At 68.8% G+C, this 230,686-nt stretch carries 201 protein-coding genes, 1 tRNA gene, 7 pseudogenes and 1 riboswitch (1 of these 210 running past the window's edge); of the genes and pseudogenes, 84 read left to right on the top strand and 125 right to left on the bottom strand.

The window, feature by feature from the left end; genetic code table 11:
• The 3 genes from amaB to M8859_RS10555 all read left to right on the top strand — a co-directional run.
• A protein-coding gene (amaB, locus tag M8859_RS10565; RefSeq protein ID WP_195071624.1) for an L-piperidine-6-carboxylate dehydrogenase crosses the window boundary here: on the top strand, window positions 1-1,288 show its 3' portion. It extends 242 nt beyond the left edge of the window; the window shows 1,288 of its 1,530 coding nt (coding positions 243-1,530); its start codon lies off the left edge, out of view; the stop codon is at window positions 1,286-1,288.
• A 74-nt stretch (window positions 1,289-1,362) separates the two neighbouring features.
• A tRNA-Met gene (locus M8859_RS10560) sits at window positions 1,363-1,436 on the top strand.
• Between the two features lie 273 nt (window positions 1,437-1,709).
• The gene (locus tag M8859_RS10555) at window positions 1,710-3,164 is read left to right on the top strand and encodes a subtype B tannase (RefSeq protein ID WP_249644151.1); all 1,455 of its coding nucleotides are present in this window, start codon (window positions 1,710-1,712) and stop codon (window positions 3,162-3,164) included.
• On the opposite strand, the gene M8859_RS10550 is transcribed toward M8859_RS10555, so the two are convergent.
• Window positions 3,161-6,634, bottom strand: a complete 3,474-nt coding sequence (locus M8859_RS10550; RefSeq protein WP_249644150.1) for an indolepyruvate ferredoxin oxidoreductase family protein — start codon at window positions 6,632-6,634, stop codon at window positions 3,161-3,163. The genes M8859_RS10555 and M8859_RS10550 overlap by 4 nt on opposite strands.
• A 281-nt stretch (window positions 6,635-6,915) precedes the next feature.
• Here M8859_RS10550 and M8859_RS10545 point away from each other — a divergent pair, with 281 nt between their 5' ends.
• Entirely contained in the window at window positions 6,916-7,386 is a 471-nt protein-coding gene (locus tag M8859_RS10545) for a hypothetical protein (RefSeq protein ID WP_159929367.1), read from the top strand.
• Between the two features lie 384 nt (window positions 7,387-7,770).
• Complete coding sequence (locus M8859_RS10540; protein ID WP_443678225.1) at window positions 7,771-8,937, top strand: lipase family protein; 1,167 nt, start codon at window positions 7,771-7,773, stop codon at window positions 8,935-8,937.
• Window positions 8,938-9,084: 147 nt separating this feature from the next.
• Here M8859_RS10540 and M8859_RS10535 read toward each other — a convergent pair whose 3' ends face one another.
• A complete protein-coding gene (locus M8859_RS10535; RefSeq protein ID WP_159923180.1) occupies window positions 9,085-9,630 on the bottom strand; it encodes a histidine phosphatase family protein in 546 nt (181 codons plus the stop codon).
• A 107-nt stretch (window positions 9,631-9,737) separates the two neighbouring features.
• On the opposite strand from M8859_RS10535, the gene M8859_RS10530 reads away from it, so the two are divergent.
• The 4 genes from M8859_RS10530 to M8859_RS10515 all read left to right on the top strand — a co-directional run bounded on the left by M8859_RS10530 (window position 9,738) and on the right by M8859_RS10515 (window position 17,723).
• A complete protein-coding gene (locus M8859_RS10530) occupies window positions 9,738-14,666 on the top strand; it encodes an ATP-dependent helicase (RefSeq protein WP_249644149.1) in 4,929 nt (1,642 codons plus the stop codon).
• A 90-nt stretch (window positions 14,667-14,756) separates the two neighbouring features.
• Window positions 14,757-15,539 (top strand): DNA-formamidopyrimidine glycosylase family protein, encoded by a 783-nt coding sequence (locus M8859_RS10525; RefSeq protein ID WP_159923176.1) that lies wholly within the window; start codon window positions 14,757-14,759, stop codon window positions 15,537-15,539.
• A gap of 181 nt (window positions 15,540-15,720) precedes the next feature.
• Window positions 15,721-17,082: a hydroxysqualene dehydroxylase HpnE gene (gene hpnE / locus M8859_RS10520; RefSeq protein WP_249644148.1), complete on the top strand. Its 1,362-nt coding sequence runs from the start codon at window positions 15,721-15,723 to the stop codon at window positions 17,080-17,082.
• Window positions 17,083-17,147: 65 nt separating this feature from the next.
• Window positions 17,148-17,723 carry a TetR/AcrR family transcriptional regulator gene (locus M8859_RS10515; RefSeq protein WP_159923214.1) on the top strand — a complete coding sequence of 192 codons (576 nt, stop codon included), beginning with the start codon at window positions 17,148-17,150 and terminating at the stop codon, window positions 17,721-17,723.
• A gap of 32 nt (window positions 17,724-17,755) precedes the next feature.
• Here M8859_RS10515 and M8859_RS10510 read toward each other — a convergent pair whose 3' ends face one another.
• Both M8859_RS10510 and M8859_RS10505 read right to left on the bottom strand, forming a co-directional pair.
• Window positions 17,756-18,049, bottom strand: coding sequence for a nuclear transport factor 2 family protein (locus M8859_RS10510; protein WP_236565394.1), 294 nt, complete (start codon window positions 18,047-18,049; stop codon window positions 17,756-17,758).
• Window positions 18,050-18,180: 131 nt separating this feature from the next.
• Window positions 18,181-19,914, bottom strand: coding sequence for a glycerol-3-phosphate dehydrogenase/oxidase (locus M8859_RS10505; RefSeq protein WP_195071629.1), 1,734 nt, complete (start codon window positions 19,912-19,914; stop codon window positions 18,181-18,183).
• Between the two features lie 427 nt (window positions 19,915-20,341).
• Between M8859_RS10505 and glpK the strand changes: the two genes are divergently transcribed.
• Entirely contained in the window at window positions 20,342-21,841 is a 1,500-nt protein-coding gene (gene glpK, locus M8859_RS10500; RefSeq protein WP_195071630.1) for a glycerol kinase GlpK, read from the top strand.
• On the opposite strand, the gene M8859_RS10495 is transcribed toward glpK, so the two are convergent.
• The 4 genes from M8859_RS10495 to M8859_RS10480 all read right to left on the bottom strand — a co-directional run bounded on the left by M8859_RS10495 (window position 21,823) and on the right by M8859_RS10480 (window position 26,969).
• The gene (locus tag M8859_RS10495; RefSeq protein ID WP_195071631.1) at window positions 21,823-23,025 is read right to left on the bottom strand and encodes an aminotransferase-like domain-containing protein; all 1,203 of its coding nucleotides are present in this window, start codon (window positions 23,023-23,025) and stop codon (window positions 21,823-21,825) included. The two genes, glpK and M8859_RS10495, sit on opposite strands and share 19 nt — an antisense overlap.
• A 117-nt stretch (window positions 23,026-23,142) precedes the next feature.
• The gene (locus tag M8859_RS10490) at window positions 23,143-24,165 is read right to left on the bottom strand and encodes a DUF8176 domain-containing protein (protein WP_236565393.1); all 1,023 of its coding nucleotides are present in this window, start codon (window positions 24,163-24,165) and stop codon (window positions 23,143-23,145) included.
• Between the two features lie 73 nt (window positions 24,166-24,238).
• Window positions 24,239-25,222, bottom strand: a complete 984-nt coding sequence (locus M8859_RS10485; RefSeq protein WP_223518617.1) for a hypothetical protein — start codon at window positions 25,220-25,222, stop codon at window positions 24,239-24,241.
• Window positions 25,223-25,565: 343 nt separating this feature from the next.
• Complete coding sequence (locus M8859_RS10480) at window positions 25,566-26,969, bottom strand: NAD(P)H-quinone dehydrogenase (RefSeq protein WP_195071632.1); 1,404 nt, start codon at window positions 26,967-26,969, stop codon at window positions 25,566-25,568.
• Between the two features lie 173 nt (window positions 26,970-27,142).
• Between M8859_RS10480 and M8859_RS10475 the strand changes: the two genes are divergently transcribed.
• Window positions 27,143-27,616, top strand: a complete 474-nt coding sequence (locus tag M8859_RS10475; RefSeq protein ID WP_159923162.1) for a gamma-glutamylcyclotransferase family protein — start codon at window positions 27,143-27,145, stop codon at window positions 27,614-27,616.
• A gap of 109 nt (window positions 27,617-27,725) precedes the next feature.
• Here M8859_RS10475 and M8859_RS10470 read toward each other — a convergent pair whose 3' ends face one another.
• The 3 genes from M8859_RS10470 to M8859_RS10460 all read right to left on the bottom strand — a co-directional run bounded on the left by M8859_RS10470 (window position 27,726) and on the right by M8859_RS10460 (window position 31,311).
• Complete coding sequence (locus M8859_RS10470) at window positions 27,726-28,868, bottom strand: M20 family metallopeptidase (protein WP_370523783.1); 1,143 nt, start codon at window positions 28,866-28,868, stop codon at window positions 27,726-27,728.
• 116 nt (window positions 28,869-28,984) lie between these two features.
• Window positions 28,985-30,226 carry a M20 family metallopeptidase gene (locus tag M8859_RS10465; RefSeq protein ID WP_159923160.1) on the bottom strand — a complete coding sequence of 414 codons (1,242 nt, stop codon included), beginning with the start codon at window positions 30,224-30,226 and terminating at the stop codon, window positions 28,985-28,987.
• A gap of 380 nt (window positions 30,227-30,606) precedes the next feature.
• Window positions 30,607-31,311 carry an enoyl-CoA hydratase-related protein gene (locus tag M8859_RS10460; protein WP_249644147.1) on the bottom strand — a complete coding sequence of 235 codons (705 nt, stop codon included), beginning with the start codon at window positions 31,309-31,311 and terminating at the stop codon, window positions 30,607-30,609.
• A 555-nt stretch (window positions 31,312-31,866) separates the two neighbouring features.
• On the opposite strand from M8859_RS10460, the gene M8859_RS10455 reads away from it, so the two are divergent.
• Window positions 31,867-32,646, top strand: a complete 780-nt coding sequence (locus M8859_RS10455; protein WP_159923156.1) for a purine-nucleoside phosphorylase — start codon at window positions 31,867-31,869, stop codon at window positions 32,644-32,646.
• The gene (locus M8859_RS10450) at window positions 32,647-34,143 is read left to right on the top strand and encodes a phospho-sugar mutase (protein ID WP_195139534.1); all 1,497 of its coding nucleotides are present in this window, start codon (window positions 32,647-32,649) and stop codon (window positions 34,141-34,143) included.
• A gap of 3 nt (window positions 34,144-34,146) precedes the next feature.
• Here the strand turns inward: M8859_RS10450 and upp are convergent, their stop codons facing one another.
• Window positions 34,147-34,770 (bottom strand): uracil phosphoribosyltransferase, encoded by a 624-nt coding sequence (upp, locus tag M8859_RS10445; RefSeq protein ID WP_159923152.1) that lies wholly within the window; start codon window positions 34,768-34,770, stop codon window positions 34,147-34,149.
• 144 nt (window positions 34,771-34,914) lie between these two features.
• Between upp and M8859_RS10440 the strand changes: the two genes are divergently transcribed.
• From M8859_RS10440 to M8859_RS10420, 5 genes are read left to right on the top strand one after another with little or no spacing between them, the layout of a single operon-like run.
• Complete coding sequence (locus M8859_RS10440) at window positions 34,915-35,235, top strand: type VII secretion target (protein WP_159923150.1); 321 nt, start codon at window positions 34,915-34,917, stop codon at window positions 35,233-35,235.
• Between the two features lie 4 nt (window positions 35,236-35,239).
• Window positions 35,240-36,340, top strand: a complete 1,101-nt coding sequence (locus M8859_RS10435; protein WP_249644146.1) for a C40 family peptidase — start codon at window positions 35,240-35,242, stop codon at window positions 36,338-36,340.
• On the top strand, window positions 36,337-36,678 hold the full coding sequence (locus tag M8859_RS10430; protein ID WP_159923146.1) for a hypothetical protein: 342 nt from the start codon (window positions 36,337-36,339) through the stop codon (window positions 36,676-36,678). Before M8859_RS10435 ends, M8859_RS10430 begins: the two co-directional genes overlap by 4 nt.
• Window positions 36,675-37,022: a YbaB/EbfC family nucleoid-associated protein gene (locus M8859_RS10425; protein ID WP_159923144.1), complete on the top strand. Its 348-nt coding sequence runs from the start codon at window positions 36,675-36,677 to the stop codon at window positions 37,020-37,022. The genes M8859_RS10430 and M8859_RS10425 overlap by 4 nt, the downstream gene beginning before the upstream one ends.
• 26 nt (window positions 37,023-37,048) lie before the next feature.
• Entirely contained in the window at window positions 37,049-38,305 is a 1,257-nt protein-coding gene (locus tag M8859_RS10420) for a SatS C-terminal domain-containing protein (protein WP_159923142.1), read from the top strand.
• Here the strand turns inward: M8859_RS10420 and M8859_RS10415 are convergent, their stop codons facing one another.
• The 4 genes from M8859_RS10415 to M8859_RS10400 form a co-directional block, all read right to left on the bottom strand.
• Window positions 38,306-38,962, bottom strand: coding sequence for a hypothetical protein (locus tag M8859_RS10415; protein ID WP_159923140.1), 657 nt, complete (start codon window positions 38,960-38,962; stop codon window positions 38,306-38,308). It abuts the gene before it with no gap.
• Window positions 38,963-38,985: 23 nt separating this feature from the next.
• On the bottom strand, window positions 38,986-40,083 hold the full coding sequence (locus tag M8859_RS10410; protein ID WP_195071633.1) for an adenosine deaminase: 1,098 nt from the start codon (window positions 40,081-40,083) through the stop codon (window positions 38,986-38,988).
• Window positions 40,084-40,239: 156 nt separating this feature from the next.
• Window positions 40,240-41,529, bottom strand: a complete 1,290-nt coding sequence (locus M8859_RS10405; protein ID WP_159923136.1) for a thymidine phosphorylase — start codon at window positions 41,527-41,529, stop codon at window positions 40,240-40,242.
• A gap of 87 nt (window positions 41,530-41,616) precedes the next feature.
• Window positions 41,617-42,012, bottom strand: a complete 396-nt coding sequence (locus M8859_RS10400; protein WP_159923134.1) for a cytidine deaminase — start codon at window positions 42,010-42,012, stop codon at window positions 41,617-41,619.
• A 183-nt stretch (window positions 42,013-42,195) separates the two neighbouring features.
• Here M8859_RS10400 and M8859_RS10395 point away from each other — a divergent pair, with 183 nt between their 5' ends.
• The 5 genes from M8859_RS10395 to M8859_RS10375 all read left to right on the top strand — a co-directional run bounded on the left by M8859_RS10395 (window position 42,196) and on the right by M8859_RS10375 (window position 46,395).
• Window positions 42,196-42,372, top strand: coding sequence for a hypothetical protein (locus tag M8859_RS10395; RefSeq protein WP_159923132.1), 177 nt, complete (start codon window positions 42,196-42,198; stop codon window positions 42,370-42,372).
• 601 nt (window positions 42,373-42,973) lie between these two features.
• On the top strand, window positions 42,974-43,372 hold the full coding sequence (gene sdhC / locus M8859_RS10390; protein WP_159923130.1) for a succinate dehydrogenase, cytochrome b556 subunit: 399 nt from the start codon (window positions 42,974-42,976) through the stop codon (window positions 43,370-43,372).
• 2 nt (window positions 43,373-43,374) lie between these two features.
• A complete protein-coding gene (locus tag M8859_RS10385; protein WP_159923128.1) occupies window positions 43,375-43,806 on the top strand; it encodes a succinate dehydrogenase hydrophobic membrane anchor subunit in 432 nt (143 codons plus the stop codon).
• 16 nt (window positions 43,807-43,822) lie between these two features.
• Window positions 43,823-45,622 carry a succinate dehydrogenase flavoprotein subunit gene (gene sdhA / locus M8859_RS10380; RefSeq protein ID WP_195071634.1) on the top strand — a complete coding sequence of 600 codons (1,800 nt, stop codon included), beginning with the start codon at window positions 43,823-43,825 and terminating at the stop codon, window positions 45,620-45,622.
• Window positions 45,622-46,395 carry a succinate dehydrogenase iron-sulfur subunit gene (locus M8859_RS10375; protein WP_043687867.1) on the top strand — a complete coding sequence of 258 codons (774 nt, stop codon included), beginning with the start codon at window positions 45,622-45,624 and terminating at the stop codon, window positions 46,393-46,395. Before sdhA ends, M8859_RS10375 begins: the two co-directional genes overlap by 1 nt.
• 271 nt (window positions 46,396-46,666) lie before the next feature.
• Here the strand turns inward: M8859_RS10375 and M8859_RS10370 are convergent, their stop codons facing one another.
• Together M8859_RS10370 and M8859_RS10365 are read right to left on the bottom strand one after the other, a co-directional pair.
• On the bottom strand, window positions 46,667-46,858 hold the full coding sequence (locus M8859_RS10370) for a hypothetical protein (protein WP_159923124.1): 192 nt from the start codon (window positions 46,856-46,858) through the stop codon (window positions 46,667-46,669).
• A complete protein-coding gene (locus M8859_RS10365) occupies window positions 46,855-47,424 on the bottom strand; it encodes a hypothetical protein (RefSeq protein ID WP_195071635.1) in 570 nt (189 codons plus the stop codon). Before M8859_RS10365 ends, M8859_RS10370 begins: the two co-directional genes overlap by 4 nt.
• Here M8859_RS10365 and M8859_RS10360 point away from each other — a divergent pair.
• Window positions 47,326-48,699, top strand: a complete 1,374-nt coding sequence (locus M8859_RS10360; protein WP_504928415.1) for an NsdA family TPR-like regulatory protein — start codon at window positions 47,326-47,328, stop codon at window positions 48,697-48,699. The two genes, M8859_RS10365 and M8859_RS10360, sit on opposite strands and share 99 nt — an antisense overlap.
• On the opposite strand, the gene M8859_RS10355 is transcribed toward M8859_RS10360, so the two are convergent.
• Entirely contained in the window at window positions 48,683-49,180 is a 498-nt protein-coding gene (locus tag M8859_RS10355) for an NUDIX domain-containing protein (RefSeq protein ID WP_201295198.1), read from the bottom strand. The genes M8859_RS10360 and M8859_RS10355 overlap by 17 nt on opposite strands.
• A gap of 102 nt (window positions 49,181-49,282) precedes the next feature.
• On the opposite strand from M8859_RS10355, the pseudogene M8859_RS10350 reads away from it, so the two are divergent.
• A pseudogene (locus M8859_RS10350) lies at window positions 49,283-49,363 on the top strand (succinate dehydrogenase iron-sulfur subunit); the annotation flags it as partial.
• Between the two features lie 130 nt (window positions 49,364-49,493).
• On the opposite strand, the gene radC reads toward M8859_RS10350, so the two are convergent.
• Window positions 49,494-50,171 (bottom strand): RadC family protein, encoded by a 678-nt coding sequence (radC, locus tag M8859_RS10345; RefSeq protein WP_195071636.1) that lies wholly within the window; start codon window positions 50,169-50,171, stop codon window positions 49,494-49,496.
• 172 nt (window positions 50,172-50,343) lie between these two features.
• On the opposite strand from radC, the gene M8859_RS10340 reads away from it, so the two are divergent.
• Window positions 50,344-50,643, top strand: a complete 300-nt coding sequence (locus M8859_RS10340) for a DUF6881 domain-containing protein (RefSeq protein ID WP_159923116.1) — start codon at window positions 50,344-50,346, stop codon at window positions 50,641-50,643.
• Window positions 50,644-50,676: 33 nt separating this feature from the next.
• Here the strand turns inward: M8859_RS10340 and M8859_RS10335 are convergent, their stop codons facing one another.
• Window positions 50,677-50,874 (bottom strand): type II toxin-antitoxin system VapB family antitoxin, encoded by a 198-nt coding sequence (locus M8859_RS10335; RefSeq protein WP_159923114.1) that lies wholly within the window; start codon window positions 50,872-50,874, stop codon window positions 50,677-50,679.
• A gap of 108 nt (window positions 50,875-50,982) precedes the next feature.
• Here M8859_RS10335 and M8859_RS10330 point away from each other — a divergent pair, with 108 nt between their 5' ends.
• Window positions 50,983-51,516 carry a DUF4396 domain-containing protein gene (locus tag M8859_RS10330; protein WP_159923112.1) on the top strand — a complete coding sequence of 178 codons (534 nt, stop codon included), beginning with the start codon at window positions 50,983-50,985 and terminating at the stop codon, window positions 51,514-51,516.
• A 128-nt stretch (window positions 51,517-51,644) separates the two neighbouring features.
• Entirely contained in the window at window positions 51,645-52,544 is a 900-nt protein-coding gene (locus M8859_RS10325; protein WP_249644144.1) for a phenylalanine 4-monooxygenase, read from the top strand.
• 16 nt (window positions 52,545-52,560) lie between these two features.
• On the opposite strand, the gene M8859_RS10320 is transcribed toward M8859_RS10325, so the two are convergent.
• Both M8859_RS10320 and M8859_RS10315 read right to left on the bottom strand, forming a co-directional pair.
• A complete protein-coding gene (locus tag M8859_RS10320; protein ID WP_223518639.1) occupies window positions 52,561-53,172 on the bottom strand; it encodes an acyl-CoA-like ligand-binding transcription factor in 612 nt (203 codons plus the stop codon).
• Window positions 53,162-54,673, bottom strand: a complete 1,512-nt coding sequence (locus M8859_RS10315) for an MFS transporter (protein WP_249644143.1) — start codon at window positions 54,671-54,673, stop codon at window positions 53,162-53,164. The genes M8859_RS10320 and M8859_RS10315 overlap by 11 nt, the downstream gene beginning before the upstream one ends.
• A gap of 129 nt (window positions 54,674-54,802) precedes the next feature.
• On the opposite strand from M8859_RS10315, the gene M8859_RS10310 reads away from it, so the two are divergent.
• Window positions 54,803-56,110 (top strand): D-alanyl-D-alanine carboxypeptidase family protein, encoded by a 1,308-nt coding sequence (locus tag M8859_RS10310; RefSeq protein WP_249644142.1) that lies wholly within the window; start codon window positions 54,803-54,805, stop codon window positions 56,108-56,110.
• A gap of 42 nt (window positions 56,111-56,152) precedes the next feature.
• Here the strand turns inward: M8859_RS10310 and yhjD are convergent, their stop codons facing one another.
• From yhjD to M8859_RS10295, 3 genes are all read right to left on the bottom strand, one after another.
• A complete protein-coding gene (yhjD, locus tag M8859_RS10305; RefSeq protein WP_195139569.1) occupies window positions 56,153-57,184 on the bottom strand; it encodes an inner membrane protein YhjD in 1,032 nt (343 codons plus the stop codon).
• A 68-nt stretch (window positions 57,185-57,252) separates the two neighbouring features.
• On the bottom strand, window positions 57,253-58,284 hold the full coding sequence (gene trpS, locus M8859_RS10300) for a tryptophan--tRNA ligase (protein WP_195139529.1): 1,032 nt from the start codon (window positions 58,282-58,284) through the stop codon (window positions 57,253-57,255).
• Between the two features lie 21 nt (window positions 58,285-58,305).
• A complete protein-coding gene (locus tag M8859_RS10295; protein WP_159923100.1) occupies window positions 58,306-59,238 on the bottom strand; it encodes an oxygenase MpaB family protein in 933 nt (310 codons plus the stop codon).
• Window positions 59,239-59,472: 234 nt separating this feature from the next.
• Here M8859_RS10295 and M8859_RS10290 point away from each other — a divergent pair, with 234 nt between their 5' ends.
• Window positions 59,473-60,108: a TetR/AcrR family transcriptional regulator gene (locus tag M8859_RS10290; protein WP_159923098.1), complete on the top strand. Its 636-nt coding sequence runs from the start codon at window positions 59,473-59,475 to the stop codon at window positions 60,106-60,108.
• Window positions 60,109-60,117: 9 nt separating this feature from the next.
• Here M8859_RS10290 and M8859_RS10285 read toward each other — a convergent pair whose 3' ends face one another.
• From M8859_RS10285 to M8859_RS10275, 3 genes and pseudogenes are all read right to left on the bottom strand, one after another.
• Window positions 60,118-60,612 (bottom strand): barstar family protein, encoded by a 495-nt coding sequence (locus tag M8859_RS10285; protein ID WP_195071641.1) that lies wholly within the window; start codon window positions 60,610-60,612, stop codon window positions 60,118-60,120.
• Window positions 60,612-61,094: a guanyl-specific ribonuclease gene (locus tag M8859_RS10280; RefSeq protein WP_159923095.1), complete on the bottom strand. Its 483-nt coding sequence runs from the start codon at window positions 61,092-61,094 to the stop codon at window positions 60,612-60,614. The genes M8859_RS10285 and M8859_RS10280 overlap by 1 nt, the downstream gene beginning before the upstream one ends.
• Window positions 61,091-61,219: pseudogene (locus tag M8859_RS10275) on the bottom strand (exodeoxyribonuclease III); the annotation flags it as partial. The pseudogene M8859_RS10275 and the gene M8859_RS10280, both read right to left, overlap by 4 nt.
• Window positions 61,220-61,277: 58 nt before the next feature.
• Between M8859_RS10275 and M8859_RS10270 the strand changes: the two are divergent.
• Window positions 61,278-61,484: pseudogene (locus tag M8859_RS10270) on the top strand (recombinase family protein); the annotation flags it as partial.
• Window positions 61,485-61,626: 142 nt separating this feature from the next.
• Here M8859_RS10270 and M8859_RS10265 read toward each other — a convergent pair.
• Window positions 61,627-61,833, bottom strand: coding sequence for a hypothetical protein (locus tag M8859_RS10265; protein ID WP_201295202.1), 207 nt, complete (start codon window positions 61,831-61,833; stop codon window positions 61,627-61,629).
• A gap of 13 nt (window positions 61,834-61,846) precedes the next feature.
• Window positions 61,847-62,278, bottom strand: a complete 432-nt coding sequence (locus tag M8859_RS10260) for a hypothetical protein (protein WP_159923091.1) — start codon at window positions 62,276-62,278, stop codon at window positions 61,847-61,849.
• A gap of 709 nt (window positions 62,279-62,987) precedes the next feature.
• On the opposite strand from M8859_RS10260, the gene M8859_RS10255 reads away from it, so the two are divergent.
• From M8859_RS10255 to M8859_RS10245, 3 genes are read left to right on the top strand one after another with little or no spacing between them, the layout of a single operon-like run.
• Window positions 62,988-63,317, top strand: coding sequence for a hypothetical protein (locus tag M8859_RS10255; protein WP_249644141.1), 330 nt, complete (start codon window positions 62,988-62,990; stop codon window positions 63,315-63,317).
• Window positions 63,307-63,807, top strand: coding sequence for a DUF6879 family protein (locus tag M8859_RS10250; RefSeq protein WP_223518644.1), 501 nt, complete (start codon window positions 63,307-63,309; stop codon window positions 63,805-63,807). The genes M8859_RS10255 and M8859_RS10250 overlap by 11 nt, the downstream gene beginning before the upstream one ends.
• Window positions 63,804-64,646 (top strand): helix-turn-helix domain-containing protein, encoded by an 843-nt coding sequence (locus tag M8859_RS10245; RefSeq protein WP_159923087.1) that lies wholly within the window; start codon window positions 63,804-63,806, stop codon window positions 64,644-64,646. The genes M8859_RS10250 and M8859_RS10245 overlap by 4 nt, the downstream gene beginning before the upstream one ends.
• Before the next feature lie 53 nt (window positions 64,647-64,699).
• Here M8859_RS10245 and M8859_RS10240 read toward each other — a convergent pair.
• A pseudogene (locus M8859_RS10240) lies at window positions 64,700-65,485 on the bottom strand (exodeoxyribonuclease III); the annotation flags it as partial.
• A 47-nt stretch (window positions 65,486-65,532) separates the two neighbouring features.
• On the opposite strand from M8859_RS10240, the pseudogene ephH reads away from it, so the two are divergent.
• Window positions 65,533-66,336, top strand: a pseudogene (gene ephH, locus M8859_RS37930) (epoxide hydrolase EphH); the annotation flags it as partial.
• Window positions 66,337-66,786: 450 nt separating this feature from the next.
• Here ephH and M8859_RS10230 read toward each other — a convergent pair.
• The 5 genes from M8859_RS10230 to M8859_RS10210 form a co-directional block, all read right to left on the bottom strand.
• A complete protein-coding gene (locus M8859_RS10230) occupies window positions 66,787-68,049 on the bottom strand; it encodes an acyl-CoA dehydrogenase family protein (protein ID WP_159923081.1) in 1,263 nt (420 codons plus the stop codon).
• A 26-nt stretch (window positions 68,050-68,075) separates the two neighbouring features.
• Window positions 68,076-68,951 carry an SDR family oxidoreductase gene (locus M8859_RS10225; protein ID WP_195071226.1) on the bottom strand — a complete coding sequence of 292 codons (876 nt, stop codon included), beginning with the start codon at window positions 68,949-68,951 and terminating at the stop codon, window positions 68,076-68,078.
• A 73-nt stretch (window positions 68,952-69,024) separates the two neighbouring features.
• On the bottom strand, window positions 69,025-69,915 hold the full coding sequence (locus M8859_RS10220) for a MaoC/PaaZ C-terminal domain-containing protein (protein ID WP_159923206.1): 891 nt from the start codon (window positions 69,913-69,915) through the stop codon (window positions 69,025-69,027).
• Between the two features lie 146 nt (window positions 69,916-70,061).
• Window positions 70,062-70,499, bottom strand: a complete 438-nt coding sequence (locus tag M8859_RS10215) for a type II toxin-antitoxin system Rv0910 family toxin (protein WP_159923077.1) — start codon at window positions 70,497-70,499, stop codon at window positions 70,062-70,064.
• Between the two features lie 44 nt (window positions 70,500-70,543).
• Window positions 70,544-71,761: a lipid-transfer protein gene (locus tag M8859_RS10210; protein WP_159923075.1), complete on the bottom strand. Its 1,218-nt coding sequence runs from the start codon at window positions 71,759-71,761 to the stop codon at window positions 70,544-70,546.
• A gap of 332 nt (window positions 71,762-72,093) precedes the next feature.
• Between M8859_RS10210 and M8859_RS10205 the strand changes: the two genes are divergently transcribed.
• Window positions 72,094-72,735, top strand: coding sequence for a TetR/AcrR family transcriptional regulator (locus tag M8859_RS10205; RefSeq protein WP_195071227.1), 642 nt, complete (start codon window positions 72,094-72,096; stop codon window positions 72,733-72,735).
• Here M8859_RS10205 and M8859_RS10200 read toward each other — a convergent pair.
• The 3 genes from M8859_RS10200 to M8859_RS10190 form a co-directional block, all read right to left on the bottom strand.
• Window positions 72,732-74,006 (bottom strand): MFS transporter, encoded by a 1,275-nt coding sequence (locus M8859_RS10200; protein ID WP_249644139.1) that lies wholly within the window; start codon window positions 74,004-74,006, stop codon window positions 72,732-72,734. The two genes, M8859_RS10205 and M8859_RS10200, sit on opposite strands and share 4 nt — an antisense overlap.
• Window positions 74,007-74,332: 326 nt before the next feature.
• Entirely contained in the window at window positions 74,333-75,550 is a 1,218-nt protein-coding gene (locus tag M8859_RS10195) for an NADP-dependent isocitrate dehydrogenase (RefSeq protein WP_040864988.1), read from the bottom strand.
• Window positions 75,551-75,897: 347 nt separating this feature from the next.
• On the bottom strand, window positions 75,898-77,391 hold the full coding sequence (locus tag M8859_RS10190) for an MFS transporter (protein WP_249644138.1): 1,494 nt from the start codon (window positions 77,389-77,391) through the stop codon (window positions 75,898-75,900).
• Between the two features lie 132 nt (window positions 77,392-77,523).
• On the opposite strand from M8859_RS10190, the gene M8859_RS10185 reads away from it, so the two are divergent.
• The 3 genes and pseudogenes from M8859_RS10185 (at window position 77,524) to metX (ending at window position 80,060) form a co-directional block, all read left to right on the top strand.
• A complete protein-coding gene (locus M8859_RS10185; RefSeq protein ID WP_159923069.1) occupies window positions 77,524-78,228 on the top strand; it encodes a TetR family transcriptional regulator in 705 nt (234 codons plus the stop codon).
• A gap of 52 nt (window positions 78,229-78,280) precedes the next feature.
• Window positions 78,281-78,391, top strand: a riboswitch (SAM riboswitch).
• Between the two features lie 239 nt (window positions 78,392-78,630).
• Window positions 78,631-78,906, top strand: a pseudogene (locus tag M8859_RS10180) (hypothetical protein); the annotation flags it as partial.
• 35 nt (window positions 78,907-78,941) lie between these two features.
• The gene (gene metX / locus M8859_RS10175) at window positions 78,942-80,060 is read left to right on the top strand and encodes a homoserine O-acetyltransferase MetX (protein ID WP_159923202.1); all 1,119 of its coding nucleotides are present in this window, start codon (window positions 78,942-78,944) and stop codon (window positions 80,058-80,060) included.
• Between the two features lie 28 nt (window positions 80,061-80,088).
• Here the strand turns inward: metX and M8859_RS10170 are convergent, their stop codons facing one another.
• Window positions 80,089-80,466, bottom strand: coding sequence for a winged helix-turn-helix transcriptional regulator (locus M8859_RS10170; RefSeq protein WP_159923065.1), 378 nt, complete (start codon window positions 80,464-80,466; stop codon window positions 80,089-80,091).
• Window positions 80,467-80,535: 69 nt separating this feature from the next.
• Here M8859_RS10170 and M8859_RS10165 point away from each other — a divergent pair, with 69 nt between their 5' ends.
• Complete coding sequence (locus tag M8859_RS10165) at window positions 80,536-81,183, top strand: nitroreductase family protein (RefSeq protein ID WP_159923063.1); 648 nt, start codon at window positions 80,536-80,538, stop codon at window positions 81,181-81,183.
• Window positions 81,184-81,234: 51 nt separating this feature from the next.
• Here the strand turns inward: M8859_RS10165 and M8859_RS10160 are convergent, their stop codons facing one another.
• On the bottom strand, window positions 81,235-81,480 hold the full coding sequence (locus M8859_RS10160) for a DUF3017 domain-containing protein (RefSeq protein WP_051174893.1): 246 nt from the start codon (window positions 81,478-81,480) through the stop codon (window positions 81,235-81,237).
• Window positions 81,481-81,842: 362 nt separating this feature from the next.
• On the opposite strand from M8859_RS10160, the gene M8859_RS10155 reads away from it, so the two are divergent.
• The 5 genes from M8859_RS10155 (at window position 81,843) to M8859_RS10135 (ending at window position 85,063) form a co-directional block, all read left to right on the top strand.
• Window positions 81,843-82,574: a DUF2071 domain-containing protein gene (locus M8859_RS10155; protein ID WP_159923061.1), complete on the top strand. Its 732-nt coding sequence runs from the start codon at window positions 81,843-81,845 to the stop codon at window positions 82,572-82,574.
• A 232-nt stretch (window positions 82,575-82,806) separates the two neighbouring features.
• The gene (locus M8859_RS10150; protein ID WP_159923059.1) at window positions 82,807-83,709 is read left to right on the top strand and encodes an NAD(P)-dependent oxidoreductase; all 903 of its coding nucleotides are present in this window, start codon (window positions 82,807-82,809) and stop codon (window positions 83,707-83,709) included.
• Between the two features lie 184 nt (window positions 83,710-83,893).
• Window positions 83,894-84,145, top strand: a complete 252-nt coding sequence (locus M8859_RS10145) for a hypothetical protein (RefSeq protein WP_159923057.1) — start codon at window positions 83,894-83,896, stop codon at window positions 84,143-84,145.
• On the top strand, window positions 84,142-84,585 hold the full coding sequence (locus tag M8859_RS10140; protein WP_195071231.1) for a type II toxin-antitoxin system VapC family toxin: 444 nt from the start codon (window positions 84,142-84,144) through the stop codon (window positions 84,583-84,585). The genes M8859_RS10145 and M8859_RS10140 overlap by 4 nt, the downstream gene beginning before the upstream one ends.
• A gap of 13 nt (window positions 84,586-84,598) precedes the next feature.
• Window positions 84,599-85,063, top strand: coding sequence for a tRNA (cytidine(34)-2'-O)-methyltransferase (locus M8859_RS10135; protein WP_159923053.1), 465 nt, complete (start codon window positions 84,599-84,601; stop codon window positions 85,061-85,063).
• A gap of 46 nt (window positions 85,064-85,109) precedes the next feature.
• Here the strand turns inward: M8859_RS10135 and M8859_RS10130 are convergent, their stop codons facing one another.
• The 6 genes from M8859_RS10130 to M8859_RS10105 form a co-directional block, all read right to left on the bottom strand.
• Entirely contained in the window at window positions 85,110-85,343 is a 234-nt protein-coding gene (locus M8859_RS10130) for a DUF167 domain-containing protein (RefSeq protein ID WP_195071232.1), read from the bottom strand.
• Window positions 85,300-86,295, bottom strand: a complete 996-nt coding sequence (locus tag M8859_RS10125; RefSeq protein WP_159923049.1) for a DUF4349 domain-containing protein — start codon at window positions 86,293-86,295, stop codon at window positions 85,300-85,302. Before M8859_RS10125 ends, M8859_RS10130 begins: the two co-directional genes overlap by 44 nt.
• 87 nt (window positions 86,296-86,382) lie before the next feature.
• Window positions 86,383-89,745, bottom strand: coding sequence for an error-prone DNA polymerase (locus M8859_RS10120; RefSeq protein ID WP_195071233.1), 3,363 nt, complete (start codon window positions 89,743-89,745; stop codon window positions 86,383-86,385).
• Between the two features lie 54 nt (window positions 89,746-89,799).
• Window positions 89,800-90,255 carry a hypothetical protein gene (locus tag M8859_RS10115; protein WP_159923045.1) on the bottom strand — a complete coding sequence of 152 codons (456 nt, stop codon included), beginning with the start codon at window positions 90,253-90,255 and terminating at the stop codon, window positions 89,800-89,802.
• A gap of 121 nt (window positions 90,256-90,376) precedes the next feature.
• Window positions 90,377-90,811: a DUF6640 family protein gene (locus M8859_RS10110; protein ID WP_195071234.1), complete on the bottom strand. Its 435-nt coding sequence runs from the start codon at window positions 90,809-90,811 to the stop codon at window positions 90,377-90,379.
• Between the two features lie 54 nt (window positions 90,812-90,865).
• Window positions 90,866-91,969, bottom strand: a complete 1,104-nt coding sequence (locus M8859_RS10105) for an FAD-dependent monooxygenase (RefSeq protein WP_159923043.1) — start codon at window positions 91,967-91,969, stop codon at window positions 90,866-90,868.
• Window positions 91,970-92,190: 221 nt separating this feature from the next.
• On the opposite strand from M8859_RS10105, the gene M8859_RS10100 reads away from it, so the two are divergent.
• On the top strand, window positions 92,191-92,916 hold the full coding sequence (locus tag M8859_RS10100) for a TetR/AcrR family transcriptional regulator (RefSeq protein WP_159923041.1): 726 nt from the start codon (window positions 92,191-92,193) through the stop codon (window positions 92,914-92,916).
• A 224-nt stretch (window positions 92,917-93,140) separates the two neighbouring features.
• On the top strand, window positions 93,141-94,103 hold the full coding sequence (locus M8859_RS10095; protein WP_159923039.1) for an SDR family NAD(P)-dependent oxidoreductase: 963 nt from the start codon (window positions 93,141-93,143) through the stop codon (window positions 94,101-94,103).
• A gap of 72 nt (window positions 94,104-94,175) precedes the next feature.
• Here M8859_RS10095 and M8859_RS10090 read toward each other — a convergent pair whose 3' ends face one another.
• Entirely contained in the window at window positions 94,176-94,931 is a 756-nt protein-coding gene (locus tag M8859_RS10090) for an alpha/beta fold hydrolase (protein WP_195071235.1), read from the bottom strand.
• Window positions 94,932-95,115: 184 nt separating this feature from the next.
• Here M8859_RS10090 and M8859_RS10085 point away from each other — a divergent pair, with 184 nt between their 5' ends.
• Window positions 95,116-95,814 carry a class I SAM-dependent DNA methyltransferase gene (locus M8859_RS10085; protein WP_159923037.1) on the top strand — a complete coding sequence of 233 codons (699 nt, stop codon included), beginning with the start codon at window positions 95,116-95,118 and terminating at the stop codon, window positions 95,812-95,814.
• 27 nt (window positions 95,815-95,841) lie between these two features.
• On the opposite strand, the gene M8859_RS10080 is transcribed toward M8859_RS10085, so the two are convergent.
• Together M8859_RS10080 and imuA' are read right to left on the bottom strand one after the other, a co-directional pair.
• Window positions 95,842-97,443 (bottom strand): DNA polymerase Y family protein, encoded by a 1,602-nt coding sequence (locus M8859_RS10080; RefSeq protein ID WP_195071236.1) that lies wholly within the window; start codon window positions 97,441-97,443, stop codon window positions 95,842-95,844.
• A 109-nt stretch (window positions 97,444-97,552) separates the two neighbouring features.
• Complete coding sequence (gene imuA', locus M8859_RS10075) at window positions 97,553-98,341, bottom strand: DnaE2-dependent mutagenesis accessory factor ImuA' (protein WP_159923033.1); 789 nt, start codon at window positions 98,339-98,341, stop codon at window positions 97,553-97,555.
• Between the two features lie 497 nt (window positions 98,342-98,838).
• Between imuA' and M8859_RS10070 the strand changes: the two genes are divergently transcribed.
• A complete protein-coding gene (locus M8859_RS10070) occupies window positions 98,839-99,960 on the top strand; it encodes a serine/threonine-protein kinase (protein ID WP_159923031.1) in 1,122 nt (373 codons plus the stop codon).
• Between the two features lie 69 nt (window positions 99,961-100,029).
• Here M8859_RS10070 and M8859_RS10065 read toward each other — a convergent pair whose 3' ends face one another.
• Both M8859_RS10065 and M8859_RS10060 read right to left on the bottom strand, forming a co-directional pair.
• Window positions 100,030-100,665 (bottom strand): response regulator, encoded by a 636-nt coding sequence (locus M8859_RS10065; RefSeq protein WP_159923196.1) that lies wholly within the window; start codon window positions 100,663-100,665, stop codon window positions 100,030-100,032.
• Between the two features lie 141 nt (window positions 100,666-100,806).
• The gene (locus M8859_RS10060) at window positions 100,807-102,135 is read right to left on the bottom strand and encodes a PspC domain-containing protein (protein ID WP_159923029.1); all 1,329 of its coding nucleotides are present in this window, start codon (window positions 102,133-102,135) and stop codon (window positions 100,807-100,809) included.
• A 171-nt stretch (window positions 102,136-102,306) separates the two neighbouring features.
• On the opposite strand from M8859_RS10060, the gene M8859_RS10055 reads away from it, so the two are divergent.
• The 3 genes from M8859_RS10055 to M8859_RS10045 all read left to right on the top strand — a co-directional run bounded on the left by M8859_RS10055 (window position 102,307) and on the right by M8859_RS10045 (window position 104,414).
• Complete coding sequence (locus tag M8859_RS10055; protein ID WP_321209717.1) at window positions 102,307-103,983, top strand: PspC domain-containing protein; 1,677 nt, start codon at window positions 102,307-102,309, stop codon at window positions 103,981-103,983.
• Window positions 103,976-104,191 (top strand): hypothetical protein, encoded by a 216-nt coding sequence (locus tag M8859_RS10050; protein ID WP_159923025.1) that lies wholly within the window; start codon window positions 103,976-103,978, stop codon window positions 104,189-104,191. The genes M8859_RS10055 and M8859_RS10050 overlap by 8 nt, the downstream gene beginning before the upstream one ends.
• Before the next feature lie 82 nt (window positions 104,192-104,273).
• Entirely contained in the window at window positions 104,274-104,414 is a 141-nt protein-coding gene (locus tag M8859_RS10045; protein ID WP_195071238.1) for a hypothetical protein, read from the top strand.
• Window positions 104,415-104,461: 47 nt separating this feature from the next.
• Here M8859_RS10045 and guaA read toward each other — a convergent pair whose 3' ends face one another.
• Window positions 104,462-106,036, bottom strand: coding sequence for a glutamine-hydrolyzing GMP synthase (guaA, locus tag M8859_RS10040; protein WP_159923021.1), 1,575 nt, complete (start codon window positions 106,034-106,036; stop codon window positions 104,462-104,464).
• 119 nt (window positions 106,037-106,155) lie between these two features.
• On the opposite strand from guaA, the gene M8859_RS10035 reads away from it, so the two are divergent.
• Window positions 106,156-106,956 carry an alpha/beta fold hydrolase gene (locus M8859_RS10035; RefSeq protein WP_159923019.1) on the top strand — a complete coding sequence of 267 codons (801 nt, stop codon included), beginning with the start codon at window positions 106,156-106,158 and terminating at the stop codon, window positions 106,954-106,956.
• A gap of 2 nt (window positions 106,957-106,958) precedes the next feature.
• On the opposite strand, the gene M8859_RS10030 is transcribed toward M8859_RS10035, so the two are convergent.
• Both M8859_RS10030 and guaB read right to left on the bottom strand, forming a co-directional pair.
• Window positions 106,959-108,122 (bottom strand): GuaB3 family IMP dehydrogenase-related protein, encoded by a 1,164-nt coding sequence (locus M8859_RS10030; protein ID WP_159923017.1) that lies wholly within the window; start codon window positions 108,120-108,122, stop codon window positions 106,959-106,961.
• Window positions 108,123-108,418: 296 nt separating this feature from the next.
• Window positions 108,419-109,963: an IMP dehydrogenase gene (guaB, locus tag M8859_RS10025; protein WP_159923015.1), complete on the bottom strand. Its 1,545-nt coding sequence runs from the start codon at window positions 109,961-109,963 to the stop codon at window positions 108,419-108,421.
• A gap of 226 nt (window positions 109,964-110,189) precedes the next feature.
• Here guaB and M8859_RS10020 point away from each other — a divergent pair, with 226 nt between their 5' ends.
• Entirely contained in the window at window positions 110,190-110,603 is a 414-nt protein-coding gene (locus tag M8859_RS10020; RefSeq protein WP_039795739.1) for a DUF5319 domain-containing protein, read from the top strand.
• A 222-nt stretch (window positions 110,604-110,825) separates the two neighbouring features.
• Here the strand turns inward: M8859_RS10020 and M8859_RS10015 are convergent, their stop codons facing one another.
• The 3 genes from M8859_RS10015 to M8859_RS10005 form a co-directional block, all read right to left on the bottom strand.
• Window positions 110,826-111,959, bottom strand: coding sequence for an anti-sigma-D factor RsdA (locus M8859_RS10015; RefSeq protein WP_249644137.1), 1,134 nt, complete (start codon window positions 111,957-111,959; stop codon window positions 110,826-110,828).
• Window positions 111,952-112,530, bottom strand: a complete 579-nt coding sequence (locus tag M8859_RS10010) for a sigma-70 family RNA polymerase sigma factor (protein WP_043687710.1) — start codon at window positions 112,528-112,530, stop codon at window positions 111,952-111,954. The genes M8859_RS10015 and M8859_RS10010 overlap by 8 nt, the downstream gene beginning before the upstream one ends.
• A gap of 133 nt (window positions 112,531-112,663) precedes the next feature.
• Window positions 112,664-113,548 (bottom strand): hypothetical protein, encoded by an 885-nt coding sequence (locus M8859_RS10005; protein WP_195071239.1) that lies wholly within the window; start codon window positions 113,546-113,548, stop codon window positions 112,664-112,666.
• Window positions 113,549-114,176: 628 nt separating this feature from the next.
• On the opposite strand from M8859_RS10005, the gene M8859_RS10000 reads away from it, so the two are divergent.
• The 3 genes from M8859_RS10000 (at window position 114,177) to M8859_RS09990 (ending at window position 115,738) form a co-directional block, all read left to right on the top strand.
• Window positions 114,177-114,470, top strand: a complete 294-nt coding sequence (locus tag M8859_RS10000) for a WhiB family transcriptional regulator (protein ID WP_039796164.1) — start codon at window positions 114,177-114,179, stop codon at window positions 114,468-114,470.
• Between the two features lie 439 nt (window positions 114,471-114,909).
• Window positions 114,910-115,485, top strand: coding sequence for a sigma-70 family RNA polymerase sigma factor (locus tag M8859_RS09995; RefSeq protein WP_159923009.1), 576 nt, complete (start codon window positions 114,910-114,912; stop codon window positions 115,483-115,485).
• Between the two features lies 1 nt (window position 115,486).
• Window positions 115,487-115,738 carry an RskA family anti-sigma factor gene (locus tag M8859_RS09990; protein WP_159923007.1) on the top strand — a complete coding sequence of 84 codons (252 nt, stop codon included), beginning with the start codon at window positions 115,487-115,489 and terminating at the stop codon, window positions 115,736-115,738.
• A 227-nt stretch (window positions 115,739-115,965) separates the two neighbouring features.
• On the opposite strand, the gene groL is transcribed toward M8859_RS09990, so the two are convergent.
• Both groL and groES read right to left on the bottom strand, forming a co-directional pair.
• Window positions 115,966-117,576, bottom strand: coding sequence for a chaperonin GroEL (groL, locus tag M8859_RS09985; RefSeq protein ID WP_159923005.1), 1,611 nt, complete (start codon window positions 117,574-117,576; stop codon window positions 115,966-115,968).
• A 333-nt stretch (window positions 117,577-117,909) separates the two neighbouring features.
• A complete protein-coding gene (gene groES, locus M8859_RS09980) occupies window positions 117,910-118,212 on the bottom strand; it encodes a co-chaperone GroES (protein ID WP_028479292.1) in 303 nt (100 codons plus the stop codon).
• A gap of 580 nt (window positions 118,213-118,792) precedes the next feature.
• On the opposite strand from groES, the gene M8859_RS09975 reads away from it, so the two are divergent.
• Complete coding sequence (locus tag M8859_RS09975) at window positions 118,793-120,328, top strand: DUF7159 family protein (RefSeq protein ID WP_159923003.1); 1,536 nt, start codon at window positions 118,793-118,795, stop codon at window positions 120,326-120,328.
• A gap of 89 nt (window positions 120,329-120,417) precedes the next feature.
• Here the strand turns inward: M8859_RS09975 and tsaD are convergent, their stop codons facing one another.
• The 7 genes from tsaD to M8859_RS09940 form a co-directional block, all read right to left on the bottom strand.
• Window positions 120,418-121,461 (bottom strand): tRNA (adenosine(37)-N6)-threonylcarbamoyltransferase complex transferase subunit TsaD, encoded by a 1,044-nt coding sequence (tsaD, locus tag M8859_RS09970; protein ID WP_195071240.1) that lies wholly within the window; start codon window positions 121,459-121,461, stop codon window positions 120,418-120,420.
• Window positions 121,458-121,964: a ribosomal protein S18-alanine N-acetyltransferase gene (rimI, locus tag M8859_RS09965; RefSeq protein WP_159922999.1), complete on the bottom strand. Its 507-nt coding sequence runs from the start codon at window positions 121,962-121,964 to the stop codon at window positions 121,458-121,460. Before rimI ends, tsaD begins: the two co-directional genes overlap by 4 nt.
• 5 nt (window positions 121,965-121,969) lie before the next feature.
• Window positions 121,970-122,686, bottom strand: a complete 717-nt coding sequence (gene tsaB / locus M8859_RS09960; RefSeq protein ID WP_195071241.1) for a tRNA (adenosine(37)-N6)-threonylcarbamoyltransferase complex dimerization subunit type 1 TsaB — start codon at window positions 122,684-122,686, stop codon at window positions 121,970-121,972.
• A 55-nt stretch (window positions 122,687-122,741) separates the two neighbouring features.
• Window positions 122,742-123,194: a tRNA (adenosine(37)-N6)-threonylcarbamoyltransferase complex ATPase subunit type 1 TsaE gene (tsaE, locus tag M8859_RS09955; RefSeq protein WP_249644136.1), complete on the bottom strand. Its 453-nt coding sequence runs from the start codon at window positions 123,192-123,194 to the stop codon at window positions 122,742-122,744.
• Window positions 123,187-124,275 (bottom strand): alpha/beta fold hydrolase, encoded by a 1,089-nt coding sequence (locus M8859_RS09950; RefSeq protein WP_159922993.1) that lies wholly within the window; start codon window positions 124,273-124,275, stop codon window positions 123,187-123,189. Before M8859_RS09950 ends, tsaE begins: the two co-directional genes overlap by 8 nt.
• Window positions 124,272-125,507, bottom strand: coding sequence for an alanine racemase (gene alr / locus M8859_RS09945; protein WP_159922991.1), 1,236 nt, complete (start codon window positions 125,505-125,507; stop codon window positions 124,272-124,274). The genes M8859_RS09950 and alr overlap by 4 nt, the downstream gene beginning before the upstream one ends.
• Window positions 125,508-125,625: 118 nt before the next feature.
• Window positions 125,626-127,068: an NAD(P)H-hydrate dehydratase gene (locus tag M8859_RS09940; protein WP_159922989.1), complete on the bottom strand. Its 1,443-nt coding sequence runs from the start codon at window positions 127,066-127,068 to the stop codon at window positions 125,626-125,628.
• A gap of 42 nt (window positions 127,069-127,110) precedes the next feature.
• On the opposite strand from M8859_RS09940, the gene M8859_RS09935 reads away from it, so the two are divergent.
• Window positions 127,111-127,539 (top strand): cupredoxin domain-containing protein, encoded by a 429-nt coding sequence (locus M8859_RS09935; protein ID WP_159922987.1) that lies wholly within the window; start codon window positions 127,111-127,113, stop codon window positions 127,537-127,539.
• 79 nt (window positions 127,540-127,618) lie between these two features.
• Here M8859_RS09935 and M8859_RS09930 read toward each other — a convergent pair whose 3' ends face one another.
• The gene (locus M8859_RS09930; protein WP_159922985.1) at window positions 127,619-128,110 is read right to left on the bottom strand and encodes a MarR family winged helix-turn-helix transcriptional regulator; all 492 of its coding nucleotides are present in this window, start codon (window positions 128,108-128,110) and stop codon (window positions 127,619-127,621) included.
• Window positions 128,111-128,244: 134 nt separating this feature from the next.
• Here M8859_RS09930 and M8859_RS09925 point away from each other — a divergent pair, with 134 nt between their 5' ends.
• Window positions 128,245-129,432, top strand: coding sequence for an MFS transporter (locus M8859_RS09925; RefSeq protein WP_195071243.1), 1,188 nt, complete (start codon window positions 128,245-128,247; stop codon window positions 129,430-129,432).
• A gap of 49 nt (window positions 129,433-129,481) precedes the next feature.
• Here the strand turns inward: M8859_RS09925 and glmS are convergent, their stop codons facing one another.
• Window positions 129,482-131,365, bottom strand: a complete 1,884-nt coding sequence (gene glmS / locus M8859_RS09920) for a glutamine--fructose-6-phosphate transaminase (isomerizing) (RefSeq protein ID WP_195071244.1) — start codon at window positions 131,363-131,365, stop codon at window positions 129,482-129,484.
• A gap of 36 nt (window positions 131,366-131,401) precedes the next feature.
• Between glmS and M8859_RS09915 the strand changes: the two genes are divergently transcribed.
• A complete protein-coding gene (locus M8859_RS09915; RefSeq protein WP_249644135.1) occupies window positions 131,402-132,259 on the top strand; it encodes a poly(ethylene terephthalate) hydrolase family protein in 858 nt (285 codons plus the stop codon).
• 27 nt (window positions 132,260-132,286) lie between these two features.
• Here the strand turns inward: M8859_RS09915 and M8859_RS09910 are convergent, their stop codons facing one another.
• The 5 genes from M8859_RS09910 to M8859_RS09890 all read right to left on the bottom strand — a co-directional run bounded on the left by M8859_RS09910 (window position 132,287) and on the right by M8859_RS09890 (window position 135,558).
• On the bottom strand, window positions 132,287-132,637 hold the full coding sequence (locus tag M8859_RS09910) for a hypothetical protein (RefSeq protein ID WP_159922979.1): 351 nt from the start codon (window positions 132,635-132,637) through the stop codon (window positions 132,287-132,289).
• A 49-nt stretch (window positions 132,638-132,686) separates the two neighbouring features.
• Window positions 132,687-134,396: a PspC-like choline-binding domain-containing protein gene (locus M8859_RS09905; RefSeq protein ID WP_249644134.1), complete on the bottom strand. Its 1,710-nt coding sequence runs from the start codon at window positions 134,394-134,396 to the stop codon at window positions 132,687-132,689.
• A 58-nt stretch (window positions 134,397-134,454) separates the two neighbouring features.
• Window positions 134,455-134,766 (bottom strand): hypothetical protein, encoded by a 312-nt coding sequence (locus tag M8859_RS09900; protein WP_195071247.1) that lies wholly within the window; start codon window positions 134,764-134,766, stop codon window positions 134,455-134,457.
• A gap of 206 nt (window positions 134,767-134,972) precedes the next feature.
• Window positions 134,973-135,278 (bottom strand): DUF6802 family protein, encoded by a 306-nt coding sequence (locus M8859_RS09895; RefSeq protein ID WP_159922973.1) that lies wholly within the window; start codon window positions 135,276-135,278, stop codon window positions 134,973-134,975.
• A gap of 88 nt (window positions 135,279-135,366) precedes the next feature.
• Window positions 135,367-135,558 carry a PspC domain-containing protein gene (locus M8859_RS09890; protein WP_159922971.1) on the bottom strand — a complete coding sequence of 64 codons (192 nt, stop codon included), beginning with the start codon at window positions 135,556-135,558 and terminating at the stop codon, window positions 135,367-135,369.
• Window positions 135,559-135,706: 148 nt separating this feature from the next.
• Here M8859_RS09890 and M8859_RS09885 point away from each other — a divergent pair, with 148 nt between their 5' ends.
• Window positions 135,707-137,362 (top strand): ABC-F family ATP-binding cassette domain-containing protein, encoded by a 1,656-nt coding sequence (locus tag M8859_RS09885; protein WP_195071312.1) that lies wholly within the window; start codon window positions 135,707-135,709, stop codon window positions 137,360-137,362.
• Between the two features lie 90 nt (window positions 137,363-137,452).
• Here M8859_RS09885 and glmM read toward each other — a convergent pair whose 3' ends face one another.
• The 5 genes from glmM to M8859_RS09860 form a co-directional block, all read right to left on the bottom strand.
• Window positions 137,453-138,829: a phosphoglucosamine mutase gene (gene glmM, locus M8859_RS09880; RefSeq protein ID WP_195071248.1), complete on the bottom strand. Its 1,377-nt coding sequence runs from the start codon at window positions 138,827-138,829 to the stop codon at window positions 137,453-137,455.
• 216 nt (window positions 138,830-139,045) lie between these two features.
• Window positions 139,046-139,564 (bottom strand): 30S ribosomal protein S9, encoded by a 519-nt coding sequence (gene rpsI / locus M8859_RS09875; protein ID WP_159922967.1) that lies wholly within the window; start codon window positions 139,562-139,564, stop codon window positions 139,046-139,048.
• On the bottom strand, window positions 139,561-140,004 hold the full coding sequence (gene rplM, locus M8859_RS09870; protein ID WP_040864934.1) for a 50S ribosomal protein L13: 444 nt from the start codon (window positions 140,002-140,004) through the stop codon (window positions 139,561-139,563). The genes rpsI and rplM overlap by 4 nt, the downstream gene beginning before the upstream one ends.
• A 176-nt stretch (window positions 140,005-140,180) precedes the next feature.
• On the bottom strand, window positions 140,181-141,833 hold the full coding sequence (locus M8859_RS09865; protein ID WP_159922965.1) for a hypothetical protein: 1,653 nt from the start codon (window positions 141,831-141,833) through the stop codon (window positions 140,181-140,183).
• Window positions 141,834-141,933: 100 nt separating this feature from the next.
• Window positions 141,934-144,426 carry an FHA domain-containing protein gene (locus M8859_RS09860; RefSeq protein ID WP_159922963.1) on the bottom strand — a complete coding sequence of 831 codons (2,493 nt, stop codon included), beginning with the start codon at window positions 144,424-144,426 and terminating at the stop codon, window positions 141,934-141,936.
• Window positions 144,427-144,529: 103 nt separating this feature from the next.
• Here M8859_RS09860 and M8859_RS09855 point away from each other — a divergent pair, with 103 nt between their 5' ends.
• Entirely contained in the window at window positions 144,530-145,975 is a 1,446-nt protein-coding gene (locus M8859_RS09855; RefSeq protein WP_159922961.1) for a neutral zinc metallopeptidase, read from the top strand.
• A gap of 5 nt (window positions 145,976-145,980) precedes the next feature.
• Here M8859_RS09855 and M8859_RS09850 read toward each other — a convergent pair whose 3' ends face one another.
• Window positions 145,981-147,327 carry an FHA domain-containing protein gene (locus M8859_RS09850; RefSeq protein ID WP_249644133.1) on the bottom strand — a complete coding sequence of 449 codons (1,347 nt, stop codon included), beginning with the start codon at window positions 147,325-147,327 and terminating at the stop codon, window positions 145,981-145,983.
• 142 nt (window positions 147,328-147,469) lie between these two features.
• Here M8859_RS09850 and M8859_RS09845 point away from each other — a divergent pair, with 142 nt between their 5' ends.
• The 4 genes from M8859_RS09845 to M8859_RS09830 all read left to right on the top strand — a co-directional run bounded on the left by M8859_RS09845 (window position 147,470) and on the right by M8859_RS09830 (window position 152,828).
• A complete protein-coding gene (locus M8859_RS09845; RefSeq protein WP_249644132.1) occupies window positions 147,470-148,675 on the top strand; it encodes a DUF7373 family lipoprotein in 1,206 nt (401 codons plus the stop codon).
• Window positions 148,676-148,784: 109 nt separating this feature from the next.
• Complete coding sequence (locus M8859_RS09840) at window positions 148,785-149,984, top strand: DUF7373 family lipoprotein (RefSeq protein WP_236565387.1); 1,200 nt, start codon at window positions 148,785-148,787, stop codon at window positions 149,982-149,984.
• Window positions 149,981-151,210 (top strand): DUF7373 family lipoprotein, encoded by a 1,230-nt coding sequence (locus M8859_RS09835; protein WP_249644131.1) that lies wholly within the window; start codon window positions 149,981-149,983, stop codon window positions 151,208-151,210. Before M8859_RS09840 ends, M8859_RS09835 begins: the two co-directional genes overlap by 4 nt.
• An 88-nt stretch (window positions 151,211-151,298) precedes the next feature.
• Window positions 151,299-152,828, top strand: a complete 1,530-nt coding sequence (locus M8859_RS09830; RefSeq protein ID WP_372492893.1) for a serine/threonine-protein kinase — start codon at window positions 151,299-151,301, stop codon at window positions 152,826-152,828.
• A 31-nt stretch (window positions 152,829-152,859) separates the two neighbouring features.
• Here the strand turns inward: M8859_RS09830 and M8859_RS09825 are convergent, their stop codons facing one another.
• A complete protein-coding gene (locus tag M8859_RS09825) occupies window positions 152,860-153,744 on the bottom strand; it encodes an NAD(P)-dependent oxidoreductase (protein WP_159922949.1) in 885 nt (294 codons plus the stop codon).
• Window positions 153,745-153,844: 100 nt separating this feature from the next.
• On the opposite strand from M8859_RS09825, the gene M8859_RS09820 reads away from it, so the two are divergent.
• From M8859_RS09820 to M8859_RS09810, 3 genes are all read left to right on the top strand, one after another.
• Window positions 153,845-154,195 carry a winged helix-turn-helix transcriptional regulator gene (locus M8859_RS09820; RefSeq protein ID WP_159922947.1) on the top strand — a complete coding sequence of 117 codons (351 nt, stop codon included), beginning with the start codon at window positions 153,845-153,847 and terminating at the stop codon, window positions 154,193-154,195.
• Between the two features lie 524 nt (window positions 154,196-154,719).
• Window positions 154,720-155,037 carry a WXG100 family type VII secretion target gene (locus tag M8859_RS09815; RefSeq protein ID WP_159922945.1) on the top strand — a complete coding sequence of 106 codons (318 nt, stop codon included), beginning with the start codon at window positions 154,720-154,722 and terminating at the stop codon, window positions 155,035-155,037.
• Window positions 155,038-155,073: 36 nt separating this feature from the next.
• Entirely contained in the window at window positions 155,074-155,376 is a 303-nt protein-coding gene (locus M8859_RS09810; RefSeq protein WP_159922943.1) for a WXG100 family type VII secretion target, read from the top strand.
• A gap of 128 nt (window positions 155,377-155,504) precedes the next feature.
• Here M8859_RS09810 and M8859_RS09805 read toward each other — a convergent pair whose 3' ends face one another.
• Window positions 155,505-156,947 carry a type VII secretion-associated protein gene (locus M8859_RS09805; protein ID WP_159922941.1) on the bottom strand — a complete coding sequence of 481 codons (1,443 nt, stop codon included), beginning with the start codon at window positions 156,945-156,947 and terminating at the stop codon, window positions 155,505-155,507.
• Window positions 156,947-160,981, bottom strand: a complete 4,035-nt coding sequence (gene eccCa / locus M8859_RS09800) for a type VII secretion protein EccCa (protein ID WP_159922939.1) — start codon at window positions 160,979-160,981, stop codon at window positions 156,947-156,949. The genes M8859_RS09805 and eccCa (M8859_RS09800) overlap by 1 nt, the downstream gene beginning before the upstream one ends.
• Window positions 160,982-161,152: 171 nt before the next feature.
• Between eccCa (M8859_RS09800) and eccD (M8859_RS09795) the strand changes: the two genes are divergently transcribed.
• Window positions 161,153-162,619 carry a type VII secretion integral membrane protein EccD gene (eccD, locus tag M8859_RS09795; protein WP_159922937.1) on the top strand — a complete coding sequence of 489 codons (1,467 nt, stop codon included), beginning with the start codon at window positions 161,153-161,155 and terminating at the stop codon, window positions 162,617-162,619.
• A 10-nt stretch (window positions 162,620-162,629) separates the two neighbouring features.
• Window positions 162,630-164,093, top strand: a complete 1,464-nt coding sequence (mycP, locus tag M8859_RS09790; RefSeq protein WP_249644129.1) for a type VII secretion-associated serine protease mycosin — start codon at window positions 162,630-162,632, stop codon at window positions 164,091-164,093.
• A gap of 98 nt (window positions 164,094-164,191) precedes the next feature.
• Here the strand turns inward: mycP (M8859_RS09790) and eccB (M8859_RS09785) are convergent, their stop codons facing one another.
• Window positions 164,192-165,679, bottom strand: coding sequence for a type VII secretion protein EccB (gene eccB, locus M8859_RS09785; protein ID WP_195071255.1), 1,488 nt, complete (start codon window positions 165,677-165,679; stop codon window positions 164,192-164,194).
• A 112-nt stretch (window positions 165,680-165,791) separates the two neighbouring features.
• Between eccB (M8859_RS09785) and eccE (M8859_RS09780) the strand changes: the two genes are divergently transcribed.
• Window positions 165,792-167,435: a type VII secretion protein EccE gene (eccE, locus tag M8859_RS09780; RefSeq protein ID WP_159922931.1), complete on the top strand. Its 1,644-nt coding sequence runs from the start codon at window positions 165,792-165,794 to the stop codon at window positions 167,433-167,435.
• A gap of 63 nt (window positions 167,436-167,498) precedes the next feature.
• On the opposite strand, the gene M8859_RS09775 is transcribed toward eccE (M8859_RS09780), so the two are convergent.
• Both M8859_RS09775 and M8859_RS09770 read right to left on the bottom strand, forming a co-directional pair.
• Window positions 167,499-168,089, bottom strand: a complete 591-nt coding sequence (locus M8859_RS09775; protein WP_159922929.1) for a hypothetical protein — start codon at window positions 168,087-168,089, stop codon at window positions 167,499-167,501.
• A gap of 118 nt (window positions 168,090-168,207) precedes the next feature.
• Entirely contained in the window at window positions 168,208-168,768 is a 561-nt protein-coding gene (locus M8859_RS09770; RefSeq protein ID WP_159922927.1) for an NADPH-dependent FMN reductase, read from the bottom strand.
• Between the two features lie 311 nt (window positions 168,769-169,079).
• Here M8859_RS09770 and M8859_RS09765 point away from each other — a divergent pair, with 311 nt between their 5' ends.
• The gene (locus M8859_RS09765; RefSeq protein ID WP_159922925.1) at window positions 169,080-169,922 is read left to right on the top strand and encodes an NAD(P)H-binding protein; all 843 of its coding nucleotides are present in this window, start codon (window positions 169,080-169,082) and stop codon (window positions 169,920-169,922) included.
• Between the two features lie 172 nt (window positions 169,923-170,094).
• Here the strand turns inward: M8859_RS09765 and M8859_RS09760 are convergent, their stop codons facing one another.
• Window positions 170,095-170,904 (bottom strand): S-methyl-5'-thioadenosine phosphorylase, encoded by an 810-nt coding sequence (locus M8859_RS09760; protein ID WP_159922923.1) that lies wholly within the window; start codon window positions 170,902-170,904, stop codon window positions 170,095-170,097.
• A 222-nt stretch (window positions 170,905-171,126) separates the two neighbouring features.
• On the opposite strand from M8859_RS09760, the gene M8859_RS09755 reads away from it, so the two are divergent.
• On the top strand, window positions 171,127-171,450 hold the full coding sequence (locus tag M8859_RS09755; protein WP_159922921.1) for a metal-sensitive transcriptional regulator: 324 nt from the start codon (window positions 171,127-171,129) through the stop codon (window positions 171,448-171,450).
• A gap of 5 nt (window positions 171,451-171,455) precedes the next feature.
• Here M8859_RS09755 and M8859_RS09750 read toward each other — a convergent pair whose 3' ends face one another.
• From M8859_RS09750 to M8859_RS09730, 5 genes are all read right to left on the bottom strand, one after another.
• A complete protein-coding gene (locus tag M8859_RS09750; RefSeq protein ID WP_159922919.1) occupies window positions 171,456-172,388 on the bottom strand; it encodes a TAXI family TRAP transporter solute-binding subunit in 933 nt (310 codons plus the stop codon).
• Window positions 172,385-173,806, bottom strand: coding sequence for a sensor histidine kinase (locus M8859_RS09745; protein ID WP_159922917.1), 1,422 nt, complete (start codon window positions 173,804-173,806; stop codon window positions 172,385-172,387). Before M8859_RS09745 ends, M8859_RS09750 begins: the two co-directional genes overlap by 4 nt.
• A gap of 28 nt (window positions 173,807-173,834) precedes the next feature.
• Window positions 173,835-174,494, bottom strand: a complete 660-nt coding sequence (locus M8859_RS09740) for a response regulator transcription factor (protein ID WP_159922915.1) — start codon at window positions 174,492-174,494, stop codon at window positions 173,835-173,837.
• 46 nt (window positions 174,495-174,540) lie between these two features.
• Complete coding sequence (locus tag M8859_RS09735) at window positions 174,541-175,953, bottom strand: MFS transporter (protein ID WP_223518744.1); 1,413 nt, start codon at window positions 175,951-175,953, stop codon at window positions 174,541-174,543.
• A 177-nt stretch (window positions 175,954-176,130) separates the two neighbouring features.
• Window positions 176,131-176,964: an LLM class F420-dependent oxidoreductase gene (locus M8859_RS09730; protein WP_159922913.1), complete on the bottom strand. Its 834-nt coding sequence runs from the start codon at window positions 176,962-176,964 to the stop codon at window positions 176,131-176,133.
• A 173-nt stretch (window positions 176,965-177,137) separates the two neighbouring features.
• Between M8859_RS09730 and M8859_RS09725 the strand changes: the two are divergent.
• Window positions 177,138-177,569: pseudogene (locus M8859_RS09725) on the top strand (Hsp20/alpha crystallin family protein); the annotation flags it as partial.
• 155 nt (window positions 177,570-177,724) lie between these two features.
• On the opposite strand, the gene truA reads toward M8859_RS09725, so the two are convergent.
• The 8 genes from truA to infA form a co-directional block, all read right to left on the bottom strand.
• On the bottom strand, window positions 177,725-178,594 hold the full coding sequence (gene truA / locus M8859_RS09720) for a tRNA pseudouridine(38-40) synthase TruA (protein WP_159923188.1): 870 nt from the start codon (window positions 178,592-178,594) through the stop codon (window positions 177,725-177,727).
• A 106-nt stretch (window positions 178,595-178,700) separates the two neighbouring features.
• Window positions 178,701-179,243, bottom strand: a complete 543-nt coding sequence (gene rplQ / locus M8859_RS09715) for a 50S ribosomal protein L17 (protein ID WP_195139498.1) — start codon at window positions 179,241-179,243, stop codon at window positions 178,701-178,703.
• 92 nt (window positions 179,244-179,335) lie between these two features.
• Window positions 179,336-180,394 carry a DNA-directed RNA polymerase subunit alpha gene (locus M8859_RS09710; protein WP_039796155.1) on the bottom strand — a complete coding sequence of 353 codons (1,059 nt, stop codon included), beginning with the start codon at window positions 180,392-180,394 and terminating at the stop codon, window positions 179,336-179,338.
• Window positions 180,395-180,511: 117 nt separating this feature from the next.
• Window positions 180,512-181,117, bottom strand: coding sequence for a 30S ribosomal protein S4 (gene rpsD, locus M8859_RS09705; RefSeq protein ID WP_159922909.1), 606 nt, complete (start codon window positions 181,115-181,117; stop codon window positions 180,512-180,514).
• Window positions 181,118-181,137: 20 nt separating this feature from the next.
• Window positions 181,138-181,551 (bottom strand): 30S ribosomal protein S11, encoded by a 414-nt coding sequence (rpsK, locus tag M8859_RS09700; RefSeq protein ID WP_039795647.1) that lies wholly within the window; start codon window positions 181,549-181,551, stop codon window positions 181,138-181,140.
• A 9-nt stretch (window positions 181,552-181,560) separates the two neighbouring features.
• Complete coding sequence (gene rpsM, locus M8859_RS09695) at window positions 181,561-181,932, bottom strand: 30S ribosomal protein S13 (RefSeq protein ID WP_039795645.1); 372 nt, start codon at window positions 181,930-181,932, stop codon at window positions 181,561-181,563.
• Between the two features lie 247 nt (window positions 181,933-182,179).
• The gene (gene rpmJ / locus M8859_RS09690) at window positions 182,180-182,293 is read right to left on the bottom strand and encodes a 50S ribosomal protein L36 (RefSeq protein ID WP_011207363.1); all 114 of its coding nucleotides are present in this window, start codon (window positions 182,291-182,293) and stop codon (window positions 182,180-182,182) included.
• A 148-nt stretch (window positions 182,294-182,441) separates the two neighbouring features.
• Window positions 182,442-182,663, bottom strand: coding sequence for a translation initiation factor IF-1 (gene infA / locus M8859_RS09685; protein WP_003418601.1), 222 nt, complete (start codon window positions 182,661-182,663; stop codon window positions 182,442-182,444).
• Between the two features lie 512 nt (window positions 182,664-183,175).
• Between infA and M8859_RS09680 the strand changes: the two genes are divergently transcribed.
• Complete coding sequence (locus tag M8859_RS09680) at window positions 183,176-186,502, top strand: nucleotide-binding protein (protein WP_249644128.1); 3,327 nt, start codon at window positions 183,176-183,178, stop codon at window positions 186,500-186,502.
• Between the two features lie 52 nt (window positions 186,503-186,554).
• On the opposite strand, the gene M8859_RS37235 is transcribed toward M8859_RS09680, so the two are convergent.
• Complete coding sequence (locus M8859_RS37235) at window positions 186,555-186,866, bottom strand: DUF4254 domain-containing protein (RefSeq protein WP_223518746.1); 312 nt, start codon at window positions 186,864-186,866, stop codon at window positions 186,555-186,557.
• Between the two features lie 359 nt (window positions 186,867-187,225).
• On the opposite strand from M8859_RS37235, the gene M8859_RS09670 reads away from it, so the two are divergent.
• Together M8859_RS09670 and M8859_RS09665 are read left to right on the top strand one after the other, a co-directional pair.
• A complete protein-coding gene (locus tag M8859_RS09670; RefSeq protein ID WP_159922905.1) occupies window positions 187,226-188,029 on the top strand; it encodes a GntR family transcriptional regulator in 804 nt (267 codons plus the stop codon).
• A 3-nt stretch (window positions 188,030-188,032) separates the two neighbouring features.
• Complete coding sequence (locus M8859_RS09665; protein ID WP_159922903.1) at window positions 188,033-188,638, top strand: GNAT family N-acetyltransferase; 606 nt, start codon at window positions 188,033-188,035, stop codon at window positions 188,636-188,638.
• Between the two features lie 124 nt (window positions 188,639-188,762).
• Here M8859_RS09665 and eccCa (M8859_RS09660) read toward each other — a convergent pair whose 3' ends face one another.
• Genes eccCa (M8859_RS09660) through eccD (M8859_RS09650) form a run of 3 tightly spaced genes read right to left on the bottom strand, consistent with a single transcriptional unit; the run spans window position 188,763 to window position 195,722 of the window.
• On the bottom strand, window positions 188,763-192,833 hold the full coding sequence (eccCa, locus tag M8859_RS09660) for a type VII secretion protein EccCa (protein WP_249644127.1): 4,071 nt from the start codon (window positions 192,831-192,833) through the stop codon (window positions 188,763-188,765).
• A 46-nt stretch (window positions 192,834-192,879) separates the two neighbouring features.
• Window positions 192,880-194,259, bottom strand: a complete 1,380-nt coding sequence (gene mycP / locus M8859_RS09655; protein WP_283779529.1) for a type VII secretion-associated serine protease mycosin — start codon at window positions 194,257-194,259, stop codon at window positions 192,880-192,882.
• A 32-nt stretch (window positions 194,260-194,291) separates the two neighbouring features.
• Window positions 194,292-195,722 (bottom strand): type VII secretion integral membrane protein EccD, encoded by a 1,431-nt coding sequence (eccD, locus tag M8859_RS09650; RefSeq protein ID WP_249644126.1) that lies wholly within the window; start codon window positions 195,720-195,722, stop codon window positions 194,292-194,294.
• 289 nt (window positions 195,723-196,011) lie between these two features.
• Here eccD (M8859_RS09650) and eccA point away from each other — a divergent pair, with 289 nt between their 5' ends.
• Window positions 196,012-197,844 (top strand): type VII secretion AAA-ATPase EccA, encoded by a 1,833-nt coding sequence (eccA, locus tag M8859_RS09645; RefSeq protein WP_249644125.1) that lies wholly within the window; start codon window positions 196,012-196,014, stop codon window positions 197,842-197,844.
• Between the two features lie 54 nt (window positions 197,845-197,898).
• Here eccA and eccB (M8859_RS09640) read toward each other — a convergent pair whose 3' ends face one another.
• Window positions 197,899-199,407, bottom strand: coding sequence for a type VII secretion protein EccB (gene eccB, locus M8859_RS09640; RefSeq protein ID WP_159922893.1), 1,509 nt, complete (start codon window positions 199,405-199,407; stop codon window positions 197,899-197,901).
• A 265-nt stretch (window positions 199,408-199,672) separates the two neighbouring features.
• On the opposite strand from eccB (M8859_RS09640), the gene eccE (M8859_RS09635) reads away from it, so the two are divergent.
• A complete protein-coding gene (gene eccE, locus M8859_RS09635) occupies window positions 199,673-201,325 on the top strand; it encodes a type VII secretion protein EccE (RefSeq protein ID WP_249644124.1) in 1,653 nt (550 codons plus the stop codon).
• Between the two features lie 71 nt (window positions 201,326-201,396).
• Here eccE (M8859_RS09635) and M8859_RS09630 read toward each other — a convergent pair whose 3' ends face one another.
• The 19 genes from M8859_RS09630 to dtd all read right to left on the bottom strand — a co-directional run bounded on the left by M8859_RS09630 (window position 201,397) and on the right by dtd (window position 227,140).
• Window positions 201,397-201,690 carry a WXG100 family type VII secretion target gene (locus M8859_RS09630; RefSeq protein ID WP_159922888.1) on the bottom strand — a complete coding sequence of 98 codons (294 nt, stop codon included), beginning with the start codon at window positions 201,688-201,690 and terminating at the stop codon, window positions 201,397-201,399.
• Window positions 201,691-201,748: 58 nt separating this feature from the next.
• Window positions 201,749-202,057: a WXG100 family type VII secretion target gene (locus tag M8859_RS09625; RefSeq protein WP_159922886.1), complete on the bottom strand. Its 309-nt coding sequence runs from the start codon at window positions 202,055-202,057 to the stop codon at window positions 201,749-201,751.
• Between the two features lie 88 nt (window positions 202,058-202,145).
• Window positions 202,146-202,937: an ESX secretion-associated protein EspG gene (locus M8859_RS09620; protein ID WP_159922884.1), complete on the bottom strand. Its 792-nt coding sequence runs from the start codon at window positions 202,935-202,937 to the stop codon at window positions 202,146-202,148.
• Window positions 202,934-203,923: a PPE domain-containing protein gene (locus tag M8859_RS09615; RefSeq protein ID WP_249644123.1), complete on the bottom strand. Its 990-nt coding sequence runs from the start codon at window positions 203,921-203,923 to the stop codon at window positions 202,934-202,936. The genes M8859_RS09620 and M8859_RS09615 overlap by 4 nt, the downstream gene beginning before the upstream one ends.
• 44 nt (window positions 203,924-203,967) lie before the next feature.
• Window positions 203,968-204,309: a PE family protein gene (locus M8859_RS09610; RefSeq protein ID WP_159922880.1), complete on the bottom strand. Its 342-nt coding sequence runs from the start codon at window positions 204,307-204,309 to the stop codon at window positions 203,968-203,970.
• Window positions 204,310-204,341: 32 nt separating this feature from the next.
• Window positions 204,342-205,736 carry a hypothetical protein gene (locus M8859_RS09605; protein ID WP_249644122.1) on the bottom strand — a complete coding sequence of 465 codons (1,395 nt, stop codon included), beginning with the start codon at window positions 205,734-205,736 and terminating at the stop codon, window positions 204,342-204,344.
• Window positions 205,733-206,050: a type VII secretion target gene (locus M8859_RS09600; RefSeq protein ID WP_159922876.1), complete on the bottom strand. Its 318-nt coding sequence runs from the start codon at window positions 206,048-206,050 to the stop codon at window positions 205,733-205,735. The genes M8859_RS09605 and M8859_RS09600 overlap by 4 nt, the downstream gene beginning before the upstream one ends.
• A gap of 99 nt (window positions 206,051-206,149) precedes the next feature.
• Window positions 206,150-206,437, bottom strand: coding sequence for a YbaB/EbfC family nucleoid-associated protein (locus M8859_RS09595; protein WP_236565381.1), 288 nt, complete (start codon window positions 206,435-206,437; stop codon window positions 206,150-206,152).
• Between the two features lie 38 nt (window positions 206,438-206,475).
• A complete protein-coding gene (locus M8859_RS09590; RefSeq protein ID WP_159922872.1) occupies window positions 206,476-206,832 on the bottom strand; it encodes a hypothetical protein in 357 nt (118 codons plus the stop codon).
• Window positions 206,833-206,848: 16 nt separating this feature from the next.
• Window positions 206,849-207,634, bottom strand: coding sequence for an ESX secretion-associated protein EspG (locus M8859_RS09585; protein WP_249644121.1), 786 nt, complete (start codon window positions 207,632-207,634; stop codon window positions 206,849-206,851).
• A gap of 11 nt (window positions 207,635-207,645) precedes the next feature.
• A complete protein-coding gene (locus M8859_RS09580) occupies window positions 207,646-209,484 on the bottom strand; it encodes a hypothetical protein (protein ID WP_249644120.1) in 1,839 nt (612 codons plus the stop codon).
• Window positions 209,485-210,037: 553 nt separating this feature from the next.
• Complete coding sequence (locus tag M8859_RS09575; RefSeq protein ID WP_236565379.1) at window positions 210,038-211,678, bottom strand: hypothetical protein; 1,641 nt, start codon at window positions 211,676-211,678, stop codon at window positions 210,038-210,040.
• A gap of 119 nt (window positions 211,679-211,797) precedes the next feature.
• A complete protein-coding gene (locus M8859_RS09570; protein ID WP_159922866.1) occupies window positions 211,798-212,241 on the bottom strand; it encodes a TY-Chap domain-containing protein in 444 nt (147 codons plus the stop codon).
• A complete protein-coding gene (locus M8859_RS09565; RefSeq protein WP_159922864.1) occupies window positions 212,238-212,729 on the bottom strand; it encodes a DUF6301 family protein in 492 nt (163 codons plus the stop codon). The genes M8859_RS09570 and M8859_RS09565 overlap by 4 nt, the downstream gene beginning before the upstream one ends.
• A gap of 40 nt (window positions 212,730-212,769) precedes the next feature.
• The gene (locus tag M8859_RS09560) at window positions 212,770-213,054 is read right to left on the bottom strand and encodes a hypothetical protein (RefSeq protein ID WP_159923184.1); all 285 of its coding nucleotides are present in this window, start codon (window positions 213,052-213,054) and stop codon (window positions 212,770-212,772) included.
• 48 nt (window positions 213,055-213,102) lie between these two features.
• Window positions 213,103-225,642, bottom strand: coding sequence for a WXG100-like domain-containing protein (locus M8859_RS09555; RefSeq protein ID WP_249644180.1), 12,540 nt, complete (start codon window positions 225,640-225,642; stop codon window positions 213,103-213,105).
• A 37-nt stretch (window positions 225,643-225,679) separates the two neighbouring features.
• Complete coding sequence (locus tag M8859_RS09550; RefSeq protein WP_249644119.1) at window positions 225,680-226,180, bottom strand: YbaB/EbfC family nucleoid-associated protein; 501 nt, start codon at window positions 226,178-226,180, stop codon at window positions 225,680-225,682.
• A gap of 13 nt (window positions 226,181-226,193) precedes the next feature.
• A complete protein-coding gene (locus M8859_RS09545) occupies window positions 226,194-226,517 on the bottom strand; it encodes a hypothetical protein (RefSeq protein ID WP_249644118.1) in 324 nt (107 codons plus the stop codon).
• A gap of 179 nt (window positions 226,518-226,696) precedes the next feature.
• Window positions 226,697-227,140, bottom strand: coding sequence for a D-aminoacyl-tRNA deacylase (gene dtd, locus M8859_RS09540; protein ID WP_249644117.1), 444 nt, complete (start codon window positions 227,138-227,140; stop codon window positions 226,697-226,699).
• A gap of 166 nt (window positions 227,141-227,306) precedes the next feature.
• On the opposite strand from dtd, the gene M8859_RS09535 reads away from it, so the two are divergent.
• The 3 genes from M8859_RS09535 to M8859_RS09525 all read left to right on the top strand — a co-directional run bounded on the left by M8859_RS09535 (window position 227,307) and on the right by M8859_RS09525 (window position 230,077).
• Window positions 227,307-228,830 carry a hypothetical protein gene (locus tag M8859_RS09535; RefSeq protein ID WP_223518775.1) on the top strand — a complete coding sequence of 508 codons (1,524 nt, stop codon included), beginning with the start codon at window positions 227,307-227,309 and terminating at the stop codon, window positions 228,828-228,830.
• A gap of 360 nt (window positions 228,831-229,190) precedes the next feature.
• Window positions 229,191-229,649, top strand: coding sequence for a DNA-directed RNA polymerase subunit beta (locus M8859_RS09530; protein WP_159922834.1), 459 nt, complete (start codon window positions 229,191-229,193; stop codon window positions 229,647-229,649).
• Window positions 229,646-230,077: a DUF4254 domain-containing protein gene (locus tag M8859_RS09525; RefSeq protein WP_159922832.1), complete on the top strand. Its 432-nt coding sequence runs from the start codon at window positions 229,646-229,648 to the stop codon at window positions 230,075-230,077. The genes M8859_RS09530 and M8859_RS09525 overlap by 4 nt, the downstream gene beginning before the upstream one ends.
• Window positions 230,078-230,686 lie beyond the last annotated feature (609 nt).

Here is a 230,686-nt window from a genome sequence, read left to right as displayed (position 1 = left end):
CGTGCGCAGGCTCGGGCAGCTGCTCACCGCCCACAAGCGCGACTTGGCCGAGCTGGTGACGCTGGAGGCGGGCAAGATCCCCGCCGAGGCGGCGGGTGAAGTGCAGGAGATGATCGACATCTGCGAATTCGCCGTCGGCCTGTCCCGGCAGTTGTACGGCCACACCATGCCCTCGGAACGTCCGGGCCACCGGTTGATGGAGACCTGGCATCCGCTCGGCGTGGTCGGGGTGATCTCGGCGTTCAACTTCCCGGTCGCGGTCTGGGCGTGGAACACCGCGATCGCGCTGGTTTGCGGCGACACCTTGGTGTGGAAGCCGTCGGAGACGACCCCGCTGACGGCGCTGGCCTGTCACGCGCTGCTGCGGCGCGCGGCCGAGGAGGTGGGCGCGGATCCCGAAGTGCATCAGGTGATCCAGGGCGCACGCGACGTGGGCTCCCGGCTGGTCGATGACGAACGGGTGGCGCTGGTGAGCGCGACCGGCTCGGTGCGGATGGGCCGGCTGGTGGCGCCACGGGTGGCCGAGCGGCTCGGACGCTGCCTGCTGGAGCTGGGCGGCAACAACGGCGCGATCGTCACCGCGTCGGCCGACCTGGACCTCGCGGCGCGGGCCATCGTGTTCGCCGCGGCGGGCACGGCCGGGCAGCGGTGCACCACGCTGCGGCGGTTGATCGTGCACCGTGACGTGGCCGGATCGCTGGTGGACCGGTTGGAGCGGGCCTACCGGCAACTGTCGGTCGGCAATCCGCTCGACGACGGGGTGCTGGTCGGGCCGCTGATCGATGGGAAGGCCTACACCGGGATGCGTGCCGCGCTGGACAAGGCGGTGACCGACGGCGGCGAACTGGTCTGCGGCGGCGAACGCGTCGAGGGGTTCGGCGACGACGCCTACTACGTGCGCCCCGCCATCGTGCGCATGCCCGCCCAGACCGCGGTGGTCCGGGAGGAGACGTTCGCGCCGATCCTCTACGTTCTCGCCTACGACGACTTCGATCGCGCGATCGCGCTGCACAACGAAGTGCCACAAGGTCTTTCGTCCGCGATCTTCACGACCGACCAGCGCGAGGCCGAACGCTTCCTCGCCGCCGACGGATCCGATTGCGGAATCGCAAACGTCAACATCGGCACCTCCGGCGCCGAGATCGGCGGCGCCTTCGGCGGTGAGAAGCAGACCGGCGGCGGACGCGAATCCGGCTCGGACTCCTGGAAGGCCTATATGCGCCGAGCCACCAACACGGTCAACTATTCCACCGAACTTCCCCTCGCCCAGGGCATCGAGTTCGGCTGAACCACCCCCACGCACCCCGCCCCACCAGCACGATTCGGTTATTCGCTCCACCCTGTGTAGTGTTGTCCTTACGACGCGGGGTGGAGCAGCTCGGTAGCTCGCTGGGCTCATAACCCAGAGGCCGCAGGTTCAAATCCTGTCCCCGCTACTGGAAGCCCGGGTCAGACGGTTCACACCGACTGGCCCGGGTTATTTCTTTGCCGGGCTCGTCATCGCGGATGATCCGCTCGGCTGCCGCCCGCGAAACCGACGCCTGCTCCGATGCCGGGCAGCGGCTTCGGCGCGGTCGATCGAATCGCGCCCTCCGTCCGGTTGCCCTCCCTCGTGCACCTTCCCCGGTACGGTAGCCAGAAGATGGCTGAGTTCTTCCCGTTGCGGCCCGTGACGCCCGTGTTTCGCCACGAACGCGAAGGAGATAGCTGTGCGACGCAGAGCGATGCTCGAGGGATGTGCCGCGGCGGTGGCCGTGTCGATGTTCGCCGCCGCCTGCGGCGGGCCGGACGGCAGCGCGAAGGCCGAGTTGGCCTTCGACCCCGACGCGTTCACGGAGCAGACGAAGACCGTCGCCACCTTCGAGCGCGACAAGGAAGTCGCCTATCGCTTCTACGAGAGCGTTGTCTATGTCGCGAAACCGGTTAACAAGGCGTATCAGAGCTTGAACATCAGCGTGCCCGTCGAGATCGACGGAACGGCCGTCGACGCGAGCACGGCTCCCATCCTTTTCAGCAACTCCGTCGTCGGCTACCTGTCGTCCTCCGTGACGGGCGACGGCGGCGAGCGGACCAGGAACCAAGACCTCGCGCTGGCCGCCGGCTACGTCGTCGTCGAGTCCGGCGCTCGCGGGCGGGACCTCGTCGGTCCCGACGGCACGTACTACGGCGTCGCGCCCGCCGCCATCGTGGATCTGAAGGCCGCGGTCCGATACCTGCGCCACAACTCCGGCCGCGTGCCGGGAAACACCGATCGGATCGTGGCCACCGGAGTCAGCGCGGGAGGTGCGCTGTCCGCCCTGCTCGGGGCTTCCGCGGACAGCGGTATGTACCACCGGTACCTCGCCGATCTCGGCGCGGCGGACGCCAGCGACGCCGTCTTCGCCGCCGCGCCCTACTGCCCCATCACCGATCTCGAACACGCCGATATGGCCTACGAATGGAATTGGGGCGCCAATCCCCTGCGCTCCGGGGAACTCGACGCAACCGCGTCGCGGGACCTGAGTGCGGCGTTCACCGGCTACCAAGCGTCGATCGGGCTCCAGGGCAAAGACGGATTCGGACCCATCACGGCCGACAACTACGGCCGCTACCTCGTGCGGACCTACCTCGAACCGGCGGCAACCGCGTACCTGACCGCACTGCCCGACGCCGACCGCTCCAGCTACCTGGCGGCCAACCCTTGGATCACGTGGGCGGGCGATCGGGCGGAGTTCCCTTGGCCGGACTTCCTCGCGCACGTGGGAGAGCGGAAGAAGGGCGTGCCCGCGTTCGACGCTTTCGACCTGTCCTCCGGAGAGAACAACGAGTTCGGGGTGGGAACCACCAAGGCCAGGCATTTCACCCTGTACAGCCTGCGGCGCGCCACCGGCGACCCCGGCGCGCAGCTGGACGGCGACCTGCCCGAGAAGATCACAATGATGAATCCCATGCCCTTCATCGGACAGAAGAACCCGGCGCGGGCCGAGCATTGGTGGATCCGGGTCGGCACCAAGGACACCGACACGTCGCTGACCATCGTGGGCAATCTCGCCGCGAGCCTCGAGAATCTGGGCGACGACGTCGACGCCGCGATGTACTGGGACGCCGGGCACGGCAGCAACGAGGACGCGGCGGATTTCATCCGGTGGATCGGCAGGGTGACCGGTTACACCGCGAGCCGCTAGCAGCGCGGCGGCTCGATACCGAGTTCCCGCAACCGCTCGGCGTAGACCGCGACGTTGGCGAGCTTGACGTCCTCGTAGCCGCGCACCACGTCGGCGAGGGACGCCGCACGCACCGCGCGGTCGTAGCCGGCCAGCTCCAGCGTGTCGGCGAGGTCGGTCACCATCGCGGTGTAGTGCGCGAGCAGTTCGCGTTCCACCCGGCGCACGTGCGCGTAACCGAACGGGTCGAACTTGGTGCCGCGCAACCGCTTGCCCTTGGCCAGCAGACGGAGGGCGAAGTGACTGCCCGGCCGCATCCCGATCTTCTTCTCCCGGCCCATCGCGCGCAGGATCGGCGGGTGCAGCCGGTAGGTGAGGTTCGCCCCGTCGGGCACCTGTGCGGCGACCTCGGCCAGGAACGCCGGATCGGTGAGTCGTCGGGCCACCTCGTACTCGTCTTTGTAGGCCGTGAACTTGTACAGCCCGCGCGCCACCTGTTCGCTGAACGCGGTGCTGTCGGTGACCCGCCGCTCCGCGTCCCAAACGCGTTGCATCGTGCGCACGTAGTCGCGGGCCACCGCCACGCTCTGGAAACCGATCAGCTCGGTCGCCCGCAGCGCCACCAGCCGCCGCGTCTCGCCGGTGGCGGTCAGCCCGTCGAACAGGTCCGCGGGCGCCGCGGGTGAGGCGGGTCCGGCCACGCGACGAGCGGTCGCGGCGGCGAACTCCTCCGGCCGCGCGATCGCGACCCGTCCCCAGCGGAAGGCCGCGAGGTTGGCGTCCACGGCCACGCCGTTGATCTCGATCGCCTCCTCGATCGCGGTGCGCGGCAGCCGCAGTCCTCCGCTCTGGTAAGCGGCTCCGACCAGCAGGAAGTTCGCGGCGGCGGTGTTGCCGAAGAGGACTTGCGCGGCGGCGAGCGCGTCGAAGGACCGCACCGACCGCGATACTTTCGCCAACCGCTCCAGCAGCATCGCCTCGTCGGGATGGCCGACCGACTTGTCGTAGACCATGTCCCCGGTCGGAGTCCTGCTGGTGGAGGCCACCGACACGGTCGTCGCGGCGGACCCGTAAGCCAGGTTCTTGGTGTCGGCGGCGGTCAGCAGGTCGAAAGCCACGAGACAGTCGGCCGAGGCCGGGGCCAGCCGGTTGGCCGGCTCCAGCGCGTCCACGGCGAACCGCAGGTGCGAGACCACGGGACCTGCCTTCTGGCTCATGCCGATCTGGTCCAGGCTCGCCACCTCGTACCCGGCCCGCATCGCGGCGGTGGCCAGTACCTGGTTCACGGTGACGATGCCGGTGCCTCCGATGCCAGCGAGGAAGACGTTCTGCGTGGTCGTCGGCGGTTCGTGCGCCAGGTCCGGCAGCCGCGGAGGCTGCTCGCGGCGAACTTCCTCGCGCCGCTCGCGCTCGGCAGGGTCGGGCAGCTCGACCGTGACGAACGACGGGCAGTCGCCGTCCAGGCAGCTGTAGTCGGTGTTGCACGAGGTCTGATCGATCCTGGTCTTGCGGCCGAACTCGGTGTCCACCGGCTGCACCGACAGGCAATTGCTCCGGACGCCGCAATCACCACAGCCCTCGCACACCGCCTCGTTGATGACCACCCGGGTGCGGCGCACCGGCAGGGTGCCGCGCTTGCGCTGCCGCCGCGCGTCGGCCGCACAGTGCTGGTCGTAGATCAGCACCGTGACGCCGGGCACCTCGCGCAGGGCGCGCTGCGCTTCATCGAGACGGTCCCGATGCCACAGCAGGGTGCCAGGAGCGAGATCGCGTTTGCGGTAACGCTCGGGCTCGTCGGCGCAGACGATGATGCGCCGGACACCCTCGATCGAGAGCTTGTGGGTGAGCATCGGCACCGTGAGGGCGCCTTCGGCGTGCTGCGCGCCGGTCATCGCGACGACGTCGTTGTGCAGCAGCTTGAAGGTGATGTTCACCCCGGCGGCCACGCACGCCTGCACGGCGAGCTGACCGGAGTGGAAATACGTGCCGTCGCCGATGTTCTGGAACAGGTGCGGCACATCGGTGAACGGGGCCTGACCGATCCATTGCGAGCCCTCGCCGCCCATCTGGGTCAATCCGGTGACCTTGCTGTCCGTGCGCCCCGACATGGTCACCGAGGTGTGGCAGCCGATCCCGCCGCCCGCCAGCGACCCTTCCGGCACTGCGGTGGATCGATTGTGCGGACAACCGCTGCAGAAGTAGGCCGTGCGCTTGGCGGGCAGCACCGACAGCGACAGCGGTTGCGGCAGCGGGCGTTTCATCTCGACGTGCCCGTCGAGCACGCGGCGCAGCGGTGCGGCGATGCGCCCGGAGGTGAGTTCGCCATCGGTGCCGAACAGCGGGCGGCCCGCGCCGTCGCGCTTGCCGACGATCTCGGGGGCGGCCGGGACGCCGTACAGAATGTCTCGAATCTGGGTCTCGATGAAGGCCGTCTTGTCCTCGACGACGATCAGCCGGGTGAGGCCGGTGGCGAACTCGCGGACGCGTTCGGGCGCGACCGGATACGGCATCCCGATGCGCAGCAGCCGGATGCCCGCGTCCCGGAGCGCGTCGTCGTCCGCGCCGAGGTCGATCAGCGCTTGGCGGACCGCGTCGAAGGTGGTGCCCGTGGCGGCGATCCCGATCGTGGCGCGGGCCGGGTCGACCTCGATCACGTCCAGCCCGTTGCGGGTGCTGTAGGCCCGCACCAGTTCCCAACGGGGACCGTAGAGATCCGCCTCGGCGAGCAGGCTGTCGGCGGGCGCGCCCATCGGACGCTGCCGGTAGCGGAAAGGCCGGCCGTCCCAGTCGATCTCGGGCACGACGATGTCGATGTCCCCGACCGAGCCGTCGACCGTCCAGGCGCCGTCGGCTACGTCGGCGACGATCTTCAGTGCCACGAGGCAGCCCGAGGCGCGGGACAGGGCGACCCCGTGCAGGCCCATGGTGATGATCTCGCGCGCGTTGCGCGGGAACAGCACGGGAATGTTCATCGCCGCCAGCGAGCGGTCGCTCACCGCGGGCACAGTGGAGGACTTCGCCGCCGGATCGTCGCCGACCAGCAACAGGACGCCGCCGCGCGGATTCGCGCCGTACATGTTGGCGTGGCGAAGGGCATCGGTCGCGCGGTCCAGGCCTGGGCCTTTGCCGTACCAGACACCGACGACGCCGTCGTGTGTCGCGGTGCCCGCGGGCAGATCCGCCTGACTCCCCCAGACGGAGGTCGCGGCCAGTTCCTCGTTCAGCCCCGGAACGAAGGCGATGTCGTGCTCAGCGAGGACATCCGGCATTCCGGACAGCATCTTGTCGACGCCGCCGAGCGGACTGCCCTGGTACCCGGAGACGAACGTGCCGACCCGCCGGCCCGCTCGGAGATCACGGACGTGCTGCTCGACCAATTGTCGCGCGATGGCCTGGACGCCGGTGAGCACCACGGTGTCCGAGCCGACGCGGTAACGGTCGGCGAGGTCGTAGGAAGCTGCGATCAGGTCGCGGTCAGCGAGCTCGGTCATACAGATCCACCCGTCCACACGGCGCCGATCCGGCGCCTACCTTGTTGAGCACTTGTTGCCGATATCGTGTCCTCGATAATCGGAACGCACAACCTTGGACAATTTGATTGAGCAATGTGCCCAATTATTGACAGCAGGAATGGGCACAACCTAAGCACAGTGCGAGGTCCGTGTGACGGTGCACACACAAGCACGCTTACGTCACGGACGCGGCGATGCGAGCCCGTGCCACACCGCCGCACTTCCGCCGCACCTCCAGCCACCTGTGTGAAGGTGGGTAGATGGCAATGCTCAGGAGGAGCACGGCGCTCGTCGCCGCCCTCGCGTTCGGAGCGCTGACCGCGTGCGGGCAGCAGGCGGCCCCGTCCGCGCCCGAGCAGGCCGCGGGAGCGGCGGCCGGGACGCGCGCCGAACCGGGCCCCCGCGGATACGCGGGCGGAACGATGATCGTCATCCCGCATGCCCCGGACCTGGAACCCAGTTCGGCGATGCCCTTCTCCGAGTACGACATCGAAGACGGTACGGACAAGCTCGCGATCCACATCCCGGGCCCGGTCGGCTGCCCGAGCATCGGCTTCACCGCGCGCGTGGAGGAATCGGCCGACCGGGTGAGCGTGCGGCTGATCCGCGGCCTGCATCGCGGGATGCCGCCGTGCCAGGGCGCGAACCCGGAGCAGAAGCGCGAGTACGGCGTGGTGGTCGTCGACCTGGAACGTCCGCTGGGCGATCGGACCGTGCTCAGCTTCGCCTGATCCACGCGAGGCGACGGCGGCTCGGTGGACGGCCTGCAGGCCACCTCCCATAGTGATCTGGTTGAATGGCAAATCACTGGCATTGTGACTTGTCCGGTTCGCCTGATCCGGTGCGGCACCGCGATCGATGGGGCGCTATCTTCGCAGCGGATGGTGCCGCCTTCGCGGCTACCGGCGGTCCCGGAGTCGAAGGAGGTGCGCCAGTCGCCGCGATCGGCTCGAGGGTCGCCGCAGCGGCGGTTCCTTCTGCTCTGTACCGCAGTGAACGTGGTTCGCTGCGGCTCTCCGTGTAGTGCCGGTCCGTCCGAAACACCGACGCCGCGGCGCGGTGGGACGGTGACGGCTGACTTTCGAAGGAAACCCGTGTCCAGAGTTCCATTCCGGATTGCGATCTTGCTGGTGAGCATCGTCTCGCTCGGCCTGCTGGGCCTGCCCGCTACGGCCCAGCCGCTTTATCCCACCCCCGATCCCGACCTGTTCTTCAACGCGCCGTCCCACCTGGCGGACCTCGCGCCCGGCGACGTCGTGCGTACGCGCAGGATCGACACCGGCCCGTATGTGGGAACCGAGGGCTGGCAAGTCGCCTTCCGCTCCACCAACTCCCAGGGCAAGCCCGTCATGGGCGTCACGACGGTGCTGCTGCCGATCGGGGTGAAGAACCCGCCGCTGGTCTCCTACCAGGCGCTGATCAATTCCCTCGGCACCCAATGCAATCCCTCGCGCTCGCTGTTCAACGGCGAGTTGCAGGACGCGGTCGGCGCGATGCTGCCCATCGGACGCGGATGGGCCATCTCGCTGCCCGACTATCTGGGTCCCACCTCCGCCTACGGCGCCGCGCGACTGGGCGGCATGATGACCCTCGACAGTGTGCGGGCCGTCCGCAAGGTCGCCGAACTCGGTCTGTCCGACTCCCCCGCCGCCATCGCGGGCTACTCCGGCGGCGGCATGGCCACCGCGTGGGCCGCCGCCCTGCAACCCACCTACGCGCCGGAACTGAAGCTCGCCGCCGCCGTGGCGGGCGGCATCCCCGCCGACCTCGAGGAGATGGCGCTCGCGCTCGGCTTCGACCCGCATCCCGGATTCGGCTTGGCCTTCGCCGCCGCCATGGGACTGGAGCGGGAGTACCCGGACCGGCTGCCGATCTCCGACCAGCTCAACGAGAACGGTTTGTGGTTCCGGGAATTCACCCACGACGCGTGCCGGCGGTTCCTGCTCTTCCACGGCGCCTTCCGCAGCGCGGAGCAGATGGCGGCGTCCAGAAGCCTGATGGACAGCCCCGAGGCACGAGCGGTTCTGCGGGAGAACAGCTTGCGGCACTTCGAGGGCGTGCCGACCGTGCCGACCTTCCTCTGGCAAGGCCGCTTCGACACGCTCACCTTCTACGGGCCCGTCGCCGAGGTCGCCGACCGGTATTGCAGGGCGGGCGCGCCGGTGGACTTCCACACCGTCGACATCTCCGAGCACATGACCGCGGCGGTCGCCGGATTCGCCGACGCGTGGAACTACGTGGAGGCCAGGTTCCGCGGCGAACCCGCACCGACCAACTGCTGAATCATTCGCACAGCGGCTCGGGAGATATTCTCCCGGGCCGCTTCCCCCCACCGTGCCACCGCAGCCGATGTCCAGGCCGCGCCGCCGCGGGCCCAGGCTCCCGACTGCCACCGGTCCGGTCGATCGGTGTGCGAGCAGGACCGCGCGTCAGGCCGTGAAGTGCAACGTCCATTCGCCGCGATAGTGCAGGCGGGTCACGCTGCCGGGCGGAACATCGATGCGCCAGAACGATTTGGGCGGGGCGTCCAGCGTCACCAGCAGCGCGGCCCGGACGACAGCCGGGTGGGTCACCGCGATCGTGGACACCGATTGCGCGGCTATCTCGGCCATCCAGAGCCTGGTTCGTTCGATCACGTCCACCACGGACTCGCCACCGTGCCCGCGGAAAGTGGGGTCGGTCAGCCAGGCGTACAGCTGGTCCTGGGGCACCGACATCAGTTCACCGCCACGCCAGGCGCCCGCGTCCAGGTCGCGCAGCCGGTTGTCCTCCTCGCCGGGCAATCCCAGCAGCGCGGCGGTCTCCACCGTCCGGCGCTCCGGCCCGGTGAGCACTCGCGGGGCGGTGAGCGGACCGCATCCGACGACCGCCCGCCTGCCCGCTTCGGTCAGCGATTCGTCCACCGGGAAACGTGCTTTTCGCATCGCCTCGGTCATCCCATGGCTGACCAGGTCGAGTCTGAGCACTTTTTGCACCTGTGGAAGCGTACGGCCCGGCATGGTCGTACGTTGTTCGATTGCTCGTGCTTCGCTCGCGAGGCGGTACGGGCGTGCTTGTCGGTGGGCCGGTGCACACTGAATTCATGCCCCAGTTCTCCCGCGCCACCCAGGAGTGGTTCGACGGCGCGTTCCCCGCGCCGACGTCCGCGCAGCTGGGGGCGTGGCAGGCGATCGCGGCGGGCGAGCACACGCTGGTCGTCGCGCCCACCGGATCCGGCAAGACGCTCTCGGCGTTCCTGTGGGCGATAGACCAGCTGGCCACCCGGGAGCAGCGGCCCGAGCGGGCAGGCACCTCCGTGCTGTACGTGTCCCCGCTGAAGGCCCTCGCCGTGGACGTGGAACGCAATCTGCGAGCGCCGCTGGTCGGCGTCACGCAGACCGCCGAGCGCCTGGGCCTGCGGCGGCCGGAGATCACCGTCGGGGTCCGTTCCGGCGACACCAGCTCCTCCGATCGGCGGTCCATGCTGCGCACCCCGCCGGACATCTTGATCACCACGCCGGAGTCGCTGTTCCTCATGCTCACCTCGTCGGCCCGGGACACGCTGCGCGAGGTGAACACGGTGATCGTGGACGAGGTGCACGCGATCGCCGGTTCCAAGCGCGGTTCGCACCTGGCGTTGTCACTGGCCCGGCTCGACTTGCTGACCGAGCGGCCCGCGCAGCGCATCGGGCTGTCGGCGACCGTGCGGCCACCGGAGGAAGTCGGACGGTTCCTGGTGGGCAACGCGCCGATCACGGTGGTCGCTCCGCCCGCGCCGAAGACGTTCGACCTGTCGGTTCGGGTGCCGGTGGCGGACATGACCGAACCGGGCGACTCCGACCAACCGGGATCCATCTGGCCGCACGTGGACGAGGCGATCGTCGAGCTCGTGCTCGAGCACCGGTCCTCGATCGTGTTCGCGAATTCCCGCAGGCTGGCCGAGCGCCTCACCGCCCGGCTGAACGAGGCCTACGCGGCGCGGCTCGGCGAGCCGGTGGAGACCGAGCACAAGCCGCCCGCGCAGCTCGGCGCGTCCACCGAGGTGATCCACGGCGCCGGGTCCCTGCTGGCGCGAGCCCACCACGGCTCGGTCAGCAAGGAGCAGCGGGCGCTGATCGAAGACGATCTCAAGAGCGGGCGGCTGCGCTGCGTCGTCGCTACGAGCAGCCTGGAACTCGGCATCGACATGGGCGCGGTCGACTTGGTGGTCCAGGTGGAAGCGCCGCCCTCGGTAGCGAGTGGATTGCAGCGGATCGGGCGGGCCGGGCATCAGGTCGGCGAGATCTCGCGCGGGGTGATCTTCCCGAAGCACCGCACCGATGTCATCCACTGCGCGGTGGCGTCGCAGCGGATGACATCGGGGCAGATCGAGGCGATCCAGATCCCGGCACACCCGCTGGACATCCTCGCCCAGCAGACCGTCGCCGCGTGTGCGCTGGATTCGCTGGATGTCGACGCGTGGTTCGAGGTTGTGCGGGGCACCGGAAGTTACGCATCGCTGCCGCGCTCGGCCTATGAGTCGGTGCTGGATCTGCTTTCCGGGCGCTATCCCTCCGACGAGTTCGCCGAGTTGCGTCCCCGCCTGGTCTGGGATCGCGACGCCGGGACGCTCACCGGACGTCCCGGCGCGCAACGCCTGGCCGTGACCTCGGGCGGCGCGATTCCCGATCGCGGCATGTTCGCGGTGTACATGGTGGGTGAGAAAGCCTCCCGGGTTGGCGAACTCGATGAGGAGATGGTCTACGAGTCCCGGGTCGGCGACGTGTTCGCGCTCGGGGCGACGAGCTGGCGGATCGAGGAGATCACCTTCGACCGGGTGCTGGTGACGCCCGCGTTCGGGCAGCCGGGCCGGTTGCCGTTCTGGCACGGCGACGGCCTCGGGCGGCCTGCCGAACTAGGCGCGGCGCTCGGCGAGTTCGTGCGCACGGTCGCCCAGGAGCGTGCCGTCGAACCGGACGTTCCGAAGAGAAAGACTTCGCGGCGCGGCGGCGGATCATCATCGAGCCCGGCGAAATCGTCGCGGGCGAAGGCGCGGCCGGAGCACGACGGCGGCGGCCCGGACATGCCGCGTGCGGCGCGGGGCGAACTGAGCGCGTCCGCCGCCGATCCGATGCCGGAGGGCGTCGCGCGGATCATGGGCTCGGCGGGCCTCGACGACAACGCGACCGCGAACCTGCTCACGCTGCTGGACGAACAGCGCACCGCGACCGGGCACCTGCCCACCGACCGCACCCTGGTGGTGGAGCGGTTCCGCGACGAACTCGGCGACTGGCGGCTGGTGTTGCACTCGCCTTACGGCCTTCCGGTGCACGCCCCCTGGGCGCTGGCCATCGGGGCCCGGTTGCGCGAACGCTACGGCGTGGACGCCGCGCCGAACGCCTCCGACGACGGCATCGTCGTGCGACTGCCCGACACCACCGACGATCCGCCCGGCGCCGAACTGTTCGTCTTCGAGTCCGACGAGATCGACGAGATCGTCACCGAACAGGTCGGCGGCTCGGCGCTGTTCGCCTCCCGGTTCCGCGAATGCGCCGCGCGCGCACTGCTGCTGCCGCGTCGCGACCCGGGCAAGCGAGCCCCGCTGTGGCAGCAGCGACAGCGCTCGGCCCAGCTCCTGGACGTGGCGCGCAAATTCCCCGAGTTCCCGATCCTGTTGGAGACGGTGCGCGAATGCCTGCGGGACGTCTACGACCTGCCGTCGCTGCGCGATCTGCTCGGCCGGGTGGGGCGGCGTCAGGTGCGGCTGGTCGAGGTGGAGACGGCGACGCCGTCACCGTTCGCGAACGCCCTGCTGTTCGACTACATCGGGCAGTTCATGTACGACGGCGACAGCCCGCTGGCCGAGCGCCGCGCCGCCGCGCTCTCGCTCGACTCCGGGCTGCTGGCCGAACTGCTCGGCCGGGTCGAGCTGCGCGAACTGCTCGACGCCGCGGTCATCGAGCAGACCGAACGGGAACTGCAACGCCTCACCCCCGAGCGGCACGCACGCGACGCCGAGGGCTTGGCTGATCTGCTGCGGCTGCTCGGGCCGCTCACCGCCGCCGAAGCCGCCGAACGCTGTGACGAGGACCCCACCGCTTGGTTCGGCAGCCTCGTGGCCGCACGGCGGGCGCTGGAGGTCTCCTTCGCGGGACGCGCCTGGTGGGTCGCGGTGGAGGACGCGGCCCGGTTGCGGGACGCGCTGGGGGTTCCGCTGCCGATCGGCACGCCCTCGGCGTTCATCGAGCCGGTATCCGATCCGCTCGGCGATCTGGTCGGCCGCTACGCCCGTACGCACGGCCCGTTCGGCACGGATGCGGTGGCGGCGCGATTCGGACTCGGCACCGCGGTGGCTGCCACCGCACTGCACCGGCTCGTCAGCGAAAAGCGCGTGGTGGAAGGCGAGTTCACGCCTTCGGCCGCCGGGTCGGAATGGTGTGACGCTCAGGTGCTACGCCGGCTGCGCCGCCGCTCACTCGCCGCGGCCAGGCACGAGGTGGAGCCGGTCTCGACCGCCGCGTTCGGACGCTTCCTCCCGTCCTGGCAGCACATCGGCGGCCGCGAACTGCGCGGCGTCGAGGGCGTGGCGGCCGTCGTGGAACAGCTCGCGGGCGTGCCGATCCCGGCATCGGCCTGGGAATCGCTGGTGCTGCCCGCGCGGGTGCCCGACTACACCCCCGCCATGCTGGACGAACTCATGGCGACCGGCGAGGTGATCTGGTCCGGCCACGGCGCCATCACCGCCAAGGACGGCTGGATCGCTCTGCACTTGGCCGAGCAGGCGCCGTTCACCCTCGCGCCGCCGGACGATATCGATCTCACGGACCTCCAGTCGCGCCTGCTCGCCGCCATGGGCGCGACTTTCGTACCGTGGACGCCGCTCGATCCCGCGCCGACCCGGCCGGATCGAGCACCGGTGCCGCTGGACGAGCCGGATCCGCCGCCGGGCAGTGCGGTCGACGGCGACGGCCACCGAGATCAGCAGTCGACCGGGCCGCGCAAAGGAGCGGGCGGTGCCGCCCTCCCGAACGGCGCCGAAGTGCCTGCCGTCTCGGAATACGCAGCCCACGATGGACTTTCGGTCTCCGATGCACACGCCGCGCGACTGATACCGGTGCCGCAGGGCGGCGGCGCGTACTTCTTCCGGCAGCTCTCGGACGCCACCGGCCTGCTCGACGACGCCGCGGCGGCCTCCGCACTGTGGGAATTGGTCTGGGCCGGCATGGTTTCCGGTGACACGTTCGCGCCGGTCCGGGCGCTGCTGTCCGGCACGACGCGGACCACCACGGCACACCGCACCCCCCGACGCGCGCCCCGGGGCCGGGCCTACCTGCCCCGCCCGAGCATGCCGACCCGTTCCGGTCCGCCCTCGGTCGCCGGGCGATGGTCGCTGCTGCCGGAGCGGGTCTCGGACAACACGGTGCGCGCACACGCGACCGCGGATCTGCTCCTGGAGCGGTACGGCGTGCTGACCAGGGGATCGGTGCAGAACGAGGGGGTGCCCGGCGGGTTCGCGCTGATGTACCGGGTGCTGACCGAATTCGAGGACCGCGGCCGCTGCCGTCGCGGCTATTTCGTCGACTCCCTCGGCGGCGCGCAGTTCTCCACCACCGACGTGGTCGACCGGCTGCGGTCCTTCGACGCCGAACGCGCCCGTCCCGAGTCCAGGCAGCCGACCGGCACGGTACTGGCGCTGGCCGCGTGCGATCCCGCGAACCCGTACGGCGCCGCGCTGGCTTGGCCGAAGAACGATGTCGAGGGCGGGCACCGGCCCGGGCGCAAAGCCGGAGCGCTGGTGGTGCTCGTCGACGGCGAACTGGTCCTGTATCTGGAACGAGGCGGCAAGACCCTGCTCACCTTCACGGAGGACGCCGAAGCACGCCGTGGCGCCGCCGCGGCGCTCGCCGACCTGGTCCGTCTCCGCCGGGTGGACTCGCTGGTCATCGACCGGGTCAACGGTGACACCGTGCACGGCAACACCTTCGCCGGGTTCCTGACCGAAGCGGGCTTCTCCGCCACGCCGCGCGGACTCCGCCTCCGGAGCCGCCCGTGAGCGGACACCTCGGCGCTCGGGCAAGCCGGGATTCGGCTGACCTACCGCGAAATCGGGCCTCCGAGGCCAGCACCGAATCGGGACGGCCGTATGCCTGAGGGAGACACCGTCTTTCTGGCAGCGAAACGGCTACGCACCGCCCTGGCCGGAAAAGAGCTGACCCGCAGTGATTTTCGGGTGCCGCGATACGCCACGGTCGATCTTCGCGGACAAATGGTCGAGAGCGTCGGCAGCTACGGAAAACACCTGTTCATCCGGACCCCCACCGTGAGCATTCACACGCACCTGAAGATGGAGGGCAGCTGGCGCGTGTTCCACTGTGGGCAGCGCTGGACCAAACCCCGAGTCACCGCCCGGATCGTGCTGAGCACCGAGGACGTCGAAGCGGTCGGCTTCGCACTCGGCACCGTCGAGGTGGTGCGCGTGCGCGACGAGCACCACGTCGTGGACCATCTCGGGCCCGATCTGCTCGGGCCGAATTGGGATGCGGCCGAAGCAGTCCGGCGGCTGGAGCGGTATCCGGATCAACCCATCGGCGTCGCCGTGCTGGACCAGCGCAACCTGGCGGGAATCGGTAACGTCTTCCGCAGCGAGGTCTGCTTCCTGCGCCGCGTCCATCCCGCGACCCGGGTCGGGGATGTGCCGGACCTGCTGGCACTGGTCAACGAAGCGCACCGCATCCTGACCGAATCGGTGGAGAAACCCCCGCGACGGCCTTTGGTCTACGGCCGCACACACCGCTCGTGCCCGCGCTGCGGCACACCGCTGGCCGCCGACCTACTCGGTGACACCGCACCGCATTACGACCGCGTGGTTCAGCGGGAGCGCGGCATCTTCTTCTGTCCTCGGTGTCAGCCGGTCCCGGCCGAGTGATCGCGCCGCACGAACACCGATATCTCGAACCGCCGACTCCCGGTGAAGTGCCGCGTACCCAACCTTGCTCGCGCGCCGCACGATTCGCTGCGGCACTGCGATGCGATATCAGCGTCGCCGCTCTTGACGATCTCCTCACCCGCACTTAACTTACAAGTTGTCAGTTATGCGGGAGGGCACCATGAGCGACCCACGGCGCTACGTCGTGATCGGAGGCGGCCTGGCCGGGCTCGCCGCGGCGGTCTGGCTGGCGGAAGCGGGCAAGCAGGTCACCCTCTTGGAGCGCAGAGGCCGACTCGGCGGCCGCACCCACGCGATGCGGGCCGAGGCGGTGGACGATCCGCCGGACAACGGCCAGCACGTGATCGCCAGTGGATACGAACACCTGCTCCGCTACCTCACCAGCGTCGGCACACGGCAATATGTCGCCTTCCCGCACGGGGGAACCCTGCGCTGGCCCGACGGCCGCAGCGTCACCATGCGCACCAAAGGAATCGCCGCGCTGCGCACGCTGACCGGCGCGCATCCCGATGCGAACCCTCTCGAGCGCGTGCACGCGGCGATCGCCACGCTCCGGCTCGGCTGGCAATGTCTGCGTCAGCCCGCCGACTTGGCCGACCTCACCACCGAGCAATGGTTCGACCGAGTCGGCATGCCCGCCAAAGCGCGTGAGGCGCTGTGGGATTGGCTGGCACTCGGCATCGCGGCGGAACCGGTGCAGCGGGAATCGGCGAAGGTGTTCGCCGATGTGCTGGCCACGGGTATCCGGCTGGGCATCGAACTCCGGCGAGCCGTCGACATCGGCTACCCCACCACCGATCTGGACACCTTGTACGTCACCGGAGCCCTGCGCGTCTTCGAGAAGCACGGCGTGCAGGTGCGATATCGGGCTGTAGCCCGCCGTATCCATATCTCCAACGGCGAAGTCACCGGCGTCACCCTGGTCGACGGCACCACGATCCCAGCCGACGCGGTGGTGTGCGCGGTACCCAATTCCAGCATCGGCGGACTGCTCGACGAACTGCCCGAGCACGCCGAGATCTACGCGGCCGCCGACAAGCTGGGCTACACGCCGATCGTCAGCACCAACCTCTACCTCGATCGCCCGCTGGGCACCACCGCCGAGTTCGAGGCGCTGATCGGTGGCACCGGCGTCATCGATGAGGTCTTCGACCGTCAGCGGATGACCGGGCGCAGCACCGACAAGGCCTGGCTGTACTGCCTGACCACCAGCGGCGCCTACGAGCAGATCCACAAGTCCAGCGACGAGATCGTCGCCGAGCAGATGGCGCTGCTGCGGCGCTACTACCCGGCGGCGCGAGCGGCGAACGTGGTGCAGGCGCAGGTCGTGCGCATGCCGAAGGCCACCTTCTCCCAGGTCGTCGGCACCCACGCGTTGCGACCGGACCAGCGGACCTCGGTGCCCACCTTGGTGCTCGCGGGCGACTGGACCGCCACCGACTGGTCGGCGACGATGGAGAGCGCGGTGCAGAGTGCGGCGCGGGCGGTGGATCTGCTGCTCGAGTTACCTTCTCTTGCGTGACCACGGATCGCTCCACATCCGAGCGCGGCGCCACCGATCCGGCCGATGCACGGCCCAAGCGCCGGATGTCCGCCGCCGACCGTCGAACCCAACTATTGGACGTGGCGCGCGACATCGTCGCCACCGAGGGCTTCGGCGCGGTGAGCATCGAGCGGGTGGCGCGCGCGGCGCGGGTGGCCCGTGCGCTGGTGTACCAGCAGTTCACCGACCTGTCCGGGCTGACGTCGGCGCTGCTGGATCGCGAGTCGGCCATCGCGTTCGCCGGTGTGCGCAGCGTGGACTGGGACCACGGTGACGTGGACCGAGTCGGCCGTGGCATCCTCGCCTACCTGCACGCCGCGCCGACCAGCTGGCGCATCATCCTCAGCCCGTTCGACGGCGGGCCGCCCGAGCTGCGCGAGCGGCTCGCGCTCGGCCGCGCCTACGCTCGGGCGATCGGCGCGCGCCACCTGTCCCGCTATCTGGAGGTCACCGTGGATCCGGACGGCCCGACGGAGCGAATCCTGTTGGCCGCCATGGAGGAACTGGCCCGCCTGCACCTCACCGACCCGTCCGGGTATCCGGACGAGCTGGTGCTGCGCTATCTGCGCTCACTGGTCGACTGGGCGATGCGTATGGAAGCACCCGGGGACCAGGACTGATCGGCCCCCCTCACAAACTTCCCGGGAACAGCTCAATCCTTGCGCATCCAGGCGAGCATGATCCGTGCCTGACGGAGTCGCCAGCCCGTCGGCGTCCGTACCGCGGTGCAGGCCAGTCGCAGGCCGCTCGTCTGGTGGGGCGGTTGGCCGTCGCGGTAGAAGTACACCAGCGAGTTCGCGGACGCGGCGGCCTGGTCGCCGTCGACGTTCACCAGCAGGTCGGTGGTCGTGCGCTGAGTGCGCTCCCCCTCGACCTCGGCCTGCCGCATGTAGTCGACGACCTTGTCGATGCCGCTGACCTGGATTCGCGGTGAGTGGACCGCCACATCTTCCGTGAAGATGGTGCCGGAATCCTCCCACCGCCCTCGTCCAGCAGGCGCTCGAAGCGGGTGAACAGGTCGGCGACTACATGCGGTCGGCGATCAGGGCATCCGTGGACATGGCATCCTCACCACACTCAGCCTTCGGACGGCACCGGCTCCAAAATCTGCGGGCGGGGCTCGGGAGCCTCGATCCGCAGAGCGTCGGCGGAGGCGTCGTCCGGTTTGGTCTGCGAACGGATCTCCGCGTCGACCCGCGCCTGATAGGTCTGAACCTCCCGGTCGATCTCCTCCTCGTCCCAGCCCAGGACGGGCGCGACCAGCTGGGCCACCTGCTCCGCGCAGTTGGCGCCGCGATGCGGATACTCGATCGAGATCCTGGTCCGCCGGGCCAGGATGTCGTCCAGATGCAGCGCGCCCTCGGCCGCCGCCGCGTAGACCGCCTCGACCTGCAGATAGGACGGGGCGTCCGTGATCGGTTGCAGGAGTTCGGGTTTGCCCTCGGCGAAGGCCATGACCTCGCCGATGAGCGAGCCGTACCGATCCAGCAGGTGCTTGACCCGGTAAGGATGCACCCCGTAGGTCTCCGCCAGCTGCACCGTCTGGTTGACCAGCGCGAAGTAGCCGTCGGCGCCGAGCAGCGGCACCTTCGCCGTGATCGATGGCGAGACCCGGGCCGGAATATCCTGCGCCGCTTCGTCCACCGCGTCGTAGGCCATCACGCGATAGGTGGTGTACTTGCCGCCCGCGATGCCGATCAGGCCCGGCGCCACTCTGGCGACGGCGTGCTCACGCGACAGTTTGGAGGTCTCGTCGCTCTCCCCCGCCAGCAGCGGGCGCAAGCCCGCGTACACACCGTCGATGTCGTCGGGCGTGAGCGGCACGACCAGCACCTCGTTCACTCGCGCGAGCAGATAGTCGATGTCGGCCTTGGTCGCGGCCGGATGCGCCAAGTCGAGATTCCACTCGGTGTCGGTGGTGCCGATGATCCAGTGCGCACCCCACGGGATGACGAACAGCACCGAGGTCGCGGTGCGCAGGATGATGGCGGTGTCGCTGACGATCCGATCTCGCGGCACCACGATGTGCACGCCTTTGGACGCCCGCACGTGGAACCGGCCCCGCTGATGCGACAGTGCCTGGACTTCGTCGGTCCACACACCGGTCGCGTTGATCACCACATGTCCACGGACCTCGCCGGTGCTCCCGTCCTCGGTGTCGCGAACCTTCACGCCGACCACCCGATCGGCTTCGCGCAGGAAACCCACCACCTGGGTGGACGTGCGGATCACCGCGCCGTAGTGCGCGGCCGTGCGCGCCAACATCATGGTGTGGCGTGCGTCGTCGACGACGGTGTCGTAGTAGCCGACACCGCCGATCAGCGAGTCCCGCCGCAGCCCCGGCGCCAGCCGCAAGGCGCCCGCGCGGGTCAGATGCCGTTGTCCGGGAACGGATTTGGCGCCGCCCATGGTGTCATAGAGGACCAGTCCGGCGGCCACGTACGGGCGCTCCCAGACGCGATGGGTCAGCGGATAGAGAAAGCGCAGCGGCTTGACCAGGTGTGGCGCCAGGGTGGACAGCGTGAGCTCGCGTTCCCGCAGCGCCTCGCGTACCAATCCGAACTCCAGCTGCTCCAGATAGCGCAACCCGCCGTGGAACATCTTCGACGACCGGCTGGAAGTGCCGGACCCGAGGTCGCGGGCTTCGACCAGAGCGACCTGCAAGCCCCTGGTCGCCGCGTCGAGCGCGATGCCCGCCCCGACCACGCCGCCACCGACGACGACCACATCGAAATGATCCTTGCCGAAGCGCTCCCAAGCCGTCGTGCGCTGCTCCGGGCCGAGGAACTGCGTATCCGGTTTCATCGCCATGCTCGACTCCTCCAGCCGACGCGGATGTGTCCGATCGAGCGTTCAAGTCCAGGCTAGGCGAATCGCCGCGGATCGACCGCCCGCGCCCGGCTCCGTGTCGCCCAGACCTACTCGCCGGTAACAAGACCACCCTAACCGACCGGCGAGCCACCGCCCACAGCTCGGTGAGCCAACCGACACCGCCGTGTTCACCACCGCCGCCCCGCATCCACCTCCGGGTCGTGCGATCACCTCCTTACGCGGCCATACCACCTCAACTCCCGGTTTCGAGCGAAGCGAGACCGAGCATTGTCCGTTCGCGGCCCGGCTCGCGTCCGAGTGGCCGACGCGTAGGCGACGAAGGAGCAAGCGGCGGCCGCTCGGACGCGAGCCACCGAGGGGCCGCGAACACGCCGCGCCGCGGGCGCGGCCAAAATACACTGCACGGATGCGTCGCTATGTGGCCGCCATCGACCAGGGCACGACCTCGAGTCGGTGCATCGTCTTCGACCGGCAGGGACGCGTCGTCGGCGTCGCCCAGCGGGAGCACGAGCAGATCTTCCCTCGGCCGGGATGGGTCGAGCACGATCCGGAAACCATCTGGCGCGATACCGAATTCGTCCTCGGTGAGGTGCTGGAGCGCTGCGGTCTCAGCGCCGAGGACATCGCCGCGGTGGGCGTCACCAACCAGCGCGAAACCACGGTGGTGTGGGACCGCGAGACCGGCCGTCCGGTGCACAACGCGATCGTCTGGCAGGACACCCGCACCGACCGGCTGTGCGCCGAACTGGCCGGCGACGCGGGACCGGCCCGCTACCAGGACCGCACCGGCCTTCCGCTGTCCACCTACTTCGCGGGGCCGAAGCTGCGCTGGATCCTGGACAACGTGCCCGGCGTGCGGGAGCGCGCGGAGGCGGGTGAGTTGTGCTTCGGCACCGTCGACAGCTGGGTGCTGTGGAAGCTCACCGGCGAGCACGTCACCGACGTGACCAACGCCTCCCGCACCATGCTGCTGGACCTGCGTGCACTGCAATGGGATTCGGAAATCTGCGGGGAATTCGGCGTGCCGGAGTCGATGCTGCCGCAGGTGCGCAGTTCCTCGGAGGTCTACGCGGCGATCAGCTCCGGACCGCTGGCCGGGGTGCCGGTCGCGGGCATCCTCGGCGACCAGCAGGCCGCGACCTTCGGCCAAGCGTGCCTTTCACCCGGCGAGGCCAAGAACACTTACGGCACGGGCAATTTCATGTTGCTCAACACCGGTACCACGCCGGTGTTCAGTAAGCACGGCCTGCTCACCACCGTGTGCTACCGCCTCGGTGACGCGGACGCCGTATACGCCTTGGAGGGATCCATCGCGGTCACCGGGTCGCTGGTGCAGTGGTTTCGCGACAATCTCGGCATCATCTCCGCCGCCGACGAGATCGAACCGCTCGCCCGCAGCGTCGAGGACAACGGTGGCGCTTACATCGTGCCCGCCTTCTCCGGGCTGTTCGCGCCCCGCTGGCGCCCGGACGCACGCGGCGTGATCGCGGGGCTCACCCGTTTCGTCACCAAAGCGCACCTGGCGCGAGCGGTGCTGGAATCCACCGCGTTCCAGACCCGCGAGGTGGTCGACGCGATGCGGGCGGACGCCGAGTCCCAGCGGCTCGGTTTGGAACTGACCACGCTGAAGGTGGACGGCGGCATGGTCGGCAACGACCTGCTCATGCAGTTCCAGTCCGACATCCTCGACGTGCCCGTGGTGCGGCCGGTGGTCAACGAGACGACCGCGCTCGGTGCGGCGTACGCGGCGGGCCTCGCCGTCGGCTACTGGTCGGGCACCGACGACATCCGCGACAACTGGGCCGCCGACAAGACGTGGCGGCCTGCCATGCCGGACGCCGAGCGGGACGAGCGTTTGGCCGCGTGGAACAAAGCGGTCGAGCGCACCTACGGCTGGGTCGGCTGAGGGTTCCGCACCGCGACGGCGTGCGCGAGCCGGTCGACCGCCAGTTCCAGCGTCGGTTCGTCGGAGGTGGTGAAGCACATCCGCATCGAGTTGCGGTACCCGCCGCCCACGGCGAACGCCGCTCCCGGCACGTAGGCGACCCCTGCGGCGAGCGCACCCGGAAGCAGCAGCTCGGTGTCGGTCCCGTCGGTGAAGTCGGCCCAGACGAACATGCCGCCCGACGCGTCGCTGCACCGTACGCGGTCCCCGAAACGGCTCCGCATCGCGTGCACGAGCGTCTTCGCGCGCTCGCCGTAGACGCCCCGGACATGATCGACGTGGGCGGTGAGCCATGCCGTGTCGGCGAGCAGGTCGGTGGCGATCTGCTGGGTGAGCGCCGAACCACACAGATCCGCGCCTTGCTTCAGCAGTTCGACTGCGCGGCACACCGGATCCGGCGCCACCATCCAGCCCACCCGCAGGCTCGGCGAGAGGATCTTCGATGCGCTCGACAGCCGGATGACGTTGCGAGAGTACGACGCGACCGGCGCCGGCGCGGGGCCGTCGAACCACAGCTCACCATAGGGATCGTCCTCGATCACCCAGAAGCCGTGCTCATCGGCCAAGCGCGCGAGCTCCGCACGGCGGCGGGAGCTCATGGTCACGCCACCGGGATTGTGGAAATTGCTCACCGTGTGCACCACGGCCGGGCGCTCGCCACGGGCGAGCAACTCGGTGAGCGCGTCGGTGCGCATCCCCTCGGCGTCCAGCGGCACCGCGGCGATGCGCGCGCCCGCGGCCCGGAAGACCTGCAGTGCGCCGACGTACGCCGGGTCCTCCACCACGACCAGCGCGCCCGGATCGAGCAACACCTCGGCCAGCAGCGACAGCGCCTGCTGGGAACCGTGCGTGACGAACACCTCCGCGAGCGGCACCGGGCGACCGAGCCTGCCCGACTCCCGCTCGGCGAGGACCTCGCGCAGCGGCGCCCAACCCGGGGATTCGGTGTACTGCAGGCAGCCGTTGTGGCTCAGCGCGGCGGCCGCCGCGTCGGCCAGCCGGGCGCGCGGCATCAGTTCGGCGTCCGGCAGGCCACCGGCGAGGCTGACGATCTCGGCGCGCGCGGTCAGCTTCAAGAGGTCACGGATCGCCGAACTCCGCAGGCCGTCCAGCTTGCCTGCCAGCGGTGGGATGGTCGGCGACATGGGAAGACCTCCGGGGAACGCCGTGGTACGCGATATCCCACTGTCGCACACGCCCGACCAAAATCCGAAATATTCATCCCATGATCTGAGATCCGCCCCGGTAGCGGCCGTATCCGGCTACAGGCGATCCCGGATCGCGTAGACCACCGTCTTGCCGTCGCGGGCCACCGTGGTCACTGTCTGCCGGTATACCGTGGTGGTCCCGTCGGGCCGGTGTTCGGTCAGGTCCACGTCGAAGGTGTCGGTGGCCAGCTCCGTGATCCGCAAGCAGTGCGTGGTGCCGACCGGAACGTACTCATCGATGCCCTTCTGGATGCGGTCGGCGGTCGAGACGTTCTCCGCGTCGTCGGCGACGAACCGCCGGGCCCGCTCACCGCTGCGCTCGACGTAGAAGGAGTACTGGAATCCGAGAATGGCGCCGGGGCCGCTACTGGTGTCACCCGTGCCGTTGCCGACAGTCACCTTGCCGTCCTTGTTCGACGGGCAGCTCAACGCCGCGGTGGTGCCGCCGACACCGGGAGCGGCGCCGCTGTCGCCGTTGTCACCGGATACCGCGATGATCGTCACCGTCAACGCGATCAGCACCACGACCGCCGCGACCGCGCCGAGCACTCCCCAGCGTCGCGAATGACGAGAGCTTCGCACCGGCGCCGGAGTCGTGGGGACGCGCAGCGCCAGCCGCATGGCGATCGGGTCCTCCGCCCAGGACAGACCCGAGTCCGCCGGCGGAGGCGGCTTCGGTACGCCGCCCTCGGCGGTCGGCTGATTCCACCACGAGTCCTGCTTCTCGCCGCCCTTGGGCTGCGGGCGCGCGGCGGGCGGCTCGGGCGCGGCAGCGGCGGATTCGGCAAAGACCGTGGCATCCGGCGCGCGGAACTGCGACGCGAGAGGAGGCGTCGTCTCCGGCTCGCCCGCGGGTCGCCAACCCAGTTCGGGGTGGTCGGTGGGCTGCTGCGGCACCTGCCAGCGCGGTCCGGTATCGGTGCCCATCGGCGGACCGAATTCCGCGACGGGCGGACCGAATTCCGCAACGGGTGGCCCGAACTCGGAGACCGGCGGCCCGAACTCCCCCAACGACGGACCGAATTCCGACCCGGAGGAGTCGGATTCGTTCTCCCTCGCATCACCCTCGGAGGTCACACCCAATCCTTTCCCAGGACGCACAAGTGGGGCGGCCGCGAACGACCGCCCCACCCGTCGAGATCAGCACGTGTCAGTACTGGAGTGAACCACCCCACTGGGTGGTGACACCACCCACATCGACGGTTTGCGGAGCGAAATCGCCCGGCTGAAGCGGAAGCTTAACCTGTGCGGCGGCCTCCAGGGCGGCCGCGCCGCCCGGCTGCTCCCGGATCCAGTCCTCCACCGCGGCCTTGGCCACGTTCAGCTGGGTGGTGTCGAACACCGCGGTGGTGTTGTTCGAGGCCAAGCCCTCGCCGCCGGTGTAGGTGGTCAGCTTGACGGTGTTCTTGTCGACGAACTCCACCGAGACACCGGCTTCACCCGCACCGGTCGGCGTGCGGTAGCCGATGGTGCCGACGTAACCGGCCTCGTTGCTGAAGTGGTGGGTGTTGGCCACGTGACCGGGCAGCACGGTGCCGCCGTCGATGTTGGCGCCGATCTCCGCGTGCGGACCGGTCATCTCCACGACCGGCGCCGGCGGGGCGGCTTCCAGGCGCGGCGCCTGCCAGCGCGGCTGCGGCTGCACCAGCGTGGAACTCTCCGGCTCCCGCGCCTCGGCGTTGCCGCCCTGGGTGCCCGGCTGCGGGGCAGCCTGCTCCCCGGGCTGCGGCGCGGCCTGATCCGGCACGACCGCGGGCTGCGGATCGCTGGGCTGCTGCTGGCCGGGAACCGGCAGCGGCGCGACGCGGGGGGTGGTCACGCCCGGCTGGGTCGGTTGGGCCAGCCGCGGATCCTTCTTCTGATCGGGCACGGCCTGGTTCTGGTCCGGCGTGGTGACGCCGGGCTGGCTCGGCGTCGGCTTGCTCTCCGGCTTCTGCCGATCCTGCTCGGATTCCGGCTTGTCCGGTTCCGGCTGAGTGGTCTCGGGGGTGCTCGGCGACTCGTTCACGCCCGGCTGCGCCGGAGCGGGCGTCGGCGGAGTGGTCGGCTGATCGTTGGGAGCCGCCCCCGCCGGCGCAGCGAAGAGAGTGGCCACTGCAGCCGCTGTGGCCAGCGGCAACGAGGTGCTCGCCATCGCTCGCTGCGCCCGACTCGGCTTACGATGTTTCACTTTTCGCAATCCCTTCCCGGGTGCGGCCTGGTCGGCCGCATTCAGTTGTCCCCTGGGTGAGACGCCTGATCGCCGAACGGCCCGGGCCGTTCGCTCGTGCCGATTTGGAAAGGACCCATCCCCCCACACCGAACTCCGCGACCCTCCTGCGATCGCATCTCTGCCGAGAGTGAACCACATGTGCGCACGATGGGCAACGCTGCGAATGACCAAGGGTGGCAAGACTCCCCGCGTCCCCGCCCCGCCCCGAGTTCTCGGGGCGTGATGTCCTGAATCGGACACGGCACAGCGCGCGCCGAAACGGAAGTCAGTCCAGGTCGTCGTGCCGCATCAGCAATCGCGCCGCCTCGGTCACCGAACCCGTCAGCGAGGGGTACACCGAGAAGGTCTGGGCCAGGTCGTTGACCGTCAGGTTGTTCTGCACCGCAAGGGCGATCGGCAGGATCAGCTCCGAGGCGATCGGAGCGACGACGACGCCGCCGATCACCACGCCGGTCGCGGGGCGGCAGAAGATCTTGACGAAACCGCGTCGCAGCCCGGACATCTTGGCGCGGGGGTTCGTGTTCAGCGGCAGCATCACCGTGCGGGCGGGGACCTCACCGTTGTCGATCGCGTTCTGGCTGACGCCGACGGTCGCGATCTCCGGCCGGGTGAACACCGCGGAGGCAACGGTCTTCAGGCGAATCGGGCTGACGCCCTCCCCGAGCGCGTGGTACATCGCGATGCGTCCCTGCATCGCGGCCACCGAGGCCAGCGGCAGCAGGCCGGTGCAGTCGCCCGCGGCGTAGATGCCGGGCACCGACGTGCGCGAAACGCGATCCACCCGCAGGTAGCCGCCGCGGTCGAGTTCGATGCCGACCCGCTCGAGTCCGAGCCCGGCGGTGTTGGGTGTCGAGCCCACGGTCATCAGCGCGTGCGAGCCGGAAACCGTGCGTCCGTCGGACAACTTGACCACGATGCCGTCGGCGGTGCGCTCCACCGCGTCGGCGCGGGCGTGCTTGACCAGTTCGACGCCGCGTTCGGCCAGCGCGTCCTCCAGCACGAGCGCCGCGTCGGCGTCCTCCCCGGGCAGAACGCGGTCGCGGCTGGAGACCAGCTTCACCCGCACACCCATTTCGGTGTAGGCGGAGACGAACTCGGCGCCCGTCACACCGGAACCGACGACCACCAGGGTCTCCGGCAACTCCTCGAGGTCGTAGAGCTGACGCCAGTTGAGGATGCGTTCACCGTCCGGCTCGGCGCCCGGCAGCACGCGCGGGCTCGCGCCGGTGGCGATCAGCACCACCTCGGCCTCGATGGTCTGCTGCGCGCCGTCGGCCAGCTTGGCCAGCACGCGGTGCGCGGCCAGCCCGCCGGCGCGGTCGATCAGCTCGCCGTACCCGGCGAGCACGGTCACCCCCACGGTCTGCAGCTTGGAGCGGATATCGGAGGACTGCGCGAGGGCCAGCGCCTTCACGCGCCCGTTCACCTCCGCCAGCTGCACCTGCGCCTGGTTCGGGTCCAGGGTGATCCCGAGATCGCGAGCGCGGCGCAGGTCGGTTCGCACGCCGGTCGAGGCGATGAAGGTCTTGGACGGGACACAGTCCCAGAGCACACACGCGCCGCCGATGCCGTCGGAGTCGACCAGCGTCACCGACGCTCCGTGCTGTGCCGCCACCAGGGCCGCCTCATAGCCGGCCGGTCCGCCGCCGATGATCGCGATGCGGGTCATTGATACCTCCGCTCGTGCTTCGCGCCGGGATCTCCGGCACGGGTAAACGTTATCCGGCAACCTCCTCGCACTACCGAGCGCGTTACCGGTGCGCAACAGTTCCGCACCACGCGCCGCGCCGCAGGTGCGGCAATCAAACGCGGTCTGCGAAGGTTATTGGCTACCCTTCTCTGGTGCCGATCTATGCCGCCTATGGGTCCAACATGGACTCGACGCAGATGCTCGAGCGCTGTCCGCACTCCCCCATGTCCGGGACGGGCTGGTTGGAGGGCTGGCGGCTCACCTTTGCCGGTGATGACATCGGCTGGGAAGGGCCTCTCGCGACGGTCGTGGAGGATCCCAATTCCCGGGTGTTCGTCGTGCTCTACGACGTGTCCCCCGAGGACGAACAGCGGCTGGACCGCTGGGAGGGCTCGGACTTCGGTATCCACAAGAAGATCCGACTGCGCGTCACCCGCAACGCCGACGGCGGCGAACCCACGCTGGCCTGGCTGTATGTGCTGGACGCCTACGAGGGCGGCCTGCCCTCGGCCCGCTACCTCGGCGTGATCGCCGACGCCGCCGAAAAGGCGGGAGCGCCAGAGGATTACGTCCACGCCCTACGAACCCGCAACAGCCGGAACGTCGGCCCGGGCAACTTCGGCTGACCGCGACAGTCCGCCGACGTCAGCGGCGTGGCCGACCCGAGGGTTCGGCCACGCCGCTGCACCGGCAACGCCCCGTGTGACGAACAACAGCGCCGGTGTGACGAAGAACTCAGCGCGCGCCGAGCACGAGATTGCTCAGCACCCGCACGCCGACCGCGAGGGCACGCTCATCGATGTCGAAGGTGGGCTGGTGCAGGTCCAGCTGTTCGCCCTCCCCAGACCAGACGCCCAGGCGCGCCATCGCGCCCGGCACCTCCTCGAGATACCAGGAGAAGTCCTCGCCACCGCCGGACTGCAGAGTGTCGGCCAGCGCGTCGGGGCCGAGCGCGCGGATCGCGTCCTCGAAGATGCGGGTGGAGTGCTCGTCGTTGACCACAGGAGGCACGCCGCGCCGGTAGTTCAGCTGGTAGCGCACGCCCGTCGGGGCCAGCAGGCCGTCGACGATCTGCCGCACCATCGGCTCCAGCAGCGACCAGGTGGCGTGATCTCCGGTGCGGATGGTGCCGGTGAGCATGCCGGTCTGCGGAATGGCGTTGGGCGCTTTTCCCGCGCTCACCGCACCCCACACCATCACGGTGCTGGTGCGCGGGTCGATGCGACGGCTGAGCAGGCCCGGCAGGCCGGTGATGACCGAGCCGATCGCGTAGACCAGGTCGCTGGTCAGGTGTGGACGGGAAGTGTGGCCGCCCGGCGAGTCGAGCACCAGCTCGATGGTGTCGGCGGCGGAGGTGATCGCACCGACGCGGATGCCGACCCGGCCCACTTCCAGGCGCGGGTCACAATGCAGCGCGAAGATCCGCTCCACACCCGTCATCGCGCCCGTGGCGACCACGTCGATCGCACCGCCCGGCATGACCTCCTCGGCGGGCTGGAACACCAGCCGCACCCCGACCGGCAGCTCCGGCACCTCGGCCAGCGCCAGCGCCGTGCCGAGCAGGATGGTGGTGTGCGCGTCGTGGCCGCACGCGTGCGACACGCCGGGCACCGTCGAGGCGAAGGGCAGTCCGGTGAACTCCTGCAGCGGCAGCGCGTCCATATCGGCGCGCAGGCCGATTCGCGGCCCGTCCGGCCCGATGTCACAGATCAAGCCGGTGCCGCCGGGAAGTACCTGCGGCGCCAGGCCCGCCTTGGTCAGCCACGCCGAGACGAACTCGGTGGTGCCGAACTCGGTACGGGACAATTCCGGGTTGGCGTGGATGTGCCTGCGCCATTGGACGAGATCGACCGTGTGATCGGCCAGCCACGACTCCACCGCTTCCCGCCCGGATCCCACGGTCTCCGACGCCGCGGAGCCGCCGGTGCTCTCCACGGCCACGCGGATACCCGCTGCCTGGCCCGTCGCCGGCGCCGCCGAACGGCCGGTTGTGCTCACCGAATGTCCTCCTGTCGTTGAACTAGCCGTTGCAACAACCTGTCTCTATGGATGTCATCGCGGGCGACGGCGATAGCGGTACGCGCGAGGGCGAGCGCACCGTCGAGGACCGCACGATCCGCCGAAGCGTTGACGCTGGCCGCGGCGAAGCCGGGCTGATGTGTCACCGCACCACCGGCATCGATGCCGATGACCGGGTGGATCCCCGGAATGACGTTGGTGACGTTCCCCATATCGGTGCTGCCCAGCGGCCGCTGCGCCTCGAACTCCGGAGCCAGCGGCACGCGTCCCAATCCGGCGAGTTGCTCGCGATAGACGAGCAGCAACTCCGGATCCGGGGTCAGCTCGGTATACGTCGGCGCGAGCGTCCGGATTTCGTGGGTGCAGCCGGTCGCGAGGGCGCCCGCCTCGAAACAAGCCGACGCTCGTCGCATCAGATCGTCGAGGGATGCGGAGTCGACTGCGCGTAGATAATACAGCAGTTCCGCACGTCCGGGCACGATGTTGGGAGCTACGCCACCGTCGCCGACTATACCGTGCAGTTGCTGGCCGGGCAGGAGATGCTGCCGCAGCAACCCCAGAGCGACCTGTGCGACGGTCACCGCGTCGCCCGCGTTGCGGCCCTGCTCCGGGGCCGCGCTGGCATGCGCCTCACGCCCGTGGAAGACCACCGAGACGTCGGCCAGAGCCAGCGACCTGGCGCCGACGATGTCGAGCGGACCCGGATGCACCATCATCGCCATCGCGACGTCATCGAACACCCCATGTTCCAGCATGAGCACCTTGCCGCCGCCGCTCTCCTCGGCAGGGGTGCCGAACACCAGCACAGTCAGGTCCAGCGCGTCGGCGACCTCGGCGAGACCGAGCGCCGCCCCCACCGCGGACGCGGCGATGACGTTGTGCCCGCAGGCATGCCCGATCTCGGGCAGCGCGTCGTACTCGGCGCAGATGCCGACGGTCAGCGCCCCGCTGCCATAGCGTGCTCGGAACGCCGTCGGCAAGCCGGCGACGCCGTTGTCGATCTCGAAGCCACGCTCGGCGAGCGGAACGACGGTCTTGGCGACGCTGCGGACCTCCTCGAACGCCAGCTCGGGTTCGGCGTGGATCGCGTGTGACAGGCCGATCAGCTCGGCCGACGCCGCTCGGATCGCGGCGTCACTGCGACCGGCCGGGTCGACCTCGCACACGGCGTTGCCGTCGTGTTGCGATTCCTGGCGCCCGCTGCGCGGTGGTGGCATGCAACACAGTCTCGCACTGCTGTGTTTGTTTATGCAGCGCCTACGGCGCTGCGTGTTCGCGGCCCCCTTGTGGCCGCGAACGGACAATGCTCGGTCTCGCTTCGCTCGAAAGACGTGGTTGTGCCCGTGGTGGAGACGACACCTCGACCTGCGGACTTGGGGCCTGCTATTCGTCGGCGGTCGTCTTCGTGCGGACCGGTGCAACTCATATCCGCCCGCGCGCGACGGTGCCCCGAGAGGAGCCGAGGTATGAGCCGGCTGTCCGAGCGCGGCGCGCGCCGGGTCCAAAGGGGCGGGCTCAGCCTGCGGCGAATGCCAGGGTCTCCGAGGTCGACGGAATCAGCCCGCCACGAACACCGAGCTCCCCGAGCCGGACGGAATCAGCCCGCCGCGAACGCCAGGTTCTCGGGGGTGGTCGGCACCGCGAGACCGGCCAGGGCCTTCGCGTGCAAGGCGCGCTTGATCACCGGCAGGTTGGGCTTGCGGTTGCTCGCCAGGGCCGCCGCCCGCTCGATCGCGGTCGCGAGCAAATCGAGGGCTTCGGCCTTGCCGTCGGCGATGCCCGCGGCAATGGCCTCGTCCGCCGCGTAGCGGTGGCCGGTGGTCATCGCCTGCACACAGACCTGGTTGGTCAGCCGCTCGGTGAGCAGGGCGTTCATCCCGATGGTGAACGGCATGCCCAAGTGCACCTCGGGCAGGCAGTAGAAGCCGCGATCGGCGCGCATCATCCGGAAGTCGTGCGAGGTGGCCAGCATGGCCCCCGCGCCGAAGGCATGGCCGTTGATCGCGGCCACGGTCGGCAGCGGGAAGGCGAGCAGGCGGGTGTAGAGCGAGTGCACGCGGTCGAGGTAGCCGTGCATCTTGTCCAGGTTGCCGAACAGCCAGTCGGTGTCCAGACCGTTGCTGTAGAACTTCCCGGTCGCGGTGGTCACCAGCGCGGCAGGTCCCTGGGAGCTCTCGACCTCGTCCAGCAAGCCGTGGAATTCGTCGATCCAGTCCGGGTGGAAACGGTTCTCGCTGTCCGTCTGTCCCTCGGTGCCGAGGTACACGACGAACACTTCACCTTGGCGTTCGAGATACGGCATGCGGTGCAGCGTATCGGGCCACATCGAACACCCCTACTCGCGGGTAGAAAGTCGAATGCCGACCCGCGACGAGCAACGCCCGACCCGACCTTTGCGATGCCGGCCCATGGTCGCGCCCCTCGATGCCGCCGATCCCGATGCGGCACGACTGATCCGAAGGCGACGAGAACTCCAGCCAGTCGGCCAGGCGTCGTCCAACCGCGCTGACACCCGCCGCGACCACACCCGGCCACCGCCCACCCGACCTGGCCAACATCCAGCTACCAGCCACCGGTGGGAAGCGTGCCAGCAGGACGACCGCCCATGCGATCACACCGGCCGATGCCGCCGCCGGGGCTCGGCTGCATCACCACCGACGCGCCCACACCCGCCCAACTCCCGGTTTCGAGCGAAGCGAGACCGAGCATTGTCCGTTCGCGGCCCGGCTCGCGTCCGAGTGGCCGACGCGTAGGCGACGAAGGAGCAAGCGGCGGCCGCTCGGACGCGAGCCACCGAGGGGCCGCGAACACTCAGCGCCGCAGGCGCTGATAATCAAACAGAGCTATGGTGACGATCATGCTTGCCGAACAGGCCGCCGAGGCGATCGCCGAACGTACGGGAGTGTCACGCCACCGGGTCGCGGTGGTGCTGGGGTCGGGCTGGCAGGACGCGGCCGCGGAGATCGGGGCGCCGCGGGCGTCGGTTCCGATGCCGGAGCTGCCGGGGTTCGGGACACCGACCGCCCAGGGCCATGTCGGCATGGTCCATTCGGTTCAGGTGGACGACAACGCCGTGCTGCTGCTGATGGGCCGCCAGCATCTCTACGAGGGCTACCAGCCCGCCGATGTGGTGCATCCGGTGTCGGCGGCCGTGGCGGCGGGCGCGGAGATCGTCGTGCTGACCAACGCCGCGGGCGGTATCCGGCCCGGCCTCCGGGTGGGTGAGCCGGTGCTGATCAGCGACCATCTCAACTTGACCGGTCGCACGCCGCTGGCAGGCGCGACGTTCGTCGACCTGGTCGACGCCTGGGACCCCGAGTTGCGGGCGGTCGCCAGGGAGATCGACCCAAGCCTGACCGACGGCGTCTACGCGGGCCTGACGGGGCCGCAGTACGAGACACCCGCCGAGATCCGGATGCTGCGCACGATCGGCGCGGACCTCGTCGGCATGTCCACGGTGCTGGAAGCGATCGCCTGCCGCGCGCTGGGCGCCCGGCTGCTGGGCATCTCGCTGGTCACCAATCTGGCCGCGGGGGTGACGGGCGCGCATCTGTCCCACGCCGAGGTGCTCGCCGAAGGGCACGCCGCGGCGCCACGGCTGGGCAAACTGCTGCGCGGCGTGCTGGAACGGGTGTAGATGCTGCGGTTCGGCACGGCAGGACTGCGCGGGCCGCTGCGCGACGGCCCGGACGGCATGAACGTCACCACGGTGAGCAGGGCTACCGCCGGGATCGCGGCGTGGCTGCGCGAGCGCTGCCTCGGCGGCGGCGCGGTGGTCGTCGGCCGCGACGCCAGGCACGGTTCCGCCGAGTTCGCCGCGGCGACCTCGGAGATTCTCGCGGCGACGGGCTTCGCGGTGACGCTGCTGCCGCGTCCGCTGCCGACCCCGGTGGTCGCGTACGCGGTGCGTGCGCTGGGGGCGGTCGCGGGCGTGCAGATCACCGCCTCGCACAATCCGGCCACCGACAACGGCTACAAGGTCTACCTCGACGGTGGATCGCAGCTTCTCGCCCCGGCCGACGCCGAAATCGAGCGCTGCATCGAAGCCGTCAGCGAGCCGATCGATCGTCAGCCGGTGACCCCCGCAGACGACGACGTGGTGCGGCGCTATGTGCGCCGCGTCGCCGAATTACCCTCCCGGATCGGCGGACCGGGCGAGCGCGCCGGGATCCGGATCGCACTCACACCACTGCACGGCGTCGGCGGCGAACTCGCCGTCGAAGCGCTCGGCGCGGCGGGTTATCCCGACGTCCATGTGGTAGATGAGCAGTTCGCACCGGATCCCGACTTCCCCACCGTCGCGTTCCCGAACCCCGAGGAACCCGGTGCGAGCGATCTGCTGCTCGCGACGGCGGCCCGGGTCGGCGCCGATGTGGCGATCGCGCTGGATCCCGACGCGGACCGGTGCGCGGTGGGTGTCCCGCGCCCGGACGGTACCTGGCGGATGTTGCGCGGCGACGAGACCGGCGTACTGCTGGCCGACTGCGTGCTGCGCACCGCTCCCCCGGACTCGCTGGTGGCGACGACCATTGTGTCGTCGCGACTGCTTTCCGAGCTGGCTCCCGCTCGCGGCGGCCGCTACGCGGAAACGCTCACGGGATTCAAATGGCTGGCCCGCGCGGGCGACGGCTTGGTCTACGCCTATGAGGAGGCGATCGGCCACTGCGTCGACCCGGCGGCGGTCCGGGACAAGGACGGTATCTCCGCCGCCGTGCTGGTGGCCGATCTGGTGGCCCGGCTGAAAGCCACGGGTCGCGTCCTCGATGACGAACTCGACGACTACGCGGTCGAATTCGGCTTGCACACGGGCGACCAGGTGTCGCTGCGGCTCGCCTCGGCCGCCGATGCCGCCGCGGTGGTGCAGCGGTTGCGGGCGCACCCGCCGGAGCGGATCGCGGGCGAGCCGGTCGAGTACACCGACCAACTCCGGGTGCGGGGACGGATGCGGACCGACGCGCTGATCTTCGAGGGTGTCTCCTCCCGTGTGGTCGTGCGACCTTCCGGCACCGAGCCGAAACTCAAGTGCTACTTGGAGGTGGTCGAACCGGTCGGCTCGCACGCCGATCTTCCGGCCGCGCGAGCCGCTGCGTGCGTACGCCTTTCGGCGCTGCGCGACTTCTGCCGGGCGCTCTGACCGTCAGCGCGGTCCGAACTGCCTGTCGCCCGCGTCGCCGAGACCGGGCACGATGTAGGCGTTCTCGTTCAGTTCCGCGTCGACGACAGCGGTGACCAGCCGCACCGGCAGGCCCGAGTCCGCCAGTGTCGCAATACCTTCCGGCGCTGCGACGACGCAGACGGCGGTGATGTCGGTGGCGCCGCGCGCCGCGAGCAGTTGCAGGGTGTGACGCATAGAGCCGCCCGTGGCCAGCATCGGATCGAGCACGAAGACCGGCAGCCCGGCGAGATCGGCGGGCAGCGACTCCATATAGGGCACCGGCTGGTGGGTTTCCTCGTCGCGGGCGAGGCCGACGAATCCGATTCTGGCGTCCGGGATCAGTTCCGCGGCCGCATCGATCATGCCGAGCCCGGCGCGCAGCACCGGGACCAGCAGCGGCGGCCGGGCCAGCCGGACGCCTTCGGTGGGGGCGACCGGTGTGACGATCTGGAAACGCTCGACCTCCGCGTCGCGCAGCGCCTCGTAGATCAGGATCCCGGTCAGATCACGCAGTGCGGCACGGAAAGCCGGATTCGCGGTTCGCTCGTCCCGCATCGTGGTCAGCAGGGCGGCGACGAGTGGATGGTCCACGGTGTGGGTGCGCATGAGGGAACGATAAGGTCGGCCCGGGGTGCGCCGCCGGACGCCACGGAACTTTTTTCCGAAGCGGCGGAACCGAACCGGAACAGCGCGCGTCGAACCAAGTGGATGACGTACTCTGCCTGGGAACAACAGATGGGGGAAGCTCTGATGCGAAAGATGTCGGCGGACACCGAGGGCATCGCGGCCTACGGCGCGACCACTCACGTCATGGCCGGTGATATGGCGGCGGCGGGAGTGAGCGCTGCGGCGGCGGAACCCGCGCTGCTCGGCCCGATCATGGGGCTCATCGGCGGTGACTTCATGGCGGCCTATGCCGCGGCGCACGCCGGGCACGTCGCCGCGATCGGCCAGCTGTCGGCGGTGCTCACCAGTATGGGCGGCGCGGCCACCGGAGCGGCGGCCGTCCTCACCGAGACCGACGCCACCCACGCGAGCGCGCTGCGGAACGCGGCCGCCGAAGTGGAGTGAGCCGGTGATCGACATCAACGCGCTGGCCAAACCGATCTTCGACCTGCTCGCCAGCTTCGGCAGCGGCGTGCTGCCCTCGGGCGGCCCCACGGACGCGCTGCGCAGCACCTCGGCCGTGGTCGACCAGATCCACCAGATGGGCCGCGACAGCATCAACGGTATGAACACCGCCTGGGACGGCCGTGCCGCCGACGCGGCCACCGCCAAGGCGCTGCGCGTGCAGACCTCGGCGGCCACCATCTCCGATCGCGGCAACGAGATGGCGACGGTCGTGAACCAGGCCGCGGGCGAGGTCGAGACGGGTCAGAAAGAGCTCACCGACATCGCGCAGTCCTTCGTGAACACCGCCGCGAGCATAGGTCCGGCCCTGGCGACCCCGCAGGGGCTGACGGTGCTCGTCGGCACGGCGATCGACCATCTCGGCCAAGCGCTCAACGTCGTCGGCCGGGTGCACAACGAATTGCAGACGCACACCGCGTCGATGAACGAGCTGACCCCGCCGCCCACGACCCCGTCCCTGTCCGGCGTGCCCGTACAGCAGGTGGTGTCCACCGCCTCCGGCGCACTCAACGGCGCGGGGCAACTGCTGAGCACCGCGATGGCCACGCCGACGCTGTCCCAAGCCATGCGTGGTCCCAGCACCACGCCGGGCACCTCGGGCACGCCCAAGCCCGACACCGGTTCCTCGGGAGCGCCCGACGACGGCAAGGGCGTGAAGATCACGCTGCCCGACGGCAGCGTCGTGGAGGCGCCCAACGAACAGGCCGCCACGGCGGTCCGGTCGGCGATCGGCGCTGTCGGCACGCCCTATGTCTGGGGCGGCAACAGCCCGGGCGCGGGATTGGACTGCAGCGGGCTCACCAAGTACGCCTACGGCGAGGCGGGCGTCGACCTGCCCCGGCTCGCGGCCGAGCAGGGCAACGGGGCCACACCGGTCTCGGCCGGTGACCTGATGCCCGGCGACCTGGCGATCTGGGACGGCCACGTGGCCATGGTGATCGGCAACGGGCAGTTGGTCGAGGCGGGTGACCCGGTCCAGATCAGCTCGATTCGAACGGAGAACTCAGGCATGGACTTCTACGGTTTCTACAGGCCGACGGCATGACCCAACCCCAGGTCCCCAATGTCACGGTGGCTGCCAGCAGCAACCGGTCGGGCACCATCTCGGTGCGCGCTACCGATCAGGGCATGCCGGTGGAGATCAAGTTCGAGCGCAGCGAATACCGTTACGGCGCACAGTCGCTGGCGAACGAGATCCTGCGGCTCACCCAGCGCTCCGCCATCGCGGCGCGGGCGCGGCGGCGCGAATTGCTCGCCGAGGCCGGCATGCCCTCGGACATTCTCGACCGGCTCGGCCTGCCCACCCGCCAGCAGGCGGTGGACGAGCTCGACCGGATCGATGACGCGGACACGGGACCGACGACCTGGATGAGGCCGGTATGAGCGCGGAAATGGACGCCCTGGTCGCGTCGGCTACCCAGAAACTGGAGGCGCTGGAAGCCGCGCTGTACGGGCTGAAGCAGGTGCGCGGACGGTTCACCTCCGAGGACGGCGCGGTGAGCGTCGAGGTGAACAGCGATGGCGCGATGGTCGGCCTGACCCTCGCGGAATCGGTCACTTCGCTGCCGCCCACCGAGGTCGGACAGTTGATCGTCTGGGCCTGCAGGCAGGCCGCCGAGGACGCCGGCGCGCAGCGATCCAAGGTGGTTGCGACACTGAACGAGTCGTTCGTCCCGGCCGGGCAGCCGCCCGCGGGCACGAATGGGGGCGGGCCGGATAGTGCCTGACGCGGAAGGTCGATAGGCTTCCGCACATGGCTTCTGGAGACATCGTCCCGATCGAGCTCGGCCTGACCGACGGCGATCTCGTCACCCTGTGGGCACCGCGCTGGCGAGACGGTGACGACGAGTGGGAGGCGTTCCTCGGTCACGAGGATGCCCTCTACGGTTTCGAATCCGTGGCGGAGCTGGCCGCGTTCATCCGCACCAGCTCCGACAACGACCTCATCGACCATCCGGCGTGGAAGGTTGTCGCGGGTCTGTCCGCGGTCGAACTGGAACCGGAGGAGAACTTCACCTTCGATCTGGTCGCCGTGCCGGAGCTGGCCGCCGGTGACCCCGACGTGGACACCGTCGCCGAGTTGGAAGACACCCTCGGCATGGTGCGCAACATCGGTGAGGTGTGCGAGCTCGAGACGGTGACCAAGTTCTTCGGTTCGCATCCGGTACTCGGCGCGCTGCCCGGCGGGGTGAGCGCGTTCGTCGGCCGCGACGGAGAGGAGTTGTGGGACCAGATCGGCGCGGCCATCGCCAAGGACTGGGACGATGTGCTGGACGCCATCGACTCCGTCGTGCAGACGCCCGAGGTGGACGCCGAAGCGGTCGCGGTCGCCGAGGCCGAGCTGCTGGCCGCCGAGGAGAACGTGGTCGACGCCGACGACGCGGCCGACAGCGACGAGGAGGAATTCGAGCCCGTCGACCTCGACGAGGAAGAAGACGACGAGGAAGACGAGGACGAGGACGAATCGTTCTGGCACGAGGTCGGCATCGACCCGGTCAAGATCGTCACGTCCGAAGGCAGCGTCTTCACGCTGCGCTGTTACCTCGACGACGAGCCGATCTTCCTCGGCACCAAGGGCGCGATCACGGTCTTCCCCTCCGAGCGTGCGCTGGCCCGCTACCTCGCCGACGATCACGAGCACGACCTGGCCCGCGTGAGCACCTTCGCCGACGTGCAGACCGCGGCGGTGGACGGCTCGCTGGAGGTGGAGGTCACCGACGAGAACGTCTACGTGCTGCCCGGCTTGGCCGAGGACTTGGCGGAAGGTCCGGAGGCGGTCGACATCGAACAGCTGGACCTGGCGGTCGAGCTGTTCACCGACGCCGCCGACTACGCCGACGACGACACGGTGGAGCAGGCGCTGGCGCAATCCACCCCGCTGGGCTGGTATGTCTCCTACCTGCTGAATCCCGACCCCACCCGGTTGGCGCCCAACCCGCCGTTCACCGCCGAGGCCCAGGCCTGGCGCGAACTGGAACGCCACCTGGAGTCCCGGCTCGACAAGCAGTAACTAGCTCAGCCGGATCCACACCTGCTCGGCCTGCCCGAGCAGGCGTTCGTCGGCGCCGTAGACAGCGGTCGAGGCCCAGCATTTGCGGCCTTGCTCGCCGTGGAACTCGCCAACGACGACGCAGCGCTCGCCGACCTGCGGCACGTCGTGCACGGTGGCGGTCATCGAGCCGAGCAGTGCGGGACGTTCGAGCATGCCGGGGAGCGACCAGCCGCCGGGGCAGTCCATCGCGGCCCACAGCAGCGGCGGGCCCAGCGGCACGGTGTCGTCGGGCACCCACGGCGAGGCTACTCGAGCCTCGTCCACTCGTCCGGGTTCGATGCGCAGCCCGTCGGCCCGCCGGCTGCCGCAGACGAAGCAAGAGGCGAACATCTCGATGCTCGTATAGCCGCGCGCTGCCTCGGCCGCGTCATCGAACCGGACATGACGCGGTGCGTCCCGCATGAGCTCGCCGCTGTTCGACTCGGCGATCAGCGTGTCGCCCTCGTACAGCCGTCGGCCGCGCACGTCGAGCGGCGTCTCCAGCGGCGGCGGGCTGCGCAGGATCACGGTCACGGTCTGCTCGCCGCGCTGCTCGGCGAGCAGACCGGCCACGTAGCCACCGTTGCCGGAGTCGGGTGGTCCGTTGAACCGGCGGGGGATACGCAAGGTCGCCATGTCGGTCACGGTAGCCCGGTCGCCTATCCGATGAGCACCGCGTATCCGGGCTTGATGATGTCGTCGATGATCCGCAGCCGCTCGGGGAACGGGATGAACGCCGACTTCATGGCGTTGATGGTGAACCGTTCCAGGTCGCTCCAGCCGTAGCCGAACGTCTCGACCAATTTGAGCATCTCCTGGCTCATGCTGGTGTCGCTCATCAGCCGGTTGTCGGTGTTGACCGTGACGCGGAAGCGCAGGCGGGCCAGCAGGTCGAACGGGTGCTTGTCCAGCGATGGCACGGCGCCGGTCTGCACGTTCGACGACGGGCACAGCTCCAGCGGAATGCGCATGTCCCGGACGTAGTTGGCGACCACGCCCAGCTCTGCGTCCTCGATCGCGCCGGGCACGCTGATGTCGTCGGTGATCCGCACACCGTGGCCGAGGCGGTCGCATCCGCAGAACGCGAGCGCTTCGTGAATGGACGGCAGGCCGAAGGCCTCGCCCGCGTGGATGGTGAAGTGCGCGCTGTTGGCCCGCATGTACTCGAACGCGTCCAGGTGCCTGCTGGGCGGGAAACCGGCCTCCGCACCCGCGATGTCGAAGCCGCCGACCCCGCGATCGCGAAAGCGCACCGCCAGTTCCGCGATCTCCCGCGAGCGCGCCGCATGCCGCATCGCGGTCAGCAGACAGGTCACCACGATGGTGTGGCCCTGCTCCGCGGCGGCGGCCTCGCCCTCGCGGAATCCGGCCAGCGTGTGTTCGACCACCTCGTCCAGCGTCAGTCCGCGCTCCAGATGCTGTTCGGGAGCGAAGCGCACCTCCGCGTACACGACGCCGTCGGCGGCGAGGTCCTCGGCGCATTCGCGAGCGACCCGGTGCAAGCCCTCCGGAGTCTGCATTACGGCGACGGTGTGCGCGAAGGTCTCCAGATAGCGTTCCAGCGACCCGCTGTCGGCCGCGTCACGGAACCAGGCCGCCAGCGACGCCTCATCCGTGGCGGGTAGGTCGTCGTAGCCGCTGTGCGCGGCGAGTTCGAGCACCGTCGCGGGCCGCAGGCCACCGTCGAGGTGATCGTGCAGCAGCGCTTTCGGCGCTTGGCGGATCGAGGCGAGAGTCAGAGGCATCGGTCCAGTCATGTGTCGACGGTAGCCGCAGCGCGCCGAAACGGCAGCCGACTGCGACCGTGGCAACCATCTCGTTGCCCGCCGGATGCGGGCCGGTCCACAACGGGACACCCATCGACCACACAGGCGGCGACTGCGCCCGCCGGAATTTCGCGGCTCGCCAACAGATCAGGACACGATTCGGTCGAGGATCAGCGGAGCGGGAGCGGACGCGGCACCGGTTTCGATGGTGACAGCGCCGGACAGGGCCGACGTAGCGCCGGTGAAGGCGTCGGGGGTGTCGGTGTGCATGGTCAACAGCGGTTGCCCCGCGGTCACGGTGTCGCCCGGCTTGGCGTGCATCTCGATGCCCGCGCCGGACTGCACCGGATCACCTTGGCGTGCCCGGCCCGCGCCGAGGCGCCAGGCGGCGATGCCGACGCTCAGCGCGTCGAGCCGGGTCAGCACACCGTCGGCCTCGGCGCGCACGGTCTCGGTGTGCTTCGCGGTGGGCAGCGGCGCGTCCGGGTCGCCACCCTGGGCGCGGACCATCGCGCGCCAGTGGTCCATCGCCCGTCCGTCGGCCAGCGCGTCGGCGGGGTCGGCATCGAGCCCGGCCAGCGCGACCATCTCGCGCGCCAAGGCGATGGTCAGCTCGACGACGTCCTCGGGACCGCCGCCCGCGAGCACCTCCACCGATTCCGCGACTTCCAGGGCATTGCCCGCCGTGCGGCCGAGGGGGGTGTCCATGGCGGTGAGCAGCGCGACCGTCCGGACGCCCGCGTCGGTGCCGAGTTCGACCATGGCTGTCGCCAGGTCGCGCGCCCCGTCGAGGGTCTTCAGGAAGGCGCCGGAGCCGACCTTGACGTCGAGCAGCAGCGCGGCGGTGCCCTCCGCGATCTTCTTGCTCATGATCGAGCTCGCGATCAGCGGGATCGATTCGACCGTGCCGGTGACGTCGCGCAAGGCGTAGAGCCGCCGGTCCGCGGGTGCGAGATCGGCGCCCGCCGCGCAGATCACCGCGCCGACGGCCGGGTCGGCGAGGATGTCGCGCATCCGCGGCACCGGCACGTCCGCCTGCCAGCCGGGAATGGATTCCAGCTTGTCCAGGGTTCCGCCGGTATGGCCGAGCCCGCGCCCGGACAATTGCGGCACCGCGGCGCCGCACGCGGCGACCAGCGGCGCCAGCGGCAGCGTGATCTTGTCACCCACTCCGCCGGTCGAGTGCTTGTCCACGGTGGGGCGCGGCAGGCCGGTCAGGTCCATGCGCCGCCCGGAGGCGATCATCGCGGCCGTCCACCGCGCCGTCTCGCGCCGCGTCATCCCGCGCCAGACGATCGCCATGGCCAGCGCGGACATCTGCTCGTCGGCCACCACGCCGCGGGTGAACGCGTCGACCACCCAGTCGATCTGCGCGTCGGACAGTTCTCCCCCGTCGCGCTTGGTCGTGATGATCGAAACCGCGTCCAGTGCCGTCACGGTCGCCAGTCTGGCACGGGCCGCCGCCGCACCCCGGTTCTCACTGGTGGCATGCGGCCACCGTCGAGGCCGGGAGGCGCAAGCGGCTCACATCTGCCCGGCGTCGAGGTCGTCCGGACCGAACGCATCCGGCAGCAGCGCACGCAACGGCACCGCGCCGCCCTTGTGATCGACCAGGAGCTCGGCCCCGCCGTGCTCGTAGAGCAATTGCCTGCAGCGGCCACAGGGCATCAGGATCTCGCCACGGGAATCCGTCACCGAGACGGCCACCAGGCGTCCCCCTCCGCTGGAAATCAAGTGACCGATGAGCACACATTCGGCACAGAGGCCCAATCCGTAGGAGACGTTCTCGACGTTGCAGCCGACTACGACCCGGTCACCGGTGAGCCCCGCGGCGCCGACCGGGAACCGGGAGTAGGGCGCGTAAGCGCGGCCCATCGCCTCGTACGCGCTGGCACGGAGCTTGTTCCAGTCGATGTCCATGGGCGATGCCACCTCTCCGGTCGGTTCAGCGGTTCGACGGGCCGAACTTCTCGATCGGATCGTCTCAGCCGGCGTGCGTGCGGCAAGGATCGGAGTGGCCGGCCAGGACGGCACCGCCGACCGTTACGTCCGCTCTCGGCGTGTACCGAGATTTTTGCCGACATCGGCTGGTAAACCTGGTGCATGTCGGATCAGACCCGGTTCGCGCGCCTGGCACTGGACCAGGTGGCCGCCGAGCTGGACTCCACAGCCTTTCGCAACGGCTATCTCACCGCCGACCGGATGCGGTTCCTCGCGATCAAGGTCCGCGACGCGGGCGAGGCGTACGAGAAGGCCGTGCGCTCGGCCGCGTCGGGATAGATCGCCTGTCGAATGGGGCCTCGGCTCGGAGCGCGTTTCGCCGGGACGCGGGTCGAGCCTGTGCGCATCGAACTGCCGGAGGCCGCGGCGCACGGAGAGCACTTCCGCCTCGCGATTGCGAGCGGGCATCCGCCGTGATTGTCTATTACCGACGAGTAGCTTCAGCCAGGTCGACTGAGACATTCTCCACATTGCAACCGCTCACAATTCGGCCATGGCCACTGAGAGCGGCAGCGCCGAGGCCAAACCGCCAGTGCGAAGCACAGACATCCGAAATAATTCGAAATGTGCTGTCACGCAGTGGATTACAGTCGAAATCCGCCGCGGGAAACCCTTCTCGAATCGACCCGTCGACGGCCGCGCGAGGGCCACGACGGAACCCCGCACCCATCAAGAAAGGTAAGCCTAACCCGATCGGGTGTCGCGCAACGCACGGTACGCCGAATTAGTTCCGCGATTGCTGGGGGATTAGAGTCCAGAACAGATCGGTTCAGGTTCCCCGCGACGGGCCGGAGTACAGCCACCTGGGCATTCGCCCCCAACGCCGCCGGCGTCGGACCTGCAACCGGGTCCATCAACGACGTTGGAGGCACCGCACTCTATGACCACGATTGAAGCTCCGGCCCAGCCGAAGCGGAAGACGCTGTACCGAGGCGACCCCGGAATGTGGTCGTGGGCGCTGCACCGGATCACCGGTGTCACCATCTTCTTCTTCCTCTTCGTCCACGTGCTGGACACCGCTTTGGTGCGCGTGAGCCCGGATACCTACAACGAGGCGATCGAGACCTACAAGACGCCCATCGTGGCGTTGATGGAGATGGGCCTGGTCGTCGTCGTCCTGTTCCACGCGCTCAACGGCGTCCGCGTGATCCTCGTGGACTTCTGGTCCAAGGGCCCGAAGTACCAGCGCCTGATGCTCTGGATCATCCTCGCGATCTGGTTCCTGCTGTCCGTTCCGGCGGTCGGGCGCCAGTTCTTCTACTTGTTCACGGAGCACTGAAGATGAGCGCACCTGTTCTCGGTAAGTCCTACGACCGTCCGGCCAGCCTGGATCTGCCCCGCTCGCCGCGCGCGCACTCGAGCAACAACTTCGAGAAGTACGCCTGGCTGTTCATGCGCTTCTCCGGCCTGCTGCTGATCGTGCTGGTGCTCGGCCACATGACGATCATGCTGCTGCTCGACGGCGGCGTGAAGCGACTGAACTTCGCCTTCGTCGCCGGTCGCTGGTCCAGCCCGTTCTGGCAGTTCTGGGACCTGAGCATGTTGTGGCTGGCCCAGCTGCACGGCGGCAACGGTCTGCGCACCGTCATCGACGACTACTCCCGCAAGGACTCGACCCGGTTCTGGCTCAAGACCCTGCTGGCCATCTCGATGATCCTGATCATGGGCGTGGGCACCTACGTCATCTTCACCTTCGACCCCAACATCAGTTAGGAACAGGCCCCCTCGCATGAGTGAGCGCAGCGAACGAACCATCGGGACCGGGGAAGCTCGTCCTGTCCAGGAGCACCGCTACGACGTCGTCATCGTCGGCGCGGGTGGCGCGGGCATGCGCGCCGCGATCGAGGCCGGCCCGCGGGTTCGGACGGCGGTGCTGACCAAGCTGTACCCGACCCGCAGCCACACCGGCGCGGCCCAGGGCGGCATGTGCGCCGCACTGGCCAACGTCGAAGAGGACAACTGGGAATGGCACACCTTCGACACCGTCAAGGGTGGTGACTACCTCGTCGACCAGGACGCCGCGGAGATCATGGCCAAAGAGGCCATCGACGCGGTGCTCGACCTCGAGAAGATGGGCCTGCCGTTCAACCGGACGCCCGAAGGCAAGATCGACCAGCGTCGCTTCGGCGGCCACACCCGCGATCACGGCAAGGCTCCCGTCCGCCGCGCGTGCTACGCCGCCGACCGCACCGGCCACATGATCCTGCAGACGCTGTACCAGAACTGCGTCAAGCACGACGTGGAGTTCTTCAACGAGTTCTACGTGCTGGACCTGGTGCTCACCGAGACCGATCGCGGTCCGGTCGCCACCGGCGTGGTCGCCTACGAGCTGGCCACCGGCGAGATCCACGTCTTCCACGCCAAGTCGATCGTGTTCGCCACCGGCGGCTCGGGCCGGATGTACAAGACCACCTCGAACGCGCACACCTTGACCGGTGACGGCATGGCGATCGTGTTCCGCAAGGGCCTGCCGCTGGAGGACATGGAGTTCCACCAGTTCCACCCGACAGGTCTGGCCGGCCTGGGCATCCTGATCTCCGAGGCCGTCCGCGGCGAGGGCGGCATCCTGCGCAACGCCGACGGCGAGCGGTTCATGGAGCGCTACGCCCCCACCATCAAGGACCTCGCGCCGCGCGACATCGTCGCCCGCTCGATGGTGCTGGAGGTGTTGGAGGGCCGCGGCGCGGGACCGAACAAGGACTACGTCTACATCGACGTCACCCACCTCGGCGAGGACGTGCTCGAGGAGAAGCTGCCCGACATCACCGAGTTCTCCCGTACCTACCTGGGTGTGGACCCGGTGAAGGAACTGGTGCCGGTGTTCCCGACCTGTCACTACGTGATGGGTGGCATCCCGACCCGCATCCGCGGCGAGGTGCTGCGCAACAACAGCGACATCGTCCCCGGCCTCTACGCCGCGGGCGAGTGCGCGTGTGTCTCGGTGCACGGCGCCAACCGTCTGGGCACCAACTCGCTGCTGGACATCAACGTGTTCGGCCGCCGCGCGGGCATCGCGGCCGCGGAGTACGCGCAGCGCAGCGAGTTCGTCGAAATGCCGGAGAACCCGGCGCAGATGGTGCAGGACTGGCTGACCCAGCTGCTGAGCGAGCACGGCGACGAGCGGGTGGCCGACATCCGCACCGAGCTGCAGCGGTCGATGGACAACAACGCCTCGGTGTTCCGCACCGAGGACACGCTCAAGCAGGCGCTCACCGACATCCACGCGCTCAAGGAGCGCTACGCGCGCATCACCGTGCAGGACAAGGGCAAGCGCTACAACAGCGACCTGCTCGAGGCCGTCGAGCTCGGCTTCCTGCTCGAGCTGGCCGAGGTCACCGTGGTGGGTGCGCTCAACCGCAAGGAATCGCGCGGCGGCCACGCTCGCGAGGACTACCCGGACCGCGACGACGTGAACTTCATGCGGCACACGATGGCCTACAAGGAGGGCTCGGATCTCCTTTCGGACATCCGCCTGGACTTCAAGCCGGTGGTGCAGACCCGTTACGAGCCGATGGAGCGTAAGTACTGATGACTGCTGTTGCCGAAGCACCCTCTTCGCAGAAGCCCGCTCCGGTCCCCGAGGGCTCGGTGATGATCACCGTCAAGGTGGCCCGGTTCAACCCGGAGGACGACAAGGGCGCGCACTGGGAGTCCTTCCAGGTGCCGGTCCTGTCGACCGACCGCTTCCTGAACGTGCTGATCTACATCAAGTCCTACCTGGACGGCACACTCACCTTCCGGCGTTCCTGCGCGCACGGCGTCTGCGGTTCCGACGCCATGCGGATCAACGGCGTCAACCGGCTGGCCTGCAAGGTGCTGATGAAGGACATGCTGCCCAAGGGCGGCAAGTCGATCACCGTCACCGTCGAGCCGATCCGCGGCCTGCCCGTGGAGAAGGACCTCGTGGTGAACATGGAGCCGTTCTTCGACGCGTTCCGCGCGGTGAAGCCGTACCTGATCACCACGGGTAACGAGCCCACCCGCGAGCGCATCCAGAGCCAGGCCGACCGCGCCCGGTTCGACGACACCACCAAGTGCATCCTGTGCGCCTGCTGCACCACCTCCTGCCCCGTGTACTGGAGCGACGGCAGCTACTTCGGCCCGGCCGCGATCGTGAACGCCCACCGCTTCATCTTCGACAGCCGCGACGAAGCCGCCCGCGAGCGCCTCGACATCCTCAACGACGTCGAAGGCGTCTGGCGCTGCCGCACCACCTTCAACTGCACCGACGCCTGCCCCCGCGGCATCGAGGTCACCAAGGCCATCCAAGAAGTCAAGCGAGCCCTGCTCTTCACTCGCTGACCTCCCGGCACAGCCGAAAACCGAAGGCCGCCTACTCATCCGAGTAAGGCGGCCTTCGCCGTTCCTGAAGCGGACTGCGTTCATCACGGCTGCTAGTTCGCCGGAAACTGTCGATATTCATCTTGTGCTAGCACTCGAGGGGGCAAGTAATCCGCTGTCGCGTCCCCATCGTCGACAGCTTCCGAGCCGTCGACACCGATCGGATGTGGGATTCCGTACTCATCGACCGCAGCCCAGGTCCCGTCATCCCAACGCAGCCAACCGATGCGGGTCATGCCAGTGCCTCGTCCGCCAAGCCGCTGCTGTACGCCGATGCGGCGAGGTATTGCAGGCAGTTCGGCCCGTGCCCGGAATGAGCGTTGAGGACGAATCCAGCCTGGTCGAGGGAACGAAAAGCACCCACCACGAAACAGTTGCGATGGAAATGGCGCCACTGCTCGACGTCGGCCGAGGTAATGGTCATCGGGTGATCCGTTCCGCTCGCACCGACGGCGTGATGTGTCCGGCGTCCACCAGAGTCCAGTAGGCGAGCCGCTTGATGTCGCAGGTTTCGGCCGGGCAATCGCGGTACTGCTGCATGATCCGGTGCGCTTCCACAACGGAGACACGAGGAAAGACGTCCGTGATTCGTTCCGTTGCAGCAGAGGCTCCATCCTCGCGTTCGAGGTAGCGCAAAGCCAGACAAAAGGCAGCGGCAGTCACGAGGATCGTGACGACCAAAATAGCAGCAAATGGGTGCATGACTGACCTCCAGTGTTGTGGGCACTGTGGTGCGACGTGGACAAAGCCGAACGGCGCCGGACAGTTCCAGGAGACCGTGCACATGCCGTCATCGGTAAGACGCGCAGCTTGGGCAGGTGTGTGCACAGGGTGTGTGAACGCGGGCGTGATCATGGCGTCCGCGCTGTTGTCCGTGCCACACTCCCGGACATGGGACGTCAGCCGAAGCAGCCGAACAGGCACCTCGCGGAGCTGTTGGAGGAAACCGGTCTGAGCCGAAAAGGCCTCGCCCGCCGCGTAGTCGAGCACGGGAGCGCAGTCGGGGTCGCACTTCGCTACGACCACACCGCAGTGACTCGGTGGTTGGCCGGTGAGCAGCCGAAGCCGCCGGGACCGGACCTGGTCGCCGAAGTCCTTACCGAAGTAGTCGGCCGCCGTGTGGTCCCGTCCGACTGCGGAATGTCCAGCGGCCCCAGCACCGCCGATCTCGGGTTGGAATTCTCGTTGAGCCTGGCGGAGGCAACAGCTGCCGCGACTGCGCTATGGAGGAGCGATGTGGAGCGCCGACGTTTCTTGATAGGAGCGTCCTACGCTGCGGCGGTCTATCCGGCGGCGTCAATGCGATGGCTGACCATGCCCGCGCCGGAACATCCGACTTCTTGCGCAGGTCTTCGCCGCATCGGTCAATCCGATATCGACGCGGTGCGAAAGATGAACTCCGCTTTCCGCGACTTGGACAATCGTGTCGGTGGCGGCAAGGTTCGCTCGACTCTCGTTCAATATCTCCACAGTTCGGTGGCGCCACTACTGCGCGGCAGTTACACCGAGCCGATCGGACGACAGTTGTTCGCTACCACCGCCGAACTTACCAAGCTCGCGGGGTGGGCAGCGTATGACTTGGAGGAGCACGGCCTGGCGCAGCGCTATCTGATCCAAGCCTTACGGATGTCCCGCGCCGCAGGCGATGCCGGACTCGGCGCGGAGATTCTCGCCGCGATGAGTCATCAAGCCATCTATGTAGGCCGACCGGGCGACGCGATCGATCTCGCTCGGGCTGCGCGCATCTCGGCACGAAGCGCTGGACTGGCTGCTCTGGAGTCCGAATGCCACGTGATCGAAGCACATGGCCACGCGGCGCGCGCCGACAGTTCGTCGTGCGCCGGTTCCCTCAATGCGGCTCAACGAGCCTTCGCCCGCGCTGAAGGTGCACGTCCTCCCTGGCTGGAGTACTTCGACGAAGCTTATCTGTCCGCTAAAACCGCGCACTGCTTCCGCGACACCGCCCGCACAGCCCGCACAGCCCGCACAGCCCATTTTGCCGAACGGTCGTTAAACATGTCGGACGGCTACGTCCGTGGGCGCGCGTTCAATCTGTGCCTCTTGGCATCCGCCCGCGCCGACGACGACCCGCACGAAGCGGTTCGGATCAGCACCGAAGCCCTCGAGATCGTCAGCGGTCTGGAATCGCAGCGGACGCTCGCGTACTTGCGGGACCTACGGCACCGTCTCGCACGGTACGCCACACTTCCTGATGTCGGCAGATTCCGCCAGCAGGTGCTTGCGATCGCTAGACGGGCAGACTGAGCGCCCGGTACACCGCCACCACCGTCGCCGCGCCTACGATCTCCCCGCGATCTATCATCGCGCCCGCTCCCTCGAGCGAGATCCAACGAATGTCTTCGGCCTCGTTGATGTCCGGTTCGGTCTCGGTCAGATCGGCGCCGCGCGCGAGGTAGATTTCCTGCGGCTGATCCAAGGTGCCGATGGCTGGCTGGTAGGTGACCAGGCGTTCCATCGACCGTGGACGCCAACCCGTTTCCTCTTCGACTTCCCGCGCCGCAGCGGCGGCAACATCCTCGGCGTGATCCACATAGCCGCCCGGCAATTCCCACACCCAGCGGTCGATGATGAAGCGGTGGCGGTACATAAGCAAGGCTTCGCGTCGTTCGTTGAGCACCAACGTCATCGCACACCGCGGCATCCGCGCGACGTACTGGGTGAACTTCACTCCATCGGGTAGCTCCACATCAACCGTCGACAGCTTGATATGGCGATTCTCGTCCACGACGTGCTCACCGTGAATTGTCCACTGCGTTCGGGCCACGGTTCGACCGTATACGCAGACGCCCACGAACGGGAGCACCCCACGCCTTGCCCCTGGAGACGCTGCACCGACGCGTGCCCCCGCGGCATCGAGGTCACCAAGGCCATCCAAGGAGTGAAGCGAGCCCTGCTCTTCACTCGCTGACCTCCCGGCACAGCCGAAAACCGAGGGCCGCCTTCATCACCCGATGAAGGCGGCCTTCGCCGTCCAGCTCAGCGAGTGGTGGACCCCCGTTTCGGTGCCATCAAGTGAATGTTGCGTTCAAGGGCCGCATTCAAGGGCTCGGAAACCCCGGGGCGCTCGTCCACTTCTCCCCTGCGATCACCACGTGGTCGAGGAAGCGGAGGCCTACGGTGTGTGCGGCCTCGGTGAGGAGGGTGGTGGTGCGGCGGTCGTCGGGGCTGGGAGTGGGGTCGCCGGAGGGGTGGTTGTGCACGATGGCGAAGGCTCGGCCGTCGTGGCGCAGGACGGTGTTCAGGATTTCGCGGACCGGGACGGCGACCTGGTCGATCGCGCCTTCGGCGACGAAAACCTTCTGGCGCAGGCGGTTCTGCGCGTCGCAGACCAGGACGAGCAGGCGCTCGACGCGCGCGCCCGCGAACTGGGGACGGGCAGCGGCGGCCACGTCGGCGGAACTGGTCAACCGAAGCGAGGTGTCCGTCCCGCCGCGCGCTCGCGCGCCGAGGTGGAACGCGGCGATGATCGCGGCGGCCTTGGCCACGCCGATGCCGGCCCGACGCGACAGCTCCTCCGGACGCGCCGACGCCAGCCCGGCGAGCCCGCCGTGCTCGACCAGCAACTCCACCGCCAGGTCCAACGCGCTCGCGCCGCGTCTGCCCTGCCGCAGCAGCAGCGCGAGCAACTCCGCGTCGCTCAGCGCATGCGGCCCCAGCGCCAGCAACCGTTCACGCGGCCGCTGCGCTACCGGCACGTCGACTAGAGAGACCGCCATGACTCCCACCCCTCGCCTCAGGCCAACAGTGTCCGGGATTCTGCCAGCGGCCACCGACACTTCGTATGCCCGCCCGTCCGCAGCGCCACCACCCCGCTGCCCAGCGCGCCATATGCTGGCAGATGTGCGGTTCGGTCACCGAGTCGGTCGCGAACTGGGGAGTTGATGGGCGATGTGGTACCTGAAGGCGCAATGGCACCACGACTTCGACGACGAGCCGGTCGAGTTGTTCAGTGAGATCGGTGACGACGGCTTCGAGGTGCGCAAGGTCGAGGTGTTCCGCGACGGCCACAGCGACTGGGCCGACGCGGATCGCGCCACCGGCACGACCGAACTCGGGCAGATCCCCGTTCCGACGTTGGACGAGATCAATGCCGAGACCGAGTTCACCGCACTTCAGATCGACGCTCACGAGTTCGAGACCGTCTGGCTGCGGGCTCACGACGAGCAGCGGCCCGCGTCTTCCAACTAGCCGACCGTTCCGAAGGGCGTCGAGCGGAGCCGCCTAGCGGTCCGCCCCGGCGACGTCGTGTAGTCCGACGAATACTTTGGCGGCGAGCCTTTCCAGATTGTGCAGCTGGCGCTCGTGCACAACGATCCGGCGCAGGGCCTCGTTGATGGTGGCATCGCTGGTCGACGTGCCCATGATGGCGGCGGCCGCGGCGAGCAAGTTCTGGTCGAGATCGATCCGCACGGATTTCATGCGCCCTCCTTCATACTTTCGCCATCTTGCGCCATAGCGCCCGCTCATGTCCGGCAAATCACGAACTCCAGGCTTGCGTTCATACCCTACTGGGGTATAGTTCCGGGCATGGAGCACAGGCACGACACTTCCAGCGAGCACGTCTCGCATCACGCGGATGCGACGCACGACATCAGCCGTCACACCGCCCACCGCGCCCCGGCTACCTGGCGGATGGCGGCGATGGCGACGCTGCACTGCCTCACCGGCTGCGCCATCGGCGAGGTCATGGGCATGGTGATCGGCACCGCGCTGGGCTGGAACAACACCTCGACGATGGCGCTGGCCATCGTGCTGGCATTCCTGTTCGGTTACGCGTTCACCATGCGTGGCGTGCTGCGCGCGGGCCTGCCGCTGGCCGCCGCGGTCGGCACCGCGTTCGCCGCCGACACCGTGTCGATCACGGTCATGGAGATCGTGGACAACGCCGTGATCCTCGCCGTACCCGGCGCGATGGACGCCCACCTCGACAGTGCTCTGTTCTGGGCCACCCTGGCCTTCGCCTTCGCGGTGGCGTTCGTGGTGACCACACCGGTGAACAAGTGGATGATCGGACGCGGCAAAGGCCATGCCGTGGTGCATTCGTTACACGGCGGCCACTGATCAGCAGGCCACCCGTCCTGCGGCTTCCACTGCTGTGATGCCACGGAGAAAGCTCGTTCAGCTAGGCAGATTGCTCAGCTGGGCGAGCTTTTGTTGTCGGCGGGGTCCGGCGGTGCTTGCATCGAGATATGTTCACCGAGGCCCAGCTGTACTCGCCGGTGACCCGCACCGGCGATGGTGACGTGACCGTGCACCTGAGCGAGGAGCATCCCGGCGTGCACGATCCGGTCTACCGGGCCCGGCGCAATGCCATCGCCGCGCTGGCGCTCGACTACGCACCGGGAAAGCCGCTCCCACACATCGCCTACACCGACGAAGAGCAGCAGGTGTGGCGGATCGTGTCGGCCGAACTCGGCCGCAAACATCGCACCTATGCCAGCGCGGAGGTGCTGGCGGCCGCCGAGGCGCTGTCCCTGCCCACCGATCACATTCCCCAATTGGACGAAGTATCCGCGGCGCTGCAACCGCTGACCGGGTTCCGCTATGCCCCGGCCGCGGGCCTGGTGCCGCTGCGGGAGTTCTTCGGTTCCTTCGCCGATCGGATCTTCCACTCCACCCAATACATTCGGCATCATTCAGCGCCGTTGTACACGCCGGAGCCGGACGCCATCCACGAGATCATCGGGCACGCCAACCAGATCGCCAGTCCACGCTTCGCGGCGATCTACGCGACGGTCGGCGCGGCGGTCGCGCGGCTGAGCACCCACCGCGCGCTGAAGTTCCTCGCCGACGTGTTCTGGTTCTCGATGGAGTTCGGCGTCGTCCGCGAACACGGCGAGGTCCGCTGCTATGGCGCGGGGCTGCTGTCGTCCTACGGGGAGATCGAGGAGTTCCGGCATGCGCAGCTGCGCCCGCTCGACATCGCCCAGATGGGGACCGCGACCTACGACATCACGCACTACCAGCCGATTCTCTACTGCGCGGACTCGATCGCCGAGATCGAAGACGTGATCGGCGGCTTCTTCGCGACCATGGACGACGACACACCCGATCGGTTACGGCAGACCAGCGCCGCCGGGGCGTCGTAGATCCGCCGACGGAGACTCAGGACTTGTGATCCAGCCGCAGTGGCAGGCCCGCCTCCAGTAAGTCCAGTGCGCGAGTGATGTTCTCCACGTTCATCGGCGTCATCGTCGAGATGGCCAAGGCAGCGCCCGCCACCGCACCCGCCGCCACCCGGATCTCGAAGTCGTCGGCGGAGCGGCCCACATGATCTGCCAGCAGGTTCGCGAGCAGATCGATGCTGCGCACGATCTCCAATCCGATCGCCGATCGCAGCTCCGGTACGTGATACAGCAGCGCTTGGCGCTCCTGCTCGAAGGCGAGTTCGGCGGCGGGGAGGCTCGAGAAGACTTCGACGACCGCGCCACGGAAGGCCGTCAGCGGGGACACGTCGCGCGGCTGCCGTCGTAGCGCCTCGAGCATCATCGGATCGAGATCGTCGGCGAGAACGAGCTGTTCCTTCGTCGGGAAATAGCGGAAGAAGGTGCTGGGCGAGACCTCGGCGGCCGCCGCGATCTGCTCGATCGTGGTCTCGTTGTAGCCCTGTTCTCGGAACAGCCGGAAGGCTTCGACACGAATGCTGCGGCGGGTCCGTTCCTTCTTCCGCTCGCGCAGACCCTGCGCCGTCCCCTTCGCGGGTAGCTCAACCGACATGCATCGATTCTGCCCCATCGGGCTCCGGCACCCGGCCGGGTCGCGTGCGGACGAACACGACTGTGAGCACTGCCGCCAGTAAGCACGGCGCGGCGCAGGCCCACAGCATCGCGCTCATGCCGCCCAGGAACGCCTCTTGCACCTGGTGCAGCATCGCTGGATCATCCAACTGCTGTGCCGTGGCGACGCCCGCGTTGACGCCGTCGGCGATCGGCTCACGATTCAACGCGCCGAGTTCCGACCGGTAGCGGGTGGACAGCACGGTGCCCAGCACCGCGACGCCGATAGTGCCCGCCGCCTGGCGCAACGCCTGCAGCAGCGCGGAGCCGGAGCCGGAACGCTCCGCGCTCAGGTCGTCCATCGCCACGCCCATGGCCGCGGGCATCACCAGGCCCATTCCGGCGCCGAGCAGCGTCAGCCACAGCGCCGCGAAACCGTACCCGCTGTCCACCTTGGTCAGCGCACCCAGCATCAGTGAGCCCGCCAGCAGGGCGAACCCGGTGGTGATCACCACGCGGATGCCCAGCTTCACCAGCGCCTTGTCAACCAGCCTGCTGCCCACCACGATCCCGCCGATCAGCGGAAGCAGTCGCAGCCCGCTACCGAGCGCGTCCACGCCCAGCACCGCCTGGAAGTACTGCGGAACGGTGAAGAACATGCCGAACATGGCGAAGTTCACCACGATGGAAAAGGCCACCCCCGAACGGAATCCGGGTGCGGCGAACAACCCGAGATCGATCAGCGGGTGCGCCGTTCTGCGCTGCCAGGCCAGGAAAACGCCGATCAGCAGCACACCGGCCGCGATGATCGCCCAGGCCGGGCCGTCACCCCAGCCCTTCTCGCCGACCCGGATGAAGCCGTAGGTGAGCCCGAGCATGCCCGCGACCGATAGCACGACACCGGGCAGATCCATGCGAAAACGGTGCGGGCTCCGCGATTCCGGCACCAGCGCGGCGACGGCCAGCGCGCCGATCACCACCATCGGCACGTTGATCAGGAACACCGACCCCCACCAGAAGTTGCGCAGCAACCATCCACCGACGACGGGTCCCAGCGGAAGACCGATCGCGGTCGAGGTGATCCAGATGGTGAGCGCATGCTGCCGTTCCACCTGGTCGGGGAACATGTCGGGCAAGACCGACATCGACAGCGGGATCATCGCCGCCGCGCCGACCCCGAGCGCGACCCGGGCCGCGATGAGCTGGCCGGGCGAGCCGGCCAGGGCGCAGGCGACGGAGGCGACCCCGAACAGCATCAGCGCGGCGAGCAGGAACTTCTTGCGGCCATAGCGATCACCGAGCGCACCCGCGGGCAACATCACGGCCGCGAGCGCCAGCGTGTATGCGCTGCTGAACCACTGCAGCGCAGCCGTATTCGCGTTCAGGTCGACGGCGAGGGTGGGCAAGGCCACGGTCAGGACGGTGACGTCGAGCCCGATGGTCAGCATCGCGACCGCGAGCGCGCCGAGCGCGAGCCAGCGGCGGGTCGAACCGGTTCTCATGATCTCCTCCAAATGATAGCTACCACTTTTTGATAGTAACTATCATTTGAGTGTTGGTGTCAATACCTTCTGGCTCGGAAGGTGCACATATGCGGTCGTCGCGTGGATCCCTCGCTAGGCTCACTCCCGATGAAGATCACGGACTTCCGGCGCCGCGCCTTGGTGTGCGCGGGCGGCCTGCTCGCCGTCGCCGCGATCGCAGCGACGGCCGTGCCGTCCCTGGCGGCGCCCAGCACCACCACGCCGTTCACGACCCCGAACACCGACGGCTGCCCGCAGAAGACATCGCCGCCCCCACCGATCGACGCCTCCGAGGTGCCCGCGCCCGGACAGCCGACTCCCACGCCGCTGCCGATTCCCTCCCCTCCGATCGGCGGGCCCCGCCTCGGTGAATGCGGCGTCGTGCTCCCCAAAGCCGTGCCGCCCGCGCCGCAGGACATTTCGGCGACGGCCTGGCTGGTGGCGGATCTGGACACCGGGGAGGTGCTGGCGGCGAAAGACCCACACGGCCGCTACCGGCCCGCCAGCACGATCAAAGTGCTGCTGGCCACGCTGGCGCTGCGCACCCTGAATCTCGACAAGGTCGTCATCGGCACGCAGGCCGACGCCGATGTCGACGGCACCCGGGTGGGCATCGGCCCCGGCGGCCGTTATACGAACCGGCAGCTCATGCAGGCGCTGATCATGGCCTCGGGCAACGACGCGGCGCATGCCATCGCCGCGCAACTAGGCGGCGACGCGGCGACCGTCGCGAAGATGAACGAACTGGCGAAATCGTTGCGCGCCATGGACACTCGCGCCGCGACCCCCTCCGGTCTGGACGGCCCCGGGATGAGCACCTCGGCCTATGACTTGGCTGTGCTGTTCCGTGAAGCCATGACGATCCCGCTGTTCGCCGAGCTGATCCACACGCAGCAGGCCGATTTCCCGGGCTACCCCGCCGACCCGGACATCCCCGGCGACACCGATCGCCCCGGATATCCCATCGGCAACGACAACCAGCTGCTCTACAACTACGACGGCGCCCTCGGCGGCAAGACCGGCTTCACCGACGACGCGCGCCAGACGTTCGTGGCCGCCGCCCAGCGCGACGGCCGCAGGCTCGCCGTCACCCTGCTGCAGGCCGAGGTTCGCCCGATCCGGCCATGGGAACAGGCCGTCCGGCTGCTCGACTACGGATTCGCGTTGCCCCGCAGCGCCTCGATCGGCAACCTGCCCGGTGTGGTGGTACCCCAGCGCAAGCAGAGCTCGGTCGTCCTGGCCGCGCCTCCGGCGCCGGGAACCGACCTGGCGGCCCCTTCGCCGGGCAGCGACCCGTCCGCCATGCCCATTGCCGAGGATCGCCGCAGCGGTGCCAGAACCGTGCTGATCGTCGGCGGTCTCGTCCTGGTCATCGCTCTACTGCTGGGAGCACGGCGGGCCAACCGGCGACGCTGATCCCGGCGGGGCACGAGGCGCCTGGCACCGCCGACCGGCTGATCATCGACGCCCGGGCAACCGTCGCAATCCCGAAAGAGCGAGCGCGGCAAGCGCACCCGCGCCGAAGAACGCGGCGCCGACACCCATCGATATATCGCGTGCGCCGACCCTCGGCGCGATCACGGCGGGCGCGGGTGCGGGAATCTCCGCTTCCGGCTCGTTCTCCGCGGTGGTGGCGGCCCAGGCGGTGGCGAACAGGACGATGCGGTAGGTGACGTAGCTGAACACCATCAGGCCGATGATCGAGCCGAAGGTGGCGCCGGCCGGGCTGTTCAGCACCAACCGCAGGTAGAACGACGCGACGATCTTGAACACTTCGAACACCAGCGCGGCCAGGGCGGCGGCCTTGACCGCGCTGGCCAGTGTCACCGGTTCCCGGGGCAGCCTGGCGATGACCCATGCGAACACCGCCCAGGAGGCGAGGAACCCGAGCGAGGTCGACAACAGCCACAGCAGCACGCCCGCCCCGGGCGCGTCACCGAGGCCGACGCCTTCGAGCAGCCGCGTACCGAGGGTGCTCGACGCCAACGCCGACAACCCCAGCGACACCGCGAAGGCGAGACCGAGACCGACCAGCGCTCCCAGATCGGAGACCTTGGTCATCAGCCAATTGCCGTCCGGAGACTTCTGCTCCCACTGCTCGGTGAGCGCGGCCCGCAGATTGGCCATCCAGCCCAGTCCGCTGTAGACGCCGGTGAGCAGACCCAGGACGCCGACGGTGCCCCGCGATCGGACCGCCTGATCCACCAGCTCGTTCAACTGGGTGCCGAACGAGCCGGGAATGTTCTCGATGATCTTGGCCTGCAATTCCGCGAGCAGCTCCGGATTGTTGGTCAGGACCACGCCCGCGACCGCGAAAGCGATCATCAGCAGCGGAAACAGCGACAGCACAGTGAAATACGTGATGCCCGCCGCATAATGGTCGCCTCGTTGCCGCTGGTAGCGCCCCACCGTACGGACCAAGTGTTCCAGCCACGGCTGCGCCTGGATCCGGCCTTCGATCCCGGCCTTGATGTTGTCGATCACCCGCACCATTCGCCCCTTCGAACGAGAGACCTCACACGACGCCTGTTGGGCCGCGCGAAGGCGAGGTAGCCGTTTCAGCGACGCAGCAAACCGACCCGGTCGTAGACCTGTGCGAGGGTGTTGCCTGCGATCTCTCTCGCGCGATCGGCTCCAGCCGCGAGGACACGGTCGAGTTCGCCTTGATCCGACATGTACTCTTGCACCTTCGCGCGCAACGGCGTGACGAATTCGACCAGCGCGTCGGCCACGTCGGCTTTGAGTTCGCCGTAACCCTTACCCTCGAAGTCCTTCTCCAAGGTGACGATCGGCGTGCCGGTCAGCGAACTCAGGATCACCAACAGATTGCTGACACCGGGCTTGTGTTCCGGGTCGTAACGGATCTCGCGTTCGGTGTCGGTGACCGCGGATTTCACCTTCTTCGCGGTGACCTTCGGATCGTCGAGCAGATTGATCAGGCCCGCGTCGGTGGACGCCGACTTGCTCATCTTGGCGGTCGGATCCTGCAGGTCATAGATCTTCGCGGTGCCCTTGACGATGTGCGCTTCCGGCACGACGAACGTCTTCTTGAACCGAGTATTGAAGCGCTGAGCCAGGTTTCGGGTCAGCTCCAGATGCTGGCGCTGATCCTCGCCGACGGGCACCTGATGAGCGCGATAGAGCAGGATGTCCGCGGCCATCAGCACCGGGTAGGTGAACAGGCCGACGGTCGCGTTCTCCGCGCCCTGCTTCACCGACTTGTCCTTGAACTGCGTCATCCGGCTGGCTTCGCCGAAGCCGGTGATGCAGCTGAGCACCCAGGCCAGCTCGGCGTGCTCGGGCACCTGGCTCTGCACGAACAGGGTGGACCTCTTCGGGTCGATGCCCAGCGCGAGCAGCTGAGCGGCGGCGCCTCTGGTGCGCGCCTTCAGCTCCTTGGGGTCCTGCGGCACCGTGATCGCGTGCATGTCCGGGATGAAATACAGCGCGTCGTAATCGTCCTGCATGGTCACCCAGTACTGCAGCGCACCAAGATAGTTCCCGAGATGAAACGAGGAGCTGGTCGGCTGGATCCCGGACAGGACCCGCTGTTTGCGTTCGGCGGCCGGGGTGGGCGCAGGACTGGACATACTCCGATCTTCGCATGCTCATCAAGCCGAATTCCGCTGCACCCAGTTGCGCGGATCCACGCCCGGCATGCTCGGCCGTCCCCCGCTGACCAGTTCGTGTTCGCGCTTGGACAACAGCTTGTAGACCGGCGCGCTGGGTCCGGCGAGGGTGCCGCGCAGCACCGCGGGCACCAGCGGAAACGACACGTGCGCGGTGCGGACCGCACGCCCCAGCGCCTGATAGGCGACTTCGTCCGGCATGCCCCAGCGCATCCCGTACATCCGGCGGATGCGCGGCGGCAAGCTGCCCTGCACCAGGAGATAGAACGCGGAGGTGACCTGCTGCAAAGGCACGCCCCGCGAGTACGGGACGCGCTGCCCGGCCAGATAGGAGCCGACCAGCCGCGCCTCGTCGGTGAGGAAGGGCTCGTCGGAGGCGAGGTAGCCGTCGAAGAACGCGCGGAACTCACGATAGCTGCCCGGCGCCGCGTCCGCGGGCATGCCGAACAGCTCGCCCCAGCGCACGTAGTCCTGGTAGAGCCCCTCGCGCTCGCCATCGGTCATCGTGCGCACCAGCAGGTCGTACATCACCTCGGCCGAGTCGAAGGTGAACGCCATCGTCATGAACATCAGGTGCGGGTCGAGCGCGGCGTACCCGCTACCCGCCGGATGGCGGGCTCCGGCGTCCTCCGGCAGCGCGCCACGTACCTTGACGTGCCTTTTCCTGGTGAACGACAGTGCGCGGTCGGCTTCGGCCTTGCTGCCGAGGAACACGGCCTCGAACAGGTGCCCGGTCAGCGCGAGCCGGGTGTACGGCGTCGTCCGATGCTCGGTGTTCTCCGCGGTGCCGACGTAGAGCAGCGGGTGCACCGCGCCGATCACCAGCGCGCGCAAGCCATAGGTCAGACCCACCGCACGCTTGCTCATCACCCGTCGAACCATCGAGTGGTCACTGAAATAGCCGGGCTCGGACATCGCCGCCTCCTCATCGAGAGCATCTGGCAATAGCATCCACCAGAATCGACTTTTCTGGCAATACCCTCTGCCAGAATGTTGCGGTGTCGGCACACTCGGTCGGGCTTCGCTCGGGAAGACGACCACCGCGGCGGAGGCCCGTAGAGGCGTGCGGGCAGGTACGACGGATGCCGTAAGAGGCGGAATGGCCGCCGACCGAGGCGCTGCGGTCCGGCGACCTGTAAGAATCGAAGTGTGACGGCGCAACGAACATACGGAGGCATCTCCGCTGCGGAGCGCCGGGCACAGCGGCGCGCGGCGTTGCTGGAGGCGGCGCTGGAAATCATCGGCACGGAGGGGTTGTCGAAACTGACCGTGTCGGGACTGTGCGCGCGGGCCGGCCTCAACGAGCGCTACTACTACGAGAACTTCGACAGCCGCGACGCCGTGCTCACCGCCCTGATCGACGGGATCGCCGAGGAACTCGCCGCGGCCATCCTCACGGCCGTGCGCACCGCCGCGCCGGACACCCGCGCGACCGCACACGCCGCGATCACCGCTGGCGTGCACCTGCTCACCGACGACCCGCGCAAGGCCCAAGCCGCCCTGATCGCGGGCATGGCGACGCCGGAACTGCGCGCCCGCACCACCGAGACGGTGCGAGCGTTCGCGCGGATGGTGGCCGCCGAAGGCACCGACTTCTACCGGATGCCCGACTCGGCTCCGGCCCCGGCGATCGACTTCCGCGCCCTGTATCTGGTCGGAGGGCTGGTGCAGACGCTGACCGCCTGGCTCCAAGGCGACCTCGACCTCACGCGCGACGAACTGATCGAGCACACGGTTGACGTGTTCGTCCTGCTCGGCGAGGACTTGGCGGCCAAACTGCGCTGACCGCCCTGGTCACATGCGCAGGGAAACGTCTTCGAGGTCGGGGGCGTCGCCCTGCAGGACCACCCGGAAGAGCACGTCCCGTCGCGACCAGTAGGCCGCGCAGTCGCGCATGGCCTCGGCGAACCAGTCGCGCTCGATCGGCTCGTCGGCGAGCAGTCCGGCCGACTCGCGTACCACGGCGACGTATCCAGCCCCTTCACCGAGGAAATCGTCCAGGTCACGCAGACATTCGTCGAACGCGTCCTTGTTCTCGCCGAAGTAGTAGGGGAACTGGAACGCGGCCGCGAACTCGTCGAACAGGCGGGCGGTGGTGGGCATCTTGGCGCCGCGGACCTCGCGCACCAGGTAGCCCGATGGCGCCTTGTCTCGCACCCCGCTGAACTCGGCGGCATCGACCGCGAGGGTGCCGAAGGTGACGCGCGGCGGGGCCAGCTCGGCGCCCGGCGGCGCGTCCTCGGCGTCGGGCCGGGCAAGGAACTGCGACAACGTGACCGTCTTTGTCATCAGCGCATCCTCGTGAAGGTCTTGTAATGGTCGCCGGTGTACCAGGCCGAGCCGTCGCTGCCGGTAACGATGCGTTCGGCGTCGCGGGACCGACCGGGCTGTTTGGGATTGACGTCCCATTCCTGATAGGTGATCGGCTTACCCGAGCCGTCGGTGGCGGGCAGATCGCCGCCGCGATTCATCCACCGCTCACCGCCTTTGGTGCCCGGGGCGTTCGCCGAGCCGGGCCACCGGCCCGCGTCGATCTCCCGCAGTGTGGCGTACGCCCGCTCCGGGACGCCGACGGCCTGGGTGACCGGCGACGCGGTCTCCCCAGCGCGCGGTGCGGCGGTCGGCGTGACGGTGCTCGCCGCGACGGTGGTCGACCGACTCGTCTGCGTGGATGAGTCACCGCTGTCGTACAGCGCGAACACCGCGACGATCAGCACCGCCGCGACCGCGCCGAGCACGCCCAGGCCGCGCTTGATCGACCACCCGTTCATCGGTACTGCACCGTGACGGGCGCGTGGTCGGACCACCGCTGGTCATAGGCAGCGGCGCGTTCGACCACCGCCTCCTTGGCCCGGGTGGACAGATCGCCCCGCGCGAGTTGATAGTCGACGCGCCATCGGATCGACTCGGTTCTACGAACCCTAGAACCACCCTGGAACAGGGAAGGAACCGGAATGCAGACCCCGTTACGCGCCTTGCTGGCGGCGCGGCTATCCGTCATGACTGACGAATCTACGTCACCTGTCCGGCAGTTAGAGCACGGACGCAGCGCCGTGCAAGCTCGGGGGTGGACTGAAGCCGAGGTAGCAACCGACCTCGATGTGTCCGCTACCAAGTACTCACCGTTCGATCGGCCGGAGCTAGGCAACTGGCTGAAGAACCGGCACCACGAATTCGACGTGATTGTGGTGCGGAGACTCGACCGGTTGGTGCGGTCGTCTAAGACGCGTTCTTGGTCGGGCTACGTACCGGTGCCCCCAGATCGGACTCTGGGGGTTCCGGCGTCTCAATTTCCCTCCGGGCTCACTCGTCCGGTGTGTACTCGGCGTACTGCCCCGACTTGGGCAAGGTGGCTGCGGCCAGCTCCCGTGCAGCTTGAACCAGTGCGGCTATGGCCCGGTGCTCCGGACCGAGGTACCGGCCCGCTTCCTCTGTGATCTGTTGGAGCTGGTCGCGCAGCCGCACCGAGGTTTCCTTGTCGAGTGCGCCGGGGGGTTCCGTGCTGGACATGCCGCTCCTCTGGTCAGAACCGGTTGGGGCACTTGGAGGGCGGTACCTCCACCGTGCCGGATGCGGTGTTATAGGTGAACTGGTTCCCCTGAATCTTGCCGCGTATACCGACGCTGACGCGCCACTTCCCGGCGTAGCACGCGGCCGACACCGTGTAGGAGTGTCCACCGCCCCGGAACGGCGGTGGAATCGTGGAATCGGTTCGGGTAGAGGCAATCTCCCACCGGCCGCCCTCCTCGTGCTGCAATGCCAAGACGACTACGTGTTCGTCCGGCGGGACATCACACGCGGCAATACCGTCCCCCGTGATCTGGGGCGGTAGCACTGTCGGCACCGAGTGCGTGAACTCGAAACCGCAACTGCGAGCAGCGCGGGCCATGCCGGTAGCCGCTGGACTCATGCCGATCAGCACGGCCACAGCGATAAGCCCAATGATGGTTTTCAACGGTTTTCCCCCGATTTCGATGTCAGTCCGGACATAACTCGCTCTAGAAGATCGGGCGTTGGAGGCTCCCACTCGTCAAAGTTGGAGAGAAGAAACAGACCCAATCTCGTACCGGAATCGCGATCCGGAAGATCCTCGCCAGTCATCTACATACCGCCCTGCTGACGCGTATCTTCACGTTCGATCCGTTCCCGCCTCTCTTCCGGTATCCGCTGAGGCCAGAACACCACCGCGAAGAACGCGACCAGCGGAACAGCGAACGCTACGAACAACCCCATCAGGCGGGCTCCGTCTCGTCGTCCACCAAACCGAGTCGTTCCGCTTCACCAGGGCCGAACGCCCGAGCGTCGTTACACGACTGCCGGGGGTGGTGGAACTCGACATACACGCCCGGCTCTGCGTCGTCGGTGTCATTCCACCGTTCGAACACACCACCAGGGAACGGGTAAAGCTTTGTACCCCTGCGTTGTTGGTCTCCGTCTGCGGTCATTTCAACCCCTGTAGTAGGCCAGTGGTAGGCACCCCGTGACCGGCTCGCAGCACATGTCACGGGGGCCAGCTCCGACGCTACGAAGCACCTACCGAGCCGGTCCACGATCGTGCTCAATCGTGCACGAATCGAATATATCCAGTGCGTACCCAGCATCCTTGAGCCACAATCGGTTTCGTACGTGCAATCTCGTGCAAGACGCGATCTGGAGGTACACCGATGCCGTTACGTTTCCTAGGCAAAGGCGGAAGCACCAACAACGGGTGCCCTACCTTGCTGGCGAACGACCCCGGCGGGTATGTCGTCCAAGCATGGAAGACAGACCGGGCCGACACCGTCGAGTTGCCACACCTGCTACTCGGTTTCCTGGAACCGGATACGTTCATCGGTGCGACGTTGACCGACACCGGCCGGGGAACATTCCGGCTCACCGGTCGGCCGGTCACCGAACCGGAACTACTCGCACAGCTCGACATTGTCGACGACGAAACCGCTATCGAGGTTCCGAAGCTAGAAAGGACGTTCTACGGTGCAGCTAGTGCCCGATGAAGGGTTCCCGGACCTACTCCGGACCTGCAAGCGGGAAGCGTTTCACCTCGAAGTGCTCGACTCGTACGCCGAACCGAACGAGCATGAGCCGTTCCGGCGATTCCTGGCAGACGAGCCGGATGACTACGCATGGTTCCAGCCGTGGACCGAGCTGATACAGGAGACGACCAGCCGGGGCGTAGCGGTCACACGGGTACGAATCGTCACCGAACCGCACACCGACTACACCCGGTTCGCACTTGCCGTGGCAGCGCTCAACGTACGGGCAGGCGAAGACATTCGGTATCTGCCCCGGCATCATGCCGGGGAAGTCCCTTCGGATGACTATTGGCTACTTGATGACGAAACAGTGGTCTTCTCAGCGTTCGGGGAGTCCGGAGGCTGGTCCGGTGCGGTAACCACCGACCCGCACATTGCCGCGTACTGTCGCGGGCTCCGAGCCCGGTTCTGGTCTCTCGCCACTCCGTTTCCGGAGTACGTCACACAGTGACCGGTTCAGTTGACCAGCAGCGCGAATATCTCGGGGCACAACTCCGGGGTATTCGTGTTGCTGCTGGGTTGTCCGGTGCTGAGTTGGCACGCCGTAGCGGATGGGACCCTAGCAAGGTCTCAAAGATCGAGTACGGACGGATACGGCCGTCTTTAGAGGACATTTCGGCGTACTGCCGACACTGCAACGCGGGTGGCCAACTAGCAGACCTCCACGCGGCGCGGCAGAGCATAGATACCGCGTACCTCGAATGGCGGAAGATTCTCGGTACCGGAACCAAGCGCAGACAGCAAGCGTCGATCAAGTGGGAATCCGAAGCTCGGATCATCCGATCGTTTGAACCGGTCTTGGTTCCCGGTCTTCTACAGACCGCCGACTACGCGGCGGGCATCCTGCGGAAGGTGATCGAGTTCCAGCAGATTCCGAACGATCTGGACGCGGGGGTATCCAAGCGGATGCAGCGGCAACAAGTCTTGTATCAGCGGGATCACTTGTTCCACTTCGTCATTGGTGAACAAGCGTTGTACACCACCGTTGGCGACGGTCAGACGATGGTCGGCCAGCTCGACCGGCTCTTAGCTGTCCAAGGTATGCCACGTGTGACGCTCGGAATCGTGCCGATACTGGCAGCGTTCGAGACGGCTACCACGTCGTTTCTGATGTTCGATTCGAGCCGTGTCCTGGTCGAGAACATCACAGCAGAGCTGTCGATCACTCAGCCGCGAGAGATAGCGGTGTATCACCGGACGTTCGATGTTCTGGCCGGTCAGTCCGTGACCGGTGAAGCAGCACGGGAGCTGATCCGCAAGGCGCTGGACGCCCGTAAGCCCCGACCGTGACCGTGACCGCGCAGCGGGTATTCGCTGGTCAGGAGTTCGGGAACCTTCTCCGCAAACTTCACCGTGACCGGAGCATGGTCAGACCAACGCTCGGCGTATGTCGCTGCACGCTCCACCCGTGCCGACACAGCGCGGGATGCGATACCCCCTCTTGCGTAAACCGCGTCGATGCGCCAGCCGCTGTCGTTGTCGAACGCTCGACCTCGGTAGGACCACCAGCTGTACGGGCCGTCGACCCCGGGATGCAGGCCGCGCACCACGTCGACGTATCCCGCCGCCAGGAGTTCATCGATCCACGCTCGCTCCTGCGGGAGGAACCCGGCCGATTTCAGGTTGCCCTTCCAGTTCTTCAGATCACGCTCGGTATGCGCGATGTTCCAGTCCCCCGCGACCACGAAATCCCCGGTTCGCGCGGTGAGGTAGGCGCCGAGTTCGGCCATGAAGCGATACTTCTCGTCCTGGCGCACGGTGCCCGCGTCACCGGAGTGCACATAGACGCTCGCCACGGTGAGATCGTCGAAGTCGGCCTCGAGATAGCGCCCCGCGGCCGCGAATTCAGTGCTGCCGAAACCTATTCGCACAGCCTTCGGCGCCTTCCGGGACAGGATGCCGACTCCGGCCCGTCCTTTGGACTCCGGCTCGGCGTGCCATAGCTGCCATCCCGCGTCGAGCGCGGGCGCCAATGCGGCCCTGACCTGTTCGTCGGTGGCGCGGGTCTCCTGCACGCAAACGATGTCGGCCTCGGTGGCCGCGAGCCAGGCCAGCAGGCCCTTGCCCGCGGCCGCGCGGACACCGTTCACGTTCACTGTCGAGATATACGGCACTCCACGACCGTACAATGCTGGTCTGATGAAGTCCCCCGGACACCGCCGTCCAGGAAGGGGTGATGACGATGTCGTCTGACGCCTCCCAGTCCTCCGCCGCCGCTCGCGGCTCCACTCGGGCAGACCAGCCCCAGCCGATCAAGGCATTACATCTCGGTTCCGGCGACCCCCTGCTGTTGCTGCACGGATTCATGATGTCGCCGCACTCCTGGGAACAGACCGCGGCGCGGCTGTCGACGCACTGCGAGGTGTTCGCGCCCGCGTTCGCCGGCCACTGGGGCGGCGCACCCGCCGACGGCCGGTCCATCGACGTGTACGCGCTCGCCGACCAGATCTGCGATCAGCTCGACGAATTGGGCTGGCGCACCTGCCATATCGCGGGCAACTCGCTCGGCGGTCGGGTCGGCGTGGAACTCGCCCGCCGCGGACGTGCCCGCACATTGACGCTCATCGCACCGACAGGCGGCTGGCACGCGCCGTCGCTGACCCAATGGCGGATCAAGCTGAAATTCCTCTCCCTGGTGCCGCTGGTCGAAATCGGCAAACGCCTGGGCGGATTCGCGATCGGCAATCCACTCGCCCGGCGCATCGCACTGCTCGCGCTGACCAAGCACGCCGCAGCGGTGTCCCGGCGCGACGCTGCCGCCGCCCTCGCCGCCGCACTGCACTGCCCGGCGATGATCCCGATGATTCTCGGCGCGTTGCGAGCGCCGGAACAAGAGGACCTGTCCACCCTGCGGACGCCGGTCCGGCTGTTGCTGTCGGAGTACGACCGGGTCATCCCCAACCGCGTCTACGCGCGCCGCTACCTGAAGGAACTCCCCGAATCCGCCGACCGCATCCTGGTCAACGGCGTCGGTCACGTACCGATGCTGGAAGCGCCCGACCGCATCGCCACCCTGATCGCCGAGCACGTGTACGCCAGCAGCGCCTTCGGCGCTGCGTGTTCGCGGCCCCCTTGGGGCTCGCGTCCGAGCGACCGCCGCTGGCGACTTCGTCGCGGCCGCGGCGGCCACTCGGACGCGAGCCGGGCCGCGAACGGACGATGCTCGGTCTCGCTTCGCTCGAAACCGGGAGTCGAGCTGGAGTGGGGGCGTGGGGCGGTGGTCGCACGACCCGAGGTTCCGCGCCACATGGTGGCCGGATGGGGCGACCACGCCGCGGTTCGCCGGTGTCGTAGCACGCCGAGGAATGCCGACACCGACTTCGTCGCGGACACGGCCGCTCGGACCCGTGCCGGTCCCGGGAGGGCATCGCCCGGGCGCGCTTCGCTCGTAGCCGGAACTGGGACGTCGGGTTCGCTGCGTCTCAGGAAACTACTGCGAGAGAAGACCTTTCGCGATGTGCGTCACCTGGATCTCGTTGCTGCCCGCGTAGATCATCAGGGACTTCGCGTCGCGCGCGAGCTGCTCCACGCGGTACTCGGTCATATAGCCGTTGCCGCCGAAGAGCTGAACCGCTTCCATCGCGACCTCCGTGGCCGCCTCGGAGGCGTACAGCTTCATCGCCGACGCCTCGGCCAGCGTCGGCGGTTTGCCGGCCCGGCCTCGCTCCAGGGTGTTGAACACCATGTTCTGCACGTTGATCCGCGCGATCTCCATCTTCGCCAGCTTCAGCTGGACCAGCTGGAATCGTCCGATCTCCTGCCCCCAGAGCTTGCGGTTCTTGGCGTAGTCCACGCACAGCCGATGGCACTCGTTGATGATGCCCAACGCCATGAAGGCGACGCCGATGCGCTCGGCGGTGAAGCTGGAGCGGGCGCTTTCGCGTCCGTCGCCGCCCTTGTGCTCCTCGGTCTCGCCGAGCAGCCGGTCCCGGCCGACACGCACGTTGTCGAAGAAGAGCTCACCGGTCGGGGAGGCGTGCAGGCCCATCTTCTTGAACGGCTTGCCCTGGGTGAGCCCCGGCATGCCCTTGTCCAGCACGAAGGTGAGCACCTTGCGGTCGCGCTTGTCGCCGCTCGCTCCGTCGTCGAGCTTCGCGTAGACGATCATCACGTCGGCGTAGGGGCCGTTGGTGATGAAGGTCTTCTGACCGTTGAGCAGGTAGTCCTCGCCGTCGCGCTTGACGTAGGTCTTCATGCCACCGAAAGCGTCGGACCCGGAATCCGGTTCGGTGATCGCCCACGACGCGACCTTGCGCATCGTGACGATGTCCTCCAGCCAGCGCTGCTTCTGCGCGAGCGTGCCCCGGGACATGATCGTGGTCGCGCCGAGACCGATACTCACACCCAGCGCAGTGACCAAGCCCATGCACACCCCGGACAGTTCCCCGATCAGCACCGCCATCAGCGATTCCTGTCCGGCGAACGGGCTGCCGCCGGATGCCTTCTCCTTCTTCTCCGGCTTCGGCTCCCCTGCGGCCGCGGCGGCCTCCCGCGCCGCCTGCTTGGCGAGCATCTTCTGCACCGCCTCGCCGCCCAGCGCGTCGATACCGAACTCGCGAAACAGCTTCCGGATGATCGGGTACGGCGGCAGTTCACCGCTGTCGAGCGCGTCGAGGTTGGGGCGGATCTCCTTGTCGATGAATGCCCGGACGGCGTCGCGGATCATCACATCGGTTTCGGACCATTCGAACATCGTCGTTCTCCTCACGTTCCCCGAGATCAGGGCAGCCGGGTGGCGATGTCGTCGATCAGCCAGGGACCCTCGGTCTCGATGGTCTTCACATCGTGCCAACCGGCCAGCTCGGAGATCGCGCCGCCCTGCACCGCGAATACCTTGCCGGTGATCGGGCAGGTCTCGGCGGCCAGATAGGCGACCAGCGGGGCGATATTGGCCGGGGCGAAGGCATCGAACTCGCCCTCGGACGCTTCCGCCTCCGCCGCGAGCATCTCGCCCATGCCGGGAGTGGCAAGGGTGAGCCGGGTGCGCGCGATCGGAGCGATCGCGTTCACCCGTACGCCGTAACGCCCCAGTTCCTCGGCGGCCACCAGGGTCAGCGCCGCGATCCCCGCCTTCGCCGCGCCGTAGTTGGCCTGGCCCGCGTTCGGCAGGGTGGTGCCCGACGCCGAAGCGGTGTTGATCACCGCGGCCTTGGGCTGGTTGCCCGCCTTGGACCGCTGCTTCCAGTACGCCGCGGCGTGGTGCAGCACCGCCGCGTGTCCCTTGAGGTGCGCGGCGATCACGGCGTCCCACTGCGCCTCGTCCATGCCCGCGATGAAGGCGTCGCGCAGAATGCCCGCGTTGTTGACCACGACGTCGAGGCCGCCGAACTCGGTGACCGCCTGTTCGACGAGCTTCCGCGCGCCGTCCCAGGTCGCGACGTCGTCGGAGTTGGCCACCGCCTTGCCGCCCGCGGCGACGATCTCGCGCACCACCTCCTGGGCGGGACCTGGGTCGGTCCCCTCTCCCGCATTGCTACCGCCGAGATCGTTGACGACCACCGCGGCCCCCTCCCTCGCGAACAGCAGTGCGTGCTCGCGGCCGATGCCGCGGCCCGCGCCGGTGATGACGGCGACCCGTCCAGCCAGTGCGCCCATGTTGTCTCCTGAAGTTCCGCCGAATCCGGCGTCTTGTGGAAAGGTGCGGCGCAACCGCGCCGCCGCACCGGGATCAGTCGGCGATCTCCGCCAGTCCGTCGCTGAGCACGACGTCGTCGCCGCGCACGGTCTCGAAGGCGTAGCGGGTGACGCCGTCGGCCGAACCGGCCTTCCAGATGCGGGTCTCCAGGTCGTCGCCGGGGAAGACCAGCTTGGCGAAGCGCACCGCGAATCGCCTGAGCCGGTGCACATCCGAGTCCGCGACCTCGGTGAGCACCGCCCAGGACGCGAACGCCATGGTGCACAACCCGTGCGCGATGATGCCGGGCAGTCCGGCGTCCTCGGCGACTTGCTCGTCCAGGTGCAGCGGCACCGGATCGCCGGAAGCCGGTGCGTAGCGGAAGGTCTGGTCGTCATCGACGTGCTGCGCCACCACCACGACCGGCGCCTGCTCACGTAGGCGTTCGTCGAACTTGTGCGCAGGAGCGGCCTCGCCCACCGTCCTACCCGCGTCGATATTGCGGAAGAACGCGGTCAGGTACTGCTCGTTGACCGGTTCGCCCGCCTCGGTGCGGCATTCGATGCGGATGGTGATCGTGGTCCCGTTGGGGCGGCTGGTGTAGCCGATCGCCTTGGCGCGCGACACCAGCAGGTCGCCGGGCCGGATCGCGCGGTGGAAGTGGAAGTCTTGCTCCCCGTGCACCACCCGGCCGAAGATGTCCATCGGGGCGACATCGATGACCGGCATCATCATGGCCTCGAAAACCGGGACGATGGCGAAGACCGGCCCCGCCACCGTTCCGGCCAGATGCGCGGCGATCGGATCGTTGGTCGCGGCGGCGTACTGCGCGACGCGCTCGGCGGTGACCTCGAAACGTTCCTCGTCGCACCAGGATTCCAGACCGCTGTCATCGAACTCGACCACACGGGCCGCGGCCGTATCGGAACGGGCCTGACCGCTCATGCCGTGTCCGTCTCCGGCATGAGCGGGGCCCTGCGTGGTCACGCTCCGCTGCCGCCTCCGGGCCTGACCGCTCATGCCGTGTCCGTCTCCGGCATGAGCGGGGCCCTGCGTGGTCACGCTCCGCTGCCGCCTCCGGGCCTGACCGCTCATGCCACTGCGGCCAGGGCGTCGAGCTGTTCGAGCGATCGGTCCAGCTGCTTGATGCCGTCCTTTTCCACGGCTTTGCCGAGCGCGCCCTTGATCAAGGCACCCTCGAAGTCACCGGAGACCAGGATGGTGCTTCCCGCGCCGTTGGGCCGGATGTCGAAGGTGAACTCGGTCTTCACCCCGGCCATGCCGGTGCCGCCGAGGGTCAGCTTGTGCGGCGCGTCCACCGAGACGATGGTCCACTCCAGTTTGTTCGCCATGCCGAGCATCACGATCTTGGCGACCAGTTGGGCGCCCTCGCTCAGTACCGCGGGCGGCTCCTCCATGAAGCGCTCGTGAATGGTGAACCACTTGTCCCAGGTCTGTGGGTCGGCGACGACCGCCCACAGCGCCTCGGGCGTGGCGTTGACGTCCTTGGTGGCTTCGATGTGTCCCATGGGTTGCACTCCTCGTCGAGTTCGTCCGCGGACCGGGCCGCGGTTCAGCGGTCGGCGCGCTGGTAGGCGGTGACGACGGCCGCGCCGCCGAGGCCGATGTTGTGTTGCAGGGCGGCGGTGACGCCGTCCACCTGACGCTTGTCCGCGGTGCCGCGCAGCTGCCAGGTCAACTCCGAGCACTGCGCGAGACCCGTCGCGCCGAGCGGATGTCCCTTGGAGATCAGGCCGCCGGAGGGGTTCACCACCCACTTGCCGCCGTAGGTGGTCTGGTCGTCGTCGACCAGCTGCCCCGCCTCGCCCTCGCCGCACAGGCCGAGGGCTTCGTAGAGCAGCAGTTCGTTGGCCGAGAAACAGTCGTGCAGCTCGATCACCTGGAAGTCCTCCGGGCCGAGTCCCGCCTGCTGGTAGACCTTCCGCGCGGCTTGGACGTTCATGTCGTAGCCGATGAGGTTCTTCGCGGTCGCATCGAAGGTCGAGGCGAAATCGGTGGTCATCGCCTGGCCGACGATCTGCACCGCTTGCCCGGCGAGGTCGTGGGCGTCGACGAAATCCTCGCTCGCCAGGATGACCGCGCCCGACCCGTCGGAGGTCGGCGAGCACTGCAGTTTGGTGAGCGGGTCGTAGATCATCCGCGAGGCGAGGATGTCGTCGAGGGTGTACTCATCCTGGAACTGCGAGTACGGGTTGTTCACCGAGTGCTTGTGGTTCTTGTAGCCGATCTTGGCGAAGTGCTCGGCCGTGGTGCCGTACTGCTTCATGTGCTCGCGTCCCGCGGCGCCGAACATCCACGGCGCCACCGGAAACAGCACCTCGGAGATCTCGGCCAGCGCCATGACGTGCTTGGCCATGGGCTGCTCGCGGTCGTCCCAGGTGGATCCGAGCGAGCCGGGCTGCATCTTCTCGAAGCCCAGCGCCAGCGTGCATTCCGCCAGTCCGCCCCGGATCGCCTGCGCCGCGAGGTACAGCGCCGTGGAGCCGGTGGAGCAGTTGTTGTTCACGTTGACCACCGGGATGCCGGTCATCCCGAGTTCGTAGACGGCACGCTGGCCGGAGGTGGATTCGCCGTAGACATAGCCGACGTAGGCCTGCTCCACCAGGTCGTAGGCGATGCCCGCGTCCGCGAGCGCCTTGCTCCCCGATTCCCTCGCCATGTCCGGATAGTCCCAGGCTCGGGTGGTGCCGTCGGCTTCCTCGACTTGCCGTCGGCCCGGCTTCTCGAACTTCGTCATCCCGACACCGACGACGTAGACCTTGTTCGCCATCGAACTCCTCAGATTGTGTGGGCGCCGCAGTGCGCACCCGGAACGAGCTGAAAACAAACATACATATTTGTATGTAAGTGAGCAAGAGCCCGTTCGGAAGCCCCGACAACTGACCGAACAACCAGGTGTTTACAGCCCTCCTGCTACATACAGTGAGACATGCTTGTTCCCGGGACCGGCGCTAGCACTCAGCTCCAACAGCTTCTTCGGAATTCGCCCGAGGGAACGCGGCGCACGACCGAGGTCACGCCGATCTCTCGCCCCCGACATATCGGCACCTTCAGCCCGGCAGCCGGAACATACAGTGTTGTATGTAAGTGTAGGATCGAGCGATGGCCAGGAGCGTAGTCGTCAAGCAGCAGCGCCGGACGCAGGAGCAGCGCAGCTCCGAGATGCGCACCCGGCTGCTCGACGCGACGGTGGACTGCCTGGTCGAGTACGGGTACTCGGGGACGACTACACCGCGGGTGGCCGAACGCGCCGGGGTGACCCGCGGGGCCCAAGTGCATCACTTCGGCTCGAGAACCGATCTGGTCGTGGCCGCGATCAGCCATCTGGCGCAGCTGCGCGCCGAGACCGCCATGCGGGAGATGTCCCGGGTCGAAGCCGGTGACGATCCGGTGGCAGCGGTGCTGGAGTTCCTATGGGACCTCCACCAGGGCCCGCTGTTCATCGCGACCGTCGAACTGTGGGTGGCGGGGCGGACCGATCCGGTGCTGGCCGCGGCGATGGAGAAGGTCGAGCCGTTCGTCAACAACGCCGTCTTGCTGGCGGTCGCCCGTGTCGTGCCGGACGACGTGCGCCGCAAGGAGGCGCGCGACTTCGTCTACACGGCCATGGACGCCCTGCGCGGCATCCTGATCTCCAATTTCATCGACCCGGACACCGAACGCGCCCACCGCCGCTGGCGCCGCGCCTCCGCGCACCTACAGGAGATCGCGGGCCGCGTACTCGCAGCACGCCGCGTCGACTAGTCCTGTCCGGACCGACGCGCCCGCGCGATGGGCGCTACCGCGTTCGCCGGCTCGATGACCTTGCTACCCGGCCGCGATCCGCGCGCTGCCCACACCGTCACTGTGAACAGCAACACGCCTGATGCGGCCAGGGCGGCCCCGACCAGGGCCGGGGCCGTGTAACCGAGGCCCGCGGCGATGGCCAGTCCGCCGAGCCAGGCCCCCGCGGCGTTGGCGATGTTCAGGGCGGCGTGGTTGAGGGCGGCCGCGAGCGTCTGGGCGTCGGCGGCGACGTCCATCAGGCGGGTTTGCAGACCGGGAGCGAGCGCGGCTCCGGAGCCGCCGACCAGCAACGCGCCGAGGGCCGCGGCGTAGGGGTTGTGCGCGGCGACGACGAAGCCGCCGAGGATGACGGTCATCGCGATCATCGCGCCGAAGATGGCGCGGTCGACGCCGCGGTCGGCGAGCACGCCGCCGACGATGTTGCCGATCACCATGCCGACGCCGAAGAGCATCAGCACCAGCGGCACCAGTGCGGCCCGCAGACCCGCGACGTCGGTGAGCGTGGTGGCGATGTAGGTGTAGACGGCGAACATTCCGCCGAATCCGACGGCGCCGACCAGCAGTGTCAACAGCACCTGCGGGCGGCGCAGCGCGCCGAGTTCGGTCCTCGGGTCGGTCACCGTGATGCCGTCGAGTTCGGGGACGAAGCGCAGCAACGCCGCGACGGTGGCCACTCCGATCAGCGCGACCACCACGAACGCGTCGCGCCAGCCGAGATGCTGGCCGAGCCAGGTAGCCGCGGGAACGCCGACAACGTTGGCGGCGCTCAAACCCAGCATAACCGCGGCAACTGCCTTCGCCCGCTGCCCGACCGGGGCGAGTGTGGCGGCGGCCAGCGAGGCGACACCGAAGTAGGCGCCGTGCGGCAATCCCGAGACGAACCGTGCCAGGACCAGCGTCTCGAATGAGGGGGCCAGCACGGTCGCCGCGTTGCCCAGCGTGAACGCGACCATCAGCGCGACGAGCAGCCGCTTGCGCGCCACCCGCGCGCACAGCGCCGCGATCAGGGGTGCGCCGATCACCACGCCGAGCGCGTACGCCGACACCGCGTGCCCTGCGGTCGGCTCGGAGACGTGCATGGCCGAGGCGATGTCCGGCAGCAAACCCATGGTGACGAATTCGGTCGTCCCGATGCCGAACCCGCCGAGAGCCAGCGCCAGCATGGCCGGTACGTGCCAATCGGTTCGCTGGGGCGGCGCGGTGGTGCGGGTGGTCCCGGGGCTGGTCACGTGTTCATGTAACCGTTCGCGGCTGGTATTCGCTTCCCCAGCACACGTGAGTTCGACCACGGGGCGGCGAGGAATCGTGCAGTTCGACATGGCGATCCGCGCAATACGGACGAATCACCCCGCCCGGGCATCGCATTCCGGCAACCGGGCGGCACTCCAAGTGATCCGTTCTGACAAGAACAGTCCGGGCACCCGTTCCACCGCAGGTGGGGCGGGTGCCCGATGGTGTTCGCCCGGCGCTGGGTGAGTGAATACCCAGCGCCGGAGTCGGCCGAGCGGCTCGGCCCCGCGGTTCGGCGCCGAGACGGCCGCGGCGCCGGAAACGCTCAGCGCAGTGCGCGAGCCAGGTTGGCGTCCAGCGCGCCGAGGAACTCCTCGGTGCTCAGGTAGCCCTGGTCCCCGCCGACGAGCAGCGCGAGGTCCTTGGTCATCTGGCCGCCTTCGACGGTCTTGATGACGACGTCCTCGAGGGTCTGGGCGAAGCCGATGACCTCGGGGGTGTTGTCCAGCTTGCCGCGGTGCTCGAGGCCGCGGGTCCAGGCGAAGATCGACGCGATCGGGTTGGTCGAGGTCGGCTTGCCCTGCTGATGCTGGCGGTAGTGCCGGGTGACGGTGCCGTGCGCGGCCTCGGCCTCACAGGTCTGGCCGTCGGGAGTGAGCAGCACCGAGGTCATCAGACCCAGCGAGCCGAAGCCCTGTGCCACGGTGTCGGACTGCACGTCGCCGTCGTAGTTCTTACAAGCCCAGACGTAGCCACCCTCCCACTTCATGGAGGAGGCGACCATGTCGTCGATGAGGCGGTGCTCGTAGGTCAGGCCCGCGGCGTCGAACTGGCTTTTGAACTCGGCGTCGAAGATGTCCTGGAACGTGTCCTTGAACATGCCGTCATAGGCCTTGAGGATGGTGTTCTTCGTGGACATGTACACCGGGTAGTTCTGCTGCAAGCCGTAGTTGAACGACGCCCGCGCGAAATCCTCGATGGACTTGCGGAAGTTGTACATGCCCATGACCACGCCGCCGTCCTCGGGCATCTTCACGACCTCGTGCACGATCGGCTCGCTGCCGTCGTCCGGGGTGAAGGTCAAGGTGACGGTGCCGCCCTGGAACACCTTGAAATCGGTGGCACGGTACTGGTCACCGAAGGCGTGGCGGCCGATGATGATCGGCTTGGTCCAGCCGGGTACCAGCCGGGGAACGTTGGAGATGATGATCGGGGCACGGAAGATGGTGCCGCCCAGGATGTTGCGAATGGTGCCGTTGGGCGAACGCCACATCTTCTTCAGACCGAATTCCTTGACGCGCGCCTCGTCCGGGGTGATGGTGGCGCACTTCACACCGACGCCGTGCCTCTTGATGGCTTCGGCGGCATCGACGGTGACCTGGTCGTCTGTCTTGTCGCGGTACTCGATACCGAGGTCGTAGTACTCCAGGTTCACGTCGAGATAGGGGTGGATCAGCTTGTCCTTGATGAACTGCCAGATGATCCGGGTCATCTCGTCGCCGTCGAGTTCTACGACGGTGCCTTCAACCTTGATCTTGGACATGGATCTTCGTGTCCTCCTAGGATGGTGCCCTCATTGCACGGCCAGGCGAACACGCTTGTGAGCGGACCCCAGCTGTTCCAACAGACAACGTATATGTCCCGCGTTGTCGGCGAGACGTGTGGTGCAAACAAGACAAGCGTACTGCTGCCCGAGTCCTCACCGCACGGGCAGCCCCCACAGTGAGATGCGCCACCTTTGTTACCGATTGGTAGGTCGGCGGCGGCTCCCAGCAGCGCGAACAGGCGCCGTCGCCATGATCCGCCTTCCGTTACGGCGCGGCAACCACTCCCCGCAGACGACGAGGTCCGCGCAACCCGTGACGTTGCGCGGACCTCGGTCTCAGCGGATCAGACGGTGGCCGGGATCCGTCCCTGCTCCTCCGAACCTTCGATCAGGTTCTCGGGCCGGTCGCGGATCATCAGCGCGATGATCGGAATGGCGGCGAGGAAGAACCCGGCGCCGACGTAGAAGGCCACGTCGTAGCTGTGGATCGCGGCTCGCGCGGCCAAGTTGTCGAGGCCAGGGTTGTCCCGCGCGAAGCCCTCGGCGACCTGCACCGAGATGGTGGTCAGCAGCGCCGTCCCGACCGCACCGCCCACCTGCTGCGCGGCGTTCAGCAGCGCGGAGGCGACGCCGGAGTCCTCCTCCTCCACCTGATGCAGCGCGACCGTCTGCATCCCCACGAACAGCGGACCCATGCCGAGCGCGATGAGCACCTGAGCGGGCAGCACCCCGGAGAGGAAGGTGTCGCCGTAACTCAGCTGGGCCAGCAGCACCAGCCCGATGACGCCCAGTACGGCGCCTGCCAGCATCAGCGGGCGCGGGCCGAGCTTGGGCAGCAGGGCGCTGGTGAGTCCCGCCGAGATCGCGATGCCCGCCGGGAAAGGCAGGAACGCGAAGCCCGCCTTCAGCGCCGAGTAGCCCAGGGTGATCTGGAAGTAGTAGCTCAGGAACAGGAACATCGCGAACATGGCGATCGGGATGAGCAGCGCGGCGAGGAACGCGCCGCCCCGGTTGATCTCCCCCGGGATGTGCAGCGGCAGCAGCGGGTTCGACGAGCGCCGTTCGATCACGACGAAGGCGATGAGCAGGGCGAGCCCGGCGACGAGCAGCGCGAGGGTGCTTCCGGCCAGCCAGCCGTCGTCGGCGGCGCGGCTGAATCCGTACACAATGGCGATCAACCCGAACGTCACGGTGACGGCACCGGGCACGTCGTATCCGCCGCTGCGCGGAGCCGGGAGGTCCTTCGCCACCCAGGCCAGCGCCCCGAGCAACGCCAGCAACGCGATCGGCGTGTTGACCAGCAGGCACCAGCGCCACGACGCGTACTCGGTGAGCGCGCCGCCCGCGATCAGGCCGAGCGCGGCGCCGCCCGCGGAGATGCCCGCGAACACGCCGAAGGCGGTGGCCCGCTCACCCGGCTCGGTGAACGTCACCGACAGCAGCGAGAGCGCGGCCGGGGCGAGCAGCGCGGCGAACGCGCCCTGCAACGCGCGTCCTGCGAAGAGCTCCGCCCCGTTCTGCGCGAGACCGGCCAAAGCCGAAGCGCCGGCGAAACCGATCAGGCCGATGATGAAAATTCGGCGGCGCCCGAGGTAGTCGGCCAGCCGGCCGCCCAGCAGCAGGAGACCGCCGAAGATCAGCGTGTAGGCGGTGAGCATCCATTGCCGGTTGCCGTCGCTGATGTCGAGATCGCGCTGCGCGAACGGCAGCGAGATGGTCACGATGGTGGCGTCCAGGACCACCATGAGCTGGGCCGATGCGATCACTGCCAGCGCGAGCCAGCGCGCTGAACTGCCCGGCTTTCGCGATGCGTGCACCGCTGTCGCGGTTTCGGTCACGTTGTCTCCTCGTTCCTCGATGTCGGGAACCATCCTGTCATTGAGCGACATTTGGCGTCAAGCGCAAAATGTCGTAGTACGACATTTGTCGGTTACGGACAGGAAAACGGCGGATTGCGTTACCATGAGGACATGCTCGAGTCATCGGCGCCGATGGGCGCGGGCGCAGCGGCCGACCAGGCCCCGGCGACGGCAGGACTGCGCGAACGCAAGAAGCAGCAGACCAGGCTGCGCATCATGGCGGCCGCCCTCGATCTGTGTGATACGCAGGGCTTCGACGCGACCACCATCGAGCAGATCGCCAACGCGGCGGATGTCTCACCGCGCACGATCAACCGCTATTTCGACAGCAAAGAGGACATCGTCCTGGGGCCCGTCCACGACTTCGGGCGCACCATCGCCGAGACTCTGCGCGGAATGCCCCGCACGGGCAACGAGCTCGAGGCGTTGCGCGAGGCCTTCCTGCAGGTGGTCGATCGAGCCTCCGAGGCCGGTCCGGCCGACCCGCTGTCGTTCCGGCAGTTCCAGAAGGTACAGCGGATTCTGCGCAGCAGTCCGTCGGTCAGCGCGCGCAGTCTCGAACACGCCGACGACAAGCGGACCGCGATCGCGGCGGTGGTCGCCGAGCGCCTCGGTGCCGAACCGGACGCCCGTGCGGTGCGGCTCATCGTCGGCACCTGGCAACTGATCGGCCATGTCGGCATGGAGTGCTCGGACGACTTGTTCCTGGACGAGGATCTGGCCACCGCGGCCGAAGCGGGACGCACCGCGTTCACCGAGACCTTCGACGAATTCGTGCGCGTCTGCCGCGTCGCGCCGCAGCCCGGCGGCGAGTGAAGTCGGTGGAGGATTTCGGAGGCTGACCGACCGCCGGTTATGATGCCGGGCAGGTCATGAGTACCAGCGCCAAGCCCCGGCTCGCTGATCGGCAACCCTCCAACCGCGGTGGGGTGCTCCGGGTGATGACCTGGCTCCCGAAAGCCGGGAGCAAGCGCGTAGTAGGAGGTCGCCGGCATGTGTTGTCGTACACACCGCTAACCCCCCGAATACCGGCGAACACCTTCTTGGGAGCAAACCATGAGTGAATCCATCGCGCCCGGGGCCGTGCAGGACCCGGTGCAGTGGTCCTTCGAGACCGAGCGCAGCCGTGCGGGCCGGACCACCGACGGCACGCACGCCCCCGCGCTGCCGGTCCAGCGGACCGGTTCGCACACCTTCGGCGACGCCGCGCGGGACGGATCAGCCCTGCACAGCCGCGTGGCTACCATCGGGGATGTGCGTCCCCTCGTGATTCACCGTGCGTCGATGACGCATTCTCAGCTCACCCTCGAGGCACAGCTCGTCCTCGGAGTCGCTTCCGGACCGGTCCGCTCCGCCGTCGGCGTCGGCGTCGGCGTCGGCGTCGGCGTCGGCGTCGGCGTCGGCGTCGGCGTCGGCGTCGGCGTCGGCGTCGGCGTCGGCGTCGAGACCATGCCGACCGATCTGCGCGCCGGTTTCGCGGCGGCGGCGACGTGACCGTGGGTACCGAACAGAGCGTGCGGGCCTCCGCCATCGTCCTGCCGCCCCCGGATGGACAGCTCGGCACCGTGGCCATCGGCGATGTGCGACTCGAGAACGGAGCGGTCATCCCGGACGTGCACCTCGCGGTGCAGCGCTGGGGTGAGCTCTCCCCCGCGCTGGACAACGTCGTGCTGGTCGAGCACGCCCTCACCGGCGACTCGCACGTCGTCGGTAGACCCGACGACGTGCACCCGATGCCCGGCTGGTGGGACGGCATGGTCGGGCCGGGCGCGCCGCTGGACACCGACGAATGGTGCGTGATCGCGACCAACGTGCTCGGCGGCTGTAAGGGCAGCACCGGGCCGTCATCGCTCGCTCCGGATGGGAAGGTCTGGGGCGCAAGGTTTCCCGAGATCTCCATCCGCGATCAGGTGACCGCGGAGGCCGCTCTGTTCGACCTGCTCGGCGTCGAGCGGCTCGCCGCCGTGGTCGGCGGGTCGATGGGCGGCATGCGGGTGCTGGAATGGATGGTCGGCGCACCCGAGCGGGTCGCCGCCGCGCTGGTCCTCGCCGTGGGCGCCCGCGCTACCGCCGACCAGATCGGCACCCAGACCACCCAGATCGCGGCGATCAAGGCCGATCCGGACTGGCAGGGCGGCGACTATCACGGCACCGGCCGCGCTCCGCTGACGGGCATGGCCCTGGCCCGGCGGATCGCGCACCTGACCTACCGCACCGAGTTCGAGCTCGATCACCGGTTCGAGAACAGACCTCAGGACGACGAGGACCCGTGGACCGGCGGCCGCTACGCGGTGCAGAGCTATCTGGATCACCAAGCCGAAAAGCTGTGCAAGCGTTTCGATCCCGCCACGTATGTGCTGCTGACCGAGGCGATGAACCGCCACGACGTCGGCCGCGACCGGGGCGGCATCGAGGCGGCGCTCGCCGCGACGCCGGTGCCCTGCGTGGTCGGCGGCGTCGACTCCGACCGGCTGTACCCGCTGCGGACCCAACAGGAGCTCGCGGATCTCCTACCCGGCTGCGACGGACTCGAGGTGGTGCACTCGCGTGACGGGCACGACGGGTTCCTCACCGAGGCGGCCGCGGTGTCGAAACTGCTGACCGAGACCATGCGACTCGCTCGGGACGGCATCCGGACCAAGCGCTGACCGGCCCCGAGCATTCGGTGCCGGGCCGTCACCCCGCCGCTGCTCGTCGGGCCGCCTCGATCCGGTTGATGTTGGTTTCGATCCAGTCCCGCAGCGCCGCGATGGGCGTGCGCAGGCTGTGGCCGAGTTCGGTGAGCGTGTAGTCCACCCGGGGCGGGACGGTGGGATGCACTGTGCGCGTGACGAATCCATCGGCCTCGAGTTGGCGCAACGTCTGCGTCAGCATCTTCTGGGAGATGCCGCCGATCCGGTGGCGCAGGTCGGTGTATCGCAGGGTGCCGTCGGCGAGCGCGTCGATGATCAGCACCGTCCACTTGCCCGCGATGTGGTCGAGGACCTCCCGCGTGGGGCACTTCGCGGAGTACACATCGGCGGGCAGGCCGGAACTTTCCACGTAGGTGGGCACCTGATGGAGTGTAGCGCACTATAAAGTGCCGTCTTTCCATTGGAGTGTCACTCTCCGATAGTAAGAATCATGGAGATACAGCAGATCTCGGTGTCCGAAGCGATTCGGGGACGTCGTACAGTGCGGCACTACCGCGCCGACCCCGTGCCATCCGCACTTGTCGACGAGGTGGTCGAGTTGGCGATGCAAGCACCGAGTGCGTGGAACATGCAGGACCGGTCGATCGTGGTGGTGACCAGCGAGTCCGGCCGCGCGGCGCTGTCGGAGGCGGCGTTCGGCCAGCCGCAGCCGAGAGAGGCGCCGGTAGTGCTCGTCTTCGTCGCCGATCCCGCCGCCTGGCGCGACCACAACGCCGATATCGCCGAACTGGCCGGCCGAAACGGCGCGTGGAACGCCGAGTTCACCGCGTTGTTCGACGCGCGCGCCGAGTACCTGGCATTGGAGCAGCGCGGACTGCTGCGGGAGAACGCGGTCAAGAACGCGATGATCGCGGCCACCTACGCGATGCTCGCCGCCACCGGGCTCGGTTTGGCCTCCGCGCCGATGAACGGCTGGGACGCCGACCTGGTCAAGCAGGCCATCGGTATCGGCGACCGCGATGATCTCGCCATCGCGGTGCTGGTCACCATCGGCTACAGCGACGCCCACCCACCCCATCCCGGACGCCGTCCGCGCGAGCGAACGGTCTTCGCCGAGCGATACGCCGCTGCCCGCTGATCACGGAGGGGCGACTCGGCTCGGCCGGGTCGCCCTCCGATCGCCGACCTGTCAGCCGACGCCGAGCGTGTTGATCGTGGCCGCGAGGAACAGGATGCTCGACCCGAGCAAAGTCAGCGCGCCGACGTCGAAGGGCTTGCTGCGCACCGCGAGCAACCCGACCCGCGCGGTCGGCAGGCACAACCGGAATGCCGCTGCCAGCAGCGTCGCACCGCCGAAGAAGAACGCCCCCCGCCGCCACCGATCGGACGCGACGAACACCACCGCCACCACGATGACGAGCGTCACGACGACCATAGGCAGATGGCAGCGCAAGAACTGCGCCCCGAGACTTCGTCGCCGGCCCCGGTGCTCCGTGATAGGCGTGTCGGCATCGGTCACGCCCCGATTCTTGCAGACCCCCTCGCCATTGACCGGCATCGGGCGTACGCGGACGATGCGCGTCGTACCCGGCGCGCTGCCCGCGTACGAAATACGAGGAGCCGCGTCATACGGTCACTCGACCGACGCCGGTCGAGCGCGTGCGTCCTGCTACCTCGATCGAGGGCGACCGATACGCGGGTCGGTGCTGGCACCTGCGCCTTCCGTGTACCGTCGAATGCGGAGGGGTTGGTACCGCATCAGCGGTGGAGCCAGCTCCTGAGGAGAGGACCCGTTGCGTGTTGCCTCAGATCTCGAGCGTCATCGAGAGACGTCTTCTGGTCAATTACCGCGTCGAACCCGACGTTGCGGCAAACCTGCTACCGGCGCCACTGCGACCGCATCTGGTCGGCGACTGGGCGATCGCGGGGATCTGTCTCATCCGGCTCGCTCAGGTTCGTCCGGTCGGGCTGCCCAGCTCGGTCGGGGTGCGCAGCGAGAACGCCGCGCATCGAGTAGCCGTCGAATGGGACGGCCAGGATGGGGTCGAAACCGGCGTCTACATTCCGCGCAGGGACAGCGGCTCACCCCTGAATGTGCTGCTCGGAGGACGCCTGTTCCCCGGTGTGCACAGCTTCGCCCGGTTCGATGTCCGGGAAACTGCACACGATCTGCACGTCGCCTACACGACCAGGGACAGGTCGACCCAGGTCAGTGTGGATGTACGCACGGCCGACGAGTTCGAGGGCAGCGCGGTGTTTCCCGATCTCACCGCCGCTTCGCAGTTCTTCCGCCAGGGCTGCACCGGTTTCTCCGCCGGCCGTGACGGCACGCGCCTCGACGGCCTCGAACTGAGGACGCACGAATGGCGGGTGCACCCGGCGCATACGCACGCTGTCCAGTCGACTTTCTTCGACGACCCGACCCGGTTCCCACCCGGCAGCGCGACTCCCGACTGCACGCTGCTCATGCGTGATGTCCCGGCCGTATGGAACACCACCGCGCCGATGCGGACCCCGGCAACCGCCTGATTCCGCTACGCCGAAAGCTCGCCACAACGACGGAGGCGGCCACCTCGACCACGGCGGCCGATTGTGACTCCGGTCATACGAGTTACGGCCGAGCCCGCCGCTGTCTGGGCACTTACCTGGACGTACGCAACTCCTCCGAAAAGTGCGTACTTGTCGTCGTCGCTGGATGAGCAAACACTCGGTCCTTGTCGCCAGGCCGTGAGTCGCACGGACACGGCACGATTGGAGTCGCATGATCGATCAAGAGACCGCGGTGACCGTGCTCGGCACGGGTTCGATGGGCTACGCCCTCGCAAAAGCCTTCCTCGCGACGGGACATTCGACCACCGTGTGGAATCGCAGCCCGCAGCGGGCGGCACCGCTGGTGGACGCGGGCGCGCACCAGCAGTTCGACATCGCCGACGCCATCACCGCCAGCCCGCTGATCATCACCTGTCTGACTACGTTTCAGGCGACCCGCGACAGCCTGACCGCCGCAGAGACCGAGCTGAGCGGGCGAACCCTCATCACTCTCAACAGCGGCGCCCCTGCCGACGCGCGGGACTTCGCGCGCTGGGCGACCGGCCGAGGGGCGCGTTTCCTCGGGGGCGCGATCAAGAACGTACCTGCGGCCGTCGGAAAGCCGGACACGCTGCTGTACTTCGGCGGCGACGAAGCCGTCTTCGACGAGCACAAACAGACACTGCGGGCACTCGGCGGCGACCTCGTCCATCTGGGCGCCGAACCGGACCTGGCCGCTCTCTACGAATCCGCCGTCGGCGCCACACTTCTCCCCGCACTGCTCGGATTCTTCGAAGGCGCGGCGGTATTGTCCGCGCGCGGTCTGGCAGCAGGCACCATGGTGCCGTATTCGATCAAATGGCTACAGATGATCGAGTCACTGCTACCGATCATGGCCGACGAGATCGACAGCCAGGACTACACCCGGCTCGGCTCATCGATCGCGCTGTTCCACACCGCGATCGGCGATGACGAGCGGCTCGGCGCGGAATCGGGCGTCGACATGTCCTGGCATGCTCCGATGCACGACCTGCTGCGCCGAGCGGTAGCCGAGGGCCGGGGCGAGCAGAGCATCACAGCGCTGATCCAGCTGCTGACGCCCGACCGCGAACGGATCGACATCCGCGAAAGCTGACATCCGCGCCCGGAATGCGGTACCGCTCCGCTCCGGCGCCACCGCTGTGGCGGCACCTTCACAATCCGCGGGTCACCGTTCGCAGAAAGGTCAGCGACTGCATGACAGCCCGTAGTGTCCGGTGCTCCGGCAGGGTAGCGCGTAGCCGACGCTATAGCGTGCAGTTCTCACTACAATCAGTCCCATGACCGCAGCGTACGACTACGAAGACCTGCATCGCCTGGTCGATCGACTCACACCGGACCAGGCGCATGCGTTGCGGGCTGTCGCGTTGCAATTGGTCGTTGCCGACACCGCTGAGGGGGGCTCCGTCACCGAGCCTCCAGGCGAGCGGCGTCGACGCCTCTCGTTTGCCGGCATGATGCATGCTGAGCCAGATCTAGCGGTGAGATCGGAAGAGTTGCTCCGCGAGGAACGTGGTAGGCAAACCGAATGATCGTCTGCGACACAGGCCCGCTCGTCGCTGTGCTCAACAAGAACGACGCGGATCATCGACGCTGCCTTGATCTCCTCGAGACGCACCCCGGGCCCCTACTGGTCCCAGGTCCAGTTCTCGCAGAAGTTTGCTATTTTCTGGAGACCCGGGTCGGACCTGCGGCTGAGGCCAGATTCCTGGAATCTATAGCCGACGAGGAAATCGAACTCGTTGATCTCACCCGTGCCGATTTGCTGCGGATGGCCGAGTTGGTTCGAAAGTACGCCGACTTTCCGCTCGGTGCGATCGATGCCGCCGTCCTGGCAGTCGCCGAACGACTTGACGTGAACGAAGTAGCAACATCGGATCGCCGACACTTCGGCGCGGTCCGAACCAATCACCCGGTTCCGCTCCGACTGCTGCCTGACCGACCGACGCGGTCGGTGGCTTCGACGACCTGATTGACTGACACCCGTGTTCCATCTGATGTTCCACGAGCCGTGCATCCCGCCGAATACCGGCAACGCGATCCGGTTGGTGGCGGGGACCGGGTGTCATCTGCATCTGATCGAACCGTTGGGGTTCGAGCTGTCGGAGCCGAAGTTGCGCAGGGCCGGGTTGGACTACCACGATCTGGCGGCGGTGACGGTGCACGCGAATCTGGCGGCGGCGTGGGAGGCGTTGCGCCCGGAGCGGGTTTTCGCGTTCACCACCCAAGCCACCACCCGGTTCACGGACGTGTCCTACCGCGAGAACGACGTGCTGCTGTTCGGCACCGAGCCCACCGGCCTGCCCGCGGAGGTGCTGGCGGACCCGCGCATCACCGAGCGGTTGCGTATACCGATGCTCCCCGGCCGCCGCTCCATGAACCTCTCCAACGCGGCCGCGGTGACCGTCTACGAAGCATGGCGCCAACTCGGCTTCCCCGGCGGCGTCTGATCATCTGCCGTGCCCAGGCATTCGCAGGCTCGCAGCGGGTGGGTCGTCAGGGACCGTCGATCTCGAAGCGCTTGAAGCGGGAGGTCGCCCCCGCTGTCAGGCGGACGGCGGACTTGGGGACTCCGTAATACTCGGCGAGCAGCTCGATGGCCGCCTTGTTGGCTTTACCCTCGACGGCGGGCGCCCGCACGTACAGTTGCAGGCCGCCGTCGTCGAGGGTTTCCACCAGCGGGCCTTTACGGCTGTTCGGCTTGATCGTCGCCCTTACCACCGTGGGCACGCTTGCCTCCTGCGCTGGTTTCCGCGTCTTGGGGGGATGCGGCGCTGCTTGCGGGCTCCGCGAGAGCCGGTGCGGATTCTTCCCTGCTCGAAGCGGGCTTACGACGCCGCACCAGCCGCGCGATGCCCCACACCACGGCGACCGCCACCGCGAGGAAGCCGAGCCAGGGAATCGCTTTGCCGCTGAACACGACCGCGTCCTGCAACCAGTTCACCAAGGAGTGCCAACCGGAGACGATGCCGTCCCAGAAACTGTCGGGATCGTCGTCGGACTTGTTGTGCTCGCTGGTGATCTCGATGGTCAGCGTGGACAGGGCGACCTGGTCGTCGAGCCGCCGCTTCTGCGCGGTGAGGCTGTCCAGCTCGCCTTGGCGGCTGGACAGCGCCTGCTCGGCGGCGATCAGGTCGGAGGTGGTGGTGGCGCCCGCGATGAGCGCTCGCAGCCGCTCGACCGAGGTTTGCAGCGCCTTGATCCTGGCGTCCAGGTCCTCCCACTGCATGGTGACGTCGTCGCGGTTGGTGGTGACCCGGGTGACCTGCCCGACGCCGCCGAGGTCGGCGATGAACGCGTCGGTCTTGTCCGCGGGCATCCGGACGACGAGCGTGGCGCTGGGCTCGGTGTCGTCGGTGCCGGGCTGCTCGGTACGGCTGTCGACCCGGCCGCCCGCCGCACGCACCCGGTCGATGATCGTGCCGGCCGCGGCGACCGGAGCGTCGGCGGTGATCTCGACGGTGCCGGTGATCACCTCCTTGCGCGCGGACATCGGTTCACCGCCGGAGTTGTCCCGCTTCGGCGGCGCCAGCTCGTGGACCCCGGGAGGCACGATCGCGGGGGCGGGCCCGGTGACTATCGCCGACGACCGATCCGGGGCGGGCGTCGCGTCCTCGTCACCGCAGCCGGCGAGCAGAATCAACCCCAGCACGCCGACGCACAGCACAGCAAGCTTCCTCATGCCTGGCACAGTAGCCCTTTTCGCTGCGCGGACAGCCCCGCATGAGCATTTCCTGGAACGCTTCTAACACTTCTCTAAAGCACTGGCTCAACGGAAGTCGCGCGACTTGGATGTCATCCGCAGATCCATCCGCTGCAGATGTTCGGCGACCACGCTGACCACGCCCTCGGCATTCTGCACCCGGCCGCGGATGAGCAGGGCAGCAGCGCCTTGGGCGAGGCGGCGGTAACGGCGCCACAGCCCCAGCGAGCAGACGATGTTCACCATGCCGGTCTCGTCTTCCAAGTTGAGGAAGGTGACGCCTTCCGCGGTGGCCGGACGCTGCCGGTGCGTCACAGCGCCGCCCACCAGTACCCGGGAACCGTCGGGCACGTCGAGCAGGCGCTCGGCTGGTACGACGCCGAGAGCGTCCAGCTTCGGGCGCAGAAACTGCGTCGGATAACTGCCCGGCGAGACGCCCGTGGCCCAGACGTCGGCGGCGGCCATCTCCAGATCGCTCATGCCGGGCAGGGCGGGCGCGGTGGTGACCGCGCCGGTACCGGGCAACCGGTCCGGACGCTCGCCGGCGGCGGCGCCCGCCGCCCAGAGCGCTTCACGTCGGGTGATGCCGAGGCTGCCGAGCGCGCCCGCCGTGGCGAGCGATTCCGCTTGGGCGACAGTGAGTTCCACCCGACCGGTCAGGTCGAGGAACGATGTGTAGGGTCGCTCGCCCCTGGCGGTGACGATGCGCTCGGCGAGGTCGTCGCCGATCTGGCGGACCGCGGCGAGACCGAGGCGCACCTCGGCGCCGTCCGCCTCGAGGGTGGGTTCGGCGCGGCTGGCGTTGACATCGGGACCGTGCACCGCGACCCCGTGCCTGCGGGCGTCGGCGACAAGTGACTGCGGTGAGTAGAAACCCATCGGCTGGGCGCGCAGCAGACCCGCGCAGAAGGCGGCGGGATGATGCAGTTTGAACCAGGACGAGTAGTACACGAGCGCGGCGAAACTCTGCGAATGACTCTCCGGGAAACCGAAATTCGCGAAGGCGTAGAGCTTCTCGTAGATGCGGTCGGCGACCGCGCCGGTGATGCCGTGGCACTCGCGCATGCCTTGATAGAGCCGCGACTTCAGGCGCTCCATTCGTTCGGTAGAGCGCTTCGACCCCATGGCGCGGCGCAGTTGATCGGCCTCGACGGCGGTGAATCCGGCGACATCGACGGCCATCTGCATGAGCTGCTCCTGGAACAGCGGCACGCCGAGCGTGCGTTCCAGCGAATTCTTCAGCGCCGGATGGTCGTAGACGATGTCTTCCACGCCGTTGCGCCTGCGGATGTAGGGATGCACCGACCCGCCCTGGATCGGGCCTGGCCGGATCAGCGCCACCTCGACCACCAGGTCGTAGAAGCTGCGCGGTTTCAGCCGGGGCAGGGTGGCCATCTGCGCGCGCGACTCGACTTGGAAGACGCCGACCGAGTCCGCGCGCGAGAGCATCTCGTAGACCTCGGGTTCGGCCAGGTCGAGCGCGTGCAGCTCGACGGTCTCGCCTTTGTGCTCGCGCACCAGGTCGATCATGTAGTGCAGCGCGGAGAGCATGCCGAGCCCGAGCATGTCGAACTTCACCAGATCGATGGCCGCGCAATCGTCCTTGTCCCACTGCAGGACGCTGCGGCCGGGCATCCGCGCCCATTCCACCGGGCAGACGTCGGCGATCGGCCGGTCGCAGATCACCATGCCGCCGGAGTGGATGCCGAGATGTCTGGGCAGCCCCTCGATGTCGGCGGCCAGTTCCAGCACCTCGGCGGGGATGTCGGTGTTCGTCTCGGCGCCCACACCTGTCCAGCGGCTCACCTGTTTGCTCCACGCGTCCTGCTGACCGGGCGAAAAACCCAGCGCCCGTGCGGCGTCGCGCACCGCGGACTTGCCGCGATAGGTGATCACGTTGGCCACCTGCGCGGCGTACTCGCGGCCGTACTTGCGGTAGACGTGCTGGATCGCCTCTTCCCGTCGGTCGGATTCGATATCGACATCGATATCCGGCGGACCGTCGCGCTCCGGGGAGAGAAAGCGCTCGAACAGCAACTGGTTGCGCACCGGGTCGACATTGGTGATGCCGATCGCGTAGCAGACCGCGGAGTTGGCCGCCGAACCGCGGCCCTGGCACAGGATGTCGCTGTCTTTGCAGAAGCTGACGATGTCGTGCACCACCAGGAAGTAGCCGGGGAATTCCAGCTTGCCGATCACCGCGAGCTCGTGCTCGATCTGCCGGTAGGCCTCCGGGTTCCGCTCGGGGGCGCCGTAGCGCGCCGCGGCGCCCGCCATGGTGAGTTCACGCAGCCAGGACTGCTCGTCGTGTCCGGCGGGCACGTCGAAGGGCGGCAGGTGCGGAGCGATCAGCTTCAGGTCGAAGGCGCATTCGCGGGCCAGGGTCACCGCGTTCGCCACTGCCTGCGGGCAGTCCGCGAACAACCGCGCCATTTCCGCTCCGGACCGCAGGTGCGCGCCGCCCGCCGGGGCCAGCCAGCCCGCTGTCTCGTCCAGGCTCTGCCTGGCCCGGATCGCCGCGAGCGCCATGGCTCGGCGGCGCTGGCCCGGTGCGGCGAAATGCGCTCCGGTGGTGGCGAGCACGGGCAGCCCGAGGCGATCGGCCAAAGCGATGAGGTGGGCGTTGCGCTCGTCGTCCTCCGGGATGCCGTGGTGGGTGAGTTCCACGCTCACCCGGTCGGCGCCGAAGCGGTCGGTCAGCTCGCGCAGCGCGGCTTCCGCGCGCTCGAGCCGGGTGCTGCCGGTGCGCAAGTCGAGTTCGAGCGCTCGGCGTAGGTGTCCCTTCCGGCATCCGGTCAGGATGTGCCAGTGCCCCTCGGCCGCCGCGGTGAGCGTATCGAGGTCGTAGCGCAGGATGCCTTTCTCTCCCGCGGCCATGTGCGCGGCGGCGATCTCGCGGGAGAGCCTGCGATAACCCTCTTGGCCGCGGGCCAGCACCAGTAGGTGCGGCCCGGCCGGGTCCGGCGCGCCGGTGCGCGGTGCGGAGTCGCGGGCGGCGGCGTGCCCGCGTTCGGTGCCGGAAAGGCGCGGTTCGTCTGCCGTGCCGAGCGACAGTTCGGCTCCGAAGACCGTGGGCATCCCCCATTCCTTGGCCGCCTCCGCGAAACGGACGGTGCCGTAGAAGCCGTCGTGGTCGGTGAGCGCGATCGCCGCCAAGCCGAGCCGCACCGCCTCCTCCACCAGCTCCTCCGGATGGCTCGCCCCGTCCAGGAAGCTGTAGGCCGAATGCGCGTGCAACTCCGCGTACGGAACCGGCGATTCCTCGGCGCGGCGCACCGGCTCGGGACGGTACTCCCCGCGCTTGCGCGACCACGCCGGGCTGTCGCCGCCGTCGCCCGGATACATCGCGTCGGGACTCGTCCGCCCGGACCGCCCGGACAGCACCCGCTCCATCTCCGCCCAGCTGGGCGGACCGTTGCCCCAGCCCACAACCCACCTCCTCACCTCGAACATACATTCGAAGAATGGCGATGTACAGGCAGGTCAGCGCGCCGGGAGAGGTTCGACGGAACCGGCGGCCAAGGCGTCCTCGACGCCGCGCAGGCGAGCTCGGATGAGCGCGCCGTAGGCATCAGAGGCCAGGACGTCGAGATGTCCGCGCGCGATGGCCAACTGCATTCCGGCCACTTCGAACTCGCCGACCCGGCGATGACTGTCGGCCAGGTTCAGATAGAGCGCCGGCAGGAAGCCGCGCAGACCTTCGTCCAGCGGCACGCCGGGCCCGAACACCGCGGCCAGCGCGCGCTGATCCCAGCGCAGCGCCTCGGCGGCCTCCTCCTGGAGGTCGGCGAGATGATGGGCGATCACGCAGCGGTGCAGGGCATCCGCGCGTTCGCCGAGTTCGTCCCAGAGCTTTTCCAACGCCCGTCGCCCCGCCGCGGGGTCGACGCCACCGAGCCGCACCGCGGCAAACACCTCCGCCATCCGATCGTCCGACATGCCGCTGAGTATCGCACATATGTTCGAACGTTTCGACCGTTGTTCGATACGTTTCGCCCCGGGAAAATTCCCGCGCGCGTGGGGTTCTCCGGAACCAGCGGCGTCGTTGCGGGCGGCGATTTCAGGCGGTGCTCGGGCGCCGCGACGGCGCCATGCTCGCGGCGAGCAGGGCTGTGAGCAGGATGAGCGCCATGAAGACCTGTCCGTGCAGGCCGAGGACGAAAAGGGTGCGGTCGGCGAACTCGGGATCGTGGGTCGCGGTATCGGGGAACAAGAGCGCGCCGATCATGCCGAGCCACGGTGTAGCCACAACCGCGGCGGCGCACAGCAGCCGGCCGCGCGGATCCAGGCCCGGCCGCAGGGTGAGCGTCAGGCCGATCACGCCGAGGAGCACCGTCATCACCATGTACTGGGCGTCGTGGAACTTCGCGTGCGGCGGCCAGCCGGGATTGAAGGCGTGCTGTGCGGCCAGATCGGGGATGACCAGGTCCGCGAGTACCGCGCTGACCATCGTGATCACCGCGACGGCGGCGATCACCATTCGGGGAAGGGGCATCGAGCGGGCCTTTCGTCTCTCAGGTAACGGGGGTGCCGCGTTTCTCGCGCAGACTCAGATCGTCCAGGTGTAAGCGGGGGTGATCGAGCGACCCAAGAGCGCGCTGGGCAGCAGCGGTAGAGCGGTGTCGCGCAGCGTTGCCAGCGCTGGTGATGTCCAGTGCGCCGGAGCGCCGACCCGGCGGGAGAGCCGGGTGATCCTCTGAGTGCGCGGCCTGCGGAGGCGGTCGTATTCCGCCAGCCCCGCGTCCACGCCGAGGGTGTCCACGGCCCCGGCGAGCGTGACCGCGTCCTCGAGTGCCTGGCACGCACCCTGCCCCAGGTTGGGAGCCATGGCGTGCGCGGCATCACCGAGAATCGCGACCCGCCCGCGGACGTACGTGCGCAGCTTCGGCAGTTCATGGGTGTCGTGCTGCAGAACGGCATCCGTGGGCGCGGCGTCGAGCAGAGCCGGAATGGGGTCGTGCCAGCCCGCCAACAGTGCGCGGAGCCGATCCAGGCCCGCGCGCGATCCAGCCGGAGCGTTGGCCATCACATAGCAGTAGACGCGGCCGTCCGGCATCGGCACGTACCCGAATCGTTCGCCTCTGCCCCATGTTTCGACACTTCCCTCGACCGGATGAGGTGCGGTGAGCAGGCGCCAGGTGGTGTATCCGACGTAGCGCGGTCCGGGCGCCTGCGGCCAGACCGACCGCCGGGTCACGCTGTGCACACCGTCGGCGCCGATCACGAGATCCGCGGTGGCGGTGCCGTGGTCGTGGTGGACCGTGCCGTCGGGCAGCACCTGCCGCACGGTCGTTCCCGGCCGCAGCACGTGCGCGGGCACGGCCGCGCGCAGGATGTCCACCAGTGCGGCGCGGTGGAGGATCGCCCACGAGCCGAAGCGCCGTTCGAGGTCATCGACGTCGTTGCGGATCAGCCAAGCCCCGTTCGCACTGCGGATGCCCAGCGGTGGGCCGGCCCGTCGGCCGGTGCGCAGCCGATCACCGAGGCCGAGCGCGTCGAGGGCACGCACCCCGTTGGGCTGGATCGACAGCCCCGCACCGATTTCGGTGAACTCCTGCGCGCGCTCGAATACCTCGACCTGCCAGCCACGCCGGTGCAACGCCACGGCCGCGGCCAGCCCGCCGATACCGCCGCCCACCACGAGCGCCTTCATCGCCGCCCCTTCCGATCGCAGGCCGCCCCGCCGCCATCGCACAGACGAGCGGACCTGGACTGCCGCCACCACACCGCCGTCGTGACCAGCACCACGGCCGGGAACACCCACCACCAACGATCCACGCCAACTCCTAGAGGTTCTAAATCTTTTAGAGCCATTAGACAATCAAAGAGTGTCTAAGCTGTCAACAGGCGTGCTGGATCGAAAGAAGGGCGAGGATGTCGACACGAACCGGCGGCAGGCGCGAGCGGATGCGCAAGGCCACCTTGGAAGAAATCCACGACGCGGTGCGCAAACTCCTGGTCGAGCAGGGGTCGGCGGCCGTGACCATCAACGCGGTCGCCAGACAGGTCGGGATGAGCGGGCCGTCTCTCTATCACTACTACTCCAGCCATGACGCGCTGGTCGGGGCGGTGACCGCGGACCTCTTCGATGAGCTGGCCGCCACGATGGAACAGGTCCGGGACGCTCACGCCGACGCACCGATCGGCGAGCGCATTCTGGCGGTCTGCCGCGCCATGCGCGCTTGGGCGATCACTCACCCGGCCGAGTTCGGCTGGATCTTCGCCGCCCCGATCGCACCGCCGAACCGGCAACCGGATTCCGAACGCCACCGAGCGGGGCAACGGTTCGAGCGGGTGCTACTGGATCTGACGATCGAACTGTGGCAGACGCACCCTTTCCCGGTGCCCGATCCGGCCGAACTGCCCCCGTCCTTACACGAGCAGCTCATCGCCTATTCGGCCGCTATCGAGGAAAAGCTGCCACCTGAGGCCGCGCACGTGTTCCTGTCCTGCTGGATCCGGTTGTACGGGCTGCTGTGCATGGAGGTCCTGCACCAGCTGGACTTCGCGTACTCCGATCTCGAACCCGTCTACGAGGAATGCCTACGCGACCTGACCAGCATCCTGGGCCTGGCGCTTCCCGAGCGACCATCCGCATAACCGTCCCCGGATCACCCCGGCTTGCGGAACACAGCTCGCACTTCACAGGCCGACGATCACGTTCCTCGACAGCGGAGCCAGCCGAGGACGACGAAGCGATCCGCCCGGTCTCAGTGATCGCACTGGCACAACAGGTGAGCAGGCCCCGACTGTGACGAGGAGCACTTGGCACCCAACTTACCTCGGAGTAAGTTCTTGCCTACCAGACCTGCGAAGGAGCAGCGATGACCGACGCATCCGCCGACCCCGCCCGGCGCCGCGACCGCGACCTCACCGGGCGACACGTCCTCATCACCGGAGCGTCCTCCGGCATCGGCCGGGCAGCGGCGATGGCGATCGCGAGCAAGGGCGCCATTGTGTTCCTGCTCGCCCGCCGCGGTGACGAACTCGCCTCCGTGGTCGAGGAGATCAGGTCAGCGGGCGGCTCGGCCTACGGGTATTCCTGCGACGTCACCGATTCCGATTCGGTGGACCACGTGATCGAGACCGTCCTGGACGAGCACGGCCACGTGGACATGCTGGTGAACAATGCGGGCCGCTCGATCCGCCGCGCCATCCACCGCTCCACCGACCGGCTGCACGACTTCGAACGCACCATGGCCGTCAACTACTTCGGCGCGCTGCGGCTGACCCTGGCCCTGCTGCCGCAGATGCGGGAACGCAAGTTCGGGCACATCGTCAACATCAGCAGCGCCGGCGTGCAGGTGGCCACGCCGCGATTCTCCGCGTATCTGGCCAGCAAGGCGGCGCTGGACAAGTTCACCGAGGTCGCGGCCGTCGAGACCATGGCCGACGGCGTCACGTTCACCACCATCCACATGCCGCTGGTGCGCACGCCGATGATCGCCCCGAGCGGCGATCAGGGCCCCGCCGAGTCTCCCGAGTGGGCCGCCGCTACCGTCGTGCGCGCGCTGACCGAACGGCCCAAACGTATCGATGTGCCGCTGGGCACCATCGCCGAATACGGCGCGCTGCTCACTCCGAAGATCCGCGACCGCATTCTGCACCGCTATTACCGCGCCCTGCCCGACTCCCCCGCGGCCAAGGGCGAGCAGACCGCGTCCGGCGACGAGCCGGCCGAACCCGCCGCCACGCTCACCCGGCCCCGGCCTCGGTCGACCGCCCGCCGCGTCACGGGGACAGCACTGCGGCGCGCTGCCCGGTGGGTGCCCGGGACGCATTGGTGAACTCGGCTGTCCGGACGCTCCCGTCCTGGGTGGCGGTGCCCGGCAGCTGAACGTCGACCGCGCGGCCCCTGCTCAGCCCGCCAGGAAGGGCCGGACGGCGGCGGCGAACTCCCAGTAGCGGTCGCGATGGATGCTGTGCCCGCAAGCGAACGTGGTCACCGTGCAGTTCCGCAGGGCGGCTCGCAGGGCGGTGAGCTTATCCGGATCCACCATGCCGCCCGGCCCGCCGCACAACACCAGGGTCGGCGCGGTGATGTCGGAGAGCCGGTCCCACCACTCCGGGTTCGGCTTGCGGAACTGCTCCAACGCGGTCTTCGTCATGGAGCGGTCGAACGCGATCACCGCGCGCGGGTGCCGGACCAGACTCGAGGTGGCGTGCCACAGTTCGGGCATTCTGGGGAAGCGACGGGTCAGGCGCAATTCCTCGGCGCCGGATTGCAGCGGGAGCGGACACTCCTCGATGACCAGCCTGCGCACCAGCTCCGGCCGGTCCTGCGCGACGCGCGAGACCGCGTAGCCGCCGAGCGAATGCCCGACCAGATCCACCGCGGGCAACTCCAGATGGTCGCAGAGGCGCAGCAGATCTTCACCGAAGTCGTCGAAGCGATAGGAATCGGCGTGTGAGCTACGGCCGTGTCCGCGGAGATCCGGGATGAGCACTCGGCGTCCGGATTGCACCAGGACACGCGCGAACCGGTCCCACGTATGCCCGTCGCCGCCCATGCCGTGCACCAGCATCACGGGGATGTCGCTGACCGCGCCCACTCCCGAATCCCGAAAGGCGATCCGCACATCTCCGAATGCCACCTGGTCCAGCGTCGAATCCACGACCAACGAGGATACTGGCCGTCATGCGCTCGCCTGCACGGTGTAGCGCGGATCACTCCCCGGCAAAAACATGGTGGGGGAAGTGCTTCCGAGCACCGATGTCACGGCACCCAAGGTGACAACGGTGTTTCGCAGCTCGGTAAATGCCTGGCGTGGGTGCGAGCCCGCAACGATACTCGGCCGCATGCCCTCCTTCGCCGATTTCGACCGCCGTGACTACCGCACCGTCGACGTCGCCACCGGGTACGACGGGTGGGCGCCCACCTACGAGCAGACGGTTCTGGACGAGATGGATCTCGCTTTGCTCGGACGATTGCACCTCGACCTCGGCCGGGTGCGGCGCGCGGCCGACCTCGGCTGCGGCACCGGCCGCACCGGAACGTGGTTGCGGGGCCACGGGATAACGCACATCGACGGGGTGGACGTGAGCCAGGGGATGCTGACGCTGGCCGCCGAACGCGACGTCCACACCACGCTGACCCTCGCCGACGTGCGGTCCACCGGTCTGCCGGAAGGCGCCTACGACCTGGTGATCGCGTCGCTGATCGACGAACACCTACCGGAGTTGGCGCCGTTCTACGCGGAGGCGTGGCGGCTGGCCGCACCGGGCGCGCGGTGTGTACTGGTCAGCTACCACCCCCAATTCATCATGGTGTCCGGCATGCCGACGCACTACACCGATCCTTCCGGCGAACCGGTGGCGATCAGCACCCACTTGCACTTGATCAGCGAGCACCTGTCGGCAGGCTTGGCCGCCGGATGGGTCCTCACCGAGGTCGCCGAGGCACTGGTGGATGACGCGTTCGTGGCCCGGAAGCCGAAATGGGCCGCCCTGCGCGGACATCCGTTCACCATGGCGACGGTGTGGTCGCGTCCGGCGTGAACTCGCTGCCGTCCACCCACTGCGCCGTCAGTCGTAAAGCCCCTCGGCGCGCCAGGTTCGGTCGTGGTAGACCAGCAGCAGCACTCGACCGGCGTCGGGGGCGGCGTCGAGTTGGACCTGTGCGCGAGCGGTGAATTCCGCGTCGTCCGAATCGGGCGCCCACCAGCGTTCGTCCACCGGCCACGGTCCCGCCCAGGCGGTCAGCCGCCACTGTTTGCTTCCCCAGCGCAGCAGGACGGGGTCGGCGTCGAACATGGCGCGGTCGGTGACTTCGACGAGCGTGCCGTCGGCGGCTTCCAACCGCACCAGCGGACGGTTCAGCAGGATCACGGCGGGGGCGGGCTCGGGCAGCCGGCCCGGCCAGGGCTGCGCGGGGTCGGCCGCGGGGACGAGTTCGTCGCCGAGCGCGACCATGGTGATTCGTTCGGCGGGGCCGCGTCCGCCGCTGAGCACGCCGATCCGCACCGCTTCCCCGCCCAGCAGCCCCTGCACCCGGATCAGCGCGCGGCGGGCGCGCTCGTCCTCCTCCCCGGCCCCGCCCCACAACCCGAGTTGGAGCGCGCCCGCCGTGACCACCTCGACGGGTTCCAGCCGCAGCACCGTGATCGGCGCGGTGGGCCGCGCACCGTCCCGCCGGGTGAGCCAGCCGTCGAGCTGCCAGCGCACCCGATCCGCCGTGCCCTCCGGAGTGAGCGGCTCGGCGCATCGCCAGATCCGGGAGAGATGCTCTCCCGCCGCGGTTTCCGCGTGCACCGAAAGCCTGGTGCAGGCCAGCCCGGCAGCCGCGAGCGCGGCGTGCAGCCGGGTGGCGAGCAGGCGACCCGCGAATGCGGCCACGTCGACCCGCTCGATCGGCGGATCACAGCGGTACTCCACCACCAGCTCCGGCGGTGGCTGCCGCGCGGACGGCGGACGCTCCGGCTCGGCCCTGGCGCAGCGATGCGCGAGCACGGCGTCGGTCCCGAACCGGGAGGCGACCTCCGCGGCGGAAAGCGCGGCGAAGTCACCGATGCGGCGCAAACCCAAGCGGTGCAACAGATCGACGAGGTCGGCGCGTTCCGGGGCGGCCAGGCTCGGCTCGACCGCGAGTTCTCCCACCGGCAGCGGTGCGAGAAAACGCGCTCCCGCCCCCGTGGGCACGATCTCGGCGCGCCGGGCGGCGATCACCGCCGTGGACAGCTCGTCGGCGATCCCGATCTGCGCTTCCGCCCCGGCCACGGCCACGGCGTCGACCAGGCGCTCGGCCGCCGTCTCCTCGGATCCGAAGAACCGCGCCGCACCGCGCGCGCCGAGCACGAGCAACCCGGGGCGCAGCACTTCCACGCCGGGCATCGCCGCGGCCACGGCCGCGACCACCGGTTCGAACAGTCGCGCGTCCCGATCCTGATCCTGCTGGGTGAGGAACAGGTCGGGGCATCGTGCTTGCGCCTCTCTGCGCTTCAAGCCGCGGCGCACGCCTTCGGCTCGCGCGATCGCCGAACACGCCACCACCCGGTTGGCGAACAACACCGCCACCGGCCGCGTGGCGGACAGTCCCGCTGTCGCCGCCGCGGCGACCGCGGGCCAGTCCGGGCACCACACAGCGAGCACCCGCTTCGACCCAGGCCGGATCACGGCGCCGCGCTGCATTCGTCCCCTGCCGCTCGCGGTCCACGACGACCGGCGAGTCCTCGATGACGCACGAGCTCGGCGAAGGCGCTCGAAGCATCGGGCCGGCGTTCGAGATCCTCCGCCGCGTTCACGAGACCGCTTCCGCTGTCTCGATGGCTTCGACGGTCCGGGCCGCCTTCTCGCGCAGCACCCATTCCACGCGCCCCGCCTTCGGGCACAGATCCAGCCGTCCGCGCCGCGGCGGTCCCGACTTGCCCCGCACCTCGACCGTCAAGCCGAGCGAGCGCAAGCGTCCGCGCCCGCGGCCGAGACCGGCATAACCCGCGATGCGGGCGTCGAGCCGGAGGGACGCGCCGGGCCAGCGGCCGTCGGCGACCACGAGGGTGGCGCCTTTGCTGCGGGCGCGGGCGGCGAGCACCCGGCTGCGGGCGGGCGCGACGGCGCCGCCGCCGAGCCCGAGCACGACCAGATCGAGCCCGTCGAGCAATACCGCGGCAACCTCCACCGGGTCCGGGCCGGGATCGGCGATCACGGCCAGCCGCCGCAACTGCGCCCCCATCTCCACCGCGGCGAGCAGACCGAGCCGGGGCATACCCACGACAGCGGCATGCCCTCCATCCGCCGTCACGGCGGCGAGCAAACCGGCCAGCAGCGAACTCGCCCCCGTGTACGCCACGACAGAACCCTTGGCCAAGCCACCATCGGGCAACAGCGGAGCGAGCGCTGCGGGCACCGGCAATGCCGCTCCGCTCGATCCGGCGCCGAGCGGAGCCCGCTGCGCCGCCGCTTCCCCGCGCCCCGGCACCGCGGCCATGCGTCTGCGCAGATCGGCTAACGAGGGGGCGCCCTCCCGCCCACCACCGCGCGGCAGCGCGCCCCGATTCACCCCTCCCTGCGATATCGCATCCGAACCCATCACAACCACCTACTTCCCACGATGGACCCGAGGCGAAGCATGCGGAGCGGCCCTCGCGATTCGAGCGGCAGCACCGATCCAGCTATCGATCGATATCGAATATACGTTCGATACGGACTCAGTAGAAACCGACCCCCAGGTTTCGTCAAGGGCTGGGCAGGTTCGTGTCGTGGCAACGGGCGCGCGACACCGGCATCGAACGGAAACGGCCCCGGTCCGCTCGACTGGGCACCAGCACGCGGAGCCGACGCCGTGCCGCAGCTCGTCCCCAGCCGACGACGATGCCGGGTGACGTGATTCTCGATGCGACCGATGGGGGGCGAACCCGGCGTGATCCCGGCTACCCCAGCCCGGCCTCGGTTCATCGGTATGGTGTGGGAGAGGCATTCGAACCGAGGGTCCGACCGGCGGGCGCCGCGTACGGCCGTGCCCTCTGTCTTTCCCATGCGCGAAGCCGAATGAGGCCAGCTAGCCCCATTTTCCGCTACCCTCGCACCGTGACCGAACGCGCTCGTCCCACTGTCGGCCCTCAATACCTCGTCGCGGGCCGTTACCGCCTCCAATCGAAGGTGGGCGGCGGCGGCATGGGCGCGGTCTGGTTGGCGCACGACCGGCTGCTCGACCGGGACGTCGCGATCAAGCAGGTTCTCACCACGGCCGGACTCGACGAGGAAGAAGCCGAAGCGGTCCGCAACCAGATCATGCACGAGGGCCGGGTCGCCGCGAAGCTCTCGCACGACCACGCGATCGCCGTGTACGACGTGGTGCTCGAGGCCGGTGAGCCCTGGCTGGTGATGGAGCACCTACCCTCGCGCAGCGTCGCGAAGGCGCTCGCGCTGGTCGACACGCTGCCGCCGATCGAGGTCGCGCAGATCGGCGCCCAGGTCGCCGACGCGCTGGCCGCCGCGCACGCCGTCGGCATCGTGCACCGGGATATCAAACCGGGCAACATCCTTGTCGCCGATCGCGGGCCCGGCGTGGGTATGGCGAAGCTCAGCGACTTCGGCATCTCCCGCGGCGCGGGCGATCTGTCCGACGAACCGGACGGCGTGATCACCGGCACCCCCTCCTACCTGCCCCCCGAGGTGGCGCGCGGAGCGCAGCCGACGAAAGCCAGCGACGTGTTCTCCCTGGGCGCCACGCTCTACACCGCGATCGAAGGGCAGCCGCCGTACGGTTTCGACGAGGACAGCGACGTCATCGTGCACCGCGCCGCCATGGCGCAGATCATCCCGCCGACCCGCAGCGGCGTGCTCACCCAGGCGCTGCTGCACATGATGGAGCCCGCGCCCCAGCGCCGCCCGACCATGGCCGAGGCGCGGGACGAGATCCTCACCGCCGCTTTCGGTCCCGGCACCGGGCCGTACATTCTCGGCGCGCCCGTCCGCACCGAGGACGGGACCATTCCGCCTTGGGCCGCACGTAATTCGGCGTCGGGGATCCGCAGCCCCCACTCCACGCCGCTTCCCCGTCCGCACCGCAATCCCGCCGGGGCGACCGCGGCCGCGGCCCCTCAGCGCGCCAGGGATCCCCAGCCGGCCAACGCCCCGCTGGCCATCGCCGTCGGCCTCCTGATCGGCCTGGTCATCATCATCGCGATCATCGTCGCCGTCCTCTGAGGCCCGCCCGAGGCCTGCCTCGCATCCGGCCCGCCGGATACGAAGAGCCGCAACGGCATCGGGTGCGGGTCAGTCGATGCGGCGGCGGTGGGCCCAGCGAGTCAGGGCGTTGCGATTGGACTGCTGGGTTTTGCGCAGCACGTTGGAGGCGTGGGTTTCCACGGTCTTGACGGAGATGAAGAGGGATTCGGCGATCTCGCGGTAGGTGTAGCCGCGGGCGAGCAGGCGCAGCACCTCCAGCTCGCGCGGGGTCAGCGAGTCGAGTTCGGGGTCCAGCGGTGGTTCGGGCACCGGAGACTTCCCGGTGAACGAGTCCAGGACGAAGCCGGCCAGGCGTGGACTGAAGACCGCGTCGCCACCGGCCACCCGGCGGATGCCGTCGGCCAGTTCGGATCCCGAAATCGTCTTGGTCACATACCCTCTGGCCCCGGCACGGATCACCGCGATCACGTCCTCGGCCGCGTCGGACACGCTCAGCGCCAGGCACACCGGCCCGGGCTCGATACCGGCCAGCACCGCGACCCCGCCGCCGTCGGGCATGTGCACGTCGAGCAGGACGACGTCCGGGCGCTCGGCATTGATTCCGGCCACCGCCTCCGCCACCCCGCCGGCCTCTCCGACCACCTCCATGTCCGCCTCCCGGCTCAATTCGGCACGCACACCCGACCGAAAAACGGCGTGATCATCCACGAGAAAGACCCGCACGGTCACCTACTTCTCCTAACCGACCCTTGACCCCCCACCCGTACCACACCCATCCCCCCACGCGCTCCTCGCGGACCACGCCGGGTCCACGCCCACTCCGCGCACCCGCGAAAAACCACCGTGGCCGCGAGAAACGGACGGCTAGCGCGCGGTGCCGGCGGCTCGAGCCGGTTCCTCGTCCGGCGCGGGGCAGCCGGAGTCGGTACGCGGCATGCTGATCCTGACCTCGGTGCCGCGGCCGGGCGCCGACCGGATCTCCACCTGCCCGCCGCGGCGCTCGATCCGTCCGCGGATGGATTTGGCCAGGCCCCGGCGGTCTTCCGGCACGGAAGCGAGGTCGAAGCCCACGCCGCGGTCCCGGACGAAGACGCTCACCTGGTGCGGCTCGGCCTCGGCGAACAGGTCGATCTCCGGAACGCCCGCGTGCTTCGCGGCATTGACCAGCGCTTCCCTGCTCGCGCCGAGCAGGGCGGTGAAGTGTTCCTTCGGCAGACCCGCCCCGGAGCCGTCGATGTCCATGGACACGTCGCCGACGGTCACCGGCGTCACCTTCACGCCGTGCTGGTCCTCCACCTCGCCCGCGATGGTCCGCAGGGCCGCGGCCAGGCTCGACTGCGCCGGACCGGAATCCTCGAACAACCATTTCCGCAGTTCCCGCTCCTGGCTGCGTGCCAGCCGCAGCACCTCCTGCGGGTCGTCGGCTTGGCGCTGGATGAGCGCGAGCGTCTGGAGCACCGAATCGTGCAGGTGCGAGGCGATCTCCTCGCGTTCCTCGTTGCGGATGCGGGCGGCGCGCTCGGTGTTCAGCGCGCGCATCATGCGCAGCCACAGCGGGACCGTCAGCAGTCCCGCGCCTACCAGCGTGACCGCCACCGCGAGCAGCGCCGAGCCGAGCGAACTCAGATCGATCCGCGCCAGCACCACCACGCCGAGACCGGCCACGATCAACGTCGCTCCGGCGACGATGCGCGACCAGGTCACCACCGACGGCCGCGCGGGCAGACCGAGCAGCGAACGGGGCCCGTCGACGTCGTACTCCCGCCACACCAGCGCCGCGCCGACCGCGACCACGATGATCGGCGCGATCACCTTCGCCGCCGTCCCGCTGAACACCCACGACACGGCGACCGCGAGCCCGAGCCCGAGCATCGCGAGACCGATGGCCTGCCGCCGCTCCGCACCGGAGGGTTTCACCTGGTCCGAGCCGCCGGACGTGAAGATCCACAACAGCCCGTACGCGGCGATGCCCGCCCCGGCAAGGGCGGACAGCAGCACGAACGCCATCCGCACCTTGAACACGTCGACGCCCAGATGGTCGGCCACACCGCCCGCCACCCCGCCGACGACCCGGCCGCCCGATCGGCGGACCATCCGCACCTGCGGCGGCCCGGGGATCGGCGCGGGCGCGGGTCCCAGCCCACGGGCAGCGTCGAACCCCCGAGTGTCGAACGCGGGAACAGACGGGTACATGTCTTCGATACTGGCACGATTCCGCGGCCACCAGCATGGGGATTCACCCTGATCTTGCCGGCTGCACAGCCGAATGATTGCTCCAGCGGTCGATCGGTCCAAAGTGTTCAGGCTGATTTTCAGGGTTCCCCCCGATGCGCCGATACGCGGCTCGGGCACACCATGAAATACATGACGAAAACGAACTTCGGCGACCAGGTCCAGCAGATATGGCAGACCCGGCCGGTCCGGTTGCCGCGGCAGGGACCGGTCGCGGGCGTGGCGGCGGGGTTCGCGCGGCGCTACGAGATCGACCCGGTGCTGGTTCGCGTCGCGTTCGTGGTGTCGACGATATTCGGCGGCGCGGGCATCGTGCTCTACCTGCTGGCCTGGCTGCTGCTGAGCGCGTCGGGCGACCAGGCATCGGCGGCGGAGTCGCTGGTCGGCAAGGGCCACAGCTCGCAATCGCAGACCAAGACCATCGTGCTGATCGTGGCGCTGGCCATCGCGGTCAGCACGATGGGCCCGGTCGGCGTCGGTCTCGGCGGATCGGGCCTGATCAGCCTCGCCCTGATGCTGGCGGGCTGGTGGATGCTGCACCTGCGCACGCCCAACCCGCCGCCCGGAACCACGGAAGTGTTCGGCGGATTCGCCCCGGACAGTGGACTCACCGCCACCGGCTACCCAGGCGCGGTCTTCCCGCCGGGAGCCACCCGGACCGTCGGAGATTTCTATATGCCGCCGACCACCATGTACACGCCGTACACCAAGCTGCCGGATTCCTACGTCCCCGAGACGCCGGTTCGAGTCGCGGAGGATGCCCGCACGGTGCCGCTGGACAAGCCCGCCCCCGGCCAGCAGGGCGAACCCACGACCGTAGCGCTGGACAAGGCGGCGGCGCCGTCGGGCGAGTCCGGATCGACTCCGCCCGACGAAGGCGGAACCGCATCGAATGCGCCCGTCGACAGCCGAGTAGCTTCGATCGGCGACAAGGCCGAATCCGGCAACGGCGACGAGGCAGGACGGCACCCGTCCGGCAGCGTCCACGCGGGACCGGCCACGTCCATCGAGAAGACCTCACCGGCCGACCACACCGTCTCGTTCGGTAAAGACGGCGCCGGCACCTCGACGCACGGGAGTCGGCCTACTTCGGCCACGAACCGGCCCGCAGCCGTCCACCCCGCGATCATCGGCGGCCAGACCCCGCCGTCGTGGGATCCGCTGGGCGTCGCTCCCCTCGCTTGGGACCTCCCGGAACCCGCGCCTGTCCGCACCGTCGTCGCGCCGCCACCGAAACGCCCCCGCTCCCGCCTGACTCCGGTGGTGCTCGGCCTGGCCATCCTGGCGGCAGCAGGTGCGGGCGCGGCAGCGGCCTCCGGCGTGGAGTGGATGACTCCCGGCCGGATCGGTGCGGCGGCGCTGGCGGTGATCGGTCTCGGACTGGTGCTCGGCGCGTTCCTGCGGCGCGGGTACGGCTTGCTGGTACTCACCGCGCCGCTGGCCGGGTTCGTGCTGCTGGCCTCCGCGGTCGGCCCGATCGAGTTCGACCAGAGCGCGATGGGTGAGCACACCTGGGCGCCCGCCTCCCTCGCCGAGTTGGCCTCGAACTACAAAGTGACCATGGGCTCCGGCACGCTGGACCTGCGTTCGGTGAAGCTGACCGAGAGCCGCACCGTGGACCTCGATGTGCGGATGGGCGAAGCCCGCGTGCTGCTGCCCGCGGACATGACCGTCCGCACGCGCTGCGCGGTGTCCATGGCCGAGGCCGTCTGCGCCGAAGGCATCAGCGGTCCGAACGCCCCCGGTGCGCCGGTGCTCGATCTGAACGTCGACGTCCGCGCCGGAAACGTGGAGGTGCAGCGTGGCTGAGACCGAGAAGAAAAACACGACCGAATCCCGCGGCCCCGCGGCCTCACTGCTCATCGCGGGCCTGCTGTCCCTCGCGGTCAGCGTGTGGGCTTTCGCCGGACCCGCGTCCTGGCCGGCGGCCAGCATGATCCCGATCGGCTGGATCGTCGTGCTCGCCGCGATCGTCATCGGCATCGCGCTGGTGATCTCCCCGCGCAAACGACCGTGATCATGCCGAACGGCCCGTCGATACCGACGGGCCGTTCTCTTCTCGCACACTCCCCCTTCGTCGTCCGACAGGAGAATCCCGCGTGAATTCCGATGAACCCGATGACCGGGCTCCCTCCCCCGCGGGAATCACACCGCCGGATCCCCGCCCGCACCGCGTCACCACCCATGGCACGCTCCTCGGGCACCTGATCCTGCACAGCACCTTCCAGCGCCCCCGCTGAATTCGCACACTTACCCGCGCGGAGCCGACGTCAAGGCAGCCGGAGGATCACTCCCACTCGATGGTGCCCGGCGGCTTGCTGGTCACGTCCAGGACCACGCGGTTGACCTCCGCCACCTCGTTGGTGATGCGGGTGGAGATGCGTTCGAGCACCTCGTAGGGCAGCCGGGTCCAGTCGGCGGTCATGGCGTCCTCGCTGGAGACCGGGCGCAGCACGATCGGGTGGCCGTAGGTGCGGCCGTCGCCCTGGACGCCGACGCTGCGGACCTCCGCGAGCAGCACGACGGGGCACTGCCAGATCTGCCGGTCCAGACCGGCCGCGGTCAACTCCTCGCGGGCGATGGCGTCGGCCTGGCGCAGCGTCTCCAGCCGGTCCGCGGTGACATCGCCGACGATCCGGATGGCGAGACCGGGACCCGGGAAGGGTTGCCGGGCGACGATCTCCTCCGGCAGACCGAGTTCGCGGCCCACCGCGCGGACCTCGTCCTTGAACAGCAATCGCAGCGGTTCGACGAGTTCGAACTCCAGGTCGTCGGGCAGACCGCCGACGTTGTGATGGCTCTTGATGTTCGCGGTGCCGCTGCCGCCGCCGGACTCCACGACGTCCGGGTAGAGCGTGCCCTGCACCAGGAACTCGACCTTCGGCGTCACACCGTCGGCCGCGCCGTGCTCGAGCACAACCTCGCCCACCGCGTCCTCGAAGGACCGGATGAATTCCCGGCCGATGATCTTGCGCTTCTCCTCCGGATCCGTCACCCCCTTCAACTCGCCGAGGAACTTGTCCACCGCGTCGACGGTCACCAGCTTGGCCCCGGTCGCGGCGACGAAATCCTGCTGCACCTGCTCGCGCTCGCCCGCCCGCAGCAGGCCGTGGTCGACGAACACACAGGTCAGCCGGTCGCCGATGGCGCGCTGCACCAGTGCGGCGGCGACGGCGCTGTCCACCCCACCGGACAACCCGCAGATCGCGTGCCCGTCACCGATCTGCTCGCGCACCGAGGCGACCAGCGAATCGGCGATGTTCGCCGGGGTCCAGGTGGAGGGAATGCCGGCGAGCTCGTGCAGGAACCGGCTCAGCACCTGCTGCCCGTGCGGCGAATGCAGCACCTCCGGGTGGTACTGCACACCGGCCAGGCGGCGCGCGCGGTCCTCGAAGGCGGCGACCGGAGCGCCCGCGGTGGTGCCGGTGACCTCGAAGCCCTCCGGCGCGTCGGTGACCGCGTCGCCGTGGCTCATCCACACCGGCTGAATGGTGGGCAGGCCGCCGTGCAGCAAACCGCCGTCGATATTGAGCTCGGTGCGCCCGTACTCACGCGTCCCGGTATGCGAGACCGTGCCGCCCAGCGCCTGAGCCATCGCCTGGAAGCCGTAGCAGATGCCGAAGACCGGCAGCCCCAGATCGAACAACCGCGGATCCAGCTGTGGCGCGCCCTCGGCGTACACGCTGGCCGGGCCGCCGGAGAGGATCACAGCGAGCGGCTGCTTCGCGGCGATCTCCTCCACCGTCGCGGTGTGCGGAACCACCTCGGAGAACACGCTCGACTCGCGCACCCGCCGTGCGATCAGTTGGGCGTACTGTGCTCCGAAGTCGACGACGAGGACCGGTCTCTGGGTTTGTGCCACCCAACCAGTTTAGTGAGCCTCGAAACGAGCGAATCATCGGCACAGCAGCCTGTGCAGGGGGCGAGCCGGGCCGCCCGAATCGTCACGCGCGGCCCGGCTCGCTGGTTATCCTTCTGCTCGTGCCCTTCGCCCGCGCGATCGATGCCGACATCCATTACGAGGACAGCGGCGGGGACGGCCCGGTGGTACTGCTGGCGCACGAGTTCTTGATGGACCGCACCATGTTCGCCGCCCAAATGGCCGCGCTCGCACCAGAGTTCCGGATCGTGTCCTGGGATGCCCGCGGCCATGGCCGCACCAGGGACGAGGGCCTACCCTTCACCTATTGGACCGCGGCCAGGGACGCGCTCACCATCCTCGATCATCTCGGCGCCGAGCAGGCCGTCATCGGGGGAACCGCGCAGGGCGGTTTCACCGCGCTGCGCACCGCGTTGATCGCCCCGGAACGCGTCTCCGGACTGATCCTGATCAGCACCGAAGCGCACGCCCCCACCCCTGAACAGTCCAGCGCCACCCAGAAGTTCCTCGAAGAGTGGTATGACGACGGCTCCCGCGAGCGCGCCGTGCACCAGCTGGCTTCCTGGCTGATCGGCGACGACGAGTGGTACCGCACGATCTGGACCCAGCGCTGGCTGGTGCGCGACCGCCGCGGCATCGAGGTCGCGGCGGGCTGCCTGCTCAGCCGGGATTCGGTGCTGGACCGGCTCCGCGAAATCGACTGTCCCGCATTGGTGATCCATCCCACCGACAGCGGCATGGACCGCAAGCGCGCCCGAGAACTGGCCAACGGCTTGTCCGGCGCCACGTTCATCGAGATCGCGGACGCGCGACTCGCGGTGACGATGACCCACGCGGAGCCGGTGAATCACGCCATCCAGCAGTTCCTGCGCGCCAGGACCAAGCCGGCCCGGGCACGGTGAACTCACGCACGGACGCTGAGACCCACCTTCTGGAATTCCTTCAGATCCGAGTAACCGGCCTTGGCCATCGAACGCCGCAGTCCGCCGACGAGGTTCAGCGAGCCGAACGGATCGTCCGACGGACCGAAGAGCACCCGCTCCAGGCTGGGACGCACGGGATCGCCGACCGGCTCGCCACCCAGATCCCACGGATCGTCGACGTGCAGCATCGACCCGCGCGGCACGGACGGGTGCGCGGCCGCCGACGGCCAGTACCAGCCGCGGCCGGGCGCCTCCGCGGCCAGGGCGAGCGGGACCCCGAGCACGGCGGCGTCCGCGCCACACGCGATCGCCTTGGCCAGCTGACCCGAGGTGGCGATGTCGCCGTCCGCGATGACGTGCACGTAGCGGCCACCGGTCTCGTCCAGGTAGTCGCGGCGCGCCGCGGCGGCGTCCGCGATCGCGGTGGCCATCGGCACACCGATGCCGAGCACCTCGCCGGTGGTGGTCGCGCCCGGGTAGGAGCCATAGCCGACGATCACGCCCGCCGCACCGGTGCGCATCAGGTGCAGCGCGGTGCGATGATCGCTCACGCCACCCGCGACCACGGGCACGTCCAGTTCGGCGATGAAGGTCTTCAGGTTCAGCGGCTCACCGTCGCCGACGTGCTCGGCGGAGATGATCGTGCCGTGCACCACGAGCAGGTCGATGCCCGCCTGCAGCAGTGCCGGGGTGAGCGTGCGCGCGTTCTGCGGGCTCACCCGCACCGCCACGGTGACACCCGCGGCGCGGACCTGCGCGACCGCGGCGGCGAGCAGATCCGGCTGCATCGGCGCGGCGTGCAGCTCCTGCAGCAACGCCACGGCGCGCTCGTAGCCGCCCTTGCCGACCAGTTCGAGCAACTGGTCGATCTTCGCGCCGACATCCGCGTGCCGCGCCCACAGGCCCTCGCCGTTGATCACGCCGAGGCCGCCGAGGCGGCCGAGCTCGACGGCGAACTCCGGCGATACCAGCGCGTCGGTGGGATGCGCGAGAAACGGGATCTCGAAGCGGTAGGCGTCCAGCTGCCAGGACAGCGAGACCTGCTTCGACGAGCGGGTCCGGCGCGAGGGGACGATGTCGACGTCGTCCAGCTCGTAGGTACGCCGGGCGGTCCGGCCCATGCCGATCTCCACCATGTCGCGCACGCGAAATCTCCTTGTCTGATGTGCAGCGCCCGCGGCGCTGCGTATTCGGGCCCGTTGGCGGCTCGTTGTCCGAGCGGGCGAGGCTCGCGCCTCCGGCGCATGCGCTTCGCCCACTCGGACAACGAGCCAGGCCGCGAACGGCGCTCGTAGGACTCGCGCCTCCAGTGGTTACTTGTGGGGGCAGGTGGGCAGCACGAATGAACCGCCAACTACCGCGCAGGTTGCTCACCGCCACAGCCGGTGGGCAAGCTCAATCATGCACGGACCGGTTGGTCCTGTACATGAACGTAGCCGGACTAGCCCCGTCCGGTGTAGTTAGGGGCCTCGACGGTCATGGTGATGTCGTGCGGGTGGCTCTCCTTGAGGCCCGCCGCGGTGATCTGCACGAACTGAGCCTCCTGCAGATGCGCGATCGATTGCGAGCCGGTGTAGCCCATGGCGGCGCGCAGGCCGCCGACCAACTGGTGGATCACCTGGTTGACCGGGCCGCGGAACGGCACCCTGCCCTCGATGCCCTCGGGGACCAGCTTGTCCTCGGCCAGCACGTCGTCCTGGAAGTAGCGGTCCTTGGAGAACGACTTGGCCTGGCCGCGGCCCTGCATGGCGCCCAGCGAGCCCATGCCCCGGTAGCTCTTGAACTGTTTGCCGCCGACCAGGATCAACTCGCCCGGCGACTCGGCGGTGCCCGCGAGCAACGAGCCGAGCATCACCGTGGACGCGCCCGCCGCGATGGCCTTGGCGATGTCGCCGGAGAACTGGATGCCGCCGTCGGCGATCACCGGGACGCCCGCGGGCTTGCACGCGGCGACCGCCTCCAGGATCGCGGTGATCTGCGGCGCGCCGACGCCCGCGACGACGCGGGTGGTGCAGATGGAACCGGGACCGACGCCCACCTTGACCGCGTCCGCGCCCGCTTCGACCAGGGCTGCCGCGCCCGCGCGGGTGGCGACGTTGCCGCCGACCACCTGGATGCGGTCGCCGACCTCGGTCTTGACCTTGGTCACCATCTGCAGCACCTGCGCTTGATGACCGTGCGCGGTGTCCACCACGAGCACGTCGACGCCCGCGTCGGCGAGCGTCATGGCGCGCGACCAGGCGTCCTCGCCCACGCCGACCGCGGCGCCGACCAGCAGGCGGCCGTCACGGTCCTTGGTGGCGTTGGGGTACTGGTCGGTCTTGACGAAGTCCTTGACGGTGATCAGGCCGCGCAGGCGCCCGTTGCCGTCGACGATCGGCAGCTTCTCCACCTTGTGCCTGCGCAGCAGCCCGAGCGCCGCCTCGGCGGTCACGCCCTCCTGCGCGGTGATCAAAGGAGCCTTGGTCATCACGTCGGCGACGCGGCGGTTCTGATCCACCTCGAAACGCATGTCGCGATTGGTGATGATGCCCACAAGCGCACCGGTCTCGTCCACCACCGGAAGTCCGGAGATACGGAACCTGGCGCACATGGCGTCGACCTCGGCGAGGGTGTCGGTCGGACGGCAGGTCACCGGGTCGGTGACCATGCCCGCCTCGGACCGCTTGACCGTCTCCACCTGCGAAGCCTGGTCGGCCGCCGAGAGGTTGCGGTGCAACACGCCCATGCCGCCCGCGCGGGCCATGGCGATCGCCATCCGCGCTTCGGTCACCGTGTCCATGGCCGAGCTGACCAGCGGGGTGCGCAGACGGATCTCCCTGGTCAGCACACTGGAGGTCTCCACAGAGCTGGGGATGAGATCCGAGGCGGCAGGCAGCAACAGCACATCGTCGAATGTGAGGCCGAGCATGGCGATCTTGTTCGGATCGTCGCCACCCGTAGGAGGGCGGACTGCGCTTCGTTCGCCCGTTACGGGATTACTCATTCGGATCGACCCCTCCTGGACGTCGATAGCGACCGGCGCCGGTGCGACCGGCGCCGTGACGGCTGATGGGATGGACGTTGCGTTCGGCGGCGGTGATGTCGGGACCCGCCGTAGCCTGTGCTCCATGGTATCTGTCCGGTGAACTCGCCGACGAAGTGAGCCCACCCCCGAAACTGGCGGGCCGCATCGCTGGCGCAGACCACCCTGTTCTGCGTACCGTGGGGATGTGCGTGACCATCTACCACCTGGCTTGCCGCCGGATCCGTTCGCCGGAGACCCCTCCGACCCGTCCGCCGCGCTCGACGCCATCGAGCCCGGCGAACCGCTGGATCCCCACGAGCGCCTTGCGGTCGAGGAGGATCTCGCCGACCTCGCGGTCTACGAGGCGCTGCTGGCTCACCGCGGGATCCGCGGACTCGTGGTCAGCTGCGAAGACTGTAGGCAGGACCATTACCACGACTGGGACATGTTGCGCGCCAACCTGCTCCAGTTGCTGGTCGACGGCACGGTCCGCCCGCACGAGCCCGCCTACGACCCGACGCCGGAAGCGTACGTCACCTGGGACTACTGCCGTGGCTACGCGGACGCCTCGATGAACGAGGCTTTCCACGGCGACGGGTTCGACGGATTCGACGGCTGACCGGCCCGACCCGAGACGCGCGCGAGCCGTTCCCCGGCCCGCGCATCTCGCGCTTGCCACTGTGATCTTCGACGCACAGGATCACGGTTCGAGCAGACAACGCACCCCGACGAGCCGGACGTCCGCCTGAAGCGCGGATGACCGGCTCCTTCGGCGTCAGAAGAACAAAGAACCGATCGCCTGGCCGGCGATCGGTTCGTGTCGTACGTCCGAGATGTTCGCTTACCTACCGGGCGGCAAGAACGAGCCCGGGTTGGGGAAGGACGGCACGCTGAAAGTCGGCGGCTGGCCCTGGGTCGGCGGCCGGGTGGCCGGTTGCTGCGGCGGCGGTGCCACCGTCGGATTCCCGGTGTCCACCGTCGGATCCGCTGTGGGCGGCCGGACATCCGTGGCCGGCGGCTGCTGCGGAGCCGTCGGCTCCACGGTCGCCTGCGGCGGTGTGGTGGCCGCAGGCGGGGGCGTGGTAACCGGTGGCGCCGTGGTCGGCGCGCCGCCGTTCGTGGCGCCGCCGCCGTTCGGCGCGGTCGCGTCCACGGTGGGCGAGGGCTTGTCCGTCTGCTCGCCCGGCTGCTGCATGATCGTCGCGGACCCGCCGGTCGCATTGGGCTTCGTGGTGACGCTGGTGCCCGGGGTGGCACGCGGGTCGGTGCTCTTCGGCACCGTCGACTCCAGCTGTTGGGCCAGTTCCGGCGACACCTTCCCCAGCTCCGCGAGCAGCCGCTCCCACTCGGTCATCAACTCGGCGCGCTTGCCCGGATCGCTGACCTGCGCGGCGTTCTCCTTGGCGCGCTCCAACCGCGCCTTCGCCTGTTCCGGGTTCTGCGCGACCAGCGCGGAGGCCTGGCTCAGGTCGTCGTCGGCCCGCTGCACGACGGTTGTCTGGGCCTGTTCGCTGAACACGACTTCCTTGACCCGCCATAGCGGGTCGCCCGGCTCCGCGTTGTACGAGAACGCCGTCATGCCGCCGAAGACCAGCGCCAGTGCGGCCGCGGTGCCCATGATCGGGCGCAGAAGCCTCAGTCGCCCGCCGCTGTGCGCCCCGATACGAACCTGCCGCGCGCCGATCTCCTGGTTGACCGCGGCCACGATCGCATCCAGGTCCGGTTCGGCCGACATCGGAGCCGCGGTCAGCTCCGCTCGCCAATCCGCGAGCAGCGTCGCGAGCTGATACTCCTCGGCGCTGTCGGTGTGCACCGGACCATCGCTGGCGATGGCGTCGATCAGAGCATCGTCGCGGCGTACCGCGGCGATGTCGACCGGGTCGCTGTCACCGGACGCCTCGGCGTAGGGACCGCTGTTTCGCGATCCAAGCCGCGCCTTCCAGTCACCCCGACCGCGCTCGCCATCCCTAGCCATACATTTCACCTGCCCTCGCCACTTGTGACTTGAGTTTCGCGAGTGCCCTGTGTTGGGCCACCCGTATCGCACCCGCCGTACTGCCCACGGCGACTGCGGTTTCTTCCGCTGACAAACCCATGACCAAGCGCAGGATCAAGATCTCTCGATGCTTCTCGGGAAGCGTCGCGAGCAAACGGTTCATCTGTCTGCTCGTCTCGGATTCGAGAGCTCGTTGTTCCGGTCCCTGGTCGGTGGATATGACATCTGGTACTTCGGCCATCGCCTCCGCCTTGTTACGGGCGGCATTGCGATGAGCGTCGGCGACCTTGTGCGAAGCGATCCCGTAGACAAAGGCCATGAAGGGCCTGCCCTGGTCTTGATACCTGGGCAAGGCGGTCATCACAGCCAGGCAAACCTCCTGCGCAACGTCGTCCGCGGAGAGCTGCCCACGCTCCGCGGCTCCGATCCGCGCGCGGCAGTAGCGCACCACCAGCGGGCGGACCATCTCCAGTACCTGAGCTAAAGCGGATCTGTCGCCCTGCGCAGCGGCAGCGACGGCGAGGTCCAACTCTTCGCCCGTGTGCGTCATCGTCAGAGATATTCCTGGCGTTACAAGTGGCACGGTCCGGTGACGACCAGTGCTTCCACCGAAGGGGCGGAACGGATCTAACAATAGCGACCCGTCGGCGGGATCTGGGCAACACGGTGGTCTCCGTGATCAGCTACCAACCATCCATGGGGCGCAATGCCCCGCCTGCGCGGGTTATGACCGCTGCACACTCGGCCGCTTCCGCCGCCGCTTTCTCGGCACCCGATCCGGCGCGGAGCATGGCGCAAGCCCACCGCAACGGCAGCAGCCCGTGCTCGCGGCATTGCTCGGCGACCTCCTCGGCCGAGGCCCGGGATCGTTCGCGCGCGCCGCGCGCCGCGTCGGCCGCGGCGACCAGTAGGCGGGACTTGACCTGGTGGCGTACCGAGGGGGACCGATCGGCCAGCTCCAGCGCGACCGACGCGTGCTCGGCGGCCGACTCGAAATCACCTGCCGCCAACGCGGTTTCCGCGCGTACCCAGCCCAGGCGGATCGCGGGACGCCAACCGGCCCGATACCGCTGTGCCGCCGAGGCGCTGCGCCGCAGCAGCCGATCGGCCAGCGCGAGCCGCCCGGTTCCCAGCGCGTCAGCGGCCAAGCCGGTGAGGGCGTCGCAGATCGCGTCGGCGCGGCTGGGAAGGTAGCCGCCCGGCCCGTTCGACGGACCGCCTGCGGTCTCGTCCTCTGCCACGGCGTCGGTGGCGAGCAGCAGCGCGGCGGCCCGCCCGTCGAACGCGGCCGCCCGCTCGTGCCACCCGAGCTGGCGAAGGAAAGAGCCCTCCGTACTTCCCGCCAGTGAGAGGAGCACGGGGTCGGCGCTGTGATTGCATAACCTTCGCAATTCGACGCGCGCCGCGGCATAACGACCCTGACCGCCGAGGACCACCGCGCGATACCACCGGCCGAGTGGGTCCGAAGCGGGCGGCAACTCGGCGGCGGCGCGACCAGGGTCGGCACCGAAGGCGGCCTCGGCGAGGGCCGCGACGTGAGGATCTCCGAACGGAGCGGGCGCGAACACGGGCGCACTCTATCCCGCCCGGTACGCGGGCCGGAGACGACGAAAGGTGATCGACCGCCGACCCGCAACCGCCCGGCATTTCCGCCGCCGAGCCGATGTTTCCATTAGGTAAATCTAGCTCCGGCAATCACCGAGCGGCCGCGCCGGGAATTCATGCGCGTTTCGCGTAATTAACCTGCGCGCCCCGTTTCCGCCATCTTCGGATCCGCGCGAAGGGAACGTCGTGGGCGGCAGGGCCGCCGCCGCCGTGCGCCCAGCATCCGCACCGCAGCGGCCCCACGCACCGTAAATCGCATCTACCTGCAGAAACTTGACTCGTCATGGCACAAGCGGAAACCACCGACCTCCGGCCAACCGAACAGTATCGCCGGAACCAACGCGAAAAGTAAACAGTTCGGAGGTTAAATTTCGCAGCGCGAGATTTGGAAAAGTGCTGCGTGGAACTATTGACGGAATTTCGCGGCTGGACCTAACGTAGCTCATCGCCACGGACGGCGCCGCGCGAAATTGCAGCGACCACGAAGGGGCGAGCCCTCCGGGTACCCCCGCCGACACGGCGTCGTGGCCCACAACTGTTGCAGAACAACTGCTCGACAACGCTGACGAGCTCGCACCACGAGGAGTTCACATGCCCATGCCGACCCACCTCCCGGGACCCAACGCCGATGTCTGGGATTGGCAGATGCGAGGATCGTGCCGCGGGCAGGATTCCGCGGTGTTCTTCCATCCCGATGGCGAGCGTGGCCGAGCCCGCACCGCGCGCGAGATGCGCGCCAAGGAGATCTGCCGCACCTGCCCGGTGCTCATGCAGTGCCGCGCCCACGCGCTGAAAGTCAGCGAGCCCTATGGCATCTGGGGCGGCATGTCGGAAACCGAGCGCGAGATGCACGCGCGGCGCAACCGCCGCCGCATGGCCGTCTGAACCAATCTCCTCCCATCCGCACGCCAGCGGGCATCGAATCCCTAGCAAACAACGGGCCACTGCAACATGCTTTTCGGCCGAGCCGGTCACGCAACACGCCGATCGGTTCCTGTCCGAAGGTCGGCGCGTGGGTTCCGATCGGTCACCATCGATCGGCCGGCCGCCGCGGCGAAGGCCGGTGCACTACCGGTCCGGCGCGATGCGACAGCGTTCGGCGTGTCACGGCGTGTCATGGCGTGTCTTCTCCCAGATGTCCGACGTAACGGCGCTTTTCCGCAACGCGGCGCCGTCCCATGACGCGCTCGTGGGCACCCCACCGGAAGGGAGGTCATAGCGGCGCGCTACGGTAGTGACTGATGACACAGAATGGAGCGTTGTGACAACGCGGCCGCCAGCCGCAGAGGGCGACTCGTTCCGAAGAGCGGCCTTCCCACCTACGGTGGATTCTGCGGTTACGGCACGCGCAGCCGAAAGTATCGAGCTCGCCGCGCTTTTACATCGATGTGGCCGAGCCGACCAGGAAGCATTCGCCGAGCTCTACGACCGGACGTGTGCGCGCGTCTTCGGTCTGGTGTTGCGTGTCCTGCACGATCCGGGATACGCGGAGGAGACCACCCAGGAGGTCTTTCTCCAGATCTGGCGGATGGCGTCGAGCTTCGATCCCGCGAAGGGTTCCGCGGTGACCTGGCTGATGACGCTCGCGCACCGGCGCGCCGTCGACCGGGTGCGCGCCGAGCAGGCCCACACCCAGCGCGAGGTCGCGTACGGGATCCGGGTGCTCGGCAACGAATTCGACGAGGTCACCGAAGAGGTCGAGCGCAGGCTCGAACAACAGGCCGTCCTGGCGGGTCTCGCCACACTCACCGAAACCCAACGGGAAGCCATCTCGCTCGCCTACTACGGCGGGCGCACCTATGCGGAGGTAGCCACCTACCTCAACGTAGGGTTACCTACCGTTAAGTCCCGGATTCGGGACGGATTGACACGACTGAAGAAAAGTTTGGGGGTGACGTGAGATGAACGAACGCCAGATCGATCTCGCGCACACCGTCGCGCTCGGATCGATCGACGACGAAGACCATCAGGAAGTGCAGGATCTGCTCGACAGCGAGGACCCCGTGCTACGCGCGGAGTTCATCCAGGAAGTCAGAGACACGAAAGAAGCGCTCTCCGTTCTCGCCACAGCCACGGCGGCCATGCCACCGCCGTCGCTGCGCGCTCGCCTCCTCGCGGCCATCGCCGCCGAGCAGCCACCGGTCGCCAGCTGAATTCAGCGATCCGTCAGGCACTCCCGCTCCGCGCGTCCGGGTCCGACAGCCGGACGATCCCGCAGCCTCCTTCCGGTTCGCGGCAGCCAGCGCGTCGAGCTTCGGAACATCCTCGGTCTCACTGGTAGTCGCCTGCCGGCCCCGGCTTGTCCCGGGTACGGGCAAGGCCCCCGAACCAGGTGGTTCGAGGGCCTTGCCTGATGAATCGTCGCGAAGAGGCGCTCGGCTCAGTGAGCGTGGCCGTGGTGGCCGTGATCGTTGTGCTCCTCGGCGGGCTTGTCGACCACGGCGCTCTCGGTGGTGAGGATCATGCGCGCGACCGAGGCGGCGTTCACGACGGCCGAACGAGTCACCTTCACCGGGTCGACGACGCCGTCGGTGAGCAGGTCGCCGTAGCTGAGGGTGGCGGCGTTGAAGCCCTCCTTGCCCTCGGCCACCTTGCTGACCACCACCGCGCCGTCCAAGCCCGCGTTCGTGGCGATCCAGAACAGCGGCGCCCGCAGCGCGGTGCGAACCACCTCGACGCCGACGGCTTCGTCACCCGACAGCGAGTCGCGCAGCTCGACGAGCTTGCCGCTCGCCTGCACCAGCGCGGTGCCGCCGCCGGGCACGATGCCCTCGGCCACAGCGGCCTTGGCCGCGCTCACCGCGTCCTCGACGCGGTACTTGCGTTCCTTGAGCGCGGTCTCGGTGGCCGCGCCGACCTTGATCACCGCGACGCCGCCGGCCAGCTTGGCCAACCGCTCCTCGAGCTTCTCGCGGTCCCAATCGGAATCGGTGGACTCGATCTCGCGACGCAGTTGCGCGACGCGCCCCTCCACGTCCGCCGCGGAACCGGCGCCGTCGATGATCGTGGTGTCGTCCTTGGTAACGACCACGCGACGCGCCTTGCCGAGCACGTCCAGGCCCGCCTCGCGCAGGGTGATGCCGAGGTCGGGGTTCACCACGGTGCCGCCGGTGACCACGGCCAGGTCGTCGAGGAACGCCTTACGGCGGTCGCCGAAGAACGGCGCCTTCACCGCGACGGCCTTGATCGTCTTGCGGATGGCGTTGACCACCAGGGTCGACAGCGCCTCGCCCTCGACGTCCTCGGCGATGATCACGACCGGCTTGCCGCTCTCGGCGATCTTCTCCAGCAGCGGCAGGAAGTCCGGCAGCGAGCTGATCTTCTCGCGGTGCAGCAGGACGAACGCGTCCTCGAGGGCGGCCTGCTGGCTGTCGGGATCGGTGATGAAGTAGGGCGACAGGTAACCCTTGTCGAACTGCACGCCCTCGGTGACGACGAGTTCGGTCTGCAGCGTCGAGGACTCCTCGACGGTGACGACGCCGTCCTTGCCGACGGTGGTCAGCGCCTTGCCGACCATCTCGCCGATCTGCTCGTCGCGCGAGGACACCGTCGCGACCTGCGCGATGGCCTGCTCGCCGGAGACCGGGGTGGCCAGCGCGAGCAGCGCCTCGGAGACCGCGTCGGCGGCCTTGGCGATGCCGGAACCGAGCGCGATCGGATTCGCGCCCGCGGCAACATTCTTCAGCCCGGCGCGGACCAGCGCCTGGGCCAGCACGGTGGCGGTGGTGGTGCCGTCGCCCGCGACGTCGTTGGTCTTGGTGGCGACGCTCTTGACCAGCTGCGCGCCGAGGTTCTCGAACGGGTCTTCCAGCTCGATGTCACGCGCGATGGTGACGCCGTCGTTGGTGACGGTCGGACCGCCGAAGGACTTCGCGAGCACGACGTGCCGTCCGCGCGGGCCCAGGGTGACCTTCACCGCGTCGGCGAGCTTGTCGACACCGCGTTCCAGAGCCCGGCGAGCCTTCTCGTCGAACTCGATCTGCTTTGCCATGGGAATTCGCTCCTGTAGTGGATTGCGGCGCTCCCGGGTCCCTACGTGGTCACGCAGGCTGCCGCCTCCGGGCCCGTCGCTCGCACCGCTGTATCTGATTTGCGGCGCTCCCGGGTCCCTCCGTGGTCACGCAGGCTGCCGCCTCCGGGCCCGTCGCTCGCACCGCTGTATCTGATTTGCGGCGCTCCCGGGTCCCTCCGTGGTCACGCAGGCTGCCGCCTCCGGGCCCGTCGCTCGCACCGCGTGTTCAGTACCGGGTTTCTGTCGGCGTCGAACGCGTTCCGCCCCGGGGCCTGAAAGACACCGGGGCGGAACGCATGCGTGCCCGTTCGGCTACTTGGTGACGACGGCCAGCACGTCGCGCGCCGACAGGATGAGGTACTCCTCGCCCTGGTACTTGATCTCGGTGCCGCCGTACTTGCTGTAGATGACGGTGTCACCCTCCTGGACATCCAGCGGGATGCGCTTCTCGCCCTCGTCGTCCCACCGGCCGGGACCGACGGCGACAACGGTGCCCTCCTGCGGCTTCTCCTTCGCCGTGTCGGGGATGACCAGGCCGGAGGCCGTCGTCGTCTCGGCCTCGTTGGCCTGGACGAGGATCTTGTCCTCGAGCGGCTTGATGTTCACGCTCGCCACGTTGAGCCCTCCACTTTCAGGGGATTCGGTCGTCCGGAACTGTTGTCCCGGACTCGTCGGTTGGTCACGATGCTGACCTTGCGCATAGCCCCGTCGTCGCGGGTGCCGGGACCCCTGCCCAATGGTCAAGCTGCTGGCACAAGCACTTCATACAGTGCCGACTAGCACTCTATACATGAGAGTGCCAGCGCTCAAGGCTGGACGGTGCCAACTTTGCGCGGCGCGCCCATCCGACTCGCGGCTTGGCGATTCGTTCGAGGAAACAGTAACGTTCGGATAACGGATTGTGACACTATTGACGACGGTCGCGGTCCGGCCGCCACGTCCGTCGCCTGTGGGCGGCGGCGGGGCCGCACAGCGTTACCGCAGCGTCGCCGAAACACGCAGCGCCGCAGCAGTCGTTGCATTACCAGCGTCACCAGAGAGCAAGACACGTGATCCATGGCCGGTCCCCGCGACCCACCCGGACGAGGGGCCGGTTCGTTTCCCGATCCGGGGCGCTCGTCATCCATACGGCGGTCCGGCAGTCCATTCGAGATGGTCGGCGACACCATGACCATCCGCTCGAAGGGAGGTGAACATGCGAACATCCCTCGGCATCTCGGCCGGGGCAGAGGTCGTGTGCTCGGCGTTGGTCGCCACCGCGTCCAATGGCGCGCAGAGCTTCGACTACCGCGTCGTCTCCGCCGATGCGGCCCATTCCGATCTCGGCGATCTGGTGGCGTCCTCGATCGAGTTGATGACCACGCAACTGCCGACCACGCAGCCGCCGCGCGAGATCATCAGCCCGGTCGGCGGGCGATTCGCGGGCACCGCACGCGATTGGGCGTCGATGACCGGTCATCCGCCCACCAGCGTCGCGGTCGCCTACCGCACCAGGGAGCAGGCGCAGATCATCCGCGCGGCCACCGGCAAACAGCGTGAACTGCGGCTGATCCCGGAGGGCACCGCCGCGCTGACCTACTTGCGGCACACCGGCCTGCTGGACCGCTACGACACGGTAGCCATCGTCGATCTCGGCGCCTCGGGGCTCAGCGTCACCGTCGCCGATCGAACCGACGGCTCGCTGCTGCGTTCCGACCGCACCGCGACCGTCAGCGGCAAGGCGATCGATGACCTGATCTACCACCATCTGGTGGACATGCACTTCGCCCGGCGCGGCACCCGGCCCAACCGCGGCATGCTGACCAATCGAGGCCGCGCGGCGAAAGAGCATTTGTCCATCGCGCCCGCCGTCACCATCGACCACGTCGCGGGGCGGCCGCTGAAGCTGACCAGGGCCGACTTCGAAGAGTTGATCGCCGACCTGCTGCGCGACCTGGCGCGGTTCGTCACGGCGGCGTTCGGCCGGGCGCCCCGGCAGCCGCAGGCGGTCGCGGTCATCGGTGGCGGCGCCAACATTCCCTCGGTGCTCGACACACTCACCGCGGCGCTGGACGTCCCGGTCTTCACCGTGCCGGACCCGGAGGCGGTGACCGCGAAAGGCGCGGCGCTGGTCGCGGATTCGGTGCAACCCGCGGTGTTCCCGGTGGGCACGCGCGGCGGCGACGCGCCCGCCGGAACGGTCACCAAGGTGTTCGGCACACTGGCCGGGGCGATCGTGGTGGTCGGACTGATCGTCGGTTACGGCGTGCAGACGTTCGCGCCCACCGCGGACGACGAGGTCTCCCCCGCCGGGACCACGAGCAGCGCTTCGCAGCTGCCGCCTCCGACGTCCGCGGCGCCCTCGACCGCGGCGGCGGTAACGCGGGCAGGCGGCACCCCGGACAGCACCGGCGTCGCGCCGACCACCACCGGACGCGGGCCGCGCAGTACGACCGGCGTACCGTTCACCACGGAGGCGGTCACACCGACACAACCCACGCTGCGACCGGATCCCGACCTTCCGCCGATCCCGTTCCCCGAACTCCTCGGTCCGCTGTTCGGCAACCCGAATGCCACACAGGGCAGTTCGCCCGAGCCGGGGCCGAGCCAGACCTCTTCGCCGACGCCGAGCGTCGAGAGGCCCGGCCCGAGCTCGACGCCGAGCCAGGTGCCCGCGCGGTCGGGCCTGCCGCTGCCGCCGCATGGAAGCTCGGGGTCGGCATTCGACCCGGGCCTACTCGTACCGAACTGATCCGACGGCACAACGGCGGTTTCCGGACGATTCCACGGAAGCCGTCGAGCCACCCGCGCGCTACCGACGGCTCACCGAGTCCGAGCAGATCAGCGGACCATGCTGACCGACACCGGCAGACCGGGGTCGGTGGCGACCGTCAGCGGTGACGGCGCCGCGCCGCCCGCGATGACATGTGCGCCCAGCGCGGCGATCATCACCCCGTTGTCCGTGCACAGCCGGGGCTTGGGCACCCGCAGAGTCAAACCGGCCGCGGCGCAACGTTCCTCGGCCATCGAGCGAATTCGTGAGTTGGCCGTCGCGCCGCCGCCGAGCACCAGCGTGCCGACACCGACATCCCGCGCCGCGCGCACCGCCTTCATGGTGAGCACATCCGCGACCGACTCCTGGAACGACGCCGCGATATCGGGAATGGGGAGATCTTCCGCGGCGATGCCGTCGCGCTGCGCCGCCTCCACGTATCGTGCCACCGCGGTCTTGAGGCCCGAGAAGGAGAAGTCGTAGCGCGGATCACGCGGCCCGGTCATGCCCCGGGGAAAGGCGATGGCGCGCGGATCGCCGTCCGCGGCTGCGGCATCGAGCGCCGGGCCGCCGGGAAAACCCAGCCCGAGCAGGCGCGCCACTTTGTCGAAGGCTTCCCCCGCCGCATCGTCGACCGTGCTGCCCAGCTCGACGATCGGCTCGGACAGATCCGTGACGTGCAGCAGGTGAGTGTGCCCGCCCGACACCAGCAGCGCGACGCACGGTGGCATCGGCCCGTGTTCCAGGGTGTCCACCGCGACGTGGCCGCCGAGATGGTTGAGCGCGTAGAAAGGCACATCCCACGCCGCCGCATACGCTTTCGCGGCGGCGACGCCCACCAGCAACGCGCCGGCCAAGCCCGGTCCGATGGTCACTGCCAGCGCGTCCGGCTTCGCGATACCCGCCGCCGACAGCGCACGGCGCATGGCGGGCACGATCGCCTCGAGGTGCGCGCGCGAGGCGATCTCGGGGACCACGCCACCGAAGCGCGCGTGCTGGTCGACGCTCGAGGCGACTTCGTCGGCGAGTAGCTCGCAGGTGCCGTCGGGGTGGCGGCGGACGATGCCCACTCCGGTTTCGTCGCAGGAGCTCTCGATGCCCATGATGATCACGACAGCACCTCGTCCGGTGTGCGCCACTGACGGTCCGCGCTGGTCAGCGCGGGCCGGCGCATCGTGTACGCGTCCGCGCCACTGGGGTGGTAGTAGTTCTTGCGCAATCCGATGATGTGGAAACCGTGCTTGGCGTACAGCGCGATCGCGGGCGCGTTGTCGGTGCGGACCTCCAGGAACACCGGCCCGCCGCGCCGTCCTGCCTCGGCGAGAAGCGCCTCCAGCAGAAGCGTGCCCACGCCCGCGCGGTGGCAGCGGGGGTCGACGCCGATGGTGTGCACCTCGGCCTCGGGGTGTTCGGCGTCACCCAGCAGGGCGATGCCCGCGTAGCCCACCATTCGCCCGTCGTCGTCGCGCGCGGTGATGTAGCAGTTGTGCCTGCCTGCCAGCTCGGACTGGAACGCCACGGCGGCCCACGGGTCGTCCTCCGGGAACAGCAACTGCTCCAGTTCGACGCAGCGCGTGATGTCGGCGGCCACCATCGGCTCGATACGGAAAGCCACGGCCGTCACGCTCCCGTCCGGTCGAGTCGACGGTAGGCGTTCTCGACCGCGTCCGGCCTGCGCAAGTACAGCGGAACCAGCGGCTCCGGCACGCTGCGCGACAGCAGCTCGGGGGCGGCGACGCGCACCAGTCCGGCGGGCGAGGGCGTCTCGGCGGGCAGCACCGGCAAGTCGAAGAAGTCCACGTGCGAGGCGGATCCGGCGATCGCCGTGGCTTGTCCTTCGTCCAAGTCGGAGGGCTTGCACACCTCGGGGCCTGCCACGCGCGCGCCCTCGCGGTACCGCGCCCAGTACACCTCCCGCCGCCGCGCGTCGGTCACCACGAGCAGTTCGGCATCGAGCGGGAACTCGACCGGAGGCGGCACGGCGGGGTCGATGGCGGCGTCGGCGGCGATCGCGTCGAGACTGCACACCCCGTACACCGGAATGCCGAGCGCGTCACCGAACGCGGCCGCGGTGGCCATACCGACGCGCAAGCCGGTGAACGGCCCCGGACCGACGCCGACCACGATCGCGTCGATATCGGTCCTGGAACGGCCTGCCTCGTCGAGGCATTCGAGGATCTGCGGGGTGAGCACCTCGGCATGAGCACGGGGGTCGACCCGCACCCGGGAGGCGACGGTGCGTGCCAGGACGGGATCCGCCGAGCCGGCGCCCTGCTCCAATTCCACCAGTCCCGCTGTGACGGCGGGGGTCGCGGTGTCGACGGCTAGTACAAGCATGATTGGCCCAACGATACCGGGTGGTAGGCCCCACGGATGCAGAGCTACCTGATAGCTAATCCACCCATTCCCAGATCGCGGTGCGCACATCCGAATCCGGCTCACGCGACAGCACCACGCGCAGGTGGCGCTCGGCGAGGTGCTCGACCACGCCGCGGCCCCACTCCACCACGACCACCGCCTGATGCAGATCGGTGTCCAGATCCAGCGCGTCCAGCTCGTCCAGATCGCCACCGAGCCGATAGGCGTCCACGTGCACCATGGGCACGGCGGGCCCGCCCTCCCGCTCCCCGGCGCGGTGCTGGCGGGCGATGATGAACGTCGGGGAGCTGACCCGGCCCTGTACGCCGAGCCCCTCGGCGATACCACGGGTCAGCGCGGTCTTGCCCGCGCCGAGCGGGCCGTCCAGAACCACCAGGTCACCGGCGCGCAGATCCATGGCCAATTCCCGGCCGAGCGCCTCGGTGTCGGCGACGGTGGGCAAAATCCGAGACCGTCGATCAGCCACCGGACACCTCGGAGGCGTTTCCCGCCACCGGGTCGATGGCACCCGCGCGCACCAGCAATCGATCCAGCGCGGCATTGACGATGTCCGGGTACTGCAGATGCGGCATGTGCGCCGCCCCCGGCAGCAGAATGAGTTCGCTTTCGGGCAGAGCGGCGGCCAGCGCGCGCGAATTGCGGAACGGGATCACCAGATCGTGCTTACCGCCGAGCACCAGAACCGGTGTGCCCGCCAGGGCGGGCAACGCCGCCGACTCGTCGTGCAGCTCGATGGCTTGGAGAAACTTCACGATGGTCTCCACCGGCGTCTGGTCGATCATCAGCGTCGCGAAGCGCGACAGGGTCGGGCTCACCGGACCGTGGAACGAGCTGACGTGCAGGATCGGTGTGATCACATGCCGCGCGGTGGCGCGGCCCGCCTGCACCAGCGCGGGCGCGGTGTGCACGGCCAACCGGAAGCCGTCGATCGCGGGGTTGCGCAGCAGTTGCCCGATCCCCGCCGCGGTGACCCCGGCCGCCGCGGTCGACAGCAGTGCGACGCCGATCACCCTGGCCGCGAACAATTCCGGGAATCGCGCGGCCGCGGCCAGGACCGCCATACCGCCCAGCGAATGCCCGACCAGCACCACGGGCCCGGCCGGAGCGGTGGCGCTCAGCACAGTGGCCAGGTCGCGGCCCAGCTGGGCGACGGTACAGCTCGCGGCGCTCGGCACTCCGGATCGACCGTGCCCGCGCAGATCGAACAGCACCATGCGAACCCGCGCGCCCCAACGCTTTTCCAGATCGCGACGCTGGAAGTGGAAGGAAGCCATGCTGTTGCAGAACCCGTGCACGAAAATCACCGTCACCGGCGCGTCGTCGGGGCCGCAGGTCCGGGTGGCCAGCGGCACGCCGTCATCGGCGAGCACGGTCCCCGCGCGGTCGGCATCGATCAGTCCGAAATCCTCGTCGCGGTAGTCGTCGCCCCGCGGGGGCCACAGCACGCGCGCGCCGGCGCGGCGCAGGGCATGGGCACCCGCCAGCGCGCCCACGAGCCCCACGGTGGCGAGCCCGCCGCGCAGCGGGGTCACCCGGAACCGGCTCACCGGTCGCCACCCGTGTAGCGCCGGGTGACCCGGCCGCGCGGCGAACACACCACTTCGTAGTGGATGGTGCCGAGCAGGTCGGCCCAGTCCTGGGCGTGCGGTCGCGCGCCGAAGAGGATCGCGGTGTCGCCCTCCCGGACGCCCGCGGCGTTGTCTCCCAGGTCGACGACGAACTGGTCCATGCACACCCGGCCCACGTTTCTGCGCCGGGCTCCGCCGAGCCAGACGTCGAATCGCCCGCTCAGGGGGCGGAACACGCCGTCGGCGTAACCCGTGGGGATCAGCGCGACGGTGGTGTCGTGCGGCGCGACCCACTGGTGCCCGTAGGAGACGCCTTCGCCCGCGGCCACCCGCTTGACCAAGGCGACCCGGGCCTGGAAGGTCATCGCGGGCCGCAGGCCGAAGTCGTTGCCCGGTATGGGGGACAGGCCGTACACGGCTATGCCCGGCCGGACCAGGTCGAAGGCCAGATCGGGGCGGGTCAGGGCGGCGGCCGAGTTGGCGATGTGCACCAGTTCCGGCTCCAAGCCGTGTTCCTTGGCCGTGGCGATCGCGTCCAGGAACCGGGCGCGTTGCACGTCGTTGTTGGGGTGTTCAGGTTCGTCGGCGTGCGCGAGATGGGAGAAGATCGCGCGGAAACGCACCGCCTGCTCGTCGACCAGAGCGCGCAGCGCTGTCAGCACTTCCGGGTACTCGGCCGGTGAGACCCCGTTGCGGTTCAGGCCCGTGTCCACCTTCAAGGCGACCGTCGCCGGACGGCCGACGCGGCGCGCCGCGGCTTCGACCGCCCGCAGATGGGCGGGCGAGGAGACCCCGATCTCGACGTCGGCGTCCACCGCGGCCGCGAAGTCGGCGTCGGTGTTGTGTAACCAGCACAGGATGGGCGCGGTGATTCCGGCCGCGCGCAACTGCACGGCTTCCGCCACCGTCGTGACGCCCAATTCCGCCGCCCCCGCCGCGAGGGCGGCCCGCCCCACCTCGACTGCGCCGTGGTTGTAGCCGTCGGCCTTCACCACCGCCATCACCGCGGCGTCGCCCGCGTGTTCCCGCAGGATCCGCACGTTGTCGGCGATGGCATCCAGGTCGATGACCGTTTCCGCTTGCGCATTCACGGCAGTCTTCTCCGCCTCTTTCGAGTATTCGGGCCGTACCAGCCGGGGGGCGCTATATTCGCGTTCAGGTCTTCCGTCTGGTGCCGCCGGAGTTCTGGGCGTACCCGGGGAGTTACCCATGTGCCCTCGAGATCAGTCGTCGCGTTGGTTCCGGTCGAGTCTATTGGCGTGCTCGATCTCGGTTGCAACCGGTTTACGCGCCGGTCAGCGCTGTGCTCGACGCCACGATGAGCACAGCCTACGTATGGGCGAGGCCGCGGAGGACTCCGATCGCGGGACGGACGTGGGTCGCCAGGACGCTCGCCGAGACCGGGGCTCCCGCGGGCGCGCCGTCGTGGGCCGCGAGGTTCGCGGCCAGGGCGTGCACCCGCGCGGCCGCGGCAGCGGACCAGGCGGTGTCGCGACCCGCGGCGAGCAGCGTCCCGATGATGCCCGAGAGCACGTCGCCCGCGCCCGCGGTGGCGGCCCACGAACCGCCCGCTTCGTTGACCAGCACGGGGCGGCCCGGTGCGGCGACCAGCGTGGCCCGACCCTTCAGCAGTACCGTGACCTGCCAGGCATCCGCGAGGTCCCGGACCGCGGCCACCCGGTCTTGGCCGACTTCGTGACCGGTGAGGCGGGCGAACTCGCCCGCGTGCGGGGTCAGCACGGTCGGCGCCGCGCGATCGCGCACCAGGTGCGGCCGTGCGGCCAGCAAGGTCAGGCCGTCGGCGTCGACCACGACCGGTAGGTCGGTGTCCAAGATCTGGCGGAGGCGTTGCCCGGCGTCGGCATCGGTGCCCGCGCCGGGACCGAAGACCCAGGACTGGACGCGACCGGTGTCGGCGAGCTGCCGGGTGGCGATGACTTCCGGAAAGTGGCTCAGCACCTCGGCCGCCGCGGTTCCCGCGTACCGCACCATGCCCGACGTCGCGGCGACGGCAGCGGCCGCGCACAGCACCGCGGCGCCCGGATATGTCGCGCTTCCCGCGCATATGCCGGTCACACCCTGTGTGTACTTGTCGTCGGCCGCGCCGGGAACCGGCCATTCGGCGCCGATCGAGGCGGGCTCCAGTGCGACGAGACCCGGCTCCGGGAGACGTAAACCGATGGGGACCAACTCGATTCGGCCGCACTGCGGCGCGGCGAGCGCATGCACCGGTTTGTAGCCGCCGAAGGCGACCGTGACGTCCGCGCGCACGGCCGGGCCCTCGATCGCGCCGGTGTCCGGATCGACGCCGCTGGGCAGGTCGGCCGCGACGATCGGAGCGTCCAGCGCCGCAACGATTTCCGCGGCACGCGGCCGCAGCGGACCACGACCGGAGATACCGACGATCCCGTCGATCACCAGATCCGGGCGACCTGGGTCGTCGGCGACTCGACCGCCCGCAGCGCACAGCGCCGCGAGTCCTTTCGCGTGCGCCCGCTCCGGGTTCAGCAATACCGCGGTGACCGCGACACCGCGGCGGCGCAACTGCGCTCCGGCGTAAAGCGCGTCGCCCCCGTTGTCGCCGGACCCGACCAGCAAGGTCACCGCCCGACCCGCGACACCGCCGGTGCGCTCCCGGAGTTCGCCCGCCACCACGGTGGCCAAGCCGTGCGCCGCACGACGCATGGGCACGCCGTCCGGCACCCGGGTGAACAGCTCGGCCTCCGCCGCACGCACTTCGTCTACGGTGAAATAGCCCCGCTGCGTGGACATCGCCGCTCCCTTCGTCGGTGTGGCCTACTACGCTTGGCCATCATGCCAAGCGTCCGCCGCCACACCGGGACTGTCCGCCTCGTCACGGGAGTCGCCTTGGCCGGGGCGCTGCTGCTGTCGAGCTGCGGCGGAGACGAACCCGGCTCGGCCGCCACCACCACGAGGAAACCGGCTCGGCCCACCACCACCGCTCAGCAGACCGGCGAGCGCAAACCCGCCGCCGCCACCGTGGTGGTGGACGATATGGAATTCTCCCCCGCCGAGGTCGCCGTCGCGGTCGGCGACACGGTCACCTGGAAATTCGACGACCAGGTCCCGCACACCGTGCAGGGCATCGGCGACAAGGCGATGGGCATCAACAGCCCGATCCTCGACCGGGGCGAGTGGAGCTACACCTTCACCACGCCGGGCACCTACCGCTACCTCTGCTCACTGCATCCGGAGATGCGCGGGTCGGTCACCGTCGAATAGCGGGGCGAGGGCGCGCTGCGGCGCGTTCGCGGACCACCACATGCCTGCCGCCAGATCGCAGGCTCCTCCTTGTATCCGGTCAGACCGGGCGGTAGTCGCGGGGGCGTGCGCCACGCGCCGAGCTGGTGTTGAGGGCTTCGACCGCGGCCACGAGCGGAGCGAGTTCGGGGTTGGCGGCGGCTTGACCGAGCGCGCCCGCGAGGGCGGCGTCGTGTGTGGGCCGGGCCCGCGCGAGCAGGTCCAATCCCGCCGGAGTGACGTCGGTGTAGATGCCACGACGGTCGTCGGGGCACAGGTAGCGCTGGAGCAGGCCGCGATCTTCGAGCCGGGAGACCAGGCGGGTGGTGGCGCTCTGGCTCAGGACCACGGCTTCGGCGACCTGGTTCATGCGCAGGTGCCCGCCGGGGCCATCGTGCTGGCGGCTCAGGACGACCAGCAGCGAGAACTCGCGAACGCTCAGGTCGTGGCCGGATTGCAGCGCCCGCTCGATGTGCGCCTCGATCCGGTCGTGCAGCAGCGAGAGTGCGTACCAACCATCGGCCAGGCCCGTCAGGGCGGCATCCGCGGTCATGGCGTTCCTTCGGCTCGGGGATCGTGCCTCCAGGATAGACAGGCTACGCAATATCCAGCGCTTGCAATTATCAAGCGTATGCAATTATTGTTTGCGCCTGTAAAGCTCTAAGGCAACATCCATGTGGAGGCTCCATGCCGCTCGCACTCCTCGCCCTGACCCTCGGGGCATTCGGGATCGGGACGACGGAATTCGTCGTCGTCGGTCTTCTGCCCGACATCGCGGGCACCTATTCGGTGTCCATCCCCACGGCAGGCCTGCTGGTCACCGGGTACGCGCTAGGCGTCGTGGTGGGTGCGCCGTTGATGACCGGCCTCGGCACCCGGGTGGCGCGCAAACGCATGCTGCTCGGCATGCTGACGCTGCTCGTTCTCGGCAACGTGCTCTCCGCGGTCGCACCCACCTTCGGGCTGATGCTCAGCGGACGGATCGTGGCGTCGCTCGCCCACGGCGCGTTCTTCGGTATCGGCGCGGTCGTCGCGGGGACGCTGGTCAGCGCCGACCGGCGTGCCGGTGCGATCGCGATCATGTTCACCGGTCTCACCGTCGCCACGATCGTGGGCGTGCCGCTCGGAACGCTGCTCGGTCAGCACTTCGGCTGGCGGCTGACCTTCTTGTTCGTCGCGCTGGTCGGGTTGGTCGGGCTGGTGGGAGTCGCGGCGTTGGTCCCGGAACAACCCGCCCCCGCGGACGCGCGGCTGCGCACCGAATTGGCGGTGTTCCGCAATCCCCAGGTGCTGCTGGCGATGGCGATGACGGTGCTCGGCTTCGGCGGCGTATTCGCAGCGATCACCTATCTGGCGCCGATGATGACCGAGGTCACCGGCTATGCGGAGAGTTCGGTCATCTGGCTGCTGGTGCTCTTCGGGCTCGGCTTCTTCGCGGGCAACCTGATCGGCGGCAAGTTCGCCGACCGCCACCTGATGCCGATGCTGTATCTCACCCTCGGCGGGCTCGCGATCGTGCTCGCGCTGTTCACCGTCACCGCGCACCACAAGGTGGCCGCCGCCGTCACTGTCGTGCTGATCGGCGCACTCGGCTTCGCGACCGTCCCGCCGCTACAGAAGCGCGTCCTCGACCACGCGGCGGGCGCGCCCACCCTGGCCTCCGCGGTCAATATCGGTGCGTTCAACCTCGGCAACGCCGTGTCGGCCTGGCTCGGTGGCGTCGTGATCGCAGCGGGTCTGGGCTACACCTCCCCCAACTGGGTCGGCGTGGGTTTGGTTCTGGTCGCGCTGGGTCTCGCGGTCCTGTCCGGATACCTCGAACGCCGCGACACCCCCGCCGTTGCGGCGGAGCCATCGGACGCGGTGCACGCATAGAAACATGCGAAGCGGCGGCCGCGCACTCGAGGGTGCACGGCCGCCGTGCCTATTCCACGGTGACGGATTTAGCCAGGTTGCGGGGCTTGTCGACGTCGTAACCTCGAGCCTGCGCCACCTCGGCGGCGAAGATCTGCAGCGGGACCGTCGACAGCAGCGGCTGGAAGAGAGTCGGCGCGCTGGGAATCTCGATGAGGTCGTCGGCGAACGGGCGAACCGTGTCGTCGCCTTCCTCGGCGATCACGATCGTGCGCGCCCCGCGCGCCTGGATCTCCCGGATATTGCTCAGCAACTTCGAGTGCAGCACCGCGCGACCCTTGGGCGACGGCATCACCACGATCACCGGGAGGCCGTCCTCGATCAGCGCGATCGGACCGTGCTTGAGCTCGCCCGCCGCGAATCCCTCGGCGTGCATATAGGCCAGCTCCTTGAGCTTGAGCGCGCCCTCCAACGCCACCGGGTAGCCGACGTGACGTCCCAGGAACAGCACGGTCGGCACCTGCGCGAGTTCCCGTGCGATGGTCCGCACCTGCGGCGCGGTCTCCAGCACGCGTTCCACCAGCTTCGGCATTGCCTCCAGTTCGGCGAACTCGCGGGCGACCTCGTCGGGGTACTTGGTGCCGCGCGCCTGCGCCAAGGCGAGCCCGACCAGGTAATTCGCGGTCACCTGGGCCAGGAACGCCTTGGTGGAGGCGACGCCGATCTCCGGCCCGGCCCTGGTGTAGAGCACCGCGTCGGACTCGCGGGGAATCTGCGCGCCGTTGGTGTTGCAGATCGCCAGGACGCGCGCCTTCTGCTCTTTCGCGTGGCGCACCGCCTCCAGCGTGTCGGCGGTCTCGCCGGACTGGGAGATCGCCACCACCAGCGTGGAGCGATCCAGCACCGGATCCCGGTAGCGGAATTCGCTGGCCAGCTCGACCTCGACGGGCAACCGCGTCCAGTGCTCGATGGCGTATTTGGCCAGCAGACCGGAGTGGTAGGCGCTTCCGCACGCGACGACGAACACCTTGTCGAAATCGCGCAGCTCCTGGTCGGCCAGACGCTGCTCGTCCAGCACGATCCGGCCCGCGCCGTCGCGATCGGTGCTGAAATGCCCCATCAGGGTGTCGGCGACCGCGGCGGGCTGCTCCTCGATCTCCTTGAGCATGAAGTAGTCGTGGCCGCCCTTCTCGGCCGCGGCAAGGTCCCAGTCGATCGTGAACGGGCGGGTGCGCGAACTCGCGTCCTCGCCGGTGAAATCGGTCACCCGGTAGCTGTCCAGGTTGATCACGACAGCTTGGTCCTGACCGAGCTCGACCGCCTCCCTGGTGTGCTCGATGAACGCCGTGACATCCGAGGCGATGAACATCTCGCCCTTGCCCACGCCCACCACCAGCGGCGTGGAACGGCGCGCGGCCACGATCATGTCCGGGTGATCGGCGTGCGTGAAGACCAGGGTGAACGCGCCCTCCAGACGGCGCAGCACGGCCAGCGCGCTGGCCGCGAAGTCACCGGCGGTCGGGCCGTTCGCATACGCGCGGGCCACCAGGTGCACGGCTACCTCGGTGTCGGTGTCGCTGCTCAGCTCGACCCCGGCGTCCTCCAGTTCGCGGCGCAGCGGAGCGAAGTTCTCGATGATGCCGTTGTGCACCACCGCGACCTTGCCGCTGTCGTCCCGATGCGGGTGCGCGTTGCGGTCGGTCGGCGCGCCGTGCGTCGCCCAGCGGGTGTGCCCCATGCCCGTGGTGCCCACGAAGCGGTCGATGCCGGTTTGCGACAGCTGGGCCTCCAGGTTGGCCAGGCGACCCGCCTTGCGTTCCACCGCCAGCGCGCCCGCGCCGTCCAGGATCGCCACACCCGCGGAGTCGTAACCGCGATATTCCATGCGGCGCAACGCGTCAACGACGACGCCGAGCGCGTCTCGGTACCCGACGTACCCCACGATTCCGCACATGGCTCACCACACTACTTATCGGATAACGTTCACGTCGTGTCGGCGTCTGTGAAATCGCTACTGAGCACCCTGACCAGCCGGGGCCCGCACCGCGTGTTGCGCGGCAATCTGGCCATCGCCGGCCAGCCGGGGGTGGTGTTCACCCCCGAGTCCGGGCGGAATCTACCTGCCGTCGCCTTCGGGCACGGCTGGCTGACCGGGGCGGGGCACTACCGCACCCTGCTGGAACACCTCGCTTCGTGGGGAATTGTGGCCGCCGCCCCGGACACCGAGCGCGGGCCGATCCCGTCACATCTGGGGCTGGCCGCCGACTTGCTGACCACGCTCGACATCTGCACCGGCGTGCGGCTCGGCGACGGCGAGATCAGCGTGCACCCGGAGCGTCTCGCCCTGGCCGGACACGGCATGGGCGCGGGCGCCGCCGTCATCGCCGCCGGACGCCGCGACGTCGCCACCGTCGTGGCGCTGTTCCCCGCGCCGACGTCGCCGGCCGCCGAAGCCGTCGCGCCCGAGCTCGACGTTCCGGCGTTGATCCTGGCCGGCGCGACCGACATCACCTCGGTCAGCTCCAACGCCATCCCGCTGACCACCGCGTGGGGTGGTCCCGCGATCCTTCGCGCCGTCGACAAGGCCTCGCACAACGGCATCATCGAGGGCCGGCGTATCCTCGCCGCCATCGGCGCGGGCAAGCACGAATCGAAGACCGCGCGCACCACCCGCGCCCTGCTGGCCGGATACCTGCTCGCCACGCTGGCGGGCGACAAGACCTACCGTCCCTTCGCCGAGCCCGACGAGGTCATCCCGCACACCACGGTCGTCGACCCCGAAGCGCCGCAGGAGAAGGAGCCGCCGAAGCTGAAGGTCGGCCAGTTGGCCGCGCTGCTGCGACGGTAGCCGACTCACCGGTGTCCGGAGCGCCGGTCAGATCAGCCAGCTCTTGCGTTGGTAGAACTTGGCCTCCTCGTCCTCCTCGTCGACCGGCGCGACCGTCTGATTGGCGCGCCGGGCGGCCATCGATCGCGCGACGGCCTCGCGCTGCTCCCGCGCTTCGTCCTCCAACCGTCGCTGCGCCTCCGCCTCGGCGGCGGCCTTGTCCAGTTCGGCGGCGTGCGTCGCCCAGAACTGGTCCATGTCCGCGGTCAAGCGATCGGCGAACTCGCGGCCGGTCGCCGCAGTCTGCTCGTTGATCGCCTGGATCTCGTCGAGCAGCAGAGACATGCGGCGCTGATTCTCGGCGGCGAGTTGCCTCGCTTCCTCGGCGTAATTCACCACGCGGCGCCTCCTCGCTCCTCCGAGGTGGCGGTACCGGTCGCGGCCGCGCTCACAGCGGACCAGCCTCGGCGAAGTCCGCTCCCAGCGGTCCGGCTTCGGCGAGTTCCGCGCCGCTGTCCACCGGGGTGTCGGGTTCCGGCTCGCCTTGCTCCGGCAGCGGCTTCGGGTAGTGCTCGCCGTCTTCTTCGCGGCGGGTGCTCGGCGGGGTCGCGCTCGGCAGACCGGGCCGACCGGCTTCGGTCTCCGGGGCCGGGTCGGGCGATTTCTGCTTCTCCTGAGCCTCCGGCGCCGGAACCTCAGGCGCCGAAGGCTGTGCGTTCTCCGCTTTCGGATCGGTGGTCGAGATGATCGGCATCCCGTGCTCGTTCAGCTCGACGGTGAACTCCTGTTCTTCGCCGGTGGCGTCGGACAGGAGGAGTTTCAACCGGCCGTCCGGCCCCATCTCGAACTTCACATGCTTTCCGCCGATATCGAATTCGGCCTTCGGCTCCACTTTCTCGTTCTCGGCTTCTTCGTTTTCGACGTCGGCCTCGGCGTTCTTCGGATCGACGCTCTGCATGAGCTTTTCGACCGCGTCATCGACCCCGCTTTTGATCGTGCCGCTCAGCGCGGACAGCCCCTGGGTGACCGCCTGGCCGAGACCCGTTGCCAGGGGGGAGAACTCCCTGGCCACCTGGCTGATCGCCGCCAACCCGTCCAGCGACGGCGTCCTGAGCGCCGGGGTGGTCGGGTTGCTGGGCGTGGTCGGAGTAGTGGGTGTGGTCGGTGTGGTCGACGTGGGTACGCTGCTGGGTGTGGTACTCGCCGGGGTCGCGGTGGCGGGTATCCCAGGCGGCCCCGGGGCAGCCGTGTTCGTGGGATTGTCCTGGCTCACAGGAGCATCCGGCTGGGGGGTGGCCGGTCCTTCCGGGCGGGGGTAGGCCTGCTCGGATACCTGCGCCATCGCATCGGTCAGGTTCTTGTACTGGTCATTGAACAGGCGATCGACCTCGGCGCAGACATCGACATACGACGCCAGTTTTCGATCGAAATCCGGTTTGAAGGTCTTGGTCAGCCACTCGTCGGTGACGCTGCGGACCCGGTCGCCGTACGCGCCGGTGAGCAGATTCTTGCTGTCGGAATTGATGAAGCCGAGAACGCTTTTGTTGATCTGGTCCTCCGGCACGGCGAGCGCGGGGAAGATGCGACCGAGTTCGCGCACTTGGTCGGCGTCGATCCACTCCCGCGCATTGTGCACGTCGACAATGACTTTCACGTCTTCGGGAGTCTTACCGTCGATCTTGACGACTTTGCTGCCGCCCACCGGGCCCTCCAGCAACTCACGGGTGGCGAACGCCTTCGCGGCGACCGCCGAGCGCAAGGAACCGGCCATATCCGCGATCACGGTCATGGCCGCCCGGGCGTGCTGCCGGTCCTCGTCGGCAAGGACCGACTGTTTGCCGAGCATGTCGAGCGCGGTGGCGGCCGCCGTTCCCTGCCACAACTCGGGCAACCTGCGGTTGTAGCCCTGCTGCGCGTCCCATTGCCGATCGACTTCGGCCAGAGCGACTTTCAGCGCCTCGCCCGCCTGCTCCAGCTTCTCCACCCGCATGCCGCGCTGCTCGTCGTACATCGCCAGCAGCTTGTCGACGTTCCCGCGCCCCCCGTCGCCGCCGAACGCCGCCTCGTACAGCGGCATGAACTCGATCCAGTACTGCAGGCCCGCGCTGCCCTCGTCCAAGAGGGTGTCGATCGCCTTGCCCTGCCACGAAACCGTCATGATTCCGACTCCTCGAATGTGTGGTGTCGCTGGTGCGAACACGTGTCATTCGGCGGTTTCATGTCTTGTTCGTCTCGGAGGCGCGTTGCTGGTCGGTCTCGGCGTATGCCACTACGGCGGCGCCGAGCGCGTCGGCGGTCGCGGTGGTGGCGTCGCTCCAATTCCGCAGCCATGCGCTGATTCGGTCCAGGCCCTGATGAACCGCCGTTCCCTGCGGCGCGTAGTTGCGGCCCGCCTCGCCGCCGATGCCGAACCGGTGATCGGCGACTCGTACAGCTTGGTCGCGGACGGCGTCCGCCGATCTCCGGTAGTCGCTGCCCAGCGCACCGAGTTCCCCCGTCCGGACACCGACCATCTCCGACCCACCCACGATTCCCCTCCATCCTCGTAGTGTCATTGCGCCGACGTGAAACTCGTTCGCGCCTGATTCCGCCGTACTTCCTTCGACGCAACACGCCGACACCCGGTTCCCCCGAATTTCGCGCCGGCGGCACAACGATCTCGGCGGCCGAACCGCTCGTGTCGGATCGTTGGACGTGGGCGCCTCCGAATCGGTTCCTTCCGACGCCGGTTCGGCTAGCCGCCGATCCGGCCGTGATCGGTGCGAACCCACTCGGACGTGCCGTCGGGGTGGCGGTGGAATTCCCAGGCGGCGTAGTCGCCGTCCTTCTCCACCACGGTGACGTGGTCGGCGAAGCCGTCGTGGTCGTAGTCGGTCCAGACGTGCATCGCCTCCTCGCCCGTCGTGGTGATGGTGTCGAGGGTGCCGTCGCCGTCGATGTCCTGGGTCGGGTGATGCAGTTCGATCGCACCCAATCCACCGAGCGACGAGGACGCGTCGATGCCGGGTATATCCAGACCGGGGAATTCCGAGGTGATCATGACTCCTCCTCAGCAGGACTCGTACGGTGCCGCACAAGCGGCATCATCCCATCCTGACAGCCGAGCGGCCTCGGCGCAGCCTTCCAGCTCACTTCTTCGGCATCACCAGCCACAGTACGAGGTAGAGGATGAACTGCGGACCGGGCAGCAGGCACGACACCACGAACAGCAGACGGACGACGTTGGCATTCCAGCCGAGGTAGTCGGCGATGCCACCGCAGACGCCCGCGATCCACTTGTCGTGGGCGGAACGGGCGAAACGGCGGGTGGGGACGGTCATTGGTCTTCCCTCTCTGGCGGTGATCGCTACGACCTCCACTGTCCTCGCCGCCGCAGGCCGCGCCATCGGCCCGGCGGGCGATACCGACCCTGATTTCTCCCGGGGGCCGACCTCAGGGTGCGACCCTGAGCACGGCAGACTCGTGCTGGTGAGCACCACTCTGCATGCCCGCGGCCTGTCGGCCGGTCACGGCGAGCGCACGCTGTTCGCCGACCTCGATCTGACCCTCGCGCCGGGCGACGTGATCGGCCTGGTCGGCGTGAACGGCGCGGGTAAGTCGACGCTGCTGCGCATGCTCGCCGAGCGGCAGGCGCCGACGGGCAGCATCACGCTCAGTCCGCCGGACGCGACGGTCGGTTACCTGGCGCAGGAGGCGCAGCGTGTCGCGGGTGAGACCGTCTTCGATTTCCTCAGTCGCCGAACGGGAGTCACCGCGGCCCAGCGGACGATGGACGCCGCGGCCGAGCGACTCGCCGAAGGCGGGCCGGATGAGTACTCCCCCGCGCTGGATCGCTGGCTGGCTCTCGGCGGCGCCGACTTGGACCAGCGCGCCCACGAGGTGGCCGCCGACCTCGGCCTCGCCGACAGCCTGCCGAGCGGCCTGGACACGCCGATGACCGGTTTGTCCGGTGGCCAGGCCGCACGCGCCGGGCTGGCCTCGGTCCTGCTGTCGCGCTTCGACATCCTGCTGCTGGACGAGCCGACCAACGACCTGGACCTGGACGGCCTGGCCCGGCTGGAGCGGTTCGTCGCGGGCGTGCGGGTGCCGCTGATGGTGATCAGCCACGATCGGGAATTTCTGGCGCGCACCGTGAATCGCATCGTGGAGCTGGACCTCGCCCAGCAACAGGTGGGGCAGTACGACGGCGGTTACGAGTCGTATCTGATGGAGCGCGAGATCGCTCGGCAGCACGCGCGCGAGTCCTACGAGGAGTACGCCGACACCAGAGCGAGCCTGGAGGCCCGCGCGCAGATGCAGCGCAACTGGCTCGAGCACGGCGTCCGCAACGCACGCCGTAAGGCGCGTGATCCCAGGAAGCTGGATTCGGACAAGGCAGGCCGCAAGATGCGGGCCGAATCGACCGAGAAGCAAGCCGCCAAAGCCAGGCAGACCCAGCGCCGCATCGAACGATTGGAGGCAGTGGAGGAGCCGCGCAAGGAGTGGGAGCTGCGCATGAGCATCGCCACGGCCCCGCGCAGCGGCTCGGTGGTGGCGACGCTGTCCCGGGCGAGGGTCACCCGCGGCGACTTCACTCTGGGACCGATCACCACCCAGGTCGACTGGGCGGACCGCATCGTACTCACCGGGGCGAACGGCTCCGGGAAGTCCACCTTGCTGGCGTTGTTGCTGGGTAAGCTCCGGCCGGACAGCGGGACCGCGAGCCTGGGCTCCGGTGTGGAGATCGGGGAGGTGGACCAGGCACGCGAACTTTTCCGCGGAACCGCCGCCTTGGCCGACACATTCGGGGCCGCGGTACCCGACCTGCCGGAGGCGGAAGTGCGGACACTGCTGGCCAAATTCGGTCTGCGCGGCCCGCACGTGCTGCGGCCGTGCGACACCCTCTCCCCCGGTGAACGCACCCGCGCCGCCCTCGCACTGCTCCAAGCCCGCGGGGTGAACCTGCTCGTGCTGGACGAGCCGACCAACCACTTGGACCTCGTCGCCATCGAACAGCTGGAGCAGGCCGTCGAATCGTTCACCGGCACACTCTTGCTCGTCACCCACGACCGCCGCATGCTCGACACCGTCCGCGCGACCCGTCGCTGGCACATAGCTGCCGGCGTACTCACCGAGACGCACTGACACCGGGCGCGCGTATACTGCCCAGCGCACCGCAATTCCCGTTTCGAGCGAAGCGAGACCGCACACCCAGCGCCGAAGGCGCCGGCGAAATCACACAGCCGCTACCCGTTTGGCGAGATCGTCCGCCAGCTGCCGCGCCTGCGCCGGATCGGTGGCCTCCACCATCACCCGCACCAGTTCCTCGGTGCCGCTGGGCCGCAGCAGTACTCGTCCGGAGTCGCCGAGCGTCCGCTCCGCCTCCAGCACCGCTTCCCGCACCTCCGGTGCGCGCGCGACCACGGCTTTGTCGCTGACCGGCACGTTCACCAGGATCTGCGGCACGGTTTGCAGCACACTCGCCAGGTCGGCCAGAGTGCGCCGGGACTGCGCCATCCGGGCCATCAGGCGCAGGCCGGTCAGGATGCCGTCACCGGTGGTGCCGTGGCGGGGGAACACCACATGCCCCGACTGCTCGCCACCCAGCGTGTAGCCGCCGCGCCGCAACTCCTCGAGCACGTAACGGTCGCCGACCGCGGTGGTGCGCAAAATGATTCCGGCCGCGCGCATGGCGATGTGCAGACCGAGGTTGCTCATCACGGTGGCGACCAGGGTGTTTTCGGCCAGCTCGCCCGCCTCGTGCATGGCCAGCGCCAGGATGGCCAGAATCGCGTCACCGTCGACCACGTTGCCGTAGGCGTCGACGGCCAGGCAGCGGTCGGCGTCGCCGTCATGCGCCAGGCCCAGGTCTGCCCCGTGCTCCACTACCGCGGCCCGCACCTGGTCGAGATGGGTCGAGCCGCAGCCGTCGTTGATGTTCAGCCCGTCGGGTTCGGCGTTGATGGCGATCACTGTCGCTCCCGCCTCGCGATACGCGGCGGGCCCCACCTCGGCGGCGGCGCCGTGCGCGCAGTCGACTACGACGGTCAGCCCGGACAGGTCCTGGCCGGTCGCCTCCACCAGGTGCTCCACGTAACGCTCGTGGGTGCCCGCGAGGCTGTACTGGTCCGGGATGACCAGCCCGTGATCCCGCGCGCCCGCCGCGCTGCGCACCCGTCCGATACCGGCGCCGGTCGGGCGGAACGGCGTGTCCGCGGCGACGAGCGCCTCGATCCGGTCCTCGATCGCGTCGTCGAGTTTGTGCCCGCCCGCGGCGAAGATCTTGATGCCGTTGTCCGGCATGGGGTTGTGCGAGGCGGAGATCATCACGCCGAGACAGGCATCGTACAGACCGGTGAGGTAGGCGACGGCCGGCGTCGGCAGCACTCCCACCGAGAGCACGTCCACGCCCGCCGCGGTCAGGCCGGCGGTCACCGCGGCCTCGAGCATCTCTCCGCTGGCCCGGGGATCGCGGCCGACCACCGCGAGCGCACGCTTCTTGCCCCGGCTCAGGATCTGCGCGGCCGCTCCGGAAACGCGCAGCGCGAACTCCGGACTCAGCGACTCGTTGGCAAGCCCGCGGACTCCGTCGGTGCCGAACAACCGTCCCATACCTCGCCCCTCATTGGTGATCCGTGACGTGAGCGTCGGCCCTGGGAGGCACCGGACTGTGCACCATGCAAGCCCCACGCACGCCACATCTTCATACAGCGCGAGAGCAGGCGACCAGCTGTTCGCTGGAAGCCTGCTCTCGTACAGCTGCCGCGTCGACCGTACCGCCTCCGGCACCGCGAGGGCGCCGGATGCGGAGGGCCGACGATGCCGAAATCAGCGCTTCGAGTACTGCGGCGCCTTGCGCGCCTTCTTCAGACCGTACTTCTTACGCTCGGTGGCACGCGGGTCACGAGTCAGGAAGCCGGCCCGCTTGAGGGCGGGACGATCGTCCGGGGTGACCTCGATCAGCGCGCGGGCGATGGCCAGCCGCAAGGCGCCTGCCTGGCCGGACGGGCCGCCGCCGACCAGGCGGGCGTGCACGTCGAAGTTCTCGGTGCGCTCGACGGTCACCAGCGGCGACTTGACCAGCTGCTGGTGCACCTTGTTCGGGAAGTAGTCCTCGATGGTGCGGCCGTTGAGCACGAAGTTGCCGGAGCCGGGCAGCAGGCGCACGCGCACGACGGCCTCCTTGCGGCGGCCGACGGTCTGCACCGGGCGGTCGATCACGACCGGAGCGTAGGTCTCGGAAGAGTCCGAAGCCTCGGAGTCCTCGTAACCCGCACCGTCCTCGACGGGCTCGGCAGCGTCGAATTCCTCGACGAAGTCCTCGTTGAATTCCTCGGGAGCGGTCACTGGGCCACCTGCTTGATCTCGAACGGAATGGGCTGCTGAGCGGCGTGCGGGTGCGTGGGGCCAGCGTAGACCTTCAGCTTGCCCGCGATGGCGTTACCGAGCTTGTTCTTCGGGATCATGCCCTTGACGGCCTTCTCCACGAGCCGATCGGGACGGGTCTCCAACACCTGACCGACGGTCCGCGACTTGAGGCCGCCCGGGTGCCCGGAGTGGTGGTGGATCAGCTTGTCCTGCCGCTTGTTGCCGCTGATGGCGACCTTGTCGGCATTGATGATGATGACGAAATCGCCACCATCGACGTGCGGGGCGTAGGTCGGCTTCGTCTTGCCACGCAGCAGATTCGCTGCCTGGACGGCGAGACGGCCGAGCACTACGTCAGTGGCGTCGATGACGTACCACTTACGGGTCACGTCACCCGCCTTGGGGCTGTACGTAGGCACAGTGCTTCCCTGTCTGTCGTCGGTGTTGCCAGCCGAGCGTGCGGTCGAGAGTGTTCCCGGCGGCCGGTGGAGACCCGGGGCTCGGTGGACGCTCGGGCGATCCACCAGGGATCGACCGGACGTTCCACACGCCAACGAGCCACGATACCAGTGGGGTATCGCGGGAAGAAATCGCGTCAGATTTCGATCGGCGGACCGAAGTCCATGGCTCCGGGCGGGCCGGGGACCAGGTAACGCAGGGTGTCGACGTCCGGCCGCCCGCACTCGGCGACGCTTTCGTGGCCTTCGGGCCCGTTCCCCCGCGCTGTGGTGACTCCCGGTCTGGGCTTGGTGATCGCGTAGGGGACGCTCGGACACGCGACCGGCTCGGCCGCACCGTCGGCGGCCATCTCCTCCGCGACCACCGATCCCGTGTCCCCCACGACCTGCCGCGCGGTCAGCTCGACCCGATCGCCTCCGGACGGAAGCGCGACCACGGCCAGTGCCACTGCCCCGGCGACGGTGTTCGCTCCGAACAAATTGCCCTTCATCTTGTTCCAGAGCTTGCCCTTGCGGTGCCGATCGTCCGCATCGGACTCCGGGTCCTGCCAGGCGTCCTGGCGCTGTCCGCCGTGTAACGGCTCCGGTGCGCCCGAGTAGGGCGGCTGCGGGCCCAGCGGCGGCACCGGCCCACCGGGCAGCGGCCCCGACGGCGGGCCCGCGAGGTCGCCCTGCGGACGCCCGGTCTGCTGCTCGTCGGGCGCGCTCGGCGGCCGGGTGAAGCGACTGCCCAGCTCGGCGAGGTTCGGCGGGAGACCCCGCGGCGCCTCGTCGTGCTGGGTCGGGTATCCCGGCCCGTACTGGACGCCGGGCACCGGCCCGGTCGATCGCTGTCCGGCGTCCGCGGGTTGCGGCGGCGCGGGGTACTCGGCCTGGGGCCGCGCGTCCACCGGGCGCTGCGGGACAGGCTCGGCATGCCTGCCCGCCGGCTCGGGCTCCTCGGCTTCGGTGTCGCTGACCAGCAGGTGCGCCGCGCCGAGCACGAGCGCGTGCATCGGATGGTCGGCCACGTGCAGCCGGTGGCCGAGATGGTTCTGGAAAGCCAGGCGCAACGCGTCGTTGAAGCGCACGTTGCCCGACAGCAGGACCGTCGAGGTGTCCGCGCCGATCGAACGCGCAGCGGCCATCACCTCGATCACCACGTCGTCCGCCGACCTGGCATCGCGCATGGCCTCCGCGTCGACCGGAACGTCGACCGACTCGGTGGGCTGCTCGTCGTCGCCGTGCACCGCGACCACCAGCATGCTGCGGCCGTCGGAGTACACGCCCGTCGCGCCGATGCCGTGCGGCATGGAGCGGTCCGGCGGGTGCACCAGTCCGAGCGCTCGGACGTAGCCGGACAGCGCGACGCTCTCCGGCAGCGGCTCCACCATCACGTCGAGCTGTTCCACCATCGAGGCGTATACCTCGACCTTCTCCTCCGGCCAGTTGTCCGGGAAGGGCAGCGCCACCAGGTCCGGTTTGCCGCGCAAGTGTTTGCCGATCTCCGCGAGCGGGTTGTACATGCGCGCGCGGAAGACCAGCTCCGCGGGCCACGTCGCGCCCGCGACCACGATCTGCGGATGTCCGAGGATGTCGCGCACGTCGGCGATCGCCATTCCGAGATCCGGCCTGTTGCGTTCCACGCCCGCCGTATGCAACCGGCCCGACGAATCCGCCAGCAGATAGGCCGGCGGCGTCCACATACCCTCCACCTGCACCGGGCGGATGGGGATGCCACCGCCACCGGCCGCCACAGACACCACATCCCAGCCGAGATGCACTGCCCCTACTCGCACCGTCACAGGCATAAGTGTGCCCGGTTCGCGGCCGAGATGCTCGTCGTTGCCCTCCCGCGCCGCTCGGAGCCGCTTTCGCGCACCGGGGCGCCCGCGAACGCTCGAAGCCGCGTCACGCCGCCGACTTCTTCAGTCGCAAGCGGCGCCAGGTGAGGACCGCCAGTACCACGGTGATCAACAGCAGCACGCCCGCGTCCAGCGCCCAGATCTCCGGTTTGTGCTGCCAGAGCGTGTCGGGCTGCGCGTTCAGGAACAACTCACGGACGTTCACCGTCGACGCACCGGCCGCGTAGCCCCAGCGCGCCGGGAACAGCCAGGACACCTGCTCCAGCACGATGCGGCCGGTGACCGGGATCAGACCGCCCGCCATCACCAGCTGGCACATGATGGCCACCACCAGCAACGGCATCACCTGCTCGTTCGACTTCGCCAGCGACGAGAGCAACAGGCCGAGGACCACGCAGCAGATCGCGGTCAGCGCGATGTCGATGTACAGCTCCGCGCTGCCGGAGGCCAGCACCGCCCCCTCTCCAGGACGCTTCTTGCCCGCGAGCACGATGCCGACCAGCACCGCTGATTGCAGCAGCGCGGTCAGGCTGAACACGGCGATCTTAGCCATCAGGTACGCCGAAGGCAGCAGCCCGACAGCGCGTTCGCGGTGGAAGATGGTCCGTTCGCCGACCAGGTCGCGCACTGTGAGCGTGGAGCCCATGAAGCAGGCACCCAGAATGAGCACCACCAGTAGCTGCTGCGTCTCACTGCCGCCCTCCGGCACGAATGTGCCGTCCGGCAGCGCTTTCAACGCGCCGCGTTGGAAACCGTTCTTCCCCGGCACCACCAGCGAGAGCGCACCGAGGATGAACGGCAGGATCACGAGGAACGTGAGATAACCGCGGTCGGCCAGGATCAGCCGGATCTGACGGCGCGCCAGGGTCGAGAACTGCTTTCCGCGACTGGACTGCGGTGGACTGCCCGCGGACCCGTACGGCTGCGGAGGCGGCGGAGGCGGCGGTGCGAACGCCTGCCGGGAGCGATAGGCCGCGAACGCCTGATCCGGGTTGGCCGCGACGTTGGCGAAGATCTCCGCCCAGTCGCTGGTGCCGAGCGCCGCGCCGACACCGGCCGGGTTGCCGCAGTAGGCGGTCTTGCCGCCGGGGGCCAGCAGCAGCACCTGGTCGCACATGTCCAGGTGCGCCACCGAGTGGGTCACCACGATCACCACGCGGCCGGCGTCGGCCAGCTCGCGCAGCATCACCATGACCTGGCGGTCCAGTGCCGGATCGAGGCCGGAGGTCGGTTCGTCCAAGATCAGCAGCGACGGGCCGGTCAGCAACTCCAGCGCCACCGAAGCGCGTTTGCGCTGACCGCCGGAAAGGCGGTCGACCCTGGTGTCGGCGTGCTCGGTGAGCGAAAGCTCCTGCAATACACCGTCGATGACCTTCTGCCGGTCCTGCTTGCTGTTGTCCCGGGGCAGCCGCAGCTCGGCCGCGAAACCGAGCGCCTGGCGCACCGTGAGCTGGCGGTGCAGCACGTCGTCCTGCGGCACCATGCCGATGCGGGAACGCAGCGCCTCGTACTCGGCGTGCAGGTTGCGCCCCTCGAAGGTGACCACGCCGCCCGAGGGCCGGGTGGTGCCTGCGATCAGGCGCGACAGCGTCGACTTGCCCGCACCGGAGGGCCCGATCAGCGCGGTCAGCGTCCCGCGACTGGCCGACATGTTCACGTCGACGAGCAGTTGCTTGTTGCCCTCGACGGTGAAGCCGACCCCGTGCACCGCGAGGCCCTGCTCGGCGACCGGCTTCTGCCGGTGCACCAATGTGCCCTGCTGGACGACGAAGTCGACGTTGCCGACGGTGATGATGTCCCGTTCGCGCAGCACCACCCGCTGCTGGCGGTGGCCGTTGACGAACGTGCCGTTGGCCGAACCGAGGTCCTCGATGGTGAGCCCCTCGGCGGAGGCGACCAGACGGGCGTGCTTGCGCGAGGCCAGCGGATCGTTGACGACGATCTGGTTGTCGGTGGTGCGGCCGATGCTCAGCCCGGTCTGCGGGATCCGGTCGGCGCGGGCGATGGGCGCCGTGGCGGCCCTGGCCCGGACCGGCGGCATGTTCGAGGTCTCGGCCCTGGTCGTCATGTTGACGTTCAGCGCGGGCGCGGGCGTGTCCTGCGGCGGGGAATAGTGCGGACGCTGGAACTGCTGCGCGGGTCGCCGGACCGCCTGCGGCGGCGGACCGGGCTGCGCCTGGGGCGCCTGCTGCGGGGGTCGCACCGAAGGCCGGTGCGGTGGTTGCGGGCTCGCCGGCAGCAGATGCAACAGCGGACCGCTGATGGCGTCACCGAGCCGGACCTGGGTTGGCCGGTCGATCGACACCGGCTGGGTCAGCCTGCGCGCGTCGACGAACACCCCGTTGGTGCTCCTGTTGTCGGTCAACACCCAGGCGCTGCCCTGCCAGGCCAGCGTCGCGTGCACACGAGAAACGAGCGGGCTGTCGACGAACAGCGTCACCTCCGGCGCGCGGCCCATCGTGACCTGCTGGCTCGAATCGAATACTCGTTCGTTTCCATCATGGCGCACGGTGATGGTCTGCGCCCCCGGTGAAGACATGCAGCGGATACTATTCCATCACCCGGACATCGGCGGTGCCCCCGATGCGCCAATTGCCGCGATCCGGCGACGTGAACGCTGTACCGGTCGACGAGGGGGAACCTTGCCGAGAGTGGGAGCGACCTCGCTGGTCGCGGCGCTGCTGGGTGTTCTGATACTGGCCGGGGGCTGCACCCGAGTGGTCGACGGCCGCGCCGTATCCGTCTACGACGATCCGTTCAAGGTCGCCGGACTGCCGACCACGAGCGGACCCAGCGGACCGCGCACCGGCGTCCCGGACAGCCCACTGACCGCGACGAATGGCGACGGCGGGGCCGTGGACACGCTGGCGCTCAACGCCGTCGACGACATCCAGACCTACTGGCGCGGCGAGTTCGGCAAGGAATTCCAAGGCGAGTTCAAGCCGGTGGAGAAGCTGCTGTCGTGGAGCGCGAAGGCTGGGCGCAGCGAGGCGGTCGAGTTCTGCAAGGAGACCACCTACCGCTTGGTGAACGCCGCCTACTGCCGCTTGGACAATTCCATCGGCTGGGATCGGTCGGTGCTGCTTCCCACCATGGAGGAGGCCTTCGGCAAGATGGCCGTGGTGATGGTGCTCGCGCACGAGTACGGGCACGCGGTGCAGACCATGGCCAAGATCGTCGGGCCGAAGGACCCGGTGATCGTCAAAGAGCAGCAGGCGGACTGCTTCGCGGGGGCGTTCATGCGGCACGTCGCCGAAGGCAAGGCCCGGCACTTCACGATCAACACCTCCGACGGCCTGAACTCGGTGCTCGCCGCCACCGTCGCCATCCGCGACTCCGACCCCGACGACCCGGAGAGCGTGCACGGCTCGGCCTTCGAACGCGTCACCGCGGTGCAGATCGGTTTCACCGACGGCCCCAAGGGGTGCAAGGGCATCGACCAGGACGAGATCGACCAGCGCCGCGCGAACCTGCCCCAGAGTTTCAGCGACGACCAAGGGCACGGCGAATTCCCGATCACCAAGGAAAGCCTGATCGAACTCACCAAAGCGCTCGAGTTCATTCTGCCGGTCGATCACGAGCCGACCTACGACTACTCCCGAGCGAAGATCGAATGCCGCAACGGCGTGGTCACCGAACCGGTGTCGTACTGCCCCGCGAAGAACACGATCGCCGCGGACATTCCCGGGCTCGCCGAGCGGGGTACCTCGAACTCCGGCGAGGACGACCCGCTGCCGCTCAAAGTGACCGGCGACTACAACGGCTACATCGTGTTCATCTCCCGATATACCCTGGCCGTCCAGCAGAGCCGCGGCCAGAGCCTGGTGGGCGCCAAGACCGGACTGCGCGCGGCTTGTCTGTCCGGAGTGGTCACCGGCAAGCTCGCCGAATCCGGCCGACCGGTGAGTCAGGGCGATATCAAGCTCGCCGCAGGCGATCTGGACGAGGCGGTATCGGGTCTGCTCACCGACGGCTTGGCCGCGAGCGACGCCCAAGGCAGGACCGTTCCCAGTGGTTTCTCCCGGGTCGAGGCCTTCCGCGCGGGCGTCCTGAACGGCGAGAGCATCTGCGCCGCACGCTATGCCTAGCGCGCTCAGCGGCCGAACGGCGGCGGCGCGGCCAGTTCGAAGCGCAGCACCCGGTTGCCGAGCATGATCTCGGTGCCCGGTAGCAGCACCGTGGACTGGTTCGCCGCCAGGCGCATCCAATCGCGGTAGCCCGGCAGCCGGGTCCGGGTGCCGTTGGTCGAACCGCAGTCCACCACCATCACGTCCCAGTTCACCAAGCGGATCTCCGCGTGGGCCCGGGACATGCCGCCGGAGGCGTCGTCGACGCGCAGCGGGACGAGTCCGCTCTCCGCGGCGGGGGAACGCTCCGGATCGCGCCCGATCACCGCGTCCGCGGCGAGCATGTAGGTCATGCCGTCGTCGAGGATCAGCATGCCCAGCGGCGGGCGGACCACTTCGATCAGCGCCTGCGTCTGGTCCACCGGCATCCCGCACACGGTGCAGAACGCCGCCCGCGGATCGCTGGGATGCGCTCGGGCGCACTTGAATCCCATGACTTTGACGGTGAGCGCGGTGGCTTTCGCAGTGGCCTCCAGCCTGCGCCGCAGTTGCGGATCCGGCTGCGGCGCGGGGTTGGTGCCACCCACCTGGGTGGGCGCGTGGTGCGGATCGATCGGCGGCTGCTCGGCCTCCGCGTCGAGCATCGCGGTCGACGGCGCGGTCGGGTACCGCGGTTGGCCGAGCACGTGCCGCGGCTCCGGCTCGGGCCGGTGCTGCCGTTCCGATGCGGTGGGCTCGGGTTCGATGCGCGCCGTCGGCAGCGGCGGCGACTCCGGGCGGCGATGCGTGCCCGGTGGACGGGACGCGTGGCTGTTCGCGGGCATACCGGCGCGGGAACCCTCCGACCAGACGATCGCGCCGCCCGCCTGCGCGATGCCCTCGACCAGCCAGCCGATGCCGCGCTCCGGCGGCAGATCCGGGATGCGGCCCTTCCCGTCGTCGACGAACAACGCCGCCGCCCGCGCGGGAATCGCGGCGACCCGGTCCACCGTGAAGGCCGCGTCGCTGCCGCGATACCGCTCGACGGCGCCGTCACCGGCCAGCACGGCGGTGACCGCTCCGTGCAAGAAGATCGCCAAGCCCCCGTTCTCGGCGAGCGAGAGGATGCCGAAGTCGATCGGTTCCCCCGGGCTGATCCGCTCGGCGTGTTTCATCAGCCAGCGCGTGGCCTGCCGGGCCACCAGGGCTCCGGGACCGTCCGGTTCCCGATCGGTCGCCTCGCGCACCAGTTCGGCCAGTGATTCGACAGCGACGACGGCGGGCGAGTCCTGCGTCGGCCTGCCCGGCCTGCGGTGCGCGACGACTACGACCGCCCCCGCGACCCTGGCCACGGCGTGGCTGCCTACGACGACTTCGACCTGCCGATCCTTCAACGGTATCGGCCTCCACCGGGGGTGCAGTGCAAGGTCGTCGCCACACCCACAAGGGTATGGCAATACGAACACCACCGGTCCCCCTCCCCGTCGTCCGTCGGGTAACTTCAGTGTCAGTAACGGGAGGAACGAGGGGCCTGAGATGGTTCGGACGCAACGCATCGCGCTCACCGCGTCTTGCCTGGCACTGGCGGGGATGCTGGCCGGTTGCGCAGGCGTGCAGGGAACGCCGACCGCGGGCGAGATCGATGTACGCGTGCTGGAAGTCGGCACCTATCCAATCGACAAGCACGACTACAGCCAGGACTCCGGCGGCAAGGGCGCGCTGTTGGAAGGCATGCGGATGTCCGATGCCGTGGTCCCGACCGTGCGCATCGACCCAATGCTGAAGTTCGGGCGCGGCAGCACCGTCGTGACCGACGCCGAGCAGGCGCTGAACTTCGTGGCCAAGGTGTCCAAACCGGTCTTCGACAACCGCAAGCTGATCGTCGGGTACGCCGCCAGCGGCGCGGACCGCCCCGATCCCGCGGGCCAGTCCAACCCGGCCCCGGATGCCACGGCGGTCACCAACGCCCTGTTCCGTTTTCCCGACGAGGCCACCGCGAAGCTGGCCGCGCGCGAACTCGAAGACGTCGACATCGCCATCTCCCCGGACAACCGCAAACTGTCGTCGACGAAATATCCCGACGCCCACATCCATTGGCGACCCGGCGTTCCGACTGTCGGCACCTTCATGGCGCACAAGGAGTTCGTCATCTCCTTGTTCATCCAGCGGCCCACCGCCGATGGCGACGACCTCGTGAAATGGGTCGACAAAACCCTTGCCGCCCAGGTCGCGCAGCTGGGTGAGTTCACAGCCACCCCGGAGAACAAGCTCGACTCCCTCGAGGTCGACCCGGACGGCCTGCTCGCCCGCGTCGCGGTCGCCGACCGCAAGGACCGCGCTCCCGACCCGGCGTCCTTCGCCGTCTACGGCGGTTACCACACGGTGCACCGCGCCGACGACGAGTCCGTCCACCTGCGCCTGATCGAGGACGCGGGCGTGGACCACATCGGCCTCGTCGACGACAGCTACGTCGCCCGCACCCGCGATGCGGAAGCCGCCCAGAAGCTGGTCACCGGCCTGTTGGAGAGCGAAGGCGCCCACTACGACCCGCTGGGCGCTCCCAGGGACGTTCCCGGCGCCAAGTGCCTGCAGCTCAACAGCAAGGGTGACGCGGAACGGGAGTACAAGTACCGGTGCTACGTGGCGTACAAGCGGTACGTCGGAGTCGTCACCAGTGATAAGGAACCGGACGTGCGACAGAAGGTCGCCGCGGAGTATGCGCTGTTGGCGAACAGTTTCTGAGTTCAGCAGGGTAGGTGCCGCCATTTTCGCGGTCTTCGCTCGCCGGGGGCCCGAAGTAGGATTCCGGCGCAACTACCGCAATCAGGGGAGGGAAGTGCAGCACGGCGTCATGTCGAAACCTATTCGAACCGCCTGTGCCCTGACGTTCGCCGCAGTCGTCGCCGTCGCAGGCGCCGCGTGCGGCGGCTCGGAGGCCGGGCCGGAGCAAACCACACCACCCATCGACTTGGCGCAGCTCGACGTGGGCAACTACCCGACCCAGCCACGTTCGCTGGGAACCGCGAAGAATCCCGAGCAGGCGCGCATGATCGAGGCGGAGCGGCTGGCGAACTTCGTCCCGCTGCCGTCGGACATCGACCCGGCGTTCGTCTCCGCGAATCCGTCGATCTCCAAGATCTTCCTCGAGCCGAAGGGTGCGCTCGGGCGGATCATGGACGTCTCCCGCTTCGCCGAAGCCGCACCTGAGTTCGTCGCGGGGTTCCTCAGCAGCGCGGGCAGCGCGCCGGACAATCGCGGCACGGACCTGGTCAACGCGATCCTGATCTTCCCGGACGAGCAGAAGGCGGCCGCCGCGGCCGCGGCCCTGGAACGCGTCGACTTCGAGGCCAACAACCGGAATACGCCGGTGCAGATCCCGAAGTACCCCGCCGCGCACGCGCATTGGCAACCGCAGACCCAGTCGATCGGCTCGTGGTTCGCCACCGGGAAGTTCGTCATTTACACCTGGGTATTCGACTACGTGAAGATCTTCCTGGAGAAGGTCGACCTTCCCCAGCTGCTCACCCTGGTCGAGAAGAGTTTGGACACCGTCGTCCCGGCGATCGGCCGCTTCACTCCGACGCCCGTCGACCAGCTGATGACGCTGCCGATCGACATGGACCGCATGCTGGACCGAACCCTGCCGCGTCCACGGGAAGATTCCTGGATCGACCCGCCGGGCGCCTACACCGGCCATGGCGCGTTGCACTTCACCACCGATTCGGCCGAGGACCGCAGGATGATCGAAGCGGCCGGAACGGATCGGTACGCCACCGACGGGACCGATCTGTTCCGCACCCGCGATGCCGCCGCGGCCATACAGTTGCGGGAGGAACGCGGCGGCCTGTCGAAGAAGTTCCGCGCGGCCGAGTCGCCGAAAGGCCTCCCCGTCGCCCGATGCAAGGAGTACATCGGCAACAAGACGGTCGTCGTCCGGTTCTACTGCTCGGTGGCCTACGACCGCTACGCGGCATTCGCGTGGTCGCATCAGTTGCTCGACGCGCAGCAGCGCATCTCGTCTCAGTACGCGTTGTTGGTGAACGCCGCATGACGACATTCCGCACCACCGCCGCGGCGCTCGCGTGCACGGTGGCCACCGTGATCCTCACCGGTTGTGGTTCCACGATGCCGGGTGCCGCGCAGCCGGGAGAGATCGACGTTCGCAGTCTCGACCATGGCAACTACCCCACCGAGCCGCTGAACGCCCACGACGACGATTATCAACCGCTGTTCATCGACATGGGGAAGGTCGCCGCGATGCGGCTGGCCGATTACGTCGCCTCCGCATACGACATAGATCCGCGGATGAGGTACGGCTGGACATCGGCGAGCGTCAGCAAAGGGGTACTGCCCGGAGAACTCGGGCGATCGGAGGACATGCGGCCGATCGCCGAGCGGAACCGGATGATGTACGGGTTCCATACCAACGGATCCGACCAGAACATCAGCCTGTTTCCCTCGGGGTGGCCGACCAAGCCACGGCCCAACTCCACGACGGTCGGCACGACCGTCATGCAGTTCCCCGACCCGGAGCGTGCCCGCCAGGCCGCGACCGAGTTCCACGATGCCGATTTCGGCGCCTACCGCGATCAGAACGAACCCCTCACGCTGCCGCGGCAGCCGCAGGCACGAGCGCACTGGCGTCCCGGCTCTCCGTTCCTGCGTACGGTGCTCGCGCACGGTTCCTATGTGGTGGCGTTCCTCGTCTCGGCCAACGCACCTGATCGCAACGCCTTGGTCGCGCTGGCGGAGAAGGCGTACGACGTCCAGCTGCCACTGCTCGACCAACTGCCTGCGCTGACCGAAGAAGAGATGTTGCGGCTGCCGTGGGACCCCGACCATCTGCTGAGCCGTACCCTGAATCCGGCCGAGGTCCAGTCCCCGAGCTACGACGACTCGCACGCCCTGTTCGGTCTGCGCGGAATCATGCAATACGCCGAAGACCGCGATTACGCGAAACAACGTTTCACGGCGATGGGCGCCGAGAAATTCGCGGCCTCCGGCGGCACCTTGGTGATTCGCACGGCGAGCCCGGAGGCGGCGCGACGTGTCGCCGCGGAACGTATCACCCCCACGACGGTAGCGGGCCCGGCCGAGCCACCGCAGCATCTGCCGGATTCGTCTTGTGTGGAGAACCGGTCCGGACTTTTCGACGACCGACGATTCACCTGCGTCGTCGCGTACAAGGAATACGTGGGATTCGTCGCCGCCAATCAACTACTGGACGCTCAGCAACGAGCCGCCGCGCAGTATTCCATTTTCGCGAACAGCCGATAATGCCGCACTTTCGTCGCGACAGGGGTCCAGTATGCTGCGTGGCGAGCGCAGCGGCCCGCGTCGAGTCAGGAGATCGTAAAAGATGGCGATGAGCCCCGGGACCATCGTCGGCGGGTACCGAATTATGCGGGTGCTCGGCGCGGGCGGCATGGGCACGGTATATCTGGCCAAACATCCCAGCCTGCCCAGGACCGACGCGCTGAAGGTGCTCGGCGGCGAACTCAGCCGCGACTACGAGTTCCGCACGCGTTTCGAACGCGAAGCCAATCTCGCCGCCGGGCTCGACCATCCGAACATCGTCTCGGTCTACAACCGTGGTGAAGAACAGGGCCAATTGTGGATCGCCATGCAATACGTCGACGGCACCGATGCTGCCGCCGAACTGGCCCGCGACCCGCACGCGATGAATCCGCTGCGCGCACTGCGCATCACGACCGAGGTCGGTAAGGGCCTCGACTACGCGCACCGCAAGGGCCTGCTGCACCGCGACGTCAAACCGGCGAATTTCCTGCTGTCCACCCCAGCCGACGGCGAAGAAGAACGCGTCCTGCTCACCGATTTCGGCGTAGCGAAAGCCAATGACGACACCACCGAACTCACGCAGACCGGCAGTTTCGTCGCGACCATCGCCTATGCTCCGCCCGAGCAGCTCACCGGCAGCCCGCTCGACCACCGCGCCGATGTCTACAGTCTCGCGTGCTCGTTCTACAAATTGCTCACCGGGCGCAACCCTTTCCCCGGAACGCAACCCGCCCTGGTGATGATGGGGCATCTCCACGAGCCCCCGCCGTCGGCCACCTCGGTCCACCCCGGATTGCCGCCTGCCATCGACCATGTCTTCGCCCGAGCCATGGCGAAGGACCCGGCAGACCGCTTCTCCAGCTGCCGCGAATTCACCGACGCCGCCGCCGCCGCGCTCACTCCCGGCTACAACCCGGTCGCCACCAACACTTCCCCGACCTATCCGATCCAGGTTTTCGATCCGCGGCCCAGGACCGATCCCCGCGTCGCCGTCTCCGTCCAGGGAGCCGTCCCCCGGCAACCCGCACGCAAGAACTGGCTGCTCGCGGCGGCCGCCGGCGTCGTGACCGTCGCCCTCGCCGCGGGAATCGGCATCTGGGCACTGAACCGGGACGAATCCGGGCCCGCGCCCGCGGTCGCGACGCCGAGCAGTACGGCCGCGCTGTCGCCGCTGGAGCAGGCGCGGGCGAACAACCCGGTGTTCCGCGGCAAGACGATCACGATGGTCGACGTGGCCCGCGGCTCGCAGGTCTCGATCTTCCTCGGCGGTACCCCGCAGACGAAGTTCCTGGAGGATCTCGGATTCGTCTACAACCTCAACTACGCACGGCAGGGTGACGAGACAGGACCTCGGGAATTGACGGGGTCCTCCAGGCTGGAAGTCGCACCGGACGGTTACGTGCTGGCCGTGCGCAGCGACGAGAAGGCCGGTGGCGGTGGACTACTCGGCCTTCCGTACCAGGTGGCGGGCACACGCGCCACGGTGATCCCGCTCGACGATCCCGCAGCCGTCGCCGCGGTCCGCAATTGGAGCGCGTCCTCCGAACAGACTTTGCTCGAACGTCTGGTGCCGGTGCTGCGCAATCGGGTGAAGTAGGAAGTCGATCGGCGCGTCCCCCGGGTGAAGGTCATTCCACAGGTTGCGATCGCCGACGCCGCAGAAGGTCCACGACGCCGGTAGTCGACTCGTTCCCCCCGCCCTCGGCGACCCGGCGCTGCATCAATGCCATGAAGGGCGTGAGGAGTTCGGGGCTGACGCCCTGTTCGGCGGCGGTACGCAGCAGCGTCGCGTTCGTCGTGACCATCATCGCCAAATTCGACTCCACGTCCTCGGCGTAGTCGCCGCTCGCCAGCTGCGCGGCGGTGCCGTACGCGTACCCGGCCATCGCCTGCTGATAGCCGACCAGCAGGGGCGCGAACTCCACCGGTGAGATGTCCTCTCCACCAATCAAGGCGAAGGCATGCGCGGCCCCGGCGAACATGCCCCACATTCCGCTGAGGAGAGCGATGTCGTACAAAGCCGCGAAACCGGCGTCCGCCCCGACGTAGGTGACACCGGCGGGTACGGCCAAAGTCTCGGCGTGGGTCTCGTGCAGCTCCACCGAACCGCTGTAGAAGACGTACCCGCCGGAGTCGGCGACACCGATCATGGACGGGACGGCCATGATCCCGCCGTCCAGAAAACGTCCGCCGCGCTCGGCGATCCAGCCGGACAACTCCCGGGCTTCGGCGGGGGTGCTGGTGGTCAGGTTGACGATGTCCCGGCCGGTGAGGTCGATGCCGTCCAGAGTCGCGCGAACCGACGCGTCGTCGAGAAGGCAAACGACGACGAGAGCGTTCGCGGCGACGGCTTCAGCGGCGGTGGCCGCGACCACCGCCCCCTCCGGCGCACGCCGGGCACTGCGGTTCCAGACCGTGACGGCGTATCCGGCGGTGAGCCATGAGCGGACGAGTGCCGAGCCCATATCTCCGAGACCGAGGACGGTGAGCGACTTCTTCGAATGATCGAACATACGGGCTACTCTTGGCCGGGCATTCCGGGTGGATCAAGTACGCACATGGAAGTGGGCACCTACTTCCGGGTAAGCCAGCAGGCAGCTGAAAGGGGTGGTCGTGCCGATCACACGCAGACCGGGCGCGTACACGTGCGGGCTCGACGCCACACTGTCGATACTGAACGGCAAGTGGAAGATGATGATTCTGTGGCCCCTGAGCGAACGCCCCCACCGCTTCGGTGAGCTACGCCGCCAGGTGCCGGGAGTCACGGAGAAGGTGCTCACCACACAGCTGCGCGAACTGGAAGCCGACGGGATCGTCCATCGCGAGGTATACGACGAGTTGATCCCGCGTGTCGAGTACTCTTTGACCCCGCTGGGCGAACTGCTCAACCAAGCCCTGCTCCCGTTGGAAGCTTGGGGCCGTGAACATCTCATGGACGACTCCACACCCTCCGGTCGTCGCTGATACGCCCGGCCGGCAGCCACTTACGAGTCACCCCAGGCACCCACTCGAGACACCCGAACACGAAGGGTTCGAGCGGAATCCTGTGTAGCGGCCACATCCGCTGCGGCGAAGGCTTCGAGGGCTTTTCGCGTTCCGCGACAACCTGGTTTCGCCATGGTCGAACTGCAATCTGCTGGTAGCGGCGGACTTAGGCGTTCGGTAAGGTGTACCGCAGCCAGCCCACTCGCCGATCATTACAGCAGCGAGCAGGGGGAAGGAGGGGAGCCGAGCGCTGGCGTTACAAGTCATGCAGGCCCGGACCGCATCGTGGTCTTCCGAGCAGGCCCGTGCGCGGCCGCCGAAATCACGGACGGGCCGGACTGAGGGGCGCAGGGCCCTGATCCCGTGGGGCGATACCGAACTTCTCGAGGCCGAACTTTCTCGAGTCGGGATGGAACCGATCAGACCCGCACCGCGTCCAACCAGATGTACAGGCCAACTGAGGCTTCCGCCGTTGGCCGAGACGGGAACCGAAAGGAGCCGAAATGGCAGGACAGCTCGAAGCGAGCGAAGAGGCGATCACGAAGTTTGTAGACAATTGCCGCCAGCGGCACCAGGATCTGCAGACCGCGATCACCGCACTGAACAGCAAGTCGGATCAGACCACCGCCACCTGGAGCGGCGCGGCCCGCCAGGCGTTCGACACCTTCATGGACAGCTACTTCGCCCAGGCGCGGAAGCTGAACGACCAGCTGGATCAGACTTCGGACAAGCTCGCTCACGCCGGACGGAAGTTCGCGGATCAGGATCAGCAGTTCGCCCAGCAGGTGGCGGCGCAGTCCTCCAGCCTGGACCTCCCCTGATCCGATAGCCGTACCACAGACAACAAGGAGCTCCCCATGGTAGCGAACGACCCCGGTCGGATTGCCTCCAACTTCGGCGAAGTCGATGCGGGCGCACAGGCCATCGTGGCCGAGGCGCGCAGCGTCATGACCATGCTCGAAGATTTCCACAAGCAGGTCACCGACTTCGTGACGAACTACTGGAAGGGTGACGCGAACGACGCGTTCGCCTCACTGCAGGCCCAGTGGAACACGCAGGTCACCCAGCTGAACACCACGCTGGAAAGCGCGGGCAAGCTGGTCAGCAGCGGCAACGCCGACCTGCAGGGCACCGACACCGCGCTGGCGGGCCTCTTCTGAGATCCCGTCTCGGCTGATTCGAGCCCCCGGTACTTCGGTGCCGGGGGCTCGAATCGTTCTACGCTGAACTTCGTTTCCTCCACAACCGCTGCCGCGACCACAACCGCTGCCGCGACACCGGAGGCAGCTCACGGGACGACGCGGACCGAGTCCCCGAAATTCGTGCACAAGGTCTCCAACTGACTCCACCCTTCCCCCACGTACTGGCAACCGACGCTGACCTGAATTCCCGACTCCAGCAGGACGTGCCAGCGCACGGTTGACCCGTCCTCAGGGTGTTCCGAGTAGGCGAGGCTGGAACGGCTACCGAATACGACGTCGCGTTCCAGATCGGTCAGGACTCCCGGCGGACGCTGCGCCATCTGGACCTCCAGCTTCGCGGCGACCTGTTCATAGCCGGAACCCGCCGTCAATGGCGTCTGCATCACCGTAATGCGCTGCCGCGCACCAGTTTCGGGAACCAGATCGACACGGGCGCGTGCACTCTCCGGCGCTGGAGCCACACGCCAGCCGGGCGGAACTCGAAACCGTATGCGGCCGAATGCTTCCGGTGCCGACTCAGCCGATGTGGCGGCCGGGGACGGCGCCACGCTGGTCGAGGCCGTCTCCGTGCTCGGCGCTGCTGTCGCCGCGTCGTCTCCGCGACCGGACACGATTACCGCGCCGATGACTACCAGTGCGACGACTACGAGAGCAGCAACCGCAACGACCGCGAACCGCGCTGTGCTGTACCGGGGCTGCTCGGCTGCGGCGCGGTCCCGCAGCGGTCGCATCCACTCGGTGGGCGCGGTCGCGGGCGGCATTTCCTGTCGATGGCTCGGTCCCGGCCGGCGACCCCGGAGGAGATCGTTACCGGCGACCGAGCGCAGCTCGACAGCGGCGCCCGCGGCCTGCTCGATCGCCGCACCGAGCAGGCCGAGCTTCGTGGGGTCGGCGATACCCACCACCTGGGCGAGGTCGATCGGGCCGCCTTCGAGCAGCCGAGTGACGAGCCCGCGCAAAGCATCGAAAGCCGGTGATTCCTCGGTGATTTCAGCGAGCGCGAGTGCGGGGTCGTGTTCACAGGATTCGACATGTACGCCGCGATGGCTTCGGATGACCGCGGAGGCCGTGGTGGTCAACGTTCCGAATTCCAGCACCAGCGTTCGCCGACTGTGGCTGGTGCCCTCGTCCGACGCCACCGATCGCACCGCGATCCCCTCGAACACGACCTCCGACGTCCAGCGCCGCGCCGCCTCCTCGAGTACGCCGCGACGGGCGGCGCCCCATTCGGTAGGGCAGATCACCGTCATCCGGGCGCACGGTGCGGCAACGCGAAGATTCTCGAGCACACTCGCGAAAACGGCGCCCATCGCGTCCACCACCGACGGCGTTCGAGGCGGTAAGGCCATGGCGGCGGCGGGCACGAACTGGACTACCGACCCCACCTGGGTAGGCGGGGTCAGCGGCTGCCCCACGACGAGGTCGAAGCCATTGCTGCCCAGAACGACCGAGGGCGGCGCGTCCCAGTGGGTGTCGGCGCCGCGCGCCCAGATGCGCGCTTCCGTGACGACGAGCTCGACCTCGGACATCAGGGCGACGGCATCCACGCCGTCTGTACCAGGCCCTCCTGGTTGCGGGTGACGTAGGTGCCCCGGCCCGGGGGCATCGGGCTCGGTCGTTTGGTGCCCATCAGGACTCCCTCGTCCTTACTGCAGCTCAAGATCAGGCCGGCGGAGCCCAGATCCCGCATCCTGGCCAGCGTCGCCTCGAACATCGCTCTGCTCGCACCACCCGAACGCCGGGCGATGATCACGTGGAAGCCGAGGTCGCGAGCATGGGGCAGGTGTTCGAGCAGCGCCTGGACCGGGTTGCCCGCGGACGTGGCGACCAGGTCGTAATCATCGATGATGACGTACAGTTCCGGTCCGCTCCACCACGAGCGATCCCGCAGTTGCTGCGGCGTGACATCCGAACCCGGCGTGCGCTTGTTGACGTAAGCGGCCAGGTCGTTCATGTTCTGGGTGAACTGAGGCGCCGTCGAGCCGTAACCGGCGAGGTACCCCTCCGGGACCAGGCCGAGCATGCTGCGCCGGTAGTCGCCGAGGATGAAGCGGGCTTGATCGGGGGTGTTGGACGCGGCGATGCCCTCGATCAGCGAGCGCAGCAATGTCGTCTTTCCCGACTCGGTGTCGCCGATGATGATGAAGTGCGGGCTCTCCACGAAGTCGATGTAGACCGGAGCCAGCTCCGACTCGTTGATGCCGAACGGAATGCGCAGGCACTTGGTGTTCGGGTCGACCTGCGACGGCCAATCGCCCGCCAGGTACAGCAGTTGCTCGCGCGCAAGCTGCTCGGGCAGCATGCGGACCTGCGGAGCATGACGGCCCGGCGTCAGCCGGGCGATGGCGGCGACCGCGTCGGCGACGGCCTGGGCGAGGTCGGTCGGATCGGGATTGCCGTCGATGCGGGGCAGGCCGGTCAGCATGTGCAGGCACTCGGGGGTCATGCCGCGGCCCGGCCGCCCCTGCGGGACCAGGGAGGCGAACTTGCGTCCCAGATCGGAGTCCATCGGATCACCCAGGCGCAGCTCGATCCTGGTGCCGATCTGATCCTTGAGCGCGGGCCGTGCCTCCGCCCAGCGATTCAGCGCGATGACCACGTGCACGCCGTAGGACAGACCCTGCACGGCGAGGTTCATGATGGTCTGCTCGAGCATCTCGAAGTCCTGGCGGATCGAGCTGAAGCCGTCGATCACCAGGAACACGTCGCCGAACGGATCCTCGTGCGCACCCGCGGCGCCCGGACTGCTCGCCGGGTCCATCGCGCGCAGCCTGCGGAAGTCCGCCATCGATTCGATGCCGAGCTGGCGGAAGCGCGCCTCACGCTGACGGACGATGGTGGTCATCTCGGCGATGGTGCGCCGGACCTGGTCCTCGTCCAACCGGCTCGCGACCGAGCCGACGTGCGGCAACCCTTGTAGGCCCGCCAGGGTGCCGCCACCGAAGTCCAAGCAGTAGAACTGCACTTGTTCGGCGGTGTGCGTCAACGCCATCGACATGATCAGTGTCCGCAGCGCGGTCGACTTGCCCGATTGCGGGCCGCCGACGACGGCGACGTTGCCGCGGGCGCCGGATAGGTCGATGATCATCGGGTCGCGGCGCTGGTCGTAGGGCCGGTCGACGATGCCGATCGGGGCGCGCAGCGTGGACACCGCGGAGTACTCGCCGGTGAGGAGGGAGCGCGGCAGGAGCTGGTCGAGCGTGGGCGCCTCGTCCAAGGGGGGCAACCAGATCTCGTGCGCCGGGCGGCCGTGGCCGCGGATCCGGGAGACCAGCATGTTCAGGTTGGACACCTGCTCGCCGTCCTCGTCCTGGTGCTCCTGCTCCAGAGTCGGCTCGGGTGGCAGCGGAACGCGGTCAGCGGCACGGAAGTCGACATGCGTCGCGGTGAACGGCCGTGCTTTGACGTCGATTTCGCCGGACTGCGTCGCCACGATCATGTCGCGCTGCGAGCCCCCGCCGACGTACGGTCCGGAGACATAGGAAGCCTGGAAGCGCTGGATCTCACCGGAATCCGCCTTGAGGTAGCCGCCACCGGGGTTGTTCGGCAGGTTGTAGGCGTCGGGCACACCGAGCACCTGCCGGGATTCGTTGGCGGAGAACGTCTTCAGGCCGATCCGGTAGGACAGGTGGGCCTCGAGGCCCTTGAGTTTGCCTTCTTCCAGGCGCTGCGAAGCGAGTAGCAGATGCACGTGCAGCGAACGGCCCAGACGGCCGATCATGACGAACAGCTCGGCGAAATCCGGATGCTGGGTGAGCAGTTCGGAGAACTCGTCGAGCACCACGAACAGGGCGGGCAGCGGATCCAGGTCGGCGCCCGCGGCCCTGGCCTTCTCGTACTCGGAGACGTTGGCGAAGTTGCCCGCGGCCCGCAGCACTTCCTGGCGGCGGTTCATCTCACCGGCCAGGGCGTCCTTCATGCGGTCGACGAGGTCGGCCTCTTCCTCCAGGTTGGTGATGACGGCGGCGACGTGCGGAACCCCTTCCAGGCCGAGGAATGTCGCGCCGCCCTTGAAGTCGACCAGAACCAGGTTCAGCTGATCGGGCGAGTGCGTGGCCAGCAGGCTCAGCACCAAGGTGCGCAGGAACTCCGACTTACCGGAACCCGTGGCGCCGATGCAGAGACCGTGCGGCCCCATGCCGTTCTCGGCGGCCTCCTTGATGTCCAGATCCACCGGCAGGCCGTCGGCGCCGACACCGAACGGGACGCGCAGGCGTTCCCGCCCGTAGCGCGGCCGCCAGGCGTGCTCGGGGTTGAAGGAGCCGATGTCGCCGAGACCCATCAGCTGGGCCCAGGTCGAGATCACCTCGGAGTCGTCGTTCTCCACGTCGCTGCTGCGCTGCGTGGCGGCGCGGTAGGGCGCGAGCCTGCGCGCCACCTGCTGCGCCTGCTCGGGGCTGATCCGGTCGATCAGCGCGAAGCGCTCCTGATTGCCGGTCGCGCCGCGGCCGACGCACTCGCCGTTCTCCACGATCATCTTGATGCCGCGAGAGACCGCCAAGCGCGGCGCGTAACCGCACAAGTCGATGATGGTCACGCCCTCGTAGCCGGATTCGCGCAGCTGATCGTCCTCCGCCTCGAGCAGACCGCCGTCGACCACGATGACGATGTGCACCATGTTCGCGTTGGCCGGCTGGTTTCGCGAATACCGGACCCGGTTGCCCAGCAACGGATGCAGCCCGGCCATGGCCTCCCGGATCGAACCGTAGAACATGCGCTCGGTGCCGATGCCGTCCTGCGAGTCGGGGTGCTGGGTGTGCGGGAGCCACTTGGTCCACTCCCACTCCGCCGCCGTGTCCGGCCCGCAGACGACCGCGACGAGAACCTGGTCCGGCGCCTGGAACATGCACAGCTGCACCAGCATCGCGCGGGTCATGTCCCGCGCCTGGCCGCGGTCGCCGTCCAGCGCGATGGTGGCGAAGCCCTTGACCGCGATAGCGGTCGGCAGGTCCGGCACGGTCGAATGCGCGCGCACGAACCGGCGCAGCGAAACAGCCGCGATGGGCTCGAGCTCCTCGACCGGGCCGGTCTCGGGGGCGACCAGCCTGGTGGCCAAGCGCTGCCCGCCGAGACCGATGCGGGCGTGGCAGAAGTCCTTGTCTCCCGCGCGGCGTTCCCACATGCGGCTGGTGCCCGCCAGCATCCAGACCAGGCCGGGCTCCGGGTGGCTCCACTCGACGGAAGCGCGCTGCTGCGCGGCGGTCTCGTTGACGTCCTTGCGAACCTGGTCGAGGTAACGCAGGTAGTCCTTGCGGTCCTCGTTGGCCTCGGCGGCCTTCTGCCCCTTGCCGCCGCCCTGACCGGCGAACATGCCGACCATGGAGAACAGCATCATGAGCGGGAACATCATGCTCATCGGATTGGAGGCGATGCCGCCACCCTGGGTGAACAGCAGGGCCATCATGCCGACCATGCCGATCACCATCACGACCGGCATGAGCTTCATGACCAGGTTTCCCGGTGTGACCCGGGGGATTTCGGGCGGCGGCTGAAGCGTGACCTCGCCCCCCGGCGTTCGAGGCATCTCGCGGCGCGCACGGCGCTGGAAGCGGACAGTGCTCATCGACGAGAAATCCCCCTTCGGCCAGCTGTGATTCGGCCTCAGTGTAGAGGTCACCGCTGACATGTCGTACAGTTCGACCAGCATTCTGCTGCCCGGACCGTGGGTTCGCAAGCTCGCATTCGGCCCGCGAGGCTGCGGAATCACGAGGTAGAAGACCGAGTTGGGGGAAGCTTGACGCACGCGCGACTTGACCACATCGACGAAGAATCCTCGCGCGGGATCGTCCGCGCTCCCGACCTCGCCCGGGTGACGATTCTGGCCAAGCACACCCAGGTCGACATGGCCATACCGGTGGATGTGCCGGTCGCCCTGGTCATTCCGAGCGTGGTCGACATGGTCGCCCAGCACAGCCGCACCAACGACTTCGACAACGAGGGCGAGCGCTACGAGCCCGCGGAATGGGTGCTCGCCCGAATCGGCCATCCGCCGTTCTCCAACTCGCTCAGCCTCGGCGAGCACGGTGTCCGCGACGGCGAACTGCTGATGCTGGAAAGCGCCTCGCACACCGCTCCTACGCCGCTGTTCGACGACATCATGTACAACGTCGCGATCGCCGACACCGATCACTACCGCAGCTGGACCCCGCGGGTCGCGCGGATCACCGGCTCGGTGCTCGCGGCGATCACCATGGTCGTCGGCTGCCTGGGTCTGCTGCTGTCCCCCGGCTCGCTGCCGATCGCGGTGGGCGGTTCGATCGCGCTGGTGGTCGCGATCCTGCTCGTCGTCACGGCGATGGTGCTGAGCAGGATGTACGGCGACACCGGCACCGCGCTGGTGCTCGGCGGCTGCGCGCTGCCCGCCGCGTTCAGCGCGGGCATGCTCTATGTACCCGACCATTACGGCTGGGCGCACATCCTGCTCGGGTCGGTCCTGGCGGGCGCGACGGCGATCCTGGCCTGGCGGGTCACCGGCGTCGGTCTCGCGTTGTTCATCGGCATGGCCACGCTAGCCACGTACACGGTGCCCGCGGCGCTGGTCGGCCTGCTCACCGACCAACCGGAGCGCGCGATCGGCGCCGGGGCGGCGGCGCTCGGTCTCGGCGGGCTCTCCCTGGCCCCGCGGATTTCCATGCTGCTGGCGAAACTGCCGCTGCCGCCTGTCCCGTCGCCGGGCACCCCGATCGACCCGACCGAAGACGACCCGGACGATCACCGCGCACTGCCGACCATGGAGGTGCTGCGGGTGAAGTCCGAACGCGCCCGCATGTACCTCGCCGGTCTCGTCGCGGCGACGACGCTGGTCACCGCCGCGGGAGCGCTCGCGGCCACCGACCCGGCATCCGACGACCCGTACTGGCAGGGCGTCGCGCTCGCGCTGGTCTGCGCGGCGGTGCTGATGTTCCGCAGCCGCACCTACGCGGGCGCGGAGCAGGCCGTCGTGCTCATCGCGGGCGGCGCGGGGATCGTGCTGATCATGTTGGTTGGCGCCGGTTTCGCGATGCACCAGCCGCTGGCCGTGTTCGGCGCTGCGATGATCGTTCTGGTCGCGGCGCTGATCCTCGGCATCATCATCCCGAACCAGTCGGCCACCCCGCCGATGCGCCGCGGCGTCGAACTGCTCGAGTACACCTTCGTCGCCGCCGTGCTGCCGCTGGTCTTCTGGGTCTCGGATCTCTACTCCCTCGTCCGGGGTCTGTGAGCTCGGCTCGATGACTCCGAAACATCTGGGCTCGCAGCGTTTTCGTGTTGTTCGGACCGGAGCGGCGGCATGCGTTCTCGCGCTCGGGGTGTCCGTCGGGTTCGGTGCGACCGCGAGCAACCCGGCGCACGCGGAGAAGCCGACCGTGAGCCCGAATACGCCACCGCCCCCGGGGGAGCCAGCCGCTCCGCCGGACAAGACCGAGCGGGCGACGAACACTCCGTGCGTCAGCACCGGGTCCGGCGGCAGCGGACCGTCCATCCCGGAGGCCCAGCGCTCGCTCAACCTGGAGCACGCCTGGCGATTCTCCCGGGGCGCAGGCCAACTCGTGGCGGTCATCGATACCGGTGTCGCCCGTCACCCCCGCCTGCCCGGGCTGATCGCGGGCGGCGACTATGTGAGCAGCGGTGACGGAACCGAGGACTGCGATGCGCACGGGACGTTCGTCGCGGGACTCATCGCGGCGACGAAGGTCGACGGTCAGGGCTTCTCCGGGGTCGCGCCCGAGGCGCAGATCCTCACTATCCGCCAGACCAGCAAGCTGTATCAGAAGGAAGGCGCGAATCGGGACAAGGGGCCCGACGCCCTACCCGAGGGGTACGGCACCACTCGCACGATGGCCTCGGCGATCCGTCGTGCGGCGGACATGGGAGCCAGCGTCATCAATGTGTCCGAGGTAGCTTGCAGGCCGACATCGGAGCCCTTCGAAGACACCGATCTGGGTGCGGCGGTGCGATATGCCGCGATCGAGAAGGACGTGGTCGTCGTGGTCGCGGCCGGTAACAGCGCCGATGCCTGCAAGGGCTCCAACCAGGTCATCGATCCGCTCGACCCGGCCGCCGACCCGTGGAGCAAGGTGGATTTGAACGTGTCGCCCGCCCGCTACGACGACTACGTGCTCGCCGTCGGTTCCATCGACGGGCAAGGCCAGCCGTCGACGTTCACGGTGCCGGGGCCATGGCTGGGCGTAGCCGCGCCCGGTGAGAACATCACCTCGCTCGATCCGTTGTTCAACGATCCGAACAGCAGGGGAACCGCGGTCCAGGTCGGGAGCATCCGTCAGCAGGGGCAGCTCGGGCCGATTCAAGGCACCAGTTTCGCCACGCCCCTGGTGTCCGGTGTCGCCGCACTCGTGCGGGCTCGTTTCCCGGAGTTGAGCGCGCTGGAGGTCGTCGAACGCATTCAGGCCACCGCCCACGCCCCGGCGGAAGGGTGGAACCCGTACGTGGGCTACGGCGCGGTCGATCCGGTGGCCGCGCTGACCGCCGAGGTGGGCGACATATTGCCGCCCAAACGGCCGTCGCCGTCGAAGAGCGTGCAACTCGCGGTACCCGCTTCGGCCCCGCCGCCGGACCACAGCGCGCGCGATGTGGCCTTGATCGGCAGCGGAACCATCGCGGCACTGCTCGCCTTGGGCTTGCTCGCCTCGTTCCCGATCCGCCGACGACTCGGTGTGTCCGACGACGATATGTGACTCGGGAATCCCGGCACCCGCTGCGGGGCTGGGCCTTTCGGTGCGAGTAGGCGCGCGCACTGCGGTGATTCGCCGACGCGCACCGCTGAACGGCGGGACTATCTCGCGGCGATCGGCTGCTTGGCGGGCGCCGGGTCCGCGGCGACGCCGTCGTGGGCGACCATGGCGGCGTCGCGGCCCATCGTCGGTCCGCTCGCGAGCAGCCCGACGATCGGCCACGGCGCGGGCTCGGGTGTCACGCCCGATTCCTTGTCCATCCCGAGTGCCTTGGCGGCCTCGCTGTCCTTGATGCCGAAGCGGACACCGGTGTCGGCGATGTAGAACATGCTGTCCTTGCGCCTGCTGTCCGGTTCGATGCCGGTGGTCTGGACGAACGCGCCCGAACCCGGCTTGAAGTACACGGAGTCCACGTTGTCGCCCTTGCCGTCGGCCTGGGCGAGCGGAACCAGCTTGGCGCTACCGGGCATCGGCAGGTCGCTGCCGTCGATGACGGTCAGTTCGGCACGCAAGGCGACGTCGGCGTTGCCCGCGACTCCCGGAATGGGCTTCCAGGACAAGCAGCTCACGGGCCGGGCCTTGGGCTGGATGATGGTCGGTGCGGTCTCGGGGTAGGTATCCACGTTCAACGCGTTCGACACCGGCGCATGCTGTTGCTCGTAATCGCCGATGGCGGTGCCGTGATCGGGGTTGCGCTGCGAACTGCGGATCACGTCGGCGGTGAACGGGCTGATGGCCTGCAAACCGTTGTGCAGAATGACGAAGTTCTGGTTCGCCTTGCCGGTCACCTGGACAACGGTGCCGATCTTCAGGCCGTTGATCGAGTAGCCGGACGGCTGCCCGCCCGGATCGTCGATCTTCGGCGGCACGATCGCGTTCACCTCTGGAATAGCGTTCAGCAGACCTTCACTGATCGGGCGCGGGGTCATGCCTCGGATGCCCAACGGGCCCGCGACCGACGGGTCGTTCATGTCCACGCGGGCGCGCGTTTTGTTCCAGACGAGGTAGGTCGCGTCCTTACCCTTGACCAGCAGCGCCTTGTCCGAGCCCGTCGCCGACGCCTTGTCGCCGAGTTCCACGTCGCCGATCAACACGGAGGTGCTGCGGTCGTCGGTGCCGTCGGTCTTCAACGAGTCGCACACCGTCCAGGCGCGGCCCTTGCCCTCCTTGTCGAAGTGCAGCGACCCGGGAGCGCCTGGGATGCCGATCAATTGACCGCGAGCCTTCTTCCCCAGCTCGGACTCCTTCACGATCGCGGGCTTGGCGGCCTCGCCCGCGGCCAGGCGGGCCGAAGCGAGGTTGAGAGCCGGGTGCACCACGTCGTCGATCATCACGTAGACCGCGCCGGAGTCCTTGCCTACCAGGATCTTGGCGTCACCGATCTTGTCCTGCGGGCGCAGCAACGCGAGCACGCCGCATCCCGCCAGAACGACACACGCCAGGATCAGGCCCGCCGCGTACGCGCGGGACTGAGAACGCATGGGGTCGTGCAGCATTCGCACGTCCCGGCGCACCAAGGCGTGCTCCATCCGCCGGACCAGAAAGCGGTAGCCGCTCACCTGCCAGCGTGTGGTGGGTTTTGAAGGCATTATTCCTCCCCCGAACAGTGCTCACGTCCGCCGAACACAGTACAGTTCCCGAGGATTCTTGTTCAGCTCGGCCACAGCGAACCGGCCGACACCGGGTACTTGGGGGACGACAATGGCGGAACCGGCAGGCGCGGGACCACGAGCGCTGCTGGGGCGCATCTCGATGCAGAACCTGCTGATCGCGCAGATCATCGGGCTGTTCGCCGGAGTCGTCGCACTGTTCGCCGGTCTGCCCGGGCTTCCCGCGCTCGGCGTGGCGGTGGTCGTCGCGCTGATACCGCTGATCCCGGTCGCCAAACGCACTCTGCTGGACTGGGTCGCCACGTGGTGGCGTTATCTGACCCACCGCGACTACGAGCTCGGCGACACCGTCGACTTCCGCGGCGCGGATGGACGCTCGCTCGGCCTGTTCTGGGACGGCAGCCGCGTGGCGACGGTGGTCGAGGTGCTGCCCCCGCCCGGCGGGCTGACCAGGATCGCCCGCACCACGGTGCACGCCTCGCACCTGCTCCCGCTGGCGGAGCTGGCCAAATGTCTTAATCAGCACGACATCCTGCTCAGCGGCATCGACATCATCAGCCACGGGCACCGCAGCCGTTCGGGCACGCCCGCGGGCAAGATCTACGAATCGCTGCTGGGCCCGCTGCCCGCCACCGCGCACCGCACGGTGTGGTTGGCGATCAGCTTCGACGCGGTGGCCTGCCCGGAGGCGACGGCCCGGCGCGGCGGCGGAGCCGAAGGCGCATCGCGGGCGGTCACCATCGCGACCCAGCGGATCATGCGCACACTCGAGGACGCCGGCTGCAACGCCCGCATCTTGACGGCGCCCGAGATCCGCAAGGCGGTCTTGCAGATCACCAGCGGCTACGATCCGCGCACGCTCGAACACCGCTGGCGCTACGCCGAAATCGGCAACAGCGTGAACGTCGGCAGCGCGGTGGATCCCAAGCGCCTGGACTCCGATCTGCTCGCGCAGCTGTGGGTCGCGCCGTCGCGCGGCACCACCGTGGCCGTGCGGCTGCGCCCCGGCAGTTCGGCCGAGTCGGTGAGCATCGGCGCCGCGTGGCGGCTGACCGCACGCGAGCTGCCCGAAGGGTCCGAACTGCCGGGCATGATCTCGATGAACGGACGCCACCGCGACGGACTGCTCGCCCACCTGCCGATCGCGGTTCCCGGCGTGGACGACACCGTCCCGATGATCGAGCACTTCATCGACGTGATCGATGACCTGCACCTGCCCTCGTCCGGCTGCGGCCAGCTGATCGGCTCGGACGACGAAGGCAACGGTGTCGCGGTCCGCATCGTCGGCGCCGGCATCTCGACGGTGTACGTCGCGGGTGAGCTGTACCTGGCGCAGCAGTTGGTGTTCCGCGCGCTCGCGGTCGGCGAACGGATCCTCATCCGCACCGACCGGGCGCGGGCATGGGAAAATCTGGTCACCACGATCGGGAACCCGGAGCGGCTGACCATCGCCGTCGAAATCCACCAATCCGACGCGGGATTCACCGCCACGGTGGTGGACGGCGTGCTCGCGCCCGCCCCGCACGCGGGCGTCACCACCATCTACGTCACAGGGGACCCGATGGGCTGGCCCGCCAGCCGTCCCGACCTGGCCATCCAGCAGCCCGGCGCGATCGGCAACCACGTCGTGCTGCGCACCGGCACCGCGCAGGTCGATCTGACGCTGGTGTCGATTCCCAGCGAGGCCACCTACATCGGCCACCCACGCGGCCGCCGCGCCGTTGCGGCCCAGTAGCGGCTGACCCGATGCCGACGCAGTTCGGCGGGTGGGTCCGATGTCGAGTCGGCGCAGCATGATTCAGAACCGTTGGACGAACCGGTACCAGCTGCCTTCGAGGGGCGTGTAGCCGACGTCGCCGTCGGAGCGGGGTGGGCCCTGTCTGGGTGCGCCGTGTGGGAAATAGGCGAATCCGACGGGATCGATGAGGCCTCCGTCGGTATAGAGCAGGCAGCCGTCGTCGCGTTCTACCACCGAGGTGATGGTGTAGACGCCGTACCGGCCGTGGGCCGAGGCGTCGCAACTGGTTGCGAGGCGTTCGAGACTGCCGGCGGAAACCCGCCATCCGAAGTCCTCGGGAAGGTCGGCCCACGCCAGCGCGCAGGTCAGTGCGACCGCGCCGGGCGCGAGGAGTAGCCGCAGGTAGCGGCGGTAGCGGATCGCACCGAACAGCCCGATCACCAGCCACAGCGCGCCCAGCAGCACCAGCGCCCAGCCGGCGAGCACGAGATACGGAAACGCGGCGTCCGACATCAGCAACCACAGCGTCGCTACGCAACACAGGCTCACCAACAGTGTGATCACCGCGACCGACACGCGCCACCACCGGGATGCGGTCCGAGCGGGTTCACCCTGACGGCGCAGCTCGTCGTTGTGTTCGGGGGTGGTCATCGAGTCGTGCCTCCTGTGGCAGAGCGCGCGGTTCGGGTCGAGAGGCCGCGGGTGTCACCATCGACCGAACTTACCGATTCGACGTCAGGCCCACCCGCCGAACCGGGCGTCATCGCGGCTAGCCTGGGTACGGGTCGGCGCTTCTGGCGGCTCGCAACGTGCGGGCCCACCAGGCCAATTGGCGCAACATGCGGTCCGCCGCATCGATCGCGGCGCCGTCGCGAGTGTCCCCCGCCTCGTCGAACCGCTTCTTGGCCTGGTGAAAGCTGACCGTCTCGCGGACCGACACCATGTGGATCTCGGCGACGACCTGACGCAGCTGCTCCACCGCCCGCAAGCCACCGGACAGGCCCCCGTAGGAGACGAAAGCGATGGGTTTTGCGCGCCACTCGTGTTTCGCGGTGTCGAACGCCGTCTTCAGCGATGCCGGATAGCCGTGGTTGTACTCGGAGGTGACGACGACGAACGCGTCGGCGTCGCGCAGTCGCGCGCGATAGGCCGTGGTGTGCTCGTTCTCGGTGAGCTCGACCGGCAACGGTGTGTGTGCGAGATCGATGACGCCCGTGTCGAATTCGGGGCGAGCGCGCACCGTACGCAGGAACCAATCCGCGACCACCGGCGCGAACCGCTCCGGACGCACACTGGCCACGATGACCTCGAGCCGCAACGGGGTATCCACCGCGCGAGCCTAACTCGCGACCTGACCGCCCCAGCCCCCGGCGCGCTCGGATACTCCCCGTGAACTCTGCTCCCGTCGGCAACGGGCACCCACCCGAAGCCACCGACTCCGTCGGGTCGACCGAACGCCGAGCACGAGCTGTCTTCCCGCCATTGACGAGCGAGTGCGGACCGACGAGCCTGCCGAATATCCTATGGTCGACAGGCCCATCTCCTCGCGGCGCCGCGAGCGCCACGGGACGAAGCCAGTGCCTATGAGCGCAATGGAGTGCAACTGAGACGGACGGGCAGTCGATCGAACACGGAGACAGGATGATTCTGGTAACCGGCGCCACCGGGAATGTCGGTGCGGAACTGGTGCGGACTCTGAGCGAAGCGGGTGAGCAGGTGCGAGCGCTGGTGCGCGATCCCGCCAAGGCCGCGCTCGTGCCGGGCGCCGAGGCCGTGACCGGCGATCTCAACCGACCGAAGACGTTGGCCGACGCCCTCGACGGCGTGGACGGCATGTTCCTGCTCCCCGGCTACGACGACCTGCCGGATCTGCTGGATCGCGCGCACAAGGCCGGAGTACGCCGGGTCGTGCTGCTGTCCGGGGGTTCGGCCGCGCTGCGGGACATGGACAATGCCGTGTCCCGCTACATGGCGCTGTCCGAGGACGCGGTGCGAGCATCCGAACTGACGTGGACTCTGCTGCGACCGCGGCAGTTCATGTCGAACGCGCTGCGCTGGCTGCCGCAATTGGCCTCGGGCGACGTTGTCCGCGTCCAGTTCCCGGGTATCCGGGCAGGAGTGATCGACCCCGCCGATATCGCGGCGGCCGCGGCCGCGGCGCTCATCAGGGACGGGTTGGAAGGACAGGCGCTCGAGCTCACCGGCCCGCAGGCGCTGCGACCGGCCGAGCAGGTCGCGGTGCTCGGCGCGGTGCTCAACCGGCCGCTGGTGGCGCGCGAACTCGACGACGAGGAGACCGAAGCCGAGTTGGCCGCCACCATGCCGAGGGAGTACGTCGACGCGTTTCTCAGCTTCTTCGTCGGGGGGACGCTGGACGAGGAGACGCTCTATCCGACCGTCGAGCAGGTGACCGGCCGGTCGCCGCGCACTTTCGAGCAGTGGGCGACTGCTCACGCAGAAGAATTCGCGACGGCGCCGAGCTGACCGACCACGCGCGGCCGTCCGGGTGACGTATAACTCGGCGGCCGCGAACTCGGCCAGGCCCTGTGCGGCCGCCACTGTCGCCGCCTCGGTCACTCGATGTCGCGCGGCGAGCAGCGCCCGGCGCAGGTGCCCGCCGGGCGACCCGGCCGCCTCGTGACCAGCACCCGCGCGCTCAGGGCAGTTCGAACGGCAATGACACTCCCGCGTGGACGCGGCACCGGTCACAAGTGCCGGTGCCGTCCACCGCGGCCACCGCGCGGCGGATGAGTTCCTTGAACGGTGCGAGGTTGCGTTTGAACTCGGCGAAGACGTCGACCGCGTGCACTCCCTCGCCCTCCTCCAGGCCGGCGTCCAGATCGGTCACGAGAGCGACTGCGGCATAGCACATTTCGAGTTCCCGGGCGAGCACCGCCTCCGGGTGACCGGTCATGTTCACCAGTTCCCAGCCCTGCGCGGCGAACCACCGGCTCTCGGCGCGGGTGGAGAAGCGCGGTCCCTCGACCACGACCATGGTCGCCTCGTGCATCATGCGCAGCGCGTCGGACTGGGCCTTGATGGCGGCGGCGCGCAGTTCCTCGCAGTAGGGGTCGGCGAAGGACACGTGGATGCCGCCGCCGCCGAAGTACGTCTGCGGGCGGCCGGAAGTCCGGTCGACCAGTTGGTCCGGGACCGCGACCGTGCCGGGGCCCCAGTCCGCCCGCAGGCTGCCGACCGCGCAAGGCGCGAAGATCCGGCGCACGCCCAGCGAGCGCAGTGCCCACAGGTTCGCCCGGTAGGGCAGGGTGTGCGGTGCGAATTCGTGGTTCTTGCCGTGCCGCGGCAGGAATGCCACCGGCCTGCCCTCGACTTCTCCGACCGCGATACCCGCGCTCGGGGCGCCATAAGGTGTCTCGACCTCGACGGTGGTCGCCTCGTTGTCGAAGAAATCGTAGAAGCCGCTGCCGCCGATGACGGCGAGCGCGGGCCGGGGGTGCGAACTCATACCCCGATTGTCTCGTCCCGTGCTGTCCGTCGCGCGCCGGGATCGGCGTTACGCTGCTCGCGTGGCGGTACCGGACCGGTCCTCCGACTGGTCCGGCCGGTCGCGAGCCTGCCGCGCCGTGCGGTCGGCGCGGCGCCGGACCTGACAATCCCGGCAGGAAACTGTACCCTAGGGGGGTATTGATCCCGCTTCGCGGGACCGACAGGCAGCGAGGAGACATCGGTGGCGGATTCCCCGCACGACCACACAGCGACCGACCACTCGGCGCACGGCTACATCACCGCGAAGGACGACTACCTGAAGCGGCTGCGCCGGATCGAGGGCCAAGCGCGCGGTCTGCAGCGGATGGTCGAGGAGGAGAAGTACTGCATCGACATCCTCACCCAGGTGTCCGCCATGACCAAAGCCTTGCAAGCCGTGGCGATGGGCCTGCTCGAGGACCACATCAGCCACTGCGTGGTGGACGCGGCCGTCGCGGGCGGGCCGGAGGCCGAAGCCAAGATCAAGGAAGCCACCGACGCCATCGCGCGCCTGGTCCGATCCTGAGCGGGCTATCCGTGCCAGCGGCGGTAGACCGCGGCCGCGCCGGGGTGCAGCGGGATCGGCCCGGTGCTGATCAGCGACCGGCCGTCGAGGAACTGGGTGCCCGCCGCCTCGGTGGGGACCAGCGCGTCGGCGTGCCACACCAGCAGTTCGACGATCGCGGCGGCCACGTCTTCGGGCATGGTGTCGGCGGCGAGCAATAGGTTCGCCACCCCGATGGTGTGCACCGAGACCCCGCCGGGGTAGGCGTCCGCGGGGATCGCGACCCGGTCGTACACCGGGCCGAACCACTCCCGCATCGGCGCGGCCAGCTCGCCCATGTCCACCAGCCGCATCCGGCTGGGCACCGCCAGCAGTGCGGTCGGCACGCCACCCGCCCACAACAGCGCGTCCGCCTCGCCCGCGGTCAGGGCGGCCACCGCCTCCGGCAGCGGGCGATGCGAAATCGCCACGTCGGCGGCCGGATCCAGTCCCGCGACGCGCAGGATCCGTGCACCGGTCAGCGCCGCGCCCGACCCCGCCGCGCCCAGGCTCACCCGGGCGCCGCGCAGGTCCGCGACCGAGCCGATCGAACTGTCCGAGCGCACGACCAACTGCAGATAGTTCTCGTAGACCCGCCCCAGCGCCGACACTCGATCGGCGCTGTCGGGCACCGAGTCCACGAGCGCGAGCGCGGCGTCGACCTCGCCGCGGGCGAGCAACGCCAGGTTGGCTTGCGATCCCGAGGTGGTGACCCGCTCGATCCGCACGTCCGCGGCCGCCGCGGCGGCCAGGCCGAGCAACCCGGCGAAGGCGTGATAGAAGCCGCCCACCTCGCCGGAAGCCAGCCGCACCGTCGCGCCGGCGCCGCGCGGTGCGCAACCCGCGACACCCGCCGCGACGGCAAGCGCGAGGAACCCGCGACGACCGAAGCCGCGACGGACGATCGTTTCCCGGCTCATCGGGCCTCCCCCGCGGGCAAACGCACCCGCACCGCGAGACCGTGCGGACGCACCGCCGCCACGGTCAGGACGCCACCGCGCGCCTGCGCCAACGCCGCGGCGATCGGCAGGCCGAGCCCCGAGCCGCCTGCTCGTGCCGCGGAACCGCGGAAGAAACGCGTGGTGAGCTTGTCGATCTCGTCGGGGCGAACACCGGCTCCGTCGTCGCGGACGCTCACCGTGACCCAGCCCGGCTCGGTCTCGACCACCAGATCGGTGTGCGCGCCCGCCCCCGCGTAGCGGGTGGCGTTGCTCAGCGGTACGTCGAGTATCTGAGCGAGCACGTCGGCCGGGACCGCGACATCGGCGCGCTCTACCGTCGGCGCGACGCGCAGGTGCTGCCCGGCCGAGTCGAACGCCGAGCACCAGGCATCGAATCGGTCGGCGACCACCTGCACGGCGTCACACCGGTCCTCGTCCTCGGCGGTCCGAGCGAGGTCGAACGCCGCGGGCGTCTCGGCGACGGCCAGGCTGAGCAGGCCGTCGAGCAGCGCGGTCAGGCGGTCGACCTCGGCGCCGGCGCCGCGAAAGGTGCTCGCCGCGCTCGCCGGGATCGCGGGCTCCAGGGAATCGAGCCGGATGGTCAGGGCGGCCAGTGGGTTGCGCATCGCATGGGCGGTGTCGGCGACCAGTTGGCGCTGGGCGTCCACCGAATCGGCGACGGCCGCGGCCATGGCGTCGAAGGATTCCGCCAGCGCCCGCATCTCCGGCGGCCCGCCATACCGGCCCGCGATCGACACCGGCGCGACGGTGCCTGCGCGTGGCTTGGGCAGCGTCGCGGTCAACTCCGCCACGCCGTGCGAGAGCGCCGCGAGCGGCCGCAGCACCCAGCGGCCGATGGTCACCGCCAGCAGCACGAACAGCGCCATCGCGACGACGCCGCCGAGCACGATCACCGCCCAGGCCCGCGCGATGTCGCCACGGGCGCGCGCGGTCGACGCCTCGATCACCACGGCTCCGTTCACCTGCACGCCGGTGCCGACCGGCCGCGCCACCAGCATGGTCGGCGCGCCCCACGGTGTCAGCTTGTCCACCGAGTGCGGGCGCTGATTGCGGCGCGCGGCCGCCACCGCCGCGAGGATGCCGGGGTCGTTCACGTCGGCGCCCGCGTTCACCGTCGTCGCGCCCCTGGCGTCGACCACCAGCACGTTCTCGCCGTAGAGCTCGTGATAGCGCAGCACCTCGTCGGCCAGCGCGCGGCTGTCCCCCGCAGTGACGGCGTTGTCGGCGAGGGTGGCGAACCGGTCGGCGTCGCCCGACCGTGCCAGCACCAAGGCCTGGGTGCGGCTGGTCGCGATGGTCAGCGACAGCGGCACCGCGAACGCCAGCACCGCGATGGCGGCGAACACCGTCAGCGCGACGAGCAGGCGACGCCGCATGACCTACCTCCGCACCGCCGGACCACGCTCACTCCCCCCACCGGTACCCGTATCCGCGGATGGTGGTGATGAGGCCGGGCCGATTCAGCTTCGCCCGCAAACCGGTCATGTGCACGTCCAGCGAGCGCGAGACCGCGACGAACGCGTCGCCCCAGATGCGATCCATCAACTGCTGCCTGCTCACCGCCGCGCCCGGTCGTTCCACCAGCGCCTCGACCAGTTCGAACTCCTTCTGCGTCAGCGGCACCGGTGCACCCGCGACCTCGACCACGCGTGCGCCGAGGTCGACCCGCACATCACCGGTGACGACCACCGTCTGCGCCTGCTGCGCCGCGGCGGCCGCCCGCCTGGTCACCGTCTCCAACCGCGCGACCAACTCGGCGATCCGCGGCGGCTTCACCAGATAGTCGTCGGCGCCGCCACGCAGGCCGCGCACGATCGACCGTTCGTCGCTGCGCGCGGTCAGGATGACCACCGGCACCGAGCTCACCTCGCGCAGTCGGCGCAGCACCTGCAAACCGTCGCCGTCGGGCAGGCCCAGATCGAGGATGACCGCGTCGTAGTCGCGATGCGCGATCAGCAGGTCCGCGCCGCGTCGCTTGCGTTCGGCGCGGTAACCGCGGGCGTTGAGCGCCTCGACCAGCGCGTCTCCCACGCCGTCGTCGTCCTCGACCACCGCAAGCCGCACGCGCCGATCCTTCCACAGGGGATGGACCGGCGCGTGTGCCGGGCGGTCAGTCACGCACGGTGACCAACGGAGGTCCCGGCTCGGCCGCCGCGGCGCCGGACCCGGTGTCGGCGGTCGCGGTGGGCTCGGGCGCGTCGATCGTCGACGAGGTCGAGGTCTCCCGCATGAAGTAGTAGGTGACCAGCGAGATGGCGATGCAGCCCGCGACGTACCAGAAGTACAGCGACTCGTGACCGCCCTTCTTCAATGCCAGCGCGATCGTCTCCGCGGTGCCGCCGAAGATGGCGACGGTCAGGGCATAGGGCAGCCCGACGCCGAGCGCGCGGATCTTCGTCGGGAACAGCTCGGCCTTCACGATCGCGTTGATCGAGGTGTATCCGGTGATGATCAGCAGGGCCACCATCATCAGGCCCCACGCGGCGACCGGATCGGTGGTGCGCGCGAGCACGGTCATGATCGGCACGGTCAGCAGGCTGCCCGCCACACCGAAGAAGATCAGCAGTTTGCGGCGGCCCACCCGGTCCGACAGCGCGCCCGCCAGCGGCTGCAGCACCACGAAGACCAGCAGCGCGACGAAATTGATCCACGCGACGGTCGACTTGGAGATGCCGGAGGTGTTGATCATGAACTTCTGCATGTAGGTCGTGTAGGTGTAGAACGCGACGGTTCCGCCCAGGGTCAACCCGACGACCAGCAGGCACTCGCGCGGGTACTGCAACAGGATGCGCAGCGAACCACGCGACTGTCCTCCACCCGCCGCGCCCTGCTCCGCTGCCCGCCCGGATTCCGCGCGGAACTGCTCGGACTCGTCCATGCCGCGCCGCAGCCACATCACGATCAGCGCCCCGGCGGCGCCGATCACGAACGGAATCCGCCAGCCCCAGTCGTTCATCTGGTCGGCGTCGAGGAACTGCTGCAGCACGATCTGCACTCCCAGCGCGACGAGCTGGCCGGCCACCAGGGTCACGTATTGGAAGCTCGAGTAGAACCCGCGCCTGCCCGCCGAAGCCACCTCGGACAGATACGTCGCACTGGTGGCGTACTCGCCGCCGACCGAAAGGCCTTGCAGCAGCCGGGCCACCAGCAGCAGGGCTGGAGCGGCGAGACCGATGGTCTGGTAACCGGGGGTCAGGGCGATCATCAGCGAACCGGCCGCCATCACGGTCACCGACAGGGTCAGCGCCGAGCGCCTGCCGAACCGGTCGGCGTACCGGCCCAGTGCCCAGCCGCCGATCGGGCGCATCAGGAAGCCGACCGCGAACACGGCGGCGGTGGACAACAGCTGCGCCGTCGGGTCGTCCTTGGGAAAGAACGTCTTCGCGAAGTACACGCTGAACGCGGCGTAGACATACCAGTCGTACCACTCGACGAGGTTGCCGATGGATCCGCGCAAAACGTTCGCGACCACCCGGCGCTCGCCCACGGGCTGTGTCTGTGTCTGTGGCTGTGGCGTAGTCACAAGATCTCCTTCTTCGACGCCTCATCGCGTCGTCGCAGATCAGTGTGTCGGCAGTCACAAGCTCTCGGAACGGCTCTCGACGCTTCCTAACAGTCCCTTAGGACGATCGCCGCGGCGGCGAAACATCGCCGGCCCCCGGCGGGAAGCCGGGGGCCGGGTTGGCTCGAATCGGAATGCTCAGGAACGCGCGGCGAGCAGCGGAGCGAGAGTACGCAGCGCGGGTAGGTAGTTGTCGCCGAGGATCTGCACCGCGACGTGGTCGGCGCCGGCCCGCAGGTGCCCCGACAGCCGGTCGGCGATCTGCTCGGGCGTGCCGTGCGCGACGACGGCGTCGAACACCCGGTCGCCGGGCGGGACGGTGAGGTCGGCGTCGGTGAAACCGAACCGGCGCAGGTTGGACACATAGTTGGTCAGGCCCAGGTAGAACCCGACGGTCTCGTCGGCGACGGTATGCGCCGCCCGGACGTCATCGGTCAGCACCACCTTGTGCTCGGTCGCCAGCACCGCGTCCGGGCCGATGATCTCGCGAGCCTTCGCGGTGTGCGCCGTCGGCACGAAGTAGGGCAGCGGGCCCACCGACCGCTCGGCGGCCAGCTTCAACACCCGCGGGCCCAGCGCTGCCACCGCGCGACGTTCGGCGGGCACGCCCGCCGCGTCGAGTTCGTCGAGATACTCGACCAGCGCGTCGTACGGCTTGCGGTATTCGCCGGTGTGCTCCGGATGTCCCGCGCCGACGCCGAGCAGGAACCGGCCGGGGAAGCGCGCCTCGATCCGGTGATAGGAGTCGGCAACCTCCTTCGCCGGGGCCGCCCAGATGTTCACGATGCTGGTGGCCACGGTGATCGTTTCGGTCGCCTCCAGCAGTGGTTCGACCACTGGCAGATCCGCCGGGGGCGAGGCCCCCAACCACAGCGCGCCGTATCCCAGCTGCTCCAATTCCCGCGCGTCCTCCGGGCTGAACCCGTTGTACGCCCGCCACACTCCGAACCGCCCGAGACTGTCGAATGCCATGTCCGGACCCAACATGTGCTCGCGGGCGGCTATTCCGCGCGGACGGATCCCGGGCTTCTCACCCCCGTCGGATCTGTGCCGCGCCGCTCCAAGAGGGCTACTGTGGCAATTGCACAGCTATCGGCGCCCGCCGCCGTGGCAGGCGTCACCACTACGAAATGGAGGTGATCGCTGTGCTCAGATTCGATCCATTCCATGACATCGACACCGTCACCCGCCAATTGCTCGGTGAGAGCGCCGGAACCGCTCGCGCACCCCGATTCATGCCGATGGATCTGTTCAAGGCGGGAGATCACTACGTCTTGAACGCGGACCTGCCCGGCGTCGATCCCGGTTCGATCGATGTCAGCGTCGACAACGGCACGCTCACCTTGCGGGCGCAACGCACCGTGCCGAGCGAGGAAGGCGTCCAGTGGATCGCCTCGGAACGCTTCGCGGGCGCCTTCATGCGCCAGCTGTCCCTCGGCGAGAACGTCGACGTCGACAACATCGGCGCGACCTATAACAACGGCGTGCTGTCGGTGACGATCCCGATCGCGGAGCGCGCGAAGCCGCGTCGCATCCAGATCTCCGGGGCATCCCAAGAGCCGAGGACGATCGAAGCGCAGACGAGGCAGACCGAACAACTGTCGCCGACGCAGCGCGAACAATCCCAGCAGTCCGAACAGTCCCAGCAGCAATACCCCGGGTCATCCAAGTGACCGGGTCGCTACCCGCACCCGCACCCGCACCCGAGCACGGGTGCGGGTAGTCCCCATTCTCAATCGCCGCAACAACCCGCGTCCGGGACCGGGACCGACCGCATCTCGCGGGTCTGCGCGTTGCGGGCGGCGAGTTCCCCGTCGGCCGGATAGTCGACGCCGATCAGGCTCAGACCGTGGGCGGGAGCGACGGTCACCGAGCTGGAACGCTCCCGCTCACGCAAGAGCTCGGCGACCCATTCCGGAGTGCGGCGACCTTCGCCGACCGCGAGGACCGCGCCGACCAGGCTGCGGACCATCGACCAGCAGAACGCGTCCGCGCTGACATAGGCGACCAGCAGATCGCCGTCGCGCACCCAATCGAAGCGCTGCAACTCGCGGACGGTCGTCGCGCCCTCCCTACGCCGGCAGAACGCGGCGAAATCGTGCAGCCCCAGCAGCTTCCGCGATGCCACGCGCATGGCTGGGACGTCGACGCCGGATCGGCAGGCGACCACGCCGCGGGCCTGCAGCGGTTCCGCGCCGTACGGTGCGGTGGTCAATCGATAGGCGTAGTGGCGGCGGACGGCGGAGAACCGGGCGTCGAACTCGGGCGCGGCCAGGCGTGCGTCCTTGATCCGCACGTCCTTCGGCAGGAATCGCGCCATCCGGTGCACCAGCTTGCCCGCATCCAGTTCGCCGGAGGTGTCGAAGTGCGCGACCTGTCCCTCCGCATGCACGCCCGCGTCGGTGCGGCCCGCCACCGTCAGCTGGATCGGCTCGCGGAACACCTTGCTCAGCGAGTCCTCCAGCACGCCCTGCACGGTGCGCAGACCCGGCTGACGCGCCCAGCCGACGAAATCCGTGCCGTCGTAGGCGATGTCCAGCCGGACCCGGGACAGGCCGGTCACGGGCTCGCCGGGCGTGTCCTCGCGCGGCCGGTCCGACATCGATCCCACCGATTCCTCCACGGTCACATGATCCTCCGGTCGAAACGAACGAGCCCGCCGACCCAGTGCGGGTGGCGGGCTCGTACGTGAACTCCGACGCTCAGCGTCAGGCGTCCTTCTTCTCCTCGGCGGCCTGCTCCTCGGCGGCCTCCTCGGCAGCCGGAGCCTCGGCCTCGGCGGTCTCGGTGGCGGCCTCGTCGGCCTGCGCCTCGACGACCTCGGCGGCCGGAGCCTCCTCCGCCTGCTTCGACGCCGCGACGCGACGGGCGCGATCGGCCTCGTTGGTCACGGTCTTCTCCCGGACCAGCTCGATGATCGCCATCGGCGCGTTGTCACCCTTGCGCGGCAGCGTCTTGGTGATGCGGGTGTAGCCACCCTCGCGCCCCTCGAACGACGGGCCGATCTCGGCGAAGAGTTCGTGCACGACGGTCTTGTTGCGGATCACCTTCAGCACCTCGCGACGGTCGGCAAGGGTGCCGGCCTTCGCCTTGGTGATCAGCTTCTCCGCGTAGGGGCGCACGGCCTTGGCTTTGGCCTCGGTGGTGGTGATCCGGCCGTGCTCGAAGAGCGCCGTCGCCAGATTGGCGAAGATCGCCTTCTGGTGCGACGCCGACCCGCCGAAGCGGGCACCCTTCTTGGGCTTGGGCATTGTGATGTTCTCCTGTGTCTTTTCTCGGCGCTCCCGGGCGCGTCGCTTACGCCGCGGGCGCGAGGCCGGGCCGGGGCGCCTCCCCCGGCGGCCTAGAGCTGTTCGGTCTCGGCGTAGTCCTGCTCGCCGCCATCGGTGTCACTGAACGTGCCGCTGTCGCTCCACGTGCCGGTGCTCGCGTCGTAGCCGACCACGCTGGACGGATCGAACGACGCCGGGCTGTCCTTGAGCGAGAGGCCCAGCGCGTGCAGCTTGACCTTGACCTCGTCGATGGACTTCTGGCCGAAGTTGCGAATGTCCAGCAGATCCGACTCGGTGCGGGCGACCAGCTCGCCCACGGTGTGCACACCCTCGCGCTTGAGGCAGTTGTAGGACCGGACGGTGAGGTCCAGGTCCTCGATCGGCAGTCCGAACGAGGCGATGTGGTCCGCCTCGGCCGGCGAGGGGCCGATCTCGATGCCCTCGGCTTCGACGTTCAGCTCACGAGCCAGGCCGAAGAGTTCGACCAGGGTCTTGCCCGCCGAAGCGAGCGCGTCCCGTGCGCTGATGGAGTTCTTGGTCTCCACGTCGAGGATGAGACGGTCGAAGTCGGTGCGCTGCTCGACGCGGGTGGCCTCGACCTTGTAGGTCACCTTGAGCACAGGCGAGTAGATCGAATCCACCGGGATCCGGCCGATTTCCGCACCGGAGGCCTTGTTCTGCACGGCGGGGACGTAGCCGCGACCGCGCTCGACGACGAGCTCGATCTCCAGCTTGCCCTTGTCGTTCAGGGTCGCGATGTGCATGTCCGGGTTGTGCACCACGACACCGCTCGGCGGGACGATGTCACCGGCGGTGACGGTGCCCGGGCCCTGCTTGCGCACGTACATCGTGACCGGCTCGTCCTCCTCCGAGGACACGACCAGGCCCTTGAGGTTCAGGATGATGTCGGTGACATCCTCCTTCACGCCGGGAACGGTGGTGAACTCGTGCAGGACGCCGTCGATGCGGATGCTCGTGACCGCGGCCCCCGGAATCGAGGACAGCAGGGTACGCCGCAGGGAGTTGCCGAGGGTGTAACCGAAGCCCGGCTCGAGCGGTTCGATGGTGAACTTCGACCGGTTCTCGGCGACGACCTCTTCGGTCAGCGTCGGACGCTGTGAGATCAGCATGGGGATCATCCTCCTTTTTGGGCGCCCGCTATTTGACGCCTCGTCTCAGGGGTTGTGCGTGGCCGCCCATGTCGGGCGACCACGCACCAGCAGCACAGTGCTGTACTCGTCGAAGTATTACTTCGAGTAGTACTCGACGATCAGCTGTTCCTGCAGCGGCACATCGATCTGGGCGCGCTCGGGCAACTGGTGGACCAGAATCCGCAGTCGGCCCGGGATCACCTGCAGCCAGCCCGGAACCGGGCGGTCGCCGACGGTCTCACGCGCCACCTGGAACGGCAGGGTGCCCAGCGACTTCTCCTTGACATCGATGATGTCGTACTGGGTGACCTGGAAGCTGGGAACGTCGACCTTCTTGTTGTTCACCAGGAAGTGGCCGTGAGAGACCAGCTGGCGAGCCTGACGGCGGGTACGGGCCAGACCGGCGCGGTACACCACGTTGTCCAGCCGGGTCTCGAGCAGACGCAGCAGGTTGTCACCGGTCTTGCCCTTGAGGCGGTTGGCCTCCTTGTAGTACCGGCTGAACTGCTTCTCCATGATGCCGTAGGTGAAGCGGGCCTTCTGCTTCTCCTGCAGCTGGAGCAGGTACTCGCTCTCCTTGATCCGCGCGCGGCCGTGCTGGCCGGGCGGGTAGGGGCGACGCTCGAACGCCTGGTCGCCTCCGACGAGGTCGACGCGCAGACGACGCGACTTGCGGGTGATGGGGCCTGTGTAACGAGCCATTGTTCGCTGTTCCTTTCCCGCTAGACGCGACGCCGCTTGGGCGGACGGCAGCCGTTGTGCGGCTGCGGGGTGACATCGGAGATCGTGCCCACCTCGAGGCCCGCGGCCTGCAGCGAGCGGATCGCGGTCTCACGGCCCGAACCGGGGCCCTTCACGAACACGTCGACCTTCTTGACGCCGTGTTCCTGCGCCTTGCGGGCGGCGTTCTCGGCGGCGAGCTGCGCGGCGAACGGGGTCGACTTGCGCGAGCCCTTGAAGCCGACGTGACCCGACGACGCCCAGGAGATGACGTTGCCGTTCGGGTCGGTGATCGACACGATCGTGTTGTTGAACGTGCTCTTGATGTGTGCGTTGCCGTGCGGGACGTTCTTCTTGTCCCTGCGACGCGACTTCTGGGTCTTCTTCGGGCCCGCGGCCCGACTCTTCGGAGGCATCGGTTATCCCTACTTCTTCTTGCCGGCGACGGTGCGCTTCGGGCCCTTGCGGGTGCGCGCGTTGGTCTTGGTGCGCTGGCCACGGACGGGCAGGCCACGACGGTGGCGCAGACCCTGGTAGCAGCCGATCTCGATCTTGCGGCGAATATCGGCCTGCACCTCGCGGCGCAGGTCACCCTCGACCTTGAACTCGGAAGCCTCGATGTAGTCACGCAGCTTCGTCAGATCGTCGTCGCTGAGATCCTTCGAACGCAGGTCCGGGCTGACGCCGGTGGCCTCGAGGATCTCCTTGGAGCGGGTACGGCCAATGCCGAAAATGTAGGTCAGTGCGATCTCCATGCGCTTCTCGCGCGGGAGGTCGACGCCCATGAGACGTGCCATCTGGCAGTTTCCTTAATCGTTGCGGAGGTCTGCTCCCTGTCCGTCCCCTCGTCTTGTGGGGCACCGGCCTCCGAACCGGTGGTAGGCGCGCACGCCCCAGGGCGAACCCTGATATCCGCAGCGTGCGGCTGGTGCTGGGAGTTCTTCTTGCCAATCCGAACTGCGGTTCGGTGCTTGGCTGGTGTTGCGTCGAGCGGCGCCGTCGGCATGCCTCGGGCGGGTGAAGCGAGGTCTCCCTCGCCTCCGCTCAGCCCTGGCGCTGCTTGTGGCGCAGGTTGTCGCAGATCACCATGACCCGGCCGTGACGGCGGATCACCTTGCACTTCTCGCAGATCTTCTTGACGCTCGGCTGAACCTTCACGTCCGTCCAATCTGTTGTGGTTCACACGGGTGTGAACACAGTTTTTCCCCAGTCGGCGACTGGGGAAGCTCTGTGGTGAGTCGTTTCGACTCGGTCCCGGCGTACGCCGGGACAACCGGCCGCGCCGACCCGATCGCGCCGGGCGCGATCACTTGTAGCGGTAAACGATCCGGCCACGCGACAGGTCGTAGGGCGAGAGCTCGACGACCACACGGTCCTCGGGGAGGATGCGAATGTAGTGCTGCCGCATCTTCCCGCTGATGTGCGCGAGAACCTTGTGCCCGTTCTCGAGCTCGATCCGGAACATCGCATTGGGCAGCGGCTCGACAACCCGACCCTCGACCTCGATGGCCCCGTCTTTCTTCGCCATGTCCTCCGCGATCCCGGTTACACTCAACCTGGTTTGTTTGCCTGGTTCTGCTCGGATGGACCGGTCGCCTGAGCGGACCGCTCGCACACAAACAGGCGGCGCATAGGTGCACCGCCGCTCCAGCTTACCGACCCGTTCCCGTTCGGGCAAAAATGCCTCCCTGTATACCCGTGTCGCCTGCCGTTTCGCAGCCGCCTTCCCACCGGTGGCGGGCGTCTGGTCCTGCGCCGCGACGGGACCGGGTTGTCGCGTAAACTGGCCGCTGTCCAGGTATTTGGGTCGAGCAGATCGAGGGGGATGCGTGAGCCGGCGCAGCGAGCGAGGCACCGGCGGAGGCGCCCTCGGTCTGGGCCGAGCGAGCGGCAGGGAGGCGAGGCCGTGTGAGTAAGCGTAGCGAGCGAGTCACCGGCAGTGCGCCCCTGGCCACGACCGAGCCGAGCAGCAGCGAGGGAAGTCGTGAGTGAACGCAGCGAGCGAGTCATCGGCACACCGAGCCGCAGCGAGGCGCAGCCGTGAGCCGTAGCAATGACGGCCTTCCCATGCTGCCGCCGTGGCTGTCGGAGAGCGACGTCACACAGAGCGGCTACGAAGCGCCGGTGCAGAACCTCCCGCACGAGGAACTCATCGAGGAATCCCTCGGCCGCAGACGCGGACGTTTCAAGAATCGCGCACCCGAGGCGGAACGCCCGGAGGCCGCGCGGCCGGAGAAGCGCCGCAAGGGCTGGCGCCGCGACAAGCACGACGGACCCTCGGACGAGCAACCGCGGCAGAGCGAGCCGGACCGCGCGCCGATGCCTGCGCCGGTCGAGCCCGTACCGGGTCAGATGCCATCCACCGGCTACGACCGGATACCGCCGGAGCAGGAGAACACGTGGCAGGCGCCACCCCCGCGCGACAATTCGCCGCAGCGCGGCCTGCCCACCCGTAACCCCTCGCAGCCCTCTCCCGGATTCCAGCCGCTGGGCAGCAGGCCCGCGGACGCGTCCGTGCGCAACGATCAGCCCGCGCCTCCGCAGGCCCGCAGGCCGGATCTCCCGCCCCCGCCGCCACTGCCCGACCCGCCGCGGCAGCCGGACGGTGAGAGGTCCGCTCCGATGCCGACCGACGAGCAGGCCCGGCCGCCCCGCGGCGAGAGCGCGCCCGGCCAGGACGCGGGCACCACCCGCCCTCCGCTCGCGCCGCAGAACGGCGGATGGCCATCCACCGGCAACCCTCGGCTCGACGCCGCGCTGTCGGCCGTGCTGCCGAACCATTGGCCTGCGGCCGCGCCGCCAAACAACCAGTCCGCGCCCAGCAGCCAATCCGCGTCGCCGAGCAACCACCCCTTCGCACCACCGGTGGGCACGGACACGACCAGGAACACCGCGGCAGCGCCGGTTGCCGAGCAGCGGGAGATCCCGCCGAGCGGTCCGAATCAGACGTGGCCGACCGGCAACCAGCCGCCGACTCCGTCCAGCGGCCACACGCCCACTGCGCCGGTAGACGGCGGACACCCCGCAGTGCCATCGTCCGCAGCCGACCACCCGAGGTCGTCGGCTGCGGAATCCGGAGAGCGCCCCGCAGCCGATACGATCGGCGCCGCATCCACGATGGATGCCGGACGGACGCCCGTGGCAGACCGCCCCGCAGATCCCGGCCCGGTAACGTCGTCCGCCGAAGACGATCCCGCAGTGGCGCACCATGTGCCATCCGCACGGCCGTCCGCAGGTGGCATTCCCGCGCCCGCAACGCAGGCCGGCCCATCCGGTCCCACCGTCGCGGATTCCGGCGGTCCGCCGCCCTGGCTCGCGGCGCCGCGGCCCGAGCAGAACGAGGCACCCGCGACGGACCCGCCTCGGCGTCTCCCGCCGCTACCCGATCCGCCCGCGCCGCACGAGCGGGCACACGTCGCGCCGACCGACGACGAGCACCGCCCGCCGCCGCGCAGCGCGGACGGTCCGCCGCCCTGGCTCGGTCACACCGCACCGGAGCAAACCGGTCAGCCGGGCCGACCCGGACTTCCGCCTGTGCCGAACGAAGTCGCCGCACAGAGCGGCCGAGTGCCCGTCGAGCATTCGGGGCAGGCACCGCGGCTGCCCGCCGACCGCGGACCGGCGTCGAACCCGCAGCCCGCGGATCTCGGTGCCGCGCAACCGGCCGCGTCGGTGCCCCCTCCGCACACCGAACAGGGTGCGGTCGGTCCGGTGCTGCCCGCCCCCGATAGCGCCTCCGCGACCGGCGCTCCGGTTACACCGGATATCGCCGCGCAGCCGACCACGTTCACCGCTCGACCGAAGACGGCCGGGGCGGCGAATCCGGTTCCCGCGCAACCTGGCCCGGTTCCCGCGCAACCTGGTCCTGTGAACCTGGTCGGCCCTGTCGGCCCTCCGCCCGCGCAACCTGGTCCGGTTCCCGCGCAACCTGCTCCGGTTCTCCCGCAGCCTGATCCGGGTTTCACGGCGCCGAGTTGGACGAGCACGGCCGGAGCCGATTCCGCGTCGGCGCGCCCAGTGGGCGGCGGACGACACCGGCTGCCTGCCGAGACGAGCGCCTCCTCTGCTGCGCAGGCGCCGATCGCACCGGCGCCTGACTTCGACCAGCAGCCGGTACCTCAGCACCGGCCGGGCCCCGCCTACGCGGGCGATCCGCAGCCGGCACCACACGCGCCGATCGGTGAACACGCCAGTCACCCGCCACAGTTCGCGGGTGGGCAGCTGCCGGGTACCGCACCGCAGGCCCCCGCCGATCAGTGGCGCAACACCGCCGAACCGGTCGCCGCGCCCGAATCCGCCCCGGTGGCGCCGTATTCCGCGCCTCCGCAGTACCAGGCCGATCAGCAGCCCCACGCCCAGCCCGCCCCGCACGCAAGCCCGCAGTGGGGCACGCCGCAGGGCTACGCGCAACCGCAGGCCCAGCAGCCGGGCGTGCCGTTCCAGCCTTCGCTGGACAACGTGCCGCTGCGGCGGGCCAAGAAGGCGCCGGGCTCCGGGTGGCGCAAGGCGGTGCATCACGTGTCCGGCGGCGCGATCAACCCCGGCATGTCCGCCGAGGAACGCAGGCTGCAAGAACTGGTCGCGCGGATCAGGCAGCCGGTCCGCGGCGATTACCGGATCGCGGTGCTCTCGCTCAAGGGTGGTGTCGGAAAGACCACCACCACAATGGGTATCGGCTCCATCTTCGCCTCCATCCGGGGCGACCGGGTGATCGCGGTGGACGCCAATCCCGATTTCGGCACGCTGTCGCAGCGGGTGCCGCTACAGACCAGGTCCACCGTGCGCGACCTGCTCCTCGACTCGTCCATCCAGCGCTATTCGGATGTGCGCAGGCACACCTCACAGGCGACGAGCCGCCTGGAAGTGCTGGCCAGCGAACGCGATCCGGCCGCGTCGGAGGCGTTCAGCGAGGAGGAGTACCGCGCTGTCGCCCGAATTCTGCAGCGGTTCTACAACATCATCCTCACCGACTGCGGTACCGGACTCATGCACTCGGCCATGTCCGGGGTATTGGACCTGGCGCACTCGCTGGTGCTGATCTCCTCCCCCGCGATCGACGGAGCCCGCAGCGCCGCCGCGACGTTGGACTGGTTGTCGCTGCACGGTCACGACCACTTGGTGCGCAATGCGGTGGTGGTGATCAACTCTCCGCGCGCCGGATCGCCGAATGTCGGTATCCAGCAACTACGGGAGTACTTCCTGTCCCGGTGCCGCGCCGTGCACATCATCCCGTTCGACCCGCACATGTCCGAGGGCGCCGAAATCGATCTGCACCGGCTGCACAAGCAGACCAAGCGCGCCTACGTCGAGCTGGCGGCGACCGTCGCGGACGACTTCGCCACCGATCACCGCCGTTATCACCCGTGACACCCGCCGGGGCCGTGGCCCGGCGGGCAAGAAGGGCGAGCGGATCAGCCGCTCACCACTCGGGCAGACGCCGCCTGCCCGCCATGACGTCGCGCACCAGATCGTCGTAGGCGTCGGCGAGTTCGGCGAGATGATGCCACGCGTTGTGCAGCAGCTCGTCGTGCGCGTTCAGCGTCATCAACGCGTGGTGCGCGCGCACCGAGGACTCGGCCAGGCGATCGATCACCGCGCCCACCGTTTCGGTGTGCAGAGTGGCGCCGAGCCGATGCTGCGGCACGCTGCGCATCACCCAGTCGTCGATGGCCATCACCAATTCGACTCTGCGACGCTCGATTTCGCGAACCACCGCCACGGCGGTATCCACCGAACCACCACGGCCGACCAGGCGACGCTCGTGTAGCACTGCCAGATCGCGAGCGAACCACAGGAGCGGACCACCGACCACACGGTGCCCGCGACACGCCCGGACCAATAGGTCGGACGTGGGAAGCAATCCCGGCGCCGAAGAGCGCACCGAGGGATCGACACACCTCGGTGTGCCGGGAAGGGCCATTACGACCGTTGTATCCGAACCTGCCACGTTGCCTCGCCGTCATCGCCGCACAACACCGGATCAGGACGTTCATTACAATAAACCTCTGAAGGCCCCTGTCAAGCGTTACCCGGCCGTAGGGAGTCACGAAGAGTACACTTCGTTACCTGCACGACCAACCGAGGAGCAAGATGGCGGACGGTCCGACGTATCACCGGATCGCAGACCTCCTCCGCGAGGAGATCCGCGCAGCCAAGTGGAAGCCGGGCGATCGACTGCCCAGTCACTCCGAGCTTGCCGATCAGATGCAGGTCTCGATAACCACCGCCCGCAACGCGATCCAGGTGCTGGTGACCGAGAATTTGGTCTACACAGCAACTTCCCGCGGGACGATCGTTCGAAACCAAGAGGTTCTCGAATCCGTTGTCACCGACTCCATTCGCCCCGACCGGCCGCAGACCCCGCACGACATCTTCGAGGAGATCGCGCGGGCCGCGAGCCGGGAGCCGTCGAAGGAGTTCAGCGCGAGAATGGAGCCGGCCAGTCCCGAGGTCGCGTCGTGGCTGGGCATACCGCCGGATTCCTGGGTACTGGCCAGGACCGTGGTCCAGTATCTCGATCACGAACCGTGGTCATGGGAGGTCAGCTTCTATCCCCGAGACCTGGCCGAGGCCACGGGAATCGACTCCCCGCACGACATTCCGGAGGGAACCACTCGCCGCCTCGCCGACCGCGGCCATGCCGAGACCGCGCACCGCGACACTCTGGTCGCTCGTCCGGCCAGTGCGGAGGAGGCCTCGGTGCTCGGCGTCGCCACCGGCACCATCCTGCTCGACCATCTGCGCATCGGAGCCACGCACGAGCGCGTCACCCGTGCCACCCGGCATCGTTCGCTGGCCACCGGCAATCGGCTCGCCTACGAACTCGGCGATGCCCAAGGCACCGCGATAATTCGGGCGACGCTTGCCAACTCCCACGGGTCCGGTCCGGCCTAGCCCATGACGATCGCGCTGCGCCAGGCTACGGGGGGCGATCTCGGCCTGATCTGCCGCCTGCGTGTGCAGCGCACGGCGTGGCTGACCGCGCGCGGCTCCGATCAGTGGACGGTCGCCGGGCGCGGCCTGCCCATCGAGATCTTCGCCCGTGCCGTCGGACGTTCGCTGGACGCGGGCGAGACCTGGATCGCGGAGGTCTCGGGCGAGCCCGCGGGCACCATCACGGTCAACGACCGCGCCGATGCGGGTCTGTGGTCGCAATGGGAACTCGATGACTCGGTGATCGTCCATTTCATGATCGTCGATCTGCGTTTCGCGGGGCGACGCGTCGGTCACCGGATGCTCGCCCACGCGGGGATGCTCGCCCGCCGACAGCAACGCGGATGGGTCCGGCTGGATGCGTGGACCACCAATTCCGACCTGCACGACTATTATCGGTCCGCCGGTTTCCGTTTGGTTCGCATCGCGGGGCCGCTCGCGGTGGGACCGTCGCGCGCGCTGTTCGAGCGACGAGCCGACAGCTGGGATCGCGCACTGCCCGTACCGGTCCCGGCGGTCACACGATCGGCTACGTCGGCGATTCTGCGATCCCCCCGGTCGAACAACTGACCGGTACGCCACAGCGCGGGCAGGTGACCCTTGCGGATCGCGTCCGCCCGAGCGGCCACACGGGCCGGGCGAGTTGGACCACGCTTCGCCGCCCGCCTCGTCGTGGCTACCCGACCACAGTTGGTCAGACCGGTGGCAGGTGCGCGATGTGCACCATCTCGATGCCTCTGCTGCGCGAGACCAGGGTTCCGCGTCCGGGAGGCAATTTGCTCGGTCGCACGTCGCCGATCAGCTTGCCCTCGTCGCGCGATCCGCTCATGATCAAAGTCTCGACCGACAGGTTCTTCATGGTGCCCAATATCGGGTCGTACAGCGCGCGGGACACGCCGCCGCTGCGGCGAGTGACTACGAGGTGCATGCCGATGTCGCGGGCTTGGGGCAGGTACTCCAGTAGCGGCGCGAACGGATTGATACTGCCCGTGGCCACCATGTCGTAGTCGTCGACGACGATGTAGATCTCCGGGCCGCTCCACCAGCTGCGTTCCCGCAGTTGCTGCGGGGTGATGTCCGAACCGGGGATTCGTTTGGCCAGATATCCGGCCACCTCCTGGATCATCGGACCGCAGGTCTGCGACGAGGTGGAGTACCCGGCCAGGTGGTCACCCTCGACCACGCCCAGCATTGTGCGGCGGTAGTCGACCATGATGATCCTGGCCTGCTCGGTGGTCGACTGCTCGACCACACCCATCACGATATTGCGCAGCAGAGTGGTCTTGCCGCATTCCACGTCAGCGAAAGCCATGAAATGCGGTTCGACACCGAAATCCAGGACCAATGGCTGCAATTCGGACTCGCCGAGACCCACGACCACCCGAGTGGGGCTCAGTTCGATCCCCTGGGCCCTCGCCGAGGCCAGCAGCTCGTCCCGGCCGAACCGCAGGGGCAGCATGCGCACTTCGGGCGCGCGGCGGCTCGGGTAGAGCTGCTCGAGTTCGGTCCGCGCTCGCGCGACGCCCTCGGCCACACTGCCCGGATCGGAGTCGGAATCCAGGCGTGGCAACGCGATCAACATGTGCAGCTGGTCGGGGGTGAGGCCGCGGCCGGGGCGGCCGACCGGAACCTGGTGCGCGGTGCGCCTGCTCATCTCCGAGTCCGAGGGATCGCCGAGCCGCAACTCGAGACGGGTGCCGATCTGGTCCTTGACCACCGGACGGATCTCGGCCCACCGCGAGGCGGCGATGATCAGGTGAATGCCGAACGACAAGCCCTGCGCGGCAATGGCGTTGATCTGCGGTTCCAGCACGTCGAACTCTTCACGGACCGCGGCCCAGCCGTCGATCACCAGGAACACGTCACCGAACTTGTCCTCGGCCAACGGGCCGGCGGGCCCAGCCGTGCCGTCCGGGACGCGCTGCCCGTCGGCGAACTTGCGGCGGCGGAACTCGGCCATCGATTCGATGCCCAGCGCGGCGAACCGCTCCTCGCGCTGACGCATCAGCGTGGTGAGTTCGGCGACGGTGCGACGCACGCGGTCACCGTCGAGGCGACCTGCCACCGAACCCACGTGCGGCACGCCGGACAGGCCCGCCATGCTGCCGCCGCCGAAGTCCAGGCAGTAGAACTGCGCCTGTTCGGGGGTGTGCGTGGCGGCGGTCGCCATGACGATGGTGCGCAGGGTGGTCGACTTGCCCGACTGCGGGCCGCCGACGACCGCGACGTTGCCCTGCGCGCCGGACAGATTGACGGTGAGCACGTCGCGCCGCTGCTCGTACGGCTTGTCGATGACGCCGATCGGCATCCACAACTGACCGTGCCGGTTGACCGGCGAACGCCAGTCCGGGTCCGGCAGCAGCATGTCCACGGTCGGAGATTCCTCCAGCGGCGGCAACCACACCTCGTGCGCCGGGCGGCCGTGCCCGGTGAGCCGCTTGACGACGACGTCGAGCAACGTGTCCGGGATGCCGTCATCGGCGCCGGGCACGGCCGCGACGGCCGAAGGCGGCGGCGGCAGCTCCAGCAGTGGATTCGACGGCGCCGCCGACTCCGCGTCGGCCTCGATCGTCTCGGGCAGTTCCACCGGCGCGGCGGTGAACAACGCGGGCCGCACTCCGGCGACCGGGCTGCCGTCCGCACCGGTCACCGCTCCTTGCGGCGCGACGTACGGTCCGGACACGTAACTCGCGTTGAACCGCAACGGATCCGACGCGTCGCTCTTCAAATACCCCGAACCGGGCACGCTCGGCAGGTGGTAGGCGTCGGTGATGCCGAGCACCGCGCGCGATTCGTTCGCCGAGAACGTACGCAGGCCGATGCGATAGGACAGATGCGATTCCAGGCCGCGCAGTTTGTTCTCCTCCAGGCGCTGCGAGGCCAGCAGCAGATGCACGTGCAGCGATCGGCCGAGGCGTCCGATCATTACGAACAGTTCCGCGAAATCCGGCTTCTGCGACAGCAATTCGGAAAACTCGTCGACCACGATGAACAGCGCGGGCAGCGGATCGAGCGGCACGCCCGCGGCGCGCGCCTTCTCGTAGTCGGTGACGTTGGCGTAGTTGCCCGCCGAGCGCAGCAGTTCCTGGCGGCGGTTCATCTCACCGGCGAGCGCGTCTTTCATGCGGTCGACCAGCGAGAGTTCCTCTTCCAGGTTGGTGATCACCGCGGCGACGTGCGGCAGCGAGTCGAGGCCGAGGAAGGTCGCGCCGCCCTTGAAGTCGACGAGCACCAGGTTGAGCGCGTCCGGTGAATGCGTGGTGACCAGCGAAAGCACCAGTGTGCGCAGGAATTCCGACTTTCCGGAGCCGGTGGCGCCGATGCACAGCCCGTGGGGCCCCATGCCGTTCTCGGCCGACTCCTTGATGTCGATCTCCACCGGAGTGCCGTCGGGTGTGATGCCGATCGGCACCCGCAGGCGCTCACGGCCGGTGCGCGGACGCCACACCCTCGCCGGATCGATCTGGGCCGCGTCCGGGATCCTCAGCAGCGCCATCAGTCCCGGATCGGTCGCGGTTCCCTCACCGAGACTGACGATCTGCGCCGCCGTGGCGAGCCGGTATCTGCCCAGCGATCGAGCGAAGGACTCGGCCTCGGCCGTGCTCACCCGGTCGGCGGTGGCGAACTTCTCCACTCCGGCGGCACTGCGTGCCGCCACCTCGCCGTCGGCAGCGACCAGTTGCAGTCCGCGCCGCGCCGCGAGCCCGCCCTCCGGTGCGGTGAGGTCGAGCACCGTTACCGAATCCAAGCCCGACTCGCTGACCAGCCGTTCGCTGCCGCTGACGTAGCCGTCGTCGATGACGACCACCAGGTGCAGCCGTCCCTGGGTCGGCTGCGGGTTGCGCATGAACCGGCCGCGTTCGAGCAGCTCCGCCGCCAGCGCCGTCTCCAGCTCGCCGAGCGAGTGGTAAATCATCCGCGCCGACCCCATGCCGTCGCGCAGCGTCGGATGTTGCAACTGCGGCAGCCATTTCGCCCAGGACCAGGCCGGACCGTCCGGATCGGCGCAGACGATCGCGATCGCGAGATGGTCGGGACCGTGGAAGGCGGCCAGCTCCATCAGCATCGCCCGCACCAGCATGTGCGCGTCCTCGCTCGAACCGCTTATGTTGATCGCGGGAAAAGCGCGCAGCGACACCGCCGTCGGCAAACGGTGCACCACCGAGTGGGTGCGCACGAAGCGGCGCAGCGCCACGGTGGACACCGGTTCCAGGTCCTCCAGCGGCCCCGTCTCCGGGCGCGCCAGTTTGGTTGCCAACCGGTGGCTACCGACGCCCACGCGCACGTGCCCGAAGTCCGGGTCGTTCGGCCTGCGCTCCCACATCCGCCTTGTCCCGATCAGGGAGGGCAGGTCGGCCGGCTCGGGATGACTCCACCGCAGAGACTCCAATTGCCTGCCGCCGGTGCGGCGCACGTCCTTACGGACCTGGTCGAGGTAGCGGAAGTAGTCCTTGCGTTCCTCGTTGAGCTCGACCGCGCGTTTGGGACCGCCGCCACGGTAGCCCGCCATCATGCCGACCATCGACATGAGCATCATCATCGGGAACATCATCATGAACGGATTGGCCAGCAGGTTGCGGCCCATCATCGCCATCATCGCGATCATGCCGACCACCGCGAACACCATGACGACGGGCATCAGCTTCATCATCAGCGGCGCGGGCAGTGCGCGCGGAATCTCCGGCGGAGCCGTCAGCGCCACCTCGCCGCCGGGTGCCCGGGGCGGTGCAATGCGGGGGCGGCGCACAAAGCCTTCGGTAACCATGGTTCCTTCGTTCGGTCGGCGACGAGCGGTCGAGACGTCGCCCGCGCTACGGATCGAATTCCGCGTTCAGGTCCTGCCCGGAGCGGCGGAAGGGGATCGCCAGCGCCGCGCCGATCGCGAGGCAGGCCAGGCAGACGATGGCGCCGATGACAGCGATCCGGCGCGGCCGCGGGTCCGGGCCGGGGGGAATCACCGGCGCGGCGACGACTCGCGAAGTGTCGGCCCCGGCGCTCACCGGCTTCTCCGGCAGTTGCGCGGTGAGCGCGGCGAGCGGGTCGATCAGGCCGTGGCCGATCCGGTCGTCGCGTCCGGTGCCCGGTCCGTGGGCGGTGCGGACGATACGGTCCATCACCTGCTGCGCGGTGAGTTCCGGAAAACGCGCACGCACCAGCGCCGCCAGCCCGGCCACGTAGGGCGCTGCGAAGCTGGTGCCCTCGACGGACCTGATTCCCTCGGTGGTCTGCACGCCGTCGACCAGCCCCGTGCCACCCGGCTTGCTGTCCAGCGACACGATATTGCGGCCGATCGCCGAGACGGCCACCCATGGGCCGTGCAGCGACAGTTCGGACACCTGGCCGGTCGAGTCCACCGAGCCCACCGAGAGCACGTAGGGCGTGAACCAGGCCGGACTCGCCACCGTGAGCACCGAGCCCCACCCCGAGCCCTCGTTCTGCTTCGAGCACGCGCCGTCGGGCTGGAGGTTGCCCGCGGCCGCGACCACGACGACATTGCGGTCGTAGGCATACTTCACCGCCGCACCGAGCGAGGCGTCGGCCGTGTCGGAACCTGCTGCGGTGCAGGCGACTTCGGAGATGTTGATGACGGTGGCGCCGAGATCGACGGCCCGGACGACAGCCGCCGCCAGCGTGAGCACACTGCCGTAACCGTCGCTGCTGATCTTGCCCGGCGGGTCGCCTTGCCCGCCCCGGTCCTTCGGCTCGTAGGCCAGGCTCAGCTGCCGGATGGTGAGCAGATCCGCATCGGGCGCGACGCCGGCGAAGGCGTCGCGCGGACTCGGTTGCGCCGCGATGATTCCGGCGACCAGCGTGCCGTGTCCGTCGCAGTCGACCGTTCCGTCGCTGTCGGAGACGAAGTCACCGCCCGGTTGCAGCGAGCGCAGTCGCGGATGCGGATTCACCCCCGTATCGATGACGGCCACCTTCTGTCCGGCGCCGCGGCTGAACTGCCACGCGGACGGGAGATCGAGTACCCGTTGCGCCATCGGGGGCTCGCTGGGTGGCGCGCCGGTGAGCACGGGTTCGGCGCAGACGGCGCGCTGTTCGGTCGGTTCCAGCGGCGCCGGGCGCACGCTCAGACCCTGCGCGGCGCCGAGCGCGCCGGGATCGATCGCCGGCGGCGCGATCGCCTGGGCACTCGGCCAGGGCACGCCCATCCCGGCGCCGATGACCGTTGCGGCGCAGACCATCCGCAAGAGTCTCCGGCGCAAGGCGCTGCCGGTCATATGTTCCGGGCCATCGAGTAGACGTTCATGACCCACAGCACCAGCGGGATCACCGACACGATCAGCAGATACTCGAAGATTTCGATCATCCGCCTGGTCACCGGCGTGACCTCGATGTGCGGACCGATCACCCCGAAGCCGACCACACCGGTCGCGAACGCGAGCAGCACGCCCGCCGCGAACAGGGTGTATTCGGAGTCGCCCACGGCGAAACCGACGGTCATGGCGAGGGCGGCCAGGCACCCGCCTCCGATCATCGTCGCGGCCTGGGTGAGGTCGGCGAACGAGCGACCGCGCAACGCGAGGATGATCGCGGTCACGATCGCCAGCGTGACCCCTTGCCAGCGTGCCGAACCCAGCGGATCGGCTACGCCGAACGCGCCGACGACCGCGCTCGCGGCGCATGCCGCGATCAGACCGGATTGGAACTGGTTGGCCGCGCGGGCGCGTACCCCGAGCCCCGCCGCCGAGGGCAGCGCGCTGGCGCCGATGGCGCCGATGCCCTCGATGGTCGGTCGCGGTTCGTGGTCGGCCGGGTCGATCGCGCCGCCCGCGGTCGGGACCGGCGGGATCGGCAGCCGCGCGAGCACGGCCGCCAGTCGCGGCACCGCCGAGATGATCGCGATTCCGGCTACCAGCAGACCGGCCGACAGTTTCGGCAGGCCCGGGTGCCAGATCAGGTAGACGGCCGCGGCGACGCCCGCTATCACGGCGAGCGTTGCGGCGCAGGAGAACAGCGTGGCGCCGGTGCCGGTCGTCCGGTATCCCACCACCGCGGCGACCAGCAGCACCGAGCAACCCAGCAGCAGATGAGGACTGCCGAGGGGCCCCGGGACGAGCAGCGCGGCGCCGCCGAACAGCAGCAGCAGTCCGTCCAGCGACAACCACGTGGCGGTCACCAAGTCGGTGTATCGGCGCGCCGCGATGCCCGCCGCGACGAATGCCGCGACGCCGCCGCCGAGCAGGGCGAAGGCGGGCGCGAGCGGATCGCCGTGCCCGCGAGAGACCACCAGCACGGCCAGCGTGGTCAGCACGCTCAGTACCGAGACGATCAGACCCATCCAGCGGGCGGCCACACCGGACCAGCTGTGGAATTCCTCTGCGGTCAGCCGGGATACGGCGTCGATGACGTCGTCGAACAGCGCGGGCGCTTCCTTCGCGGTCACCGACCGCAGGACCAGCAGCTCACCGTCGTAGACCTCGGCCTCGGTGAGCGTACGGCTCGGCGCGATCGCCTCCCGGCCGAGCCGAGCCAAGGTCCAGTGCCGCGCCTCCAGCGGCGCCGCCTCCTCCTCCGCGTCCGGCCGCTCGGGGTTGCGCGATTCGATCAGCGCCACCAGTTCGCCGATGAACGTGGCGATCGGCACGGTGGCGGGCAACCCGACATCGACTTGAGTATTGCCACCGATGACCGAAACACGACTCAAAACGGGCTCGGTGGTACGTGTACCGCTCGCCGACTCGATCAACGGCAATCTTCCCCCGCCCTCATCCGGAACAACGATTCACGACCCGCCGACGACATTTGCCCGACACGTCCAGAGTGAACGATTTCAACACTCGTCAAGCACTTTCACACATAGACGACTCTTGCGTTGCGACCTCCCGGCAGCTGAACCTAATGTAACGGACGCACCGGGCCACGCGCGATCGGTAGTCTGGTATCCAGATGAACGTCTCTACTACGAGAAACGAAGATTTCGGGGTTCGACAGCAATGACCGGCAACCGCCAAGCACAACGCGCATTCGATGCCGGAATCCTGTCGCTCGGATTGTCCATCGAGGGGCAAGAATCCGCACGTGATCTCGACTATGCGAAACTGGCTTTTCAACGCGCCACGGAGTGGGATCCCACGATGTGCGACGCGTGGCTCGGCCGCGCCGCCGCGGGCGAACTGACCAAGGACGTTCTGTTCAATCTGCACAAGACCAGTGCGAGCACGCTCTATCGCGAGCAGCGCAGGCTCGGTCTGCGCCCGCGTGAACTCGCGGGCCGGTTCCTGCCCGGCCTGTACATCGACTACCCGCTGGCCAACCACACCGAGATCACGCTGGCCTGGGCGGCGCACCTGATCGCCGACAAGGAGTACGACGAAGCCGAGCGGGTGCTCGACGACCTCGACGAATTCCGCCGGGGCCAGCTGAGCAATCCCGACGCCGAGATCGACAACCGCATCTGCGCGTATGTCCGTGGCGTACTGCACTACAACACCCAGCGCTGGCCCGACGTGATGACGGTGCTCGCCGGTTCGGCCGACTGGGAAGATCCGTATCTGGCGGCAGGCGCGCACGTGATGGTGGGCACCGCGTGTGCCCAGCTCGGCTTGTTCGGCGAGGCGATCCGGCGGATGCAGCAGGCGGAGACGGGCCCGATCCCGGCGGCTCGTTCCACCGCGATGTTCTGCCGCGGCCTGTGCCTGCGGGAATCGGGCAATGAAGAGGAAGCCCAAGCGCTGTTCGAGAAGGTGTACTCGCAGGCGCCGGATTTCGAGGCCAACGCGGCCGCGATGCGCGACCGCACCTACCGCATCACCGTCACCAGCCGCGAGGTGATCGATGCGCGGACCGACAAGTGGGATCCGGCCTCTTCGCCGTCCATGGAGCAGATGGAGCAGGCCGAGAGCCAGGACCGGGCGAAGAAGATCCTCACCGAGGCCCGGGCCGAACTGGACTCGCAAATCGGCCTCGCCTCGGTGAAAACCCAGGTGGCCAAGCTCCAGTCGTCCGCGCAGCTGGCGAAGATCCGGGCCGAGAAGGGTTTGTCGAGCCAACCGCGCGGCCAGCACCTGGCCTTCACCGGGCCGCCCGGCACCGGTAAGACCACCATCGCCAGGGTGGTCGCGAAGATCTACTGCGGCGTCGGGCTGTTGAAGACCGACAAGGTGGTCGAGGCCAAACGCGTCGACTTCGTCAGCCAGAACCTCGGCGGCACCGCGATCAAGACCGAGAAGCTGATCGACACCGCCATGGACGGCGTGCTGTTCATCGACGAGGCGTACACGCTGATCCAGACCGGTCTGCAAGGTGGCGACGCGTTCGGCCGCGAGGCAGTGGACACGCTGCTGGCGCGGATGGAGAACGACCGTGATCGCCTCGTCGTGATCATCGCGGGCTACGACGGCGAGATCGACCGGCTGCTGGCCGCCAACGACGGTTTGGCGTCGCGCTTTTCCAAGCGGCTTCAGTTCCCGTCCTACACCGCCGAGGAATTGGGGCAGATCGGCCAGGTCATCGCGAAGAAGCGGGACTCGGACCTGTCCGAAGGGGCGCTCGAGCAGCTGGTACAAGCCTGCGAGCGCCTGTACGCGATGCAGAGCACCGACCAGAGCGGTCAGCCGCGCCGCGGCGTGGACCTCGCGGGCAACGGGCGATTCGTCCGCAACGTGATCGAGGCGGCCGAGGAAGAGCGCGAATTCCGGTTGGCCAACGACGAATCGCTGGACCTGACCGACATCGATGAGGCGGTGCTGCGCCGCATCGAGGCGTCGGATATGAAGTTGGCCCTGTCCGGCCTGCTCAGCTCGCTGAACGTCGGTTGGACCGACTGAGGCCGACCAACCCCGCTACACCGTCGGTGGACCGGATCACCGGTCCACCGAACGTCATTGCGTGGGCAGCGAATCGTGGGCGACCAGCGCTTCTCGCGCCGACAGCGTGGGCCCGGGGACCATCTGGCCGATGATCGCCCATGGCGCGAGGCGCGGACTGCTCCCGAGCCCGAGTACGTTCGCGGTGGCCGCGTCCGGGATGCCGTAGCGGACACCGGTGTCGGCGACGTAGAACAGGCTGCCCCGGCGCGGACTGCCCGGCTCCATGCCGGTCACCTGGACGAACTCACCCGAGCCTGGCGACAAGTAGACCGCGTCGACCCGGTCGCCCGCGCCGTCGGAGGTGGACAGATCGACGGGTTTCGCGGATGGGGCGATCGGCAGGCGGGTGCCGACGAGCAGACTGACCATGGCGCGTTCGCCGGGTCCGTCGCCGGCCTCGGCCTCGCGCTGCGCCGGAGCCGTGCCCGGCGACTTCGCCCAGGCCACACAGGTGACGGGCGCGTCCTCGGCGGGCAGGATCCTCGGGGTGCGCACCGGAAAGTCGTCGATGGGCAACTGGTGGACCACCGCCACCCGCTCGAGTACGTCGGGTGGCATGGTCGCGATCTCCCGCATGCCGTGCGAATCGGCGTACCTGATCACCTGCGCGGCGAACGGCGACACCGGCTGCACACCGTCGGCGAGCACGACATACAGCGAGGAGTCGCCCTCCGGCCCCACGCCGGACACCGAGATGACGCCGCCGATCGGGAGATCCGACAGCGGGCCGGGCCCCCGCTCACCCGCCCGCGGGATCTGCGGCGGGGCAATCGCGGGCACCTGCGTCGTCGCGCCGAGGAATCCGGTACCGACCGGCCGGGGCCGATGAGCGGTCAGGTTCAACGCCCTGGTCAATACCGAATCGGCCGGGTCGAGTTCAGCGCGCTTACCGTCGTAGACCAAGTAGGTCTTGTTGTCGCGGCGGACCAGCAGCGCCTCGTCCTGACCGGAGGTCCTGATCCGGTCGGTGAGCGCGGGGCGGCCCGCGATCACCGTCGTCGTCGCACCCGAGGAGGAGGCGGCGCTACCGCCCTCCGACAGCGGAATCGTCTCGCACAGCGACCACTCCGAGCTGCCGCCCTGCTTGGATTCGGGCAACGCACCCGGCGCGCCCGGAATGCCGAGCAGCGGTCCGCGCGGCAGATCGTTCAGCTTGTCGTCCTTCACCGCGTGCGGCTCGGCGTCGGCCCCAGTGATCAACCGCGCGGACGCCAGATTCAGCACCGGGTGCAGGGTCTTGCCGCCGTCCTGGCGCTGCACCACCACGTACAACGCGCCGCTCTGCTTGCCCGACACGATCAGGGCGTCGCCGATCGCGCCCTGCGGACGCAGGAAGGCCAGGATCGCGGCGCCCGCCACCATGAGAACGCCGAGCACCGCGCCGACGAGCAGTGAGCGAATCTGGGAACGCATCGGATCGTGCAACATGCGGACGTCGCGGCGAACCAGTGCGTGATCGAGCCTGCGCAACAGGAATCGGTATCCGTTGACCTGGGCGCGGGTTGTCAGCTGTGCCGGCACATGGTCTCCATCGAGCAATCGATCGCCATCTCTTTCGACACGGTACCGTAATTCTCCGACGGCTCTGAACCGATGGAATCCGAAGCCGATCAACGGCGGTCGCACGCAGGCGAGGCAGGAATAAACAACTGTGGACGAGACGATGAACGGCGGGCCAACCGACAGCGAAATATCGGAGGCGTCGCGGGCGGTAAATCGACGCCGGTCGGCCTATGACACATTGCGTGATCCGGAATTCTGGTTGTTTCGCATTTTTCCGCTTCGCGTGATCGTGCCCGTCATGTTGCTGGCCGCGACCGTCGCGTGGATTGTTCTCGCGGTCTGCGATTCGATCTGGGGGGCTTGCGCCGCGGGCGTGGTGATCGCGCTGGCCGGTCTCACGCCGATCCGTGGTCACACTCCCGCCGCGCGCATCGGTAGCGCGATCAGCCGCAAGCGTCCCGGCCTGCGTCCCGCCGAACGCCTCGCGCAGGCGCCCGCCCTCGACGTGCCGCTCACCGAGGGGGGTGGTTACGGCGTGCGCTGGGACGGCGATCTGCTGCTCACCATGCTCCGGATCGATCCACCGCCGGACACGCTGACCCTGCTCGATCGCGGTTCACTCAGCACCGACCAGCTGCTCCCGCTCCCCGAAATCGCCCGCTGCCTCGATCAATTCGATCTGACCCTGGCCGGCATCGACGTGGTGAGCACCGGCGCGCGCACCGCGGGCACCGGTGTCGCGGCACAGCTGTACGACCGCATCCTCGGCCCACTGCCCGCCATAGCCCATCGCACCTGCTGGCTGGTGCTGCGGATGGATCCGCTGGCCAACGCCGAGGCGGTGGACAACCGGGGCGGTGGTGGCGCGGGTGCGCTGCGCACCGCGATCATCGCCACCCGCCGGGTCGCCAACCGGCTCGCCGCCCACGACATCGCCGCCTCCGTGCTGACCGCCACCGAGATGAACACCGCGGTGCGCCAGCTCACCCACGGCTTCGATGTCGACCAGCTCGTCGAGTCGCCGAAATCGCTGGAGTACCAGGGCCGCTTCCTCACGCAGTACCAGATCGCGGCCGACATGATCGGACCGCGCGGACTGGCCGGCATCTGGGCGGTGCCCAGCTTGTCCACCACGGTGACGTTGCGTCTACGGCCGGGAGCCGGCCGCCACGATCGACACACCGATCTCGCCGACACGGTGGTGCTCAATGCTGTGGTCCGCTTCGACACCGTCACCGCGCCCGAGGAGCCGCCGCTGCCCGGGCTGCGTGAACTGGTGGGCAACCAGCTGCGAATCCTGCTGGACACCCTGCCCATCGGCTACGCGGGCCGGTGGGGCAGCGACATCGCATACCGCGGCACCTTGGCCGCCCTCACCGGATTCGCGGTGCCCACAGCGGGCTGCGGCCAGCTCATCGGCGCGGACGAGCGCGGCCAGGGCATCGCGGTGCCGTTGATCGGCGAGGGCACCCGCCACCTCGAAGTCATCGGCAACCTGGACCTGGCCCAGCAGGTGATCCTGCGCGCCACCGCGCTCGGCGCACATGTCATCGTGCACACCGCCCGGCCCGAGGCATGGCACACCATGGTGGCGAATCTCGCTGCGCCGCAGGTGCTTTCCATCGCTCCGCGCGCCGCGGGCGCCAGCTGTCATCCGCCCGCTCCCCCGCCACCGCCCGCCGCTCCGTATCCGAGCACGACCGTGCTGGTCTTCGACGGCATCCCGCCGACCGCACACGCGGGCGGCGCGACGATCGTGCACGTGCGGCGGCCGGAGGACCCCGTCGGGTCGGTGGACGCGGACGTGACGCTGGTGCAGGATCCCCAGGCCCCCAACCGGATCACGGTGCGCACGGCCGCGCGCAGCGCGACCGTGCTGATGGTGACCACGCCGGACGAGATGCACTACATCGGTGAGTCGCTCGCGGCGCGATAACTCGCGCACACGAAAACGGCCGGCTGGAACCCTTACCGTTCCAGCCGGCCGTTGGTCGTCGCTCCGCGCGATCAGAAGGCGGCGAAGCCGTCGCCCACCTTGCCGTCGGCCTCGATGGCGCGATTGAGCGCGTTCTCGACCTTGACGCCGAGGTTGTCGAGCTTCTGGAGGGTGTCCTCCAGCTCGGAAGTCAGGTTTCGGTGTGCGGTGTCGAAGTTCGAGACCGCCTGCTCACCCTGCAGGTTGTCGCGGAACGCGGCGGCGGCGCTGTTGAGCTCGTCGATCTGCGCCTTCATGGTGGAACCGTACTGGCTGAGGTCACTGACCATCTCGGTGATGGCCGGCGAGTTGTACATGATCGTCATTGCTGTTTCCTTCTGGTGAGAGATTGGCGATCCGACTGGACGGCGACGCCGTCGAGGGTTACGCCAGGCCTGCCTGGTCGGAGCCGACGATGGTGTTCTTACCCGAGGTCACGGCCTGCGAGAGTCGGTCCAGCTTGCCGTTGAGCGCGGTGACCTCGTCGTGCCACTCGGCGGCCGCGGTGTTGAATTCGCGGTGGGCGTCACCCTGCCAGCCGCGCGCGACGGCCTGCACCGACTCGTCGATCTGGTTGATCGAGGTGCGCAGCGTCGAGATCGAGTCCTCCATGCGGCTGACGACGCTGTCGATGCCGCCCTCCTCGACACCGTAGGTCTGCCCCGAGCCACCGCCGAGAGTTGTGTAAGACATTTCGTTTCCTTCCGTCAGAATTCGTGTTGATAGGGAGATCCGGGCGATCTCACCGAGCAGGGGGTTACCGGGCCTGGCGACCCGAGAGCTACGGTGGCAGCCACCTCCCCCCGGGTAGCCCTTCCAGCAACGTGGCGACCGCCTGGGTCACCCGGTGGTCGGTGCCCGTCGTGACCGTCGACCAGATCTGTTGATCCGGCGAGACCATGGGAGCGACGACGATGCGCCCGCGGCCGGTGTCGTACACCGCCACCGCGCCGGGCGCCCGGCTGGTCAGCCCGTCCTGGTGGCTGTAGGCGACGATCTCGGCGTAGGCGCGGCAGGAGCCGAACGCCAGCCCGAGCACGGCGGCGTCGCGTTCGCCGACGCCCAGCGCGTACATCGCGTCGGCGTAGCCGCTGGAGTCCTCCGCCGCGTCCAGCCGGTCGGCCAGATCAGCGGCGAGCGCGCTGAATCCGGCGATCTCGGCGGGTTCGCACGAGCCGAGCGCGGCCAGCAGCGGACCGGCCAGCGTCACGTCCGAGCCGTCGGCCCAGATCGAGCGCACTTCGAAACACTCGCCCGAGCGCACGGCGAGCGCGTGCTGTTCGCCGCGGCGCGCCAGACAGAAGCGGCGAGGACCGTCCTCGGTGTAGATGCGCGCGACCAGCTCACGGTCCGGCTGCGCCAGGACGAACAGCGCTGCGGCCAGTTCTGATTCGACTTCGCCCTCGGCGTCGAGCAGGCCGTCACCGATCAATCCGGCCAGCGCGTGTTCCTGGGCGGCCAGGTACTCGTCGATCGAATCCTGTTGTGGCGCAACCGAGAGCGCCAAGGGGAGAGTTTGCACTCCCAACCGTTCGGTTACGACGAGCAACGCGTCGTTCGTCAGTGACGTCACGCCGCACCCCCCGTCTCGGGCCTGGTCTCCGTCGGCGCGACGGCGTGAGGTGCGGGCTCCGCGCCACCGAGTACCGCGGGCGCCGCTTGGATGCCACCCTCGAACCCGATCTGCTCACCTGCTTCCGTGGGAAGGGCGGCGCGCGGGAACCTAGCCGTATCCGGTGCCGGACCGGGCTGGCCGACCGCACCGGGCACGAGCGGTGCGGGCTGTCCGCTCGCGCTCACCGTGGCGGCGGGCGTAGCACGCGGAACGACTTCGGCTGTGGCGGCAGACTGCGCGTACACCGGTGCGCGGTAGGCGGTGGGCACCCGGGGCATCGCCGGGACGGGCACCGTCCCGATCCGCACCGCACCGTACGGTGCTGCGGTCGTTTTCGGGACCTCGGCCCGCGCGGCGGTCTGTTCGGCGGTCAGCGCCTGCTCCGGCGCCACCACGGGCGGCTCCTGCTGCTGCCACGGCGCGGCCAGGGGTTCGGTGGCCATTTCGTAGTTCTGCATGACCCGCGAGGCCACCGCCTTCGCCACGTCCTGCTCGGCGTCGGTCTCGGCCGCGACCGCACGGATCGGCGCACCGACCATCCCGCCCATCGACTCCAACATCCGCTGTACCTGCTGGATGACCTCGAGGTCGGCGGTGTTCGGCATCGCGAGCCGGGCGATCTCGTACGCGGTCACCTGGGCCTGGAACCGGGCGGCGTTGGCCGCCGCCGCGCCGGCCGCGTCGACCAGCCAGTCCCGCAAGGTCGTGACGCGTTGCACGACTTCGTCGCTGCGCCCCGACTGCCAGGCGCCGCGCATGTCCACGAGCACCTTCTCGTACTCGACCACAGCGGCGCCGAACGACGCGGCCAGGCGCGACCACGCGGCGACGGCCTCGGCCATCGGCACGGCGCCCGGCCCCGCGGTGAGGTCACGCGCGAGCCGCTCGGGCGGTCGCGCGGTCCACACCACGCCGGTGAAACCTGGCTGCGGTGGTTCGATCATTGCAGGGGAGGACCTTTCGGTTGCTCGACGACGCGAAAGACCGGTCAGGCGGGCCTGTCGCCCGTGCTGTCGAAGTCCGCCGTGTTGGCCGATTCCATGCCGTCGAACTGGTTGGAGTGCAGCCGCAACGCGGCCGCCAGCTTGCGCATCTCGTGCACGCCGGCCTGCGCGCTCGCCAGATACGACGACGCCACGTCGTTCGCGGTCTGCGCGGCCCGGCCGGAAACCTCGTCGGCGCCCGCGGGGACGATGGTCAGCGCTTCCTCGGCGGAGCGCAGGTCCGAGGTCAACCGATCGGCCAGCGCGTCCAGTCCGGATGACGCCTTGCCCGCGGTGACCGAGTCGAATCGCACGCTGTCGTACACCTCACCCCTCCCGTCACTCATGAGACCCTCCTGTGTACTGTTCGGCACTCGCGTCAGAGCGTGAGTTCCTTATCGGGCGGTGGTTCCGATGTCGTGTCGGCCGCGCCGACCACCGGCAGCGAGACCCCTTCGATCCGGCCGACCACTTCGTCGCCGTGCCGGCCGGTGATCATCTGGCCGCGCAGCGCGTCGGTGGTCGATTCGCCCTCGCGGGCCAGTCCCGCGCCACCCATGGCCCCGCCGCCCATCGGCATGTATCCGCCACCGGTTCCGGTCCCCGTCGCAGCGGTGCCCGCCGCTGTAGTGGACATCGCCGACGACGTTCCCGGGCCGGTACCGGGCGCTCCCACGCCGATGCCGCCCAACGAGCCGCCGGCCACTCGGGTTCCCGGCCAAGGGTTCAGCGGTGCGGCGGCGGCGGCGATCGCGCTGCCGATACCACCGCCGATGCCACCCACGCCGCCCGGGCCGCCGACGGCCGAGCTCTTCTTGCCGTCCTCGCCTTCCGCGGGCTCGCCTGTGCCCTCGTGCCCGCCAGGGGCGCTGATGGGTTTCGGCGCGAGCAGTGACGGATTCGCCGCCGCCAGCTGCCCCAGCGATTGAACGACCTGTCCGGCCGTACCGATCAGCGGCGTGATCATGCTCATGAGCTGGGTCAGCTGTTCAGCCGACTGCACGCCCGTCGGCGCGTTGGTGATCGGAACCTTTTGCCCGGCTTGCGTCATGCTCGCGCTGTGCCCGACCATCTCCGCCTTCGTCTTGGCGGTGATCGCCAGCGCCTCGGTCATCGCCTCGATCGCGGAGGCGACCAGGAAACCCTGTCCGCCAGGGGAAGCCGCCAGCAGCGGCGCGAAGGCCATGGTGGTGGAGAACTTCGCCATCACCGCCGTCATCAGGCCCGCGCCCGTGAAGACGCTGCCTGCGGCGTCGACGAGCACCGACTTCTCCTGCGCGCTCTGCGCCGCCAGCTTGTCGGCGTCGGTGCGCGCCTCACCGGCCTTCTTCGCGGCCTCCATCGCCGCCATGCCCTGCCAGACCGTCATCAAGGTCTGCACCAGGGACGAGCCGACCTGCATCACGGTCTGCATCACGGTGGACACGTTCTGCAGCAACTGAGTCGGGTCGACCGGCGGCGGGGGTGGCGCCGCGGCGGTGTCACCGGCCTGCGCGGGCGGAGGTGGCGCGCCGAGCTGACCGGTGCCGAACGCGGAGGCGAGATCGGCGAGCGGACGCATGAGCGCGCCGAGATCGATCGTCGGCAGCGGCGGCATGTCCGGCAACTGCACGAAGGCCGGAATGTCCGGCAGCTGCGGTAAACCCATGCTGTGCAGGACATCGTTCACCGGCATGTCCAGCATGGGCGCAAGAGCGCTGCCCCGCAGCAATTCCGGGATCGTCGGATCCAGCGGATCGGCGCCGGGCGGCGGAGTGGCTCCTGGCGTGGTCATGACTGCGTGCGGACCGCTCCGATGGCCGCCCCCGAACCGCTGTCGGCGCCCTCGTAGGTGGCGGCGGCCTGGTGCGCCGTCAGCGCCGTACCCGCGTGCACCGCCGCCAGTTGCGCCACCGACGACAAGTGGTTGGCCTGCGCGAAAGCATACGAGACGAGGAACTCTTGGCCGATCAACCCGAACACCGGCACCACCGCGGCGACGGTCGCGGCTTGGTCGGCCGCCGCGATCGCTCCCACGCCGGCAGCCATGGCCGCCGATTCACTTCCGTAGACACGCAGCGCATCCGGGACTACTGCAATGTGGCTCATGATCATCTTCCGATCCCGAAACATCCCCCGACGTTTCGTATTCAACTTTACCTAGCGAAGACCGCATATCACGATCCCGACGTGGTTAACATCCGGTGACTACCCGGTGGCCTCCTCATTGAATGTGGTGATGAGTTCACCACGCTCCGAGAAAGCCCTGTGCGCGGCCGCCCGCGCGGTGTCCACAACCGTTTTCTCGAACTCGTCCGGCGAAAGTTTTGATATCGCGGCGGAAAAGCTCAGTCCCACCAACGCGGCGTTACCGTCCACTTCCGCGGTCACCGCGCCGTCGGGCGATGTCTCACTCACCCGGATACCCTTCATGGCATCGTTGAGATCGGTGAGCCGGTAGAGCTGATTCTGCACCCGAGCGATGAGCTCGTCCATTGTTTCGACCATGACAACCTCGCGAATTCTGCTGTTGCTCAGACGGATCGGAGCCAGCTCTGTGGTTCGGTGTCGTACTCCTGTTCCTCGATGATCTCCTGCCTCGCCACCTGCTGTTCGGTGGGCAATCCGGTCAGCGCGAGCATCTCCGAGGTCCATCCCCACTGCTGCAACTGCGCTCGCCGAGCTAGAGCGGCACGGTTCGCCGCCTGTTTGCACAACCGCAGGATCTCGCCGGCCAGCGCGTCCGGATCGCGGCGCAATTGATCGGCGTCTATTTCGATGCCCAACGGCAGGCCCATTTCGGTGGTGCGCACCGAAATCGAGCCGGTGAGCGAATTCGCCGTGAATTCCGCCGGGAAATCACCCGGCTGTCCGGGCTGCGATGCGGTCATCGGAATTCCACCCCCTCTATCCTCGTTCGTCTTTGATCGCGCGGACGACTTCGGCAATGCGCGCGTTGATCACCGAGACAACACGGCGTTTATCGGCCGCCATCGCGACCGGAGGATGCCCGTCATCGATCACATAACGGCCGTCGTCCACGAGATCCCGCCATTTCAGGCGATGCCGGGTCATGCCGCGCGGGCCGAAGATCGAGTCCGCTTGGAGGACGTCGATGAATCCGAAACGCTCGGCCGGAGCCGACCGGAACTCGGCCGAGCGATCGTGCACGGACGCCTCGAACGAATCCCGCACCGACGAGGAGCCGTAGTCGTAATCCAGATCCAAGCCCTCGTCCTCGTCGGCGAGCACGATATCGGCCCGCTTGCCCGGGTCGGCTTCCGGCAGCGCACGCACGACCACGTCGGCCAACTCCACCGCCGCGCACTCCGTGACGGTGAATCCGCCGCTGTGGCCGACGGTTTCACCCGGCAACTGGGTGACCAGATACCCGCGATCGGCACGACGTGCCGCCATCAGCCGCACGTTGTTCGCCACGTTGGTGTAATCCCTTCCGTCGAAACCCAGTACCCGGACGCGAATGTCCGGGCGATACAGGTCCGCCAGCATCTCCCGCATCGCCGGAGTCGACGAGGCGCGCAGAGCGGCACGCACCTCCGCCTTTTCGTCGCGGTAGTCGTCCAACAAGGGTGTGCGGCTGGTGAAGGAAAACGGCCTGGGCGGGCCGGGCTCGCCGAAATCCTCCCAGAGCACGACGAACTCCAGGTCGGTGAACCGCCATGTGTGCGTCATGAGCCCGGCCGTCATTTCTCGACCACCGGTTTCGCCACGACCGGAGCCTCACCGATCGCCTCCTCGAGATGCTCGGTGGAGTCGAGGTAGTCGGCGCGCTTGTGCTCCTTCTGCTGTCCGCCCGCGGCGGCGCCGGGGCCACCCATCGGCATGCCGCCCATCGGCGCGCCGGGCATTCCCGCTCCCTGCGCGAGACCCGCGCGCACACCGGCCGCCGTGGCGGCGATGTCCGCCGTCGCTCGGGGAAAGAGTTTGGAAGCTCGCTCGAGGTTCTGCCCGGCCGGTGGGTTGGCACTGCCGATGCCCGGCCCGGGGCCGCCCGTCGCCCCCTTCCCCGCCCCACCCATCTTCTTGGCGGCGTCCTGAATGTCTTTCAAACCTGGTGGCAGACCGGGCAACCCGGCGAGCGCGCTCTGCTGCGCGATTTGCTGGGCGGCTTGTTGCGCCGCCTGCTGCGCGGCCCCTGCCAATTGCTGCCCGAGCTGCTGCGCCTGCTGCGCGGCTTGCTGCGCGGCCTGCTGAACCGCCTGTTGGGCGGCTTGCTGGGCCTGCTGCTGCTGTTGCGCGGCGGCGCGCTGCTGGTCCTGCTGCTCGGCCGTGCGGCGCGCCTGCTCCAGCGCTCTCTGTTGCTGCTCCAGTGCCTGCCGCTGCTGATCGGACTGCTGTTGCGCGGACCGCAGAGCCGCCAACTGTTGCTGCGACGCTCCCGGGGCGGCCGTGCCGGGTGAAGCCGTGCCCGGCGGGCCGGGCGGGCCGGGCGGCGCTGGAGCCTGCGCGGGCCGCACCGTTGGAGCCGGAAGGACCGGAATCGCCGAGTTCGTGTGCTTGATCCCCTCCGCGTACCAGTTCTCGAAGCCCCTCCGGTGCCACAGCGTGAGGCAGCTGTCTTCCTGGATTTCGCGGTCGACGTATCCGCCCCGGTCCCGGGTCTCACCGGGCATGAACCTCTTGGTCTCGGCCAGCCAGCCCGCGGTGTAGGTCAGATTCTGACTCATCACCCGCATGCTGTTGGTCAGCGCGGTGGCCTGGGACCGATACGTGTTCGCGGCCGCGATCGCCGCGTTGATACCGCCCTGGCCCTGCGGGGATTCCCACGAACCGTCGAGCGGGAACCGAGCCAGGCGGTTGTTCAGATCATCGAACGTTCCGTCGAGCTCGACGGCCATCCATTCCCAGACTCGAGCGTCCTGGATGACCGCCATGGAATCGATGCCGGTTTCGAAGGATTCGAAGAACGGGTGGTCCTTCTCGTGCGGGTTCTCGACTTCGATCGGAATCGAATCGCGCCCTTCCCGCGCGCCGGAAAATTCCTCCATCGCCCGGAACTCGTCGCCGCGGCCGTTGTTGTCGGCATCCTTCGGGGCCGGCGCCTTGGTGTTGTAATACTGCCGATCGGTCATGAAGCCCGGGATGTCGTTCTCTATGGCCGTGGGAGGCGTCGCGGGATTGCCCCCTTGGTTCACATCCCCTCGCCGAGGCGTGTTGTCCCGGATTCTGCGGAACTCGGCGCCCGAATCGGTCTCGGTCTCGTTGTACTTCTTGCCCGCCGCCAGGAAGGTCTCGCCCATGGCGTTCAAGATCTCCAGGAACCGCCGGAGGATGTCGTCCAGATCTCCGGCCGCCTTCGCGAACTTCGCCTGCAGGAGGTAACTCGACTGAGCGGCGCCGAAACCCCTGGGATTCTGGACATCTGCCACATGGCGCTTGACCAGCTCCACGGCGTTCGCCGCCGCGGCGGCGAGTGCGGCCGCTTCCCCTGCCGCGCTGTCGCTGAGCTTCAGTGTTCCATTGTGGGCCTGCTCGTTGAGGCGGGTCCACGGGTTGTCGGTCTCAGGCCTCGGGGGCGGCATGGGTCACGCTCCTGACCAGGTACTCGAAGATCCCGAAACAGCGAAGGCAGACCACCACTGCTGGGAATAGCTCCTGGACAGCGGCACAGCGAACGGCGATATGATGCCGAGGTCCGACCCTGGAGACACAGACTCCGACCCGCACAACTGAATCCACCCCCCACGTGGGCGTCGGCTATGCGCGCGCCACGGCACGCGGTCCCGTCCGCCCCCGCGCACGGGATCACCCTTCTGCGCCCGGCAACTCATACGCTGATGACCCTCCTCATCGCTGCGCGCCGCGACCGGCGGTGCGCCACACGTCAATATGGCAGCCGGTTCTTACGGCAGACCGAATATTGTCTTAAGACGCACCAACGATTCTATGGGTACTCGGGGCGACCCCGCATGTACAGCCCCGAATCTCGGTAGCCGCATGCGCGACTCACCACGCCGGATCAGCGGGTTCGTACTTCGCTCCGCAAGAAACGCGGGATCCGCCGGCACAGGGCGCACCTCCGGATGACCGGCGGTGGGCAAAAACCGTGAGGTTATGGGTTCGACCGATTGCGGCTCAACGCTTTTCGCTGTTCGACCACGACGCTCCCACCGGACCGTGCCGGTCCCGGAACCGGCGCTCGAACTCGGCGATGTATACCGATGGCGCCACCGAGGACGAAGACCGTTCCAGCACACCGTCGTCCGCGACGTAGTAGATCGCCCGGCCGATCGCGATCTCGCCCGGTTGGACCGGGACGTACACCATCCAGCCGACGCTGATCCGATCGGCGCGCAAGTCCTCCAGCGCATAGTTCGCGGTGTCGGCGCCGCTGCGCCGGATGAATCGCTCGACCCGGGCCATCGCATCCTCCCGCGCCATCGGCCCCGGTGCTGTCATGGTCACCCCGGCCATGGTGAGCTGGAAGAAAGCGGCGTCGACGTCGAACTCGCCGTCGTCACCGAACACCTCCGCGAGGATGTCCCGTGTGACGACACCCGCCTCGGCCGCGGACACGAGGCCGGCGACGGCGACGCGCTGCTCGGCGGTCGAGTCGTCGCCGAGCAGGCCGCTCACGATGTCCACAACCGTGTCCGAGGTCCACACGCCCGGCACCGCTTCCACGAACCGGTCCGGCCCCGGTGACTCGCCGCGGTGCCAGCGGCCCTTCTCCCACCAGTAGCAGAACGACAGCAAGCCGCCGGCGGCGCGGTGGTTCACCACCTGACTCGCCACCCACTCCGGCGCGCCCGCGTACAGGTCGGGCAACCGGACGCCGCCGTTGTACGCCGCCGCCAGTTCCGGCGCGTTCCACACTCCGCCCGAGAGGACGGCCCGCCCACCGGGCAGCGCGTACAGCGAACAGCCGCTGCGCTTGCTGCCCTCGAACCAGCTCAGAGACGGCAGCAGACGTGGGCCCCACTGCGACCCGGCCGCCACGAACGCCGCGGCGAGCACCGCCCACCGGGCGGCCATCAACGGGAACGCGGGCAGGTCGTCCTCGCACGGTACGGCGCGCACACCCGCCTCCCGGTCCGCCCGCGCCTGCGCCGCGGCGACCTGCGGAGGCCGCAACTGACGGTCGTCGTGACCGAGGTAGGCGCCGAGCCACACGGGCAGCGAATTCCGGGGAAACGCCACCAGATCCGCGAGGTAGACCTCGGGCGGGAACAGCTGATCATCCGGGAACGGCTCGTCGCCGTAGTCGTAGTCGACTTCCATCCGGCCCGTACCGGTCAGCGTGAACAGCAAACGCCACCAAGGTCCGTCGCCCATCCCGGCCGACAACTGCCGGTGCTCCCGGACCAGCGCCATGATCTCCGGCTCGGGGGTCACCCGTACGACGCGTTCCTGATCGGCGGAGTAGACGGCCAACGCCACCTCGGCGGCCACCGTCAGCGCGAACACCGCATCCACCCGCTGCCAGCCCGGCGGACCACCCGCCCCCAGCTCGCGAGCGAGTTGATGCATGAGCGCCTTGGCTCGCTCGGCGGCATCCGCCACGGGCGGGGCTTCGGAGAGAGTGAAGCCCACATCGGGCTCTTCCCCCGACTCGGCGTCTTCCGCCGACGGGTCGGCCGGACCGGTGGCTACCACTTCGGCCGACCGCTTCTCGCCTGCGGGCGGTGTCGCGGAAGTATCGGCGGGATCGTCGTGGTCCGGAGCCGACGCGGCGCGGGGCTCGTCACCGGATGCCTCGCCGCCTGATCTGGTCACGTCGCGGAAATCCCCTCATCTACCGCATCGGAGCAGGCGCGCACGCCACGATGCCTGAGCTGTGTTCGTCCTGGTTCGTCGTTCATCCTGGCACAGCGCCGGTTCGCGCGCGGCGCGCGTCAGGGCTCCTGCCGCAGGCCCAGCAGCGGCAGGTCCAGCTTGCGATTTTCCAAGCGTTCATTCCATGCGGTGTAGGCCAGGACGCTGGGCGCTCGGATGCCGAACCCGTCGCGCAACCCGGTGACGACCATGTCGGCCAGCCGCTGGTAATCGGCCGAGGAACTCGGCCAGGGCAGCTCGGCCCACCAGTTGCTGTGGTCGGCATCGCGTGCCCGCCAACCCGAATCGGCGATCAGCGCGCGTCCCGTGGCACCGGCGCGCAAGGCGGGGTCGAGCCATTCGTCATCGACCAACTCGGCCGAGAGCGCGTCGTCGAGCTGTAGGAATTGGGCGTATCGCCGCCGCGCCCCTGTCTCTGTTTCAACCAGCTTGACGATGGAACCCGCGCGCAGGGAGGCGAGTTCCGCGGCCAGGCCTGCGGCAAGGTCTCCCCACCCGCTCAACTCTGTTCCTGCCCCTCCAACTCGACGGCCTGATCGTGCAGCTTCAGCCAATAGTTGGCCACCAGGGACAGCTGAACCGATCGTCCCAGATCCTCCAGCACCAAAGTCGCTTCCGGCCCCGCCCAACGGACCTCGGCGGTGGGGCCGGGGATCCGAGCGGTCGGTTCACCGAGAGCGCCGGTCAAGGCCGCGACCATCGCCACGAATGCGTCCCTCGAACGGGCCTGCCCCTCCGCGTCGTTCGGGGCGAAATCGGTGACGCGCAACTTGATGTCGGCGATCGAGCCCGAACGCCCATGGATCTTGCCGCTGGCCATCCCGAATCCGGCGTCCAGCATCGCCCGGTCCGGATGGACGGTCAGCACTTTCCAGCCGAAAGACTCCGCCAGGCGCGGTATCGCGTCCATCGGCTGGGAGGCGTCCAGCGCCCGCAGGCCGACGGCCAGGTCGACGATTTCACTGTCTGTCAACGCGCGCCATTCGGTCATGGGCCCACCTTAGGTCGTGACATCGGTGACCACCGGCCGATCACCGCGCCTGCCGACGCCGGTTGAGCTCCTCGATCTTGCGGGCCAGCGCCTCCTTGCGCTCGCGGGCATTCGAGCCGTCGAGCTGGCCGGCGAAGGCCGCGCGCGCAATGTCGACCAGCGCGTCCGGCACGTCGGGATACGCGCGGGCGATCGCCCACAGCGCGTCCTCGGTCTTCATGTCGAGACCGGTCTCCGTGCGGATGCCACCGCCGGTCAGCACGGAGCGGAGCATTTCGTCGAAATTCTCCCGCAGTTCGTCATCGGTCGGATGGTCGATACGCATCATTCCTCCTCACGTCGATGGTTACCTTTCCGCATCGTCGGCTTCCGGTCATCCGGCGAAGATCTCGGTGCGTCGCAAGGGGTCGGCCACCACGGCTCGGACCAGCGCGCCGATGTCCATCTCTTCCGGCACCGAGCGATAGGTCAGCTCGCAGAAGACGACACCACCGACGACCACCGCGAAGCGGGTGGTCCGCCACCCGACGGTGCCCCATTCGACCTCGACGGGCCCGTCGAGGTCGACAGTGCGATGACCGACACGCAGCGCGAGCTTGCCGCCGTGCCGATAGAACACCACCGAGACCCCGCCGAGTTCACCGTAGACGCCGCTGTGCCCGCTCGCCTCGGACGGGTTGGCACGCAACGCGCCGGTCGTCGGGTCGAACTCGGCGGGCACACCGAAGCCCGCGAACGGGCGGACGAAGAGAGCCCGTGCCGAATCCTGGCTGTGCCCGTTTCCGTGCGGCCCGCGGCCGTTGGTCCGTCGGCTACCGCCCGCCGGTGGCGGCGGCATGCCGGGCGGGATCGGGGGCACCGGCATACCCGGTGGCATCGGCGGGACCGTGCCGTCGGGATGACACGGGCCGTTCGAGTGACCGGGCCAACCCGGGAGCGACGGCGGATACGGCGGTGCGGATGGTCCTGGATAGGGCGGAACGGATGGCTCCGGAGCCGGCATCGACGGGTACGAGGGCGGTGCCGACGGGTACGAGGGCGGTGACTCTGGCGGCACCGACGGGTACGGCGGTAGAGGTCCTGGCGGCACCGGCGGGTACGGCGAGGTCGGCTGGCCAGGTGTAGGCGGGCCGGGAGGTGCCGGTGGGACCGGAGGCGTCGGCGGCTCCGGTGGCGTCGGCGGAACCGGCGGAACAGGCGGGACGGGAGGTGTCGGCGGGACCGGCGGCGTCGGCGGAACCGGCGGCTGGGGTGGGACCGGAGGCGTCGGCGGAACCGGCGGCTGCGGCGGGACCGGCGGCGTCGGCGGAACCGGCGGCTGCGGCGGAACCGGCGGCTGCGGCGGAACCGGCGGCTGAGAAGGCACCTGTGATGTCGGCGGCTGGGGCGGCCTCGGAGGTTGCGGCGGCTGCGGCATCGGGACAGGCCACGGCTCCACCTCGTTGTGGAAGGGGCCCGGCATCTCGAACTCGTAGTCCTTCGGCGGGTGCGGAATGTGTGAGCGCAGCGCCCAATTCGGCGGCATCCAGTGGGGGCGCGCCGTAGCCGGACCCGATGAATCCTCGGGCGGCTCCGAATCACCGTCTCGGCTCGACCGAGCCCTACCCTCCGGCGAGTGCTGGTCACCGTCACGGCTCGCGCGAACCCCACCCTCGGGCGGGTCCTGGTCGCCCTCGCTCTCCGGACGCGGCATCTCTACATCCGGTTCCCCGCCATCTCGGCGCGCCCGAGAACCCGGCTGTCCTTCCTGTGCCGAACGTTGCACAGACCTTGTCCGATCAGCCTCGCGCACCGCGTCTTCAGCCCGCGCGAGCTCGTCCTCGGCATCGAAAACCTGACGCGCGACACGCTCCAACTCCGCAATCCGCCGCTGCCACGGCCCCTGCTCATCCACCCGCATCGTGCGCCCACGCAAACCGGCCAGCGCGTCATCCAACGCATCCCGCGCCAAATCCTCGTCGTCGACCGGCAAACCCCGCCGAGCCGCAACCAAGTCAGCTTGCGCTTCGGTCAACGCTCGCGCCGCCGCGTCCCGTTGGGCGATCGAGCGTCCCAGCTCGGCATCGGCTTCGGCATACGCCGACTCCCCGACCTCACCATCCGCTCCACGCGAAACCGCTGTGCCGCTCTGATCGTTCGAAAGTAGCCCCGTTGCGTGATCAGCCCGACGCACCGCGTCTTCAGCCCGGGCGAGTTCGTCCTCGGCACCGAACACCCGCCGTGCCGCACGCTCCAGCTCCGCAACCCGCTGCTGCCACGGCCCTTGTTCATCGACCCGCATCGTGCGCCCACGCAAACCGGCCAGCGCGTCATCCAACGCATCCCGCGCCAAATCCTCGTCGTCGACCGGCAAACCCCGCCGAGCCGCAACCAAGTCAGTTTGGGCATCGGTCAACGCTCGCGCCGCGGCATCCCGCTGGGCGGACAGGCGCTCCTGTTCGGCATCGGCGCGGGGCGACTCCTCGGCATCGAAGACCCGCCGCGCGGCACGCTCCAGCTCCGCAACCCGCTCCTGCCATTGCTGCTGCTCGTCGACCCGCATCGTGCGCCCGCGTAAATCGTCGAGCGCGTCATCAAACGCATCCCGCGTCAAATCCGCATCGTTCACCACCAGACCACGCCGAGCCTCCGCGAGATTCGCCTGCGCATCAGCCAACTCCCGCGCTGCCGAACCCCGTTGCCTGGACAGGCGATCGACGTCTCTTCCTGCACGCGCCGATTCCTCGGTACCGCGAACCGCTGTCGGCGACGCCGGGTCGCCGACGCGCGTACCCGCGCCGGGGTGCCCGGCCGTAAGTGGCCGCGACGGCGCGGGTGGTGCGTCGAGATCGACCGGGTCGGGAGTGGATGATCCGGCAAGTTCGCGTTCGAGTCCGGCGAGCCGGTCCATGGCGCGGCGGTGGATCTCGTCCAGCTCGGCTATCAGGCGCTCGTGCAAATCGTCCAGCGCCTGCGCCTCGGAAGAGGGGTGGGCCGCATCGTCCGTTCCGGCGGCGAGCTGGTCGAGCCGGGAGACGGCGGCGTCGAAGCGCTGATCGAGATCCGCCGCGACCCCGTCGAGCTGGGCGAGCGTGTCGCGGAGCAGCTCGTCGAACTGTCGGTCGGTGCGGCGGGCCGCTTCATCGAACTGCGTGCGGATGCGCTCCAGCGCCGCCTCGGCCCGGTCATCCGGCTCCGCGCCGAGGCGAGCCGCGGGTGATCCGAGCGGCGGCGCTGAGCCTTCGGACGCGGCCTGGTCCGGGCGCAGCCGCGCGGACAGCTCGTCGAACCGTTCGGTGACCTCGGCTTCGATGTCGGCGAGACGGTCCAGAGCGCGCTGCTGCATCCGGTCCAGGTCGGAACTCGCCCGGCGCAGCAGATCATCGAGCTGCTGGTCGATGCGACGGTGTAGCGCGTCGAGCTCGGCGAGCACCCGGTGGGCATCGTCTCGCGCGGAAGACGACGGCGGTAACCCGGGCTCGTCCGGACGCGCGATGCCAGGCGGCAGCTCCGGCAGACGCTCGCGGCCCCCGGACTCCTCCGGCACGGCCTGCTCGCCGTCGCCGGAGTCGTCGGGCTCGTCCTGACGCCGCGCGGCTGGCGGGTCCTCCGGTGGTTTCCGCGCGCCGCCGTCTGCACTCGGCTGCGGCGCCGAGGACTCGGCCTCCTCCCGCGGACGCGACGGCTCCTCCCGCGGGCGGCCGCCGCCACCTCCGGGACCTTCCACGGGGCCACCGGTCGGCCCCTGCGGACGCGGCGCGCCCAGCGCACCCGGCGCGGGCGGCAGGTAACCCGGGTTCGGCGGAAGAGGAGCCGGAGCGTACGGGATGCCCGCGCGCCATCCGGTCAGCGGCGGGCGGTCGGCGTCCCAGTGGAACCCGAGCGCGATCGCGTGGGCATTGGCTTGCTGCCAGGTCGCCCCGGGATTGTCGGCGAGGAAACGCGCCTCGGCCAGCATGTCGTTGAGCAGCACGAAGTCCTGGGGCAGCGGAGCCCCGTCGATCAGGCGGTTCCACGCCTCGGCGACATCGGCGAGGCGATCCATCCTCGTGCGCACATACCGGCCGTGCGGGTCGGCGTGGTCGCGAACCCGGTGCTCGTCGGCCATCAGGTGGTTCTTGATCCGCGCCAGTTCCTCGCGCGTGAACGTCGGCACGTCGTCGCGCATGTGCTCGGCGAGCGCGGCCGCGAGCTGTTCGGGATCGCTACCGCCGGCGAGCAGTTCGCGGATGTCCTCGATCGTGTCGCGGACGGCCTCGGGATCCTCGGCGGCGAACCGGTCCGCGACTTCGCCCGCCACTCGGTCGATCTCGTCTTGGATGCGCGACAGCTGGGCGTTCACGTCGCCGAGCGGGTCGATGCCCGGCTGCCGCAGGACCAGCTGCCGCGCGACGATGTCGACCACCTCGCGTGCCCGCGTTTCCTGCTCGGCGCGCCGATGTCTGTCGATGCCGTCTGCGATCCCGTCGAGGTCGCTGTCGTCGGCGAGGAACCGCTGGTATTCCGCGTCCGCCCAGTCTTGTACCCGCTGCCAGGCCGCGATGTCGCGGTCCCACTCGCGCTGCAAGCCCGCCGGGATGTCGACCCGGTCACCCGGCGGCACATGGTCGGCCGCGATCCACGGCCGGTGCATCGGCTGAATGTTGCGCCGCGGCGGGGCGAACCACGCGTAGTCGCGGAACACCGTGCCGAACGGCGGCAGGTGCTGTAGCCACGGCCGCGCCCGCACCCACTCGCCGATCTCCGGATGACGCTGGATCCACGCCTTCACCGCCGGATGCTTCGGCACCTGGGCCGCCATCAACAGCAGGCGCACCACGTTGTACGAATCCGCGCCCCAGTGCTGGCTGAACAGGTCGTTCGGGTCGACGCCCGAGGTGTCATACTGCGACGGCGCCTGCGGCATGTGCACCGGCAGAGTGCTTTCCGGGACTTTGCCCGCCGGGACGTCGTCGGTCGGCAGCGTGATGTCGTTGACGACATCTTCCATCGCCCACCCGCTGACACCGTCCGGCGGATCCTTCGGCGTGAACTTCTTGGGCAGCTCGGACCGGTCGCGCCCGAACTCCCAGTCCGGACGGGTCGGATCGACGTGGTGCCACACGCCGTCGGCGTCGCGCCAGGAGGTGATGTCCAGGCGGCGGCCACCGACCCAACCGGTGCTCAACCGTTCGATCTCGGGCGGGTCCATCTCCTCCGCCCGCACGTTGTCCTCGCGGTCGGCGAGCACCCGCCGGTATTCGACCGTGGTCTCCGGCCGCACGATCGCCTGCGCCACATCAGAGCTGCGGCGCAGGGCGGCGGCCAGGGCGGCGTCGTGGTCGGCGCGCGGCGCGTCCGGGTCGGGCCGGGGACCGAGCACGATGACGCGAGGTCGCTCACCGTCGACGATGCCGACTCGATCCGTCACCATCCGGCCGCCGCTGCGCTCGACGAGGTCGCGGTACGCGCCCGCCACCCTGGCCATGTCGTCCTGGATGCGGCCGATCGCGTTGTGCGCGGTGTTCACCTCCCGCGCGACGGCGTCGAGTGCGGCGATGTCCCGGCGGCGGGCGGCGGCATCCTCGCCGGACAGCGTTCCGTCGGCGACCCCGTCCCGCACCGCCGCGCGCAGGTCGGCCACGGTCCGGTCCAGCCGGTCCGGCTCACCGGCCGTTTGGTCGACCCGTCCCTGCTCGTCCAGCAGGCCGAGACGGGCGGCGAGGTCGTCGCGCTCGTGCCTGCGCGGCTTGATCTCGCGCAGCGCGTCGGCCCTGGCCTGCGCCAGTTCTTCCAGCGCGTCGATCACGTCCTGCGGGCGAGACCGTTCCGTTCCGACGCCGGCCTGGCGCAGATCGGCGATCTGCTGGTCTACCTGCTCGATCTGCTCGTCGAGCTGGTTGACCCGCTCGGCGGCGGCCGCGAGCTTCCCGATCACCTGCCTGCGGTGCTCGGCCTCCAGCGGCGGCGCCGCGACCCGGTCGGTGTGCGGCGCGTCGTCGAGGCCGCCCAGGTCGTCGATGGTCCGGACGTTGGCCGCCTCGTACAGCTGGAGGATCGTGGTTTCCAGTTGATCACCGCGCAGCGCCGAGTCCTCCAAGCGGACGTTTTCGCCCCAGCGGTCGCAGCGCGCGGCCCTGTCGTCGCGCTTGGCGCGCCAGAATTCGCGTTCGCGAGTCAGTGTCTGGCGCTGCTGGACGAGCTGGTCGTATCGGGCCAGCGGCGTGGTGGACAGCTCCAGGTTCGCCAGTTCCGTCTCCAGGCGGGCGGCTTCGGCGTCGGCCTCGGCGAAGTCCCGCGCGGCCTGTTCCAGCTCGTCGATCCGGGCGAGCCGCTCCGGCATCTCGGTGACCGGCATGGTCCGGCCGCGCAGGTCCTCCAGCGTCCGGTCCAGTCCGTCGGGTGCGGGTCGTAGGGCCGCCCAGTCGTCGGCGTCATCGATCGGGAACCGGGACGCGAGGTCGTCGCGACGCTGCCGCAGTTCGGCTCGCCGCGCTTGTGCCTGCTCGAGTTCGGCCGCGAGCCGGTCGTATTCCGCACGGATCTCGGGCGACATCCGGTCGCGCGGGTCCTCGGCCGCATCGACGTCGCCGGTGCGCGACTCGTCCGCCGCGCGCGGCGTTGCGCCCGCTTCCGGTGCGACGGCGGGTGCGTCGGCCGAGGACACGGAACCGGGACGCGCCGGCGAACCGGAGTCCGGTGTGCCCACCCCCGAATCGTCTTGTGACGCGGTCCCGATAGGCGTGTAGAGCCTGCGCAGCCACTGTGCCCGGTCCTCCGCCATCCGGGCGTTCCACTCCGCCTGTTGCGCGCGGAGTTCGGCCCACGGATCGTCACGGTCGGCGTCGGCGGCGCGCCGCAACCGATCCGCCTCGACGGCGGCGGACCATGTGTCGTTCTCGGCCTCCACCAGCCGCAGCCAGGCCGCGCGATCGGCGGCCATGCGGGCATTCCATTCCGCCTGTTCGGCGCGCAATCGCGACCACGGGTCGTCTGGGCGGGCGTCGGCCAGCTCGCGCAGCCAGGCGGCATGGTCGGCCGCCATGTCCGCCTCCCAGTCGGCCTGTTCGATCCGCATCCGGAAGTACCAGTCCGACCGCGGGCCCGGCTCGTCACCGGGCTCGTCTGCCGAAGGCGGTGTGGCGGGGGGCTTCCCGGCGCCGCCGTCACCGGAGACGGGTTGCGCGGTGTCAGCGTCGCCCGGCTCGTCCGTGCCCTCGGGCCGATGCCCAGCCGTAGCGTGCTCCGGAGCGATCGGGGTGGTGTCGTTCGCCGCCGACTCCTCGTCGCGGTCGTCGCCGCCGTCATTCGGTTCGTCCGGGGTACGGGCGGGCGGATCGGCGGGTGGCTTGTTCGCCCCGCCATCGGCCGTCCCGGTTTCCGGAGGCTCGGGGCTGTCGTCCGGGCCGTCGCGGTCCAGCGACGCCACTTTTCGATCACCCGGCTCCGGCACACCGTCCGAACCGTCCGGTGGTTTCTTCGCCCCACCGCGCGCTGGGGATTCATCCGCCGGCGGACCCAGGTGGTCGGGTTCCAGCGATAGGGGCGTCTCGGCGGTGTCCGGCGGGTTGGCGGCCAGCTGGGTCAGCAGGTCGTTGAGCGCGCGCGCCGGGGCGCTGAGCGGGTCGGCATCGTCGTCGTCACGACGCAGCACCTCGTGGGCGAACGCCTCTGGCAGCGCCTCTTCCGGCCGCAGGTCGCCGTCGCGGTCGAAGCTGTGACCGCTGAGCTGGTCGAGCCAGTCCTCGAAACCGAGACCGGGGATGCGGGTGCCGTCGTCCAGATAGCGCTCGTACAGGAATTCCTCGGCTCGATGCCGCGCACTCTGCTGACTCGCGTAGTCCAGGGCGTGACCGTACTCGTGCGCTACGACGGCCCGCACCGGACGGCGCAACACTTCCGAGGAGAACCGGCCGTTGTCGACACCGGCCTGCATCCGATCCCGGAAGGTCTGCGCGCTGGTCGCGTGGTCGTAACTGAGAACGATCGAGTCGGTGAACATGCGCCCCGAGGCATCCAGCCGCGGTTGCGCCATGCCGATCACCTTGGGCGGCAGCCCGCCGATGCCGACACTGCGCAGGTCCACGGTGGGGTACCGGTCGAACAGATCGACCATCGCCCTGGCGTACTCCCGCACCACCTCGGGATCGAGACCGGGCAGGTCGAACCCGAAGACCTCGAATCCGGGATCGTCCATCGCGTCGCGCAGGTGCTCCCGCAGCCGCTCGCCGACCTCCTCCGGACTCAGGGGCGACCATTCGTCCTCGCCCGGCACGCCGAGCAGCTGCCGAGCGGACGCGGCATCACCGTTGTCGCTTTGCGGCGGAAGCGCCGAGTCGTCGGCAGCGCGTGCCGGTGCGTCGGCGGGTGTCGCCTGATCCGGTGTTCGCACCAGCGCGGGCGATTCGATCCCGCCGATGACGTCGATGCGCACCAGCACACCGTCACGTTCGAGATTGAACTGGCTGGCGGTGACGTGCCCGTTCTTGGAGACGTGCACGAGGTGGTATTCCACCTCGAGCGTCCCGTCCCGGTGCGCCTGGAGCAGTTGCTCACGTGCCCGCAGCAGGGCGCGGCCCGCCGCACTGTCCGGATCGACACCGCGCGCGGCCATCTCCTCGGGCGTCTCGGTCAGGATCCGCCGCAGATTCTTATCGATCGCGGCCGTGCGGCGCAGATACTCCGGCGAACCCTGCTGCGCTTCGGCCGTTTTGGAGCCACCGAGCTGCGAACCGACGCCCTTGGCCTCGATCACCACCAGCCTCGGCGGCCCGCCGTCCGCACCAGGGACCAGCACCGCGATGTCGACGGTGTCCGCACCATCGATCGCGCCCTCGAAGGGGGCCAGCAGCACCGCACCCGGCCGCTGATCCGCATCGAGCGCGAATGCCCTGCCGCCCAGTTCGCCGAGTGTCTTCGACGCCTTCACCAGCGGCGGACCCAGCCGGTTGAACTCCGCGGCGTTGCGCTCCATCGCGCCGAGACGATCCAGTTTCGCTTGCTTCTCGTCGTCGGAGAGTTCCGACTCCAGGATCTCGATCTCGAGACTCTCCACCCGCTTGGCGAGTTGGTTCTCGGCGAGGTCGCTGATCTCTTCGATCCCGAACTCCGCCATATGACGCTTGACCGCGGCATTGGCCGCGTCGCGTTGCGCCTGCAACGTCTTGCGCTCGGTGACCGCCTTCGCGATCTGCTCGGCGATCACCTCGTCGACCACCGGGTACGCACGCTCGGGGCCGGGATCGGCCAGGAACCGGTACGGCCGCTTCGTCAGATGATCGGAGATGTACTCATTGTTCTGCGCGTTGCGCAACCGGAAGCTGTCGTCGCGGTAGGTGCCCGGACCGTCGTCCTCGTGGTGCCACGTGCCGTCCGGATCACGGTAGGAGTCGGGACGATCGCCGAACTTGTGCAGCAGCCCGTCGGCGTCGCGGAACATGCCGGCCGGAACATCGTCGTCCGCTCCGCGCTCCAATCGCTCCTCGACGTCGTCGGATTCACCGAGGAAATCCGGCGTCTCGTCGGGTGTGGGGTCGTGCGAGGTCTGTGCCGCGTCATCGTGCTGCGCACCGTCGCGGGCCGGTGGCGCCACCCTCCGATCCTCCGGCGCCGGCGCTGCGTCGTCCGCGTCGCGCGGCGGGGTCGTCGGATCGGATGGCCGCCGAGCCTCGTCCTCGGCGTCCGGATCGCGATCGCCCCGCGGAATCCGTGCCGGGTCCGATGGGTTCGAACCGACGCGAGAAGGTTCCGAAGCCGGCGCAGGGTCCGCAGGCGAACGCGGCGGTATCCGGGCATCGTCCGGGGGTCTGCCGCCCGCAACCCGCCACCACGTGTCGGCGTTCTTGCGGAACTCGCGGGCATGCCATTCCGCCTGCGCGGCCCTGACCCGCAGCGACCGCCTCGACACTCCTTCCGGTAGATCCGCGTCGTCGATGCGGCCCAGCAGGTCGCGCAGGCGCCGCGCGCGCTCGGCCTCTCCTCGGGCGCGCATGTCGGCCATCTCGGCCCGCATCCGTGCCTGTAACCGCTTCGGCGATTCGTCGCCGCTCCGACCGGCGATCTCGCCGTCGGGGTTGTAGATCGGGCGGTCGTCGGTCGGACGCACTCGCGGGTCGGATCCGCTGGGCCGCAACGCGTTTCCCGCACCGTCGAACAGGATCGCCGACACCGTGCGGACGTCCATCGGCAGGTCGGGCGGGAACCCTCTGCGGCTTCCCGCCGCCGGATCGGACACCTCGATGTGGAATTCGCCGGTGTCCGGATCCATGCGCACGGTCAGGGTATAGGCATGGGCGCCGACCCCGTGCTCGTCCACCGGGCCGACGTATTCGTCCACCACCAGGGCGCGCGGCCCACGGCCTTCGGCGATATCGCGCGGATCCATCCCAGCGGCCATTCGCAGCAGTTCGTCGGCGATGCCTTGGTGGCGAGGCTGGTCGGGTCCGCCGTCCGGGTAGTCCCACAGGCGGCCACCCGCAGCCTGCTGGATGTCACGCAGCGACATGCCGCGCTCGCCGACCGGCTCGTCCGGTGGCCGGATGGTGTTGCTTCCGGTGGCCTGCTGGATCTCCTCGAGTGAGAGCCGGGCGCACTCCCCGCGGTTCCTCGAATCTTGTCGCGGAGCATCGGATTCCGGATCGTTCCGGGAGGTGTCGTCCGAGTTCCTGCGAGCCGGACCATCGGTGTCGGGACCCGGGCGGCGCGCGGTTCTGGACTCGCCGGTTTCACCGGCGAGCGGCAGCACGAGTGGTTCGGCGCTGTCGCGTCGGCCGTCGTCGGATTCCGGAGTGGCGCGGGATCGCGAAGTCTCGTCCTCGGGTCGGTCCGCACCCGCCTGGCGCGTCCCACCGTCGCTGCGCGTATCCCCTTCTCGACGCGTCTGCCCGTCCTGGCGGGACTCACCCTCGGCGCGCGGCGCCTCGGAGTCGGCCTTGCCCGCCCGCACGGCGGGCTCGTCGCCGCCCGAACGTGAGCCGCGATCCGCGACCCCGGCCCGGACCCTGTCGGAGGGCGCCTTGCGACCCGCGTCGCTGTCCGGCGCGGCGGCCTGGCCGCGCGGATCCGCGGCCGGCGCGGGCCGCGCGTCGCTCGATCCGGGCGAAGCGGGCGACGCCGCCGTTCCCGGCGCCACATTGCTGGACGGTGGCACGCTCGCAGTGGTCGGCCCGGTGGGCGGTGTGGCCGCCGGGCCGGTCAGCGGGGTGCCCGCGACCGGCGTCGCGCTCGGCGTCGGCGCGTCCGACAGCGACCGTGTCTCCGGGCTCTGCACGCCATCGACGGTGCCGCGCTGCGTACCCGCCGGATCCCCCGACACGGCGCTGTTCTGTTGTCCCGCAGCAATATTGGATTCCTCAGAACGATCGGCGCCTGCCCCGCGGTCTTGCTTTCCTTCGTCGGCGAGTCCCGCCCCGGTGTCGGACGTGGACCGCTCCCCGGACGAGGACTGCTCCGCCGATGTGGACCGCTCCCCCGAGGAGGACTGCTCACTCGACGAGGACTGCTCGCCTGACGATGTTCGCTCCCCCGACGACGCACGCTCGCCGGAGGAACCCTGATCACCGGATGTCGATGTCGCCGTGGTGGACCCACCGTCGCGCCCGGCCTGATTGCCGTCCTGCCGCGCCCCATTGGAGTCGGCGCTCGACACCTGGTCTCCACCAGTGGCAGCGGTATCGTCGGCTGCGCCGGAGCGTGACGTATCCGAGTTCGCGGGGCTCGTCGCTGTGTTGCTGCTGTTCCCGGCGGCGGGCATCCCGGCGCGCGGCGCACCCGCACCGTTCGATCCCCCCGGATTGTTCGACCCACCCGCGAGGTCGGGTGTCCCAGCACCGGGAGCCAGGCCGCTGCCGTCACCCGCTCCGGGCGTTCCCGCGCCATCGGGCCGGAAACCCACGCGTGGCCCCACGTCGGCGAAGAGACTGTCCAGCCGGGTTCCCAGGTCGGGACGACTCATCGTGGTCGGCATCAGCTTGTTCCACATCTGAGCGGAACCGACCTTGGTCACGCTGGTCATGGCGCCGTTGGAGGCGCCGGCGGTGAACATCCGCCAGTCGACCGGCGTGTTCCCCAGGTTCTGCAGCGCCTTGTCCAACCCGTCCGTGGCCACGTCGAACCCGAACTGAGTCGCGGTCGCGGCCACGAAACCCGCTCCGGCCCCCGCCAATCCCGCCGTCGTCCCGGTGATCGCGCCGTGCAGATACGGATTGAATTCCGGGCCGAACTTCCGGGTCAGCGCGTTGCCGACCCGTTCGGCCAGCGGTCCGGCCGCCGCACCGCCCGCCGCGGAGCTGACGGCGGTCACGATGACCTGTTCGACGTTGATGTTCTTGCGGTGCCCCTGCTCCACCTGGTAGGCCTGCACCCCCAGTTCCTGCATGGTGCCGAGGATCGTGTCGATCGCGACATGCCGGAGCAGGAAATTCACGAACCGGTTCGCGACGATCCGCCCGACCCGCTGGATCACCGCCTGCACCAACCGCTGACCGATGATGCGGACCGCGATCCTGGTGAGCGCGATCGCCGCCGCGTCCACCGCGGGCTTGAACGGACCGGAGAAGAACGAGGCCGCCAGCTCGGCCGCGAGCAACGCCAGCGAGGACCAGTACATCAACTTGCCGTACTCGATCTCGGTGCCGACGTCGTAGGCCGAGTCGCCGATCTCCTTGAAGTAGTCGGCCAGCTTCGCCAGCGTCTGGTCGTCTTGCGGGTTGCTTCCGCTGAATTGCAGGAAGCTGTCGAAGGCCTTGACCATTTCCTCGTAACCGTCACCTGACGGATACGCGGTCGTCGAGGCGCTCTTGGCCGCCTCGATGTCGGGGATCACCGAGCGCAACTCGCTCGCGGCGGTACGCCAGTCACCGCCCAAGGCCCACATCTGGTCCTCGTTGCCCTCGGGCCACTCCATGCCGACGATCGGCTCGAGGTACTTCAGTGCCGCGGGCAGCTCGATAGCCATGGCCGGTTACCTCGATCGCCCGGTGCGGCTACCGAGTTCACCAGCTCGAATCGGTGACCGATCCACCACGATCGCGTTCTACGGTCTCGGTGTCGGTGAAACGCATGCCGCTGCCGTCTGAGAAATCCCTGCGTTCACGGGCGTTCGGCGGCGCCGTCGGGGCGGGGACCGGTTCCGGTGCCCGCAGGTCGGGCATGCCCTCGACCAGATCGGACAACTTCGGCATTCGTGCGCGGTGAGTATCGAGGGGCGCCATGAGGTCTCGGGTCTTGCGGGCCACATCGGCGCTGGCTTGCTGCGCGGCCTCGGTGATCGCCTTGGCGATCTCGGCATAGCTCAGGTCCTCGATGTTCGCGCCGAACTGGGTATCGATGACCGTGTTGTCGGCGTTCACGACCACCGTCACCCGCTTGCCGCGCACCGTCGCGCGGCCGGTGAGTTCGGCGCGCTCCTGCTGCAACCGGGCGATGATCCGCATCTGTTCCTGGACACCGTCGAGGATCTCGGCCAAGTCCGACTTGACTTGCTCGTTCGTCATCGGGGGCCCCGCATCACCGCACGCCGTCGCGGTTGCCCTGCTCCATGTCCCGCAGCAGGTCGGCCGTCTTCCTCTGTCCTTCGCTGAAGTTGCCGAATGTCCCCGCCACGTTGCGTCCGCCCTTGATCAGGTTGTCGCGGGCGGTGGTGTAACCGCCTTGGCCGTCAGGACCGTTGGCGAAGGTGCGGCCGATGGTGTCGTTGCCCCAGCAGTTTCCGCGCGAGGCGATCGACGTGCTCAACCTGTCGATGATGCCGGTCACCCGGTCCTGGACATGCCCCGTCTTCTGGGCCGCCTTGCGGAACAGATGCTCATCGAATTCGACATTGTCCGCCATCGCGTCCGCTCCTCCACCCTCGATTCCTTCCCACCCACGGTAACACCGGATGACTAATCACCGGTGACGTCAACGTGAACGGGATCTTCCTCGGCGTTTGCGGACAGACTGCGTTCCCGGTCGACCGCGGCGCAGGTCATCGGATCCAGCCGCTGCCAACGATTTCCGGTAGCGACCGCTCACATCTCCAGCATGAGGGTGACCGGGCCATCGTTCACCAAGTCGATGTGCATGTGCGCACCGAACCGTCCGGTGGCGACCGTCGCTCCGAATTCGCGCAACGTGTGTGCGAAGAGGTCGACGAGGGGCTCGGCGATCGCCCGTGGGGCGGCCGCCGACCAGGACGGGCGCCTCCCCTTGCTGGTGTCGGCGTACAGCGTGAACTGGCTGACCACCAGAATCGGCGCGCGCAGATCCGCCGCCGATCGCTCGCCGTCGAGGATGCGCAGCCGCCACACTTTGTCGGCCAATGCCTTCGCGGTCTCCTCGGTGTCGGAGTGCGTCACGCCGACCAGGGCGGCCAAGCCGTGCGGGACCCCGTCGGCCGCCGGGTCGATACGGCCGACGACCTGGCCGTCGACGGTTACCTGCGCCGAGCTCACGCGCTGTAATAGGGCTCGCACAGCCCTCGATCATGCCTTCTCGTCCGGCACGGGCCGACCCGTGGGTGGCCGCCCGCCGCACGGCCCTGTCTGCCTGGCCGGATACAGGTGCGCGCGGGCGGCAACCATGACAAACTCGGTGCGCAGACGGTTGCGTTGCGCGGTTGCCGCGCGTTGGCGGAGGATCATGCTGGAAACGAGGAGCGCGATGGATCTGGACGCGATGGAGCGTCAGATCGCTGCGGATCGGTATGCGGCGCTCGACCGTACGGTCGAGTCCGAATTGCGCTTGGCCACCTCCCTCGGCGAACTCGCCAAGGGATTGATCGCCACCAAGACCAACGGCTCCACGCGCGACCGCACGAGGGAGGCGCTGGCGCCCGCCGAAGAAGCGGTGGCGATCCGCCTGCGCCTGCTGTCCCGGGGCCAAGTGCTGACCGCCCGTCTCGCCGGCGAGTTGAACGACGCGCTGCGCTCGTTCGAGCAGGCGGCACGGCACAGCGGCCGCAGAGAGCTGGCGACCACGACGATCCGGCGCGCCTGTGACGTCTACCGTCAAGTGGCGCGAGCGCATCCCGAGGTCGCGGGCCCGTGCGCCGACGGATTGTCCAAATGCGGGGTTTGGCTGGGCAGGCTGGATCAGGACGCAGCGGTCGCCGCGACCGAGGAGGCGGCCCGCATCCGCGCCTCCCTGGCCGCGGCGAACCCGGAGCTGTCCGGCAAATACCTGGCCAGCCTGAGCACGCTGCTGCGGACGCTCATGGTCGGCCGTTCGCGCAAGCAGGCCATCGCCATGTACCGGGAGCGGTACGCCGCGTTGACCTCGACCACCATGTCGATCCGGTTGCGCGCGTGCGGCATCCAGGACCTGGACCTCACCCCGAAGTCGCACCGAGCGTTGCTCGAACTGGGCTGCCGCACGCTGGAACAGGCGGGTCGCCTGACCCAGCAGCAGGTCATGTTCAAGTCCTCCGGCGACCTGTCGACCGTCGAGGAGATCAACTGGAAGCTGGCCCTGGTCGGCCTGCGGCCGCTCGCGCCGGGCGCCGAGCAGGATCAGCCCGCGATGCCCGTGCAGATCGGCTCCACCTTCGGCGCGCTGAGCGTGTATCTACCGGAACGCGACGCCATCGCCCAGGTGCGCGCCGCGATCATCGCCGCCTATGCCGTCGATGACGCCTACCCGCTCGATCGCGAGAGCTACTTCGGCACCCACGAGTCGAACTGGAAGACCCGCGAACCCGAACTGAACACCTCGACCACCCTGGGCGACGACATCGTGCTGATCGACCAGCCCTACGGCGGCTGGGTGACGGTCCTGAGCCTGAACTGGGAGCTGACGCCGGTTGCGAAGAATCCCCTGGCGCTGCGACTCTCCCAGGACTGGCCGGTCGCGGCCATCACGGTCACGGAGAACGTCGCCTACGAACTGTGCTGGTACGAGCACGGCGCGGCCACCCAGTACGCCGCGCTCGGACGTCCGGCCGGGCAGGCTCCCCTCGACAAACCGCTCGCACCACTGAACTTCGAGATGCTGGCCCTCTACAACCCCGACCGGGCGACCGAATCCAAACTGCGCGCGGCCTTCGGCAACACGAAGGTGTTCGCCAACCTCACCTATCTGCCGGACAGCGGGCTGCGCCAGATCAGTGTGCACACGCCACTGTCCGAGCACGGCGACCGAGTGCTGTTCTTCCGCACCACGCCCTGAGCCGCGGTAGGGATGCCCCTGGCGCGGGATCGATTTGCGGCAAGGTAGCGCCCATGGTCGCGGTGGCGGTGAACAAAATGCCCGAGGTTTCCGCTCTCGCATCCGCATAGGTCATTTGACCAGGAAATATGTACGCCGAAGTGAACGCGTGGCCGCGCACCGGACCACGCTGGTTACCGCACCCACCGGTAACCAGCGGGCGAACGAATTTCTCGAGAACTAATTGAACGGAATGTTTGATTTGTTCCATGGAGTGCTCTACTGAGACAACGCCCGCACGGTGCTCCGGATCACAGCATCGCTGCCGCAGCGCCGACCGGGCGGCTTGTAAACAATCACACGAAGCTACCCGAGGGCCTCATGGACCAACTGGCGTTGGCGGACACCCCGACCGCCCGATGCGCCTACTATCGACACACCTGCGACCTGCCCGCCGGAGTTCATCCGGATATCGGCCGTATCGTCCTGCGCGCCGGCTTCGTCGGCGCGATCACGATGCCCGCCGCGCTGGGGCAGCAAGTTCGCGACGACCTCACCCATCGCCGAATCGATATGGGTCCGATCATCTCTCACGTGCGTTCCAAACGGTGGACCTTCTTGACCCGCCCGGATCTACCCGACGACGTGCGGCTGTTCGCGGAGCTGTTCCGCTTGAACGTATCGATCGTGCCCAGCGGCGGCGAGATCGCCTTGCCCTCACCCGCCGATGCCGATGCGGGCTATCGACACTGGATCATCGCTCCGCGCAGCCGTTTCCGTCCTTCCGGCTCGTCCATCATCGACACCGTCCGGGCCTGCACGAGAACGGTTCGGCGATGACGACCAGTGCCGCCCTGCCCGCGAAACATCAAGTATTGCAAGCCTGCCGAGGCGAATTGCACGAAAGCAACCCACTGCTGCGCAGTGCGCACGAACTGACCACGCTGCACGAGCGCAGACTCAGCGCGGGTTGCGAATCGCTCGACGAGATAGATGCGTTGCGAGCGAGCCTGATTCGCGACATCGACCGCTGGATCACTGTGCAACTGCCGCCCGCGCACGGCGCCGCGCACGTGCACACCGAGACCGTCGGCGCCGTGATCGACCGCCTCGCCCAGTTCACCGCGAACGCCTACGCGGCTCTGGCCAGCGCCTCGGAGTGGGATCTGTGGGATGCCTGGCAGCGCTTGGCGGAACTGGCCGTCGGTTACGACGACCTTGCCGCCGAGGTCTGCGCGGGCGTGCGGAGACTTCCCGGCGCGTCGTAATTTCCGCCCCGGCTCCCCATCCGCATGGTGGATGGCTGGGGAGTCCGGACGGTCCCCAGCCACCCAGCGGACAAGTAGCTCTCCCCCAGCCATCCGCTGTTCCGGGAGCAGGAGTTCGAACGCTGCTGTTCCCGCATCTGCATCGGCGCACCGCCGAGCCTTCGACGGCCACACCCCGATCGCACACACCGGTGATATCGCCCGAGTAACGGGTCGTTCAAGCCGTATCAAGGGTTGTCCGCGCTATCGCCCGGAGACAGCCGAAGGCGGATTTTATCTGTCGATCGTCACTTCGACGCCGCGCGCCGCGGACCGAGCGGACTACCTACGCACACGAAACACCCAGGTCACGGGTGTCGCCGTCACCGTCGCAGAGTCAGCCGGCCGACGCGATCACATCGAACTGCGGCGCGTGCCAAGCGAATTCGAGTAGCGGCCTACTCACGTCGCCGCCACTTGCCCGGCCATACGCTGACGGCATCGTTCAGAACAGTATCGAACCAAGGAGGAGTAACCCTTCCACCCCGCACGGGCACCGCCCCGAGCGCACTGCTTCGGCTCGACGCGCAGGACGCGGGTGCAAGGAACGACGTCACCGATCCGGCGAAT

It is taken from the genome of Nocardia sputi (assembly GCF_023501985.1).
This window is presented reverse-complemented; position numbering and strand designations above follow the sequence as displayed.

Bases quoted from the DNA above. Each gene is read 5' to 3' on its own strand.
- M8859_RS10550 (WP_249644150.1), bottom strand. From the start codon at position 6,634: ATGACCGAGCTCGCTGACCGCGACCTGATCGCAGCTTCCTACGACCTC.
- M8859_RS10545 (WP_159929367.1), top strand. From the start codon at position 6,916: ATGGCAATGCTCAGGAGGAGCACGGCGCTCGTCGCCGCCCTCGCGTTC.
- M8859_RS10530 (WP_249644149.1), top strand. From the start codon at position 9,738: ATGCCCCAGTTCTCCCGCGCCACCCAGGAGTGGTTCGACGGCGCGTTC.
- M8859_RS10525 (WP_159923176.1), top strand. From the start codon at position 14,757: ATGCCTGAGGGAGACACCGTCTTTCTGGCAGCGAAACGGCTACGCACC.
- hpnE (WP_249644148.1), top strand. From the start codon at position 15,721: ATGAGCGACCCACGGCGCTACGTCGTGATCGGAGGCGGCCTGGCCGGG.
- M8859_RS10515 (WP_159923214.1), top strand. From the start codon at position 17,148: ATGTCCGCCGCCGACCGTCGAACCCAACTATTGGACGTGGCGCGCGAC.
- M8859_RS10505 (WP_195071629.1), bottom strand. From the start codon at position 19,914: ATGGCGATGAAACCGGATACGCAGTTCCTCGGCCCGGAGCAGCGCACG.
- glpK (WP_195071630.1), top strand. From the start codon at position 20,342: ATGCGTCGCTATGTGGCCGCCATCGACCAGGGCACGACCTCGAGTCGG.
- M8859_RS10495 (WP_195071631.1), bottom strand. From the start codon at position 23,025: ATGTCGCCGACCATCCCACCGCTGGCAGGCAAGCTGGACGGCCTGCGG.
- M8859_RS10485 (WP_223518617.1), bottom strand. From the start codon at position 25,222: ATGGCGAGCACCTCGTTGCCGCTGGCCACAGCGGCTGCAGTGGCCACT.
- M8859_RS10480 (WP_195071632.1), bottom strand. From the start codon at position 26,969: ATGACCCGCATCGCGATCATCGGCGGCGGACCGGCCGGCTATGAGGCG.
- M8859_RS10465 (WP_159923160.1), bottom strand. From the start codon at position 30,226: ATGCCACCACCGCGCAGCGGGCGCCAGGAATCGCAACACGACGGCAAC.
- M8859_RS10460 (WP_249644147.1), bottom strand. From the start codon at position 31,311: ATGCCGTATCTCGAACGCCAAGGTGAAGTGTTCGTCGTGTACCTCGGC.
- M8859_RS10455 (WP_159923156.1), top strand. From the start codon at position 31,867: ATGCTTGCCGAACAGGCCGCCGAGGCGATCGCCGAACGTACGGGAGTG.
- M8859_RS10450 (WP_195139534.1), top strand. From the start codon at position 32,647: ATGCTGCGGTTCGGCACGGCAGGACTGCGCGGGCCGCTGCGCGACGGC.
- upp (WP_159923152.1), bottom strand. From the start codon at position 34,770: ATGCGCACCCACACCGTGGACCATCCACTCGTCGCCGCCCTGCTGACC.
- M8859_RS10440 (WP_159923150.1), top strand. From the start codon at position 34,915: ATGCGAAAGATGTCGGCGGACACCGAGGGCATCGCGGCCTACGGCGCG.
- M8859_RS10430 (WP_159923146.1), top strand. From the start codon at position 36,337: ATGACCCAACCCCAGGTCCCCAATGTCACGGTGGCTGCCAGCAGCAAC.
- M8859_RS10425 (WP_159923144.1), top strand. From the start codon at position 36,675: ATGAGCGCGGAAATGGACGCCCTGGTCGCGTCGGCTACCCAGAAACTG.
- M8859_RS10420 (WP_159923142.1), top strand. From the start codon at position 37,049: ATGGCTTCTGGAGACATCGTCCCGATCGAGCTCGGCCTGACCGACGGC.
- M8859_RS10415 (WP_159923140.1), bottom strand. From the start codon at position 38,962: ATGGCGACCTTGCGTATCCCCCGCCGGTTCAACGGACCACCCGACTCC.
- M8859_RS10410 (WP_195071633.1), bottom strand. From the start codon at position 40,083: ATGACTGGACCGATGCCTCTGACTCTCGCCTCGATCCGCCAAGCGCCG.
- M8859_RS10400 (WP_159923134.1), bottom strand. From the start codon at position 42,012: ATGGACATCGACTGGAACAAGCTCCGTGCCAGCGCGTACGAGGCGATG.
- M8859_RS10395 (WP_159923132.1), top strand. From the start codon at position 42,196: ATGTCGGATCAGACCCGGTTCGCGCGCCTGGCACTGGACCAGGTGGCC.
- sdhC (WP_159923130.1), top strand. From the start codon at position 42,974: ATGACCACGATTGAAGCTCCGGCCCAGCCGAAGCGGAAGACGCTGTAC.
- M8859_RS10385 (WP_159923128.1), top strand. From the start codon at position 43,375: ATGAGCGCACCTGTTCTCGGTAAGTCCTACGACCGTCCGGCCAGCCTG.
- sdhA (WP_195071634.1), top strand. From the start codon at position 43,823: ATGAGTGAGCGCAGCGAACGAACCATCGGGACCGGGGAAGCTCGTCCT.
- M8859_RS10375 (WP_043687867.1), top strand. From the start codon at position 45,622: ATGACTGCTGTTGCCGAAGCACCCTCTTCGCAGAAGCCCGCTCCGGTC.
- M8859_RS10370 (WP_159923124.1), bottom strand. From the start codon at position 46,858: ATGACCATTACCTCGGCCGACGTCGAGCAGTGGCGCCATTTCCATCGC.
- M8859_RS10360 (WP_504928415.1), top strand. From the start codon at position 47,326: ATGGGACGTCAGCCGAAGCAGCCGAACAGGCACCTCGCGGAGCTGTTG.
- radC (WP_195071636.1), bottom strand. From the start codon at position 50,171: ATGGCGGTCTCTCTAGTCGACGTGCCGGTAGCGCAGCGGCCGCGTGAA.
- M8859_RS10340 (WP_159923116.1), top strand. From the start codon at position 50,344: ATGTGGTACCTGAAGGCGCAATGGCACCACGACTTCGACGACGAGCCG.
- M8859_RS10335 (WP_159923114.1), bottom strand. From the start codon at position 50,874: ATGAAATCCGTGCGGATCGATCTCGACCAGAACTTGCTCGCCGCGGCC.
- M8859_RS10330 (WP_159923112.1), top strand. From the start codon at position 50,983: ATGGAGCACAGGCACGACACTTCCAGCGAGCACGTCTCGCATCACGCG.
- M8859_RS10325 (WP_249644144.1), top strand. From the start codon at position 51,645: ATGTTCACCGAGGCCCAGCTGTACTCGCCGGTGACCCGCACCGGCGAT.
- M8859_RS10320 (WP_223518639.1), bottom strand. From the start codon at position 53,172: ATGTCGGTTGAGCTACCCGCGAAGGGGACGGCGCAGGGTCTGCGCGAG.
- M8859_RS10315 (WP_249644143.1), bottom strand. From the start codon at position 54,673: ATGAGAACCGGTTCGACCCGCCGCTGGCTCGCGCTCGGCGCGCTCGCG.
- M8859_RS10310 (WP_249644142.1), top strand. From the start codon at position 54,803: ATGAAGATCACGGACTTCCGGCGCCGCGCCTTGGTGTGCGCGGGCGGC.
- trpS (WP_195139529.1), bottom strand. From the start codon at position 58,284: ATGTCCAGTCCTGCGCCCACCCCGGCCGCCGAACGCAAACAGCGGGTC.
- M8859_RS10295 (WP_159923100.1), bottom strand. From the start codon at position 59,238: ATGTCCGAGCCCGGCTATTTCAGTGACCACTCGATGGTTCGACGGGTG.
- M8859_RS10285 (WP_195071641.1), bottom strand. From the start codon at position 60,612: ATGACAAAGACGGTCACGTTGTCGCAGTTCCTTGCCCGGCCCGACGCC.
- M8859_RS10280 (WP_159923095.1), bottom strand. From the start codon at position 61,094: ATGAACGGGTGGTCGATCAAGCGCGGCCTGGGCGTGCTCGGCGCGGTC.
- M8859_RS10265 (WP_201295202.1), bottom strand. From the start codon at position 61,833: ATGTCCAGCACGGAACCCCCCGGCGCACTCGACAAGGAAACCTCGGTG.
- M8859_RS10255 (WP_249644141.1), top strand. From the start codon at position 62,988: ATGCCGTTACGTTTCCTAGGCAAAGGCGGAAGCACCAACAACGGGTGC.
- M8859_RS10230 (WP_159923081.1), bottom strand. From the start codon at position 68,049: ATGTTCGAATGGTCCGAAACCGATGTGATGATCCGCGACGCCGTCCGG.
- M8859_RS10225 (WP_195071226.1), bottom strand. From the start codon at position 68,951: ATGGGCGCACTGGCTGGACGGGTCGCCGTCATCACCGGCGCGGGCCGC.
- M8859_RS10220 (WP_159923206.1), bottom strand. From the start codon at position 69,915: ATGAGCGGTCAGGCCCGTTCCGATACGGCCGCGGCCCGTGTGGTCGAG.
- M8859_RS10215 (WP_159923077.1), bottom strand. From the start codon at position 70,499: ATGGGACACATCGAAGCCACCAAGGACGTCAACGCCACGCCCGAGGCG.
- M8859_RS10210 (WP_159923075.1), bottom strand. From the start codon at position 71,761: ATGGCGAACAAGGTCTACGTCGTCGGTGTCGGGATGACGAAGTTCGAG.
- M8859_RS10205 (WP_195071227.1), top strand. From the start codon at position 72,094: ATGGCCAGGAGCGTAGTCGTCAAGCAGCAGCGCCGGACGCAGGAGCAG.
- M8859_RS10195 (WP_040864988.1), bottom strand. From the start codon at position 75,550: ATGTCCAAGATCAAGGTTGAAGGCACCGTCGTAGAACTCGACGGCGAC.
- M8859_RS10185 (WP_159923069.1), top strand. From the start codon at position 77,524: ATGCTCGAGTCATCGGCGCCGATGGGCGCGGGCGCAGCGGCCGACCAG.
- M8859_RS10165 (WP_159923063.1), top strand. From the start codon at position 80,536: ATGGAGATACAGCAGATCTCGGTGTCCGAAGCGATTCGGGGACGTCGT.
- M8859_RS10160 (WP_051174893.1), bottom strand. From the start codon at position 81,480: ATGGTCGTCGTGACGCTCGTCATCGTGGTGGCGGTGGTGTTCGTCGCG.
- M8859_RS10150 (WP_159923059.1), top strand. From the start codon at position 82,807: ATGATCGATCAAGAGACCGCGGTGACCGTGCTCGGCACGGGTTCGATG.
- M8859_RS10145 (WP_159923057.1), top strand. From the start codon at position 83,894: ATGACCGCAGCGTACGACTACGAAGACCTGCATCGCCTGGTCGATCGA.
- M8859_RS10140 (WP_195071231.1), top strand. From the start codon at position 84,142: ATGATCGTCTGCGACACAGGCCCGCTCGTCGCTGTGCTCAACAAGAAC.
- M8859_RS10125 (WP_159923049.1), bottom strand. From the start codon at position 86,295: ATGAGGAAGCTTGCTGTGCTGTGCGTCGGCGTGCTGGGGTTGATTCTG.
- M8859_RS10115 (WP_159923045.1), bottom strand. From the start codon at position 90,255: ATGTCGGACGATCGGATGGCGGAGGTGTTTGCCGCGGTGCGGCTCGGT.
- M8859_RS10110 (WP_195071234.1), bottom strand. From the start codon at position 90,811: ATGCCCCTTCCCCGAATGGTGATCGCCGCCGTCGCGGTGATCACGATG.
- M8859_RS10105 (WP_159923043.1), bottom strand. From the start codon at position 91,969: ATGAAGGCGCTCGTGGTGGGCGGCGGTATCGGCGGGCTGGCCGCGGCC.
- M8859_RS10100 (WP_159923041.1), top strand. From the start codon at position 92,191: ATGTCGACACGAACCGGCGGCAGGCGCGAGCGGATGCGCAAGGCCACC.
- M8859_RS10095 (WP_159923039.1), top strand. From the start codon at position 93,141: ATGACCGACGCATCCGCCGACCCCGCCCGGCGCCGCGACCGCGACCTC.
- M8859_RS10085 (WP_159923037.1), top strand. From the start codon at position 95,116: ATGCCCTCCTTCGCCGATTTCGACCGCCGTGACTACCGCACCGTCGAC.
- M8859_RS10080 (WP_195071236.1), bottom strand. From the start codon at position 97,443: ATGCAGCGCGGCGCCGTGATCCGGCCTGGGTCGAAGCGGGTGCTCGCT.
- imuA' (WP_159923033.1), bottom strand. From the start codon at position 98,341: ATGGGTTCGGATGCGATATCGCAGGGAGGGGTGAATCGGGGCGCGCTG.
- M8859_RS10060 (WP_159923029.1), bottom strand. From the start codon at position 102,135: ATGTACCCGTCTGTTCCCGCGTTCGACACTCGGGGGTTCGACGCTGCC.
- M8859_RS10055 (WP_321209717.1), top strand. From the start codon at position 102,307: ATGACGAAAACGAACTTCGGCGACCAGGTCCAGCAGATATGGCAGACC.
- guaB (WP_159923015.1), bottom strand. From the start codon at position 109,963: ATGAGTAATCCCGTAACGGGCGAACGAAGCGCAGTCCGCCCTCCTACG.
- M8859_RS10015 (WP_249644137.1), bottom strand. From the start codon at position 111,959: ATGGCTAGGGATGGCGAGCGCGGTCGGGGTGACTGGAAGGCGCGGCTT.
- M8859_RS10010 (WP_043687710.1), bottom strand. From the start codon at position 112,530: ATGACGCACACGGGCGAAGAGTTGGACCTCGCCGTCGCTGCCGCTGCG.
- M8859_RS10000 (WP_039796164.1), top strand. From the start codon at position 114,177: ATGCCCATGCCGACCCACCTCCCGGGACCCAACGCCGATGTCTGGGAT.
- M8859_RS09990 (WP_159923007.1), top strand. From the start codon at position 115,487: ATGAACGAACGCCAGATCGATCTCGCGCACACCGTCGCGCTCGGATCG.
- groL (WP_159923005.1), bottom strand. From the start codon at position 117,576: ATGGCAAAGCAGATCGAGTTCGACGAGAAGGCTCGCCGGGCTCTGGAA.
- M8859_RS09975 (WP_159923003.1), top strand. From the start codon at position 118,793: ATGCGAACATCCCTCGGCATCTCGGCCGGGGCAGAGGTCGTGTGCTCG.
- tsaB (WP_195071241.1), bottom strand. From the start codon at position 122,686: ATGCTTGTACTAGCCGTCGACACCGCGACCCCCGCCGTCACAGCGGGA.
- alr (WP_159922991.1), bottom strand. From the start codon at position 125,507: ATGGGTAACTCCCCGGGTACGCCCAGAACTCCGGCGGCACCAGACGGA.
- M8859_RS09940 (WP_159922989.1), bottom strand. From the start codon at position 127,068: ATGTCCACGCAGCGGGGCTATTTCACCGTAGACGAAGTGCGTGCGGCG.
- M8859_RS09935 (WP_159922987.1), top strand. From the start codon at position 127,111: ATGCCAAGCGTCCGCCGCCACACCGGGACTGTCCGCCTCGTCACGGGA.
- M8859_RS09930 (WP_159922985.1), bottom strand. From the start codon at position 128,110: ATGACCGCGGATGCCGCCCTGACGGGCCTGGCCGATGGTTGGTACGCA.
- M8859_RS09925 (WP_195071243.1), top strand. From the start codon at position 128,245: ATGCCGCTCGCACTCCTCGCCCTGACCCTCGGGGCATTCGGGATCGGG.
- glmS (WP_195071244.1), bottom strand. From the start codon at position 131,365: ATGTGCGGAATCGTGGGGTACGTCGGGTACCGAGACGCGCTCGGCGTC.
- M8859_RS09905 (WP_249644134.1), bottom strand. From the start codon at position 134,396: ATGACGGTTTCGTGGCAGGGCAAGGCGATCGACACCCTCTTGGACGAG.
- M8859_RS09895 (WP_159922973.1), bottom strand. From the start codon at position 135,278: ATGATCACCTCGGAATTCCCCGGTCTGGATATACCCGGCATCGACGCG.
- M8859_RS09890 (WP_159922971.1), bottom strand. From the start codon at position 135,558: ATGACCGTCCCCACCCGCCGTTTCGCCCGTTCCGCCCACGACAAGTGG.
- glmM (WP_195071248.1), bottom strand. From the start codon at position 138,829: ATGGGACGGTTGTTCGGCACCGACGGAGTCCGCGGGCTTGCCAACGAG.
- M8859_RS09865 (WP_159922965.1), bottom strand. From the start codon at position 141,833: ATGCCTGTGACGGTGCGAGTAGGGGCAGTGCATCTCGGCTGGGATGTG.
- M8859_RS09860 (WP_159922963.1), bottom strand. From the start codon at position 144,426: ATGTCTTCACCGGGGGCGCAGACCATCACCGTGCGCCATGATGGAAAC.
- M8859_RS09845 (WP_249644132.1), top strand. From the start codon at position 147,470: ATGGTTCGGACGCAACGCATCGCGCTCACCGCGTCTTGCCTGGCACTG.
- M8859_RS09840 (WP_236565387.1), top strand. From the start codon at position 148,785: ATGTCGAAACCTATTCGAACCGCCTGTGCCCTGACGTTCGCCGCAGTC.
- M8859_RS09835 (WP_249644131.1), top strand. From the start codon at position 149,981: ATGACGACATTCCGCACCACCGCCGCGGCGCTCGCGTGCACGGTGGCC.
- M8859_RS09830 (WP_372492893.1), top strand. From the start codon at position 151,299: ATGAGCCCCGGGACCATCGTCGGCGGGTACCGAATTATGCGGGTGCTC.
- M8859_RS09825 (WP_159922949.1), bottom strand. From the start codon at position 153,744: ATGTTCGATCATTCGAAGAAGTCGCTCACCGTCCTCGGTCTCGGAGAT.
- M8859_RS09815 (WP_159922945.1), top strand. From the start codon at position 154,720: ATGGCAGGACAGCTCGAAGCGAGCGAAGAGGCGATCACGAAGTTTGTA.
- M8859_RS09810 (WP_159922943.1), top strand. From the start codon at position 155,074: ATGGTAGCGAACGACCCCGGTCGGATTGCCTCCAACTTCGGCGAAGTC.
- M8859_RS09805 (WP_159922941.1), bottom strand. From the start codon at position 156,947: ATGTCCGAGGTCGAGCTCGTCGTCACGGAAGCGCGCATCTGGGCGCGC.
- eccCa (WP_159922939.1), bottom strand. From the start codon at position 160,981: ATGAGCACTGTCCGCTTCCAGCGCCGTGCGCGCCGCGAGATGCCTCGA.
- mycP (WP_249644129.1), top strand. From the start codon at position 162,630: ATGACTCCGAAACATCTGGGCTCGCAGCGTTTTCGTGTTGTTCGGACC.
- eccB (WP_195071255.1), bottom strand. From the start codon at position 165,679: ATGCCTTCAAAACCCACCACACGCTGGCAGGTGAGCGGCTACCGCTTT.
- eccE (WP_159922931.1), top strand. From the start codon at position 165,792: ATGGCGGAACCGGCAGGCGCGGGACCACGAGCGCTGCTGGGGCGCATC.
- M8859_RS09775 (WP_159922929.1), bottom strand. From the start codon at position 168,089: ATGACCACCCCCGAACACAACGACGAGCTGCGCCGTCAGGGTGAACCC.
- M8859_RS09765 (WP_159922925.1), top strand. From the start codon at position 169,080: ATGATTCTGGTAACCGGCGCCACCGGGAATGTCGGTGCGGAACTGGTG.
- M8859_RS09760 (WP_159922923.1), bottom strand. From the start codon at position 170,904: ATGAGTTCGCACCCCCGGCCCGCGCTCGCCGTCATCGGCGGCAGCGGC.
- M8859_RS09750 (WP_159922919.1), bottom strand. From the start codon at position 172,388: ATGAGCCGGGAAACGATCGTCCGTCGCGGCTTCGGTCGTCGCGGGTTC.
- M8859_RS09745 (WP_159922917.1), bottom strand. From the start codon at position 173,806: ATGCGGCGTCGCCTGCTCGTCGCGCTGACGGTGTTCGCCGCCATCGCG.
- M8859_RS09730 (WP_159922913.1), bottom strand. From the start codon at position 176,964: ATGGCATTCGACAGTCTCGGGCGGTTCGGAGTGTGGCGGGCGTACAAC.
- truA (WP_159923188.1), bottom strand. From the start codon at position 178,594: ATGTCGGACCGGCCGCGCGAGGACACGCCCGGCGAGCCCGTGACCGGC.
- rplQ (WP_195139498.1), bottom strand. From the start codon at position 179,243: ATGCCCAAGCCCAAGAAGGGTGCCCGCTTCGGCGGGTCGGCGTCGCAC.
- M8859_RS09710 (WP_039796155.1), bottom strand. From the start codon at position 180,394: ATGCTGATCTCACAGCGTCCGACGCTGACCGAAGAGGTCGTCGCCGAG.
- rpsD (WP_159922909.1), bottom strand. From the start codon at position 181,117: ATGGCTCGTTACACAGGCCCCATCACCCGCAAGTCGCGTCGTCTGCGC.
- rpsK (WP_039795647.1), bottom strand. From the start codon at position 181,551: ATGCCTCCGAAGAGTCGGGCCGCGGGCCCGAAGAAGACCCAGAAGTCG.
- rpsM (WP_039795645.1), bottom strand. From the start codon at position 181,932: ATGGCACGTCTCATGGGCGTCGACCTCCCGCGCGAGAAGCGCATGGAG.
- infA (WP_003418601.1), bottom strand. From the start codon at position 182,663: ATGGCGAAGAAAGACGGGGCCATCGAGGTCGAGGGTCGGGTTGTCGAG.
- M8859_RS09670 (WP_159922905.1), top strand. From the start codon at position 187,226: ATGGCGGACGGTCCGACGTATCACCGGATCGCAGACCTCCTCCGCGAG.
- M8859_RS09665 (WP_159922903.1), top strand. From the start codon at position 188,033: ATGACGATCGCGCTGCGCCAGGCTACGGGGGGCGATCTCGGCCTGATC.
- eccCa (WP_249644127.1), bottom strand. From the start codon at position 192,833: ATGGTTACCGAAGGCTTTGTGCGCCGCCCCCGCATTGCACCGCCCCGG.
- mycP (WP_283779529.1), bottom strand. From the start codon at position 194,259: ATGGTCTGCGCCGCAACGGTCATCGGCGCCGGGATGGGCGTGCCCTGG.
- eccA (WP_249644125.1), top strand. From the start codon at position 196,012: ATGACCGGCAACCGCCAAGCACAACGCGCATTCGATGCCGGAATCCTG.
- M8859_RS09630 (WP_159922888.1), bottom strand. From the start codon at position 201,690: ATGACGATCATGTACAACTCGCCGGCCATCACCGAGATGGTCAGTGAC.
- M8859_RS09625 (WP_159922886.1), bottom strand. From the start codon at position 202,057: ATGTCTTACACAACTCTCGGCGGTGGCTCGGGGCAGACCTACGGTGTC.
- M8859_RS09615 (WP_249644123.1), bottom strand. From the start codon at position 203,923: ATGATCGAACCACCGCAGCCAGGTTTCACCGGCGTGGTGTGGACCGCG.
- M8859_RS09610 (WP_159922880.1), bottom strand. From the start codon at position 204,309: ATGAGTGACGGGAGGGGTGAGGTGTACGACAGCGTGCGATTCGACTCG.
- M8859_RS09605 (WP_249644122.1), bottom strand. From the start codon at position 205,736: ATGACCACGCCAGGAGCCACTCCGCCGCCCGGCGCCGATCCGCTGGAT.
- M8859_RS09600 (WP_159922876.1), bottom strand. From the start codon at position 206,050: ATGAGCCACATTGCAGTAGTCCCGGATGCGCTGCGTGTCTACGGAAGT.
- M8859_RS09595 (WP_236565381.1), bottom strand. From the start codon at position 206,437: ATGGACGAGCTCATCGCTCGGGTGCAGAATCAGCTCTACCGGCTCACC.
- M8859_RS09590 (WP_159922872.1), bottom strand. From the start codon at position 206,832: ATGACCGCATCGCAGCCCGGACAGCCGGGTGATTTCCCGGCGGAATTC.
- M8859_RS09585 (WP_249644121.1), bottom strand. From the start codon at position 207,634: ATGACGCACACATGGCGGTTCACCGACCTGGAGTTCGTCGTGCTCTGG.
- M8859_RS09580 (WP_249644120.1), bottom strand. From the start codon at position 209,484: ATGCCGCCCCCGAGGCCTGAGACCGACAACCCGTGGACCCGCCTCAAC.
- M8859_RS09565 (WP_159922864.1), bottom strand. From the start codon at position 212,729: ATGACCGAATGGCGCGCGTTGACAGACAGTGAAATCGTCGACCTGGCC.
- M8859_RS09560 (WP_159923184.1), bottom strand. From the start codon at position 213,054: ATGCGTATCGACCATCCGACCGATGACGAACTGCGGGAGAATTTCGAC.
- M8859_RS09555 (WP_249644180.1), bottom strand. From the start codon at position 225,642: ATGGCTATCGAGCTGCCCGCGGCACTGAAGTACCTCGAGCCGATCGTC.
- M8859_RS09550 (WP_249644119.1), bottom strand. From the start codon at position 226,180: ATGACGAACGAGCAAGTCAAGTCGGACTTGGCCGAGATCCTCGACGGT.
- M8859_RS09545 (WP_249644118.1), bottom strand. From the start codon at position 226,517: ATGGCGGACAATGTCGAATTCGATGAGCATCTGTTCCGCAAGGCGGCC.
- M8859_RS09535 (WP_223518775.1), top strand. From the start codon at position 227,307: ATGCTGGAAACGAGGAGCGCGATGGATCTGGACGCGATGGAGCGTCAG.
- M8859_RS09530 (WP_159922834.1), top strand. From the start codon at position 229,191: ATGGACCAACTGGCGTTGGCGGACACCCCGACCGCCCGATGCGCCTAC.
- M8859_RS09525 (WP_159922832.1), top strand. From the start codon at position 229,646: ATGACGACCAGTGCCGCCCTGCCCGCGAAACATCAAGTATTGCAAGCC.